Origin of the sequence: Streptomyces sp. NBC_00286, from assembly GCF_036173125.1 — a bacterium.
GTDB lineage: Bacteria > Actinomycetota > Actinomycetes > Streptomycetales > Streptomycetaceae > Streptomyces.
In genome coordinates this window covers 8745172-8975857 of record NZ_CP108054.1, presented here as the reverse complement: position 1 = coordinate 8975857, position 230686 = coordinate 8745172, and the positions used below count along the sequence as shown (strand labels likewise).

Annotated in this window: 199 protein-coding genes, 5 pseudogenes and 1 riboswitch (2 of these 205 running past the window's edge); of the genes and pseudogenes, 99 read left to right on the top strand and 105 right to left on the bottom strand. The window is 70.2% G+C overall.

What is annotated here, in order from left to right:
- Positions 1-16834 carry the 5' portion of an amino acid adenylation domain-containing protein gene (locus OHT21_RS40525; RefSeq protein ID WP_443050552.1) on the bottom strand. 2204 nt of this gene lie to the left of the window's left edge, so 16834 of the gene's 19038 nt are visible here — the first part of the coding sequence; its start codon is at positions 16832-16834; the stop codon falls past the left edge of the window.
- Between the two features lie 111 nt (positions 16835-16945).
- Between OHT21_RS40525 and OHT21_RS40520 the strand changes: the two genes are divergently transcribed.
- The 3 genes from OHT21_RS40520 to OHT21_RS40510 are packed head-to-tail and all read left to right on the top strand — an operon-like array spanning position 16946 to position 19953.
- Entirely contained in the window at positions 16946-17971 is a 1026-nt protein-coding gene (locus OHT21_RS40520; protein ID WP_328773227.1) for a FecCD family ABC transporter permease, read from the top strand.
- A 2-nt stretch (positions 17972-17973) separates the two neighbouring features.
- The gene (locus OHT21_RS40515; protein ID WP_328773226.1) at positions 17974-19086 is read left to right on the top strand and encodes a FecCD family ABC transporter permease; all 1113 of its coding nucleotides are present in this window, start codon (positions 17974-17976) and stop codon (positions 19084-19086) included.
- A 3-nt stretch (positions 19087-19089) separates the two neighbouring features.
- Positions 19090-19953 (top strand): ABC transporter ATP-binding protein, encoded by an 864-nt coding sequence (locus OHT21_RS40510; protein ID WP_328773225.1) that lies wholly within the window; start codon positions 19090-19092, stop codon positions 19951-19953.
- Between the two features lie 61 nt (positions 19954-20014).
- On the opposite strand, the gene OHT21_RS40505 is transcribed toward OHT21_RS40510, so the two are convergent.
- The 4 genes from OHT21_RS40505 to OHT21_RS40490 form a co-directional block, all read right to left on the bottom strand.
- Positions 20015-20341 carry a hypothetical protein gene (locus OHT21_RS40505; RefSeq protein WP_328773224.1) on the bottom strand — a complete coding sequence of 109 codons (327 nt, stop codon included), beginning with the start codon at positions 20339-20341 and terminating at the stop codon, positions 20015-20017.
- Positions 20342-20551: 210 nt separating this feature from the next.
- Positions 20552-21535, bottom strand: coding sequence for a serine/threonine-protein kinase (locus tag OHT21_RS40500; RefSeq protein WP_328773223.1), 984 nt, complete (start codon positions 21533-21535; stop codon positions 20552-20554).
- Positions 21536-21586: 51 nt separating this feature from the next.
- On the bottom strand, positions 21587-23635 hold the full coding sequence (locus OHT21_RS40495) for a serine/threonine-protein kinase (protein ID WP_328773222.1): 2049 nt from the start codon (positions 23633-23635) through the stop codon (positions 21587-21589).
- Positions 23636-23780: 145 nt separating this feature from the next.
- On the bottom strand, positions 23781-24890 hold the full coding sequence (locus tag OHT21_RS40490; RefSeq protein WP_328773221.1) for a maleylacetate reductase: 1110 nt from the start codon (positions 24888-24890) through the stop codon (positions 23781-23783).
- 297 nt (positions 24891-25187) lie between these two features.
- On the opposite strand from OHT21_RS40490, the gene OHT21_RS40485 reads away from it, so the two are divergent.
- Both OHT21_RS40485 and OHT21_RS40480 read left to right on the top strand, forming a co-directional pair.
- Complete coding sequence (locus OHT21_RS40485) at positions 25188-26309, top strand: LacI family DNA-binding transcriptional regulator (protein WP_328773220.1); 1122 nt, start codon at positions 25188-25190, stop codon at positions 26307-26309.
- Complete coding sequence (locus tag OHT21_RS40480; RefSeq protein ID WP_328773219.1) at positions 26306-28180, top strand: glycoside hydrolase family 127 protein; 1875 nt, start codon at positions 26306-26308, stop codon at positions 28178-28180. The genes OHT21_RS40485 and OHT21_RS40480 overlap by 4 nt, the downstream gene beginning before the upstream one ends.
- On the opposite strand, the gene OHT21_RS40475 is transcribed toward OHT21_RS40480, so the two are convergent.
- The 7 genes from OHT21_RS40475 to OHT21_RS40445 all read right to left on the bottom strand — a co-directional run bounded on the left by OHT21_RS40475 (position 28062) and on the right by OHT21_RS40445 (position 39167).
- Complete coding sequence (locus OHT21_RS40475; RefSeq protein WP_328773218.1) at positions 28062-29654, bottom strand: carboxylesterase/lipase family protein; 1593 nt, start codon at positions 29652-29654, stop codon at positions 28062-28064. The two genes, OHT21_RS40480 and OHT21_RS40475, sit on opposite strands and share 119 nt — an antisense overlap.
- A gap of 94 nt (positions 29655-29748) precedes the next feature.
- Positions 29749-30993, bottom strand: a complete 1245-nt coding sequence (locus OHT21_RS40470) for an alginate lyase family protein (protein WP_328773217.1) — start codon at positions 30991-30993, stop codon at positions 29749-29751.
- A 28-nt stretch (positions 30994-31021) separates the two neighbouring features.
- Positions 31022-34354 carry an alginate lyase family protein gene (locus OHT21_RS40465; RefSeq protein WP_328773216.1) on the bottom strand — a complete coding sequence of 1111 codons (3333 nt, stop codon included), beginning with the start codon at positions 34352-34354 and terminating at the stop codon, positions 31022-31024.
- Positions 34351-35883: a glycosyl hydrolase family 28 protein gene (locus OHT21_RS40460; RefSeq protein WP_328773215.1), complete on the bottom strand. Its 1533-nt coding sequence runs from the start codon at positions 35881-35883 to the stop codon at positions 34351-34353. The genes OHT21_RS40465 and OHT21_RS40460 overlap by 4 nt, the downstream gene beginning before the upstream one ends.
- Before the next feature lie 34 nt (positions 35884-35917).
- On the bottom strand, positions 35918-36817 hold the full coding sequence (locus tag OHT21_RS40455) for a carbohydrate ABC transporter permease (RefSeq protein WP_328773214.1): 900 nt from the start codon (positions 36815-36817) through the stop codon (positions 35918-35920).
- The gene (locus tag OHT21_RS40450; RefSeq protein WP_328773213.1) at positions 36814-37821 is read right to left on the bottom strand and encodes a carbohydrate ABC transporter permease; all 1008 of its coding nucleotides are present in this window, start codon (positions 37819-37821) and stop codon (positions 36814-36816) included. The genes OHT21_RS40455 and OHT21_RS40450 overlap by 4 nt, the downstream gene beginning before the upstream one ends.
- Positions 37818-39167, bottom strand: coding sequence for an extracellular solute-binding protein (locus tag OHT21_RS40445; protein WP_328773212.1), 1350 nt, complete (start codon positions 39165-39167; stop codon positions 37818-37820). The genes OHT21_RS40450 and OHT21_RS40445 overlap by 4 nt, the downstream gene beginning before the upstream one ends.
- A 1533-nt stretch (positions 39168-40700) precedes the next feature.
- Between OHT21_RS40445 and OHT21_RS40440 the strand changes: the two genes are divergently transcribed.
- From OHT21_RS40440 to OHT21_RS40420, 5 genes are all read left to right on the top strand, one after another.
- Positions 40701-41714, top strand: coding sequence for a hydroxyacid dehydrogenase (locus OHT21_RS40440; protein WP_328773211.1), 1014 nt, complete (start codon positions 40701-40703; stop codon positions 41712-41714).
- Between the two features lie 120 nt (positions 41715-41834).
- Positions 41835-42920, top strand: coding sequence for a LacI family DNA-binding transcriptional regulator (locus OHT21_RS40435; RefSeq protein ID WP_328773210.1), 1086 nt, complete (start codon positions 41835-41837; stop codon positions 42918-42920).
- A 389-nt stretch (positions 42921-43309) separates the two neighbouring features.
- Complete coding sequence (locus OHT21_RS40430; protein ID WP_328773209.1) at positions 43310-44644, top strand: ABC transporter substrate-binding protein; 1335 nt, start codon at positions 43310-43312, stop codon at positions 44642-44644.
- Positions 44645-44654: 10 nt separating this feature from the next.
- Positions 44655-45539: a carbohydrate ABC transporter permease gene (locus OHT21_RS40425; protein ID WP_328773208.1), complete on the top strand. Its 885-nt coding sequence runs from the start codon at positions 44655-44657 to the stop codon at positions 45537-45539.
- Positions 45539-46477, top strand: a complete 939-nt coding sequence (locus tag OHT21_RS40420) for a carbohydrate ABC transporter permease (RefSeq protein WP_328773207.1) — start codon at positions 45539-45541, stop codon at positions 46475-46477. Before OHT21_RS40425 ends, OHT21_RS40420 begins: the two co-directional genes overlap by 1 nt.
- 119 nt (positions 46478-46596) lie before the next feature.
- Here OHT21_RS40420 and OHT21_RS40415 read toward each other — a convergent pair whose 3' ends face one another.
- The 7 genes from OHT21_RS40415 to OHT21_RS40385 all read right to left on the bottom strand — a co-directional run bounded on the left by OHT21_RS40415 (position 46597) and on the right by OHT21_RS40385 (position 55494).
- The gene (locus OHT21_RS40415) at positions 46597-48225 is read right to left on the bottom strand and encodes a glycoside hydrolase family 43 protein (RefSeq protein ID WP_328773206.1); all 1629 of its coding nucleotides are present in this window, start codon (positions 48223-48225) and stop codon (positions 46597-46599) included.
- Between the two features lie 378 nt (positions 48226-48603).
- Entirely contained in the window at positions 48604-49836 is a 1233-nt protein-coding gene (locus OHT21_RS40410; protein WP_328773205.1) for a MalY/PatB family protein, read from the bottom strand.
- Positions 49837-49928: 92 nt separating this feature from the next.
- Positions 49929-51239: an ABC transporter substrate-binding protein gene (locus OHT21_RS40405; protein ID WP_328773204.1), complete on the bottom strand. Its 1311-nt coding sequence runs from the start codon at positions 51237-51239 to the stop codon at positions 49929-49931.
- A gap of 117 nt (positions 51240-51356) precedes the next feature.
- Positions 51357-52184 carry an ABC transporter ATP-binding protein gene (locus OHT21_RS40400; RefSeq protein ID WP_328773203.1) on the bottom strand — a complete coding sequence of 276 codons (828 nt, stop codon included), beginning with the start codon at positions 52182-52184 and terminating at the stop codon, positions 51357-51359.
- Between the two features lie 53 nt (positions 52185-52237).
- Entirely contained in the window at positions 52238-53179 is a 942-nt protein-coding gene (locus OHT21_RS40395; RefSeq protein ID WP_328773202.1) for an ABC transporter ATP-binding protein, read from the bottom strand.
- Positions 53180-53258: 79 nt separating this feature from the next.
- A complete protein-coding gene (locus OHT21_RS40390) occupies positions 53259-54239 on the bottom strand; it encodes a branched-chain amino acid ABC transporter permease (RefSeq protein WP_328773201.1) in 981 nt (326 codons plus the stop codon).
- A gap of 4 nt (positions 54240-54243) precedes the next feature.
- Positions 54244-55494 carry a branched-chain amino acid ABC transporter permease gene (locus tag OHT21_RS40385; protein WP_328773200.1) on the bottom strand — a complete coding sequence of 417 codons (1251 nt, stop codon included), beginning with the start codon at positions 55492-55494 and terminating at the stop codon, positions 54244-54246.
- 583 nt (positions 55495-56077) lie between these two features.
- Here OHT21_RS40385 and OHT21_RS40380 point away from each other — a divergent pair.
- Entirely contained in the window at positions 56078-56980 is a 903-nt protein-coding gene (locus tag OHT21_RS40380; RefSeq protein WP_328774412.1) for a LysR family transcriptional regulator, read from the top strand.
- Between the two features lie 93 nt (positions 56981-57073).
- On the opposite strand, the gene OHT21_RS40375 is transcribed toward OHT21_RS40380, so the two are convergent.
- The 3 genes and pseudogenes from OHT21_RS40375 to OHT21_RS40365 all read right to left on the bottom strand — a co-directional run bounded on the left by OHT21_RS40375 (position 57074) and on the right by OHT21_RS40365 (position 59383).
- The gene (locus OHT21_RS40375) at positions 57074-57679 is read right to left on the bottom strand and encodes a fibronectin type III-like domain-contianing protein (RefSeq protein WP_328774411.1); all 606 of its coding nucleotides are present in this window, start codon (positions 57677-57679) and stop codon (positions 57074-57076) included.
- A 54-nt stretch (positions 57680-57733) separates the two neighbouring features.
- A pseudogene (locus tag OHT21_RS40370) lies at positions 57734-57981 on the bottom strand (DUF6192 family protein); the annotation flags it as partial.
- A gap of 52 nt (positions 57982-58033) precedes the next feature.
- The gene (locus tag OHT21_RS40365; RefSeq protein ID WP_328773199.1) at positions 58034-59383 is read right to left on the bottom strand and encodes a mucin-1; all 1350 of its coding nucleotides are present in this window, start codon (positions 59381-59383) and stop codon (positions 58034-58036) included.
- 182 nt (positions 59384-59565) lie between these two features.
- Here OHT21_RS40365 and OHT21_RS40360 point away from each other — a divergent pair, with 182 nt between their 5' ends.
- From OHT21_RS40360 to OHT21_RS40345, 4 genes are all read left to right on the top strand, one after another.
- A complete protein-coding gene (locus OHT21_RS40360; RefSeq protein ID WP_328773198.1) occupies positions 59566-60588 on the top strand; it encodes a LacI family DNA-binding transcriptional regulator in 1023 nt (340 codons plus the stop codon).
- Positions 60589-60694: 106 nt separating this feature from the next.
- Positions 60695-62038, top strand: coding sequence for an ABC transporter substrate-binding protein (locus OHT21_RS40355; protein WP_328773197.1), 1344 nt, complete (start codon positions 60695-60697; stop codon positions 62036-62038).
- Positions 62039-62099: 61 nt separating this feature from the next.
- On the top strand, positions 62100-63098 hold the full coding sequence (locus OHT21_RS40350; RefSeq protein WP_328773196.1) for a carbohydrate ABC transporter permease: 999 nt from the start codon (positions 62100-62102) through the stop codon (positions 63096-63098).
- A 6-nt stretch (positions 63099-63104) separates the two neighbouring features.
- On the top strand, positions 63105-63959 hold the full coding sequence (locus tag OHT21_RS40345; protein WP_328773195.1) for a carbohydrate ABC transporter permease: 855 nt from the start codon (positions 63105-63107) through the stop codon (positions 63957-63959).
- Between the two features lies 1 nt (position 63960).
- Here the strand turns inward: OHT21_RS40345 and OHT21_RS40340 are convergent, their stop codons facing one another.
- The 7 genes from OHT21_RS40340 to OHT21_RS40310 all read right to left on the bottom strand — a co-directional run bounded on the left by OHT21_RS40340 (position 63961) and on the right by OHT21_RS40310 (position 73147).
- On the bottom strand, positions 63961-64920 hold the full coding sequence (locus tag OHT21_RS40340; protein ID WP_443050549.1) for a formylglycine-generating enzyme family protein: 960 nt from the start codon (positions 64918-64920) through the stop codon (positions 63961-63963).
- A gap of 42 nt (positions 64921-64962) precedes the next feature.
- Positions 64963-67305 carry a SpoIIE family protein phosphatase gene (locus OHT21_RS40335; RefSeq protein ID WP_328773193.1) on the bottom strand — a complete coding sequence of 781 codons (2343 nt, stop codon included), beginning with the start codon at positions 67303-67305 and terminating at the stop codon, positions 64963-64965.
- 113 nt (positions 67306-67418) lie between these two features.
- Positions 67419-67943 (bottom strand): MarR family winged helix-turn-helix transcriptional regulator, encoded by a 525-nt coding sequence (locus OHT21_RS40330; RefSeq protein WP_328773192.1) that lies wholly within the window; start codon positions 67941-67943, stop codon positions 67419-67421.
- An 82-nt stretch (positions 67944-68025) separates the two neighbouring features.
- On the bottom strand, positions 68026-69669 hold the full coding sequence (locus tag OHT21_RS40325) for an SMP-30/gluconolactonase/LRE family protein (RefSeq protein WP_328774409.1): 1644 nt from the start codon (positions 69667-69669) through the stop codon (positions 68026-68028).
- Positions 69670-69702: 33 nt separating this feature from the next.
- Positions 69703-71547, bottom strand: a complete 1845-nt coding sequence (locus tag OHT21_RS40320; RefSeq protein ID WP_328773191.1) for a flavin-containing monooxygenase — start codon at positions 71545-71547, stop codon at positions 69703-69705.
- 107 nt (positions 71548-71654) lie between these two features.
- A complete protein-coding gene (locus tag OHT21_RS40315) occupies positions 71655-71852 on the bottom strand; it encodes a ferredoxin (protein WP_328773190.1) in 198 nt (65 codons plus the stop codon).
- A 53-nt stretch (positions 71853-71905) separates the two neighbouring features.
- Positions 71906-73147: a cytochrome P450 gene (locus OHT21_RS40310; protein WP_328773189.1), complete on the bottom strand. Its 1242-nt coding sequence runs from the start codon at positions 73145-73147 to the stop codon at positions 71906-71908.
- A gap of 329 nt (positions 73148-73476) precedes the next feature.
- On the opposite strand from OHT21_RS40310, the gene OHT21_RS40305 reads away from it, so the two are divergent.
- The 6 genes from OHT21_RS40305 (at position 73477) to OHT21_RS40280 (ending at position 78237) form a co-directional block, all read left to right on the top strand.
- Positions 73477-74046 carry a hypothetical protein gene (locus tag OHT21_RS40305; protein ID WP_328773188.1) on the top strand — a complete coding sequence of 190 codons (570 nt, stop codon included), beginning with the start codon at positions 73477-73479 and terminating at the stop codon, positions 74044-74046.
- Between the two features lie 103 nt (positions 74047-74149).
- Complete coding sequence (gene rpmF / locus OHT21_RS40300) at positions 74150-74320, top strand: 50S ribosomal protein L32 (protein ID WP_328773187.1); 171 nt, start codon at positions 74150-74152, stop codon at positions 74318-74320.
- Between the two features lie 25 nt (positions 74321-74345).
- A complete protein-coding gene (locus tag OHT21_RS40295; RefSeq protein WP_328774408.1) occupies positions 74346-75524 on the top strand; it encodes a GTP-binding protein in 1179 nt (392 codons plus the stop codon).
- Positions 75525-75596: 72 nt separating this feature from the next.
- Complete coding sequence (locus tag OHT21_RS40290; RefSeq protein WP_328773186.1) at positions 75597-76424, top strand: class I SAM-dependent methyltransferase; 828 nt, start codon at positions 75597-75599, stop codon at positions 76422-76424.
- A 129-nt stretch (positions 76425-76553) separates the two neighbouring features.
- On the top strand, positions 76554-76913 hold the full coding sequence (locus OHT21_RS40285) for a DUF779 domain-containing protein (RefSeq protein ID WP_328773185.1): 360 nt from the start codon (positions 76554-76556) through the stop codon (positions 76911-76913).
- A gap of 82 nt (positions 76914-76995) precedes the next feature.
- A complete protein-coding gene (locus tag OHT21_RS40280; protein WP_328773184.1) occupies positions 76996-78237 on the top strand; it encodes a phosphodiester glycosidase family protein in 1242 nt (413 codons plus the stop codon).
- Between the two features lie 39 nt (positions 78238-78276).
- On the opposite strand, the gene OHT21_RS40275 is transcribed toward OHT21_RS40280, so the two are convergent.
- The 6 genes from OHT21_RS40275 to OHT21_RS40250 all read right to left on the bottom strand — a co-directional run bounded on the left by OHT21_RS40275 (position 78277) and on the right by OHT21_RS40250 (position 83612).
- A complete protein-coding gene (locus tag OHT21_RS40275; protein WP_328773183.1) occupies positions 78277-78471 on the bottom strand; it encodes a hypothetical protein in 195 nt (64 codons plus the stop codon).
- A gap of 123 nt (positions 78472-78594) precedes the next feature.
- Positions 78595-79455 (bottom strand): phosphatidylinositol-specific phospholipase C/glycerophosphodiester phosphodiesterase family protein, encoded by an 861-nt coding sequence (locus OHT21_RS40270; protein WP_328773182.1) that lies wholly within the window; start codon positions 79453-79455, stop codon positions 78595-78597.
- Positions 79456-79644: 189 nt separating this feature from the next.
- Positions 79645-80721 (bottom strand): acyl-CoA dehydrogenase family protein, encoded by a 1077-nt coding sequence (locus OHT21_RS40265; RefSeq protein ID WP_328773181.1) that lies wholly within the window; start codon positions 80719-80721, stop codon positions 79645-79647.
- Complete coding sequence (locus tag OHT21_RS40260) at positions 80718-81935, bottom strand: acyl-CoA dehydrogenase family protein (RefSeq protein WP_328773180.1); 1218 nt, start codon at positions 81933-81935, stop codon at positions 80718-80720. Before OHT21_RS40260 ends, OHT21_RS40265 begins: the two co-directional genes overlap by 4 nt.
- Complete coding sequence (locus OHT21_RS40255; protein ID WP_328773179.1) at positions 81932-82909, bottom strand: NADPH:quinone oxidoreductase family protein; 978 nt, start codon at positions 82907-82909, stop codon at positions 81932-81934. The genes OHT21_RS40260 and OHT21_RS40255 overlap by 4 nt, the downstream gene beginning before the upstream one ends.
- An 88-nt stretch (positions 82910-82997) precedes the next feature.
- Positions 82998-83612, bottom strand: a complete 615-nt coding sequence (locus OHT21_RS40250) for a helix-turn-helix domain-containing protein (RefSeq protein WP_328773178.1) — start codon at positions 83610-83612, stop codon at positions 82998-83000.
- A 77-nt stretch (positions 83613-83689) separates the two neighbouring features.
- On the opposite strand from OHT21_RS40250, the gene OHT21_RS40245 reads away from it, so the two are divergent.
- The 5 genes from OHT21_RS40245 (at position 83690) to OHT21_RS40225 (ending at position 89229) form a co-directional block, all read left to right on the top strand.
- Positions 83690-84622, top strand: coding sequence for an NAD(P)/FAD-dependent oxidoreductase (locus tag OHT21_RS40245; protein ID WP_328773177.1), 933 nt, complete (start codon positions 83690-83692; stop codon positions 84620-84622).
- Positions 84623-85344: 722 nt separating this feature from the next.
- Positions 85345-86892 carry an ATP-dependent DNA ligase gene (locus OHT21_RS40240; protein ID WP_328773176.1) on the top strand — a complete coding sequence of 516 codons (1548 nt, stop codon included), beginning with the start codon at positions 85345-85347 and terminating at the stop codon, positions 86890-86892.
- Entirely contained in the window at positions 86889-87356 is a 468-nt protein-coding gene (locus OHT21_RS40235; protein ID WP_328773175.1) for an NUDIX domain-containing protein, read from the top strand. The genes OHT21_RS40240 and OHT21_RS40235 overlap by 4 nt, the downstream gene beginning before the upstream one ends.
- A 222-nt stretch (positions 87357-87578) precedes the next feature.
- The gene (locus OHT21_RS40230) at positions 87579-88964 is read left to right on the top strand and encodes an NADP-dependent succinic semialdehyde dehydrogenase (protein WP_328773174.1); all 1386 of its coding nucleotides are present in this window, start codon (positions 87579-87581) and stop codon (positions 88962-88964) included.
- Positions 88965-88989: 25 nt separating this feature from the next.
- Positions 88990-89229, top strand: a complete 240-nt coding sequence (locus tag OHT21_RS40225) for a DUF6213 family protein (protein WP_328773173.1) — start codon at positions 88990-88992, stop codon at positions 89227-89229.
- 18 nt (positions 89230-89247) lie between these two features.
- On the opposite strand, the gene OHT21_RS40220 is transcribed toward OHT21_RS40225, so the two are convergent.
- A complete protein-coding gene (locus tag OHT21_RS40220) occupies positions 89248-89922 on the bottom strand; it encodes a transcriptional regulator (RefSeq protein ID WP_328773172.1) in 675 nt (224 codons plus the stop codon).
- Positions 89923-90002: 80 nt separating this feature from the next.
- The gene (locus tag OHT21_RS40215) at positions 90003-91229 is read right to left on the bottom strand and encodes an acyl-CoA dehydrogenase family protein (protein ID WP_328773171.1); all 1227 of its coding nucleotides are present in this window, start codon (positions 91227-91229) and stop codon (positions 90003-90005) included.
- Between the two features lie 170 nt (positions 91230-91399).
- On the opposite strand from OHT21_RS40215, the gene OHT21_RS40210 reads away from it, so the two are divergent.
- Complete coding sequence (locus OHT21_RS40210) at positions 91400-92044, top strand: TetR family transcriptional regulator (protein ID WP_328773170.1); 645 nt, start codon at positions 91400-91402, stop codon at positions 92042-92044.
- Here OHT21_RS40210 and def read toward each other — a convergent pair.
- Positions 92041-92580, bottom strand: coding sequence for a peptide deformylase (def, locus tag OHT21_RS40205; protein ID WP_328773169.1), 540 nt, complete (start codon positions 92578-92580; stop codon positions 92041-92043). The genes OHT21_RS40210 and def overlap by 4 nt on opposite strands.
- 147 nt (positions 92581-92727) lie before the next feature.
- Between def and OHT21_RS40200 the strand changes: the two genes are divergently transcribed.
- The 8 genes from OHT21_RS40200 (at position 92728) to OHT21_RS40165 (ending at position 102872) form a co-directional block, all read left to right on the top strand.
- On the top strand, positions 92728-93966 hold the full coding sequence (locus tag OHT21_RS40200) for a MurT ligase domain-containing protein (RefSeq protein ID WP_328773168.1): 1239 nt from the start codon (positions 92728-92730) through the stop codon (positions 93964-93966).
- Between the two features lie 53 nt (positions 93967-94019).
- Complete coding sequence (locus OHT21_RS40195; protein WP_328773167.1) at positions 94020-94748, top strand: type 1 glutamine amidotransferase; 729 nt, start codon at positions 94020-94022, stop codon at positions 94746-94748.
- 225 nt (positions 94749-94973) lie between these two features.
- Complete coding sequence (locus OHT21_RS40190) at positions 94974-95999, top strand: 6-phosphofructokinase (RefSeq protein ID WP_328773166.1); 1026 nt, start codon at positions 94974-94976, stop codon at positions 95997-95999.
- Positions 96000-96207: 208 nt separating this feature from the next.
- Positions 96208-97161 (top strand): cytochrome c oxidase assembly protein, encoded by a 954-nt coding sequence (locus tag OHT21_RS40185; RefSeq protein ID WP_328773165.1) that lies wholly within the window; start codon positions 96208-96210, stop codon positions 97159-97161.
- A 175-nt stretch (positions 97162-97336) separates the two neighbouring features.
- A complete protein-coding gene (locus OHT21_RS40180) occupies positions 97337-98527 on the top strand; it encodes a DUF6777 domain-containing protein (protein WP_328773164.1) in 1191 nt (396 codons plus the stop codon).
- Between the two features lie 28 nt (positions 98528-98555).
- A complete protein-coding gene (locus tag OHT21_RS40175; protein WP_328773163.1) occupies positions 98556-100427 on the top strand; it encodes a serine/threonine-protein kinase in 1872 nt (623 codons plus the stop codon).
- Between the two features lie 13 nt (positions 100428-100440).
- Positions 100441-100599 carry a hypothetical protein gene (locus OHT21_RS40170; protein ID WP_165264169.1) on the top strand — a complete coding sequence of 53 codons (159 nt, stop codon included), beginning with the start codon at positions 100441-100443 and terminating at the stop codon, positions 100597-100599.
- Positions 100600-100808: 209 nt separating this feature from the next.
- Complete coding sequence (locus OHT21_RS40165; protein ID WP_328773162.1) at positions 100809-102872, top strand: transposase; 2064 nt, start codon at positions 100809-100811, stop codon at positions 102870-102872.
- 35 nt (positions 102873-102907) lie between these two features.
- Here the strand turns inward: OHT21_RS40165 and OHT21_RS40160 are convergent, their stop codons facing one another.
- The 4 genes from OHT21_RS40160 to OHT21_RS40145 form a co-directional block, all read right to left on the bottom strand.
- A complete protein-coding gene (locus OHT21_RS40160) occupies positions 102908-104122 on the bottom strand; it encodes a sensor histidine kinase (protein ID WP_328773161.1) in 1215 nt (404 codons plus the stop codon).
- A gap of 16 nt (positions 104123-104138) precedes the next feature.
- On the bottom strand, positions 104139-105881 hold the full coding sequence (locus tag OHT21_RS40155) for a sodium/solute symporter (protein ID WP_328773160.1): 1743 nt from the start codon (positions 105879-105881) through the stop codon (positions 104139-104141).
- A 73-nt stretch (positions 105882-105954) separates the two neighbouring features.
- Positions 105955-106311 (bottom strand): hypothetical protein, encoded by a 357-nt coding sequence (locus OHT21_RS40150; protein WP_165339017.1) that lies wholly within the window; start codon positions 106309-106311, stop codon positions 105955-105957.
- A 13-nt stretch (positions 106312-106324) separates the two neighbouring features.
- Positions 106325-107080, bottom strand: coding sequence for a LytR/AlgR family response regulator transcription factor (locus OHT21_RS40145; protein ID WP_328773159.1), 756 nt, complete (start codon positions 107078-107080; stop codon positions 106325-106327).
- A 113-nt stretch (positions 107081-107193) separates the two neighbouring features.
- Here OHT21_RS40145 and OHT21_RS40140 point away from each other — a divergent pair, with 113 nt between their 5' ends.
- From OHT21_RS40140 to OHT21_RS40120, 5 genes are all read left to right on the top strand, one after another.
- Entirely contained in the window at positions 107194-107688 is a 495-nt protein-coding gene (locus OHT21_RS40140) for an Lrp/AsnC family transcriptional regulator (protein WP_328773158.1), read from the top strand.
- A 163-nt stretch (positions 107689-107851) separates the two neighbouring features.
- The gene (gene ddaH / locus OHT21_RS40135; RefSeq protein WP_328773157.1) at positions 107852-108682 is read left to right on the top strand and encodes a dimethylargininase; all 831 of its coding nucleotides are present in this window, start codon (positions 107852-107854) and stop codon (positions 108680-108682) included.
- Entirely contained in the window at positions 108679-109905 is a 1227-nt protein-coding gene (gene rocD / locus OHT21_RS40130) for an ornithine--oxo-acid transaminase (RefSeq protein ID WP_328773156.1), read from the top strand. The genes ddaH and rocD overlap by 4 nt, the downstream gene beginning before the upstream one ends.
- 148 nt (positions 109906-110053) lie before the next feature.
- Positions 110054-110878: an SAM-dependent methyltransferase gene (locus tag OHT21_RS40125; RefSeq protein ID WP_328773155.1), complete on the top strand. Its 825-nt coding sequence runs from the start codon at positions 110054-110056 to the stop codon at positions 110876-110878.
- Between the two features lie 120 nt (positions 110879-110998).
- The gene (locus OHT21_RS40120; RefSeq protein ID WP_328773154.1) at positions 110999-111727 is read left to right on the top strand and encodes a lysophospholipid acyltransferase family protein; all 729 of its coding nucleotides are present in this window, start codon (positions 110999-111001) and stop codon (positions 111725-111727) included.
- A 60-nt stretch (positions 111728-111787) separates the two neighbouring features.
- Here OHT21_RS40120 and OHT21_RS40115 read toward each other — a convergent pair whose 3' ends face one another.
- From OHT21_RS40115 to OHT21_RS40080, 8 genes are all read right to left on the bottom strand, one after another.
- Entirely contained in the window at positions 111788-113377 is a 1590-nt protein-coding gene (locus tag OHT21_RS40115) for an alpha/beta hydrolase (protein ID WP_328774407.1), read from the bottom strand.
- A gap of 143 nt (positions 113378-113520) precedes the next feature.
- Positions 113521-114249, bottom strand: a complete 729-nt coding sequence (locus OHT21_RS40110; RefSeq protein WP_328774406.1) for an urease accessory protein UreD — start codon at positions 114247-114249, stop codon at positions 113521-113523.
- A gap of 233 nt (positions 114250-114482) precedes the next feature.
- The gene (ureG, locus tag OHT21_RS40105) at positions 114483-115157 is read right to left on the bottom strand and encodes an urease accessory protein UreG (RefSeq protein ID WP_328773153.1); all 675 of its coding nucleotides are present in this window, start codon (positions 115155-115157) and stop codon (positions 114483-114485) included.
- 489 nt (positions 115158-115646) lie between these two features.
- Positions 115647-116321 carry an urease accessory protein UreF gene (locus tag OHT21_RS40100; RefSeq protein WP_328773152.1) on the bottom strand — a complete coding sequence of 225 codons (675 nt, stop codon included), beginning with the start codon at positions 116319-116321 and terminating at the stop codon, positions 115647-115649.
- Positions 116322-116333: 12 nt separating this feature from the next.
- Positions 116334-118055: an urease subunit alpha gene (locus tag OHT21_RS40095; RefSeq protein ID WP_328773151.1), complete on the bottom strand. Its 1722-nt coding sequence runs from the start codon at positions 118053-118055 to the stop codon at positions 116334-116336.
- Entirely contained in the window at positions 118048-118359 is a 312-nt protein-coding gene (locus OHT21_RS40090; protein WP_328773150.1) for an urease subunit beta, read from the bottom strand. Before OHT21_RS40090 ends, OHT21_RS40095 begins: the two co-directional genes overlap by 8 nt.
- Positions 118360-118375: 16 nt before the next feature.
- A complete protein-coding gene (locus OHT21_RS40085) occupies positions 118376-118678 on the bottom strand; it encodes an urease subunit gamma (protein ID WP_055614092.1) in 303 nt (100 codons plus the stop codon).
- Between the two features lie 149 nt (positions 118679-118827).
- Positions 118828-119457, bottom strand: coding sequence for a TetR/AcrR family transcriptional regulator (locus tag OHT21_RS40080; protein WP_328773149.1), 630 nt, complete (start codon positions 119455-119457; stop codon positions 118828-118830).
- A 125-nt stretch (positions 119458-119582) separates the two neighbouring features.
- Between OHT21_RS40080 and OHT21_RS40075 the strand changes: the two genes are divergently transcribed.
- A complete protein-coding gene (locus OHT21_RS40075; RefSeq protein WP_328773148.1) occupies positions 119583-120587 on the top strand; it encodes an ABC transporter permease in 1005 nt (334 codons plus the stop codon).
- 169 nt (positions 120588-120756) lie between these two features.
- Here the strand turns inward: OHT21_RS40075 and OHT21_RS40070 are convergent, their stop codons facing one another.
- The gene (locus tag OHT21_RS40070; protein ID WP_328773147.1) at positions 120757-121491 is read right to left on the bottom strand and encodes a TetR/AcrR family transcriptional regulator; all 735 of its coding nucleotides are present in this window, start codon (positions 121489-121491) and stop codon (positions 120757-120759) included.
- Positions 121492-121516: 25 nt separating this feature from the next.
- Positions 121517-122719, bottom strand: coding sequence for a serine hydrolase domain-containing protein (locus tag OHT21_RS40065; protein WP_328773146.1), 1203 nt, complete (start codon positions 122717-122719; stop codon positions 121517-121519).
- Between the two features lie 178 nt (positions 122720-122897).
- On the opposite strand from OHT21_RS40065, the gene OHT21_RS40060 reads away from it, so the two are divergent.
- Positions 122898-123662, top strand: a complete 765-nt coding sequence (locus tag OHT21_RS40060) for an SDR family NAD(P)-dependent oxidoreductase (protein WP_328773145.1) — start codon at positions 122898-122900, stop codon at positions 123660-123662.
- Positions 123663-123962: 300 nt separating this feature from the next.
- On the opposite strand, the gene OHT21_RS40055 is transcribed toward OHT21_RS40060, so the two are convergent.
- Positions 123963-124241, bottom strand: coding sequence for a type II toxin-antitoxin system Phd/YefM family antitoxin (locus OHT21_RS40055; protein WP_033324984.1), 279 nt, complete (start codon positions 124239-124241; stop codon positions 123963-123965).
- A gap of 69 nt (positions 124242-124310) precedes the next feature.
- Here OHT21_RS40055 and OHT21_RS40050 point away from each other — a divergent pair, with 69 nt between their 5' ends.
- The 4 genes from OHT21_RS40050 to OHT21_RS40035 all read left to right on the top strand — a co-directional run bounded on the left by OHT21_RS40050 (position 124311) and on the right by OHT21_RS40035 (position 126916).
- Entirely contained in the window at positions 124311-124946 is a 636-nt protein-coding gene (locus OHT21_RS40050; RefSeq protein ID WP_328773144.1) for an ATP-dependent Clp protease proteolytic subunit, read from the top strand.
- Between the two features lie 7 nt (positions 124947-124953).
- Complete coding sequence (locus tag OHT21_RS40045; RefSeq protein ID WP_328773143.1) at positions 124954-125265, top strand: hypothetical protein; 312 nt, start codon at positions 124954-124956, stop codon at positions 125263-125265.
- Between the two features lie 340 nt (positions 125266-125605).
- Positions 125606-125804: riboswitch (cyclic di-AMP (ydaO/yuaA leader) on the top strand.
- 3 nt (positions 125805-125807) lie between these two features.
- Positions 125808-126281 (top strand): C40 family peptidase, encoded by a 474-nt coding sequence (locus OHT21_RS40040; protein WP_328773142.1) that lies wholly within the window; start codon positions 125808-125810, stop codon positions 126279-126281.
- 80 nt (positions 126282-126361) lie between these two features.
- The gene (locus OHT21_RS40035; protein WP_328773141.1) at positions 126362-126916 is read left to right on the top strand and encodes a DUF6328 family protein; all 555 of its coding nucleotides are present in this window, start codon (positions 126362-126364) and stop codon (positions 126914-126916) included.
- A gap of 16 nt (positions 126917-126932) precedes the next feature.
- On the opposite strand, the gene OHT21_RS40030 is transcribed toward OHT21_RS40035, so the two are convergent.
- The gene (locus OHT21_RS40030; RefSeq protein ID WP_328773140.1) at positions 126933-127556 is read right to left on the bottom strand and encodes a LysE family translocator; all 624 of its coding nucleotides are present in this window, start codon (positions 127554-127556) and stop codon (positions 126933-126935) included.
- A gap of 100 nt (positions 127557-127656) precedes the next feature.
- Here OHT21_RS40030 and OHT21_RS40025 point away from each other — a divergent pair, with 100 nt between their 5' ends.
- The gene (locus OHT21_RS40025) at positions 127657-128574 is read left to right on the top strand and encodes a LysR family transcriptional regulator (protein ID WP_328773139.1); all 918 of its coding nucleotides are present in this window, start codon (positions 127657-127659) and stop codon (positions 128572-128574) included.
- Between the two features lie 46 nt (positions 128575-128620).
- On the opposite strand, the gene OHT21_RS40020 is transcribed toward OHT21_RS40025, so the two are convergent.
- On the bottom strand, positions 128621-129064 hold the full coding sequence (locus tag OHT21_RS40020; RefSeq protein WP_328773138.1) for an ATP-binding protein: 444 nt from the start codon (positions 129062-129064) through the stop codon (positions 128621-128623).
- Between the two features lie 286 nt (positions 129065-129350).
- Here OHT21_RS40020 and OHT21_RS40015 point away from each other — a divergent pair, with 286 nt between their 5' ends.
- On the top strand, positions 129351-130208 hold the full coding sequence (locus OHT21_RS40015) for a helix-turn-helix domain-containing protein (protein ID WP_328773137.1): 858 nt from the start codon (positions 129351-129353) through the stop codon (positions 130206-130208).
- Positions 130209-130217: 9 nt separating this feature from the next.
- On the top strand, positions 130218-130445 hold the full coding sequence (locus OHT21_RS40010; RefSeq protein WP_328773136.1) for a DUF397 domain-containing protein: 228 nt from the start codon (positions 130218-130220) through the stop codon (positions 130443-130445).
- Here OHT21_RS40010 and OHT21_RS40005 read toward each other — a convergent pair.
- Entirely contained in the window at positions 130426-131562 is a 1137-nt protein-coding gene (locus OHT21_RS40005; protein ID WP_328773135.1) for an 8-amino-7-oxononanoate synthase, read from the bottom strand. The genes OHT21_RS40010 and OHT21_RS40005 overlap by 20 nt on opposite strands.
- A gap of 197 nt (positions 131563-131759) precedes the next feature.
- Here OHT21_RS40005 and bioB point away from each other — a divergent pair, with 197 nt between their 5' ends.
- The 4 genes from bioB (at position 131760) to OHT21_RS39985 (ending at position 135684) form a co-directional block, all read left to right on the top strand.
- Positions 131760-132890 (top strand): biotin synthase BioB, encoded by a 1131-nt coding sequence (bioB, locus tag OHT21_RS40000; RefSeq protein WP_328773134.1) that lies wholly within the window; start codon positions 131760-131762, stop codon positions 132888-132890.
- Positions 132883-134163: an adenosylmethionine--8-amino-7-oxononanoate transaminase gene (locus tag OHT21_RS39995; RefSeq protein WP_328773133.1), complete on the top strand. Its 1281-nt coding sequence runs from the start codon at positions 132883-132885 to the stop codon at positions 134161-134163. Before bioB ends, OHT21_RS39995 begins: the two co-directional genes overlap by 8 nt.
- A 13-nt stretch (positions 134164-134176) precedes the next feature.
- Positions 134177-134896, top strand: coding sequence for a dethiobiotin synthase (bioD, locus tag OHT21_RS39990; RefSeq protein WP_328773132.1), 720 nt, complete (start codon positions 134177-134179; stop codon positions 134894-134896).
- A gap of 107 nt (positions 134897-135003) precedes the next feature.
- Positions 135004-135684 (top strand): class I SAM-dependent methyltransferase, encoded by a 681-nt coding sequence (locus OHT21_RS39985; RefSeq protein ID WP_328773131.1) that lies wholly within the window; start codon positions 135004-135006, stop codon positions 135682-135684.
- Positions 135685-135860: 176 nt separating this feature from the next.
- Here the strand turns inward: OHT21_RS39985 and OHT21_RS39980 are convergent, their stop codons facing one another.
- Together OHT21_RS39980 and OHT21_RS39975 are read right to left on the bottom strand one after the other, a co-directional pair.
- Positions 135861-136205, bottom strand: a complete 345-nt coding sequence (locus tag OHT21_RS39980) for a fic family toxin-antitoxin system, toxin component (protein WP_328774405.1) — start codon at positions 136203-136205, stop codon at positions 135861-135863.
- A 37-nt stretch (positions 136206-136242) separates the two neighbouring features.
- Positions 136243-136470 (bottom strand): hypothetical protein, encoded by a 228-nt coding sequence (locus tag OHT21_RS39975; protein ID WP_033324966.1) that lies wholly within the window; start codon positions 136468-136470, stop codon positions 136243-136245.
- Positions 136471-136664: 194 nt separating this feature from the next.
- On the opposite strand from OHT21_RS39975, the gene OHT21_RS39970 reads away from it, so the two are divergent.
- The 4 genes from OHT21_RS39970 to OHT21_RS39955 all read left to right on the top strand — a co-directional run bounded on the left by OHT21_RS39970 (position 136665) and on the right by OHT21_RS39955 (position 141994).
- Positions 136665-137603 (top strand): ABC transporter ATP-binding protein, encoded by a 939-nt coding sequence (locus OHT21_RS39970; RefSeq protein WP_328773130.1) that lies wholly within the window; start codon positions 136665-136667, stop codon positions 137601-137603.
- Between the two features lie 11 nt (positions 137604-137614).
- Entirely contained in the window at positions 137615-140182 is a 2568-nt protein-coding gene (locus OHT21_RS39965) for an ABC transporter permease (protein ID WP_328773129.1), read from the top strand.
- A 46-nt stretch (positions 140183-140228) separates the two neighbouring features.
- Positions 140229-141110 carry an LLM class F420-dependent oxidoreductase gene (locus OHT21_RS39960; protein WP_328773128.1) on the top strand — a complete coding sequence of 294 codons (882 nt, stop codon included), beginning with the start codon at positions 140229-140231 and terminating at the stop codon, positions 141108-141110.
- A gap of 191 nt (positions 141111-141301) precedes the next feature.
- Positions 141302-141994 (top strand): FadR/GntR family transcriptional regulator, encoded by a 693-nt coding sequence (locus tag OHT21_RS39955; RefSeq protein WP_328773127.1) that lies wholly within the window; start codon positions 141302-141304, stop codon positions 141992-141994.
- A 33-nt stretch (positions 141995-142027) separates the two neighbouring features.
- Here OHT21_RS39955 and OHT21_RS39950 read toward each other — a convergent pair whose 3' ends face one another.
- Positions 142028-143206, bottom strand: a complete 1179-nt coding sequence (locus OHT21_RS39950; protein ID WP_328773126.1) for an aminotransferase class V-fold PLP-dependent enzyme — start codon at positions 143204-143206, stop codon at positions 142028-142030.
- A 465-nt stretch (positions 143207-143671) separates the two neighbouring features.
- Here OHT21_RS39950 and OHT21_RS39945 point away from each other — a divergent pair, with 465 nt between their 5' ends.
- The 7 genes from OHT21_RS39945 to mug all read left to right on the top strand — a co-directional run bounded on the left by OHT21_RS39945 (position 143672) and on the right by mug (position 150120).
- Entirely contained in the window at positions 143672-144097 is a 426-nt protein-coding gene (locus OHT21_RS39945; protein ID WP_328773125.1) for a GNAT family N-acetyltransferase, read from the top strand.
- Positions 144098-144281: 184 nt separating this feature from the next.
- The gene (locus tag OHT21_RS39940; RefSeq protein WP_328773124.1) at positions 144282-145631 is read left to right on the top strand and encodes a hemolysin family protein; all 1350 of its coding nucleotides are present in this window, start codon (positions 144282-144284) and stop codon (positions 145629-145631) included.
- Positions 145628-146641, top strand: a complete 1014-nt coding sequence (locus OHT21_RS39935; protein WP_328773123.1) for a hemolysin family protein — start codon at positions 145628-145630, stop codon at positions 146639-146641. Before OHT21_RS39940 ends, OHT21_RS39935 begins: the two co-directional genes overlap by 4 nt.
- 110 nt (positions 146642-146751) lie before the next feature.
- Complete coding sequence (locus OHT21_RS39930) at positions 146752-147534, top strand: SGNH/GDSL hydrolase family protein (RefSeq protein ID WP_328773122.1); 783 nt, start codon at positions 146752-146754, stop codon at positions 147532-147534.
- A gap of 177 nt (positions 147535-147711) precedes the next feature.
- Complete coding sequence (locus OHT21_RS39925) at positions 147712-148050, top strand: DUF4326 domain-containing protein (protein WP_328773121.1); 339 nt, start codon at positions 147712-147714, stop codon at positions 148048-148050.
- Between the two features lie 82 nt (positions 148051-148132).
- Positions 148133-149575: an adenylosuccinate lyase gene (purB, locus tag OHT21_RS39920; RefSeq protein WP_328773120.1), complete on the top strand. Its 1443-nt coding sequence runs from the start codon at positions 148133-148135 to the stop codon at positions 149573-149575.
- On the top strand, positions 149572-150120 hold the full coding sequence (gene mug / locus OHT21_RS39915; protein WP_328774404.1) for a G/U mismatch-specific DNA glycosylase: 549 nt from the start codon (positions 149572-149574) through the stop codon (positions 150118-150120). The genes purB and mug overlap by 4 nt, the downstream gene beginning before the upstream one ends.
- 4 nt (positions 150121-150124) lie before the next feature.
- Here the strand turns inward: mug and OHT21_RS39910 are convergent, their stop codons facing one another.
- The 3 genes from OHT21_RS39910 to OHT21_RS39900 form a co-directional block, all read right to left on the bottom strand.
- A complete protein-coding gene (locus OHT21_RS39910; protein ID WP_328773119.1) occupies positions 150125-150568 on the bottom strand; it encodes a hypothetical protein in 444 nt (147 codons plus the stop codon).
- Between the two features lie 63 nt (positions 150569-150631).
- Positions 150632-151369, bottom strand: coding sequence for an ABC transporter permease subunit (locus OHT21_RS39905; RefSeq protein ID WP_328773118.1), 738 nt, complete (start codon positions 151367-151369; stop codon positions 150632-150634).
- Between the two features lie 2 nt (positions 151370-151371).
- The gene (locus tag OHT21_RS39900; RefSeq protein ID WP_328773117.1) at positions 151372-152313 is read right to left on the bottom strand and encodes an ATP-binding cassette domain-containing protein; all 942 of its coding nucleotides are present in this window, start codon (positions 152311-152313) and stop codon (positions 151372-151374) included.
- 108 nt (positions 152314-152421) lie between these two features.
- On the opposite strand from OHT21_RS39900, the gene OHT21_RS39895 reads away from it, so the two are divergent.
- The 3 genes from OHT21_RS39895 (at position 152422) to OHT21_RS39885 (ending at position 155516) form a co-directional block, all read left to right on the top strand.
- Positions 152422-153579 carry a sensor histidine kinase gene (locus tag OHT21_RS39895; protein WP_328773116.1) on the top strand — a complete coding sequence of 386 codons (1158 nt, stop codon included), beginning with the start codon at positions 152422-152424 and terminating at the stop codon, positions 153577-153579.
- A gap of 14 nt (positions 153580-153593) precedes the next feature.
- Positions 153594-154259: a response regulator transcription factor gene (locus OHT21_RS39890; RefSeq protein WP_328773115.1), complete on the top strand. Its 666-nt coding sequence runs from the start codon at positions 153594-153596 to the stop codon at positions 154257-154259.
- Positions 154260-154358: 99 nt separating this feature from the next.
- Positions 154359-155516 carry an ROK family transcriptional regulator gene (locus tag OHT21_RS39885; RefSeq protein WP_328773114.1) on the top strand — a complete coding sequence of 386 codons (1158 nt, stop codon included), beginning with the start codon at positions 154359-154361 and terminating at the stop codon, positions 155514-155516.
- A gap of 507 nt (positions 155517-156023) precedes the next feature.
- Here the strand turns inward: OHT21_RS39885 and OHT21_RS39880 are convergent.
- Entirely contained in the window at positions 156024-156785 is a 762-nt protein-coding gene (locus OHT21_RS39880) for a GntR family transcriptional regulator (RefSeq protein WP_328773113.1), read from the bottom strand.
- Positions 156786-156914: 129 nt separating this feature from the next.
- Positions 156915-157805 carry an RNA polymerase sigma-70 factor gene (locus OHT21_RS39875; protein ID WP_328773112.1) on the bottom strand — a complete coding sequence of 297 codons (891 nt, stop codon included), beginning with the start codon at positions 157803-157805 and terminating at the stop codon, positions 156915-156917.
- A gap of 217 nt (positions 157806-158022) precedes the next feature.
- Here OHT21_RS39875 and OHT21_RS39870 point away from each other — a divergent pair, with 217 nt between their 5' ends.
- Entirely contained in the window at positions 158023-158898 is an 876-nt protein-coding gene (locus OHT21_RS39870; protein ID WP_328773111.1) for an alpha/beta fold hydrolase, read from the top strand.
- A gap of 120 nt (positions 158899-159018) precedes the next feature.
- Here OHT21_RS39870 and OHT21_RS39865 read toward each other — a convergent pair.
- A pseudogene (locus OHT21_RS39865) lies at positions 159019-159852 on the bottom strand (DMT family transporter); the annotation flags it as partial.
- Positions 159853-159899: 47 nt separating this feature from the next.
- Between OHT21_RS39865 and pdxR the strand changes: the two are divergent.
- The 3 genes from pdxR to OHT21_RS39850 all read left to right on the top strand — a co-directional run bounded on the left by pdxR (position 159900) and on the right by OHT21_RS39850 (position 164991).
- Positions 159900-161372, top strand: a complete 1473-nt coding sequence (pdxR, locus tag OHT21_RS39860) for a MocR-like pyridoxine biosynthesis transcription factor PdxR (RefSeq protein ID WP_328773110.1) — start codon at positions 159900-159902, stop codon at positions 161370-161372.
- A gap of 594 nt (positions 161373-161966) precedes the next feature.
- On the top strand, positions 161967-163556 hold the full coding sequence (locus OHT21_RS39855; RefSeq protein ID WP_328773109.1) for an alkaline phosphatase D family protein: 1590 nt from the start codon (positions 161967-161969) through the stop codon (positions 163554-163556).
- A 97-nt stretch (positions 163557-163653) separates the two neighbouring features.
- Entirely contained in the window at positions 163654-164991 is a 1338-nt protein-coding gene (locus OHT21_RS39850) for a GNAT family N-acetyltransferase (RefSeq protein WP_443050545.1), read from the top strand.
- On the opposite strand, the gene OHT21_RS39845 is transcribed toward OHT21_RS39850, so the two are convergent.
- Complete coding sequence (locus OHT21_RS39845; protein WP_328773108.1) at positions 164988-166229, bottom strand: trans-sulfuration enzyme family protein; 1242 nt, start codon at positions 166227-166229, stop codon at positions 164988-164990. The genes OHT21_RS39850 and OHT21_RS39845 overlap by 4 nt on opposite strands.
- A gap of 60 nt (positions 166230-166289) precedes the next feature.
- On the opposite strand from OHT21_RS39845, the gene OHT21_RS39840 reads away from it, so the two are divergent.
- Both OHT21_RS39840 and OHT21_RS39835 read left to right on the top strand, forming a co-directional pair.
- On the top strand, positions 166290-166790 hold the full coding sequence (locus OHT21_RS39840) for an Lrp/AsnC family transcriptional regulator (protein WP_328773107.1): 501 nt from the start codon (positions 166290-166292) through the stop codon (positions 166788-166790).
- 93 nt (positions 166791-166883) lie between these two features.
- Positions 166884-168575 carry a DUF885 domain-containing protein gene (locus OHT21_RS39835; RefSeq protein ID WP_328773106.1) on the top strand — a complete coding sequence of 564 codons (1692 nt, stop codon included), beginning with the start codon at positions 166884-166886 and terminating at the stop codon, positions 168573-168575.
- Between the two features lie 144 nt (positions 168576-168719).
- Here the strand turns inward: OHT21_RS39835 and OHT21_RS39830 are convergent, their stop codons facing one another.
- The 3 genes from OHT21_RS39830 to OHT21_RS39820 all read right to left on the bottom strand — a co-directional run bounded on the left by OHT21_RS39830 (position 168720) and on the right by OHT21_RS39820 (position 171050).
- On the bottom strand, positions 168720-169565 hold the full coding sequence (locus tag OHT21_RS39830) for an SDR family oxidoreductase (protein ID WP_328773105.1): 846 nt from the start codon (positions 169563-169565) through the stop codon (positions 168720-168722).
- 389 nt (positions 169566-169954) lie between these two features.
- Positions 169955-170470, bottom strand: a complete 516-nt coding sequence (locus OHT21_RS39825; RefSeq protein ID WP_328773104.1) for an immunity 21 family protein — start codon at positions 170468-170470, stop codon at positions 169955-169957.
- An 82-nt stretch (positions 170471-170552) separates the two neighbouring features.
- Positions 170553-171050, bottom strand: coding sequence for a rhodanese-like domain-containing protein (locus OHT21_RS39820; RefSeq protein WP_328774402.1), 498 nt, complete (start codon positions 171048-171050; stop codon positions 170553-170555).
- A 156-nt stretch (positions 171051-171206) separates the two neighbouring features.
- Here OHT21_RS39820 and OHT21_RS39815 point away from each other — a divergent pair, with 156 nt between their 5' ends.
- Positions 171207-171659, top strand: a complete 453-nt coding sequence (locus tag OHT21_RS39815; protein WP_328773103.1) for an Lrp/AsnC family transcriptional regulator — start codon at positions 171207-171209, stop codon at positions 171657-171659.
- A gap of 18 nt (positions 171660-171677) precedes the next feature.
- On the opposite strand, the gene OHT21_RS39810 is transcribed toward OHT21_RS39815, so the two are convergent.
- The 5 genes from OHT21_RS39810 to OHT21_RS39790 form a co-directional block, all read right to left on the bottom strand.
- Positions 171678-174677 carry an SMC family ATPase gene (locus OHT21_RS39810; RefSeq protein ID WP_328773102.1) on the bottom strand — a complete coding sequence of 1000 codons (3000 nt, stop codon included), beginning with the start codon at positions 174675-174677 and terminating at the stop codon, positions 171678-171680.
- A complete protein-coding gene (locus OHT21_RS39805) occupies positions 174674-175837 on the bottom strand; it encodes an exonuclease SbcCD subunit D (RefSeq protein WP_328773101.1) in 1164 nt (387 codons plus the stop codon). The genes OHT21_RS39810 and OHT21_RS39805 overlap by 4 nt, the downstream gene beginning before the upstream one ends.
- A gap of 124 nt (positions 175838-175961) precedes the next feature.
- Positions 175962-176588, bottom strand: a complete 627-nt coding sequence (locus OHT21_RS39800) for a YigZ family protein (protein ID WP_328773100.1) — start codon at positions 176586-176588, stop codon at positions 175962-175964.
- A 91-nt stretch (positions 176589-176679) separates the two neighbouring features.
- Positions 176680-177252: a SixA phosphatase family protein gene (locus tag OHT21_RS39795; RefSeq protein WP_328773099.1), complete on the bottom strand. Its 573-nt coding sequence runs from the start codon at positions 177250-177252 to the stop codon at positions 176680-176682.
- A complete protein-coding gene (locus OHT21_RS39790) occupies positions 177249-178031 on the bottom strand; it encodes a hypothetical protein (protein ID WP_328773098.1) in 783 nt (260 codons plus the stop codon). The genes OHT21_RS39795 and OHT21_RS39790 overlap by 4 nt, the downstream gene beginning before the upstream one ends.
- Positions 178032-178248: 217 nt before the next feature.
- Here OHT21_RS39790 and OHT21_RS39785 point away from each other — a divergent pair, with 217 nt between their 5' ends.
- Entirely contained in the window at positions 178249-179142 is an 894-nt protein-coding gene (locus OHT21_RS39785; RefSeq protein WP_328773097.1) for an arginase family protein, read from the top strand.
- A gap of 9 nt (positions 179143-179151) precedes the next feature.
- Here OHT21_RS39785 and OHT21_RS39780 read toward each other — a convergent pair whose 3' ends face one another.
- From OHT21_RS39780 to OHT21_RS39770, 3 genes are read right to left on the bottom strand one after another with little or no spacing between them, the layout of a single operon-like run.
- Positions 179152-179892 (bottom strand): class I SAM-dependent DNA methyltransferase, encoded by a 741-nt coding sequence (locus tag OHT21_RS39780; protein WP_328773096.1) that lies wholly within the window; start codon positions 179890-179892, stop codon positions 179152-179154.
- A gap of 58 nt (positions 179893-179950) precedes the next feature.
- Complete coding sequence (locus tag OHT21_RS39775; RefSeq protein WP_328773095.1) at positions 179951-180415, bottom strand: VOC family protein; 465 nt, start codon at positions 180413-180415, stop codon at positions 179951-179953.
- Between the two features lie 5 nt (positions 180416-180420).
- Positions 180421-181308 carry a helix-turn-helix transcriptional regulator gene (locus OHT21_RS39770; protein WP_328773094.1) on the bottom strand — a complete coding sequence of 296 codons (888 nt, stop codon included), beginning with the start codon at positions 181306-181308 and terminating at the stop codon, positions 180421-180423.
- Positions 181309-181421: 113 nt separating this feature from the next.
- On the opposite strand from OHT21_RS39770, the gene OHT21_RS39765 reads away from it, so the two are divergent.
- Positions 181422-181829: a CoA-binding protein gene (locus OHT21_RS39765; protein ID WP_328773093.1), complete on the top strand. Its 408-nt coding sequence runs from the start codon at positions 181422-181424 to the stop codon at positions 181827-181829.
- Between the two features lie 69 nt (positions 181830-181898).
- Here OHT21_RS39765 and OHT21_RS39760 read toward each other — a convergent pair whose 3' ends face one another.
- The 3 genes from OHT21_RS39760 to OHT21_RS39750 all read right to left on the bottom strand — a co-directional run bounded on the left by OHT21_RS39760 (position 181899) and on the right by OHT21_RS39750 (position 185304).
- Positions 181899-182714: a VOC family protein gene (locus OHT21_RS39760; protein WP_165342812.1), complete on the bottom strand. Its 816-nt coding sequence runs from the start codon at positions 182712-182714 to the stop codon at positions 181899-181901.
- Positions 182715-182755: 41 nt separating this feature from the next.
- Positions 182756-185026 carry a catalase gene (locus OHT21_RS39755; RefSeq protein WP_328773092.1) on the bottom strand — a complete coding sequence of 757 codons (2271 nt, stop codon included), beginning with the start codon at positions 185024-185026 and terminating at the stop codon, positions 182756-182758.
- 101 nt (positions 185027-185127) lie between these two features.
- Positions 185128-185304 (bottom strand): hypothetical protein, encoded by a 177-nt coding sequence (locus OHT21_RS39750; RefSeq protein WP_328773091.1) that lies wholly within the window; start codon positions 185302-185304, stop codon positions 185128-185130.
- 127 nt (positions 185305-185431) lie between these two features.
- On the opposite strand from OHT21_RS39750, the gene OHT21_RS39745 reads away from it, so the two are divergent.
- The 3 genes and pseudogenes from OHT21_RS39745 (at position 185432) to OHT21_RS39735 (ending at position 188354) form a co-directional block, all read left to right on the top strand.
- The gene (locus tag OHT21_RS39745; RefSeq protein WP_328773090.1) at positions 185432-186979 is read left to right on the top strand and encodes an FAD-dependent oxidoreductase; all 1548 of its coding nucleotides are present in this window, start codon (positions 185432-185434) and stop codon (positions 186977-186979) included.
- A gap of 318 nt (positions 186980-187297) precedes the next feature.
- Positions 187298-187588 (top strand): annotated as a pseudogene (locus tag OHT21_RS39740) (helix-turn-helix domain-containing protein); the annotation flags it as partial.
- An 82-nt stretch (positions 187589-187670) separates the two neighbouring features.
- Positions 187671-188354 (top strand): IS630 family transposase, encoded by a 684-nt coding sequence (locus OHT21_RS39735; RefSeq protein ID WP_328766012.1) that lies wholly within the window; start codon positions 187671-187673, stop codon positions 188352-188354.
- Positions 188355-189047: 693 nt separating this feature from the next.
- Here the strand turns inward: OHT21_RS39735 and OHT21_RS39730 are convergent.
- Together OHT21_RS39730 and OHT21_RS39725 are read right to left on the bottom strand one after the other, a co-directional pair.
- Entirely contained in the window at positions 189048-191105 is a 2058-nt protein-coding gene (locus tag OHT21_RS39730; protein ID WP_328773089.1) for an ATP-binding protein, read from the bottom strand.
- Positions 191106-191357: 252 nt separating this feature from the next.
- Positions 191358-191861 carry a MarR family winged helix-turn-helix transcriptional regulator gene (locus OHT21_RS39725; protein WP_328773088.1) on the bottom strand — a complete coding sequence of 168 codons (504 nt, stop codon included), beginning with the start codon at positions 191859-191861 and terminating at the stop codon, positions 191358-191360.
- 383 nt (positions 191862-192244) lie between these two features.
- Between OHT21_RS39725 and OHT21_RS39720 the strand changes: the two genes are divergently transcribed.
- The 5 genes and pseudogenes from OHT21_RS39720 to OHT21_RS39700 all read left to right on the top strand — a co-directional run.
- Positions 192245-192820 (top strand): NAD(P)H-dependent oxidoreductase, encoded by a 576-nt coding sequence (locus OHT21_RS39720; protein ID WP_328773087.1) that lies wholly within the window; start codon positions 192245-192247, stop codon positions 192818-192820.
- A gap of 97 nt (positions 192821-192917) precedes the next feature.
- Entirely contained in the window at positions 192918-193862 is a 945-nt protein-coding gene (locus OHT21_RS39715) for an NADP-dependent oxidoreductase (protein WP_328773086.1), read from the top strand.
- Between the two features lie 29 nt (positions 193863-193891).
- Positions 193892-194842, top strand: coding sequence for an alpha/beta hydrolase (locus tag OHT21_RS39710; protein WP_328773085.1), 951 nt, complete (start codon positions 193892-193894; stop codon positions 194840-194842).
- 253 nt (positions 194843-195095) lie between these two features.
- Positions 195096-195596, top strand: a complete 501-nt coding sequence (locus OHT21_RS39705) for a cupin domain-containing protein (RefSeq protein ID WP_328773084.1) — start codon at positions 195096-195098, stop codon at positions 195594-195596.
- An 85-nt stretch (positions 195597-195681) separates the two neighbouring features.
- A pseudogene (locus OHT21_RS39700) lies at positions 195682-195882 on the top strand (transposase); the annotation flags it as partial.
- A 7-nt stretch (positions 195883-195889) separates the two neighbouring features.
- On the opposite strand, the gene OHT21_RS39695 reads toward OHT21_RS39700, so the two are convergent.
- Positions 195890-196249: an ArsR/SmtB family transcription factor gene (locus tag OHT21_RS39695; RefSeq protein ID WP_165342803.1), complete on the bottom strand. Its 360-nt coding sequence runs from the start codon at positions 196247-196249 to the stop codon at positions 195890-195892.
- Between the two features lie 61 nt (positions 196250-196310).
- Here OHT21_RS39695 and OHT21_RS39690 point away from each other — a divergent pair, with 61 nt between their 5' ends.
- Positions 196311-197357 (top strand): cation diffusion facilitator family transporter, encoded by a 1047-nt coding sequence (locus OHT21_RS39690; protein WP_328773083.1) that lies wholly within the window; start codon positions 196311-196313, stop codon positions 197355-197357.
- Between the two features lie 17 nt (positions 197358-197374).
- Here OHT21_RS39690 and OHT21_RS39685 read toward each other — a convergent pair whose 3' ends face one another.
- A complete protein-coding gene (locus OHT21_RS39685) occupies positions 197375-197932 on the bottom strand; it encodes a YbaK/EbsC family protein (RefSeq protein WP_328773082.1) in 558 nt (185 codons plus the stop codon).
- 46 nt (positions 197933-197978) lie between these two features.
- On the bottom strand, positions 197979-198551 hold the full coding sequence (locus tag OHT21_RS39680; protein ID WP_165342801.1) for a helix-turn-helix domain-containing protein: 573 nt from the start codon (positions 198549-198551) through the stop codon (positions 197979-197981).
- A 106-nt stretch (positions 198552-198657) separates the two neighbouring features.
- Between OHT21_RS39680 and OHT21_RS39675 the strand changes: the two genes are divergently transcribed.
- Positions 198658-199509, top strand: coding sequence for a DMT family transporter (locus OHT21_RS39675; protein ID WP_328773081.1), 852 nt, complete (start codon positions 198658-198660; stop codon positions 199507-199509).
- On the opposite strand, the gene OHT21_RS39670 is transcribed toward OHT21_RS39675, so the two are convergent.
- Positions 199506-200297, bottom strand: a complete 792-nt coding sequence (locus OHT21_RS39670; protein WP_189327705.1) for an acyltransferase — start codon at positions 200295-200297, stop codon at positions 199506-199508. The two genes, OHT21_RS39675 and OHT21_RS39670, sit on opposite strands and share 4 nt — an antisense overlap.
- 121 nt (positions 200298-200418) lie before the next feature.
- Between OHT21_RS39670 and OHT21_RS39665 the strand changes: the two genes are divergently transcribed.
- Positions 200419-200949, top strand: coding sequence for a gamma carbonic anhydrase family protein (locus OHT21_RS39665; protein WP_328773080.1), 531 nt, complete (start codon positions 200419-200421; stop codon positions 200947-200949).
- 265 nt (positions 200950-201214) lie between these two features.
- Here the strand turns inward: OHT21_RS39665 and OHT21_RS39660 are convergent, their stop codons facing one another.
- The gene (locus tag OHT21_RS39660; protein ID WP_328773079.1) at positions 201215-202030 is read right to left on the bottom strand and encodes a DUF427 domain-containing protein; all 816 of its coding nucleotides are present in this window, start codon (positions 202028-202030) and stop codon (positions 201215-201217) included.
- 203 nt (positions 202031-202233) lie between these two features.
- Between OHT21_RS39660 and OHT21_RS39655 the strand changes: the two genes are divergently transcribed.
- A complete protein-coding gene (locus OHT21_RS39655; protein ID WP_328773078.1) occupies positions 202234-203148 on the top strand; it encodes a helix-turn-helix domain-containing protein in 915 nt (304 codons plus the stop codon).
- 66 nt (positions 203149-203214) lie between these two features.
- Here OHT21_RS39655 and OHT21_RS39650 read toward each other — a convergent pair whose 3' ends face one another.
- The 3 genes from OHT21_RS39650 to OHT21_RS39640 form a co-directional block, all read right to left on the bottom strand.
- Complete coding sequence (locus OHT21_RS39650) at positions 203215-204030, bottom strand: SAM-dependent methyltransferase (protein WP_328773077.1); 816 nt, start codon at positions 204028-204030, stop codon at positions 203215-203217.
- Positions 204031-204572: 542 nt separating this feature from the next.
- Positions 204573-204785, bottom strand: coding sequence for a hypothetical protein (locus OHT21_RS39645; protein ID WP_328773076.1), 213 nt, complete (start codon positions 204783-204785; stop codon positions 204573-204575).
- 164 nt (positions 204786-204949) lie between these two features.
- Entirely contained in the window at positions 204950-205387 is a 438-nt protein-coding gene (locus OHT21_RS39640) for a DUF4442 domain-containing protein (RefSeq protein ID WP_328774401.1), read from the bottom strand.
- 87 nt (positions 205388-205474) lie between these two features.
- On the opposite strand from OHT21_RS39640, the gene OHT21_RS39635 reads away from it, so the two are divergent.
- The 3 genes from OHT21_RS39635 to OHT21_RS39625 all read left to right on the top strand — a co-directional run bounded on the left by OHT21_RS39635 (position 205475) and on the right by OHT21_RS39625 (position 208920).
- The gene (locus OHT21_RS39635) at positions 205475-206419 is read left to right on the top strand and encodes a hypothetical protein (RefSeq protein WP_328773075.1); all 945 of its coding nucleotides are present in this window, start codon (positions 205475-205477) and stop codon (positions 206417-206419) included.
- Positions 206420-206489: 70 nt separating this feature from the next.
- On the top strand, positions 206490-207524 hold the full coding sequence (locus tag OHT21_RS39630) for a hypothetical protein (RefSeq protein WP_328773074.1): 1035 nt from the start codon (positions 206490-206492) through the stop codon (positions 207522-207524).
- Between the two features lie 91 nt (positions 207525-207615).
- On the top strand, positions 207616-208920 hold the full coding sequence (locus OHT21_RS39625) for an MFS transporter (protein ID WP_328773073.1): 1305 nt from the start codon (positions 207616-207618) through the stop codon (positions 208918-208920).
- Between the two features lie 22 nt (positions 208921-208942).
- On the opposite strand, the gene OHT21_RS39620 is transcribed toward OHT21_RS39625, so the two are convergent.
- The 3 genes from OHT21_RS39620 to OHT21_RS39610 form a co-directional block, all read right to left on the bottom strand.
- The gene (locus tag OHT21_RS39620; protein WP_328773072.1) at positions 208943-209794 is read right to left on the bottom strand and encodes a spermidine synthase; all 852 of its coding nucleotides are present in this window, start codon (positions 209792-209794) and stop codon (positions 208943-208945) included.
- An 877-nt stretch (positions 209795-210671) separates the two neighbouring features.
- Positions 210672-211841 (bottom strand): elongation factor Tu, encoded by a 1170-nt coding sequence (tuf, locus tag OHT21_RS39615; RefSeq protein WP_328773071.1) that lies wholly within the window; start codon positions 211839-211841, stop codon positions 210672-210674.
- A gap of 321 nt (positions 211842-212162) precedes the next feature.
- Positions 212163-212897: a DNA alkylation repair protein gene (locus OHT21_RS39610; RefSeq protein ID WP_328773070.1), complete on the bottom strand. Its 735-nt coding sequence runs from the start codon at positions 212895-212897 to the stop codon at positions 212163-212165.
- Positions 212898-212946: 49 nt separating this feature from the next.
- Here OHT21_RS39610 and OHT21_RS39605 point away from each other — a divergent pair, with 49 nt between their 5' ends.
- Positions 212947-213741, top strand: coding sequence for a TVP38/TMEM64 family protein (locus OHT21_RS39605; protein ID WP_328773069.1), 795 nt, complete (start codon positions 212947-212949; stop codon positions 213739-213741).
- 43 nt (positions 213742-213784) lie between these two features.
- Entirely contained in the window at positions 213785-214261 is a 477-nt protein-coding gene (locus tag OHT21_RS39600; protein ID WP_328773068.1) for a winged helix-turn-helix transcriptional regulator, read from the top strand.
- 38 nt (positions 214262-214299) lie between these two features.
- Here OHT21_RS39600 and OHT21_RS39595 read toward each other — a convergent pair whose 3' ends face one another.
- Genes OHT21_RS39595 through OHT21_RS39585 form a run of 3 tightly spaced genes read right to left on the bottom strand, consistent with a single transcriptional unit; the run spans position 214300 to position 217183 of the window.
- Complete coding sequence (locus OHT21_RS39595) at positions 214300-215022, bottom strand: cupin domain-containing protein (protein WP_443050540.1); 723 nt, start codon at positions 215020-215022, stop codon at positions 214300-214302.
- Positions 215016-215954: a PmoA family protein gene (locus OHT21_RS39590; protein WP_328773066.1), complete on the bottom strand. Its 939-nt coding sequence runs from the start codon at positions 215952-215954 to the stop codon at positions 215016-215018. Before OHT21_RS39590 ends, OHT21_RS39595 begins: the two co-directional genes overlap by 7 nt.
- Positions 215951-217183, bottom strand: a complete 1233-nt coding sequence (locus tag OHT21_RS39585) for a Gfo/Idh/MocA family protein (RefSeq protein WP_443050539.1) — start codon at positions 217181-217183, stop codon at positions 215951-215953. Before OHT21_RS39585 ends, OHT21_RS39590 begins: the two co-directional genes overlap by 4 nt.
- A gap of 325 nt (positions 217184-217508) precedes the next feature.
- Between OHT21_RS39585 and OHT21_RS39580 the strand changes: the two genes are divergently transcribed.
- Together OHT21_RS39580 and OHT21_RS39575 are read left to right on the top strand one after the other, a co-directional pair.
- The gene (locus OHT21_RS39580) at positions 217509-218384 is read left to right on the top strand and encodes an undecaprenyl-diphosphate phosphatase (protein ID WP_328773064.1); all 876 of its coding nucleotides are present in this window, start codon (positions 217509-217511) and stop codon (positions 218382-218384) included.
- A gap of 94 nt (positions 218385-218478) precedes the next feature.
- The gene (locus OHT21_RS39575; RefSeq protein ID WP_328773063.1) at positions 218479-218664 is read left to right on the top strand and encodes a hypothetical protein; all 186 of its coding nucleotides are present in this window, start codon (positions 218479-218481) and stop codon (positions 218662-218664) included.
- 270 nt (positions 218665-218934) lie between these two features.
- On the opposite strand, the gene OHT21_RS39570 is transcribed toward OHT21_RS39575, so the two are convergent.
- A complete protein-coding gene (locus OHT21_RS39570) occupies positions 218935-219675 on the bottom strand; it encodes an SDR family NAD(P)-dependent oxidoreductase (protein WP_328773062.1) in 741 nt (246 codons plus the stop codon).
- A gap of 168 nt (positions 219676-219843) precedes the next feature.
- Between OHT21_RS39570 and OHT21_RS39565 the strand changes: the two genes are divergently transcribed.
- Positions 219844-220329: a nuclear transport factor 2 family protein gene (locus tag OHT21_RS39565; protein WP_328773061.1), complete on the top strand. Its 486-nt coding sequence runs from the start codon at positions 219844-219846 to the stop codon at positions 220327-220329.
- Positions 220330-220425: 96 nt separating this feature from the next.
- Entirely contained in the window at positions 220426-222012 is a 1587-nt protein-coding gene (gene lnt / locus OHT21_RS39560) for an apolipoprotein N-acyltransferase (protein ID WP_328773060.1), read from the top strand.
- Here lnt and OHT21_RS39555 read toward each other — a convergent pair.
- Together OHT21_RS39555 and OHT21_RS39550 are read right to left on the bottom strand one after the other, a co-directional pair.
- Positions 221936-222841, bottom strand: a complete 906-nt coding sequence (locus OHT21_RS39555; protein WP_328773059.1) for a Gfo/Idh/MocA family protein — start codon at positions 222839-222841, stop codon at positions 221936-221938. The genes lnt and OHT21_RS39555 overlap by 77 nt on opposite strands.
- A gap of 42 nt (positions 222842-222883) precedes the next feature.
- Positions 222884-224129 (bottom strand): annotated as a pseudogene (locus OHT21_RS39550) (FAD-dependent monooxygenase).
- 133 nt (positions 224130-224262) lie between these two features.
- Here OHT21_RS39550 and OHT21_RS39545 point away from each other — a divergent pair.
- Positions 224263-224853, top strand: a complete 591-nt coding sequence (locus OHT21_RS39545; RefSeq protein WP_328773058.1) for a TetR/AcrR family transcriptional regulator — start codon at positions 224263-224265, stop codon at positions 224851-224853.
- A gap of 60 nt (positions 224854-224913) precedes the next feature.
- The gene (locus tag OHT21_RS39540; RefSeq protein WP_328773057.1) at positions 224914-225426 is read left to right on the top strand and encodes a DinB family protein; all 513 of its coding nucleotides are present in this window, start codon (positions 224914-224916) and stop codon (positions 225424-225426) included.
- A gap of 593 nt (positions 225427-226019) precedes the next feature.
- Here the strand turns inward: OHT21_RS39540 and ung are convergent.
- A complete protein-coding gene (gene ung, locus OHT21_RS39535; RefSeq protein WP_328773056.1) occupies positions 226020-226703 on the bottom strand; it encodes a uracil-DNA glycosylase in 684 nt (227 codons plus the stop codon).
- A 116-nt stretch (positions 226704-226819) separates the two neighbouring features.
- A complete protein-coding gene (locus OHT21_RS39530) occupies positions 226820-228400 on the bottom strand; it encodes an ABC transporter substrate-binding protein (protein ID WP_328773055.1) in 1581 nt (526 codons plus the stop codon).
- 202 nt (positions 228401-228602) lie between these two features.
- Entirely contained in the window at positions 228603-229361 is a 759-nt protein-coding gene (locus OHT21_RS39525; protein WP_328773054.1) for an SDR family oxidoreductase, read from the bottom strand.
- A gap of 17 nt (positions 229362-229378) precedes the next feature.
- Positions 229379-230140, bottom strand: a complete 762-nt coding sequence (fabG, locus tag OHT21_RS39520) for a 3-oxoacyl-ACP reductase FabG (RefSeq protein WP_328773053.1) — start codon at positions 230138-230140, stop codon at positions 229379-229381.
- Between the two features lie 135 nt (positions 230141-230275).
- Entirely contained in the window at positions 230276-230686 is a 411-nt protein-coding gene (locus OHT21_RS39515) for a DUF3037 domain-containing protein (RefSeq protein ID WP_328773052.1), read from the bottom strand.
- Positions 230683-230686, bottom strand: partial view of a HipA family kinase gene (locus tag OHT21_RS39510; RefSeq protein ID WP_328773051.1) — the 3' portion only. It continues 764 nt past the right edge of the window; 4 of the gene's 768 nt are visible here — the last part of the coding sequence; its start codon lies off the right edge, out of view — the gene reads right to left on this strand; it ends in the stop codon at positions 230683-230685. The genes OHT21_RS39515 and OHT21_RS39510 overlap by 4 nt, the downstream gene beginning before the upstream one ends.

The window sequence follows — 230686 nt, the reverse complement described above, 5'->3', positions numbered from 1 at the left end:
GCAGGTCGTCGAGTACGTATGCCCGGGTTCCCGCCACGGGCCGGCCGACGAGCGGCCGGTCGCTGTCGCGGACCCGCGCCACCAGGGCGTCGACGGTGGACTCGGTGGGCCCGTACAGGTTGAACGCCTCGGTGCCGGGCAGTTGCCCGAGCCGCTCCCATTGCGCCCCCGGCACGGCCTCGCCGCCGACGCCGACGACGGCGAGCGGGCAGCTGCCGTCCTCGCGGACCAGCCCCGTCTCCGCCATCTGCGCGAAGAACGACGGCGTGACCTCCAGGAAGTCGAAGCCGTGCTCGACGACGGCCGCGGAGAGGAGTTCGGGGTCGCGGCGGGTCTCGTCCGACACCACATGGACGCAGTGCCCGTCGAGCAGCCACAGCTGCGGCTGCCAGGAGGCGTCGAAGGAGAACGCCCAGGCGTGTCCGGCCCGCAGATGCTGCCGCCCGGTGATGGCCTTGGCCGGTGCGTACAGCGTCTCGCGGTGGCTGTGGAAGAGGTTGCCCACGGTCTCGTGGGTGACGACAACTCCCTTGGGGCGCCCGGTGGATCCGGAGGTGTAGATGACGTAGGCCGGTTGGCGCGGCGTCAGCGGGGTGGTGCGGTCGGTGTCGAGCAGGTTGGCAGGGCTCTCGCCCGCGAGCAGTTCTGTGGTTCGCGGGTCGTCGAGGAGCAGCGTCGGCGGACCGTCCGGGGGCAACTGCGGGGCGAGCTCCTTCGTGGTGAGGACCAGCACCGGGCGGGCGTCGTCGAGCATGTCGCGGGTACGGCCCGCCGGGGCGTCCGGGTCGAGCGGCAGATAGGCGGCACCGGCCTTCTGCACCGCCAGGATGGCGAGCAGGGTGCGGGCGGTACGGGGCAGCGCCAGGGCGACGATCCGCTCCGGTCCCGCGCCTTGCGCGACCAGTAGCCGGGCGAGCCGGTTGGCCTTGGCGTTCAGCTGGGCGAAGGTCAGCCGGATGCCGTCGGAGGCCACGGCGGGGGCGTCCGGGGAGAGTTCGGCCTGCCGCTCGAAGAGGGCCGGGACGGTGGTGGGCGGGGCGAGTGCGGGCCGGTCGTTCCACTCGGTGAGGATCCGCCGGCGTTCGGCGGCGCCGAGGACGTCGATGCGGGTGATCGGGGTGTCGGGGGCCTCAACTACCGTGCGCAGCAGGCGGCTAAGCCGTTCGGCGACGGCCTCTGCGGTCGCGTGGTCGAACAGGTCGGTGCTGTACTCCAGGACTCCGTCGACGCCCTCGCCGTCGGCCCGCTCCACGAAGTCGAAGGAGAGGTCGAACTTGGCAGTCGTCTGGCCGATCTCCTCCCGCCGCGAGCGCAGCCCGGCGAAGCCGTCCTCGTCACCGCCCGCGGCCAGGTAGACGACCATGACCTGGAACAGCGGGTGCCGCGCGAGCGAGCGAGCGGGACTGAGCGCGTCGACCACCCGCTCGAACGGCACGTCCTGGTGGTCGAACGCGGCGAGATCCGTCTCCCGTACGCGGCCGAGCAGTTCGCGGAAGGTGGGGTCGCCCGTGGTGTCGGTGCGCAGCACCAGCGTGTTGAGGAAGAACCCGACCAGGTCCTCCAGCGCCTCGTCGGTGCGACCGGCGATCGGGCTGCCGATCGGAATGTCCGTACCGGCGCCGAGCCGGGTCAGCAGCGCCGCCACCGCGGCCTGGACGACCATGAACATGCTGACGTTGCCCGTCCGGGCCAGTTCGCGCAGCTCCGCCGCAAGCCGCGGGTCCAGCGGCATGTCCACGGTCCCACCGCGGTAGCTGGCCTCCAGCGGACGCGGCCGGTCGGCGGGGAGCGCGAGCTCCTCGGGGAGTCCGGCCAAGGTCCGCTGCCAGAAGGCGAGTTGGCGTGAGGCCAGGCTGGCCGGGTCCTTCTCGTCGCCGAGCATCGCCCGCTGCCACAGGCCGAAGTCGGCGTACTGGACGGGCAGGGGTGCCCACTCCGGAACGCGGCCCGCGGCCCGTGCCTCGTAGGCCTCGGCCAGGTCCCGGGTGAGCGGCCGGTCCGACCACTCGTCGCCCGCGATGTGGTGGAGCAGGAGCAGCAGTACGTGTTCGTCGTCGGCGACCTGGAACAGGCGGACGCACAGCGGGGGTTCACGGTCCAACTCGAAGCCGTACTCGGCGGCTTCGACGAGCCGCCCGTCCAGCTCGTCCTCGCTGGTGCGGATGACCTCGACCTCGATCCCGGCCTGCTCCGGCTCGAGGATCAACTGGTGGGCGCGGCCGTCCTGTTCGGGGAAGACGGTGCGCAGCGGCTCGTGCCGGGCGACCAGGTCGTCGACGGCGAGTTGGAGCGCGTCCGTGTCCAGCGCTCCGGAAAGCCGCCAGACGATCGGGATGTTGTACGTGGGGCTGGGGCCCTCCACCCGGTACAGCACCCACAGCCGCTGCTGGGCGAAGGACAGCGGCAGCCGCTCCGGCCTCTCGGCAGGAGCGAGCACGGGCGGGGCGGGAAGAGCATCCGTCCGCCCGCCCTTGAGTCGCTCGGCCAGGCGGGCCACCGTGGGCGCCTCGAACACCGTGCGCAGCGAGACCTCCGTACCAAGTGCGGCCCGGACGCGGCCGACCAGCCGCATGGCCACGAGGGAGTGGCCGCCGAGCGCGAAGAAGTCGTCGTCGACGCCGATCCGTTCCAGACCCAGGACATCCGCGAACAGCTCGCAGAGGATCTCCTCGCGCGGGCTGCGCGGCAGCCGTCCGGCGACCGCCGCCGTGAAGTCCGGGGCGGGCAGCGCGGCTTGGTCGAGCTTGCCGCTGATGGTGCGCGGCAGCGCGTCGAGTGCGACGAAGGCAGCGGGGACCATGTGCTCGGGCAGTGCGGCGGCCACATGGCTGCGCAGGGCCGCCGGTTCGGGCGTGCGGCCGGGCACGGGGACCACGTACGCGACGAACCGCCGCTCGCCGGGCGCGTCCTCGCGGACGACCACGGCCGTCGCGGAGATGTCCGGGTGCGCGGTCACGACGGCTTCGATCTCGCCCGGCTCGATCCGGAAGCCGCGCAGCTTGATCTGGTCGTCGGCCCTGCCGAGGAACTCCAGGGTGTCGTCGGAGCGGCGGCGCACCAGGTCCCCGGTGCGGTACATGCGCTCACCGGTCGCGTCGTACGGGTTCGCCACGAAGCGGGAGGCGGTCAGCGCCGGGCGTCCCAGGTAGCCGCGAGCGAGGCCTTCGCCCGCCAGATACAGCTCGCCGGGTACGCCGACAGGGGTCGGCCGCAGTCGTTCGTCGAGCACATGGGCGCGGATGTTGTCGAGCGGGGCCGCCCACGGGGCGTCACCGGACTCCCCTCCGTGCCAGCCGTACGCGTCGACCGCGCATTCCGTCGGCCCGTACAGATCATGGACGGCCGTGCCCGGCAGCTCGGTCAGCCGACGCCAGAGTGCCGCCGGTGTGGCCTCGCCGCCGACGGCGATGACGGCGGGAACGCGGCTGCCGGGGTCGAGGAAGCCGTGGTGCAGCAACTCCCGCAGATAGGTGGGAGTGAGGTCGACGAAGTCGATGCTCCGGTCGTCCAGGTAGGCCAGCAACGCGGCCGGGTCCAGCATCGTGCCCTCGTCGACCACGTGGAGTTCGTGGCCCGCGAGCAGCCAGAGGAGCGGCTCCCAGGAGCCGTCGAAGCTGAACGAAGCAGCGTGTACGGCACGCAACGCGTCCCGCCCGGTGTCCCGTACGGCCGGTGCCATCAGATCCCGCAGATGCGAGCCGTAAAGGTTGCTCAGGCCCCGGTGGGTGCCGATGACGCCCTTGGGGCGGCCGGTAGAGCCGGACGTGTAGATCGTGTACGCGGACGCGGCTGCCCGCGCGGCATACGTACGCGGCTCAGCCTCCGTGGAGGCGGGCAGCGGGCCGTCCAGCAACAGCCGCTCCACGGCGGGTGTCGTCGGCAGCCGGTCCGCCAGCTCGGACGTGGTCAGCAGGCACACGGGTGCCGCGTCACCGAGCATGAACTCAAGGCGGTGGGCCGGGAGTTCCGGGTCCAGCGGGAGATATGCCGCGCCGGCCGTGAGCACGCCGAGGATCGCGGGCACCATATCGTGCCGGGGCAGGGCGAGGCCCACCACGTCGTCCTCGGTGACGCCGCGCTGTTGCAGCAGGGCGGCGACGGAGTTCACGCGGTCGGCGAGTTCGGCGAAGGTCATCCGTCCGGTGCCGGTGACGAGGGCGGTGCGGTCCGGGCAGGCGCGTGCGGTGTCGGCGAACACCTCGGGCACCGCACGGGTCTCGAGCGGGTGGGCGGTGTCGTTCCAGGCGCCGGTGGCGGCGTCCCGCTCGGCGGCGGTCAGTACGTCGTACGCGCCGATCGCCTCGTCCGGGGCTGTGGCGGCCTGCCGCAGCAGCAGGACCAGGCGTTCGGCGAGCAGTTCGGCCGTGTCCGGGTCGACGAGATCGGTGGCGTACTCGAGCAGCAGGATGATCCGGCCGCTCTGCTCGCCCTCGTCCACGAAGGTGAAGTCGAGGTCGAACTTGGCCATGCCGGTGTCCATGTCGGACCACTCGGTGGGCAGGCCCAGCAGGTCGGGGTCGCCGTCGGGGCGGTGGTGGTAGCCCAGCATCACCTGGAACAGCGGGTTGCGGCCCGCCACGCGCGGCGGGTTGAGGGCTTCCACCACCCGGTCGAAGGGCAGGTCCTGGTGCTCGTACGCCGCGAGTGCCGACTCCCGTACCCGGCCCAGGAGTTGGCGGAAGGTCAGCTCTCCGCCGCCGGACAGGTCGGTGCGCAGGACGAGCGTGTTGACGAAGAAGCCGACCAGGTCGTCGAGGCCGCTGTCCGTGCGGCCCGCGATCGGTGCGCCGAGCGGGATGTCCTCGCCCGCGCCGAGTCGGTGCAGCAGGGCCGCGGTGGCCGCCTGGAGCAGCATGAACATGCTGGTGCCGCTCTCGCCGGACAGTTCGCGCAGCGCCCGGCCCACCTCGGCGGGGACCTCGTGACGGACCGTGCCGCCGTGCCCGGTGGGCTCGGCGGGGCGGGGCCGGTCCAGCGGGAGCGTCAGCTCTTCGGGGAGGCCGCGCAACGTCTCGGACCAGTAGGCGAGTTGGGCCTCGCCGACCTGGGCGAGCAGCTGTTCCTGCCAGAGGGTGTAGTCGGCGTACTGCACCGGCAGCGGCGCCCAGTTCGGTGCGTCCCCTGCCGTGCGCGCCGCGTACGCGGTGTTGAGATCGGCCAGGAACGGCCGGTCGGACCACTCGTCGGTGGTGATGTGGTGCAGGACCACGGCCACGACATGGTCGGCCGGAGTGATCCGGAACACCTCGCAGCGCAGCGGGAGTTCACGGCTGAGGTCGAAGGGTCGGCGCTGGGCCGTCTCGATGAGGGTGGGTAGAGCGTCTTCGTCCGGGCAGTCCGTGACGGTGAACGAGGGTTCGCTCTCGTCCGCCGGGACGATCCGCTGGTACGGCTCCCCGTCCTCCTCGAGGAACACGGTGCGCAGCGCCTCGTGCCGGGCGGCCACGTCCCGCAGGGCGGATCGCAGCGCGTCCAGGTCGAGTTCGCCGCGGAGCCGGAAGACCAGCGGGAAGTTGTACGCGACGCCGCTGCCGGTGATCTGTTCCACCAGCCACAGCCGCCGCTGGGCGGCCGACAGCGGGATGCGCTCGGGCCGGTCGGCGACAGGCGCGACGGCCGGGCGGGCAGGACGTCCGCCGTCGGCGCGGGCGGCGAGCAGCTCCGGAGTCGGGGCCTCGAAGAGGTCGCGGATCGCCAGTTCGGCGCCCAGTTCGGTGCGGGCCCGGCTGATCAGCCGGGTGGCGAGCAGGGAGTGGCCGCCGAGGTCGAAGAAGCCGTCCTCGGCGCCGACTTCGGGCAGTCCGAGGACCTCCGCGAAGAGCCGGCAGAGCACCTCCTCCTCGGGAGTACGCGGCCCTCGTCCGGTGCCGAGCGCGACGGCCGGTTCGGCCTCGGGCAGGGCCCGAACGTCCAGCTTGCCGTTGTCGTTCATGGGCAGCCGGTCGAGGGTGACGAAGGCGGCCGGGACCATGTAGTCGGGCAACCGCTGCTTGAGGTCGTCGCGGAGCTGCCGGACCAGGCTGTTCGCGTCGCGCGCGGCGGTCGGTTCGTTGGCGTACGGGGCTTCCCCGCCGCCGGGGTGATACAGCCCGGCGGTCAGCCCGGGAGCGTCAGCAGCCCCGCCGCCGTCACGGCCGTCATCGGCCAGGAACACGGCGTCGTACGTGCCCACTTCGCGGGACCACGTGGTCAGCACGCGGTGACCGCGCTCGGCACCGAGGTCGTGCAGCGTCTGCGGGTCCACTCCCCCGTCGGCTCCGATACGGGCGTCGGGGATACCGGCGAGACGCAGCGGGGCCGTGGCGACGAGCTCCGCCAGGTCGAGGTCCCCGGTGAAGTCGACGGCCGGGACGTCGTCGAGACGCAGGGCAGGATCGCCCGCGTACAGAACGGCGTCATAGCGGTAGCGGCTCAGCTCGTTGTGGTGGCGGGCGCGCTTGGTGCGGAGGTCGACTCCGTAGCCGAGGGTGGTGAAGTAGTCGGGGTCGACGAGGAGTTCCTTCTCCAGGCGCAGCCCGCGCTCGACGGCCCTGCCCAGGGCGTCACCGCTCACGCCGCGCGCGAGCTGGATCTCCGTCTGGAAGGTGCGGGCGAGCCGTAGGTTGCGTACGTCGCCGACGAAGAGCGCGCCGCCGGGGGCGAGCAGCTCCATCGCGCCCCGGATCACGGACGTGAGGTAGTCGATGCTCGGGAAGTACTGGATGACGGAGTTGATGACGATCGTGTCGAAGTAGCCGTCGCCGGGCAGCCCGTCGAGATCGTCGGCGGGCTGGGCGCGGAGCGTGACCTTGGCGGCCAGTTCCGGGTCCTGGCGCAGGTCCTCGCCGATCTTGCGGATGACGGGGGCGGCGAAGTCGGTGGCCCAGTAGGCCTCGGCCCGCGAAGCGAGCTGGGACAGCAGCAGGCCCGAGCCGACGCCGATCTCCAGGATCCGGCGGGGCCGCAGCGAACCGATCCGTTCGACGGTGGCCTCGCGCCACTCCCGCATGTGGTCGAAGGGGATGGGCTGCCCGTCGTACGAGGAGTCCCAGCCCGCGTAGTCCTCGGTGAAGACGGCGGTGCTGATCTCCTCGTACTCGTCGGAGTAGATCTCCTGCCACTCGACGACCTGTTCGCGCTCGGCGGTGTCCCGGTCCCCGCCGGTGGGGCGGTCGGGGACGACGTAGCCGACGAGCCGGTCGTCGCGGACGAGGACGGCGGCCTGGGCCACCCGGGGGTGCTGGGCGAGCGCGGTCTCGATCTCGCCGAGCTCCACCCGGTAGCCGCGGATCTTGACCTGGTCGTCGGTGCGGCCCAGGAAGTCCAGGTTGCCGTCGGCGCGACGGCGCACCAGGTCGCCGGTGCGGTACATGCGCTCACCGGGCTCGCCGAACGGGTCGGCGACGAAACGCCCGGCGGTCAGGCCAGGCCGATCGAGGTAGCCGCGGGCCAGGCCGATACCGGCGATGTAGAGCTCGCCGGGCACACCGTCCGGAACCGGTCGCAGCCAGGCGTCCAGGATGTGGGCGCGGGTCCCGCGGATCGGACGCCCGACGGTGGGCGTCGCGCTGTCGAGGGTGCCTCCGCCGAGGGTGTTGATGGTGTACTCGGTCGGCCCGTAGAGGTTGTAGCCGTAGGTGCCCTCGGTGTCGCGCAGCCGGTTCCACACCGTCTCCGAGACCGCCTCGCCGCCGAGCAGCACCAGCGGCGGCCGGTGGCCCTCCAACAGGCCCTGCTCGATGAGGAGATGGGCGTAGGTGGGGGTGACGTTGACGACGTCCACGCGATGCGTTTCGCAGTACGCGACCAGGGCTTCGGCGTCGCGCCGCAGCTCCTCGTCGCAGATGTGCACCTCATGCCCCTCGACCAGCCACAGCAGCTCCTCCCACGACATGTCGAAGGCGAAGGACACCGTGTGCGCGATGCGGAGCCGACGGCCGCCCGCCGAGGCGATGGCCGGTTCGAAGATCTCCCGCTGGTGGTTGAGCTGCATATTGGTCAGGCCGCGGTACGGCGTGACGACGCCCTTGGGGCGGCCGGTGGAGCCGGAGGTGTAGATGACGTACGCCGGGTGCTCCAGGCTGAACACCTGGCGCGTCAAGTCGCCCGAGAACGCGGCGAGTTCGGCGGTCACCGCCGGGTCGTCGAGCAGCACGCGCGGGCTGTCGGGGGCGGCCCCCTCCAGTCGTGCGGCGACCGCTTCGGTGGAGAGGATCAGTGCGGGCCGGGCGTCGTCGAGCATCGCCCTGAGCCGGTCGTCGGGGTAGTCCAGCTCCAGCGGCAGATACGCGGCCCCGGTGCGCAGTACGGCGAACAGGGCGACGACCATGTCCAGGGAGCGGGGCAGCCCGAGGGCGACGACCTTCTCGGGCGCGGCACCGCGGGCGAGCAGCAGCCGGGCCATGCGGTTGATACGGGTGTCGAGTTCGGCGTACGACAGCGTCGTGGTGCCGAAGACGAGCGCAGTGTCCTCGGGAGTGGCGGCGGCCTGCGCTGCGAGGAGGTCGGCGATGGTGTCCTCGGGGTCGGGGACACGGCTCGCGGCCCGCTCGCGCTCCAACTCGGCGTGCTCGGCGGGCAGCAGCGGATCGAGGCCGCCCACGGGGGCGTCCAGGTCGTGGGCCAGCCGCTCCAGCAGCAGCGTGAAGCGGTCGAGCAGGTCCTGGGCCTGCCGCCCACCGACGACGTCGGCCCGGTGGGTGAGGGTGACCTGGATGCGCTGCCCCGGTGTGACGACCAGGTTCACGGGATAGTGCGTCGCGTCGACGTTGGCGACAGCTCTGGCGCCGTGCCGGTCCGCCAGTTCGGCGAGCCGTTCCTCCGTGTCGCTGTTGCGCAGCACGAAGAGCGTGTCGAACAGCCGGCGGTGGCCGGTCTCGGCCTGGAGGACGCCCAGGCCCAGGTACTCGTACGGCATCACGGCAAGGCGTTCGTCCTGGACGCGCCGCAGCAGGCCGAGCACGGGCTCGGCGGGGTCGTAGGCGATGCGGGCGGGGACGGTGTTGAGGAACATGCCGATGACGTTCTCGATGTCCGGCACCTCGCTCGGCCGGCCCGCGACGGTGGTGCCGAAGACGACGTCGGTACGGCCGGTCGCGCTCGCGAGGGTCAGGCCCCAGGCGGCGGTGAGCACCGTGTTGAGGGTCAGTCCGTGCCGGCGTGCGGTGTCGCGCAGCCGCTCACCCAGGTCCGCGGGGAGGGCGGTGTCCAGGCTCTCCGGGATGTCCGGCTCCAGGCCCTGGTCGGCGGCGGCGAGCAGGGTGGGCTCGTCCAGACCGGCGAGGGCCGTACGCCAGGCGCGGGTGGCGACGGCGGTGTCCTGGGCCTCCAGCCAGGTGAGGTAGTCGCGGTACGAGCCGGGCGCGGGCAGGGCGCTCGCGTCGCCCCCGGACTCGTACAGGGCGAAGAGCTGGTCCAGGAAGACCCAGGCCGACCAGCCGTCCCACAGCAGCAGATGGCGTCCGACGACCAGACGGTCACCGCGCTCCTCGCCGAGCCGCACGAGAAGCATCCGGAACAGCAGCGGCCGGGTCAGGTCGAAGCGGCGGGTGCGCTCTTCGTCCATCAACTCCCGCAGCCGCACGTCCTGTTCGGCGACGGGCAACTCGGACAGGTCGACCTCGTGAAGCGGGATCTCCGGGTCGCGCACGATGAACTGCACCGGCTGACGCAGGCCTTCGCTGGTGAACCCGGCGCGCAGGCTGGGGTTGCGTTCCAGCAGGACGCGGGCCGCGGTGCGCAGCCGGTCCGTCTCGACGGGCGTGGCGAAGTCGAACGACTCGTGGACGGTGTAGACGTCCAGGGCGCTGTCGTCGTACGTCGAGTGGAAGAACAGCCCTTCCTGGAGCGGGGCCAGCGGCCAGATGTCCTCGATGGGGTACGGGCTGAGCCGGTGTACGCGCTCTGTCTCCTCGGCGGTGAGGGAGAAGGCGGAGGTCAGCGTGCGGGCCGAGGCCACGGGGACGGCCGCGGCGGCGAGGGCCGCGGGGGTGCGGTGCTCGAAGACGTCCCGGGGGTTCAGCTCCAGGCCCGCCCTGCGGGCGCGGCTGGAGACGCCGATCGAGGTGATGCTGTCGCCGCCGAGCATGAAGAAGTCGTCGTCGATGCCGACTTCGTCGAGCTTCAGCACTGCCGCGAAGATCTCGGTGAGGGCGCGTTCGCGCTCGTCGCGCGGGGCGCGCGCCTCGGCGCGTACGGTCTGCGGCGCGGGCAGTGCGGCCCGGTCGAGTTTGCCGCTGGGGGTCAACGGCAGGGCGTCCAGGACGACATAGGCGCCGGGCACCATGGGCGCGGGCAGCGAATCGGCGAGGGCGACCTGGAGTTCGGCGGGCTCCGGCCGGGCGTCGCGGGTGGGGACGACGTACGCGATCAGGGCGCTGCCCGCGACGGTGACGGCGGCCTGGGCGACGGCGGGCTGTCGGCCCAACGCGGCCTCGATCTCGCCGAGTTCGATGCGGTTGCCGCGGATCTTGACCTGGCGGTCGGTGCGGCCCAGGTACTCGACGGTCCCGTCGGCGCGGCGGCGCACCAGGTCACCCGTGCGGTACATGCGCTCGCCGGGCCCGCCGTACGGATCGGCCACGAACCGCTCGGCGGTCAGGCCGGGGCGGGCGTGGTAGCCGCGCGCCAGCTGAACGCCGGTCAAGTACAGCTCGCCGGGGGTGCCTTCGGGCACGGGGCGCAGGCAGGAGTCCAGCACGCGCAGGCCGGTGTTCCACACCGGGCGGCCGATGGGCACGGTGGTACCGGGTGCGCCGTCGTACGGGTGGTACGTGACGTCGACGGCGGCTTCGGTGGGGCCGTACAGGTTGTGCAGCGGTACCCCGGTGAGCTCGCGCCAGTGGGACACGGCGGCGACAGGCAGCGCCTCGCCGCTGCTGAACACACGGCGCAGGGAGGCGGCCCAGGCCGGGTCGGCGGTGATCTCCTCGGACTGCAGGAAGGCTTCGAGCATCGAGGGCACGAAGTGCAGGGTGGTGACGCCCTGTTCGCGGATCAACTCGGCCAGGTATGCCGGGTCGCGGTGTCCGTCGGGGCGCGCCAGCACTACCGCGGCGCCCTCGCACAGTGCCCAGAAGAACTCCCAGACACTGACGTCGAAGCTGGCGGGTGTCTTCTGCAACACGCGGTCGTCGGGGGCAAGTTGGTACTCACCCTGCATCCAGGCCAGGCGGTTGATGATGGCGCGATGGGTGACAACCACGCCCTTGGGACGGCCGGTTGAGCCGGAGGTGTAGATCAGGTAGGCCGGGTCGTCAGGACACGCGGGGACGGGCGGGGCTTCAGGCACATACTCGGTCGGGGTGTCCACCAACAACGGTGTGAGGCCGGGGACTTCGGGCAGCAGGGCTGCGGTGGCCGTCGTGGTGACGACCGTCGCCGCTCCCGAGTCGGTGAGCATGTGCGTCACACGGTCGGCTGGGTAGTCCACGTCGATGGGGAGGTAGGCGGCGCCGGACTTGAGCACGCCGAGCAGGGCGACCATGAGTTCCGTCGAGCGCGGTACGGCGACCGCGACGACCGCGCCGGGACGGGCGCCCCGGGCACGGAGCCGTGCTGCCAACTCCTCGGCACGGGCGTCGAGTTCGCGGTACGAGAGCGTCTCGTTCTCGTACACCACGGCCGTTGCCTGCGGGGTGCGGGCGGCCTGGCTCTCGAAGGCGGCGGCCAGCGTGGTATCGGGCACGTCCCGTCGTTCGCCGGCCGGGTGGGCGAGGGACAGTTCCTCCGCGGAGAGCAGTTCCAGGTTGGCCGCCGGTTGCCCGGGGTCGGCGGCGAGGGCGTCCAGGATCCGGGTGAGCCGGTCTGCGATCCGGTGCACGTTCTCGGCGTCGAGCCGCTGGGCGTGGTGCTTGAGGCGCAGGTCGAGTCGGCGGCCCGGCTTCACGATCAGGGCGAGCGGGTAGTGCACGGCGTCGTGGAACTCGTGGCCCGTGACGTGAACGGCGCCGGAGGGGTCGGTGAGGCCGGTCGCGGACGGGTAGTTCTCGAAGACGACCAGGGTGTCGAAGAGTTCGCCGCTGCCCGCGAGCCCGGCGACCCGCTGAAGCTCCGCGAGGCCGAGGTGCTGGTGGTCGAGGAGCCGCGCCTGCTCGTCCTGGAGCCGGCCGAGCAGCTCGGCGAGAGTGTCGGCGGGCTCCCAACGGAAGCGCGTGGGCAGGGTGTTGATGAACAGCCCGACCATCGACTCGATGCCCTCGACCTCGGCGTCGCGTCCGGAGACGGTGGTGCCGAACACCATGTCCTGCCGTGCGGTCAGCCGCCCGATGAGCAGCCCCCAGGCACTCTGCACGACCGTGCCAAGGGTCACCCCGAGCTCCCGGGCACGGGCCGCAAGGCGGGCGGTGACCTGCTCGGACAGCTCGACGCGCACCTGGGCGGGCTCGATCGGCGTACCGTCGGCGGGCGCCTCGACCAGCCGCGTGGGCTCGTCGAGACCGGCGAGGGCGGTGCGCCAGGCCTCGCGGGCGGCGTCACGGTCGGCGGTGGCCAGTCGGCGCAGATACGCGTCGTACGGCGCGACCTCGGGCAGTTCGGCCGGAGTGTCCCCATAGCAGGCCATCAGCTCGCGGTGCAGCACCGGCAGGGACCAGCCGTCGGCAACGATGTGATGGAAGGTCAGCAGCAGTCGGCTGCGGTTCTCGTCGAGCCGTACGAGCGCGCAGCGCAGCAGCGGCGGGCGGGCGAGGTCGAAGCGCCGGGCACGTTCGTCGGCGGCTACGGCGTCGGCGAGCGTCGGCCGGGCCTCCGCGTTCTGCTCGGAGAGGTCCACCTCGCGCCAGGGCAGCTCCAGCCCGTCGGTGACGATCTGCACCGGGCGGCCGTCGGCGAGCTGGCGGAAGCAGGCGCGCAGCGGGGCGTGCCGCTCCAGGACGCGCTGGGCGGCCCGGCGCAGGGTCTCGCCGTCGACCGGGCCGGACAGTTCGAGGGCCTGCTGGACGACGTACGTGTCGCGGTCGGCGCCGTCGACGAGGGAGTGGAAGTAGAAGCCCTCCTGGAGCGGGCTCAGCGGGAGCAACTCCTGGACGGCGACCGGGTGTTCACCTTGCAGCTCGGCGAGTTCGGCTTCCGTGAGCCGGAGTAGCGGAGTGTCCTGCTCGGTGTCCTGCGTGTCGGTCCGTACGTCGGCGGCTTCGGCGAGGGCCGCGACCGTACGGTGCCGGAAGACGTCGCGGGAGCTGAGCCGCAGCCCGGCCCGGCGGGCGTGGACGAGGAGCTGGATGGCGGTGATGCTGTCGCCGCCGAGGGCGAAGAAGTCGTCGTCGATGGTGACCGAGCGCAGGCCGAGCACCTCGGCGTAGGCCGCGCACAGCAGTTCCTCACGGGCGTCGCGCGGCGGGCGGCCGGAGCTGAGAGCGCCGTAGTCGGGGGTGGGCAGCGCGGCCGAGTCGAGCTTGCCGCTGGGGGTGACCGGGAGGCGGTCAAGGGGGACGACGGCGGCCGGGACCATGTACTCCGGGAGCCGGTCGGCCGCGTACGAACGCAGCGCCCTCATCAGGGCGTTCACGTCACGGAAGGGCGCGGGGCGGTTGGCGTGCGGGACCGTGCCGGACGGGCGGTACAGGCCGTCGAAGGCAACACCGAGGGCGCCGTCGTACGAGGCGTCGCCGCGGGCGAACAGCACATCAAGGCTGCCGTCGTCGGCGGCGCCGTTCCAGGTGACGGCGACCCGGTGCCCGTGCCGGGATGCGAGGGCATGGAACGCCTCCGGGTCCGGCGCGTCAGCGGACGTGACGGTGCGACTGCGGCCGTCCATGGTCGCCAACGCGGCCAGGTCCTCGGCAAGCCGGACGTTCGGCACGCCCACGACCCGGAGCAGGTCAGGCCCCTCACCCAACCGGGCGTCGAGGTCGTCCAAGCCGACGAGGTCGGCCCACGCGATCTCGTCGCCCTCGGCCGAAGCCGGAGCCGAAGTGGCGGCGACGCGCTTGGTGAGCACCACGTCATAGCGGTACCGGGTCAGCTCGTTGTGATGGGCTCCGCGCTTGACGCGGATGTCGGCGTCGAAGCCGTCGAGCGCGGCGAAGAAGTCGGGATCGAGCAGCAGCTCCCCCTCCCAGGCCACCGACCGCTCCACGGCGGTGCGCAAGGCCTGCTTGTCCTCCGGGTCGCCGGCGCGGCGGGTCTCCACGGCCGCGCGCAGGCAGCGCAGCAGACGGGCGTTGCGGACGTCACCGACGAACAGCCGGCCGCCGGGCGCCAGCAGTTCCGCGGCGGCACCCAGTACCTCGGCGAGGTAGTCGGCGCTCGGGAAGTACTGGGCGACGGAGTTGATGACGACGGTGTCGAAGGAGCCCTTCGGCAGCCCGGAGGTGTCGTGCGCGGGCTGGGCGCTCAGGCGGACCCGGTCGGCCAGTTCCGGCAGGGCCTCGACCTGGGTGCGCAGGGCGCCTACGGCCTCCTCGGAGAGGTCGGTGCCCCAGTACGCCTCACACCCGGGCGCGACTCGGGAGAGGATCAGTCCGCTGCCGACGCCGATCTCCAGGACCCGGCGGGGCGTCAGTTCCTCGATACGGGCGACGGTGGCGTCACGCCACTCGCGCATCTCGTCGACAGGGATGGGCAGGCCGTCGTACATGCTGTTCCAGCCCGCGAAGTTCTCGCGGAAGCCCGCCGAGTTGTCCCGGCGGCCCTCGGATCCGGCCGCCGAGTAGAGCAGTTCGTGCAGGTCCTTCCACTCCTGGACCTGCTCGGTCTCGCCCCCGGCCGCCTCGGCGTCCAGGGAAGGCACGACATAGGCGGCCAGCCTGCGGTCGCCGGGCCGGTCCTCACGCACCACGACCGCCGCCTGGTCCACGGCCGGGTGGCCGCGCAGTACGGACTCGATCTCGCCGGGTTCGATGCGGAAGCCGCGGATCTTCACCTGGGAATCGGCCCGGCCGAGGAACTCAAGGCGCCCGTCGGCCTTCCACCGCACCAGGTCGCCGGTGCGGTACAGCCGCTCGCCGGGCGCCCCGAAGGGGTCGGCGACGAACCGTTCGGCCGTCAGGTCCGGCCGCCCCAGGTAGCCGCGGGCCAGGCCCGCGCCGCCGAGGTAGAGCTCGCCCGCCACGCCCGCAGGGACGGGCTTCAGCCGGGCGTCGAGGACGTAGGCGCGGGTCCCGGGGTCGGGGACGCCGATCGGCACGATGGTGCCGGCGGGGGTGTCGGGGTCGCAGAGGCCGAGGGTGGAGTTGGTGGTCGCCTCGGTCGGGCCGTACGCGTTGAACATCATCCGGCCGCGCGCATAACGGCCGACCAACTCGGGCGAGACGCGTTCGGTGCCCGCGAGGAGGGTGGCGGGCGGCAGTTCGATGTCCTCGGGCATGGCGGCGAGCAGGGCCGGCGGGAGGATCATGAAGGTGATGCCGTGGGCGTGCGCGTAGTCGGCGAGCGGCGCGCCCGGCACCCGGCGCTCGGTCGGTACGACGACGAGCCGGCCGCCGGAGAGCAGTCCGAGGCACAGGTCCCAGAACGCCACGTCGAAGCTGGGCGAGGCGAACTGCAGCACTCTGCTGTGCGGGCCGATACCGAAGCGTTCGGTCTGCGTCGCGACCAGCTTGGCGACGCCCGCGTGTGAGAGGACCACGCCCTTGGGGCGGCCGGTGGAGCCGGAGGTGTAGATGACGTAGGCGGCGTTGCCGGTGGACAGTGCTTCGGGGGTGGGATCGTGCGCCGGGCGCTGCCCCAGCTCCCGTACGGTGTCGGGCTCGTCGAGGATCAGCCGGTCCATGCCCTCGCTCGGCGGGATGTCGGCGGCGGCCTCGGTGGTGGTGACCAGACAGGTGGGGGCCGCGTCGGTGAGCATGTAGGAGATGCGGTCCGCCGGGTAGTCGGTGTCCACCGGCAGGTAGGCGGCGCCGGACTTGAGCACGGCGACCTCGGCGATGATCAGCTCGGCCGAGCGGGGCACCGCGAGCGCGACGACCCGTTCGGGTCCGGCGCCGCGGGCGAGGAGAGCGTGGGCCAGCCGGTTGGCGCGCTCGTCGACCTCGGCGTAGGTCAGTTGGGTGTCCTCGAAGACGAGGGCGACGGCGTCCGGGCGCAGACGCACCTGCTCGGCGAACAACTCCGGCCAGGTGCGCGCCGGTACGTCGTGCTCGGTGTCGTTCCACTCCTCGACGATGCGGTAGTGCTCGTCGGCGGCGAGCAGTTCCAGTTCGCCTATGGGAGTGTGCGGCCGGGTGAGGGCATCGGCCAGCAGGGTCGCGTAGTGGTCCGCGATGCGCTCGGCGGTGGCGGCCTCGAACAGGTCCTGACGGTAGGTCACGCGCACTTCGCCCGCAGAGACTTCGCCCGCAGAGACTTCGCCGTCAGAGACGTCCGCAGCGACATCGCCTGCGATGACTTCGAGCGTGACGTCCAGCGGACCGGCCGATCCGCTGTCCCCGAAGCCCGTGTTGAACAGCAGACCGCCGCCACGGGTGGGCTCCGGGCGCAACTGGGCGATGAGCGTGGACAGTTCGACCCGGTGGTCCCGGGCCTCGGCACAGGCCTCGGCCACCCGGCGCACCAGCTCGGTGAACTCCGTGCCGCCGTCCAGGGCGACGCGAACCGGCAGTCCGTCGTACCCGACGGTGATGTCCCGCGCGCCGCTGTAGCGGTGCAGCATCGCGACGTACGCGGACAGCAGCGTCGCCTCGTCGGCCGCGGTTCCCAACGGGCGGCTCACCGCCCCTTGTTCCCCGCCGGGCCGCAATGGATACGGGAAATCGACCGGGAGGGCTGTCTCCTGAGGAAGCGGGTCGAGCCGTCGACTCCAAAAAGCCTGTACTTCGTTGTCGTCGATGCCAGACACACGCTCTACAAAACCGGACACAGCTGACCGTGCCTCCCGGATGTGCGGAACCGGCTCTGCCGGAGGACCGCAGGTCATACTAAGGTAAGGATTACCTAACCAAAAGACCCAATCCCCGCGGACACCAAGCTCACGACTAGGATTAAGGTCTGCCTAACCTAAGGGAGTCGGGTCCGTGGAGACCGAACGGTGAAGCGGGGCAAGAGACTTCGCCCCGTACTGCTGGTGGCGCTGCTCGGCGCTGTTCTGGTCGTGCTCTGTCTGCTGTCGCTCGCGCTGGGCGCGGCCAACGTCCCGCCGGACCAGGTGATCCGGGCGCTGTTCGGCGACGCTCCGAGCCGGCTCGTGGACAACATCGTCTGGTCGGCACGGGTGCCGCGCACCACGCTCGGCCTCGCAGCGGGCGCCGCCCTCGGTCTGGCCGGTGCCCTGATGCAGGCCCTGACCCGCAATCCGCTCGCTGACCCCGGGATCCTGGGCGTCAGCGCGGGCGCGTCGTTCGCCATCGTGCTGGCGGTCGGGGTGTTCGGGTTCGGCTCGTTCTACGGGTACGTGTGGTTCGCCTTCGCGGGCGCGCTCGCGGCGAGCGTCGTGGTCTACCTGCTCGGCGGCCTTGGACGTTCCGGCCAGACGCCGGTGAAGCTGGCGCTCGCCGGAATCGCGGTGACCTTCCTGCTCTCCTCGCTCACCAGCGCCATCGTCCTGACCGACCCGGACGCGCTGGACCGCTACCGCTTCTTCACCGCCGGTTCGATGGCCGAGCAGGACGGTGCCACGGTGCTGCGGATCCTGCCGTTCCTCGCCGCCGGCACCATTCTGGCCCTGGCCTGCGCGCCGGCCCTCAACAGCCTGGCCCTCGGCGAGGACGTGGCGGCATCCCTCGGCCGAAACCTCGGCCTGATCCGGCTACAGGGCGTCGCCGCCGTCACCCTGCTCACCGGTGCGGCCGTCGCGGTCATCGGCCCGATCGTCTTCATCGGCCTGGTGGTCCCCCATGTCGCCCGGGTCCTCGCCCAGTTGGCGGGGATCGGCCCCGACCACCGCTGGCTGCTGCCGCTGTCGGCCGTCCTCGCCCCGAGTCTGCTGCTCGCCGCGGACATCGTCGGGCGGCTCGTCGCACGGCCGACCGAGGTCCAGGCGGGCATCGTCGTCGCCTTCATCGGCGGCCCGTTCTTCATCGCCATGGTCCGCCGACGCCGGCTCGCGGAGGTGTGACCATGGCCAACTCGAAGTCCACCCTCACCAAGTCCCCCTTGGAATCCGGCACTTCACCGGCCCCCCAACGCGTCCGCTCCTACCGCACCTTCCGCCTGGCCGCCCCGCCGGTCTCCGGGATCTTCCGTCCCCGCCTGGTGGCGCTGAGCGCCGTGCTCGCCACGGCCACCTTCCTGCTGTTCTGCTGGGGCCTGACGATCGGCGACTACCCGATCGCCTTCGCCGATGTCGTACGCGCCCTCGTCGGCACCGGCGACCCCGGCACCGTCCTCGTCGTCCAGGAACTGCGGCTGCCGCGCGCCCTCGTCGGTCTGCTGGCCGGGATCGCGTTCGCCGTCTCCGGTGCGCTGTTCCAGACCATGACCCGCAATCCGCTGGCCAGCCCCGACATGATCGGCCTCACCCAGGGTGCGGGCACCGCCGTGGTCGCGGGCATCGTGCTCGGCTGGGACGGCGGCCTCGGCACCCAGGCCCTCGGACTGGTCGGCGCGCTCTCCACCGCCCTGATCGTGTACGCCCTGGCCTGGCGGCGCGGCACCACCGGCTACCGGATCATCCTGATCGGCATCGGCGTAGCCTGGATCTGCACGAGCGCCACCGACTATCTGGTGGCCAAGGGCGGACGGTTCGAGGCACAGGCCGCCGTCGGCTGGCTGGTGGGCAACCTCAACGGCCGTACGTGGGACCAGGTCACCCCGCTCGCGATCGTGCTGGCGGTACTGCTGCCGGCGTCGCTGCTTCTCGGGCGGCTGCTGCGCACCCTCCAGCTCGGTGACGACGTCGCCACCGGCCTCGGCACCCGGGTGCAGTTGGTGCGCCTGTCCATCCTGCTCACCGGCGTCGGTCTGATCGCCTTCGCCACCGCGTCCGCGGGCCCCGTCGCCTTCGTGGCGCTCGCCGCGCCGCAGATCGCCCAGCGGCTGGCCGGCACCGCCTGGCCGCCCCCCGTCGCCTCGGGACTGACCGGCGCCCTGATGGTCCTCGGCAGCGATCTCATCGCCCGTACGCTCATCTCCGGCACGGAACTGCCGGTCGGAATCGTCACCGGCGTGCTCGGCGCGCCGGTCCTGCTCTGGTTGCTCGTCCGCGTGAACCGCGCGGGTTCAGGAGGTTGATCCATGTCGGTTGAACCCAAGTCGGCGGACGCCTCGCCCCGGACCGCCCCCGACCCGGACCTGCAGGCGAGCGGACTGCGCCTGGCGTACGACAACCGGCTGGTCGTGGACGGCCTCGACCTGGCCGTCCCGCCCGGCCGGATCACCGCGATCGTCGGCGCCAACGCCTGCGGCAAGTCCACGCTGCTGCGCGCCCTGGCCCGGCTGCTCGCACCCCGTGAGGGCGCCGTCCACCTGGACGGCCGGGCCCTGCAGTCCATACCGTCCCGGGAACTCGCCCAGCGCCTCGGCATCCTGCCGCAGAGCCCGGTGGCCCCCGAGGGGCTGACCGTCATCGACCTGGTCAACCGCGGCCGTTCACCGCACCAGACCTGGTGGCGGCAGTGGTCCAAGGCCGACGAGCAGGCCGTGCATCAGGCGCTGGCCGCCACCGCGATGACCGACCTCGCGGACCGTCCGGTCGACGAACTCTCCGGCGGACAGCGCCAGCGCGCCTGGATCGCCATGGCGGTCGCCCAGGGCACGCCCGTACTGCTCCTCGACGAACCGACGACGTATCTGGACCTGGCCCACCAGATCGACGTACTGGACCTGATCACGGACCTCAACCGGCGCGAGAACCGCACCGTCGTGATGGTGCTGCACGACCTCAACCAGGCCTGCCGCTACGCCGACCACGTCGTCGCCATGAAGTCCGGCCGGATCGCCGCCGAGGGCCCGCCGGCCGAGGTCATCACCGCCGAGACCGTGGCGGACGTCTTCGACCTGAACTGCAAGATCACCATGGACCCGGTCAGCGGCACGCCTCTGGTCATTCCGATGGGACGCCACCACGGGGCCGACGCGGGTGAGCCGGCCCGTACGTGAGGACTCGTACATGAGCCCGTACGTGAGGACTCGTACATGAGAAGGAGACGTACGAGCCGGATCAGGCGCCCCTGCCCCACTGGCACCAGGCGGCTTCCGGGTCGGCGTACAGGGTGAACGCCGGGTCGCCGGCGACGCATTCGCGGATGAGATCGGGGGCTCCGATGAGGTGGAAGCGCACGGCGGGGTCTTTGGGGAACAGTGCGCGCAGTTCGGTGTCCGAGAGCCCGTCGGCGCAGCGGAGTTCCTGTAGGTCGAGGAAGAACTCCCGGTGTCCTTCGTCGACTTGATCGTGCAGCCGCTGTCTCAGCTGCCGTTGTGTGGTGGCGCCCAGCGTGCCGCTGACCGCCATCCACAGCCGGAACGGCGCCTCCGCCAGTAGGCGCATGCGAATGACCGTGATTTCCAATGGTGTTGTGCTCCAAGTGGCGCTTGTGTCGCGGTGCGAGCGCCGTAATCCCGCTTGCCAGCGGTGCCCTTGCTACTCCACCTCGCGGGCCGCCAGAAGTGCGCGCCGCGCGGCTGCGCGAAGCCTCCCCTCGCCCCACACAGGCGTAACGGCTCGCTCCACATGGCGGTGCGTCAGGAAAAGTCCTCGTCAGGAAGAGGTCCCGCCTGCCTCCCCAGTGAGCTCGCGCAGCCGGCGCAGTACCGCGCCGTGTTCCGGGCGGTGCAAGGGCGAGGCGGACAGCAGTTGCGTCAGCACCTCGCCGAGCGGCCCGGCCCGGCGCGGCGGCGCGGGAGCCGGCGGGTAGCCGCTGCCTCCCTCGGCGAACGGCTCCCTGCCCTCGACGGCGAAGTACAGGGTCGTACCGAGCGCGAACAGGTCGGACGCCGGCGTCGCCGAACCCCCGTACAGCTGCTCCGGGGCGAGATAGCCGGGCGTGCCGATCACCCGATGCGCCCGGGTGTGGGACGCGCTGCCCGCCATCCGGTGGGCGATGCCGTAGTCGGTGAGGACCACGCGTGCGTATGGGCGCCCCGAACTGTCCGGCGCCAGAAGGATGTTGGACGGCTTCACATCCCGGTGCACGATCCCGAGGTGGTGCCCGGCCGCGAGCGCCTTCAGCACGGCGAGGCCGATCCGCGCCGTCTCCCGGACTGACAGCGGCCCTTCGCCCGCTCGCAGCCGCCCCTCGACCACCGCCTCCAGGGTCGTCGCGCCGCGGACGAACTCCATCACGATCCACGGGAAGCCGTCCTCCTCGACGACGTCATGGACCGTCACCACATGCGGCGCCTCACGCAGCGCGGCAAGACTCCACGCCTCACTGAACGCCCGTGCGGTCCGGACCTCCCGACTCTCCTCCCCCGGCCCGGCCGCCGCCCGTACGACGACTTCCTTCACCGCGACGTCCCTGCGCAGCCGCAGGTCGTACGCCAGCCATACGCGTCCCATGCCACCGGTGCCGACCGGCTTGACCAGCCCGTACCGCTCGGCGAGGACCCGCGCCCAGGGTCCGCGTGCCCGGCCGTCGGGCGCGGACGGCCGCGCGGGCGCCACGTTGGTGTTCCCGTGCTCGTGCCCTGTCTCGTCCATCTGCGCCCGCCCCGGCCGCCCGGCATGTCGTCCGTACGTCACACGTCGTCAGTACATCGTCAATATGCCCTCGGCACTAGCTGGTCAATGCGATCAGTACGCGGGTTTCAGTGCCCCCGCGGGAAGCTTCTTGCCGTCCTCCTGGACCACCGTGCACATCACCCAGCGGAACCCGGCGTTCCATTCGTCGTCGGTGGCGTACCAGCCGCTCATCGAATGGTCCTTGCCGCGGGCCCAGTTGACGCCGTACTTCTCGTCGCACAGGGCTACCATGTCGACGCTTTCAGCGGAGTCGTTGCCCGAGGACCACGTCCAGCCGACGGCTTGTTCGTGGTGCGGCTCGTCACAGCTGATCAGGTAAGGCGTGGTCCAGCCCTCGTCGTCCTCCTTGGTGTTGATGCAGTCGCCCGGGCCCATCTGCGTCGTGGACACCTCCTCGCCAAGCCTGCGGTACTCGCCCAGCGGGCCCCCGATGGTGGCCTTCTTCAGGAAGATCAGGCAGGCCGTGTCCGGCGGCTGGTTCTGCCCCGCGGCCGGCGTCAATACATGCAGGACGGGGTCGGGCATGGTCTTGCGCAGCTTCTCCGTGCGCTCGGCGCACTCGGCCTGCGCGGACGAGGCACTGGAGCTCGGCGTCGCACCGGACGCCGGCTGCGTGCCGGACGCCGCGATCGTCGTGATCACCTGGCCCTCGGGGTCGTCCTCGACGCAGTTGACGAGCTTCAGCTCGGGCTGCCCCTTGTACTCCCCCTCCTTCCAGTCCGCGTCCACGCACTGACCGGGCAGCAGCCCGTCCTTCAGGCCCACCCCGGTCCCGTACGGGAAGGGGCTGCGGGTGGTGGTCGGCGTCGGGGCAGGGGGCGCGCTCACCTTCGGCTGCGGCTTGGTCTCCGCGCGCTGCTGCTGCCCGTCGCTGCCGTAAACGGCGGCACCCACGCCGAAGCCGCCGGCCGCCACGAGCACGCCGACGAGTGCCAGCAGGGCCGGGAGCCGCCATCCCTGGATACGGGTCCGGGGCGGGGCCTGTCCTCCGGGGCGGGTGGGGGTGATGTCCCCGTCACCGTCGCCGTTCCCAGCCGTGTCCCCATCCCCAGCATGGGCGGCTTCCCCAGGAGCGGCGGCTTCGGCCGCCTCAGATGCGACGGCCGGCTCAGGCGTGGCGGCTTCCTCAGAGTTGTCGGGTTTTTCGGCGGCACCAGCCTTCTCGGGGGCACCAGCCCCACCAGGGACCCCAGCCCCACCAGGGACGGCGGCCGGCACCAGCGCGGCCTTACTGCTCCCGGCCGCCCCGCCCTCCCCGGCCGCCGCGGCCTCCGCCAAAAGCTCGGCCGCCTCCGCCGCCTGCGTACGGTCCAGCGGGTTCTTCGCCAGCAGCCCCATGATCACGCGGCTGAGCTGCTCACCGGCCCGCTCCGGTGGAGAAGGCTCCGTCTCCAGCAGCGCCATCAGGGCCGCCTCGGGAGTGTCCCGGTCGAAGGGGCCCACGCCCTCGACGGCGAAGTAGAGGGTGACGCCGAGGGAGAAGAGGTCGGAGGCGGGGGTCGCCTCGCCGCCGTGCACGCGCTCGGGGGCCATGTAGCCGGGGGTGCCGATCACCACGCCGCTGCGGGTCAGCCGGGTCTCGCGCGGGCGGAGCGAGATGCCGTAGTCCGTGAGCAGGACACGGCGGTCGGCGACCCCGGAGTGGTCGGGCGCGAGAAGGATGTTGGAGGGCTTCACGTCCCGGTGGATGATGCCGAGCCGGTGCCCGGCGGAGAGTCCGTCGAGGGCCGCCGCCCCGATCCGGGCCACCTCGGCGGCGGGGAGCGGGCCCCGGTCCCGTACGGCGGCACTGAGGTCCATGGTGCCCGGCAGGTACTCCATCACGATCCACGGCAGGCCCTCGTGCTCGACCACGTCGTACACCGTGATCACATTCGGGTGTTCGCGCAGCTGGGCCGCCTTCAGCGCCTCCTTGCGCCCGCGGGAGGCGCGGTCGCCGGAGGCCTCATCCGGCAGTAACGGAAGCTCTATCTCCTTGACCGCGACCTGGGCCTTCAGCTCCTCGTCCTCGGCGCGCCAGACGCTTCCCATCCCTCCGGAGCCCAGCCGCTGCCGCAACCGGTAGCGCCCGGCGATGACCCGTTCCTGCTCCCCTGCCACGAACCGCTCCCCTCACAGCGCGTGTGATCAGCCGACGTACACACGACGTGCTCAACCGATCGCCAGAGGCACATGGTTACGCGGGACGTCCGGGACCCGTCCCGGTAACGAACTTTTCCGGCCAGGCCTCGGCTTTAAGGGGTCCTTACGCCAGGGCCACAGCGCGCGGGGACCGGCCCGCGTATGCCGCCCTCAGCACCTCCAGGGCGCCGCCCATCGTGACCGTCCGCGGATTGGGGTACGCCTCGGCGGCGGTCTGTCCGGCGGCCACCGTCAAGTCGTCGTCGGTCAGGCCGAGTTGGGCGAGGGAACGGGGTGCGCTGAGGCGTCCGGCCAGCTCCCAGAGGGCGTGCGGGGCGTTGTCCGTGCCGAGCGCGCGGTTGAGGACGGTGATCGCCTCGGGGACGGCGGGCGCGTTGTAGGCGAGGGCGTGCGGGAGGACGACCGTGTGCGTTTCGGCGTGCGGCAGGCCGAAGGTGCCGCCCAGCACATGGCACAGCTTGTGATGCAGGCCCATGGTCGTCGCACCCAGGCAGGAGCCGCAGAGCCAGGCCCCATAGAGGGCACGGCCGCGTGGCCCGATGGCTTCCGGATCGGCCGCGACCTGTGGCAATGCGGACGTCATGGCCCGGACGCCCTCCTCCGCCATCAGCGCGACGAGGGGCGAGGTGTCGGGGGCGTACAGCGCCTCGGCGGCGTGCGCGACGGCGTTGAAGCCGCTGGTCACGGAGAGGGCCGGGGGCAGGCTGAGGGTGAGTTCGGGGTCGTAGACGACGCTGCGGGGCAGGACGGCCGGGTCGCGTCCGGTGCGCTTGACGCCGTGCTCGGTGAGGCCCCAGACGTCGGTCATCTCGGAGCCGGCGTAGGTGGAGGGCACGGCGATCAGCGGCAGGCCCGTCCGCAGCGCGATCACCTTGCCGAGGCCGATCGCGCTGCCGCCACCCACCGCGACACAGCCGTCGGCGCCCGCCGCGTGCGTCACCACGACGGCCCGGTCGGCGACCTCGACGGGGACGTGCATACGGGCCTCGGAGTGCAGCCCCGCACAGAGCGAGCCCAGCGAGTTCGCGACCGCGCGCGCGGTGACCGCGCTCTGCCTGCCGCACACCACCAGCAGCCGCCGCAGACCGAGCCGCCCGGCCTCGTCGGCCGGCGCTGTCGTCGCGGCGCCGGGCCGGAACACGACTCGTATCGGACGGCTCTCGTGGGAGAAGTCCGGGACATTCATTGCGTTCGTGCTGTTCGTGGCGTTCATGGCATCGTGGCGTTCATGAGGGCCGCTCCCGGGTGTGCGGGTGCGTACGACGTGGCTGCTCTTCCCTGCGCATACTGCGTCTCTTCAAACTGCGTCTCTTCCCTGCGAATACCGCGTCCGGGTGCGGATAATCGCTGTCGGCCGCGAAGATGTGCGTAGTGAGGGGCGGGTCAGCGGTTCTACGGGGGCAACGGGCGTGACAACCGGTAACCACACCGATAACCTCCGGTTCGGGAACCGGTTGCCACAAGCGTTGCCGCAGTTCCCGAGCCACTGAGCGGTCGAAGGGGCGGGGCGATGACGAGGAAGAGCAACGGGGACGGCGGGGGCCGGAGCACGATCAGGGACGTGGCGGCCCGGGCGGGGGTGTCCGCCTCGACGGTGTCGCGCGTGCTGGCCGGCGACTACCCGGTGAGCACGGCGACGCGTACGCGCGTGATGCGGGCGGTCCGCGAACTGGACTATGTCGCGGATGCCCGGGCCAAGGCGATCGCGGGCGTCGGCACACCGACCCTTGCCTTCGTACTGGACGACATCACCGGCCCGTCGTTCGCGCACATGGCGCACGGCGTGGAGCGCGAGGCGACCCGGCTCGGCCATCTGTGCCTGGTGTGCAGCACGGACGGCGACACCGAGCACGAGCTGGAGTTCATCGAGACGATGCGGGCCCAGCGTGCCGCCGCCGTGATCCTGGTCGGCGGCACCGCGGACACCGCCGAGTACCGCGCGCGGATGTCCCGTATCGCCGACTCCCTGGCCTCGGCGGGCTCACGGCTCGTGCTGTGCGGGCGGCCGCCGCTGGATCCCGGCACGCCGGTGACGGTGATCGAGTACGACAACGAGAGCGGGGCGTACGCGCTGTGCTCCCACCTCCTCGCCCAGGGCCACCGGCGCATCCTGTTCCTCGGCGGAAAGCCGGAGAACACCACGGCGCAGGGCCGCGAGCGCGGCTATCTGGCCGCGCATCGCGCCCGCGGCGAAGAACCGGACCCTCAGCTGCTCCTCGCAGGGGACTTCACCCGCGACTCGGGCCACCGCCGCATCCGCCAGGCCCTCTCCCAAGGGCTGGAGTTCACGGCGGTGATGGCCGCCACCGACATGGTCGCGGCGGGCGCACTCACCGCCCTGCACGAGGCGGGCCTGTCCGTCCCGGACGACGTCTCCCTCGTCGGCTACGACGACATCCCCTTCGCCCGCGACCTGCATCCGCCGCTGACCACAGTCCACGTCCCCTACGAGGAACTCGGCCGCCTCGCCGTCCGTACGGCCCTCGGCAGGACACCGGACGCCCCGAACGAGCACCTCCTGCTGGGAACGCATGTGGTGGTGCGGGATTCGGTGGCGCCCGTGCGGGGGCAGTTAGTTCCGGACGCAAGCGCCAGGGTTTCCTCGCAAGCTCCTGCTGGAGGGTTGACGTGACAACGAACAACACCGGTCCGATCCGCCTCACCGACGGCGCGCACACGGCATTGCGCCCGGCGACCGCGGCCCGGATCACCGGCGGTTTCTGGGCGTCCAGACGGCACACCAACGCGGAGGTGAGCATTCCGCAGGGCCCGTCGAAGCTGGAGGAGGCCGGCAACCTCGCCAATCTGCGGGCGGCGGCCGACGGCAAGGGCACCTTCATAGGTGACTTCCAGTTCCAGGACTCGGATGTGCACAAGTGGATGGAGGCGGCGTCCTGGCAGCTCGCCGACAGCCCCGAGGACGACCAACTGGCCGCACACATCGACGAGTTGACCGCCCTCCTGGCGGCCGCCCAGGACGCGGACGGCTATCTGCAGACGTACTACCAGGTCGCCCACCCCGAGCGGCGCTGGCAGGAGCTGGGCTGGGGCCACGAACTGTACTGCGCGGGCCATCTCATCCAGGCGGCGGTGGCCCACCACCGGGCGACCGGCCGGCGTGAACTCCTGGAGGTGGCCGAGCGGTTCGCGGCCCACATCGACGCGACGTTCGGCAAGGAGAAGCCGATCGACGGGGTGTGCGGGCACCCCGAGATAGAGACGGCGCTGGTCGAGCTGTACCGGGAGACCGGCGAGCGCCGCTGGCTCGACCTCGCCGCCTACTTCGTCGACCGGCGTGGCTACGGCGTGCTGAACGCGGGCGTCGACCGCGGACACGACCGCGACATGGGCCAGGCCTACTGGCAGGACCGCGTCCCGGTGCGCGAGGCGAACACGGTCGAGGGCCATGCCGTACGGCAGCTGTATCTGCTCGCGGGGGCGACCGACCTGGCTGCGGAGACCGGCGACGCGGAGCTACGGGCCGCGCTGGAGCGCATCTGGGACGCCATGATGGCGACGAAGACGTATGTGACCGGCGGGGTCGGCTCGCGGCACGAGGGCGAGGCCTTCGGCGACCCCTTCGAGCTGCCGCCGGACCGGGCGTACGCCGAGACCTGCGCGGCGATCTCGTCCGTCCAGTGGTCGTGGCGGATGGCCCTGCTGACGGGCGAGGCGAAGTACTCCGACCTCGTCGAGCGCACCCTCTTCAACGGTTTCCTGTCCGGCGTAGGCCTCGACGGCGACAGCTGGCTGTACGTCAACCCGCTCCAGGTGCGCGAGGAGTACGCCGACCACGGCGGCGACCAAACGGCCCGCCGCACCCCCTGGTTCCGCTGCGCCTGCTGCCCGCCGAACGTGATGCGGCTGCTCGCCTCGCTCCCCCACTATGTGGCGAGCGGCGACGCGGAGGGCATGCAGCTGCACCAGTACGCGACGGGGGTGTACGCCGCCGGTCAGGGCGTCGTCCGCGTGGAGACCGCGTATCCGTGGGACGGCAGGATCACCGTGACCGTCGAGGAGGCTCCGGCGGACCGTGACTGGTCGCTGTCGCTGCGGATCCCGTCCTGGTGCACGGAGTTCAAGGCCTCGGCACCCGATGGGAGCGCTCCGACCGAGGCGGGCGACGGCTGGCTGCGGATGCGCCGCCGCTGGTCCGCGGGCGACACGCTCACCCTCGACCTCGATATGAGCGTCCGCCTGACCCGGCCCGACCCGCGCGTCGACGCGGTCCGCGGCTGTGTGGCCGTGGAGCGGGGCCCGCTCGTGCACTGCCTGGAGGGCGTCGACCAGCAGCCCGGCGTCCGGCTCGACGATGTGACGCTGCCGTACGGGTCGGGTCTGGCGGTCGCTCAGGAGCCGGAGCTCCTTGGCGGAGTCGCCGTCGTCACGGCCGACGGGCGCCGCCGGAGCGACGGAGGCGGCGTACGGCTGACAGCGGTGCCGTACTACGCCTGGGCGAACCGGGAAGAGGGCGCAATGCGGGTGTGGATTCCCGAGGAGTGAGCTCTCCCGCCGACTCGGCGTCCCACAGGGCGAGTTCGCGGTCGCGCGGGCCGTGCACCACGGGCGGCCCGTCCGCGCCGAAGACGCGCACCGGGTGCGAGGCGTCCCAGGCGGGCCAGCCCGGGTCGCCCTCGGCGGCGAACCGCACCCACGCGGAGTGCATCGCGTCGGCCAGCTCCTGCGGGGCTCCCTCGCCCGCTAGCTTGGCCGACTCCGGGACGTCCCCGGTGTCGAAGACGAAGCCGAGCTCCAGGGCATGGCAGGCACCGAGGTCGGGAAGGTTCGAGGGCCAGGCGAACTCGTACACGTACGAGGAGCCGGGCCGGGCGTCGGCCAGCCGGTGCAGCGGGATGCGCAACAGGTGGTCGGTGACCATCTGACCGAGGAGCTCGGCGGGGCGGGCGTCCGGGTGGAGGGCGCGATAGCCGCGCGGGACGTCGGAGCCGCAGTGGCAGCGGGCCATGGCACCGGCCAGGGCGACCGGACCGAGCCGGTCGACACGCTCCATGAGCCCGCCCGGCACCAGCCACAGCCGGTACTCGTCCTGGGTCCAGCCCATGAGCAGTTCGACGCCCGGCGCGGCACCCCCTTCGACCAGGGCCTCCATCGGGTCCTGGGGTACGAGGTCGCCGTCGACGACGATGCCGAAGGAAGGCCCGCCGAGGACCGGGGTGCTCAGTCGCCCCACCTCGGCCTGGGTGCGCAGCAGCAGCTCACGGTCGACGGCGGCGAAAGCCTCGGCCGTCGCCGGGATCTTCAGCCGGGCCGCCATCCGGCGCACCATGCGCCGCACCTTGTCGCGGTCGAAGGCCTCGGGCGGCGCGCTCTGCAGAACGGCCCGCCGGAAGAGGCCCTGGGCCTGCGGGGCGGCGAGCAGCGCTCCGGCGCTGATCGCACCGGCCGACTGGCCGAAGACGGTCACCCGGTCCGGGTCGCCGCCGAACTCGGCGATCGCCTCGCGCACCCACTCCAGGGCGGCGAGCTGATCGCGCAGGCCGGCGTTGGGCGGGGCGTCCGGGAAGAGGCCGTAGCCCTCCACGCCCAGCCGATAGTTGATCGAGACCATGACGACGCCGTCGCGGGCGAAGGCCCGTCCGTCGTAGACGGGCACGGCCGAGGAGCCGCGGGTCAGCGCGCCGCCATGGATCCACACGAGCACCGGCAGCCGGGCCCCGCGGCCCGGCTCCGGCGTCCACACATTGAGGTTGAGGCAGTCGTCACCCGGCACGACCGGGTCGGACAGCAGCCGGGCGAAGGCCTCCGAGTACGGGGGCTTCGGCGGTGTCGGCCCGAACGCGCCCGCGTCGCGCACACCGTCCCAGGGCGTGGGTGCCACGGGCGGCCGGAACCGGCGAGGGCCGAAGGGCGGCGCGGCGTACGGGATGCCGCGGAAGACGGCGATCCCGTCCTCGTACCTGCCGCGTACGTCCCCGTACGGGGTCCTCACCACTGGCTGCGTCCGGTCTGCCGTCATCCGAGCACCAGCTCCTCGCACGCTCGTGAACCGTCGTTCACTTCAGAGCACCACACCTCCTCCGGTTATTCCGGCGTACGTCGCTGGTGGGCGGCTATTTGGCGTACATCAGCGTGCCGAAGCCCGTCTGGTCGTAGCCGCCGCTCGTCGAGCCGTAGTCGCCGCCTCCTCCCTCGGGTCGCACGCTCTCGGCCATGCGCGTGATGTACGGAACGGACAGGCCCCGTCGCCGTGCGTAGTGGTAGTGGATGAGGTCCCACACGGGCCTGACCTGGCCGCGGCTCGCGGAGGAGATCACGGTGTGTGACTGCTGGGCGCAGTTCTGCCCGGTCCCCCAGGTGTACGTCGTGAAGGGGACGTTCTCGCCGAGGTTGTACTTCGCGACGTACTGGGCGGCCTTCATGAACCTGTTGCTGTCGTAGCCGTACAGGTCCTCGCCCTGGTTCCAGGCCATCTCGCAGAAGGCGCCCATCTGGCCCATGCCCATCATGGTGTGCCCCTGGTCGCGGCCCGACTCCTGCCACTGGGCGAGGTTGTCCGGGTGCAGGAACGGCACCGCCTTGCGGATGGCTCCGTTGCCCGCGCCGTTCTTGAAGTAGTTCACGGCCTGGTCGTACTTGGCGCCGTCGTCGCACAGGATCCCGATCGCGAGGATCGAGTTCATGGTGCACAGGTCCCAGTTCGCCCAGTAGTTGGTGATGCAGGCGTCGTTGTGGTTGTTCAGGAACTGGGTGTTGAGCGGGTAGAAGACGTTGAGCATCATCCGCTTGAACCGCTCGAGGTCGAACCCGCTGTAGCCGCGCATGAGTTCGGCGGCGTTCGCGAACTGGTAGCCGTAGATCCCGGCGGCCAGGAAGCGGTCCGCGTTGCCGGTGATCGAGGTGAGCCTGGCCGACCAGGCGTTGAGGATCCGTACGGCGCACTCGGCGTTGTTCCGGGTGCCCCCGACCTGCCAGCGCAGCGCGTTCTGGTACGCGGCGTGGATGTCGTTGTAGAGGATCCCGTAGTTCTGGCCGTCGCCGCCGCGGATGATCGTGGCCTGCGGGTTGGGCTGCCAGGTGCTGGCGGAGTGCGGGTTGGCGGTCAGGCGCTGCCAGCCGGACAGCCACGGCTGGGCGCCCTCGCGGACCCGTACCTTGGCGCGGTTGAGTTCACCGTAGGCGTGCAGCATGCCCGGGTGGGTGAAGGTCGCCGGGGCGGCCTCGGCCGTGCCCGTGAGGGCGGTGGCCGAGGCGCCGACGGCGAGGGCGGCGGTGAGGCCGCCGGCGGTCTTCAGCAGACCGCGGCGGCTCACTTCCGGTTTTTGTCGGAGGTGCTGGTGGGGGGATGTGCGGCTCATGTGGTGCATCTCCAATCCCGTAGGGGATCTACATGGGGGTGATGCTCACCTCGCTGAATCGCGCGGTGCTGCGGGCCAGGGGGTCGCGTGAGCAGACCACGAGGCCCACGTAATAGAGGGCGTCACCGAAGCCGGGGATCTCGCCTGTGGCGAGGGCGGTCCAGGTGGCGCCGTCATCGGTGGAAACGGCCGCGGTGAAGGCGGTCCCAGCGCGCTTCAGCCGCAGCAGACAGGGGGCGGTGACCGTGCCGTTGCCCGTGAACGCCGAGCGTCCGGCGACAGTCGTACGGAGCATCAGCTGCGCGGCGGCCCCGCCCGTGACGATCGCTCCGGCGGCCTGGTCGAACGGTGACAGCGACTTGGCCATCAGTAGCCCGGCCCGGTCGCCGCTCGCGCCCTCCCGGGAGACGAGCCGGGCGGTGACCTCGCAGTCCCCGGTGACCGGCCGCCGTACGAACTGCCCTGTCATTCCTTGGTTGTTGACGGTCAGGTCGGTCCCGGCACCGCGGACGACGAGGGTCCCGTCCTCGTACGCCGTGCTGCCGGGGGTACGCACGGCCACTACACCGAACGTCCCGAACTCCCGCTCGTCGAGGACCACGTCACCGAGGTCGCCGTACGTCCATGGGCCGGGCGGCGGTGTGCCCACCGTGAGCTTGAGCGTGCCGGTCCCGTCACCGGCGGCGTTGCCCGCGCCGGTGGTGACGGTGAACTCGCCGGTCTCGGTGGGCGTTCCGGAGATCCACCCGGTGCGCTTGTCCACGCGCAGGCCGTCGGGCAGTCCGCTCGCGGTGAACCGTACGGGCTCGTGCGAGGCCCGCAGCAGATACCGGAAGGCGACGCCCTTGTTCGCGAACGCGCTGGTGGCGGAGGTGAGTTGCGGCACCGAGGGGCTCGGCATCTTGGCGGTGGCGGGCTCGGACAGTGGACCGCGTCCGCCGCTGTTGGTCTTGGCGACGGCGTAGTGGTACGTGGTTCCGGTCCGGCCGGTGGCGTCCGCGTACCGGATGCGGGTGCCGAAGCCGACCGGGCCGACGGCGGTCGCGACGGTGACGTAGGGGCCGTCGGCGTCGGTCGCCCGCAGCACCTTGTAGCGGGCGGAGAGGTCGGGGTCGGTCCAGGCCAGTTCCACCGCGTCGGCGCCCGCGGTCGCCCGTAGGTCGCCGGCGGTGCGGGTGGGGCGCGGCACGGCCCAGACCTCACCGGAGGTGGAGGTCACGGTGACGTTGTCGAAGGCGCCGGTGCCGGTCTCGGCGTACTCCTCGTCGACGCCGAGGGAAGAGGTGAGGGCGAGTCCCGCGTACACCGTGCGTCCCAACTCGACCTCGGTGGAGCCGACTTCGGTCCAGCGGATGCCGTCCGGAGAGATGGCTCCGGTGCACCGGCGGCCCTTGCGGATGACGCGCACCCAATACGGCATACGCATCCGGTAGCCATCGCCCGCACCCTCGACGTACGGCGCTTCGAGCGGGGTCGCCGACTCGGGCAGGGTGCCCAGGTTCGAGATCGGGAACGAGGCGCCGGTGGTGATCGCCTGCTGCTGGGTCGGCGGCACGGGCGTGCTGCCGGTGGCGGAGACGGACGCCCCGGCCTTCGGGCGGACCGTCCACACCCCGCTCCAGGTGTGCAGCGGCAGCCCCTGGATCAGCATCGAGGCGTGCGCGGAGTCCGCGTCGAGGGAGTCGCGCAGGGTGACGCCGATCTTGGAGTACTGCGAGCTGAGCGGGTACACGATGCGCGCGGTGATCGTGCCGTCGCCGCGCAGCGGCAGGTGCGCGAGCCGGTACGTGTCGGCCGTGCCGCTCGCCTCCAGGACGAACCGTTCGCCGTCGAAGACGGCGGAACCGGCACGTGTCATCTCCCCGATGTCCTGGGTCTTCCAGGGCTCGGGCAGGCCGCCGGCGGCCGACGCCCAACCCGAACTGTCGCTCTTCCCTTGAGTGTTGGAGGCGATGACCTTGTAGTAGTACGTCCGCCCCGCGCGGACGTCGCTGTCGGTGTACGCCGGCTTGTCGAGGCCGGAGGCGATGCCTTCGTACGGGCCCTCGGGCCTGATCGCCCGCTGGACGTTGTACTCGCTCGCCCAGGCGGACGGCAGCCAGCTGACGGTGACGGCCTTGTCCTCCCCCACCGCCGTGACACCCGCCGGAGCCGTGGGCGCGGTCGGTACGGGTGCCTTGGTGCCGGCGTAGGCGAAAGTGCCGAAGCTCGGCAGGTCGTCGTTGCTGCCCTCGACGACGCGGACGCCGCCGGTGCCGCGGAAGACGGCGGCCTTGGTGTACGGGGTGTCGAGGCCGCGGACGCCGGCGTAGTGGGCGTAGTACATCTCGTAGATCGGGGGGATGTTGCCGCGGACGCGGTCCGAGACGGTCGTCTTGATGTACTTGCCGGTGCGGTCGAGGTCGGGGGTGAAGGGGACGTCGTTGCCCAGGTTGTAGCGGGCGGGGTACTCGGCGTTGGCGAGGATGCGGTTCTTGTCGAAGCCCCACAGGTCGACGCCCTGGTTCCAGGCGACCTGGGCGGCGTCGCCCATCAGGCCGACGGCGAGCTGCTCGTGGCCCTGGTCGCGGCCGGACTCCTGGCCCTGACCGGAGTCGGCGACCACGCGATTGCGGACGCTGCCGTTGCCGGTGCCGGCCGCGGCGAAGCGGAGGGCGTCCTCGAAGAGGGTGGGCTCCTCGCAGAACACGCCGATGGCGAGGATGGTTTGAATGGCCGTCAGGTCCCAGTTGCCGTTGGCGTACAGCATGTATCCGGACACTGCCGGATACCAGACGTCCAGGAAGGACCGCTCACAGCGGGCGATGTCCTCCTCCGCCCATCCGTCGTATCCGCTGTGCCGCAGCAGCTCGGCCGCGTTGACGAACTTGAACGCCTGGAGTCCGGCGCCGAGCGGGCCGTCGGCCCCGGTGATCGCGGTGAGCGACTTCGACCAGGCGTCGAGGATGTCGCGGGCCTTGTCGGCGTGGGCGCGGTCGCCGGTGACGCACCACATGAGGGCGTTCTGGTAGGCGGCGGCCGAGTCGGCGACCGCCTGGTTCTGGAAGTTCGTGGGGCCGCGGCCCCAGGAGGTGATCTGGCCGGTGTTCTGGATCGTGTACGTGGCCTTGGAGCGGGCGTGGGCGGCGAGCGCGAGGTAGCCGTCGTGGATCGGGGATTCCTTGGCGGCGACGGCGGCCTTCATACGCGCCATGTCGTCGGCTGTATGCAGGAGGCCGGGGTGTGTGAACTGAGTGCGACTGGTCTGGTGGCCGGCCGCCCGGGCGGTGCCGGGCGCGAGCAGTCCGCTCGCGCCCGCCACCAGCAGCAGGGCCGCCGTGCCGCCGAGGAAGTTCCGGCGGCTCGGAGCAGGTGTGATCATGACGCGGCGGCCGCCTCGGCCTCGGCGGTGGTGAGGAACTTCAGGTTCGTCACGTGCTCGTTGACGAACATGGGCACGCCGTCCGAGGCCAGGTACCACCTCGGCTTGCCCGTGCTGTCGGCGATCACCCTGCCGTTGACGCGGAGGTTCTCGAAGGTGACGTCCTTGATCGCGTGCTCCGCGTCGAGGCCGGCGATGATCGAGAGATCGGCGTTCTTGCCGTTGTAGCTGAGGTCCTTGATGTAGACGGACTCGATACCGCGGCCTGCCGACGTGTTGTACTTCGGGTTGTACTCGACCCGTATGTGGATGAGCTGACCCCAGCGGAAGTCCTCCACGCGGATGTCGTCGAACTTGACGTCCCGGACGAGGTTGCTGTCGCCGACCATGAAGGCGATGGCGCCCTGGTAGGTCACCTGCGGCTCGCGGTGGTCGAGGATGTCGATGTTTTCGTAGGTCAGGTTCTCCAGCATCTCCGGGGTGTCGGTGTTGCCGTGCACGCCGATGTTGATCGGGTGGGCGACGTCGGCCCAGAGGGTGCAGTTCTTGACGGTGATGTTGCGGGTGTCGCCGTAGAAGTCCCAGCGGTGGGTGTAGAGGGCGATGCTGTCGTCTGAGGTGCGCAGGAAGCAGCCGTCGATCGTGACGTTCTCGGAGCAGTAGAGCTGGATGCCGTCACCCCAGCCCTGGTGGCTGAAGGCACGCAGATTCTTGATGGTGAGGTTGTTGGACTCGGCGACCCTGATGTTCTCGTACCGGGGATTGAGGATCGTGACGCCGTCGATCGTGACGTTCTCGCACTTGCGGACGAAGACCGCGCCGCCGGTCGTGTCGTAGACCACGCCGCGGCCGATCAGCCGGGAGTTCTCCACGCCCTCGAAGATCACGGCAGAGGTGAGGACGGCGCCCGCGGCCAGGTAGACGGTGGTGCCGGTGGGCACCTTCAGGGTTCGGTCGGGGTGGGTGTGCAGACCGGGCCCGAAGTACATGACCTTCTTGTCGCCCTCGGCGGGCACGTCCTTCTCGAGCGGGTTCGCGAACAGGTGCAGGCAGTCGAAGATCTTGTCGTCGACCTGGACGACGAGGTTGCGGGGCCGGTCCAGGGTGAAGCGCGCGGTGCTGCCGAGCACCTCGGGCTTGATGCCGTACGAGTCCGGGCGGATGCGGACCTTCTCGCCGCCGCCCGGGTTGTACGTGACCTCGACCTCGACGGTGCCGGAGAAGTCGAAGGCGGCCCAGGAGGAGTTCTGGGCTCTGTTGCTGCCAGTGTTCGCGTCGATCAGTGCGAGCTTGGCGAGGTAGACATCGAGCTTCTGCCAAGTGCCGCCGAGCGGCCGGACCTTGACGGTGAAGGAGTTGTTGACAGGCACCTTCGGAAGCGTCGGGTGGATGACCACACTGTCGCCGGCGGTGCCGTCCTTCTCCGCCGCGGCGGCCTGTGCGGTACCCGCGATGCTGCCGGCCAGGCCGGCGGCGGCGATGACACCGGCGGCCTGGAGGGTGGTTCGGCGTGACAGGGGCGCGTTCATGCGTAACTCCTTGCAAAAGGTTCGGTAAGAGGGACTACTTCAGTCCGGTCGTGGACATCCCGGCGACGAAGCCGCGCTGGGCGACGAGGAAGATCAGCAGGATGGGGACGACGTACATCACGGAGCCGGCGGCCAGCAGGTTGTTGACCGGCATCCCGGCCTCCGTCACATAGGAGGTCATGAGGGCGACGGAGAGCGTGGTCTTGTCGCTGGACAGGAGCAGCATCGGGGCGATGAAGTCGCCCCAGCTCCAGGTGAAGGCGATCACGAAGCTCGCGGTCAGGACCGGCCAGGACTGCGGCAGGAAGATCCGCCAGAAGATCCCGGCGTAGCCGACGCCGTCGACGATCGCGGCCTCCTCCAGCTCCCGCGGCATCCCGGCGAAGAACTGCCGGAAGAGGAAGACGAGATACGGGGCCGAGGCCATACCCCACAGCACCCAGGGCCAGTACGTGTCGACCATGCCGATCTTCGCGAAGATGAGGTACGTCGGGAAGAGCGTGATCATCTGCGGCAGCATCATCGAGCCGAGCAGCACACCGAACAGGATCTTCTTGCCGGGGGCGTTCAGGCGGGCGAATCCGAAGCCGACCCAGGCCGAGCTCAAGGTGACGAGGATGGCGTAGATCAGGGCGATGATGAGGGAGTTGCGGGTGTAGCCGAGGTACTCGATCTTGGTGAAGGCGTCGGCGAAGTTGTGCCACTGGAACGTTTCGGGCAGCCAGTGCACCGGGGAGGCCGCGAGCTCGGGTGTGGTCTTCAGGCCGGTGATGATCAGCCAGCCGAAGGGGCCGAGCATCAGGCCGGTGATCACGACGAGCACGGTGTAGAGCACGAGGCGGGATGCGCGCACCCGTACCCGGCCCCCGGAATCAGGGGTGTTGAGGGGCTTGGGGGTCTGGGCGGCCTGGGAGGTCACGGTAGTGGCGGTCACTTCTTCGCCTCCGGGTCGACGTTGTAGAACACCACTCCGGACGTGAACTTGAAGATCAGGCCGGTCGCGATGAGGATCAGGACGAAGAGCACCCACAGGAGCGCGGAGCCGTAGCCGTAGCGGCCGAGAGCGAAGTACTCCGCGAACACGTGCATCATGTACATGTAGTTGGACTGCGGGATCGAGGTGACGCCCTTGGGGCTGGCGTCCGCGGCGAGCAGCAAGGGCATGATCGTCTGTACCGAGGCGATCATTCCGGTCACGGCCTGGAAGAGCAGGACCGGTGAGAGCAGCGGCACGGTGATGCTGCGGAAGGTCCGCCAGGCGCTCGCCCCGTCGATCCGGGCCGCCTCGTGGAGTTCGCGCGGCACGTCCTGAAGCCCGGCCAGCGAGATGATCATGATGTTCCCGGCGGCCCAGAGCACCGCCATGAGGATCACGTAGCGGGCGTACGGATCGTCGAGCCAGGCGATGGCGTCGATGCCGAAGATGTTGAGGACGCCGTTGGTGGCGCCGGAGTCCCGGTTGAAGAGCTGCTTGAAGATGAGGCCCGCGCCCACGGGCGGCACCACGGCGGGCAGATACAGCAGGGTGCGCCACAGACCGCGCGCCTTGAGCGGCCGGTTGACCAGGACCGCGAGCCCCATGCCCGCGACGATCGACAGCGGCACCGAGGTGATGGCGAACAGTCCGGCGCGCCCCAGAGAGTCCCAGGTGACCGAATCCGAGAGCAGTTCCTGATAGTTGCCGAACCCGACGTACTTCCAGTTGGGCGAGATGCCGTCGAACGTGGTGAAGCTCAGCCACAGCGCGTACGCCATCGGGCCGATGGTCAGCAGCAGGAAGCCGATGATCCAGGGCGAGGCGAACATGTAGAACGCCCGGTGCCGGCGGGCGGTCATGGAGGTCCGGGGCAGATCACCGGAGCCTACGACGCCGGTGCGCGCGACCTTACGGGGCTGCCCGGTGACCTCGGGGATCTCGGGGATCTGGCCGACTGTCATCCCACCTGCTCCTTACCGCGCTTCAGCTGCTCGTTGACCGACGAGTTGAGGCGTCCCGCGAGGGTGTCGACGGAGATCTGGCCGTTCATCGCGGCCGGGATGATCTGGTTGATGATGGCGTCGATGGCTTCGGTCTTGATGTACGGGGTGAAGGGGGTGATCGAGAAGTGCTTCAGCTCGGCCCTCTGCACCTCCAGGACGCGCTTTTGGTAGTCCTCCTTGTCCGGCATCAGCGGCTGGAGCGACTTGAGCGTCGGTATCCCCCAGCCGCCCTCCGCGCGGGCCTTGGCCGGCGCCTCGCCGAAGAACCACTCGAAGACCCGCCAGGCGGCGTCCTTGTTCCGCGCCTTCTTCGCCATCCACAGGCCCGTGCCGCCCTGGCAGGAACTGATACGGGGACCGCCCTCGAAGACCGGGGCGGGAGCGAGGCGCGACACCTCCGCCAGCTTCGGCTCGGCATTGATCATGCCGCCCAGCCAGTAGCCGTTGCCTGACATGGCCATCCGGCTCGCGACGTAGGTGGGCCCGTCCCAGGCGTCGGGGTTGGGCTGGATGAGGCTCGGCCCGACCCTGGTCTTGGCGTAGTCCACGTACCAGGTCAGGGCCCTGCGGGCCTCGGGGCTGGTGAAGTCGACCCGGCTGAAGTCGTCGGAGAAGAGGCCGCCTCCGGCGGCGGCCGTCAGGTTGGTGAAGAGGATGCCGAGGCCCAGGCCGTTGTAGCTGCCGCCGTAGACGGTGGTCTGCCCGTTCTTGCGCTGGACGAGCCGCTTGGCGTTCTCCAGCCACTCCTCGTAGGTGATCGGCTCGGTGTCGGAGGGGTAGTCGACGCCCGCCTTGTCGAAGTGTGCGGTGTTGTACCAGAACATCGCGTCCTGGGAGAAGTCCTTGGCCATGCCGTAGCGGGGGCCCTTGCCCTGGGTGGTGCCGTCGAACCGCCACAGGTCGTTGGCCGGATCCAGGTCGTCGACCTTGAGGACGGTCGACTTGGCGAAGTACGGGTCCAGGTTCTCGGCCACGTCCCGGGCGGCGAAGTACGGCGCGTCCAGGGCACCGAGGCCGCGGACCAGGTCCGGAGGGTTGCCGTTGGTAAGCATCGCGATCAGCCGGGTGATGTCGTACGCGACGATGGTGATCTTGATGCCGATCTCCTTCTGAGCCTGCTTGACCAGCTCAGGGGAGACATCGTCGAGATTGACCATCATCGTGATGCTCTCGCCGCCGCCGGGTGCGGCTCCCGCCGTCGACAGCGCGCAGCCGCTGAGGGCCGCCACTCCGGCCGCGGCACCGCCCGCCGTGAGGGCGAGGAATCGGCGGCGGCTGGGAGGAGCACCAGGGTGTGCGTGCATGTACGCCTCACCTTCTTGCAGGGAGTTGGGCAGGCCGACGGGAGCCGGCACGGAGCCGAACGACTCTGGACAACCGGTTGCTATGAGTAGGTGGGCAGAGCTTCTTCCTGTCTGGAATCTGCGTCAAGAGCCTTGACGAACTTTCGAAAAGACTCGGCAACCTCGACGACATGAGCCGGAAGGCCGGAGGGCCGCTGCGAAGTGCGGCGAACCCACCAAGAGCAGCAGCTCCTGACGTTGCTGCTCGACCAGGGTGCCTGCATCGCGCGGCGCTGGCACGGCTGGCGGGAGTGTCCCGTACAACGGTCTCGACCATCGTCCAACGAGGTGCTGGAGCGCGGCCTGTTCGCCGAAGCCGAGGGGAAACCGATTGCTGATTGCGTCAGGCGCGCCGGTGATCTTGTCGGTCAAATCCACGCGGCGGCCGTGGCCGGGATGAACCACACCTTCGACGGCGTGTGGGCGCATCTCGCCGGCCTCGCCGCCCGGGAGGCCGCGAGCGCCGACACGGCTCTGGATCCCGACACCGGGCCGACCCGGCGGACCGCGGCCGGTGCGTCGATCCTTGGGCGGCTCCTGAACGAGGAGGGGGCCTCGGTGTCGGCGTGCGCGTCCAACGGCCGATCCATCGTGACACCGGAGTGGTGGGGGGGTGTCGCTGCACCCCGAACGCATCGTCGTGGGCGGCGAGTTGATCCGCGCAGACGAGCTGCTACTCGCCCCGATGCACACGGCGATCCGCCGCTACGCTCTCGCCCTGGTCCAAGAAGTGGACGTGTTCCAGGCGGAGTTGAGCCCCGACGTACCCCCCGAGTCAGGCCTCGGTGCCCGAGTCCACGCCCTCGGCGGAGCGGCCCTGGCCCTGAGCGAGACGCCGGACCCTGCGGCGGCACTGAACCCGGGTTGCGGCGAAAGGGGCGACGGCGTGAGCGGTGGTACGGCGGGTGGCTTGGCGAGGGGATGGTGGAGCCGTTGGGGCTGCGGGCGGTCAGGGGGTCCTCATCCAGGAACAAAGCGTCTCTGGAACTCTGTGTGTGCCTGAAGGTTCAGGCTTTTCGGGCGCGGCGTGGCCGTGTGCCGCCGTCGTGGGTCCGAACCTCACGTCACGCCCCCGCCCGGGCCGGGCCTCGGTATCGCGATCGACGAAGCCGCGGTGCGCAGGGCCGCATCCGAGGGCCACCGCTGGCGCAACCAGATCTGGCGCCACGGGGACGGTTCCTTCGCCGAGTGGTGAGCCGAACGGTGAGCCGAGCGGAGTCTGGCCCGGCTCGCGCCAACCGGTTGGAGTAACCGATTACGACGGGATTCAATGGTCCCGTCACCGTCGACAGCAGCTGGCGAACTGACCGCTCTATTGCGGCAGATACACCGAACTAGCTGCGACGCCGCCCTGCCGCGACGCTGGCGTACACGCCCGACAGCATCGGAAACCCACCGGTCCCAGGGATCACCCTGCGCATTGACCACCCAATGCGTCAGACTTACGGTAGAAGGCGCTTTCAGAAAACGTTTCCCCAGCACCTCAGGAGAGTCATGTCCAGCGCCCAGCCGCCGAGGGCCGTGTTCGCCATGGATCCGGTGCACCTCCCTCTGCTCTTTCCTCCGCCGCTCATGGCACGGCTCCAGCAGGTCGCCGAGATCGACACCTCGCTCGTCGTACAGGACTTCACCGCCCCCGAGGCCGCCGCGGCACTGGCCAGGACCGAGGTGCTGATCACGGGCTGGGGCTGCCCCCACCTCGATGAGGATGTCCTCGCCGCGGCCCCGAACCTGCGCGCCGTCCTGCACGCCGCGGGCTCCGTCCGCTCGCTGGTCGGCGAGGCGCTGTGGAAAGGAGGGCTCACCGTCTCCAGCGCGGTGACCGGCAACGCGCTGCCGGTCGCGGAGTACACCCTCTCCATGATCCTGCTCGCCGGAAAGGACACCTTCGCGCACCGCGAGCGCTTCCGGGACACCCACGCCTACCCGTCCACCTCCGAGACCGCGGCCACCGGCAATCTCGGCCGCCGCGTGGGGATCATCGGCGCCTCACGCGTGGGCCGCCGACTGCTGGAGCTGCTACGGCCCTTCGACCTGTCCGTCGCGTTGTACGACCCCTATGTGGACGCGGACGAGGCGGCGGCGCTGGGCGCCGAGTTGCTGTCGCTCGAGGACCTGCTCAGACGCAGCGACATCGTCAGCCTGCACGCCCCCGACATCCCCGAGACCCACCGCATGCTCGACCGCGAAAAGCTCGCCCTCATCAGGGACGGCGGAGTGGTGATCAACACCTCCCGCGGAGCCCTGGTCGACCCCGACGCGCTCGCCGATGAACTGACGAGCGGCCGCCTGAGCGCGATCCTGGACGTCACCGAACCCGAACCGCTGCCCGCCGACTCCCCGCTGTACAAGCTCCCCAACGTCTTCCTCACTCCGCACATCGCGGGCTCCCTCGGCAATGAGCTGGCCCGCCTCGGTGGCATCGTCGTCGAGGAGCTGGAACGCGTTTCCGCGGGCCTGCCTCCGGCCCACGAGGTACGGCACGCGGATCTGTCCCGTGTCGCCTGAGCCCGGCCCCGAGCACCAGCCACCGCCCCGGAGAAACAATGGGATACGGTTCCCGCACCGGCCCGGGGCAGGGGCCCTGACCGCCCGGTGGGGAGTCACTACGGTTAAGGAGCCGCAACGGTGAGCGAGCGCACGGCGTCGGGTGACTCAGGACGGGCCACCATCCGGGACGTGGCGGCACGGGCGGGCGTCTCCGTGGCCAGCGTCTCGCGCGTCCTGTCCGGCAACTATCCGGTGTCCGAAGAGCTGCGCCGCCGGGTGATGAAGGTGGTCCAGGACCTGGACTACGTCACCAACGCGCACGCCCGTTCACTCGCCGGCGGCGGCACACCGACGGTGGCCATCCTCATCAACAACATCACCGGCGCCGCCTTCACCCACGTGGCCAAGGGAGTCGAGGGCGCGGCCTCGTTGCGCGGCTGGCTCTCGCTGGTCGGCACGACCGGAGACGATCCGGAACGCGAACTCGCCCTGGTCAACCTGATGCGCCAGCAGGGCGTCACCGCGGTGATCCTGCTCGGCGGCGCGTACGACTACGACGAGTACCAGCTGAGGATGGCCCGGTTCGCCCGCTCGCTGGACGCGGCCGGCTCGCACCTCGTGCTGGTGGGCAGGCCTCCGCTGGAGGGCGACGTACCGGCGACGACGGTCGATTACGACAATGAGGGCGGCGCCTACGCCATGGCCAGCCACCTCCTGTCCGCCGGTCACCGCCGCGTCCTGGTACTGCCGGGTCACGCCGAACTCACCACCGCTCAGGGCCGGTTGAACGGCGCCCGGCGGGCCTTCGAGGCGTACGGGGTGCCCTTCGATCCGAAGCTGGTGCTGCACGGCCCGTACGACTACGAGCACGGGTACGACGCCGTCGAGGAAAGCCTGCGTCTCGGCCTTGACTTCACGGCGGTGCTCGCGGGCACCGACGTGGTCGCCGCGGGTGCCATGCAGGCCCTGCGTACGGGTGGGCTCAGGGTGCCCGAGGACGTGTCGATCGTCGGCTACGACGACATCCCGCTGGCCTCCCAGCTCACCCCCCAACTGACCACCGTCCACGTGCCGTACGAGGAGATGGGCCGCGTGGCGCTGCGCGCCGTGGCCAACCGGCGCGAGAGCGGTGCGGGCCGCCGCAGGGGCGGCGACGGCGACCATGTGGTTCTGGGCACGCATGTCGTCGTACGGCAGTCCGTACAGCCTCCGCCGGTGCCTTAAGGACCTGGTAGGTGCCACCAGCACGGCAGCCGTAACAGGTCTGATGACTGCTGTTACGTAAACGGCTTCTAGGTCGATCGAAAGCGCGCGAGGGCGCTTCCAGACTGCCACAAGCCCGCGCCTGCGCACCGCTGACCTGTGCTTTCGCTGCCATGCGCGGGCAGGACGCGACCACGACGACCTGCCACATCGCCGACAACCGAACTTAACAATTTGCCGTCGGACTCTTGCGTGAAACAGAACGGGCGACCTACGTTTCACAGCAACCGTTTTCTACAGCTTCCGCCAGAGGGTTTCCGAGACACGAGCCGACGTCTTCCCCGCTCGCCGTCGCCCCACCGAGCCACCCCTCTTCCGCGATCGTCTACGCCTCGAAGGATGACCGTACGATGAACTTCACCAACCCCCGGAGAAGGTTCGCTCGCGCCGCTGTCGCGGGCATCGCCCTGACAGGTCTGCTCGCCGCCTGCGGCGGACCCGGAGACGACGAGCCCGCCGAGTCCTCGGGTCCGGTCACCCTCGACTTCTGGGGCTGGGCCAACGGCCAGGAGGCCGTCGTGAAGGCGTTCAACGCCAGCCACAAGGACATCCAGCTGAAGTACACCAAGGTCACCGACCAGCTGACCATGCAGAAGCAGCTGACGAACGCCGTCAAGGCCGGTAACGCTCCCTGTCTGATGCAGAACACCGGCGAGTACGTGACGAGCTGGGTCTCCCAGGGCGCGCTCGCCGACATCACCGAGTACGTCGAGGGCGAGAAGGACAAGTTCAACCCCGGCTCGTGGGCCACCGGTCAGGTGCAGGGCAAGGTCTACGGCGTTCCCACCGCATCGGCGCCCGCCTTCACCATCTACCGCACCGACCTCTTCAAGAAGTACGACCTGGAGCCGCCCCAGACCTGGGACGACTTCATCGCCGCGGGCAAGGAACTGAAGAAGCACGACATCAAGGTCACCAACTACGCCGGTGAGGACCCGAGCACTCTCGAGGTGCTGGCGATGCAGGCCGGAGCCAAGTGGTACGCCGTCGAGGGCGACTCCTGGGCGGTGAACTTCAAGGACGAGGGCACGCTCAAGGCCGCCGACGTGATCCAGCAGATCATCGACAACGACCTGAACTCCAAGCTCTCCTTCGCCGACTACGCGGCCGTGCAGCGCAACTACGACAACGGCGGCACCGCGACCCGGCAGATCTCCACCTGGCAGATGTCCGGCATGGTGCAGAACTTCACCAAGTCCTTCGGCGACTGGGCGCTGTCCCCGTGGCCGACCTTCAAGGGCGAGGCGCCCAAGACTCCGGCCGGCACCAACCAGAGCGGCAACCTGACGCTGGTCTCCGAGCAGTGCAAGAACAAGGAGCAGGCCGCCCAGGCGGCGCTGTGGATGTCCACCGACACCGGCGCGGTCAAGACGATGGCGAGCCCCGAGACCGGCAGCGGTGTGATGCCGGCGCTGGCCGACAGCGACGCGTACGTCTCGGAGGCGATCTCCGAGAAGCTGCTCGGCAAGAACTACGAGCCCGCCAAGAAGATCGTCACGGACAGCCTGAGCACCATCAACACCGACTGGACCTTCGGCCCGAACTGGACCGCGATGTTCACGGAGATGCAGGACGAGTGGGCCAAGGTCGTCAACAAGGAGCAGAAGGTCACCGACCTTCTCGACCACATGCAGCAGTGGACGGTCAACGACCTGAAGCAGCGCGGCATCAGCGTCAAGGGCTGAGGCACACTTCATGATTCGCTCACTGCGCTGGAAGGGTGCCGCGTTCACGGTGCCCTTCCAGCTCGGCTTCGTCTTCCTCTATCTGCTTCCGATCGGCTACGCGGTCTACCAGTCGCTGTATCTGCAGAAGCAGTCCGGGCTCGGTCTCGGCGGCGCGACCAGGGAGTTCGTCGGGCTGGAGAACTACCAGCAGGGCCTGACCGACTCGGCGTTCATGACGTCCATCCTCAGGGTGGTGCTGTTCGCCTGCGTGCAGATCCCGTTCATGCTGTTGATCAGCCTGGTGCTGGCGCTCCTCCTGGACGCGGTCACCTCGAAGGTGGCCGGCCGGTTCCGGATCCTGCTGCTGGTCCCGTACATGATCCCCGGCGTGGTCGCGGCCATCGTGTGGGTCAACCTGTACAGCCCCGAGGTGGGCCCGCTGACGCCGCTCGGCGAGCTGTTCGGCTTCGACTGGAACTTCTTCGCGCCCTCGATGGTGTGGCCGGCCATCGGCAATCTGCTGACCTGGCACGGCATCGGCTACAACATGGTGATCATCTACGCGGCGCTGCAGGGCGTACCCCGTGAGCTCTTCGAGGCCGCGCGGCTCGACGGCGCCTCCGAGATGCGGATCGCGCTGAGCATCAAGATCCCGTTCGTACGTGGGGCGCTCGTCCTGACCGCTCTGCTGTCGATCATCCAGATGCTGCAGATCTTCAACGAGCCCGCGCTGTTCAGGAACGTGACGCCGCAGACGGTCAGCGACAGCTTCACCCCGATCATGATCATCTACAACCAGGCGTTCAACGCCGGCAACTACCACTACGCCGCGGCCCTGTCGGTGCTGCTCGCCCTGATCCTCGGTGTGGCGTCCTTCGTCTTCTACCGACTGACCTCGAGGGAGGTGGACTGATGGCGCTGACGGAAAACCGTAAGGAAAAGGGCGCGGAAACCGCCGCCGTGCCACCCAACGGGCCCGCCGTCCGGCGGCGCACCCGCCCCGACCCCGCTGCCCGTTCACGGGGTGGGCAGCGGTTCATCCTCGTCGGTCTGGTCCTGGCCAGCGCTTACAGCCTGTTCCCGGTGTACTGGCTGATCATCGCCGCGACCAAGGATCGCGTGGGGCTGTACCAGAGCAACGGGTTGTGGTTCTCCGGCTTCCATCTGTGGGAGAACCTGCAGCAGGTGTTCACTTACGAGGACGGCATCTTCCTGCGCTGGACCGCCAACTCGTTCCTGTACGCGGGAGTCGGCTCCCTCGGCGGCACCCTCATCGCCCTCCTCACAGGCTACGGGCTTGCCCGCTTCGACTTCCCCGGGCGCGGCGTGGTGTTCGCGGCCGTGGTGGGCTCCTTCCTCATCCCGATCGCGCTGCTCACCCTGCCGCTGTACCTGATGTTCTCGGAGATCGGCCTGGTCGACACCCCCTGGGCGATGCTGATCCCCTGCCTGATCAACCCGTTCAGCGTGTACCTGGCCAAGGTCTACACGGAGGCCACGATCCCGTTCGAGCTGCTTGAGGCGGCCCGGATCGACGGCGCCGGGGAGCTGCGGATCTTCTTCAGCATCGTGCTGCGGATGATGACCACGGGCGGCGCGACGGTGTTCCTGCTCGCCTTCGTCAACACCTGGAACGCCTTCTTCCTCCCGCTGACCGTGCTGCGCGGCGAGGAGAACTGGACGCTCAACTTGGGCCTGTACAACTGGTCCGGCAAGCGCCTGGAGTCGGGCATCGACGTGACCAGCCTCGTCCTGACGGGCGCGCTGCTGTCCATCATCCCGATGGCGATCATGATGGTCGCGATGCGGCGTTACTGGCGGAGCGGCGTCACCCTGGGCGCGCTCAAGTAGCCAAGCCTTTGGAACGCAACTCGGCGGTCAGCGACGTAACTTCGTCGCTGACCGCCGAGGCGCTTCGCCAGGCGCTACTGACGCCGAGGCGTTCGCCGGGCACTACTGGCGGAGCACCCCTACTCCTGCTCGCCGTCCCCGTCATCCCCACCGTCGAGATCCCGCACCTCGAACCAGTCGAAGTCGGCCGGGGTTCGTGTCCCGCTCAGGTCCTGTGCGCAGATTCCGACGAACGTGCCGGTGAACCGCAACCGGTTCCCGTAGTCGTCGGAGAGCTTGCTCGCGTCCAGGACCGGGCCCACGGCCTGCCAGTCCGTCCCGTCGGGTGAGGCGAAGAAGCGCAGTTCCGTGCCGTCGAAGCGGGCCCGCAGGTACGCCAACGGCCAGTCGTCGACGTCGAGTTCGGACTCCTGGACTTCCTCGTACGCCCCGTCGTCGGTGAGCACCACGCCCAGGACGCGTCCCCTGCCCTCGGTGTGGGTGAGGCGCAGGTAGTAGTGCGTCGACGTGTCGTACCAGCAGATGAGGCCCGCGCGCTGGCTGAAGTGGGAGGGGCGGAAGTCGACGACCGTCGTCACCTCGCACCGCACCGAAGTGAGCCGCCGTGCGACCAGGCTCTGGTCGAAGAGCGAGTGCGGACTCTGCCGGCCGCGCAGCCGCAGATGTCCTGGGCGTTCGCCGAGCGTCAGCCACTCGGAAGTCGCGGGGGCCCGCAGAGTGCTCCAACCCCCGTCCAGAGATGGCGAGTTGAAGTCGTCCCGGGCCGGAGACCCGGCGACCGGGCCCGGCGGTCCCGGCTCCACCCCCGTGGGTGCCAGAACCTCCAGACTCGGCAGCCGACCCTCATCGGCCAGCCGCAGCCAGCCGTCGTCCGTCCAGGACACGCGCTGCAGGCAGGTCTCCCTGCCGAGAACGCAGCGCGGCCCGTCGGGCGTCTTTACGGGGCGGGAGGCGAGGTGCGCGAGGTACCACTCCCCCGCCGGCGTCTCGACCAGCTCGCCGTGACCGGCCTTCTGCAGTGGCCAGTCCGGGGTGTCCCGGGTGGTCAACAGCGAGCCGAGCGGGTCGAGTTCGTACGGTCCGGTCAGCTCGCGTGAGCGGGCCATGAGGATGCCGTGGTTCCAGCCGGTGCCGCCCTCGGCGAGCATCAGGTGGTACCAGCCGCCCCGACGGTAGACGTTGGGGCCCTCGATCAGCTCGTCGTGCTGGAGGATCGTGCGGGGCTGTCCGATCAGGGCCCGCTTGTCGGAGTCGTACTCCTGGAGCAGGATCCCGGCGAAGGACGGACGGTCGTCGCGCGGGTCCCACTGGATGTTCAGCAGCCAGCTGCGGCCGTCCTCGTCGTGGAAGAAGGACGGGTCGAAGCCGGAGGAGTTCAGGAACACCGGCTCGGACCACGGGCCCTCGATCGACGGGGCCGTGATCAGGTAGTTGTCGAGGTCCTTGAAGGGGCTCCCGATGGTGCGGACGATCGTGTAGACCAGCCAGAACTGCCCGTCGTGGTACGACAGTGAAGGCGCCCAGACGCCGGCCGAGTCGGCGACTCCGCGCAGGTCGAGCAGATCCGGGCGGTCCAGGATGTGGCCGGCCGGCTCCCAGTGGACGAGATCCTTGGAGCGGTGCACGGGCACGCCCGGGTACCACTCGAAGGTCGAGGTGGCGATGTAGTAGTCCGCGCCGACGCGCAGGATGCTCGGGTCCGGATGGAAACCGCGCAGCACGGGGTTTCGGAGGTGGCCCGAGGTCATGCCGGTCCTTTCACAGATGACTCAGGTGACTCAAGTGGCTGTTGCTGGGGTGGGGTCAGCCCTTGACGGCGCCCTGCATCCCCCGGCGACGATCTACTTCGACAGCAGAAGGAAGATGATCAGCTTGAGCACGTTCAGTGTAGGAACCGGTTGCTATCGGGTCAACGTTTCCGTCGCGTGAGCAGCTCTATTCGAAACTTTCGCTGGGAAATCAGCTGCCGGTGGGAGCGGACCCCTGTGCCCGCGTGGTGACTGTGTCGACGAAGACGCGGGCGGATGTGACGGCTTGATCGTCACTGGTGTCGAAGGCCGACACGTCTTCGTACCACCGCTGGTACCGCTGCGAGCAGTCGCTCGTGGCGGTGAGGTCGAGGAGCGCTATCGCGACAGCGCACGATCGATGCGTTCGAGCGCCTCAGTCAGCACCTTCCGGGGGCAGCCGACGTTGAGTCGGACGTACCCCTCTCCTCCGGGGCCGTAGACCCGGCCGTCGTAGAGATTGACAGCCGCACGGTCGACAAGGAACTGATGCAGCCCGCCCACACGAGCGTCAAGTTCACGAGCCTCCAGCCAGACCAGGAACGATGCGTCCGGCGGCATCGGCGTGATCTCGGGCAGGCGCTCTTGGACGAACTCGTGCACGAAGGCCACGTTGCCCTTGAGATAGTCGGTCAGCCTGTCGAGCCAGGGACCACCCGTCGTGTAGGCGGTCTCCAAGGCCAGACGACCGAAGTAGTGCGCGTTGATCATGAACGATGCCCGCATGACGTTCAGCAGTTCCGAGCGTAGGGATGGATCGGCAACCGAGAGCGTGGCCGATGGCAGGCCGGCTAGGTTGAACGTCTTCGTGGGGGCAGTGCAGATGAATGCTCGGCGGGCGGCATCGCTGCTGATCGAGGCGTAGACCACGTGGGGCCGACCGTTCAGTCGGATGTCACAGTGAATCTCGTCGGAAATCACCAGAAGGTCGTAGCGCGCACAGATGTCGTTCACGGCGAGCAACTCCTCGGCCGTCCAGCTCCGGCCCGAGGGATTGTGCGGGTTGCAGAGCAACAGCACCTTCGCGCCGGATGCGGCCAGCTCGGCCAGGTTGTCGAGGTCGAACTCGTATCGGTTGTCGATGAGCCGCAGCCGGTTCACGAGCAGCCGCCGCTCGTTACCGGTAATAGCCTCGAAGTTCGGCGAGTAGACCGGTGATTGGACGATCACCCCATCTCCAGGGGCGGTGAAGGTGCGCAAAATTGCTGCGACCGAGGACATGATCGCAGGGGCCGGAAGGAGGGTTTCCACCGGTGGTGTCCAGCCGTGCCTGACGGTGAACCAGTTCTGCACGATCTGGAAGTGTTCCGGGTCTCGCAGGGTGTAGCCGTAGATACCGTGGTCCGCAGCGGCGCGCAGGCGGTCGATGACGGTCGTTGGCGCCCGGAAATCCATGTCGGCCGTCCACAGCGACAGCAGACCCTCGCCCTGGACACGCGGGGAGAATTCGTCCCATTGGTTTGCCCATTTGGCTGACCCGAAAGGGGCGCGGTCGTACACCGTGTCAAAATCGGGGTCGGCACCGTACGCTGCGGTGGCGGTGGGCATGGCTTTTGTTGGTCTGGTGGTCATGCGAAACCCTTCACTCCACGGGCGATACTGCAGTCCGGGTGGTCGTGGCTGCGGGGCGGATCCGGAGCCACGACCACCGGCCAGGCAGGGGCTCAGCCGTTCTGCCCGATGCCGGCTTTGATGAGTTCCGGGACGATCTTCTTGCTCTCGTCGAACGAGATCAGCACGATGGCGTCCGGGTGCTGGGCCTTCACCTTCTCCACCTCGGCCGTGTAGTTGGCTGCGTTCGCGTCGTAGAGGGCATAGGAGACGACTTTGCCGCCGGACTCTTCGTAGAAGGAGCGGACGTTCTTCGCCAATGCCTCTCCGTAGGCGTCCTGCCGGGCGAGGATTGCGATGTTGCTGTGCCCGTCCTCGCTGATGGTCTGGGCCATCACCTGCCCCTGCAGGACGTCGGAGGGGGCCGTGCGGAAGTACATGCCGTGGTCGGGGTAGGTGTCGAATGCGGTCGAGGTGTTCCCGGCCGATATCTGGACGACGCCGGCCCCGGTGATCTTGTCGATGACCGACAGCGACACCGACGAGGAAGCGGCGCCGATGATGACGTCGGCACCACCGCGGAGCAGTTTGTCGGTCTCGGATGGCGCGATGTTCGGCGACCCGTCACCGGAGTCGCCCTTCAACTGCTTCACCTTCTTGCCCAGAACACCCCCGGCCTTGTTGATTTCGTCAATGGCCAGGTCCACGCCGGCGAACTGCGGGGCGCCGAGGAAGGAGCTGTCCCCGGTGCCTGGGAGCAGGGTGCCGAACGTAAGGGTCCCGTCCCCCTTGGGGATGGGGCCGCTGACCTTCTGATCGGCTCGGATGTTGGCCTGGTCCGGGGTGGTGCCGTTGACGTAGCCGACATTCTTGTAGTTGTTGTCCTGCCCGAATTGGTAGATGCCGACGGTCGCCGCGGAGGGGCTTCCTGTCGAGTTCATCTCGATCGGGCCGGAGGGGCCGTCGTAGTCGATGTCCGTTCCGTCGGCGAGTAGGTCAGCGCACTGCTTGAAGCTGGTGCATTTTGTCCCATCCCTGGTGACGCCGATCTCCTTCCCGGCGATCGCCTTGCCGGAGTCGTTCTTGGCGGCGACCGCGGCCAGGGCTGAGAGGATCGTGGCGTCGTAGGCCTCCGGAGCGTAGGTGAAGTCCTTCACCTTGCTGTTGATCTTGAGGATCCTCTGCCGGAACTCGTCGCCGATCTTGCCGCCGGGGAGGGTGGCGCGCACACCCTTGAGAGTGCCGGGCTCGAAATCACCGGAGTAGTCGGCGGTGTTGCCGTCCACGAAGTAGAGCTGGGTGCCCGCCTTGGCTGGCGGCTCGCTGCCGGCTGCGGTGGGGCTGCTGTTAGAGCTGCAGGCGGCGGTTGCCAGCGCGGCGGAGGCCAGAACGGCGATACAGGGGATGCGTCTCGGGAGCGACATGGGACCTCCAGGGTGGGTGAGGACTGCTGCGGTATTGGTGTGGTGCACGACCGTGCCGTGGCGGGTGTCAGGATCGAACGCGAGGGGACGGTTCGACCGGCATGTGGGGTCGTGTTCCTAGTTCCGCCTGCCGCCAGGCGTGCCTTCTGCCTGGGCGGCCTTGGCCAAGGTGCCGAGATACAGCTCGATCACCCTGGGGTCACGGGCCAGCGACTGTCCGGACCCGGTGTAGGCGTTGCGTCCTTGGTCGAGGACGTATCCGCGGTCGCAGATCTGCAGGCAGCGGCGTGCGTTCTGCTCGACCATGACGACCGATACACCGGTGCGGTTGATGGCTCGGGTCTGGACGAACACCTCGTCCTGCATCGCCGGGGACAGGCCCGCTGAGGGTTCGTCGAGCAACAACACGGAGGGTTCCATCATCAGAGCCCGGCCCATAGCCACCATTTGCCGCTCACCGCCTGACAGTTGTCCGGCCCGCTGCTTGCGGCGCCGGCCCAGCGCAGGGAACAGATCGGTCACGAACGTAAACCGGGGGGCGAACTTCTTGGGGGACTGATAGCACCCCATCTGCAGGTTTTCCTCGATGGTGAGCGAGGGGAAAATGTTGTTGGTCTGCGGTACGAAGCCGATCCCTTGGGATACCAGTGCGTCGGCGCGCTGGTTCGTGACCTCCTCGCCCCGCAGGCGAACCGTCCCGGTCGTGACCCTGACCAGCCCGAAGAGTGCTTTGAGCAGTGTCGACTTGCCGGCGCCGTTGGGTCCGATGATGCCGACCAACTCGCCGGGTTGGCAGTACAGATCGGCGCCATTCAAGATGTTGACTCCGGGGAGGTACCCGGCGATCAGATTGTCGGCGCGAAGGGTTGCGCCCTCGGCCGCCTGCAGATGCCTTGTCCGCGCTGCCTGGTCGATCTTCGGGGCGTTGGGATCGGTGTCAGCCACGATCTCGCCCTGATCGGTGACCTGGGAGTCCGATGGGCCGTGATGGGCAGTAGTCATCTCGGGACCTCCCGGTCGACCTTCTGCTCGGCGTGGTCGTGCGCGTGCTCGACCTTGAGCACGTGTTCGAGCTCGCTGATGTCGGTGTCGTGGCGAGCACCGAGGTAGGCGTCGATCACACGTTCGTCGGACATGATGGATGCGGGGGGTCCCTCGGCGATTACCTTGCCCTGGGCCATGACCACCACCCAGTCGGAGATCTCTCGCACCATGTCCATGTCGTGTTCGACGAACAGGACGCTCATCCCCTGATCCCGCAGCGACTTCACATGTCCGAGCAGGGACTGCTTCAGCGCTGGGTTGACGCCGGCCATGGGTTCGTCGAGCATGACCAGCTTCGGTTCGACCATGAGCGCTCGCGCCATCTCGAGCAGCTTTCTCTGACCGCCTGACAGGGATCCGGCGAAGTCTTCCTCCTTGGCGTCGAGCTTGAACCGCTTGAGCAGGTCTCGGGCCCGGTCGGTGATGTCTCGTTCCTGCGCCCGCCACAGGGCGGGGAGCGCGGCGGCCCACAAGCGTTCGCCACGCTGACCTGTGGCACCCATCCGCATGTTCTCCAGCACTGTCAGTTTCGAGAGCACTCTGGTCAGCTGGAAGGTCCGGACCATGCCGAGGCGTGCCACTTTGTAGGCTGCTTTGCCTTTGAGCGGTGTCCCGTCGAAGGACCATGAACCGGCATCGGGTTGATCGAAACCGGTGAGCAGGTTGAAGAACGTGGTCTTGCCTGCACCGTTGGGTCCGATCAAGGCGGTGATGACCCCGCGTTGGATTTCGAGATGTTCCACGTCGACCGCGGTGAGGCCTCCGAAGGTGCGGCGGATTCCGTTCACGACCACAACGGGGTCGGGTTTGGCAGCGCCGGGCTCATGCGGCACCGACTGCAAAGCAGTCCGGCACTCGCGCATCGACTTGTTCTCCGCGGCGCCGGGGTCGGGCACCCTTGCCTGGGACGTGTCACCGGCAGCGTAGACGTCCTTGGGTGCGGTGCCCGAGGAGGGGTGGTCGGTGGGGAAGTTGTCAGTGGGCATCGAGCGCGAGCTCCCTTCGATCACCGAAGATGCCTTGCGGCCGGTAGATCATCAGCAGCATCAGCACCAGTCCGACCAACATCAGCCGGATGATTGACGCTTGGTCGGCGTTCATGAACTGCGCCACGACCGGGTAGCCGGCCAACTGCGTCAGGACCGATCCGAGGAACGACAGGATCGCCCAGAACATCACCGCGCCGACGACCGGACCAAGGATCCGAGCGGCGCCACCGAGGATGAGCATGGTCAAGGCGATGAAGGTGAAGTCCAGGTTGAACGTGTCGGCCTGGACGGAAGCGGCCCCGAACGCGCCCACGAAGCCTCCGGCGCATCCGACCACTCCACCGAGGATGAGGGCCTGGATCTTGTAGCCGTAGACGTTCTTGCCCAGAGACCGCATCGCGTCCTCGTCTTCACGGATGCCCCGAAGAACCCTTCCCCACGGTGATCGCATCAGGGCCCAGGTGAGCAGACTGATCATGATGACCAGGCCCCAGCCGACGAGGACTGTCCACAGTTCCTCCCGGCTGTAGGTCAGGAAGAAGCCGTCGTAGTTCGGCAGCGGGTTGAGGCTTCGGAACCCGGCGGTGAAGCCGGTCACACCGTCCTTGCCGTGAAAGTACGTCCGGAACGACGTCCCGAACACAAGTCGTAGGATCTCTGCCGCCGCGATGGTGACGATCGCCAGGTAATCCGCCCGAAGACGCAGGGTGGGGATACCCAATATCAACGCCAACGCCACGCTGAAGGCGATCGCGAGCAGGATCGCCAGGACGGTGGGAACTCCGCTGGTGGCGATCGCCGCGCCCATGATGTAACCGCCTACCGACAAGAAGGCGGCCTGACCGAAGTTGACCAACCCGGCGTAGCCGAACTGAATGTTCAAACCGATCGCAGCCAGGCAGAACGAGACGGCGAGATAGCCGAAGCCGTCGTGCAGTGCCCCCGTGACGGCGCCGATGATGTCCATGTCCTCACCCGATCCTCTCGGCACGGCCGAGCAGGCCTTGTGGTCGGACGAGCAGGACCAGCACCAGCAGAACCATCGCGCCTGCGAACTTGAGTTCCGATGGGATGACCAAGGTTGAGGTCTCGACGAACAGCCCGATGATGATCGAGCCGATCAGCGCGCCCCACACTGATCCCAGACCTCCGACGCAGGTAGCGGCGAAGATCAACAGCAGTACCTGCGCGCCCAGTTGGTAGCTCACCGACTGGGAGAATCCCAGGAACGCTCCGCTCAGTCCCGCCAGCGCGGTGCCCACGATCCACACCGTGGCTATGACACGACCGACGTTGATCCCCGTCGCAGAGGCCAGGGCCGGATTGTCCGACACCGCGCGTGTGGCGCGACCGAGCCGGGTGTACTGCAAAGCAAGAGTGACCGCCACGAGCGCAAGCCCGCTGATGGAGAAGACGACGACATCCCGCATGGTGTAGGTGAACAAGCCGAAGGCATCCCGGCCGACGGGCGTGACGTAGTCGCGGTAGGTCAAGGCGCGGCCACCTGTGAAGTACTGGTAGAAGTTCCGGAGAAAGAACTGCAGACCGATCGAGACGATCATCATGGCGATCAGTCCCGTTCCCCGGCGTCTGAGTGGCCTCCACAAACCCTTTTCGTTCAGGTAGCCGAAGAATGCCGACAGCCCTACCGCCACCGCCACGGCCACGACGATGGGCAGCCCTACGACCCGGTTGCCGAGATAGGTGGCGAACGCCCCGAAGGTCACCAGCTCGCCGTGGGAGAAGTTCGACAGTCCCGTCGTGCCGAACACCATGGACAGGCCAAGAGCCCCCAACGACAGCACCAGGCCGAACAACAGACCGTTGTAGAGCAGTTGGGGGACCTGGTCCCACACCGTCGACACTTGACGCGTGTCGGGACCGAGGGGGAAGTTGACGGTGATCGTGCTCAAGGTGCCCGTTGGCCGCAAGGTGTTCGACGTTCCGTCGCGGATCTGCACGTCATCAGGAAGCGTTTTGGTGTCCAGGATGACGGCCAGAGTGCCGGAGTCACTGCCGGGCACAGTGATCGCGAACCGGCCTTGGTCGTCGCTGGCGCCCGTGTAGGTCTTCCCCGTACTGGTCTGGACACTGACCTTCACCCCGGCGACCGGTGCGTTGTTGTCTGCAGAGTTGCGCAGCGTTCCCTGCACGGTCCGATCGCCGGCCGCGTACGTCGGAGCGCTCGCTGCCACGACGCCGAGCAGGGCGACCAGGATCATGACCGCTCCCAGCAGTGGTGACAGGCGAGCAGGATGGCGGCGTACGCGCCAACGTGCACGGGGTGGTGTCATGGCCTCTCCGAGGTTGCATGGCGTGATATCTGATCGGCCTACGGCGGACGGGCGAGCCGGCAGGCAGCGACGACAGCGTGGGGAGACTGACGACCAGTACAAGGCGCCGCGGGCTGCGGCGGCCGTGGCGCGGATCTCGGGGTGGCCGATTCTCGCGGTCCTGGAATGCTAGGCGGCCCCGCATTGTCCGGTCCAGTCGTTGTTATCGATGCGCACTCATCGATATTTTCGACCAATCAACGGCGCGCGATGATGCTGCCGGCCTCGGCGGGCGGGAACCGGTTCCGGTATCGCCCAGCTGGTGCAGGGCGACGAGGACACCGTGCGCGATGTGATCAGGCACCGCACGGCTGCCCCACCGCGGCCGCTGGGAGCGGCCCTCCCCAAGCCGGCAGGAAGTCAACGGCGCCGGCAGTCTCGCGGTGCCTCAATGCGGGGCAGCAAATGCTTTCGCGTACGATTGGTTGTCCCACGTGACGAATCGGTGGTCGCGGGCGGCGATTGGTGCGTGATGTACGACCTTCACCGGCTCCGGTTGCTGCGCGAACTCAAGCACCGCGGCACCCTTGCAGCTGTGGCTTCGGCCCTCTCGTACAGTCCTTCGACCATCTCCTCGCAGCTTTCGCAGCTGGAGGCCGAGGTGGGCGTCCCGCTCCTGGAACCAATGGGACGTCGGGTCCGTCTGACGCCCGCGGCGGAGATGCTGGTCGGGCATATCGAGGTGATCCTGGACCGGCTCGAGCAGGCCGAGGCCGATATCGCCCGGGCCAAAACCGTGCTCGAGGGGGACCTGCGGATTGCAACCTTTCAGACTGCTGCCAAGACTCTGGTCCTGCCTGCCGTAGAACTGCTTCAGCGCGAGCATCCGCAGCTTCGCGTCCACGTGCATCAGGAGAACGAACGCACACCGCTGCGGGCGCTTGTCGCGCACGAATACGACCTGGTCATCGCCGAGGAGTACCCAGGAGAGCCGCCGTCGGCTCTGACCGGCCTGCACACTCAGCTTCTCCTCGAGGATCCTCTTCTTCTAGCCACCCCACCGGACGGCGAGCCGCCGCAACTCGCAGCTCTCGCACACCTGCCCTGGGTCATGGAGCCCGAGGGCAATGCCGCCAGGCGCTGGGCCAGCGCTGTCTGCCGCCAAGCCGGCTTTGAACCCCACGTTCGCTACCAGTCGACCGACCTCACCTTCCATGTGAGATTGATCGAAGCCGGGCAGGCGGTCGGATTTCTCCCCAAACTTGCCTGGGGCGTCCACGCTCCTACGGTGACACTTTCCGAACTGACGCCGCCGAACACTCGGCGCGTCCTCATCGCTACCCGCACTGGCAGCCACGATCACCCGGCCGTCGTTGCTGCCCGCGTCGCGCTCGCCCGAATCAGCCGCAGCGCACGGGATCTGACCCGGAGTTGACGCCCGAGGGGGCCTCGCGCCGTTCGCAGCCACGCCGCTCACGAAGTCGACCACGGAGTTGTGGAACAACGTCGCTGATCCCCGGCGACGGATTCACGCCGGCTCGCTCGGTATGCGGACGGTGAGATCGGCTGTGAGGGGTACGGCGCCGGCGGAGGAGCCGACGTCGAGGTGGAACGTACCCGGCTCGAGGCTCCAACGGCCGTCTGTGGTGTTCCAGTGTTGGAACGCTCGCGTTGTCAGCGGCACCGTCGCGGTGACCTCTTCGCCCGGTGCGGCGCTGATGGCGGTGAACCCGGCCAGCCAGCGGGCCGGTCGTTCGATGGCGCTGCCGGGCCGGCGCAGGTAGACCTGCACAACCTCCCGGCCGGGGCGCCGGCCGCTGTTGCGTAGGTGGACGGTGATGTCCACCTCCCTGTCCAGGTCCACGCTGGTCGGTGCGTCGATCGAGAGGTAGTCCCACGTCGTGTAGCCCAGTCCGTGTCCGAAGGGGTACCGGGGTGCTGGGGCGCCGGCCCGGTACCTGCGGTATCCGACGTGAAGTCCCTCGTCGTAGCGCAGCGCGCCGTCGGTGGGTTGTGTGGACGGTAGAGCGTGTTCGTTGTCGGGCCAGGTGGTGGGCAGCCGGCCGCCCGGTTCGACGAGGCCCAGCAGGACGTCGGCGAGGGCGTTGCCGAACTCCTGGCCGTTCGTGCCCACGAGGAGCCGGACGAGTTGCTCGTCCAGGGTGAACTCGCCGTGGTCGAGAGTGCCTTCGAGCCAGCCCGCCGCAGCGCGGACACGGCCGATCTGCCGGCGGACGGTCTCCCGCTCGTTCTCGGTGAACTCCTGCCCGGCAGTTGCGGGACCAGCCGGCCCAGGGTGGGCACGAAGCTGTGGCAGGAGCCGACCGGGTCGAGGTACTCGATGGTGTGCTCGATCGCGCGGACGGCAGGGGTACGTTCGCGGATCTTCTCTCGCGCCTCGGCGGAGTAGTCGAACTGGGCGCGGCTGACGAGCATCCGTGTGATGTCGTCACGCATCGTCAGTCGGACCAAGGGCGGTTCCCGCGCGTCACCGCGGCGCGGGCCCGGGCCAGATCGCCGAGGCGTCGTCGCGGTGGGGGTCGGGCAGCCGGATCGGGCGGACGGGGACGGTGCGTTCGCGTCCTTCGGTGAAGGCTGTCCACGGGGTTGGGTGGCCGGAGTAGCACAGGGTCGTCAGGGCGAAGACTCCGTCGGCGTAGACCTCGACGTACTCGCCGATGGTGAGGATGCGCAGCGAGGCCGCGGGTTCGCTCAGGATGGTCTCGCCGAGCCGGGTGCCGTCCGGGCCGGTGACCCAGAGGTTCTTGCCGTCGCAGCCGACGGCGAGGGCGGCACGGTCGGTGCCTGGTGCGTCGGTGCGCAGGGTGATCTCGACGGGCCCGGAAATGCCGATGTCGCCGACCGCGTGCAGGGTGGGGCGGTCCGTCTCCTCGCCGAGCCAGGCGTTCAGGCCGGGCCACCATTCCAGACGAGGTGCTGAATCGCCTTGCACCACAAGGGACTTGGGCTGGGCGAGCATGCCGCGGCAGCGCTCCCCGGCATCGCTGAGACCGACCTGGCGAGGTGTGGTGTGCAGGACGACGCGGGAGCCGTCGGGCGCGGCGATGACGCGTGGGGCGTACGAACCGGTCGGGCCGAGCGGTCCGCGGCGGGTCCACGGCCCTCGCAGGGCCGGCGCTGTCCACGCCTCGAAGCCCCGGGTGGAGCCGATGGAGCCGAGCAGCAGCCAACTGCCGTCGTCGAGGCGTTCCAGGACCGGGCACTCCAACTCGTTGACGTCGCCCGGTGAGATGAGCGGCGGGTGGACGGTCCAGTGCTCCAGGTCGTCGGAGGTGGCGAGGGCCACGCAGCCGCTGACCTCCACCGGGAGGGAGGCGTCGCTCGCGCAGACGACCATGACCCAGCCGTCACCCTCGTCGTCGCGTACGACGAAGGGGTCGCGCCAGCCCATCTGCTCGCCGGTGCGGTACCAGCGCGGGTCCGCCTCGACGACCGGCCCGGTGCCATGGCGGCGCCAGCCGGTGCCGTCGGTGCGGTCGGAGTACGCGAGGCCGACGGACTGGAGCGGCCAGCCGGCCGAAGTCAGCCCGCTCACCCCGGTGTAGAACATCGCCATTCCCTCGCCGTACCGGAACGGATGCATCGTCCACACCGCCTGCGCGTCGAAGCGGTCGGGCAGCCCGTTGCCGAAGGCGGGTCCCTGCGGCTGCCAGTGGACCAGGTCGGTGGAAGTCGCCCGGCCGTACGAGGTCTCCATCCGCAGGTGATCGAATTCGGCCGTCCAGGGCCCCTGAAGGTGCAGCACCGAGTAGGTGCCGTCCTCGTCCCGGAGCAGGGCGAAGTCGTTCAAGCAGAGGCCTGGCGGGGCGTATCGCATGCGCAGTTCCTGTCGGCTCACAGCGCCCAAACGCGTGCGCTGACCATCGAGTTAAAACGGACTCAGTTTGGAATCGGCCCAAGTAAATCTGAACGCAAACGCTTGCGCAACAACGAGGCCGGGTTTACGGTCTCGTCACCCCCACATCACACCGACGTGAAATCAACGGGAGGAACTGCGCCGTGACGGCCAGCATCAACGACGTCGCCCGCGCCGCCGGCGTCTCAGCGTCCACCGTGTCCCGCGCTCTGCGCGGCCGGCCGGGCGTTTCCGACGAGGTGCGGGACAAGATCACGGCCGTCGCCGCCCAGCTCGGCTACACCGCGTCCCGTTCCGCCGCCAGCCTGGCCAGCGGCCGTACGTACACCATCGGCGTCCTGGTTCCGTACGTGGGCCGCTGGTTCTTCGGCACCGTGCTGGACGCCGCCGAGCGCGTGTTCAGCGCCGCCGGATACGACGTGCTGCTCTACAACCTCGGCTCGCCGGAGATACGCAAGCGTTTCTTCACCAGGCTTCCGGTGCGCAAGCGGGTGGACGCGGTGCTCACGCTGCTCATCCCGGACGAGGAGGAGTCGGCCGCCCTGCGCTCGCTGGGGGTACCGCTGGCCACCACGGTCGGCGGATCCCGGCCCGGCTTCACCGTCGTCGGCATCGACGACCGGGCCGGCACGGAGAGCGCCGTACGGCATCTGGTGAACCTCGGCCACCGCCGGATCGGCATGATCAGCGGGGCCAGCGGACCGCTGCACTGGACCACCCCGATCGAGCGGCGCAACGCCTACCTGGACGTCTTGGCCGGTGCCGGAATCGAGCACGATCCGGCGTTGGAGGCGGACGGCGACTACACGGTCGAGGGCGGTGAGCGGGCCATGACCGAGCTGCTGGCCATCGCCCGCCCGCCGACGGCCGTGTACGCGCAGTCCGACGAGATGGCGATGGGTGCCCTGCGCGCCCTGCGCCGCCACCGGCTCAGGGTCCCGGAGGACGTGTCGGTGGTCGGCTTCGACGATCACGAACTCGCCGATGTGGTCGGCCTGACCACCGTCGCCCAGCCGGTCGCCGACCAGGGCGCCGAGGCCGCCCGGCTGCTGCTGCGGCAGTTGGACGAGCCCGGCGCCGAACCACCCGCTGCGCAGGTGCAGATGCCCATCCGTCTCGTCCTGCGCGAGACGACCGCCCCGCCCCGCCCGCGCGGACCGCAGTAACCCGCCACACCCCTTGAGACCCCTCGAGCCCCACAGCCCCACGACCGGACAGCACTTCAGCACGTCAGCAAGACCAACCCTCGCCACAGCACGGAAGGCACAGCACATGAGTTCGTCCAGCAGAAATGTCCGCCGCACTGCCAGTACGGGCCTGGCCCTCGTCCTGCCCCTGGCGGCGCTGGCCGCCTGTGGCGGGGGCGGAACCACCGATACGTCCGCGGAGGCGGGCAGCGGAAAGGGCACCATCAGCGTTTGGGCCCACCAGGGTCAGAAGAGCGAGGACACCGCCATACAGAACGCGGTGAAGTCCTTCAACTCCTCGCAGAAGGACATCAAGGTCGAGCTGAAGCTGATCCCCGGCAACGACTACACGAAGACCATCACGACGACGGACGCCTCGGCGCTGCCGGACGTGATGGAGTTCGACGGCCCGACCATGGCGAACTTCGTCTTCAACCAGAAGCTCGCCCCGATCGACGACTACGTCTCCCCCAAGACGCTGAGCAACGCCACCGACGCCATCAAGGCGCAGGGCGAGATCGACGGCAAGCACTACGGTCTGGGCCAGTACGACTCGGGCCTGGGCATCTACGGCAACAAGAAGCTGCTGGACGCGGCCGGTGTGAAGTACCCGACGAGCGTGGACGACGCCTGGACGGCGGACGAGTTCACCGCCGCGCTCGAGGCGCTCAAGGCCAAGGACTCCGACGGCAAGGTCCTCGACATCCAGGAGAACAACGGGCTCACCACCGAGTGGGGCACCTACGGCTTCTCCCCCATCGTCTGGTCGGCCGGCGGTTCGCTCCTCAAGGACGGCAAGGCGGAAGGCGCCCTCGACTCGCCGGAAGCCGTGTCTGCCCTGAAGACCTTCCAGTCCTGGAAGTCCAGCGTCGACCCCAACACCGACGGCAACGCGTTCGCCAAGGGCCGCGTCCCGCTCAGCTGGGTCGGCCACTGGATGTACCCCGCGTACAGCGAGGCCCTCGGTGACGACCTCGTCGTCCTGCCGCTGCCCGACTTCGGCAACGGCCCCAAGACCGGCCAGGGCTCCTGGGCCTGGGGCATCGGCGCCGACTCCAAGAACGCCAAGGCCGCCGGCACGTTCCTGGACACTCTCCTGAACGACGAGAACGTCGCCGCGATGACGACGGCCAACGGCGCCCCGCCCGCCACGAAGTCCGCGCTCGCCGCGAGCGACCTCTACAAGCAGGGCGGCCCGCTCCAGCTGTTCTCCGACCAGCTCGCCAAGCCCTGCGGTGACACCGACATCGCCAAGTCCTGCGTCGCCGTGACCCGCCCGCTGACCGCCGGGTACCCCACGGTCACCGCGAAGTTCGCGGAGGCCCTCAACTCGGTCTACAGCGGCGCCGACCCGAAGGACGCCCTGGCCAAGGCCGCCAAGGCCATCGACCAGGACTTCTCCGACAACGCCGGCTACGAGATCCCGTAGGACCCATCGGCCGGGGCGGGCCGCGCACACCGCGCCCGCCCCGCCGGGAACAGGACCCCCCGTGAAATCCGTCGAACCCGCGCACGCCGCGCCCCATGCCCGGGAGCAGGCCCCACCCGTGACCTCCGTCGAACCCGCGCGACCCGCGCGTTCTGTGCGCAAGAACCGCGACTGGTTGCACGGACTGCTCATGTCCACGCCCGCCGTCGTCGGACTCATCGCCTTCGTCGGTATCCCGTTCGGCTACGCCGTCGTCCTCTCCTTCTACAACGTCCGCCTCGGCTCCCCGCTGGAACCGACCTGGTTCGGCATCGAGCACTACCGGCGGCTGTTCACCGACCCCGACCAGTCCGGCCCGTTCCTCAGGTCCCTGTTCAACAACCTGACCTTCGCCGCGGTCGTCGTACCCGTGCAGACCGGTCTGGCGCTCGGTCTGGCGATCCTGCTCAACCGCAAGCTCAAGGCGATCGGCCTGTTCCGGTCCCTGTTCTTCATGCCGGTCGTCTTCCCGATGGCACTGGTCGCCGTGATCTGGCGGCTCATCCTCGCCCGCAGCGATCAGGGCATGCTCAACTCCGCGCTGGACGCGGTGAGTTTCGGCAACTGGGGCGCCTTCGACTGGCTCGGCGACTCAGCCACCGCGATGATCTCGATCATCATCCTCTCCATCTGGCAGGGCGTCGGCTTCCAGATGGTCATCCTGCTCGCCGGACTCCAGAGCATCCCGAGCGAGCTCTACGAGGCCGCCGAGCTCGACCGCGCCTCCCGCTGGCAGCAGTTCCGCCATGTCACCCTGCCCGGCATCCGCGGCACCCTCGTATTCGTCGCCATGCTCACCTCGGTGCTCTCCTTCCGCGTCTTCGACCAGATCTACGTCCTCGTCAAGGGCGGCGGCCTCAACGAGGACGCGGCCCGCACCGTGATGTACCAGGCGGTCACCACCGCCTTCGACCAGAACAACATCGGCCAGGCGTCCGCGATCACCGTCGTCTTCTTCCTGATCGTCCTCGTCCTGTCCCTCATCCAGCGCCGCGTCGTCCGGCCCGACAACGAGGACTGAGCATCCATGAGCATGAACCCGGGCCTCACCCGCACCCCCCTGCGCCGCTTCCTCGACTACGCCGTCCTCTCCGTGCTGGCGTTCGTCTTCGCGCTGCCCGCCATCTACCTGCTGGTCGGCAGCCTCAAGCCGTCCGACGAAGTCCTCAACGGTCTGTCCGGCTTCCTGCCCACCAACCTGTCGTTCGACAACTACACAGCCGTCCTCGACAGCCTCAACTCCGACAGCACCGGCTACTTCTGGCGCTTCATGGGCGTCTCGCTGCTGCTGGCCTTCGTGGTCGTGACGGGCGGTCTCTTCGTCAACTCCATGGCCGCATACGGGCTTTCACGGCTGAAGTGGCGCGGGCAGAACGCCGTCTTCACCCTCGTCCTATTGCTGATGCTGATCCCGTTCGAGTCGGTGGCCGTGCCGCTGTTCTACATGTTCAACGACCAGCGGAACACGCTCCCGATCCTGGCGCTGCCGTTCATCGCCAACGCCTTCTCGGTCTACCAGTTCCACACGTTCTTCCGCACGATCCCGCCGAGCATCGAGGAGGCCGCCCGCATCGACGGCGCGGGCCCGTGGCGCACCTTCTTCGCCATCATCGTCCCGATGTCGAAGCCGGCCTTCGCCTCGGTCGCGATCCTGACCTTCCTCATCCAGTGGGGCTCGTTCCTGTGGCCGGTGCTGATGGTCTCCGACCCGTCGGTACGGCCGCTGCCGCTGGAGATGAGCGTGTTCCAGGCCCAACTGCCCCCGGACTGGGGTCAGATCCTTGCCTTCGGCGTGCTCCTGGTGCTGCCCGTGCTGATCGTCTTCTTGTTCTTCCAGCGGTGGTTCGTGCAGGGCGTCGCCAGCTCGGCCGTCAAAGGCTGAGTCAGCTCTTCGCCGGGTCCCGTACACAGCGGAAGCCCAGGTTGCCCACCGAGCTGTCCGGGGTGTTGCTGGTGCGCGCGGCGACGCGGTAGCGGTTGCAGTAGGAGTCGTGGCACAGGTAGGAGCCGCCGCGCATCACGCGGGCCGTGCCCTGCTCCGGTCCCGTGGGGTCGGTGTGGGGCCCGGTGCCGTGGTCGGTGCCCCACCAGTCGGCGCACCACTCCCAGACGTTGCCGGAGGTGTTGAACAGGCCGAACCCGTTGGGCGGGAAGGCGTCGACGGGGGCGGTGCCTTTGTAGCCGTCCTCGGCGGTGTTGCGGAACGGGAAGCGGCCCTGCCAGATGTTGCAGCGGTGTTCGCCGCCCGGCGTGAGCTCGTCTCCCCACGGGAAGCGCTTCTGGTCGAGGCCGCCGCGGGCCGCGTACTCCCATTCGGCCTCGGTCGGCAGCCGGGAGCCCTCCCACCGGCAGAACGCGAGGGCGTCGCCCCAGGACACATGGACGACGGGGTGATCCCAGCGGCCGTCGAGTTCGCTGCCGGGCCCTTCGGGCGCCGCCCAGTACGCGCCCTGGACCCCGCACCACCAGGGCGTGCCCTCCGGCCGCGGCGACACCTTGCGCAACTCCCCCGGCAGGAACCTGGCGAAGACGTACGACCAGCCGAACCGCTCGGCGTCGGTGCGGTAGCCCGTGGCGTCCACGAAGGCGGCGAAGCGTTCGTTGGTGACGCAGCGGGTGTCGATCTCGAACGGCCCGACGGTCACTTCGCGGATGGGCCCCTCGCCGTCACCGGGGTTGGCGTCGGCGTCCTCACCGCCCATACGGAACGTGCCGCCGGGCAGCGCCACTCTGGAGCCGCCGGGCGCCGCACCGCTGCCGGGAACGGGAACGGGCGGCTGCGGCTCGGACGCGGCGGGTGCCGTTTCGGAGGACCGGCCGGGTGCGCAGCAGTGGGAATTCACGCGGCCAGTACAACACGCCCCTTGTCGGCCGACGCGGGCGAGTCACCCCGGCGGCAGCGGCTGCTGTGCCCAGATCGTCTTGCCGTTGACGGTCTGGCGGCTGCCCCAGCGCTGGGTGAGCTGGGCGACGAGCAGCAGACCGCGGCCGCCCTCGTCGTAGACGTGCGCCCGGCGCAGATGCGGCGAGGTGGAGCTGCCGTCGGAGACCTCGCAGATCAGCGCGCGGTCGCGGATCAGGCGCAGCTGGATGGGCGGTTCGCCGTAGCGGATCGCGTTGGTGACCAGTTCGCTGACGACGAGTTCGGTGACGAAGGCTGTCTCGTCCAGGCCCCATTCGGTGAGCTGGTCGGTGGCGTACCGCCGGGTGGCGGCCACGATTTCGGGGTCGGGCTCGATGTCCCAGGTGGCCACCTGGTCGGCGCCGAGCGCACGGGTGCGGGCCAGCAGCAGGGCCACGTCGTCGGCGGGCTGCGGCGGGAGTACGGACTTCAGCACCGCGTCGCACAGGGCGTCCAGCGAGTCTGCCGGCACGGTCAGCGCACGGCACAGCTCGGCGGTGCCCTCGTCGAGGTCGCGGTCCCGTCCCTCGATCAGCCCGTCCGTGTAGAGGGCGATCAACGAGCCCTCGGGCAGCTCCAGTTCGGTCGCCTCGAAGGGCAGGCCGCCCACCCCGAGCGGCGGCCCGGCGGTCATCTCGACGAGCCGCGTGGTGCTGTCGGGCAGCAGGACGGCGGGCGGCGGATGCCCGGCACCGGCGACGGTCAGCCGGCGCGAAACGGGATCGTAGACCGCGTACAGACAGGTCGCTCCCAGCTCCGCGACATCGTCGGTGGTGCTCTCGTCCGTCGCCAGGTGCGAGACCAAGTCGTCGAGGTGGGTGAGGAGTTCGTCCGGCGGCAGATCCACGTCGGCGAGCGTCCGTACGGCCGTACGCAGCCGTCCCATGGTCGCGGACGACTGAAGTCCGTGCCCGACCACGTCCCCGACGACCAAGGCGACCCGGCCGCCGGACAGCGGGATCACATCGAACCAGTCGCCGCCGATACCGGCCACCGCCCCGCTCGGCAGGTAACGGTGGGCCACCTCCACGGCCGCCTGCCCGGGCAGCCCCCGTGGCAGCAGGCTGTGCTGAAGGGCCAGCGCGGTCGACCGCTCACGGCCGAAGCGGCGGGCGTTGTCCACACAGACGGCGGCCCGGCTCGCCAGCTCCTCGGAGAGGACGACATCGTCTCCGGCGTACGCGTCCGGGTTGGCGGCCCGTACGAAGACCGCGACGCCGAGTGTCGTGCCGCGGGCCCGCAATGGCACCGCCAGCATGGAGTGGGCCCGCACGCCGTACTCACGGTCCTTGGCGTCATGCGCCTCGTGCCCGCTCAGCCACCGGTCGAAGTCCGGCGCGCCGGCCCCGCTCAGCAACGCCTGTCCGTCCAGCAGTGCTCGCGCGGGCGGCGAGAACGGCGGATAGGTGTCCGCCTCGCCCAGTTCGACGGCCGCTTCCGGTGTGCCTGTGGTGACGGACCGATGGGCGGCCCTGCGCAGCACGACCTCGGGGTGCTGCGTCGTCGGCGGTTCGTCCGCTCCGAGGACCCAGTCGAGCAGGTCGACGGTGGCGAAGTCGGCGAAGCGCGGGACGACGAGCCCGACGAGTTCCTCGGCGGTGCGCACCACGTCCAGGGTGGTGCCGATGGAGGCCGCGGCCTCGTTCAGCAGGGCAAGGCGCTGCCGAGCCCAGTGCTGCTCGCTGCTGTCGAACGCCGCCAGGGCGGTGCCGATCAGCTCGCCGGAGGGGTCCCGTACCGGCCACATCTCGATGTTCCACGCGTGGTAGCGGGTGCCGGAGGGTGCGCGAGTGAAGCTCTCGTACTGGACGGGTTCGCCGGTCTCGGCGACCTGGCGCAGATGCTGCAGGAAGCCCCGGCTGTGGTCGGCGTCCTCCACGGTGTCCGGGTAGTACCGGCCGATGAGGGTGTCCTCCGGGACGCCCATCACCTGGCAGGCCACGTTGTTGAGCCGCAGGTAGTGCTGCCGAGCATCGAAGATCGACATCGACATCGACGCCTGGTCGAAGGCCTGCGCCGCGAGGCTGGGCCGCTGCCCGTCGGACGGCTCGGCGGTGACCACGAATCCGGTGGCCGCGCCGTCCGCGCCCAGCAGGGGGCTCGCGTTCAGGGCAAGCGCGAGCCGGGATCCGTCCCGGTGCCGCAGTACGACGCTGCCCGTCAGCGCGGCGACGAGTTCGGGCGGCGCGTGCTCGGCGAGCAACTCCCCCGCCGTCCGGCCCACGGCCTCCTCGGCCGCGTATCCCGTCAGCCTCCGGGCACCCTCGCTCCACCCCGTCACGGTGCCCTGTGCATCAAGGATCGCCGAAGCGGCGACATGCTCCATACGCCCCAGAATGAGGGCTTCGTGGCTTCCCAACAACCCGGCTGCCACCGGCATCTCAACCGACTGTCGCCGGCCCTCAACCGGCTGTCACACGCGGAACTCCAGCCCGCAGGTCAGGGCTTGCGTGCCACCGGTCCCGCTTCCTCGCCCGCGCCGATCTCGGCGGCGTAGGAGAGGAAGTCGTCGACCATGCGGTGGAAGAGCGTGGCGAGCTTCTGAAGTTCCTCGGGGGACCAGTCGGACAGGGCCAGCTGCATACCGCGGGCGCTCATCTCTCGGATGCGATCGACCGCTTGCCGGCCGGCCTCGGTGATCTGGATGCGCTGGGCACGGCGGTCGTCGGGGTCGGGTACGCGGGTGACGTAACCGCCCTTCTCCAGCTGCTGCACCTGACGGGTCACGTGGGAGGCCTCCACGGCCAGCCGGTTCGCCAACTCGCCCGGGCGCATCGGTTCGGAGTCGCCGATCTGCCGCAGGAGTGCCACGGCGGCGCGGTCCAGCGGCACTCCGGCCAGCGCCATGAGCCGGTCGTGCTGACGCGTTCGGCCCATGAGATACGCGATGCGCGTGAGCGCCCGCTCGATCTCGATCACTTCCGTGGAGGCGGGGGTGGTGGGGGCCGGAGTTGGTGTGGACATACGGATCACTTTACCAGCTTCTTGCCTAACTCAACTAAATCCGCCCGTCGCCCGCCGGTTGCTCGCGCTCCGGTACTCCCCCTCAGGGCGCGGGCCTGGGCGACAACCGGAGCACGCTGCCCTCGCCGTTGGCCGAGAGGAGCAGGGAGCCCTCCGGAGTGACGGCGAGACCGGCGAACTGGCCGGGCGAGCCGGGCATGCCGTGGGCGAACAGCGCGGGCTGTTCGGTGGGTCCGGTCCCCGGAGGCAGGCCGACCGCCAGGTCCTCGGCGTCGACTCTGGTCTCGCCCGTGCTGAGGGAGATCGCCAGCAGCCTGCGGTGCTCGGTGTCCACCGTGAACAGTTCGGCGCCCAGGACGGCCAGCCCTTGCGGTGCGCCCAGCCCCTCCGCGACGGCCACCGCCTCGCCCTCATCTGTCCCCTTGTCGATCCGGTTGTTGATCCGGAGAACCGCCCCACGCCGGTCGTCGCTGACATAGCAGCGCCCCTCCGCGTCGAAGGCCACATCCACGGGGTGCTCGAGCCCTTCCGCGAGCACGGTGACGGAGTCGTCCCGCTCGTCGATCCGTACGACTCGGCCGGCGCCCGCCTCCGCGACCACGAGCGAACCGTCCGGCCCCACCGCGATGCCGAGCGGCTGGTTCAGCCCGGCCGCCCGTAGCCGCCTGGTCTTCTCGACGGGGTCGTAGGTTTCGACGTTGCCGTACTGGGAGGTGAGGTGCAGGAGCCCGTCCGCGGCGGTGATGCCATGGGTGAAGACGAGCAGCTCCTGTGTGGTCACGTCGCCCGGTTCGCCGTCGGCGGTGGGCTCCGGGCGTGCCACGCGGTAGTGGTCGGCGGCGTAGACCGTGCCGCCGAGGTCGATCGTCACACCGTAGGGGCCGTCGAGTCCGCGGGGCACGATCTCGCGGATCCGGCCGTCGGGGTGCATCTCCGTGACACCGCCGCTGGCGAAGCTGGAGACGAACATGCGGTTCTCGGCGTCGAAGGCCGCGTTGTCCAGGCCGACGACACCGCTGGTGACGATCGACGTGTCGCCACTGCCGAAGAGGTCGATACGGGTCACGATGCCGGCCTCGCCGCGGGACAGCACCGTCAGCACCCCGCCCTGGTCGAAGCGCACCGCGACGGGCTCGTGCACGTCCTCCGCGACCCGCTCCGGGGCGCCGCCGTCGGGAGGTATCCGCCAGACCTCGTTGGTGAGCATGTGCGGGTAATAGAGGTGACCGTCCGGGCCTAGTTGCATCGCGTTGCCGAAGACCAGCCCGTCGGTGAGCACCACCGGGTCGCCGCCGTCTGGGAACAGCTCCAGCAGGCGGCCGTCCATCTTCATCTCGTTGACGAAGAGGCGGTCGCCGACGCAGGTGATGCCGTTGGGCACCTTCACCTCGTCGGAGACCAGGGTGTACTCGCCCTCGGGACTGCGACGCCACACCCGGCCCGGCGTCAGATCCGCGATGTACATCGAACCGTCCGCTCCGAAGGCCAGGTCGTCCGGCGCCTGGACCGGACCGTCGAGCGGCACGACCACGTCGACATCCCCCGTGGCAGGGTCCACGGCGCTGATCTGCCCGGCGATGAACTGCGCGACGTACAGCCGCCCGTCGGGGCCGAAGGTCACCCCGTTCGAACCCCACAGCCGGCTCGGCCGGTTGAGCCGTCTCATGTCCCACCGGCTGCTGGTGGCGGACCGGCGGCCGGTGTCGTCGTAGCGGCTGGGCTGCATGCTCACTCCCACTCCCCTGTCCTCAGGCCCGATTCATTCGGCTTCGACGAGGACATCGCGCATACCGCCGTTCTCGCGCCAGCGCCGGAGCAGTTCGTGGAAGGCGACCGGCCCGTCGCCGTACGACTCGCTGCGCTCCCTCGGCCTGCCCTCGTTGTTGTAGTAGCCGGGCGTGCACTCGGCCTGGAAGGCGTACAGGTCGGCGGCCTTCTCCCGGATCGTGGCCACCCAGGCGGCCTCCGCCTCTGCACTGGGCTCGATATAGCGCGCCCGCCGCTTGCGGGCCTCGCCGACGACCGCGGCCACATGGGTGGCCTGCTCGTCCAGGATGTGCACGTAATTGACGGCGCTGGCGTTCTGCACCGGGCCGAGCTGGAAGAGGTTCGGAAAGCCATGACTGTAGAAGCCGTGCAGCGTCTTCAGACCCTCCGTCATCCAGGTCTCCAGGAGGCCGGCACCGCCACGGCCGTGCACCGGGACGAGTCCGGAAAGGATCCCCGAGATACCGACCTGGAAACCGGTCGCGAAGATGATGCAGTCGACCTCGTACTCGTTCCCGCCGACCACGATCGCGTCCTCGGTGATGCGCTCGACCCCGCCATGGTCGGCCGTGTCCACCAGGGTCACATTGGGCCGGTTGAACGTGTCGAGGTAGTTGTCGCTGAAGGTCGGCCGCTTGCACATATAGCGGTACCAGGGCTTGAGGAGTTCGGCCGTGGCCGGGTCGTCCACGATCGCGTCGACGCGGGCACGGATCTCGTTCATCTTCTGGAAGTCGGCGAGCTCGTACAGCCGTTCCCGCTCCTCGGGAGAGACGTCCGCGTAGCTGTTGCTCGGGATGAGCTTTTGCTGCAGCCGCGCGGTGGAGGTCCAGCCGTCGTCGACCAGGTCCTCGTCCGCCTGACCGCCGGTGACGAGCCGGAGGAAGTTCTCCCTGCGGCGTTTCTGCCAGCCGGGAGTGAGCGACTTGGCCCACTGCGGATCCGTGGGGCGCTGACCGCGTACGTCCACCGAGGACGGGGTGCGCTGGAACAGGTACAGGTGCCGTGCGTCGCGTCCCAGATGCGGCACGATCTGGATCGCGGTGGCGCCGGTGCCGATGACCGCCACCCGCTTGTCGGCCAGCTTGTGCAGGTTCCCGTTCGCGTCGCCGCCGGTGTACTCGTAGTCCCAGCGGCTGGTGTGGAAGGCGTGCCCCCGGAACGTCTCGATGCCGGGGATGCCGGGGAGCTTGGCCTGGCTGAGCGTTCCGCTGGACACGACCACGTATCTCGCCCGCATGCGGTCGCCGCGGTCGGTGGCGACGATCCACTCCAACTCTTCCTCGTCCCAGCGCAGTTCGGTCACCTGGGTCTGGAAGCAGGCGTCGTCGTAGAGGTCGAAGTGCTTCCCGATGGCCTGAGCGTGCTGCCGGATCTCCTCGCCCGGCGCGTACTTCCACTTCGGGACGTAGCCGAGCTCCTCGAGCAACGGCATGTAGACGTACGACTCGATGTCGCAGTGGATGCCGGGATACCGGTTCCAGTACCAGGTACCGCCGAAGTCCCCGGCCTGCTCGACGACCCGGATCTCCCGCACGCCGGCCTGCCGCAGCCGCGCACCGGCCAGCAGCCCGCCGAACCCGCCGCCGACGACCAGCGCCTCGACCCGGTCGTGCAGCGGCTCACGCGGCACGAACCGGGTGTACGGATCGTCGGCGTACGAGGCGAACTCGCCGACGAGCGGCTTGTACTGCCGGTTGCCGTCGGGGCGGATCCGACGGTCGCGCTCGGCCCGGTACTTCTCGCGGAGGGCGTCCGGGTCGAAACCCAGCTCCTCCGGGGTCAGTTCCTCGGAGGTTAAGGGGGTGGCGGCGGACGGTTCGTGGGGGGTGGTCATCCGGGTCCTCTCTGCTGTCCGTGCTATCCGTGCTATCCGTGTGCAATTACCGTTGTACGGTGGGCCGTTGGCCGATATCCGACCGTCTGTTGCGGCCAGGAACTGCCTCACTCCTCCACCAGCCGAATGGCCGCCGCCGGGCAGATCGCCACAGCCTCGCGCACCTCGCCCAGGAGGTCGTCATCAGGCGTCTCGGCCAACACGACGGCGACGCCATCCTCGTCCCTCTGGTCGAACACATCCGGCGAAGCCATCACGCACTGCCCCGACGCCACGCATTTCGGCTCGTCCAGTTCCACACGCATGGTTGCTTCCTTCTGCGGTACGGCGATACAGCGGTACGGCGGTGCGGGGCGGGTCACCAGGTGACGGGCAGGGCGTGGACGCCATAGGTGGTGCCCGTGTGGTCGAACTCCAACTGATCGATGTTCGTGGCCAGTTGGAGGGTGGGGATACGGCGGTAGAGGGTGCCGTAGACGACCTGGAGCTCCAGGCGGGCGAGGTTCTGGCCCAGGCACTGGTGGGGGCCGTAGCCGAATCCCTGGTGCTGACGGGCTGGGCGGCTCAGATCCAGTCGCTCACTTTCGGGGAACGCCTCCGGGTCCCAGTTCGCGGCGTGCAGATCGAAGATGATGCCGTCCCCGGCGCGGATCACCACGCCGCCGATCTCGATGTCCTCCTTGGCGACCCGGCGCACGCCCGTCTGGACGATGCTCAGGTAGCGCAGCAGTTCCTCCACCGCGTTCGCGATCACCTTGGGGTCGTCCGTCTCGCGCAGCACGGCGAGTTGGTCGGGGCTCTGCAGCAGGGCGAGCGTGCCGAGGCTGATCATCGTCGCGGTGGTCTCGTGGCCCGCGATGAGCATGGCGACGCCCATGTTGACGGCCTCGTCGTGGGCCATCTCGTCGGCCTTCACCCGGTCGGCCATCTCGGAGAGCACGTCGTCGCCCGGAATCTCGAGCTTCTCCCGGAACAGGGTGTCCAGATACTGGCCCAGCTCGCGGCTCGCCGCCATCGCCTCCTCGGCCGAGAGAGAGCCGTCGAGGACAAGGCCGGCGTTGCGCTGGAAGAACGCGTGGTCCTGGTACGGAACTCCGAGCAGTTCGGCGATGACCAGCGACGGCACCGGCAGTGCGAGCGCGGTGAGCAGGTCGACCGGGTTCGGCCCGGCCAGCATGTCGTCGATCATGCCGTCGACCATCTTCTGGATGGCGGGCCGCATGGCCCTGATCCGCCTGACGACGAACGGCCCGTTGACCGAGCGGCGCAGCCGCGTGTGCTCCGGAGCGTCGGTGTTCGTGATCAGCTTCGGGGTGTACGGCGCAATCTGCGCCCGGTGCGCGCTGACGTGCGGGAAGCCAGGCTGACAGTCGTCGTTGCTGACTCGGGGGTCGGTCATCAGGGCACGCTGGTCGGCGTGCCGGGTCACCAGCCAGGGCGTGCCGCCGTTCCAGATCCGTACCTTGCTGATCCCCTTCTCCGCCCGCAGTGGCTCCACGGCGGGAGGAGGCGCCAGCGGGCATTCCGCGGCCCGGGCCATCGGATACTCGGGAAGCGGCCCGCTCGCCTGCACGGGACAGCCGGTCGCGGTGTCGGCCATGTCTCTCCTCGGTGGTGGGGGCTCCGAAGGGATCGGATCGAAGACCCGGGACACGGTGGCCGCAGACCTCGATGCCCACATGGAAGCGGACCGAACTGACACCTTCCGGACAGTCCCCTGACAGAAAGCTGACGTGACCCAGATCACTCGCGGGCACCATCGCTCAGGCACCCGAGCCACAGCGGCACAGACATACCACCCGGAGTAAGGGAAAGGAACAAACGGCCCCAATACTGGTCGCCCGAGCGGCCGTTCGGGACCCCTCCCCGTGGCCCCTCAATAGACTCGCCGCCTGCTCTCGGACGAGACGCGAAAGGGATGGGGACACCATGACGAGGCTGACCACAGCAGGACGTACGGGACGGCTGGCGGGCTCTGCGCTGCTGGCGACGCTCGCCCTGCTGACCGTGGCCGGTTGTGGTGGCGGCTCCGGTGAGGAGTCCGGTGATGCAGCCGCGGGGGCGAGCCGCACCGAGTCCGAGGCCTCCCCCGCCGACAGCTCCCCGAAGAAGCCGTCTCCGTCTCCGTCCCCGACGGTGACGGCGGCGGACGGCACCGACACGGGCGCGTGTGCCGACGGCAACTGCGAGATCGCGGTGTCCAAGCCGGTGACGTTCGACATCAAGATCCCGGACGGTCCCGCCAAGCTGTCCGTGACCAAGGTCGGCGAGTACGAGGTCGGCTACAAGGTGACCCACGGCACCAGCAAGAACGGCGGCTCGGCCCGCGGTTCGGCGAGCGGCAAGGGCAGCGGCTGCATCACCTACTTCTACGAGAACGGCAACGGCACCCGGTGCGGAGGGGCCGCGGGGCGGCCCGAGAAGGAGGCCGGCACGGTCGCGCTGCAAATGCTGCCGGGCCCCGGCAACACCGCGATCCTCCGCCTCGTCTCGGGCTGAGGCGCCCTTTCACTGCGCCCGCCCGCCCTTCCTGGCGGAACATTTCGTAATGGGATCCATTTTCATGTAGCGTCTGGGTCGCTCGCTCACCAAGGAGGACCCCATGGCCGTTCCCAAGCGGAAGATGTCCCGCAGCAACACCCGTCACCGTCGCGCCCAGTGGAAGGCCAGCACCCCACAGCTCGTGCCGGTCACGATCGAGGGGACCGTCCACCACGTGCCGCAGCGGCTGGTGAAGGCGTACGAACGCGGTCTGCTGCACCCCGAGGACTAAGGCGCTTCTGATGGATCTCCGCGGCATGGCCGACGACCGGCTGCCCGTGACCGTGCTGTCCGGATTTCTCGGCGCGGGCAAGACCACCCTGCTCAACCATGTCCTCGGCAACCGTGAGGGACTGCGCGTCGCGGTCATCGTCAACGACATGAGCGAGATCAACATCGACGCCGCCCTCGTGCGCGGCGGCGAGGCCGCCCTCTCGCGCACCGAGGAACGTCTGGTCGAGCTGACCAACGGCTGCATCTGCTGCACGCTGCGCGACGATCTGCTGGAGGAGGTCGACCGGCTGGCCCGCGAAGGCCGCTTCGACTATCTCCTCATCGAGTCCAGCGGCATCTCCGAGCCGATGCCGGTCGCCGCCACCTTCGCCTTCGCCCGCGACGACGGAGCCGTACTCGGCGATCTGGCCCGGCTCGACACCATGGTCACGGTCGTCGACGCCGCCAATTTCCTGCCGGAGCTGGCGAACGGCGACGAGCTCGCCGAGCGGGGCCTCGACCAGTACGAGAACGACGAACGCACCGTCAGCGATCTGCTGACGGACCAGATCGAGTTCGCCGACGTCATCGTGCTGAACAAGCTCGACCTGGTCGACGACGAGAGCGCGGCCCGGCTCCGCGCGGCCCTCACCCGCCTCAACCCCCTGGCGAGGATCGTTCCCGTCGCGCACGGCCGGGTGAACGTCGGCGAGGTGCTCGGCACCGGGCTGTTCGACCTCGATCGCGCCCAGCAGGCGCCGGGCTGGGTCATGGAGCTGAACGGCGACCATGTCCCGGAGACCGAGGAGTACGGCATCTCCTCCACGGTCTTCCGCTCCCAAGTGCCGTTCCATCCGGGGCGGTTGTGGACCTTCGTCACCGAGGAGCTGGACAGCGGGGCCTTCGGGCAGGTCCTGCGGTCCAAGGGCTTCTTCTGGCTGGCGAGCCGCCCGCAGGTGACGGGCCTGTGGTCGCAGGCCGGCTCCGTCGCCCGCTTCGAGCCCTCCGGTGCCCTCGGCGCGGAGAGCCCCTCCGGTCAGGAGCTGGTGTTCATCGGCACCGGGCTGCGCGCCGAGGCGCTGCGGGCGGCGCTGGCCGACTGCCTGATGAGGGACGGCGAGAGTACGCCGCCCGTCGATCCGTTCCCCGCCTGGGACACGTACGGCATCGACGATGCCTGCGAGCACGAGCACGAGCACTCTGAACTCGTAGCAGGAGCCTGAAGATTCCGGGTCGGGCGGTGGTCGGCCACGGCGCCGCCCGGCCCGGTTCGGACAGTGATCTGGGAGGTTGGCATGACCGAGCGTGATGTACGCCTGGGCACGGTCCAGGAGACCCTGCTGATCCCGCTGTACGGCCGGGCGGTGGAGAACCGCAAAAAGGAAGTGGCCCTGCGGGACGCGCGGGCCGAGGAGATCGTCGCGTCGATCGACTACGACTTCACGCGCTTCGAGAACCTGCCCAGCCTGGTCGGCACCGTACTGCGCACCTCCCTCTTCGACCGATGGGTGACGGACTTCCTCGCCGAAAACCCCACCGGCACGGTGGTGGAGCTCGGCGTCGGCCTCAACACCCGCTACGAACGAGTCGACAACGACAAAGCCCGCTGGTTCGACCTCGATCTGCCCGACGTGATCGAACTGCGCCGCACCCTCTTCACGGACACCCCGCGCCGGACGATGATCGCCGCCTCGGTCACCGACGCCACGTGGGCCAATACCGTTACCGCCGGGTCCACGGGCCCGTACTTCTTCGCGGCCGAAGCCATGCTGCCGTTCCTGGACGAGCGGGACGTACGGCATGTCGTGGACCTGATCGCCGACCGGTTCCCCGGTTCGCTGCTGGCCCTGGACACCGCCGGGCCCGGCATCGTCGGCGCCCAGGACGAGCATGACGCGCTGAGCAAGGTCGAGGCCCGGATGCGCTGGGCCTGCGCGGACCCGGCCGAACTCGCCGACTGGCGGCCGGGGTCCAGTGTCCTCGCCTCCCACCGGCTCACCAGCCTGCCGCCGCGGCTGCACGAGGAGCTGCCCTCCGCGTACCAGGAGATGCTGGCCGGTCTCGCCGAACAGCGGCTGCCCGCGGTGGACGAGTACTGGATGACCCTGCTCCAACTGCCCTGACTACGCCGGTCCGAGAGAACGGCCACTCCCCCGTACGTCACTTCTCCGCGTGCAACCTTCTTGCAACGGGACCGGTGGTTGACTTCAGTCACCGCCCCCGCACCGGCAAGCGCTGAGGAGTGATGCACGGTGAACTCACCCGCCGCGCGTGTGGAGTTGACGCCCGCCGCTGCCCAGCTGCTGCGACGCCTCCGTGCCGCTCATGGCCCGCTGATGTTCCATCAGTCCGGTGGCTGCTGCGACGGCAGTGCGCCCATGTGTTACCCGGAGGGCGAGTTCCGGACCGGTGACTCCGATGTGCTGCTGGCCTCGCTCACCGTGGACGGCGTCGACGAGCCTGTGTCGTTCTGGATGTCAAAGAGCCAGTACGAGGTGTGGAGTCACACCCGGCTGATCGTCGACGTGGTGGAGGGGCGGGGCAGCGGCTTCTCGCTGGAGGCGCCCGAAGGGGTGCGTTTTCTGATCCGTTCGCGTCTGGTCGGTACGTAGCATCGTCACGTCAACCGCCTTGTGGTGAACTCCGCCGTGTCCTCGGCTTTCTGAGGAGACGACAGAGACATCAGGGGGCGGTATGGAACGTGGACGGTACAGAACCGTACTGACGGTTCTCGCGGTATGGAGTGTGCTGGCCGGTGCCGCCCTGGTGGGGGCAGCACCGGCCGGCGGCGTCGAGGGCGCCACGCCCTCGGTGGCCCGGGTCGCGATCGCGCCGGGCGTGACGTACTCGGAATTCGACATTCCAGCAGCCAAGGGGCCGGCTCACGCACATGTGCTGAGCGTCGATCTCCGCGATCCCCGAGTGGGTGTCGACCTCATGTACCCCGGCGCGGTGGCGGCCCGCGCCCCCATCTCTCAACTGGCCGACGCGCGCGGCGCCGTCGCGGGTGTCAACGGCGACTTCTTCAACATCACCGAGACCCAGCATCCGGGTGTCGAGGCGACGGGCGCGTCCGTCGGCCCGGCGATCGCGAGCGGGCGGACACTCAAGGCGGCGGTTCCGGACGGTCAGCGGTTCGGTCCCGCTCTCCCGCCTGGTACGAGCACGAAGGACGTGCTGGGCGTGGGCATCGACGGGCGGGCCCGCCTCGACAGCATGGCTCTGGACGGTTCGGTCCGTACGAGTGGGGCACGGCTGCCGCTCGGCGGGCTCAACCAGTACGCCCTGCCGGTCGGTTCCGTCGGCGCGTTCACCTCGGACTGGGGCCGTGTCTCCCGGGTGCGGGCCACCTGCGGCACCGACACCGAACGGGCGGCGCCCTGCAGTGCGGACACCCATGAGGTGACGGTCAAGGACGGCCGCGTCGTGTCCCATGCCGACATGCCCGGCAGCGGTCCCATCGCGGCCGGCACGACGGTCCTGGTCGGCCGGGAGGCGGGAGCCCAGCAGTTGCGGAAGCTGTCGCTGGGCGAACGGGTCGCGGTGACACATCGCCTCGTCGCGGCCGCGTCCAGGATTCCGTACCGGTTCGTGGTGGGCGGCTACCCGGTCCTGAGGGGTGGTCAGCCGCTCGCCGGTCTCGACAACGCGACCGCGGCGGTGCGTACCGCGGCGGGCATCTCGGATGGCGGCAAACGCCTGACGCTGCTCGCGCTGGACGGTGCGCCGGAGTTCCGTACCGGTCTCACCATCGCCGAAGTGGCCGCCGTCATGCGGCAGTTGGGCTCGATCGACGCCTTCAGTCTGGACGGCGGCGGGTCCTCGACGCTGGTCGCCCGGGAGCCCGGTGCGGCCGCGGTGAGCGTACGCAACCATCCCAGCGCCGGAGCCGAGCGCCCGGTGCCGAACGGGATCGGCGTGTTCTCCCTGCGGTAGGCGGCTGCAAGCCCTGCCGGGGCCTCAGGGCTCAAGGGCTCAGGGCCTCAGGCTGCTGACCATGTCCGTTGTCGCCGAGATGCCATCGTGGATGGTCGGCGCCATGCTCGTGCTCGCGAGATAGAAACCGAGCAGGATGCAGACCAGAGCGTGCGGGATCTTCAGCGCACCGGTGCGCATGAAGATCACCGCCAGCACGAAGAGCAGCAGCACCACAGAGATGGAAATGGCCATCGTCAACCTCCTCCGCCACGCCCACATCGCGGCTTTCGGCCGCAAGTGTGGCGTAGCGGGAGGTTCGTCCAGGCGGCTGACGTGTCCGCCGATCGTGTGTTGACTGCTTGTGCAAGCGCTGGGCTAGGCCCGCCTGTTGGCGTCCAGGAACTTCTCAAGTCCCGCGAGGTCATCGGTGTTGATGTAGTCGACGTCGGCCGCGAGGAGTTCGCCCCAGAGCGCGTCGCGGGGCGGGCCCGCCAGGTCGGGCGTGGCCCAGAAGCGGACCTTCTGGCGGCGCTGGTGGGCCGTGGCGATGATGCTCCGCAGCTTCTGGCGCTCGGCTTCGGGGAAGGGACCGGTGCCCTGCCAGGTGAAGTTGAGGTTCCAGTTGTCGCTGATCAGCGGGATGAAGGAGGCGGGCGCCGGGCCGCCGAGGTCGGCGAGACGGCCGTCGTAGAAGGCGCGCCGCACCCTTTGGGCCTCCATCGGTATACGGGCCGCACGGTCGCCGGAGATCACGGCGGTGACCGGGCCGGGGAAGACCCGCCCGTACGCGTACGTCGTGAACAGGTGCTTGTAGCGGCGCAGATGGCGGTCGCGTTCGAGGTACGTCGAGGAGCCCTCGGTCTTGAGGTCGATCAGGAGCTGGATCGGCTTGCGGTAACCCCGGTACACCGAGCCGTGGTTGGCCTTCACACGGCGGGCGAGCGGCTCGAGGTACAGCGACTCGAGAGTGCGGGCCGGGTCGAGATCGACCGCGTCGTGGGCCACCAGAAGCTGATCGCCGACGAGGAAGATATCGGCCTCAAGGCTGCCGAACCGGTGGCCCAGGGCGTCGAACAGGGGCCTGGGGTGCAGGTAGTCGTTGTGCGCGTGGGCACGCCACAGCGGGCGCGGTCCGTGCTTCCGCTCACTCGCCTGCGCGTACGCGGGCACGGCGACCGAGCCGGCGAGGGCGGCGGCGAAGGTGGTGAGCGCTCTGCGACGGGTGGTGAGGGCCATGCTCTGCCTCCCTGAGGGTCTGCCATCTGTGCAACCTCAGCGAGTATGCGGTCCTGGTGGGGCCAAAGAGCAGTGGCGTGCGGGGAGTTGGCCGGACTGCCGCTGCGCGTTTACTTCCTCCGTGCAGAGCACACAAAAAAGCCCGCCCCAGGTGGGACGGGCTTCTCACGGGTGTAAGACAGGTGTACGTCAGGGTGCTGGCAGGTCAACCAGTTCAGCCAGCGCCTCGCGATGGCGGCCGGCCGTTCCGTACGCGATCGAGTCGGCCTTGGACCGCTTCAGGTAGAGGTGCACGGGGTGCTCCCACGTCATGCCGATGCCGCCGTGCAACTGCACCGCCTCCTCGGCGGCATGGACCGCGACGGGTGCCGCGTACGCCTGGGCGAGCGCGACCGCCAGATCCGCGTCCGTGCTCCCGGTGGCCAGCGCGTCGGCGGCGTTGCGAACCGCGGCACGCGTGTTGACGACCTCCAGCCACAGCTGGGCGAGCCGGTGCTTGAGGGCCTGGAAGCCGCCGACGGGCCGGTTGAACTGCTTACGGTCCTTCAGATAGCGGACCGTCTCGGTCAAACACCAGTCGGCGAGGCCCAGTTGCTCGGAGGCGAGCAGCCCGGCTCCGGCCCGCAGACCGCGTCGTACGGCGGGTTCGGCATCCCCCAGCAGCCGGCCGGCCGCGCCGTCCAGTACCACCGTCGCCACCGGCCGGGTCAGGTCCAGGGACACCTGAGGGCGGACGGTCACGGCGTCGGCCTCCACCACGTACAGGCCGCCGTCGTCCGCGGGCACGAACAGTACGTCGGCGACGGCCGCGTCCGCGATGCCGGTCAACTCCCCGTGCAGGGCGCCGTTCTCATGCCGTACGAGCCGATAGGCGGCGCCGGGAGCGACGTTCAGCGCAACGGCGAGGGCGCCGATTCTCCGCCCGGACGCCAGCTCGCCGAGGAGGTCGTCGGCCTCGCAGGCGAGCAGCGCCTCCGTGGCAACTACCGCACTCGTCAGATAGGGCGCGGGAGCGACCGCGCGGCCCAACTCCTCCAGCACCACGGCGACTTCGCGGTGCGTGGCGCCCTGGCCTCCCAGCGCCTCGGGGACCAGGAGGCCGGCAAGGCCCATGCTGTCGGCGAGGGCCTTCCACAGCTCGGGGTCGTACGGCGTGCCGGACTCCGCGCGGGCGAGCACGTCCGCCGGGTCGCAGTGGTCGGCGAGGAGGTCGCGTACCGCCGCGCGCAGCGCCTCTTCCTCCTCCGAGTACAGCAGATCCGTCATCGCGCGAGGTCCTTCCAGGCGACGTCCTTGTCGGTGCGCGGCTCGGCGGGCAGGCCCAGGACGCGCTCTGCGACGATGTTCAGCAGGACCTCGTTGGTCCCGCCCTCGATGCTGTTGCCCTTGGAACGGAGGTAGCGGTATCCGGCCTCGCGCCCGGTGAAGTCGACGAGTTCGGGCCGCCGCATCGTCCAGTCGTCGTACAACAGGCCTTCCTCGCCGAGGAGTTCGACCTCCAGGCCGCTGATCTCCTGGTTGAGACGGGCGAACGCGAGCTTCAGCCCGGAGCCCTCGGGGCCGGGCTGGCCCGCGACGAGCTGCTGGCGCAGCCGTTCGCCGGTGAGACGGGCGACCTCGGCCTCCACCCACAGGGTGAGGAGCCGCTGGTGGAGGTCGTGGGTGCGCAGTTCGGGGCGCTCACGCCAGGTCTTCGCGATCGGGCCGATCATGCCGCCCTCGCGCGGGATGCGCATACCGCCGATGGACACGCGCTCATTCATCAGCGTCGTCTGCGCGACCCGCCAGCCGTCGCCGATCTCCCCGAGTCGGTGGCTGTCGGGGATGCGGACGTCGGTGAGGAACACCTCGTTGAACTCGGCCTCGCCGGTGATCTGGCGCAGCGGCCGCACCTCGACGCCTGGGTCGGTCATGTCGAGGATGAAGTAGGTGATCCCGCGGTGCTTGGGCACATCCGGGTCGGTACGGGCGATGAGGATGGCCCACCGGGCGACATGGGCGCTGGACGTCCACACCTTCTGCCCGTTGACGACCCAGCTTCCCCCACTCTCGGCTTCGCTCGAGCGGGAGGTACCCCCATCGTCCCGTACGGCCCGCGTGCCGAGCGCGGCGAGGTCGGACCCCGCACCCGGTTCGCTGAACAGCTGGCACCAGACCTCCTCCCCCACCCAAAGAGGCCTGAGGAAACGGCGCTTCTGCTCCTCCGTACCGAAACCGAGAATCGTGGGCGCCGCCATGCCGAGGCCGATACCGATACGCCGCGGGTCGTTGTCGGGAGCGCCCGCGGCCTCCAACTCGGCGTCCACGACGGCCTGGAGAGAGCGGGGCGCGCCGAGTCCGCCGAGGCCTTCCGGGTAGTGCACCCAGGCGAGTCCGGCGTCGAAGCGGGCCTTGAGGAAGTCGAGGCGGTCGGTGGTGGCGGGAGGGTGGGCGGCCAGCAGTTCCTGCGTACGATCCCGCAGTTCGGTGGCGTCGGTCATGCCGCTCCTCCTTCAGTGTGACCAGGGATGACGGCGACGCGCCCGGTGGTGACCCCATCGGCGACCCGCTGCACGGCGGCGGCCGCACCGCCCATCGCCACGCGCTCGCTGACCAGCGGCTTGATCGCGCCCCGGGCGGCCAGTTCGGTGAGCTGCTCGTGGCAGCGCTGGACGAGCTTGGGGTTCTTGGTGTTGTAGAGGCCCCAGTGCAGGCCCATGATCGAGTAGTTCTTCACCAGGGCGTGGTTCAGGGCCGGACTGGGAATGGACCCGCTCGCGAAGCCGACCACCACGATTCGCCCTTCGAAGGCGACGACCTTGGCGGACTGCGCGTACGCCTCGCCGCCGACCGGGTCGTAGATCACGTCCGCGCCCCGGCCGCCGGTCGCCTCCTTCACGGCGCCGACGACGTCCTCGGCACGCCGGTCGATGACGACGTCGCACCCCAACTCCCGTGCCACGTCCGCCTTGTCGGACCCTCCGACGACCCCGATGACCGTGGCGCCCGCGGCCTTGCCGAGCTGTACGGCCGCGCTGCCGACCCCTCCTGCGGCAGCGTGGACGAGCAGCGTCTCGCCGGCCTCAAGACCTGCCCGGCGGTGCAGACCGAACCATCCCGTCTGGTAGCCGATGTGCAGCGCCGCGGCCTCGGCGTCGTCGAGCGCCTCGGGGGCGGGCAGTACGGCCGCGGCGTCCACGATCGCGTACTCGGCGAAGCCGCCGTACGGCAGGGCGGGATTGCCGATGACCCGCCGCCCGTCCTCGGTCTCACCGCAGATCTCCACGCCGGGCGTGAACGGCAGCGGCGGCCTGACCTGGTACTGCCCGCGGCACAGCAGAGCATCCGGGAAGTTGATGTTCGCGGCACGCACCTTGATCAGCACCTGCCCCTCGCCGGGCACCGGCCGCTCCACCTCCTCGAGCCGCATCACCTCGCCCGGCTCACCGTTCTGGTGCACTTGCCATGCCTGCATGCGGGGGCCTCCACAGGACTGCGTAGTCTGAGCGGTACTGGTCCGCATACTAAGCGGTCGCTTGCCGATCAGGCCAGCGTCACGCACATCAAGACCGCTTCGGCCGCGCCCGTACATGCATCCGCTCCCCCTGTGGCCCGAACAGGCTGAGGAACTCCACCGGCCCCTCCCCCGTCGACCCGAACCAGTGCGGCACGCGCGTGTCGAACTCGGCGGCCTCCCCCGCCGTGAACACCACGTCATGCTCACCCAGCACGAACCGCAGCCGCCCGGAGAGGACGTAGAGCCATTCATACCCCTCGTGGACACGGGGTTCCGGCTCCTCGTTCCCCTGCGGTACGAGCACCTTGAACGCCTGAAGTCCGCCGGGCTGGCGGGTGAGCGGCCAGTAAGTGCGCCCGTGCCGCTCGATCGGCTGGGACCGAACCCGCGGGTCCCGCACCGGCGGAGCCCCCACGAGCTCGTCCAGAGCCACCTCGTGAGCCCGGGCGATCGGCAGCAGCAGTTCCAGGCTGGGCTTGCGCAGCCCGGACTCCAGCCGGGACAGGGTGCTCACCGAGATACCGGTCACCTCCGACAGCCCGGCGAGCGTCGCACCCCGCTCCTTCCGGATCCTTCGCAGCCGGGGGCCGACTCCCGCCAGCACCTCGTCGGTGTCGGTGTCGGCGTCCCGCTCATTCCGATCCGTCTCGTGCTCACTCATGAGCACATTGCAGTTTCGGCAAAGACATTTGTCAATGCCGCAGCCGCGGGGCGACCTTGTCCGTGGAGGTGGTCACCATGACCGATCGTTACGAAGTGGTCGTCGTCGGAGGCGGCGCGGCCGGCCTGTCCGCCGCACTCGTACTGGGACGCGCGCGGCGCCAGGTCCTCGTCGTCGACGCGGGCGAGCCGCGCAACGCGCCTGCCGCGCATATGCAGGGCTATCTGTCGCGGGACGGGATGTCACCCGCCGAGTTCCTGGCCGAGGGGCGGCGGGAGATTCAGGCGTACGGGGTTGATCTGGTCCGGGACCGGGCGGTGGACGTCGCGCGGGACGACGCCGAGGAATTCGACGTGACGCTGGAGTCCGGGCGTTCGGTGCACGCTCGCCGACTGGTCGTCGCCACCGGGCTCGCGGACGAGTTGCCGTCGGTGCCCGGGGTCGCGGAGCGGTTCGGGCGCGATGTGCTGCACTGTCCGTACTGCCACGGCTGGGAGGTCCGGGACCAGGCGTTCGGGGTGCTCGCGACGTCCGCCATGAGCGCCCACCAGGCGCTCATAGTCACGCAGTGGTCCAAGGACGTCACCCTGTTCCTGCACACGGTCGCCGAGTCCGAGCTCTCGGACGAGGATCTGCGGCACCTGGCCACGGCTGGCGTGAACGTGGTTCCCGGCGAGGTGGCGGGGCTCGTCGTCTCGGACGACCGGCTCACCGGGGTGCGTCTCGTGGACGGGTCCGTGCACGAGCGCTCCGTGCTCTTCGTCGCCCCGCGACCGGTCCCGCGCACGGGGCTCCTTGAGCGGCTGGGCGCCGCGCTCAAGGAGACGCCGTTCGGCGTGTACGCGGACGTGGACGAGTCGGGGCGGACGAGTGTGCCGGGGGTTTGGGCGGCGGGCAATGCCGTGGGGTTCTCGGAGCAGGTGATCAACGCGGCTGCGTTGGGGTATCGGGCAGGGGCCATGATCAACGGGGACTTGCTGTTCAGCGACATCGCGGCTGCCTCCGCCTGAAGGGGGGTTCTTTTCCCCAGCCCCGCCCCTCCCCGAAACTGGGGCTGCGCCCCAGACCCCCTTTCATCGGCGGGTGGGGCACCTACCGCGGGTGGGAGGGTCTGGGTGGGGTGCCTACCGGGGTGGGGGTGACACGTTGTGTCGCGGCTGCGGGTGGGTCGTGGCTGGTCGCGCAGTTCCCCGCGCCCCTAAAGAAGCCTGCGGCTGCCCGTGCACGGAGAAGGCGTCGGCGCCCAGAGCAAGCCCGCGCCCCGGAAGGCGGCCACGGCCCGGGCGCCAGCCCCCGGACAGGCTCGCCCCTGGTGGGAGCCCGCGCCCCGAACAAGCCCGCGGCCCAGAAAAGCCATCCGCCGGAGGGAGCCCGGACCCCCTGCTACCCGCAGCTTTCCACCGGCGGGAGGGGACGTGGGCCGGTGCGTCCTATGCCCGTCGCTTAGCTTCGGTCTGGGCACACCAGAACCCTGTGGAAGCAAGGGGCCGTATGCCCCGTTGGCGACGGGCTGACGCACCGGCCCGCGGCCCCGCACCACCGACCACCTAGGGGCGCGGGGAACTGCGCGACCAGCCACACACAACCCGCAGCCGCGACACGAAGTGTCACCCACCACCCCCTGGCGGGGGCCCGGGGGCGCAGCCCCCAGTTTCGGGAAGGGGCGGGGCTGGGGAAAGAAACCCCCCGGCTCCGCCGCACGCGGAGCGCGTCGCCGTAGCACCATGGCCACATGCTGTTCGCCCGGCTAGCCCGCGTATCGCAAGAGGTCGCCGCCACCTCGGCCCGGTCCCGGAAGATCGGCCTCCTGGCCGAGCTGTTCCGGGACGCGGAAGCCGAGGAGGCCCCGATCGTGATCCCGTACCTGGCGGGACGCCTCCCGCAGGGACGGATCGGCATCGGCTGGAAGGTCCTCAGTCGCCCCGTCGCCCCGGCCGAAGAGCCCACGCTCAGCATGCGAGACGTGGACGCCCGGCTGACCGCGCTCGCAAAGGTCTCCGGCCCCGGCTCCCAGGCCGAACGCCAACGCCTGGTCGGCGACCTGCTGGCCGCGGCCACCGCGGACGAGCAGCGGTTCCTGTTCGGCCTGCTCAGCGGAGAGGTACGACAGGGCGCCCTCGACGCCGTAGCCGTAGAGGGGCTGGCCGAGGCGACCGGCGCACCCTCCGCGGACGTACGACGGGCGGTGATGCTGGCCGGTTCGCTGCAGACCGTGGCGCAGCGCCTGCTGGCGGACGGCCCGCAGGCCCTCGCCGAGTTCAGGCTCACCGTAGGCCGCCCGGTCCTGCCCATGCTGGCGCACAGCGCCACATCCGTGGCGGAGGCGATCGACAAGCTCGGCGCCTGCGCCGTCGAGGAGAAACTGGACGGCATCCGCGTCCAGGTCCACCGCGACGGCGACGCCATACGCCTCTACACCCGCACCCTGGACGACATCACCGACCGCCTGCCCGAACTCACCTCTGCGGCAAGGGAGTTGAAGGGCGAGCGATTCATCCTGGACGGCGAGGTAATCGCATTCGACGAGGAAGGACGACCGAAGTCCTTCCAGGACATCGCCGGACGGGTCGGCTCCCGCACGGACGTCGGCACAGCGGCCAAAGCCCTGCCCGTGTCCCCCGTCTTCTTCGACGCACTGTCCGTGGACGGTCACGACCTGCTCGACCTGCCCTTCGCCGACCGCCACGCGGAACTGGCCCGACTGGTGCCCGAGCCGATGCGAGTGCGGCGCACGCTCGTGGCGGATCCGGCGGACGGCGAGGCGCGCCAGGCCGCGGAACGGTTCCTCGCGGACACGCTGAAGCGCGGCCACGAGGGCGTCGTACTGAAAGGCCTCGACGCCCCCTACAGCGCGGGCCGGCGCGGTGCCTCCTGGCTCAAGGTCAAACCCGTACACACGCTGGACCTGGTGGTACTGGCCGCCGAGTGGGGCCATGGACGGCGTACCGGCAAGCTGTCCAACCTGCACCTCGGGGCACGGAATCCGGACGGCTCGTTCGCCATGCTGGGCAAGACGTTCAAGGGCATGACGGACGCGATGCTGGCCTGGCAGACCGAGCGGCTGCGCAAGCTCGCCGTCAAGGACGACGGCCACGTGGTCACCGTACGGCCCGAGCTCGTCGTCGAGATCGCCTACGACGGCCTGCAGAAGTCCACCCGCTACCCGGCCGGCGTCACGCTCCGCTTCGCCCGCGTACTCCGCTACCGCGAGGACAAGACCCCGGCAGAGGCCGACACCGTCGAGACGCTACTCGCCGCGCACCCGGAGGTGACCCGGTGAAGCCCTCACGCCGCAGCGCGGGCCTGCTGCTGTTCCACCGCACCGGCGACGGCCTGGAGGTACTGCTCGGCCATATGGGCGGCCCGTTCTGGGAGCGGCGCGACGCCGGCGCGTGGACCGTACCGAAGGGTGAGTACGAGCCCGACGAGCCGGCCTGGGACGCGGCCCGCCGGGAGTTCCGCGAGGAACTGGGCCTGGAGCCGCCCGACGGCGAGGCCGTACCGCTCGGCGAGGTCCGGCAGGCGAACGGCAAGATCGTCACCGCATGGGCGATCGAGGCCGACCTCGACCCGACGACGGTGGTCCCGGGAACGTTCGAGATGGAGTGGCCGAGGGGCTCGGGCCGGCGCCAGGAGTTCCCGGAACTGAGCCGGGTGGAGTGGCTCGGGCTCGACCGAGCGAGAGCCGTGATCGTCAAGGCTCAGGCAGAGTTCCTGGACCGCCTCGAGGAGCACGTCGGCTAGAAGGCCGACACCTGGGTACGCGGATGCCGACAAGGTGCCCCGAAGGGGCGCGGCGCTGTGACATATGCGGCTCCGCCGCGATGGGGGTCCCCCGCTCGAGCGCAGCCGAGAGTGGGGGAGCGACCAGCCACACACAACCCGCAGACCTGGACGGCGCTTCAATGAACGGCGCTTCCAGTTCTGGCGCCCCCATCGAAGCGCGCCCGTATCAGGAGGTCAGCCATGCCCATAGCAACCGTGAACCCGGCAACCGGCGAGACACTCAAAACCTACGACGCCCTCGGCGCCGAGGAGATCGAGCGCAGGCTCGCAACCGCCGACGCAGCGTTCAGTACGTACCGCACCACCTCATTCGCCGAGCGCGCCCAGCGGCTACACCGAGCCGCCGACCTGCTGGAAGCAGACACGCAGGACACCGCCCGCGTCATGACCACGGAGATGGGCAAGCCCATCAAACAGGCCCGCGCGGAGGTCGCGAAGTGCGCGAAGGCGATGCGCTGGTATGCCGACCATGCCGAGGAACTGCTCGCCGACGAGGAGGGCCCGGAGTCGGAGGCGCGTGACTCCGGCGCCTCCAGGGTGATCGTCCGCTACCGCCCGCTCGGCCCCGTACTCGCGGTGATGCCCTGGAACTTCCCGCTCTGGCAGGTGATCCGATTCGCCGCGCCCGCCCTGATGGCAGGCAACGTAGGACTCCTCAAGCACGCCTCGAACGTGCCGCAGACCGCCCTCTACCTGGAGGATCTGTTCCACCGCGCGGGCTTCCCCGAGGGCTGCTTCCAGACGCTGATCATCGGCACCGGCGAGGTCGAGGGCATCCTGCGCGACGAGCGGGTCAAGGCGGCGACGCTCACCGGCAGCGAACCGGCCGGCCGCGCGGTCGCCTCGGTCGCCGGTGACGAGGTCAAGAAGACGGTCCTTGAGCTGGGCGGCAGCGATCCGTACGTGGTGATGCCGTCGGCCGACCTCGACCGGGCGGCAAAAACCGCGGTGACGGCCCGGGTGCAGAACACCGGGCAGTCCTGCATCGCCGCCAAGCGGTTCATCGTGCACACGGACGTGTTCGACGCCTTCGCCGAGCGCTTCACGGCGGGCATGAAGGCGCTGAACGTCGGCGACCCGATGGACGAGGACACGGAGGTCGGCCCGCTCTCCAGCGAGCAGGGCCGCGACGGTCTGGCGGAGCTGGTGGACGAGGCGGTGGAGAGCGGCGCGACGGTGCTGTGCGGCGGCGAACGGCCCGACCGGCCCGGCTGGTATTACCCGCCGACCGTCCTCGCCGACATCACCCCGGCCATGCGGATCCACCACGAGGAGACCTTCGGCCCGGTCGCCACGCTCTATCGCGCCGACGGCCTCGACGAGGCAGTGACGATCGCCAACGACTCGCCGTTCGGGCTGAGTTCCAACGTCTGGACCCGCGACGAGGCCGACATCGACCGCTTCGTACGCGATCTGGAAGCGGGCGGTGTCTACGTCAATGGGATGACGGCGTCCCACCCGGCGTTCCCCTTCGGCGGGGTCAAGCGGTCCGGCTACGGGCGGGAGCTGGCGGGCCACGGAATCCGCGAGTTCTGCAACATCACCACCGTATGGCACGGAGCGTGAGCGTTCCGCAGTTACGATCGCCTGTGTGAACCGCGAAGTGACCCTCCCTCTGATCGTCGACGACCGCGGCACTTTGCAGGTGGCGGCCGCCGATGTCAGCAAGCTGCTGCGCAACGTCGGCGGCCGGTGGCTGCATCTGGTGGAGGCCGGTCAGGAGGGCCTCGACGAGGACACGGTGGCGACCCTCACGATCGAACTCGCCAAGCTGGCCGACCGTATCGACGTGGCCTGCATCGCGCACAGCAGCGGGACGTCGTCCGACTAGGGCAGGCCCTAGGACTCGCTAGGACTCGCCCCGGTCCAGCTCCCACAGCGTGTGCCAGAACATCTCCTCGTAGCGCTGCAGCAGGCGTCCGTAGCGATGGACCGCCTCCTCGCTGATCAACCCCGCGTCCAGTCCGGCCTGTACGGCGGCCATCGCCTTCTGCTCCAAGTCAGGCGCGGGTTCAGCGAACAGATCGAAGAAGCCGCAGGCCTCGTCGTCGAAGCCGTACTGGCGGCGCAGCGCCTCGGCGATGGTGGCGCAATAGCCGCCCCACGCCGAGAAGTTGGCGCTCAGCGCCAGCACCACGTCGGTCGGCGCACCGTTCAGGGCGAGCCAGGCGACGTACGCGGGATACGCCTGGGCCCCCGCCAGCGGCTCGTACCCCGCCACCCGCGCCTCGTCCGCGCCGCAGGCGGTGAGCAGCGGGCCGAGCCGGTCATGGGCGAGGGCCTCACCCTCCGCGAGCATGGTGAAGAAGGCGGCGCACTCGGGCTCGGCGGCCGACCGATCCGCGAGATGCTGGAACGCCCGGCGGTCCGCGGCGATCACATACCGCTGTTCCAGCGCGAGAGTGGCGAGGGTGTCGCGCCGTGCCGCGCCCCGGCCGATCAGGGGCAGCAGCCGGTTGGCCTGCGGGTCGGGGGCGAGCTTTCCGGTGGTGGTGTCCAGCAGTTCCCTGGCTGTCCGCGCCATCGCCGCACTCCTTCGGCTCGACTGCGCTGCCTTTCCCGTACTCCCCAGGCTCTCACGGCACCGCGCACCGCTCAGTGACGTCAGCGGATCGGCATACCCGCGAGGGTGCGCGCGATCACCAGCCGCTGGATCTCACTCGTACCTTCGAAGATCGTGTAGATCGCGGCATCGCGATGCATCCGCTCGACCGGGTACTCACGTGTGTAGCCGTTTCCGCCGAGGATCTGGATCGCCTCGGCCGTCACCTTCTTCGCGGTCTCACTCGCGAAGAGCTTCGACATGGAGCCCTCAGCGGCGGTGAACGGCTTCCCGTTGACCGCCATCCACGAGGCGCGCCACACCAGCAGCCGGGCCGCGTCGATGGATGTACGCATGTCGGCGAGCTGGAAGGCGACACCCTGGTTGTCGATGATCGGGCGGCCGAACTGCTCACGCGTCCGGGCGTAATCGAGGGCCACCTCGTACGCGGCCCGGGCCGTGCCCACGGCCATGGCGCCCACCGCCGGGCGCGAGGCCTCGAACGTGGCCATCGCGGCGTTCTTCACGCGCTCGCCGCCGGCCTTCGCCCGCTCCCGTGCCCGGGCCAGCCGCTCGTCCAGCTTCTCCTTGCCGCCGAGCAGGCAGGAGCCGGGGACGCGGACGTCCTCCAGTACGACCTCGGCGGTGTGCGAGGCACGGATGCCGTGCTTCTTGAACTTCTGGCCCTGGGACAGGCCGGGTGTGTCCGGCGGGATGATGAAGGAGGCGTGGCCCTTGGAGCCGAGCTCCGGGTCGACGACGGCGACCACGACGTGGACGTTGGCGATACCGCCGTTCGTCGCCCAGGTCTTGGTGCCGTTGATGACCCACTCGTCCTTGGCCTCGTCGTAGACCGCGCGGGTGCGCATGGAGGCCACGTCGGAGCCGGCGTCGGGCTCGGAGGAGCAGAAGGCGGCGACCTTGACGTCGCCCGCGTCGCCGTACATCTGGGGGATCCAGGTGCCGATCTGCTCCTCGGTGCCGTTGGCGAGGACGCCCACGGCGGCGAGGCCGGTGCCGACGATGGAGAGGGCGATGCCCGCGTCACCCCAGAACAGCTCCTCCATGGCCATGGGGATGCCGAGGCCTGTGGGGTCGAAGTACTGCTGGGCGTAGAAGTCCAGGGAGTAGATACCGACTTTCGCGGCCTCCTGGATGACCGGCCAGGGAGTCTCTTCGCGCTCGTCCCATTCGGCTGCCGCGGGTCGGATCACGTCGGCGGCGAAGCCGTGGAGCCAGTCCCGGACCTCCTTCTGCTCGTCGTTGAGCTCCATGGTGAACTCGGCCATGTTCCCTCCAGCTAAGCACTCGCATGTTACTTGCGGTAACAGTAGCCTGTTACCCGCCGGTAGGAAAAGTCAACTCCCGGTTCCCCTCCGGCAGCCCGTTCGATGCAGAATCACAGCAGGGTGTTACGTTGCGCAGGGCGTCGCCGAATCAGAACGGGTGGGGAGAGCTCATGGACACCACACAGCGGACCGAGCAGCAGCGGTCCGCCGACCGCCGTCGGCGAGAGCTGCTGGAAGCCGCCGACCGGGTGGTGCTCCGCGACGGCCCCGGCGCCTCGATGAACGCCATCGCCGCCGAGGCCGGCATCACCAAGCCCATTCTGTACCGGCACTTCGGTGACAAGGGTGGACTGTACGCGGCTCTCGCCAAGCGGCACACGGACGCCCTGCTCGAAGCGCTGCGGGCCGCGCTGGATGCGCCTGCCGAGCGTCGCGAGCGGGTCGAGGCCACCCTCGACACGTACCTCGCGGCGATCGAGGCACGTCCGCAGGTGTACCGCTTCCTGATGCATCCGTCGGAGGGCGGCCCGCAGAGCGACCAGGGCTTCGACGTCGGGCTGCACTCCGCTCCCCTGCTGCGCCGCATGGGCGAGGAACTCGGCAAAGTCATCGAGGAACGCGTCGACCTCGGCCCCGACAGCGCGCAGCTCGCGCGGGTGTGGGGCCACGGCATCGTCGGCATGATGCACGCGGCCGGCGACTGGTGGCTGGGCGAACGGCCCTGCTCACGCGCAGAGTTGGTACGCAGTCTGGCGGACTTGCTGTGGGGCCGCTTGGCGGCGGCGGGCGACAAGGTGGGCGGGCCCAGCTTCTAGCGCCCCCAGGATGCCCGCGCCGCCTGACGCATAACCCGCCGGTGGCGCCACCCACGGAGCCGGTCCACGTACACCCCACCGTCAAGGTGATCACACTCGTGCTGTAGGCACCGGGCGAAGAACCCGGTGCCATGGACCCGCACCAACTCACCGTCCAGTGTGGAGCCTTCGACGATCGCGTGGTCGTACCGCTCCGTCCCCGCCTCGAGGCCCGGCAGCGACAGACACCCCTCGGGACCGCGCAGCAGCAGCCCGTCCGCCTCGACCAGACGCGGGTTCACCAAGTGCCCCACATGGCGTCGTTCCTCGTCGTCAGGGCAGTCGTACACGAAGACCCGCAACGACTGACCGACCTGGTTCGCGGCGAGTCCGACGCCCTGAGCCGCGTACATGGTGGCGAACATGTCCTCGACGAGACGCCCCAGTTGTGGGCCGAAGTCGGTGACTTCCTCGCATGGTGTGTGCAACACGGGGTCGCCGAGGAGGGACAGCGTGAGGACGCGCCCTTGGGCGCCCGGGATCGAGCCGTGTCGCATGGCCGCAAGGGTACGGTCCTCAATGTCGCGCGGGCGCCGGGGTGGTGCCGCGAACCGGGCCGGTCGTGGATCTCGATAGGCTGAGGGCCACACGTTGCCGGCAGCAGGGCAGGGCGCGGCGTCGTACGCAAGGAGGATCGAGACTTGATGGCAGGCAACTCGGACCCGCTGTCGCCGCGGGCCAAGCTGGCCGTGACGGCGGGCAAGGCGGTCGCGGCGGCGTCGCGGGCCGCGGGCCGCGGCAGCGGATCGGTGATCGGCGGCCGGGTGGCGCTCAAACTCGACCCCGACCTGCTGGCCCGGCTGGCCGAGCACTTGGACGTCATCCTGGTGTCGGCAACCAACGGCAAGACCACCACGACACGGCTGATCGCGGAGGCGCTGCGCGCCGCGGGCCCCGTCGTCTCGAACGCCCTGGGCGCGAACATGCCCGCAGGCATCACCTCCGCGCTGGCCGGCGGCTCGGACGCGCGGTACGCGGTCATCGAGGTCGACGAGAAGTACCTCGCAGGTGTGGCACGTGACACCGACCCGAAGGCCATCGCGCTCCTCAACCTCTCCCGTGACCAGCTCGACCGCGCCGCCGAGACCCGCATGCTCGCCGAGCACTGGCGCGAGGGTCTGGCCGGTTCGAAGTCCGTCGTGATCGCCAACGCGGACGACCCGCTGGTCGTGTGGGCCGCGTCCTCCTCGCCGAACGTCGTGTGGGTGGCCGCCGGGCAGATGTGGAAGGACGACGCCTGGTCCTGCCCGTCCTGCGGCGGTGTGATGCAGCGGCCGGGCGACGACTGGTTCTGCGGCGAGTGCGGTTTCCGCCGTCCGACGCCGAGTTGGGCGCTGGACGGCGACCATGTCCTCGACCCGCACGGTTCCGCCTGGCCGATCCACCTCCAGCTACCGGGCCGCGCCAATAAAGCCAACGCCGCATCGTCGGCCGCCGTGGCCGCCGTCTTCGGTGTGCCGCCGCAGGTCGCCCTGGAACGTATGTACCAGGTCCAGGCGGTGGCCGGGCGCTACGACGTCGTGCAGTTCATGCAGCGTGACCTTCGGCTGCTGCTCGCCAAGAACCCGGCGGGCTGGCTGGAGACGTTCTCGCTGATCGACCCGCCGCCTACGCCGGTCATCCTGTCCGTGAACGCGCGCGGCGCCGACGGCACCGACACCTCCTGGCTGTGGGACGTCGACTACACGCGGCTGAGCGGGCACCCGATCTTCGTCATCGGCGACCGGAAGCTGGACCTCGCGGTGCGTCTGGAGGTCGCGAACCAGACCTTCCAGGTCTGCGAGAACCTCGACCAGGCCGTGCAGATCGCGCCGCCGGGGCGGATCGAGGTCATCGCGAACTACACCGCGTTCCAGGACCTGCGCCGCCGTGTCGGCAATTGACCGGCGTCGGCACGTGATCCGCGTCGGCAACTGACCACAGAGGACGATCATCAATGAGTGACAACAGCCTGCGTCTGGTGTGGATCTACCCGGACCTGCTGAGCACCTACGGCGACCAGGGCAACGCGCTCGTGGTGGAGCGCCGGGCCCGGCAGCGCGGCCTGGACGTGGCCCGGCTCGACGTACGCAGCGACCAGCCGATCCCCACCTCCGGCGACATCTACCTGATCGGCGGCGGTGAGGACCGGCCGCAGCGGCTCGCGGCCGAGCGGCTGCGCCGCGACGGCGGTCTGCACCGCGCGGTCGGCAACGGCGCGATCGTCTTCTCCGTGTGCGCCGGCTACCAGATCCTCGGCCATGAGTTCATCAACGACCTCGGGCAGCGCGAGCCGGGCCTCGGCCTGCTCGACGTGGTCTCCACGCGCGGCGAGGGCGAGCGCTGCGTCGGGGACGTACTCGGGGACATCGACCCGCCCCTCGGCCTGCCGCAGCTCACGGGCTTCGAGAACCACCAGGGCATCACCCACCTCGGCCCCACCGCGCGCCCGTTCGCCCAGGTCCGGCTCGGCAAGGGCAACGGCACGGGAGACGGCACGGAGGGCGCGTACAACGACACGGTCTTCGGGACGTACATGCACGGGCCCGTGCTCGCCCGCAACCCGCTGATCGCGGATCTGCTGCTCAAGCTCGCGCTGGACGTCAACGCGCTGCCGCCGATCGACGACCGGTGGTACGAGGCGCTGCGCGCCGAGCGCATCGCGGCCGCCCAGCAGCCTGCCTGAGCCACGCTGATACGCGGATACGCCGAAAACACGGCCCACAGCCCGTCCGGGACAGTCCGAGAGATGGTTCACAGCCCTTCTGGCGGCCCGGCCGCTCACCTGTGCGGGGGCGTCCAGCAGGCGGACGCATGATGCGGGCCCGCCCCCTGCCGCCGGTACGCTTGCCGGGTCCAGCCGGACAGCGCGGTCCGGTACCCGGCCCACGTTGAGAAGGTATTTCGGGCTATGCGCATTGGTGTCCTCACGTCCGGCGGCGACTGCCCCGGCCTGAACGCCGTCATCCGGTCCGTCGTACACCGCGCCGTCGTCGACCACGGCGACGAGGTCATCGGCTTCCGGGACGGCTGGAAAGGCCTTCTGGAGTGCGACTACCTCAAGCTCGACCTCGACGCGGTGAGCGGAATCCTGGCTCGCGGCGGCACCATCCTCGGCTCATCCCGCGTACGACCCGAGCACCTCAGGGACGGCGTGGAGCGGGCCAAGGGGCATGTCGAGGAACTCGGGCTCGACGCGATCATCCCGATCGGCGGGGAGGGCACCCTCAAGGCGGCCCGTCTCCTGTCGGACGGCGGCCTGCCGATCGTCGGCGTGCCGAAGACCATCGACAACGACATCGCGGTGACGGACGTCACCTTCGGCTTCGACACCGCCGTGGGCGTGGCGACCGAGGCGCTTGACCGCCTCAAGACCACCGCCGAGTCCCATCAGCGTGTGCTGATCGTGGAGGTCATGGGCCGCCACACCGGCTGGATCGCGCTGCACTCGGGCATGGCGGCCGGCGCACACGCAATCGTCGTGCCGGAACGCCCCTTCGACATCGAGGAGTTGACCGCCAAGGTCGGCGAACGCTTCTCGGCGGGCAAGAAGTTCGCCATCGTCGTGGCCGCGGAGGGCGCGAAGCCTCGCGAGGGCTCGATGGAGTTCGACGAGGGCGGCAAGGACATCTACGGGCACGAGCGGTTCGCGGGTATCGCCCGCCAGCTCTCCCTTGAGCTGGAGCACCGGCTCGGCAAGGAGGCCCGTCCGGTGATCCTCGGGCATGTGCAGCGTGGCGGTACCCCGACGGCGTACGACCGCGTCCTCGCGACCCGGTTCGGCTGGCACGCGGTGGAGGCGGTGCACCGCGGGGAGTTCGGCCGGATGACGGCGCTGCGCGGCACCGAAATCGCGATGGTGTCGCTCGCGGAGGCGGTCGAGACGCTGAAGACGGTGCCGGATGCGCGGTACGCCGAGGCGGAGTGTGTGCTTTAGCCGGGGCAGCGCCGTAAGACTCCCGGTTGTCTGCCGACTGCAGGCTGTGTGTGGTTGCTCGCGCCCACGCGGCGGAGCCGCATATTGATACAGCCCCGCGCCCCTAAAGAGGCGCTTGTCCCGCCCCCGGTCGTAACAGTGACCGGGGGCGGTTCTACTCTGGTGCGGACGGACAGCGCACAATCCCGTACTAATCAGGAGCCGGCGGATGGATCACAGCGGGCACGGCACGACCATGGATCTGCCGCCGTTCACGCTGGGGCGAGGGCTCGAGTGGTCCGCGGACCCGTTCTTTCTCGTCGCCTGTCTGGTGGGGCTCGCCCTGTACGGGTGGGGCGTCGTGCGGCTGGTGCGGCGTGGGGACAAGTGGCCGGTCGGGCGGACCGTGGCGTTTGTCGTGGGCGTGCTGACCGTGATGCTCGTGATGTGTACCGGGCTCAATGACTACGGCATGGTCATGTTCAGCGTGCACATGGTGCAGCACATGATCATCAGCATGCTGACGCCGATCCTGATCCTGCTCGGCGCGCCGATCACGCTGGCGCTGCGTGCCCTGCCGGTGGCCGCGCGCCGGGGCCACAAGGGGCCGCGTGAGCTGCTGCTGGCGCTGTTGCACAGCCGGTTCATGCGGCTGATCTCGCACCCGGCGTTCACGATCCCGCTGTTCATCGCGAGCCTGTACGCGCTGTATTTCACCCCTATCTTCGACTTCCTGATGGGTTCGAAGACGGGCCACACCGTGATGATGTGCCACTTCCTCGCCGTCGGCCTCGCCTTCTTCTGGCCGATCATGGGCGTGGATCCCGGTCCGCACCGGCCTGGCTATCTGCTGCGGATGCTGGAGCTGTTCGCGGGCATGCCGTTCCACGCGTTCTTCGGCATCGCGCTGATGATGGCGTCCGGCCCGATGGTCGAGACGTACAAGAACCCTCCCGCGTCGCTCGGCATCGACGCGCTCTCGGATCAGAACGCGGCGGGCGGTATCGCCTGGGCGTTCAGCGAGATCCCGTCCGTACTCGTGCTGCTCGCGCTGCTCTTCCAGTGGTACCGCTCCGAGCAGCGTCAGGCCCGGCGCACGGACCGGGCCGCGGATCGCGACGGGGACAAGGAGCTGGAGGCGTACAACGCCTATCTGGCCTCATTGAACGCGCGTACCCGCTGAGATAACAATTCCCACGCAAGGCCACTGAGTGTCCCTCCGCCACTCTGGGCACTTCCCCTCATTAATGCCTCTTCCAATTAAACTTGACTGAAAGGCTTTTCTATTCAGTAGCATGGCGCGCAAGCCCTGCTTCCGCTCTTGCAGGGTGACGGGGGAACCGCCGGGGGGAGCGGTAATGACATTTCGCGCGCCCATGTACAAGGGCATTCAATCTTCGGTCCGCAGGACCGCATTTCTGCTGGTCGCTTTGCTGATCCTCAGCGGCTGCACTCAGGCCGACCGTCTCGTCATCGTGAAGGCGGTGTCGGCCGGAGTTCCGGCTCTCGATCCTTTTTTCGACGAGAAAAGTGGGCTCGGTGTGGACGCCGAGGTGCGTGGGGAGCGGCCTCGGGGCGGCTTGCAGCAGGGCAACACGCCTGGGCTGTACGGGGGTTCGCGTAAGCAGGGCGCCTGTGACGTCGACCGGCTCAAGGAATTCCTCATCGATCCCGAGAACCGCCGCAAGGCCAAAGAATGGGCACGCGTTGCCGGAATTTCTCCGGATGCGATCGAGGAGTACGTCGATCAACTCACACCGGTTCTCCTGCGTCACGACACTCTCGTGCGGAACCATGACTACAAGAAGGGCAGGGCGGTTGCCTACGACGCCTTGCTGGAGGCGGGAATCGCGGTTCTCGTGAACGATCAGGGATTGCCCGTCGTCAAGTGCTCGTGCGGTAATCCACTTCGTACTTTCGAGGGGGACCGCGAAGACATCTCGGTGCGCTTCGAGGGCGGCAACGAGAAGTGGCCGAGTTTCCGCGATGACTCGGTGGTGTCGGTCGAACCGTCGCCCACGAAGCTCGACCGGATCGCTCTCGTGGATGTGACCGACCCGGACAAGGGCATCGAACGGCCCGTCGGCACCGACGGCTCGGAGGACCGGACCTTCGACGCACGGCGCGACGGCGAGGCCACGGGAGAGCCGGGCACCCCCGGGGAGCCGGGTTCGGCCTCACCCACCGAGACGTCGACGGACACTCCGACTCCGGCCGATCCGACGGAACCCGATCCGACGGACCCCAGCGATCCGACAGAGCCCGATCCCACGGAGCCTGATCCCACGACGCCCGATCCGACGCAGACCTCGACGCCGCCCACCGACACCCCTCCCACGCCGACGCCGACCGACACGGAGCCCGTAGGGGCCTCACCGCCTCCGTCGACAGACAGCGCGACTCCGCCGAGCGACGATCCGCCCCGTACGAGCTCATCGCCCCCGACGAGCGAGCCGGTCACCAGCGAACCCGCTACCAGCGCACCCGTAACGAGTGACCCGGCGACCGACGCCCCCGTGAGCGGCGAGCCCGCCGCGAGCGCGGTCTGAGCCACGACAGCACCCAGGGAGGGACCGGATGGCACCAGGGACATCGCAGTCGGGAGTGGGCCGGGTCATCGCGGGTCGGTATCTGCTGCTGAACCGGCTCGGTACCGGTGGCATGGGACACGTATGGCTCGCCCACGACCAGCAGCTCGCCTGTGAGGTCGCGCTCAAGGAGATCGTTTTCCGCGATCCCGCCGAGGCCGGTCGGCAGCGGGCGGCCCGGGTCGCCCGGGCCCGTGCGGAGGCCCGGAACGCGGCGGGGCTGCGCGGCCATCCGCATGTGGTGACCGTGCACGACGTACTGGAACACGAGGGCCTGCCGTGGATCGTAATGGAGTACGTCGCGGGCGCCCTCGACCTGCGCGACCTGGTCACCCAGCGGGGCCCGGCGGCGCCCGCCGAGTGCGCCCGGATCGGTCTCGCCGTGCTGGACGCGCTGACCGCGGGCCACGAGCGGGGCGTCATGCACCGCGATGTGAAGCCCGCCAACATCCTGCTGGCGCCGGACCGTTCGGGTTCCCCGTACGCACGTGTCCTGCTCACGGACTACGGGATCTCCGTGCAGCCGGACTCCGCCGAGCCGCGCTGGACGATGACGTCCATGCTCGTGGGCACGGCCGGATATCTGGCGCCCGAGCGGGCCCAGGGCGGGCCGCCCACCGCGGCCGCCGATCTGTTCTCACTGGGCTGCACGCTCTACTACGCGGTCGAGGGCTGCGGCCCGTTCGACCGCGACACCGACCTGGCCGCGCTCACCGCGGTCGTCCTGGAGGAGCCCCGGCCGCCTCTGCGCGCGGGCGCGCTGGAACCGATCCTGGCCGCCCTGCTCACCAAGGACCCCGTCCACCGCGCCACGGCGGAGCAGACGCAGGCCGCGCTGTCCGCGATCGTCACGCCACAGCCCCCGCAGCGCACCCACGTCGATCCGGGGTCGCAGCCGCAGTGGGCGCACGCCGAGACGGAGGTATCAGCCGTACGGACGCCAGGGCCTGCGCCAGGTCCCGGATTCGGGCCACCTATCGCGCTGCAGTCACCCGTCCCGCCCAAATCGCCGACGTACGCGCCGCCGCCGCCCGGCAGCCGGCGTCGCAAACGCTCGAACGTCCTGCAGTCCGTGATCGCGTGCCTCCTCGGCGTGGGCCTGACGCTCGGCGGGGTCTGGTACGCGATGGGCCGGCAGGCGGACGAGGGCGGGGCTGCGCAGCCGTACGGCGGGGCCGTCGGGCTCGCCGAGCCGCTCAAGGACGGCGACTGCGTCATCGCCGACTGGCCCGAGAGGCGTTTCGAGGGCACGCCGCGGCTGAAGCTCGAGGACTGCCTCAAAGGGTCCCCGGACGGGCAGGTCATGGCGGTGGTCGAGGCCGGATCCGTCGATGAGGCGCGTACGTACGGGCCCGTCCACTGCGAGTCGCGCACCGAGGAGACCCGTAAGAAGCTCGCGGACGTACGCGGCTACGCCGTGCTGCCCACCGAAGCGGGCTTCGAGGCCGCAGGCCGGCGCACCGTATGTCTGCTGCTCGGGGCGAACGGTGGGGTGTACGGGCCGCTCGGGGACCACCGGGAGACGGGGCTGACGTTCATCGACACGGCCAATATGCAGAAGCAGGACTGCCTGGACGAACGGTCCGACCGGGACGCCCGGCTGACCTCCTGCGACGAGCCGCACGACCAGCGGGTGCTCGGCTTCACCCGACTCGGCCCCGACACCACGCTCGAAGACGCGAAGCGGGAATCCGTCGAGGCCTGCGCGGCGGATGTGCCGCCGATCCAGTACGGCTACGACCCCGGCCGCTACGAATCGGCGGCCTGGGCCGGGGAGAGCGGCTGGAAAACAGGCACCCATTTCGTCGTATGCACCGTGAAAAGGCAGGACGGGGGCACCATGGAGAGGGACGAACCATAAGGAGGGTGTTGCGATGCCCGGTTCTACGAAGACCATGGGGGTGCTCACCGTCGGTGGCCTGGTGATGGTCACGGCCTACACGGTGGCGCTCGGCAGCAATGGCTGGCTGTGGTTCGGCTGGGTGGTACTCGGCCTGATCACTCTGGCGATGGTGGCCTCACGCAGCACCTGATGCCCTTCGCGCATCCTCCCCGGACCGGTTCAGAACCGGCCCGGGGAGGGTCTTCAACTGTTGGCGGTTTTGCTGCGTTTTCCTGTGCGATTCGGGCGGTGCCGGTCGGCTGCCGTGTCTTTGTGCGGGGGTCGGTCGTTAGGCCGATCGGGTGCACGGATGTGCCCGATTCGGGACCGAGCAGGGGGGTGGTGGGTGTGGGCCGGTTGATGGCGACGGCGCCGTGTACCGCCTTCGGTGGCGTGGTCGAGGGCAGCGGCGAGCGGGTCGGTCAAGCGGTGCTGTACGAGCGGGTGGGTTTTCTCGCCCAGTTGAGCCGCGAGCTGACCCGGGCCCTGGTGGCTTCCCGGTGGGACGAGGGTTCGCTGGAGGTGCTGGCCGCCGGGGTCGACGGGCGGGGTGAGCCGTTGCCGTCCAAGGGCTGGATGGCGCTGCGCCGCCTCAACTGGCAGCACACGGCGAGTTTCGCCGAGGGGGTGTATGTGTCGGACCGGGTGCGGCGGGGTGCGGAGGAGTACGCGGCGCGCACCCTGCGGCTGGCGCTGCATCGGCGCACTGTGGTGGCGGCGGTGCTGGCCACCTGGCCCGCCGACCCCCACCGGCGCACCCAGGCGGAGTGGGAGGCGTTGCAGGCGCTGCTGCCGAGCGGGGTCGGCCATGCGGAGATCCGCAACCGCACCCGGCAGGTCCGCGCCTATGTGGCCGAGCACGGGCGCCTGCCCGCAGGGCTGTGTGAGCTGGAGGAGCCGCCCCAGATCGCCGCGCAGGTGCTGCTGGCGGCGATGGACCGCCAGCAGGTCACCCTGCAGCGGGTGGATGCGGGGCTGGCCCGGCTGCGGGTGAAGCTCCCGCTGTGCCCGGCCCCCGCCTCGGGCCGGGAGTGGGCCTGGCATGTGATCGACCTGCGGCTGCCCGCCACCGTCGGCCCGGAGGCGGTGCTGCACACCCCGACCCTGCGCCCCACCCGCGGTGGCCGGATCGCGGTGGACCTGCCGCACTCCCGGCCCGCCCCGGCCACCAAGGCGTCCGGGCACACCGTGGCGGTCGGCTTCGACTGGGGTGTAAACACCCTGCTGACCGGAACGGTGGGCCGTCTGACCGGCCCCAAAACTGCCCGGCGGGTGGTCACCGACGGCCGCCCTCTGCTCTTCGACGCCACCGCCATCAGCGCGAAACTGCACCGGCTGCGCGGCCACCGCGAACACCTCGCCGCCCGACGCGACCACTACCAGCAGTTGGCGGACGGGCTCGGCGCCCCCCTGCTGGCCTGGGACGACCTGCACCGGCGGGCCGCGGTGCTGGAAGTGGAGCACGCGCGGGTGTGTGCCCGCATCCGCCACCTCAACGACGCGCTGGCCTGGGCGGCGGCCCGCTGGGCCGTCGACCAGAGCCTCGCACTCGGCGCCAGCGTCATCTACCTGGAGGACCTGGCCACCCTGGAGGCCCGCGGCAAACGGCGCGGCAACGCCCGGCTGTCCGGGCAGGTCCGCGGCAGGGTCGCCGAGGCGATCCGGCACCTGGCCGCGAAGGCGGGCATCACCGTGGTCACCGTCCCCGCCCGGGGCACCTCCGCACGCTGCCCGCAATGCCTGGGGCCGCTGGGCCATCACCCGGCGCCGGACCGGCTTGCCGAGCGCGGCTGGACCTGGGCGCACTGCGCAGGGTGCGGGCTGTCACAGGACCGGGACCACGCGGCCGCCCGCCAGATCGTCTCCCGCGGCCTGCTCGCCCAACCCCACACCAGCACCGACCGCACCACCGGTATCCGCACCATCCGCACCACCGTGGAGGGCACCGTCACCGCGGTGCGCCGGCCGAAGAAGACCACCCGCCGGCTGCGCCGCGCCCGCCGCGCGCAGGCCCTCCCCGCCCGGCCGCCCGGGCCGAAGACCACCCCGGGCAAGCGCCGCCCCACTCCGGCCCGGCCCTCCCCGGCCGGCCGGTCATCGACTTCCCGCCGTATGCCCGAAGTGCGTACGGTCCCCGCCACCACCCCCACCCGGGTGGTCAAGCGTCCGGCGGGGCATGACACCCAGACACCAGCCCCCTTCCCGGGGCGGGTGCCAGGTCATGGAGTACCCGCCCCCGCCCTGCCGGAGCCTGCTCTGGCAAGGCGGGGGCGGCTCTCCCGCGGAACCTGTCGGCGGCGCGCCCGCGCCGCCCAGCGGACCGGCTTCCACCACGTGCATGCCACCGAGGTCCACCCCCTCACCCCGAGGTTCGGACCACCGGACGGCAACCGCACACGGCCACGCCGCGCCCTAAAAGCCTGAGTTACTCAGGCACACACAGAGTTCCAGAGACGCTTTCATTCGCGGGACAGCCGTCCCGCGGAGTGCACGCCCGGCTGGTATTTGGGCAGCCTGGCGGTGATTTTCATGCCCGCGCCGAGCGCGGTCTCGATGACGAGGCCGTAGTCGTCTCCGTAGACCTGGCGCAGCCGGTCGTCGACGTTCGACAGGCCGATGCCGCCCGACGGGCTGATCTCGCCTGCCAGGATGCGGCGCAGCCAGTCGGGGTCCATGCCGGGACCGTCGTCCTCGATGGTGACGAGGGCCTCGGCTCCCGCGTCCTGTGCGGTGATGCTGATGTGGCTCTTGTCGACCTGCCCGGTGCCGCCCTCGAGGCCGTGTTTCACGGCGTTCTCCACGAGGGGCTGCAGACACAGGAAGGGCAGGGTCACCGGGAGTACTTCGGGGGCGATCTGCAGGGTGACCGAGAGGCGGTCCCCGAAGCGGGCCCGGACCAAGGTCAAGTAGTGGTCGATGGCGTGGAGTTCGTCGGCAAGCGTGGTGAAGTCGCCGTGCCTGCGGAACGAGTAGCGGGTGAAGTCGGCGAATTCCAGCAGGAGTTCGCGGGCACGCTCGGGGTCGGTGCGGACGAACGAGGCGATCACGGCGAGCGAGTTGAAGATGAAGTGCGGAGAGATCTGGGCGCGCAGGGCCTTGATCTCGGCCTCGATCAGCCGCGTACGGGACTGGTCGAGGTCGGCGAGCTCCAGTTGGACCGAGACCCAGCGGGCGACCTCTCCGGTGGCCCTGACCAGTACGGCGGACTCGCGGGGCGCGCAGGCGACGAGCGCGCCGTGTACGCGGTCGTCGACGGTGAGCGGGGCGACGACGGCCCAGCGCACCGGGCAGTCCGGTTCGACGCAGTCGAGGCGGAAGGCTTCGCCGCGGCCGTTCTCCAGCGGTCCGCCGAGCCGGTCCATGATCTGCGTCTTGTGGTGCTCGCCGACGCCTTCCCAGGCGAGGACGGTGTCCTGGTCGGTGAGGCAGAGGGCGTCGGTGCCGAGCAGGGTGCGCAGACGCCTGGCCGACTTGCGGGCCGTCTCCTCGGTGAGGCCGGCGCGCAGCGGGGGTGCGGCGAGCGAGGCGGTGTGCAGGGTCTCGAAGGTGGCGTGCTCGACGGGGGTGCCGAGTCCGCCGAGGCTCCGTGGGCGCGTGGTGCGCCGGCCGAGCCAGAAACCGGCCGCCAGCAGCGGGAGTACGGCCACCAGGAGCCCGGCCAGGAAACCGCTCATGTCTCCACCACCCGCCTCATGCGTCAACTTCCTTCGCGCTCACGGCCGTTCGCACCTGCCCGCCCGACAGCTGCTCCGGCAGATGGAAGCGGGCCAGGATCGCGGCCGTGCCCGCCGGTACCCGCCCGGGCGTGGCCAGCGACACCAGCACCATGGTGAGGAAGCCCAGCGGGACGGACCACAGCGCGGGCCAGGCGAGGAGCGCGTGCAGCGGGCCCGTGCCCGGGAAGCCCGCCATGGTCGCGGCGACCGCGAGCAGCGCCGAGCCGCCGCCGACCAGCATCCCGGCCGCCGCGCCGGGCGGGGTGAGCCGCCGCCACCAGATGCCGAGGACGAGGAGCGGGCAGAACGACGACGCGGACACGGCGAAGGCGAGCCCCACGGCGTCCGCGACGGGCAGCCCGCCCACGACCACGCTGGCCATCAGCGGCACGATCATCGAGAGCACCGTGCCCAGCCGGAAGTGCCGTACGCCCCGTGCCGGGAGCACGTCCTGGGTGAGCACGCCCGCCACCGCCATGGTCAGCCCGGACGCCGTGGACAGGAACGCGGCGAAGGCCCCGCCCGCCACCAGCGCGCCCAGCAGGTCCCCGCCGAGTCCGCCGATCACCCGGTCGGGCAGCAGCAGTACGGCGGCGTCGGCGTCCCCGGTGAGGGTGAGCTCGGGGGCGTACAGGCGCCCGAGCGCGCCGTAGACGGGCGGCAGCAGATAGAAGGCGCCGATCAGGCCGAGGACGACGACGGTGGTGCGGCGGGCGGCGACGCCGTGCGGGCTGGTGTAGAAGCGGACGACCACGTGCGGCAGTCCCATGGTGCCGAGGAAGGTGGCGAGGATCAGTCCGTACGTGGCGTACAGCGGGCGTTCCTCGCGGCCCTCGGCGAGCGAGGTGGACATGCCGCCGTTGCTGCCGCGGTCGGCGACGGGGACGTGGTCGCCCTTGGTGAAGCCGAGCCGGGTGCCCTGTTCGATGCGGTGGACGCCTGCGTCGAGCCGGACCTTCTCGTCCTCGTACCGTTCGCCGTCGACCGTGCCCGTCGCCGTGACGTTCAGCGGTTCGGCGAGCTTCAGGTCGAGGCCGCTGTCGACGCGGACCACGCGGTGTTCGCGGAAGGTCGCCGGTTCGTCGAAGGCGTTCCGCGGCGATCCGTCGCCCTGCCAGGCGAGGACGAGGAACAGGGCGGGGACGAGCAGGGCGGTGAGTTTCAGCCAGTACTGGAAGGCCTGCACAAAGGTGATGCTGCGCATGCCGCCCGCGGCGACGGTCGCGACCACGACGACGGCGACGATGATCCCGCCGAGGGACTTGGGGGCGCCGGTCAGCACGTTCAACGTCAGCCCGGCGCCCTGGAGTTGGGGCAGCAGATAGAGCCAGCCGACCCCGACGACGAAGGCGCCGGCCAGCCGTCGCACCGACTGGGAGGCGAGCCGTGCCTCCGCGAAGTCGGGCAGCGTGTAGGCGCCGGAGCGGCGCAGCGGGGCCGCCACGAAGAGCAGCAGGACGAGATAGCCCGCCGTGTAGCCAACGGGGTACCAGAGCATGTCGGGGCCCTGGACGAGGACGAGGCCCGCTATGCCGAGGAACGAGGCGGCGGACAGGTACTCGCCGCTGATGGCGGCCGCGTTCAGCCGGGGGCCGACGGTGCGGGAGGCGACGTAGAAGTCCGAGGTGGTGCGTGAGATGCGCAGGCCGAAGGCGCCGACGAAGACGGTCGCGACGACGACGAGGGCGACCGCGGGAACGGCGTAGTTCTCGTTCACGGCTCAGCGGACCTCGTTCGGGTTCATGGCTACGGCTCAGCGGTCCTCGGTCATGGGTTTCTCGGTCCCGTTCTCAGCGGTCCTCGACGAGGCGGACGAAGTCCCGCTCGTTGCGGTCGGCCCGGCGGACGTACCAGCGGGCGAGCAGCACCAGCGGCGGGTAGACACAGAAGCCGAGGACGAGCCATTCGAGGTTCGTGCTGTCGTTCATCGAGGTGAACACGAGCGGCAGCGGTCCCACGAGCAGTACGAGTACGCCGAACACCGTGAGCGCGGCGCGCAGCTGGCTGCGGATGAGCGAGCGGACGTAGGTGTGGCCGAGAGTCGTCTGCTCGTCGATCTCGGTGCGGGGACGGTAGCCGTTCAGCCGGCGGGTTCGGCGGGGCGGCCCCGTGACGACCACGCGGCGATCGGTCGGATCCTGTGCCACTGTCCGCGCCTCCTCAGCTTGCGGTCCGGCGCATCAGCAGTTCACGCAGCTCACGGGCGTGACGGCGGCTGACCTGCAGTTCGACGGGGCCGACCAGGACGCTCACGGTACCCGCGTCAAGGCGGAGCTCGCTGATGTGGCCGAGGGCGACGAGATGCCGCCGGTGGATGCGGACGAAGCCGCGCGAGCGCCAGCGCTCCTCCAGCGTGGACAGCGGTATACGCACCAGGTGGCTGCCCTGTGCGGTGTGCAGTCGCGCGTAGTCGCCCTGGGCCTCGACATGCGTGATGTCCTCGACGGACACGAAACGGGTGACCCCGCCCAGCTCGACCGGGATCTGGTCCGGGTCGGGCTCGTGTACGGGGATCAGCGGAGCCGCCTCCTTCAGCTCGGCGGCCCGGCGGACGGCCTCGGCCAGCCGTTCCCGGCGTACCGGCTTCAGGACGTAGTCCACCGCCTTGAGGTCGAAGGCCTGCACCGCGAAGCCCTCGTGCGCGGTGACGAACACGACGAGCGGGGGTTTGGCGAGTCCGGCGAGCAGCCGCGCCATGTCCAGGCCGTCGAGCCCGGGCATCTGGATGTCGAGGAAGATCACGTCGATCGCGTCGTCGCCGTCGGGGCCGCACTCCAGGGCGCGGTTGATCCGGCGCAGCGCCTCGGTCGCGTCGCTCGCGCCCTCGACGCTCTTCACCCGTGGATCGGCCTCCAGCAGATAGAGCAGCTCTTCGAGGGACGGCGGTTCGTCGTCGACGGCGAGGGCGCGCAGCATGAGGCTGGAGTCTAGGAGCAATCCGGACGTCTGCACATGCGCGAGACGGGGCTGTGACCTCTGGGCCTGCGGAGCCGTGAGGTGTGGCCGTCGGCGCTGGATACAGTGCGCGCATGAGCCCCAAGTCCGCGCCGTTCGACGAGCTCGACCGCAAGATCGTTACGGCCCTGATGGTGAACGCCCGGACCAGCTTCGCCGTGATCGGCGCGGAGGTGGGCCTGTCGGCCACCGCGGTCAAGCGCCGCGTCGACCGGATGCGCGAGACCGGTGTGGTCACCGGGTTCACGGCCACGGTGAAGCCGGCCGCGCTCGGCTGGCGTACGGAGGCGTACGTGGAGGTGTACTGCGAGGGCGCGGCTCCGCCGCGGCGGCTGGCGGAGGTGGTGCGCAACCATCCGGAGATCACCGCCGCGATGACTGTGACGGGGGGCGCGGACGCGCTGCTGCATGTACGAGCCCGGGACGTGGACCACTTCGAGGAGGTGCTCGAGCGAATCCGTACGGAGCCGTTCATCCGCAAGACGATCAGTTACATGGTGCTGTCGCATCTGCTCCCGGAGAGCCCGGAGGCGGGCGCGAACCAGCCGGCTCCGGCTCCGGAGGAGTGAGCGACCCGGCTCGCGCACCGATCATGCGGTGAACCGTCTGAATACGCAGCATTCCTGCGCCGACGCGCAATCGTCGGTGCTTGTCGCGCCTCTCCCCCGCTTCCTACCGTTGACTCACCGCCAGTCATCACCTCGTCACCGCAGGAAGCGGAGGAACCCCTCTGTGCCCAACAGCCGCGTGTCGCGCCCGAAGCACTTTCTGGTCTGCGAACCCAGACATTTCGCCGTGCAGTACGCCATCAACCCATGGATGCATGAGGACACACAGGTCGACGTCGATCTGGCCCGCGGCCAGTGGGCGGAGCTGATCCGCGCCTACCGCGCCCACGGCCACACCGTCGACAGCGTCGAGCCGGTCGCCGGTCTCCCGGACATGGTCTTCGCGGCGAACTCCGCGCTGGTCGTTCAGGGCCGCGTCTTCGGCTCGCTGTTCCACGCGCCGCAGCGGCGGCCGGAGTCGACCGCGTACGAGACCTGGTTCAAGAACGCGGGCTTCGACGTCCAGCACCCCGAGTCGGTGTGCGAGGGCGAGGGCGATCTCGTCCCGGTGGGCCGCTACATCCTGGCCGGCACCGGATTTCGTACGACTCCGGAGGCGCACCGGGAGGTGCAGGAGTTCTTCGGCGTCCCGACGATCGGCCTGCAGCTGGTGGATCCGTACTTCTACCACATGGACACCGCGCTGTTCGTCCTCGACGACGGAGGCGACGGCGCCGAGGCGAACATCGCGTACTACCCCGAGGCCTTCTCCCCGGGCAGCCGCGAGGTGCTCCAGCGACTCTTCCCGAACGCGGTGATCGCCACGCGTGAGGACGCGATGGCGTTCGGGCTCAACTCCGTCTCCGACGGCCGCCATGTCTTCATCTCGCCCCGCGCCGAGGCGCTCGCCGACCAGCTGACCCGCCGCGGCTACGTTCCCGTCCCCGTCGACCTGTCGGAGCTCCACAAGGCCGGCGGCGGCATCAAGTGCTGCACCCAGGAGATCCGTTCATGACCGCTCCCGCGCGTACGCGTACCTCCGCAGACCTGATCCGCGCCGAGGAGCCCGTCCTCGCGCACAACTACCACCCGCTGCCCGTGGTCGTCGCGCGCGCCGAGGGCGCCTGGGTCGAGGACGTCGAGGGCCGCCGCTACCTCGACATGCTGGCCGGCTACTCGGCCCTCAACTTCGGCCACCGCCACCCGGCGCTGATCGAGGCCGCGCACCGTCAGCTCGACCAGCTGACGCTCACCTCGCGCGCCTTCCACAACGACCGGCTCGCCCAATTTGCCGAATCCCTGGCCGAGTTGACCGGCCAGGACATGGTGCTGCCGATGAACACGGGCGCCGAGGCCGTGGAGAGCGGCATCAAGGTCGCCCGCAAATGGGCGTACGAGGTGAAGGGCGTCCCCGCGGACCGGGCGACCATCGTGGTGGCCGACGGCAACTTCCACGGCCGTACGACGACCATCGTCAGCTTCTCCACCGACGAGTCGGCCCGGGCGGGCTTCGGCCCGTTCACGCCCGGCTTCCGCATCGTCCCGTACAACGATCTCGCCGCGCTGGAGGCGGCGATCGACGAGACGACGGCGGCCGTCCTGATCGAGCCGATCCAGGGCGAGGCGGGCGTGCTCATCCCGGACGACGGCTACCTGACCGGCATACGCGAACTGACCCGGCGGGCCGGGTGCCTGTTCATCGCGGACGAGATCCAGTCGGGCCTCGGGCGTACGGGCCGGACGCTGGCCGTCGAGCACGAGGCGGTCGTCCCGGACATGGTGCTGCTCGGCAAGGCGCTCGGCGGCGGCATCGTGCCCGTGTCCGCGGTCGTCGCGCGCCGGGAGGTGCTCGGGGTGCTGCGGCCCGGCGAGCACGGGTCGACGTTCGGCGGCAATCCGCTGGCCGCGGCGGTGGGCTCCGCGGTCGTCGAGCTGCTCGGGACGGGTGAATTCCAGCGCAGGGCCGCCGGGTTGGGGGTGACCCTGCGTGAAGGGCTGGCCGCCCTCGAGGGCAAGGGCGTACGGAGCTTCCGTGCGCGGGGGCTGTGGGCGGGCGTGGACGTCGACCCCGCGATCGGCACCGGCCGCGAGATCAGCGAACGCCTCATGCGCGAGGGAATTCTCGTCAAGGACACCCACGGCTCGACGATCCGGCTTGCACCACCGCTGACCATCACCGACGAGGAACTCCGCGCGGCTCTCGGGACTCTGGGGAAGGTTCTGGCGGAAGGGGCCTGAGGGCAGAAGGGGACTGAAGGGAGAAAGAAACCCGCGGTAGCCGGGGCCGGAACCACGAACTGCTTTATCCTTTATGGTGATTGGTTCCGGCCAAGCGGGCTAGATTGTGCACTGTCCCAGTCAGTGATGAGCGAAAAGAGCCACAGGGATGTCCGAAATCTCGACTCCAGACACCCAGGGCACCAAGCGGAATCCCAAGCTCAAGACCAATGTGTCGCACTCCGCGCGTATCTGGAACTACTGGCTGGGCGGCAGGGACAACTACCAGATAGATCAGCGGGTCGGCGATCAGATCCTGTCCTACGTGCCGGAAATCTCCCGCTCGGCTGTCGCGGACCGGCAGTTCCTGGCGCGCTCTGTGCGGTTTCTCGCCGGTGAGGCGGGAATCCGGCAGTTCCTGGACATCGGCACGGGCCTCCCGATCGTCGACAACACCCACGAGGTCGCCCAGCGCGTCGATCCCGCCTGCCGGGTCGTCTACGTGGACAACGACCCCATCGTGCTGAGCCACGCCCGCGCCCTGCTCACCAGCACACCCGAGGGTGCCACCGACTACATCGACGCCGACGTCCACGCCCCCGAAACGATCCTCCAGGCCGCCGCCCGGACCCTGGACTTCAGCCGGCCCGTGGGGATCACGATGCTGGGCATCCTCAACTTCGTACTCGACACCGATGAGGCCCGCTCCATCGTGCGGCGGCTCATGGACGCCGTGCCCTCCGGCAGCCACCTGGTCGTCTCCCACCCGACCACGGAGGTCGACGGACTGGCGATGGCCCGGGCCGTCCACTACTGGAACACCCAGGGATCGGCGCCGATGACACTGCGTACCCGCGAAGAACTCCTGGGACTCTTCGACGGACTGGAACTCCTCGAGCCGGGCGTCGTCTCCTGCCCCCGCTGGCGACCCGACTGCCCGCGGGAAGAGATCGTCGATGTGACGCATTTCTGCGGAGTGGCCCGCAAGCGGTAGCGCACCCACGGTTAACACGGGCCCGCGCCTGCACATACACTGGCGTCTCTCCCGCGTACCTATTGACCTGCTAGAACACGGCGGTTGAGCCGATCCGGCGGAGTGAGGAGCGACAACCCCATGTTCTATTACGTGCTCAAGTACGTGATCTTGGGACCCCTGCTGAGACTGGTCTTCCGTCCCAAGATCGAAGGGCTCGAGCACGTACCGGCGGAGGGCGCGGCCATTGTCGCCGGTAATCATCTGTCGTTCTCGGACCATTTCCTGATGCCCGCGATCCTCAAGCGGCGGATCACGTTCCTGGCGAAGGCGGAGTACTTCACGGGCCCCGGTATCAAGGGCCGGCTGACGGCCTACTTCTTCCGCAGCGCCGGGCAGATTCCGGTGGACCGCTCCGGCAAGGAAGCAGGTCAGGCGGCCATCCGCGAGGGGCTCGGGGTGCTGAGCAAGGACGAGCTCCTCGGTATCTATCCGGAGGGCACGCGCTCGCACGACGGCCGCCTCTACAAGGGCAAGGTGGGCGTCGCGGTCATGGCGCTCAAGGCCCAGGTCCCCGTCATTCCCTGCGCGATGATCGGCACCTTCGAGGCCCAGCCGCCCGGAAAGAAGATCCCGAACATCCACCCCGTGGTGATCCGCTTCGGCAAGCCCCTCGACTTCTCCCGCTATGCCGGCATGGAGAACGAGAAGGCGATCCTGCGCGCCATCACCGACGAGATCATGTACGCCATCCTCACCCTCTCCGAGCAGGAGTACGTCGACCAGTACGCGGCCGTCGTCAAGGCCGAGGAAGCCGAGAAGAAGGCCGCCGAGAAGGGCCGCAAGTTCCCGCGGCTGCCGCTGAGTTGAGCGCACGAGGAGAAGGGGGCGGCCGGAGTTTCCGGCCGCCCCCTTCTCCTTTCGTACGGGCTACGGGGTGGGCGTGGCGTGCGGGGCGCACGTCACGTCGGCCGCGTCGACCTTGCCTGTGAGCAGGTAGGCGTCCACCCGCTCGTTGATGCAGGGGTTGGCGAGCCCCGTGACACCGTGCGAGCCCGCGTTCTTCTCGGTGATCAGTCGGGAGCCCTTGAACCGCTTGTGCAGTTCGAGCGCGCCCTCGTACGGAGTGGCGGCGTCCCGCGTGGCCTGCACGATCAGCACGGGCGGCAGGCCCTTTCCGGTCTTCACGTTCACCGGAGTCTGCTGCTTGACCGGCCAGGTGGCGCAGGGCAGGTTCAGCCAGGCGTTGGCCCACGTCATGAACGGGTACTTCTTGTGCAGCTCGGTGTTGTCGCGGTCCCACTTCTTCCAGCTCGTGGGCCACTTGGCGTCGGTGCACTCGACGGCGGTGTAGACGGCGTTGCCGTTCTCCGAAGCGGCGTTGCCCGCGGTGTCCGACAGGTCCGGAGCGGCGGCGTCGACGAGCGCCTGGGTGTCACCGGCGACGTACTTGCTCCACACCTGCGCGGTGGGCGCCCACGCGGAGTCGTAATACGGAGCGCTCTGGAAGAAGCTGATGAGCTCGGCCGGACCGACGACCCCGCCGATCGGGCTCTTCTTGGCCGCGCTCCTCAACTTCAGCCACTGGGCCTGGACTTCGGCCCGCGTGTCGCCCAGGTGATAGGTCGCGTCGTTCTTGGCGACCCAGTCCTGCCAGTCCTTCCAGCGCATCTCGAAGGCGACGTCCTGGTCGAGGTTGGCCTGGTACCAGATCTTCTCGCGCGAGGGGTTGACGACGCTGTCGGCGACCATGCGGCGCACATGCGTCGGGAACATCGTGCCGTAGACGGCGGCGATGTACGTGCCGTACGAGACGCCGAGGAAGTTGAGCTTCTTCTCGCCGAGGGCGGCCCGGATGACGTCCAGGTCGCGCACGGTGTTCGGCGTAGTCATGTGCGGCAGCATCTCGCCGCTGCGCTCCTTGCAGCCGGCCGCATACTCGGCGGCGAGCTTGCGCTGGGCGCGCTTGTCGGCCTCGGAGTCCGGCACCGGGTCCATCTTGGGCGCCTTCACGAACTCCTGAGGATCGGCGCAGGAGATGGGTGCCGAGTGCCCGACACCACGCGGGTCGAAGCCCACGAAGTCGTACGCCTTCGCCGTGTTCACCCAGAGCGGCGCCTTGGTGGTGACCCGGCGCGGGAAACGCAGGCCCGAGCCGCCGGGGCCGCCGGGGTTGTAGATGAGGGCGCCCTGGCGCTCCGCCTTGGTGCCCGTGTTGCCGATGCGGTCGACGGCGAGCTTGATCTGCTTGCCGTTCGGCTTGGCGTAGTCGAGCGGCACGGTGACCCAGCCGCACTGGATGGGCTTCTCAAGTCCCCAGTCGGCCGGGCAGGCCTGCCATGTGATGCCGGCCTTGGCGGCCCGTGCCGCCGCGATCGCCGTACCGCGTGCCTCGCGATCCTGGCCGTGGCGGCTGTCCGCACTGGCCGACGGTGCCGCGACGGCTCCGGCTATCAGTGTCGCCGTGACGAACACTCCGGCCGAGCCGAGCGCTGCCGCCTTTTTCTTCGGCGGTCTCATACCCGTCAAGTGGGCCTCCCCGTACGTGTGATGGTCGGTACGGGGATCCTTCCGGCTGTGACCTCCCTGAGAACAGGGGTGACTTGGCTTCTTTGCCAATCCGATAACCGGTAACTGCCTGCCCGTTGAGCGGAGATGACGCTTTACGGGCCGAGGATGCGCAGGGCCTCGTCGAGGGTGCGGCGCAGCTTCAGGGCGTCCGGGGCGAGTGCGGTGACGAGTACGCCGGGGCCTGCGAGCGGGGTGAGTGCGGCGTACTCCCCCAGGGTGCGCGGGCTGGGCGGTGCCTCGGCGAATTCCGGTCGTACGACGATGAGTTGCCCTACCGCGCGATGTCCCGCCAGCACCGCCGGGCCGTCCCAGCCGCCGGGGGCGCCGGGTCCGCAGGACAGTTCCTGGTCGAGCAGCGGGCGCCCGCCGAGGCGGACGGTGAGACGGCTGGTGAGGCGGCCCGGTTCCTCGTGGGCGCGGCCGAGGACCTGTTCCTCACGGAGCGTCAGGCGGGCGCCCGGTGCGAGGTCGGCGCGGGTGGTGACGTACAGATCGCTGCCGTTCGCGGAGATCAACTGCTCGGGCATCCAGCGCAGTTCCGCTCCCTCGGCGACCCTGAGGCGTACGTCGTAGCGTGCCTCGCCCTGGGCCTGGCCCGGCAGGGCGATGGTGGCGGCGGCGGATCCGATGTGCAGTTCGGCACCCCTTGCGGCGGTCGCCTCGACGGTGAAGTGGTCGCCGCCGAGGGGGCCGCTCATCGCCCCGACGATCGTGACGCGCGCCTCGGAACCGGTGGCCCGGGTGCGGCGCAGGGCTAGGGGGCCTTCGCCTTCGAGGGTGGGGAGGGCGGTGCCGCCGCGGGCGTCGGGGCGGGCGGTGATGCGGGCGGTGGCGCGGACTCCGGGGGCGGCGGGCGCTTGGGGTGCGCTGGGCGGTCCGGGTGTCCTGGGCGCTCCGGGTGGCCCGGCTGCTCCGGCCGCCGGGGTGGATCCGGCCGGCCCAGCCGCTCCGGCTACCCCGGTTGCGTCGGTCGCTCCGGCTGCCTCGGCTACCCCAGCAACTCCGGCCACCCCGGCCGGCCCGGCCGCTCCGGACGCTCCGGCCGCCCGGGACGTCATGCCGTCCACGCGGCGAGTTGGCCGCGTACCCAGTCGGCGACGTCCGCGACCCCGCTCTCGGCCCTCAAGGACTGGAAGACGACCGGCAGTTCGCCCCGCTGGGTCTTGGCGTCGGCGGCCATCCGTCCGAGGTCGGAACCGACGTACGGGGCGAGGTCCGTCTTGTTCACCACCAGCAGATCGGCCGTGGTGACGCCGGGCCCGCCCTTGCGCGGGATGTCATCCCCGCCGGCCACGTCGATCACGAAGATCTGCGCGTCGACGAGCCCCTTGGAAAAGGTCGCGGTGAGGTTGTCACCGCCGGACTCGACGAGGATCAGATCCAGCGGACCGATCTCGTCCTCCAGATCCTCGACGGCTTCGAGATTCGCGGAGATGTCGTCCCGGATCGCGGTGTGCGGGCACGCGCCCGTCTCGACCGCGGTGATCCTCTCGGGCGGCAGCACGGCCTCCCGGAGCAGGAACTCGGCGTCCTCGCGGGTGTAGATGTCGTTCGTGACGACGGCGAGGGAGAGTTCGTCACGGAGTTCTCGGCAGAGGGCGGCGACGGTGGCGGTCTTGCCGGAGCCTACGGGGCCGCCCAGTCCGATGCGCAGTGCGCGGTGGGTGCCATCGGGGCGGTGCGCGTCGGCGCTTACGGCTCCACCGGCGTGGGAGTGGTCGAGGTGCATGCGGGCTCCTGTCGCTTGCGTGTCGTTCGGTGGTTGTTGCGCGTCTGCCGGGTCCGCGCCGGGGTTGGTTTCGCCCCCGCCGCCCCTACCCGTCCCATACCAAGGGGCTCCGCCCCTGGACCCCGCTGGGGGCTGCGCCCCCAGACCCCCTTCGGGGCTCCGCCCCGGACCCAGTTCGGGGGCCAGCCCCCGGGCCCCCGGTCCTCAAACGCCGGACGGGCTGATTGATCGCGGCTCGGGCTGACTTTCGCCGGACGGCGCTGATTTCCGCCGGACGGGCTGAATTTCTGCCGGGCGGCGCTGATTTCAGCCCGTCCGGCGATTGAGGACGAGGCCGTTCAGGCCGATGCGGGGTCTGGGGGCAGAGCCCCCAGCAGGGCCCAGGGGCGGAGCCCCTGGTAGGGGTTCGGGGCGAAGCCCCCTGGTGGGGGTTCGGGGCGAAGCCCCGAGGATGGGACGGGTAGGGGCGGCGGGGGCGAAACCAACCGCCTAAGACGCGAACAGACGAACCGGCCACGCGGCATGCACCTCCGCACTGATCTCCAGCAGCGGTGCCGAAGCCGCAGGCAGGGCGTCGACGCCCGACTCCGCGGCGCACCGAGCCGCCTCGGCCGCCCGGTCCGCGACCCGGTCGAGGTCCGGGGTCAGGCGAGCAAGCACCCCGGTGGCGTCGAAGGGGTCCAGGCTAAGCAACCGCACCGTCGCCGAAGCCGCCCCGCTGACACTCTCGTACGCGGAGCAGTACGCGGCATCCACCGCCCCCAACCCCGCCACCCGAGCAGTGACCCCGAGGACAACCGGCTGATGGGCCCCCTTGGGGAACGCCCGCGCCAACGCGTCGAGTTCAGGTGACGGCCACGTCGCCCGAGCCGCCCGCATCAGCTGCCGCCCGAGCTTACGGGCAGCCATCCGCAGCGCGGCCGACGGCGTACGGGCGTCCGCCGCGGCGTCCAGAGCCAAGGGGTCAAGCCCCAGCGCCCCCGCCGCGGCCAGCGAGGCCGACACCAGCCCCGCCGTGTGCAGCCGCCCGCGGCAGAACTCCTCCAGACTCGAAGCCCCGGTGATCCGCCCGGCCTTGACGGCAGCCTCGGCGCCACCGGAGTGCGCATGCCCACCGGCAGGAAAGCGGCCATCGGCCAGAACGAGAAGCGCGGCTCGCGACATGATGACAGCCCCTCAGAAGAGGAAGTACCGCTGAGCCATGGGCAGTTCGGCGGCGGGCGTGGCCTCGACCAGCTCCCCGTCGATGTGCACGGCAAAGCTGTCCGGATCGATCCGCACCTCAGGCCGCGCGTCGTTCTCCCGCATGTCCGCCTTGGTCACCCCGCGCGTCGACTCGATCGGCACGAAGCGCTTCCCGAGCCCCAGCCGCTCCGGCAGCCCGTCCTCGACAGCGAGCGGCGCCACGAAGTTGAACGAGTTGGAGGCAGGCGCCCGCCCGATCGCCCCGTACATCGGACGCGGCAGAATCGGCTGCGGCGTCGGAATGGACGCGTTGGCGTCGCCCATCTGCGCGTACGCGATCTGCCCGCCCTTGACGACGAGTTGAGGCTTGACGCCGAAGAAGGCGGGCTCCCACAGCACGAGGTCGGCGAGCTTCCCGCTCTCGACGGATCCGATCTCGCGGGCGAGCCCCTGCGCGAGGGCCGGGTTGATCGTGTACTTGGCGACATAGCGACGTACGCGGTGATTGTCGGCCCGCCCGTCCCCGGGCAACGCGCCCCGCCGCCCCTTCATGACGTGCGCCGTCTGCCACGTACGCATGATGACCTCGCCCACCCGCCCCATCGCCTGGGAGTCGGAGGAGATGATCGAGATGGCGCCGAGGTCGTGCAGGATGTCCTCGGCCCCGATGGTCGAGGGCCGGATACGGGACTCGGCGAAGGCCAGGTCCTCGGGCACGGCGGGGTTCAGGTGGTGGCACACCATCAGCATGTCGAGGTGTTCCTCGGCGGTGTTGACGGTGTACGGCCGGGTCGGGTTGGTGGAGCTGGGCAAGACGTGCGGCTCGGAGACCACGGTCATGATGTCCGGCGCGTGGCCGCCGCCCGCACCCTCCGTGTGGTACGCGTGGATGCCACGCCCGCCGATCGCGGCGAGCGTGTCGCCCACGAACCCCGCCTCGTTCAGGGTGTCCGTGTGGATCGCGACCTGGATACCCGTCTGTTCCGCGACCGTCAGCGCGGCGTCGATGGCTGCGGGCGTGGAGCCCCAGTCCTCGTGGATCTTCAGGCCCAGCGCGCCGCCTCGGATCTGCGAGAGCATCGCCTCGTGCGAGACGGTGTTGCCCTTGCCGAGCAGCCCGAAGTTGAGCGGGTACGCCTCCATCGCCTCCAGCATCCGCGCCAGATGCCAGGGGCCGGGCGTGACGGTGGTGGCCTTCGAGCCCTCGGCCGGACCGGTTCCGCCGCCGACAAGGGTCGTAATGCCCGAGGCCAGTGCCTCGTCGGCGATCTGCGGGCAGATCAGATGGACGTGCGCGTCGATGGCCCCGGCCGTCAGGATGCGGCCGTTGCCCGCGATGATCTCGGTCTCGGGGCCGATCACCAGATCCGGGTGCACCCCGTCCATCGTGTCCGGGTTGCCCGCCTTGCCGATGCCGGTGATCCGGCCGTCGCGGATGCCGACGTCGGCCTTGACGATGCCCCAGTGGTCGATGATCACGGCACCGGTGATGACGGTGTCCGGGGTGCCCTCCGCACGCGTGGCACGCGACTGGCCCATGGACTCGCGGATGACCTTGCCGCCGCCGAACACCGCCTCGTCACCGGCGAGTCCGGGCCCGCCGGAACGATCCTCCTCGATCTCGATCAGCAGATCGGTGTCGGCGAGTCTGATCCGGTCGCCGGTCGTGGGGCCGAACAGATCGGCGTACGCGGCACGCGAGAGCTCAGCCATCGAGGGCACCTCCGGTCTCGCCGCGCAGTCCGGGCACCACGCGGGCGCCGACGAGCGGAACGAGTTCGACGTCTACGGGGATACCGGGCTCGAAGCGCACAGCGGTGCCGGCGGCGACGTTGAGCCGCTTGCCGCGCGCGGCGGCGCGATCGAAGTCCAGACCGGGGTTGGCCTCGGCGAAGTGGTAGTGGGAGCCGACCTGGACGGGCCGGTCGGCGGCGTTGAGGACGGTGAGCCGGGTGACCTCGCGGCCTTCGTTGAAGGCGACGGGTCCGTCGGCGAACAGGAACTCTCCGGGAATCATGGTGGCCGCTCCCCCGTCAGACGATCGGGTCGTGGACGGTGACGAGCTTGGTGCCGTCCGGGAAGGTGGCCTCCACCTGGACGTCGTGGATCATCTCGGGGATGCCCTCCATGACGTCCTCGCGAGTGAGGATCTTGCGCCCGGAGGCCATGAGTTCGGCCACCGTACGGCCGTCCCTGGCGCCTTCGAGGATGTGCGACGTGATGAGCGCGACGGCTTCGGGGTGGTTCAGCTTCAGTCCGCGGGCCCGGCGCTTCTCGGCCACGTCGGCGGCCACATGAATGAGCAGCCTCTCCTGCTCGTGCGGGGTCAGTTGCACGGCGTCCACCTCACAGTCCTCGCTCCGGACCGTGCGGGGTCCGGTTTCCGCAGCCGCCGGGCAAAATCCCAGGTGGCGTGGAGGCGCAGGCTAATTGGGCGGCGTTTCAGCGACGTTAACCGGCGGTCGGCCGGCTCAGGCCGCAGGTGTCATGTGCGCACGTCGGGGCTCCCCATGCTCATCAGGCCCCGCAGCCCCTCCTGCAGCACCTCCACCGGTGCGGTGCCGAAGATCGCCATCTGTGCCACAAAGCCCTGGGCCGTCGCGATCATGGTCCGGGCCACGCTTTCGGCCGGTACGTCGGCCCGCATCATCCCCGCGTCCTGATAGCCCTGGACGACCTTCACCCAGGCCGCCCGCACACTGCTGTAGCCGTCATGGACCACAGCCGACAGCTCCTTGTTGCGCAGGGTCTCCCCCCAGACCTGGATGATCAGCCGGGGAAACACGAACTCCCCGTTGTCGACCACCGCCCGCTTCCCTTCGATGACTGCGCCCATGACGCGCCCCACCAGCTCGTCGGGCGGCGGGGGCGGACTCTGCCGGGCGGCGGCCTCGAAGCCTTCGCGAACCTCCGCCAGCACCTCGGTGACGATCGCGTTGATCAGCTCGTCCTTGCCGCTGAAGTAGCGGTAGACGGCTCCCGCCGAGAGATTCACCTCCTTCAGCACGTCCTGCATGGACGTGGCATGGAAGCCGTTGCGGGCGAAGCAGAGGGCCGCGCCGTCGAGGATCTGACGGCGACGGGCATCGAGGTGTTCCTGAGTTACGCGGGCCATGGACCGAAACGTAAAACGAACATTCCTTCTTGACAAGCTCGAGGGGTCCGCAGGATGGTGGCAACGAACCTAAAACGAACGATCCTTCTTTTTGAACGGTCGAACTTCGACCTGAGGGGAAAGCCATGTCCGCCACCTCCGCTACCGACCTCAGGAACACTTCACCGCCGCAGGCAACACCCTCGCCGTCGCACGGCCGCCGCGTCGTCGCCGTCGTCGTACTGATCCCCGTCCTGGTCGCCCTCGCGCTATGGGCGTTCGCCTGGCCCGCGGCCCGTACCGCGCCGCACGACCTGCCGCTCGGCGTGGCGGGTCCCGCCACCGCGACGGCCCAGGTGGAGCAGCGGCTCGAGGCGCGCGAGGGCGCCTTCGAGATCCACCGTTACGCCGACGAGCGCGCCGCTCGCGACGCCATCGAGGACCGGACCGTATACGGAGCGGTCGTCGCCACCGAGCAGGGGCCGAAGCTGCTCACCGCCTCGGCCGCGAGTCCGGTCGTCGCCCAGCTGCTCCAGCAGGCGATGACCCAGCAGGCGGGCGGCGCCCAGGTGCAGACCGTCGATGTCGTACCGGCCCCCGCGAACGACCCGCGCGGCGCGGCCCTGACGTCGAGCGTGCTGCCGATGGCGCTGGCCGGCATCGGTGCGGGTGCCGTCGTGACTCTGCTGGGGCTGCGTGGCTGGCGTGCGCTCGGGGCGCTGGTCGGCGCGGCCGTCCTGGTCGGCACGGTGGCCGCCGCGATCGCCGACAGCTGGCTGGGCGTGCTCACCGGGAACTGGTGGGCCGAGGCGGGCACTCTCGGTCTGTCGACGCTGGCCGTGAGCGCCGGCGTCGCGGGTCTCGCGGCCCTGTTCGGCACGCCGGGCATCGGACTCGGGGCGTTGGTGATGATGCTGCTCGGCAACCCGTTCTCCGGCGCCGGCTCGGCACCCGAGATGCTGCCCGAGCCGGTCGGCGTGATCGGCCAGTGGCTGCCACCGGGGGCGGGCGCCTCGCTACTGCGCTCGGTCTCGTTCTTCGACGGAGCCGCCGCGGCCGGTCCCGCGCTCACCCTGACTTGGTGGACGGCACTCGGCCTGGGCGCGGTCATGCTGGGCGGCGCGCTCCAGCGACGTAAGACACCCGCCTAGGCGGTCGTCGCCGAGCGGGAACCTGCCCGGGCCGGCTGACCCCTCGCCCGTTCACACGGCGAAATCGAGGTCGATGGCGGCCACGTCTCCCCAGGCCGGCAGAGACTCCGCCGGCGCCTGCGCGGTCTCGCCCATTGCCCTGTTGCTTGCCCTGTTGCCCGACGAGGCGTCAGTTCTCCGTGTGTTCGCTTCCTTCTGCGCGGGCGCGCTGCGCGCGGAGTTCCACGGCGTCGAGGAACAGGCCGATCGCGGTCTCGAACTGGTCCTCTTCGTCGATTTCCGCGAGATAGGGGGCGACCTGTGCCAGATTCGGGTACCGCTGTGGCGAGGCCGTCAGGTACTCGCGGCGCCAGGCCAGCCGGTCACCGTCCTGAGCGCCCTTGTCCAGCACGTTGAAGGAAGCCTCGAAGGCGCCGGCGGCGAGTGCCGTATCGGCCAGGACCCGGTAGTACGAGGCCGCTTCGCGTCCCTGGAGGCCGGCCTCGAGCAGGGCGCCGATGACCACGTCGGCGCCCTGGAACTCCGGCTCGCGCCGTGAGGTGCGGGCCGCGACCAAAACGGCCACCCCCGGGTGCCGCAGGCATGCGGCACGGATCCGTCGGGCGAGCGAGGCGAGGGTCTCGCGCCAGCTTTCCGACGGTGCGAAGTCGTGCAGGGCATCGCTGACCAGCCGGGCGGCCAGGCCGAGCAGCAGGTCGTCCTTGCCGCGGAAGTGCCGCAGGACGGCTGTGTGGTCGGCGCCCAGATCGGTGCCCAGCCGGCGGAAGGTGAGCGCCTCGGGACCGTCCCTCTCGATCACGGCCATCGCGGTGTCCAGGATCAGATCCGGGGTGAGGAAGGAGGCCGGACGCTGCCTCCGCCCCGCGGGAGTCGCTCCTGCCGAGTTGGTCTTCGCGCGAGTCATGGCTGTCATTTTATCTACGGCGTTGTCAACGCTGGTCCGCCTGCAGATGGTCGGCCACCGCCCGCAGCGCCGTGACGGACTCCGCGTCACGCGAGGTGTCGTCCGCCGTCGGCCACGCGCTGGTCTTGACGATCACCACGTCGGCGTCCGGGTCCACATACAGGTACTGGCCGTGGATCCCCACCGCGGTGAACGGACGTCGCTCGCCGCCGAGCGTCCACCACTTGTTGCTGTACCCGTAGTACGGGTAGCCGCTGGGGCCCAGCGCACCGACCTCCAGGTGCGGCACGCCGCGCCCCCGGCTGCGCGTCACCCATTCCTCGGGCAGGATGCGCTGCCCGTTCAGGTCTCCGCCCCGGGACATCAGCAGCCCCAGCCGGGCCAGGTCGCGGGCGGTGGCATTGAGCGAGCCGCCGGCGATCGCGGTACGCGGATGCCCCCGGGTGAGCCAGTAGTACGCGTCGTGCTCGGCGCCGATGCGGCTCCAGAGGCGCTCTGTGGCGTACTGCGCGAGGGAGCGGCCGGTGGCGGACTCCAGCACCCATCCCAGGACCTGGGTATCGATCGTCGAGTAGTTGAACTGTGTGCCGGCCTTGGTCGAACGCTCGGCTGATGACACGACCTCGTGCAGCGAGCCGCCCCCTGTGGCGGCCATGGCGAACCGGTTGATGAGACTGTCCCGAACGGTGTAGTCCTCCAGGTCGCCCACCCCGCTGCCCATGTCGAGCAGCTGCTCGATGGTCACCTCGTCGAAAGCGGAGCCCGCCAGGCCCCTGCAGTACACCGTCACCGGCTCGGTCACATCCTTGATCGCCTCCTCGTCGAGGGCGATCCCGATCAGCATCGACGTCACCGACTTGGTCATCGAGAACAGCTGGAACCGTACGTCGTCCCCGGCGAAGTACCCCGGATACGACTCGTGGACGATCTCGCCGCCATGCAGCACGACGAAGGAGGTGGTGTGCGTTCGAGCGTGCAGTTCGGCGAGGCTCCGCTCCCTCCCCTCGAAGCCGTACGTCACTTCCAGGGGGCGCGGTCGCCGGGGCAGGGGGAACACATCCCCGCCACGGCGGACGCCTTCGGTGGGCAGGAGGAGATTCATGTGAGTGAACGTCCACTCATTGAGCGGGCGGCGGGTCATCACCTCGTCCTGGTGGCGCCACAGCCACACCGCCCCGGCGCCCGCCGCGGCGGCTCCCAGCAGCCATCGACCCGCTTCACTGCGCATTGCTGATCTCCTTCATCGCATGGACATGCCGAGCTGGGCGTCCTCACTCTGACTTTCCGATCCATCGGTGTCAACACTGGTGCTAACTATGGTGTCACCAGTGTTGACTGGCTTTGGGTGAGTGGGCATGATGACGGCGGGCCGTTGGGCCCCCTCTCCGACACTGGAACGGTGACCGATGAACGGCACTGCACTGCCCACCGCGCGCCGCCTGCTTGGGAAGCTGCCCTTCGTCGACCCGGGCCGGCCCCCGCTGCCCGCGAGAACCGCATTCCTGACCGGTGCCAGCTCGGGCATCGGCAAGGCGCTGGCAGCCGAGCTGTGCGCCCGCGGCTACGACGTGTACCTCACCGCGCGCAGAATCGAGGTCCTGGAAGAACTGCGGGCACGGCTCACCGCCGCGTTCCCGCAGCGTTCGGTGACCGTGGCCGCCCTCGACGTGACCGAGCACGAGGCCGTGGTGCGGACGGTCGACGACGCGGCCCGGCAGTTCGGCGGACTCGGAATGGTCATCGCCAACGCGGGCGCCGACGACTGGGGCAACATCGGGGAGGGCCGCTTCGAGGCGCACCGCGCGGTCGTCGACGTCAATCTGCTGGGTGCGATGGCGACCATCGATGCGGCCGTCGCACACTTCAGCAGCAAAGGCGGCGGGCAGGTGGTGGGCCTCACCTCCGTCGTGGCCGCGGCGGGCCTGCCAGGTGCGGCGCCGTACTGCGCCTCCAAGGCAGGGCTCACGACGTACCTTCAGTCGCTCCGAGGCGAGCTGTGGAACAGCGGCATCACCGTGACCACGGTCGCGCCCGGCTACATAGACACCCCGATCAACGAATCCCTGGGCGACAAACGCCCGTTCCTCATCGACACCCTCACGGGCGCCCGCAAGATCATGGACCGCATCGAGGCCGGCGCCGCCCACGCGACAGTGCCCCGAGTGCCCTGAGCCGTCGTCGAATACCTGCTGGCCCGACTCCCGACCCGACTGCTGCGGAAGGTCAAGGCCTGACCCCCAGGCCCGGGGGCCACTGAGGCGCCGGTCCCGAGCCGCCCTCACCCGCTGACCGTCGGGCCGGGCCAAGCCTCCGTCGCACACCGCACACTCGGCCCTGGTGCCACCTAGCACCCACCCCGCTCCCGAGCCCCCGGCCGCTCCCTCACCTGCCGCAGTGCCCGCCAGAGCGCTCCCGCACGCGCAGCTGAAGCTCTTACGTCCCTGAAATCCGGTACTCGAAGTGCCGTACCCCTACGAAGCGTTGGGCCCCCGGTGTTCCGCCGCGATGCCGAAGCGCTGCTGTTCGCGGGGAGCGGACGTGACCTCGCGGACGCTGGAGACGGCGCTGATCACCTGCTCCTCGGCCGGGTCCTGAAGGTCCTCGAGTCGTTCCAGGTCAGCGGCGGAGACAAGGGCGACGAGGGGCTTTCCGTGCCGCGTCACGACGACGCGCTCACCGCCGTACACCACTTTGTTGATCAGGTCGGCGAGCTCAGCCCTGGCTTGCGTCACCGGAATCTCATAGGCCATGGTTCCCATCGTAACGTCTGTACGTCCTGTACATTTTTTACAGGACATCACCCAGAGGAGGCGTGTGTCATGACCCGACCGTCCGCCCGCTACGTCCTGCCCGAGTTCACCGAACGCACCAGCGCGGGGCAGCGGACCATGGATCCGTACTCGAAGCTGCTGGAGGAACGGATCGTCTTCCTGGGGACGCCGATCGACGACACGTCGGCGAACGACGTGATGGCGCAGTTCATGCACCTCGAGTACCAGTCGCCGGACCGGGACATCTCGCTGTACATCAACTCCCCCGGTGGCGTGTTCAGCGCGATGACCGCGATCTACGACACGATGCGCTTCGTCAGCTGCGAGGTGGAGACCGTCTGCCTGGGGCAGGCCGGGGCCGCCGCCGCGGTACTGCTCGCGGCCGGCGCGCCGGGGAAGCGTTCCGCGCTGCCGGACGCACGCGTGCTGATCCACCAGCCGGCGCTGCCCGAGCCGGTGCAGGGCCAGACGTCCGATCTGGCCATCCAGGCCGAGGAGTTGATGCGTACGCGCAGGATGCTTGAGGAGATGCTCGCTCGGCACACAGGTCAGAGCCAGGAGCGGGTCAGCGCGGACATCGAGCGGGACAAGATCCTTGAGGCACCGCAGGCGCTGGAGTACGGGCTGATCGACCGCATCATTCCGAGCCGTAAGACCTCGCTCGCCACACCCGGCTCGAGGTGAACGCCGGATGCTTCCACCCGAGTTGCCCCCGTTGCCGGCGCTGACCCGGGCGGAGGGCGAACTGGTCGACCGTTATCTGGAGGTGCTCGATCTCCTCGGCCGGATCAATCCCGCGCACCGCGGCGACACCTATGGCGGGCTGCGCGCGGCCCAGGCACTGGTCGCCAAGGCCACCGCGCTGCGCGATGCGCTGGCCCTGATGCACCAGCGCGGCGAGCACGAGTTGCACGCGCCGACCCTGACGCGGGCGCTCAGGGTCCTCGACGGTGAACGACGGGCGGCCCGCGTCGCCTTGCCGCCGGGATCCCCCGACAGCTGACGCACCCGCAGCAACGGCCGAGGGCTCCACAAGGCGACTGACGGGGCGTCCAGGCAAGGCCTGAAACGGACCAAATGACGTACCCCTGAAAGGAGTAGACGGAGCTACGTTTACGGGCCCCCACAACTTGCGCAGTACGCCTGGACCCGCGCCGGAATCAGACATTCCGGTGCTGGTACGAGGGTCCCCGACCCCTCGACGCTCCTCCGAAAACAGGCCTGCCCACCCGAACGGGTGAGTGGTGAGTAAGCCCACAAACCCCCGTTTCCGTTCGGCTTTTCCGACATTCGTGCTGCAAGATCCCTTCCGACGACAAGCCCCCGCCGCAGCGGCGGGGCGGTCCGGGCGGACGCCGAATCCTGCCGCCGCCCGGATGACGGGTCGACAGGAAGTGGATCGGCAGGAGTGGAGGACCCAAGCACGACGGGCCGCCGGAGAGTTCCGAGTGGTCCTTGGGGTGAAGCCGCACACCGCGGCCGGGCAACTTCGCCAGCCCGAATCCGACAGGTCATCCTTCACAGGCGGCTGACGAAGGGTTGCGCATGTCTGCGCTCAATCGTGTCCCGTCGCTGTTGACCAGGGCAGGTACCGCCTCAGCTCTCACCGTCGCCGTAGTAGGCGGCAGCGTTGTGGCCCCCGGTATCGCATCTGACGCCGAAGCAATCACCCCAGCGAAAAAGGCACTTCAGGTAGCGGCCTCCAAGAAGGGCGCCCCGTACAAGTGGGGAGCCGAGGGGCCCAGGCGCTTCGACTGCTCCGGACTCACCCTCTACGCGTTCAAGAAGGCGGGGAAGAAGCTGCCCCGCACGGCCGCGCAGCAGTACAACAAGACGCGCCACATCTCGGCTTCGAACCGTAAGCAGGGAGACCTCGTGTTCTTCCACTCGGGCCGGAACGTGTACCACGTCGGCGTCTACGCCGGTAAGGGCCGGATCTGGCACGCCCCGAAGACCGGGGAAGTGGTGAAGCTGCAGAAGATCTGGACGAAGAGCGTCTGGTACGGCCGGGTCAGGTGACGCACGTGGGGGTGGCGGCGTTTCCCGCCGCCACCCCCACGGGGCGGTGATTCGGGCGGCTGACGGGTTACTCATTCCTCATGGCCCACCAACCGCCCAGCGAGCGAGATCCCGACGAGCGACGTCCGGGCGACGAGCTTCCGTCCGCCGTACGCCCCACAGAGCGGCGCGAGACGCCGCTCGAGCGCGCCGACCGCAACTTCATCGAACTGCTCCAGGAGTTGAGGGTCACCCAGACGGGCGTACAGATCCTCTTCGCGTTCCTGCTGAGCCTGGCGTTCACCCCGCGCTTCCCGGACCTCGACTCGGTGCAGCGCGCCACGTACATCACGACCCTGCTGCTCGCCGTGCTGTCCTCCATGCTCCTCACGGCACCGGCCGCCCTGCACCGTCGGCTGTTCCAGCAGGGCGCCAAGCCGCAGATCGTGGCGGTCTCCTCGCACCTCGCCCAGATCGGGATGGGCGTACTGGCCTTCGCGCTCACCGGCTCGGTCCTGCTGGTCGTGGACGTGGTGGCGGGCCGCCTGGAAGGGATCCTGGCGGGCGCGGCCACCCTCGTGGTCTGCCTCGGCCTGTGGGGACTCGTACCGCTCCTGATGAAACGCGCCGGCGGCAGGAACCCGGACGATTCCTGAGCCCTGCTTGCGAGGCTCAGGCCAGCACCGCTTCGAGAACGAGCCCCAGTCCCAGCACCGTGAGGGCCGTTCCGGTGACGGCCTCGATGGCCCGGGCGGTACGCGGCCTGCGCAGCCACCGGCCGAGCCGGTCCACGAGCAGCGCGACCACCGGGAACCACACCAGGGCGAGCGCGACCACGATCAGCGCGAGGATCAGCGTCCGGGGCATCGCGGGACTTCCGGCCGGTACGAACTGCGGCAGCAGACTGAGGAAGGTGAGCGTCGCCTTCGGGTTGAGGGCATTGGTGACGAATCCCTGCCTCAGGGCTCCGGCCCCGGACACGACCGGCGCATCCTCGGCCCCCGGCGCACGCCTCTCGCGCACCGACTGCAGCGTCCGTACGCCGAGATAGAGGACGTAGGCACCGCCCAGCAGTTGGAGCGCGCGGAACAGCGGGGGCACGGCGGTGAGCACCGCGGCCACCCCGGCGACGGCGAGCGCCGTGTGGACGAGCAACGCCGCCGCGATGCCCAGCGCGCAGGCGATACCGGCCCGGCGGGAGACCAGGGCGTTGCGGACCACGACGGTGAAGTCGGCGCCGGGCATGGCGACCAGGCCTGCGGCGATCCCGGTGAAGGCGATGAGTTGTCCGTCCATGAGCACCACAGTGCCCGCTCCAAGCCTTCAGCAGGTATGTGCAATATCCTAGGTGAACCTTAAGCAGTGCTTTAGCCAGCCCCGAAGCGAGGAGCCTCGTATGTACGACCCGACGCGGCTCGCGGCGCTGGTGGCGGTCGCCGAGGCCGGTTCGATCACCCGGGCCGCCGAGCGCCTCGGCTACACGACACCCGCGCTCTCTCAGCAGCTGGCCAAGCTGGAGCGGGAGGCGGGCACGGCGCTTCTCGTACGACACCACCGCGGCGCCCGCTTGACCGGCGCGGGCGAACTCCTCGCGGCCCGGGCGCGCCGGGTGCTGGACGAGATGGACCGGGCGCGTCATGAACTGGCGCGCCTGGCCGGGCTGTCCGGCGGCACCCTGCGCCTCGGCACCTTCCAGACCGCCGGGATCCACCTGCTGCCGCCGGTACTGAGCGCGTTCCGCAGGGCCTATCCCGATGTGGAGCTGACCGTGGCGGACTACGAGCCGCAGGCCGGTATCGCCGCGGTGGCCGCGGGCGAGGTGGACCTGGCGCTGACGCACGCCTACCAGCCCGCCGAGCCGGTGCCGCTGCCCGCGGCCGTGTCCGCTGAGCCGGTCCTGGTCGAGGAGTTGGTGCTGGTGACCGCTCCCGGGCACGCCCTGACCAGCGGCTCGTCCCGGCTGCCGCTCACCGAGCTGGCCGGCCAGCAGTTGATCAGCATGGCCCCGGACCACCCGGCTCGGCAGGGCGTGGAGGCCGTGCTCGCCCAGGCGCGCACAGCCTCTTCGGTCCTCGTCGCCACTCCCGGCTACGCCCTGGTCTGCGCCCTCGTCAGCGCCGGCCTCGGCATCGCGGTGGTCCCGGAGATGGTCGCCAGAACCGCCGCCACCCCGGTGAGCATGCGCCTCCTGGAACCAGGTGACCTGCGCAGGACGATCTCGGTGGCCTACCGCACCGACGAGCAGGCCCCCGCGGCCGACGCCTTCCGCGCGCTGCTGCGCGGCGCCTTCGGCCGCGCGTCCCAGCCGAGTTGACGGCCGCGCGCCCCGCAGCCGACCCCTCCGCGGCTCCCCCAGCCCCTCAGTCGGCAGGAACCGGCTGAACCGGAGTCGTCCACGGCAGCATGATCGACACCGTTTTGCCGCCCTCACGGGTGGGCCGGACCGTCACCTTGCCCCCGCACTCGGCGGTGAGGAAGCGGATGATGACCAGGCCTCTGCCGTTGTCCTGCTGGACGGCTGCCGGGAGTCTTTTCGGGAAGCGTGGATGGCTGTCGGTCACGCCGATGCGCAGCTGCTCGTCACGGTCAAGCTCGAGGTCCACCGTGAAGGTCGGTGACTGGCCGAAGGTGTGCTGCACGGCGTTGGTGGCGAGTTCGGAGACGATGAGACGGACGGTGTCGGCGGCTTCCGTGTCCGACGGAAGGCCCCATTCGGCAAGGACGTTGACGACATAGGTACGAGCGGCGGAGACCGAGGCGGGATCGCTCGGCAGAGTGACGGAGGCTTCCAGGTGGTCTGCCATGGCGAGGTCGTCCCTTTCCCACGGGACCGGAGTCCGACACGGAGCGGCGGTTCGAGTACGGTCCCGGACTGGTGCTGCGCGCCAGACTGCCACTACCCGGCCGGTCTCGGTGCCGATCCCCCAAGATATGCATATATCTGTCCCTCGAAGCGGTGAACTCTCCGACGACCGACCGTATTTGGGTGGCGCTCAGGGTGGTCATTCGGACGGGTGACCGGGTCGTCTTCTCCCGTCGTCATGGCGCCCGACGCTATAGCGTCGGCGCGACGGTCGGAAGGAGACGGCCATGCAACACGGTCCCGCGGTACGCCGCCGAAAGCTCGGCGCCCAACTGCGCGCCCTGCGCACCCGTGCAGGTCTCACGAGCGGTGAGGCCGCCCGGCGCGTCGGCTGGCACCAGTCGAAGGTGAGCAGGATCGAGACCGGCCACAGCGGGGTCAAAGCCGCGGACCTACGGCGCCTCCTCGACGCGTACGACGTCCGGGACCCGAAGCTTCTGGAGTTCCTCGTCGTGCTCGCGGGCGCCGAGGGCGACGACCGGCACCGCTGGTGGAACGCCTACCGAGGGCTGCTGCCGCCCACGTACCGCGACTTCATCAGCCTGGAGTCGCAGGCCAGCGCGATGCGCACCCTGGAGAACTCCGTGGTCCCCGGCCTGTTGCAGACACCCGAGTACGCCCGCGAGGTGACGCGGGCCGCCCTCGACGGGCTGCCGGACGGCAAGGTTGACGCACTGGTGGAAGTGCGTCTCGCCCGCCAGGAGGTGCTGCGCTCGGACACTCCGCTGCGACTGAGCGCGGTCCTGGACGAGGGAGTGCTGCGGCGGTCGGTCGGCGGACCGGGCGTGATGGCACGGCAGTTGAGGCGTCTACGGGACGCCGCCCGGCTGCCTCACGTGCGGATTCAGGTACTGCCGTTCGGAGTTGGGGCCCATGTCGGGGTGACCGGGCCTTTCGTTATCTTTTCATTTTCGACTACTTCTGATCTGGATGTGGTTGTTCTCGACCACTTGACGAGTAGCCTCTATCTCGAAAGGGAAGAGGACCTTCAGGCCTATACCGAGGCCTTCAACTCCCTTCAGATCCACGCCCTTTCGCCCGAGGACTCGTTGGATTTCATCGCCGGTCTGGCTGACGGCGAGTAAGGAGGCACCATGTCCACCACCCTGCCTCGGTCCGTACCTTCCAGTACTCAACTGCACGGTGTGCGGTGGCAGCGCAGCAGCCGCAGCACGGGAATGAACAACTGCGTCGAGACGGCCCGTCCGGCCTCCGGCCCATGGGCCGGCCTTCACGCGGTGCGCGACTCGAAGAACACATCGGGCCCCGCCCTGCTCTTCGCCCCCTCGGCCTGGGAGGGCTTTATCGACGCGCTGCGCTGATCACCCGTACGGCATGGTCGAGTTGCCCGTCGGTGAGATCCGCGCGGGCGGTGAGCCGCAGCCGTGAGATGCCGTCCGGCACCGACGGGGGACGGAAGCAGCCGACGGCCAGTCCCGCCTCGCGGCAGTCCGCAGCCCAGCGCACGGCCCGCTCCGGCGAGGATGCGCGCACGGAGACGACGGCGGCGTCCGGCCGTACGGCTTCGAGGCCTTCGGCGGTCAGGCGTGAGTGCAGGGTCTTGGCCACGGCACGCGCCCGTGCCGCTCGTTCCGGTTGCCGGCGCAGCAGGCGCAGGGCCGCGAGGGCGGCCCCCGCGGCGGCCGGGGCCAGTCCGGTGTCGAAGATGAAGGTGCGGGCCGCGTTGACCAGGTGGTCGATCACGTGGGCCGGGCCGAGGACGGCGCCGCCCTGGCTGCCGAACGACTTCGACAGCGTGACGGTGGTGACGACATCGGCCGCGCCCGCGAGCCCGGCCGCGTACGGCGCGCCCCGGCCGCCTTCGCCGAGCACGCCGAGCCCGTGCGCGTCGTCGACGACCAGACCCGCGCCGAACTCCCGGCAGGCACCCGCAAGTTCGGCGAGCGGAGCCGCGTCGCCGTCCACCGAGAAGACCGTGTCGGACACGACGACGGCGGGTCCGGCGTGCGTGCCCAGCACCTTGCGTACAGCGTCCGGGTCGGCATGCGCGACGACTTGCGTGGTGCCGCGCGCGAGACGGCAACCGTCGATCAGCGAGGCGTGGTTGCCCGCGTCCGACACGACGAGCGAGCCGTGCGGCGCCAGTGCGGTGACGGCGGCGAGGTTCGCGGCATAACCCGAGGAGAAGACGAGCGCAGACTCGAAGCCGCAGAACTCGGCCAGCTCACGCTCGAGTTCGGCGTGCAGCTCCGTGGAGCCGGTGACGAGCCGGGAGCCAGTGGCGCCGCCGCCCCACACCTTCGCGGCGTGCGAGGCGGCCGCGGTGATCTCGGGGTGCCGGGCCAGGCCCAGATAGTCGTTGCTCGCGAGATCGAGCAGCGGGGAGTCGGCGGGGCGTGGGCGCAGGGTGCGGACGAGTCCGGCCCGGCGTCGCGTACGCGCCTGTTCGTCGATCCACGCGAACGGCGATCCGGCCATGTGTCCTCCGGGCCTTGGGGGTTGTGCATGAGGGTGCCCCTGCGGGCAGTGCTCCGCAGGGAGGTTTTGTAGGCAGTGCACAGACCCTAGCCGCCCGGCCCGCTGCCCATGATGTGGAAAAAACCACACCTCGAACGGGCTGTCTTGTACGAACTCTCCTTGGCCCCGCCCACTCGCATAGGCCAGGATCTGACCCCATGGACCTGCTGAACACGCTGGTGGACAAGGGGCTTCGGCGCGAGCTGCCGACCCGCGACGAGGCGCTGGCCGTGCTGGCCACCTCCGACGACGAACTCCTCGATGTGGTGGCCGCGGCCGGAAAGGTACGGCGGCAGTGGTTCGGCCGACGGGTGAAACTCAACTATCTGGTCAACCTCAAGTCGGGCCTGTGCCCGGAGGACTGCTCCTACTGCTCCCAACGCCTCGGCTCCAAGGCGGAGATCCTCAAGTACACCTGGCTGAAGCCCGACCAGGCCTCCGAGGCAGCGGCGGCCGGGCTCGCGGGCGGCGCCAAGCGGGTCTGTCTGGTGGCGAGCGGGCGCGGGCCGACGGACCGTGACGTCGACCGGGTCTCCGACACCATCAAAGCGATCAAGGACCAGAACGAGGGCGTCGAGGTGTGCGCCTGCCTCGGGCTCCTCTCCGACGGCCAGGCCGAGCGGCTGCGCGCCGCGGGCGCCGACGCCTACAACCACAACCTCAACACGTCCGAGAGCACGTATGGGGACATCACCACCACCCATACGTATGCCGACCGTGTGGACACGGTCGAGAAGGCGCACGCGGCTGGTCTGTCCGCCTGCTCCGGCCTGATCGCGGGCATGGGCGAGAGCGACGAGGACCTGGTCGACGTCGTCTACGCACTCCGTGAGCTGGATCCCGACTCGGTCCCGGTGAACTTCCTGATCCCCTTCGAGGGCACCCCGCTCGCCAAGGAGTGGAACCTCACCCCGCAGCGTTGTCTGCGCATCCTCGCGATGGTCCGCTTCGTCTGCCCGGACGTGGAGGTGCGCATCGCGGGCGGCCGCGAGGTCCATCTCCGTACGATGCAGCCGCTCGCCCTGCACCTCGCCAACTCGATCTTCCTCGGCGACTACCTCACGAGCGAGGGTCAGGCAGGCAAGGCGGACCTGGAGATGGTCGCGGACGCCGGCTTCGAGGTGGAGGGCACGGACGAGGTGACGCTGCCGGAGCACCGGGTGTCGGGCGGGTGCGGCTCGGGGAGCGTCTGCGCTTCCGCCGATGCGGAGGCGATCCCCGAGGCGCGTACGGATCTGGTCGCGGTACGCCGCCGGGGTGCCGGAACGGATCTCGCACCCAATGCCTGACCTGCCCGTGAGCGAGCTGCTCGACCTCGACCGACGCCACGTATGGCATCCGTACGGGCCGATGCCCGGCCGGCAGGAACCGCTCGTCGTGGAGTCGGCGAGCGGGGTGCGACTGACGATCGCCGGTCAGCCGGACGAACTGGTGGACGGCATGTCGTCCTGGTGGTCCGCCATCCACGGCTACAACCACCCCGTGCTCAACGACGCGGTGCGCGAGCAGCTCGGGCGGATGAGCCATGTCATGTTCGGCGGGCTCACACACGAGCCCGCCGTACGGCTGGCGAAGCGCCTTGTCGACATGTCGCCGGATGGACTTGAGCATGTCTTCCTCGCCGACTCCGGCTCGGTCTCGGTCGAGGTCGCGGTCAAGATGTGCCTTCAGTACTGGCGTTCGCTCGGCCGCCCGGCCAAGCAGCGCCTGCTGACCTGGCGCGGCGGCTATCACGGCGACACCTGGCAGCCGATGTCGGTGTGCGATCCCGAGGGCGGGATGCACGAGCTGTGGCAGGGGGTGCTGCCCCGGCAGGTGTTCGCGGATCCGCCTCCGGTCGCGTACGAGGAGTCGTACGCCGATCATCTCCACTCGCTGATCGAGCGCCACGCCGATGAACTGGCCGCGGTGATCGTCGAGCCGGTGGTGCAGGGCGCGGGCGGGATGCGGTTCCACTCCCCCGGCTATCTGCGGGTGCTGCGCGAGGCCTGCGACGCGTACGGCGTGCTGCTCGTGTTCGACGAGATCGCGACCGGGTTCGGGCGTACGGGGGCACTGTTCGCGGCGGACCATGCGGGCGTGACACCGGATGTGATGTGCCTGGGCAAGGCGCTGACCGGCGGCTATATGACGATGGCGGCGACGCTGTGTACGTCGCGGGTCGCCGAGGGAATCTCGCGGGGCGAGGTCCCGGTGCTCGCCCATGGCCCGACCTTCATGGGCAATCCGCTGGCCGCCGCGGTGGCCGGCGCCTCGATCGATCTGCTCCTCGGCCAGGACTGGCGGACGGAGATCAAGCGCATCGAGACGGGGTTGCGGGAGGGGCTGGGGTCGGCTTCGGAGCTTCCGGGGGTACGGGACGTGCGCGTCCTCGGTGCCATCGGTGTCGTACAGCTGGATCACGACGTCGACATGGCGGCGGCGACGCGGGCTGCGGTGCGCGAGGGCGTGTGGCTGCGGCCGTTCCGCGATCTCGTCTACACGATGCCGCCGTACGTGACGGGCGACGCGGACGTGGCACGGATCGCGCGCGCCGTGTGCGCGGCGGCGCGGGAAGGGTGAGCGGGGAGGTGCCATGCCGGTACTGGTGATCACGGGGACGGGCACGGAGGTCGGCAAGACGGTCACGACCGCGGCCGTCGCCGCGGCTGCCGTCGCCGCCGGGCGGTCCGTGGCCGTGCTCAAGCCCGCGCAGACGGGCGTACGGCCGGACGCGCGTGGTGACGCCGACGAGGTGGCCCGGCTCGCGGGCCCGGTGACCACGCTCGAACTCGCCCGATATCCCGAGCCGTTGGCGCCCGCGACGGCTGCCCGGAGGGCCGGTCTGGCTCCGGTGCGGGCGTCCGAAGTGGCGGAGGCGGCGGGCAAGCTGGCCGCCGAACACGAGGTCGTGCTGGTCGAGGGGGCGGGCGGGCTGCTCGTACGGTTCGACGACGCGGGCGGCACGTTGGCGGACGCGGCCCGCCTGCTGGACGCCTCTGTGCTGGTGGTGGCCTCCGCCGGGCTCGGCACCCTCAACACGACGGAGCTGACCGCCCGCGAACTGCGCGTCCGGCAGCTGGACTTGCTGGGCGTCGTGGTGGGCAGCTGGCCGAGCGAGCCGGATCTCGCGTCGCGTTGCAACCTCACGGATCTGCCGTTGGTGGCGGGGGCGCCGCTGCTGGGAGCGGTTCCGGAGGGGGTGGGGCGGCTGCGGCCCGCCGACTTCCGTGCTGCCGCGCCGAGTTGGCTCGGCCGGCCGCTGGGCGGGACGTGGGATGCGGAGGCGTTCGCTGCGGGGCAGGGGGCGGGGTAGGCGCGGGCGGGGTCGACACAGCGGGAGCCGGGGCGGCCGACGGGTGGGTGAGCGGGCGGGTACGGGGGGACAATCGCCGTAGCGCAAGTCGCCCAGGGGAGGTCTCCATGCGACCACGCCGTTCCCGGACCGGCCAGGCCGGCCGGATGGCCCCGGCTCCCGTGCACCACCCGGTGTTCGCCCGCTTCTACGCCAAGATCAGCGTCGCCTCCGAGCCCGCCATCGGCCCGCACCGCGACGAACTGCTCGCCGGACTCTCCGGCCGCGTCATCGAGATCGGCGCCGGCAACGGACTGAACTTCGCCCACTATCCGAGCACCGTCTCGGAGGTCGTCGCCATCGAACCCGAGCGCAGGCTGCGGCAGTTGGCGGTGACCGCCGCCCTGCGCTCCGAGGTGCCCGTCGACGTGGTGCCGGGCGTCGCGGAGGGGCTGCCGGTCAAGAGCGAGGCGTTCGACGCGGCGGTGCTGTCGCTGGTGCTGTGCAGCGTACGGGACGTGCCGCGGGCCTTGGCCGAGGTCCGCCGCGTCCTGCGGCCGGGCGGTGAGCTGCGGTTTTTCGAGCACGGCAAGGGTGGGGGCGCGGTGATGGGCGTCGCTCAGCGCGCCCTCGACCGCACCGTGTGGCCGCTGCTGTTCGGCGGCTGCCACGTCAGCCGGGACGTGCTGGGCTCGCTGCGCGACGCCGGGTACGAACTGGGGCCGTATCGGCGGGTGTTGGTGCCGGAGAAGGGGGTGCGGATGCCGACCTCTTACTGCGTGCTCGGCACGGCGCGCTCCGCTGGGTGAGGCGGGGCGACTAAGCACCGGGGGCTGCACGTTGTTTGTCGGCTGCGGGGCCGTCGTGGCTGGTCGCGCCCACGCGGCGGAGCCGCAAATTGACACAGCCCCGCGCCCCTTAGGGGCCTGCGGCCCCTCGGGGCACGGGGACACAACGGGCCTCAGCGAGCCCGCTCAGGGACGCCTCACGGTTCGAGGCTCCACCTGCGCAGCTCCTGCGTGATGTCCTGCACCGTTGCCTCGCCCGTCTTGACCAGGCGGGCCAAGTCGCGGACCTGCTCGGGTGACGTGACTACCTTCAGGCCGCTGGCGACCAGATAGGCGTAGGCAACGGCCGTGGCGAACATCGCGTTGGAGCGTTCCAGGGCTGGGATGTGCAGCAGGAGTTGGAGCAGTGCTGCGGCGCGGGCGTGTGGGGTGTCGTAGACGGGGACGCCGAAGATCTCGGCCTCGTGCCGGCTTACCGCGGCGACAAGGGCTCCCCAGTCGGTGACCTGGGGATCTCCGGGAGTCTTCTGTTCGGCGACCATGAGTAGCCAGGCGAGGTCGACGTGGACGTTCAAGGGTTCAGCGACGGCCTTCTCGCTCCGGGCCGAACTCCTCGGCGAACACGGACTCGTACTGCTTCATGAAGTCGGCGGCGGCCTCCACGAAGGTGTGGCCCACTTCCCCGGTGTCCTGTCTGACCAGCTCTTCGATATAGCGGTTCACGCTCATGCCACGGGCCAGGGCTCGCTCGCGCGCGGCCCGGGCGGTGCCCTCGTCCACGCGCACGTTCAGTTGGGTCTTCGCCATACTTTGAAGCTAGCGCCTGGGCGCTAGCAGGGGCAAGGGGGCACCCATAGGGAATCCAGTAAGGGTGCCCCTTACATCAAACTCAGGGGCACCGACCTGCGCAGGAGAGCGGCTCGGACTTCGGGTGGATACCGAGTGTGTGCGGGGTCACACTAGGCTCGCCCGCGGACACCGAACCCACCTAGGAGGCGGCCTTGTCCACTGCAGCTGCGGAGCACGCCCTCGGGCGCACGGACGCCGAGGAGATCGCGGCCCGCGCCCGTGGTCTCACCAAGGCGTACGGCACGGGCGAGACGACCGTGCTCGCCCTCGACTCGGTCGACGTCGATATCGCGCGCGGTCGTTTCACGGCGGTCATGGGTCCGTCGGGCTCGGGGAAATCCACCCTGATGCACTGTCTGGCGGGGCTCGACTCCGTGTCGGCCGGACAGGTGTGGCTGGGCGACACGGAGATCACTGGCCTGCGGGAGCGCGAGCTGACGCGGTTGCGCCGGGACCGGATCGGCTTCATGTTCCAGTCGTTCAACCTGATCCCGACGCTGAACGCGATCGAGAACATCACGCTGCCCATGGACATCGCGGGCAAGAAGCCCGACGAGAAGTGGCTGAACCAGGTCATCGACACGCTCGGTCTGCGCGACCGGCTGAAGCACCGGCCCGCACAGCTGTCCGGCGGGCAGCAGCAGCGCGTCGCCTGCGCCCGCGCGCTGGCCTCACGCCCCGAGCTGATCTTCGCCGACGAACCGACCGGCAACCTCGACTCACGGGCCGGGCTCGAAGTCCTCGGCTTCCTGCGGGAGGCCGTCGACGAGTTGGGCCAGACCGTCGTCATGGTCACGCACGATCCGGGCGCCGCGGCCCACTCCGACCTGGTGCTCTTCCTCGGGGACGGCCGGATCGTGGACCAGATGGCGCGGCCCTCGGCGGAGGCGGTGCTGGAACGCATGAAGCGCTTCGACACCATCCGCGGCCCGTTGGAGGACGGCGCCGCCCCCGATCAGGGCGTGGCACCCGATCAGGGCAGCGCACCCGGCCAGGGCAGCGCACCCGATCACGGCGTCGCTCTCGACAAGGGCACCGCTAGCGACCAAGGCACCGCTTCCCACCAGGGCATCGCCCGCGACCAGGACTGAGGCAGGCCGTCGTGCTGAAGGCGACACTGAGGAGTTTCCTCGCGCACAAGGGGCGGCTGCTGCTCTCGGCGCTGGCCGTCCTGCTGTCCGTGGCGTTCGTCGCGGGCAGCCTGATCTTCTCGGACACGGTCACCCGTACCTTCGACCGGCTCTTCGCGTCCACGTCGGCCGACGTGACCGTACTGCCGCGCGAGGAGCTGAACTCCCAGCTGCCCTCCGGGGCCGTCCAGACCGTGGACGCGAGCATTGAGGACCGTATCGCCCGGGTCGACGGAGTCGCCGACACGCATCTGGACGTCTCCGTCGAGGGCGTCACCGTCGTCAACAGCAAGAACGAGTCCGTGGGCCCGACCACTGGCGCGCCCACCATCGCCACCGGCTGGTACGTCACCGATCGCAGCCCCGTGGAACTGACCTCCGGCCATGAGCCACGCGGGCCCGGCGAAGCGCTGATCGACGCCGACACGGCCGACAACAAGGACGTAGGCATCGGTGACACGCTCACCGTGATCGCACAGCCGGGTTCGTTCAAGGTGGAGATCGTCGGCATCGCGACCTTCACCACCACCAACCCGGGTGCGGCCCTCGTCTTCCTCGACATTCCGACCGCGCAGGCCAAGCTGCTGGGCGAGGAGGGCCTCGCCACCAGCATCGCGGTGACCGCGGAGGAGGGCGTGAGCGACGCCGCTCTCAAGGAGCGCGTGTCTCGCGAGGTCGGCACCGAGACCTATGAGGTGGAGACGGCCGACGAGCAGGCCGAGTCCGCCGCTGCCGAACTGGGCGGCTTCCTCGACGTGATCAAGTACGTGATGCTCGGCTTCGCAGGGATCGCCGTACTGGTCGGCGTGTTCCTGATCGTCAACACCTTCTCCATGCTGATCGCCCAACGCACCCGCGAACTCGGCCTGTTGCGCGCCCTCGGAGCCGACCGGCGGCAGGTGCGCCGGTCCGTGCTCCTGGAGGCGACGCTGCTGGGCCTGGTCGGCTCCACGCTGGGCCTGGCCACCGGGATCGGGCTTGCGTTCGGGCTGATCGAGCTCATGAGCCTGCTGGGCATGAACCTGAAGTCCACCGAGATGGTCATCGGCTGGGCGACCCCCGTCTCGGCGTACGCCGTCGGAGTCGGCGTCACCTTCGTCGCCGCGTATCTGCCCGCGCGACGGGCCGCCGGAGTGTCACCGATGGCCGCGCTCGCGGACGCCGAAATCGCCGGTGTGGGGCGGCCGTTGCGGGTACGGGCCATCGTGGGGACGGTCGTCGGAGCACTCGGCTCCGCCGCGCTCGTCGGGTGCGTGACCGCGACGGAGACGGGATCCGCCGCTTCCCTGCTCGGGCTCGGCGTCGTCCTGACCCTCATCGCGACCGTGATCGCCGGACCGCTGCTCGTACGGCCCGTGATCCGCGTCCTCGGCGGAGCGTTCCCGGCCCTGTTCGGCTCGATCGGGCGGATGAGCCAGCGCAACGCGCTGCGCAATCCGCGTCGTACGGGTGCCACCGCGGCGGCGCTGATGGTCGGTCTCGCCCTGGTCGGCGGGATGTCCGTGGCCAGCGAGTCCATGACCAAGTCCTTCGACCAGCAGATCGACGAGACGCTGGGCGCCGACTTCGTGGTGCAGAACAGCAACTTCCAGCCGTTCCCGCAGGAGATCACCGAGAAGGTGAACGAAACGGACGGCGTCGGAACAGTCGTACGCCAGCGATTCGCAGCCATCGCGGCACGGCTGCCCGACGGCGACCGCGTCGAGACGGGCGCGGCAGGCTACGGCGACCAACTCGACGAGGTCGCGAACATCACGTACGCGCAGGGCGACACCGAGGCGGCGCTGGCGCCCGGAAACATGGCCATGGACGTCGACTACGCCAAGGATCACGACGTACGCATCGGCAGTGTCATCCCCATCGAGTTCCAAGGCGGCCGGGAGACCGAACTGCGGGTGGCCGCGCTCACCGACCAGGAGGGCGGCGAGGGCTTCGGCGCGCAGGGAGCGATGTACTTCGGCCTCGAGACGCTGGAGCGGTACGTGCCCGGCGGTCAGGACTCGACGCTGTACGTGAACGCCGCCTCGGGCACCTCCGTCGACACGCTGCGCGAGCGCCTGGATCAGACGCTCGACCCGTATCCGCAGGTGGAGGTGCGCGACCAGGCCGACTACAAGGAGCTGATCCGCGGCCAGATCGCCGTACTGCTCTATCTCGTCTACGCGCTGCTGGGCCTGGCGATCATCATCGCGGTGCTCGGTGTGGTCAACACCCTTGCCCTGTCGGTCGTGGAGCGCACCCGCGAGATCGGGCTGCTGCGTGCGATCGGCCTCGCCCGGCGGCAGTTGCGGCGGATGATCCGGCTGGAGTCGGTGGTGATCGCCGTGTTCGGCGCGGTTCTCGGGCTGGCGCTGGGGCTTGTGTGGGGCGTGTGCGTGCAACAGGTTCTGGCGTTGCAGGGCATGACGGCGCTGGCGATTCCGTGGGGCACCATCGTCGCGGTCGTGGTGGGTTCGGCTGTCGTGGGCATCGTGGCGGCGCTGCTGCCCGCGTTGCGTGCCTCACGGATGAACGTTCTGGCGGCCATCGCGCACGAGTGATGTACTCGGCTGGGGTGCTCAAGTCCCTTGAGGGTGAGGAGAGTTCATGCCGCGTCCGTTCCGGTTCGGTGTCAATCTGATGCAGCCCGCGACCGCCGAGGAGTGGCGCGCGAAGTGCCGACGGGCCGAGCAGCTCGGGTACGACGTGATCCTGGTCCCCGACCACCTCGGTATGCCCGCTCCGTTCCCGTCCCTGGTCGCGGCGGCGGAGGCGACCGAGCGGCCGCGGCTCGGGACCTTCGTGCTCAACGCCGGCTTCTGGAATCCGGCGCTGCTGGCCCGCGAGGTCGCCACCACGGACGCGCTGACGGGCGGCCGTCTCGAACTCGGCCTGGGCACTGGTTATGTGGCAGCGGAGCACGAGAGCGCGGGCATTCCGTGGGGTTCGCCTCGTGAGCGGGTGGACCATCTGGCGCGTACGGTCGAGGACTTGGACCGGCTGCTCGGCTCTGCAGAGCACCAGCCGCAGACCGTACAGAAGCCCCGCGTGCCGCTGCTGATCGGCGGCAACGGCGACCGGATGCTTCGGCTCGCCGCCGAGCACGCGGACATCGCGGCGTTCACGGGCGCCCGGTCGATGCCGGACGGCATGCTCGCGGCGATCACGGCCGAGGAACTCGGCGAACGGGTCACTCTGTACCAGGAGCTGGCCGCCGGCCGGAAGGAACCGGCAGAGCTCAATCTGCTCATCCAGATCGTCGCCATCACCGAGGACCGCAGCGCCGCCATCCAGGAGTGGCTGCCCCACGTCCCCTACCTCACCGAGCAGCAGGTACTGGACCTGCCGATCGCGCTCCTCGGCACACTGGACGAGATCGTCGACCAGGTGCGGGCACAGCGCGAGCGGTACGGGTTCTCGTATCTGACGGTGCTGGAGCCGAACATGGAGGTGTTCGGGCCGGTGATCGAGGCGCTGCGCGGCGAGTGAGAGAGCGTGCCGCGCCAGGGGGGCAAGGGCGCGTACGGCGGCCGTCGAGGATCCGTCCCGCGCCGCTCGACGACTCCGCTCCTCGTTCATCAACCGGTTGGTGCTGCCCGGCGCTTCAGGCTGGGCTGATTGACCGCTTCTTCCCTGCGTGGGAGGCTGGTCCTACCAGTAGGGCCAGATCCGGGAGTCCCATGTCACCGCAGAATCCCCCAGGCAGGCGCCGCAAGCCGGAGCTGGTCGCCGAGCAGTTGCTCGAGAAGATGCGCGGCGGCAAGCTGCCGGTCGGCGAGCGGCTGCCGTCTGAACGCGAGCTGGCCGGCGAGTACGGCGTGAGCCGTAACGCGGTCCGGGAGGCGCTGGCCGTTCTGCAGCTCAGCGGGCATGTCGACACCCGGCTGGGCGACGGTAGCTATGTCGCCGAGCCGGAGCGCGTCCTCCCCGAGGCGGGCGATGCCGGACTCACCGCCGCGCTGAACATCAACGAGTTGCTTCAGGCCCGGGAGGCCCTGGAGCTGGCGAGCGCGCTGATGGCGATCCGCAAGGCCACGCGGTCCGACCTGCTCAAGATGGATGCCCTGGTGGCCGAGATGGAAGAGCATCTCGAGCAGGAGGACTACGAGGCGTATCTGCGGACGACGATGGACCTGCACCGGGCGGTCGCGGCCGCGTCCCGTACACCGCTGTTGGTGAGCCTGGTGACGGAGCTGACCACCAGACACCAGAACCACGAGTGGCTGCTGCACGGCCAGTACACGCCGACGATCGGCGCCTATTCGCTCGACGTCCACAAGGCGCTCGTACAGGCGATCCGCGACAAGGACGTCGCGTCGGCGTACGAGGCGACGACACAGCACTACCACGACTACCCGGTGCTGCAACGCTGATCAGTACGGAAAACGCAGGACACGGACTCCTCCTCAGGCCGCTCGGTGGGAGAGCTTGTCCAGACCCCGCCGCAGGATCCCGGCCAGCAGGTCCACGTCGTCGGAGCTGTTGTACAGACCGAACGAGACTCTGATCCCGTCCCGTACGGACGACACCCGCACGTTCTCGGAGGCGAGGAACTCGGGCCAGCCGGGCGCCTGAAGGGCCAGTGCGTAGATGTGCGAGCGGCGTTCGCGCTCCCTCGGACCGACCAACGGGATGCCCAAGGCGTCCAGGTGCTCGATCAGCCGGTCGCCGAGATCCAGTACGTGCTCTTCTACGCGGCGCACACCCACCTCCTCGAAGAGGTCCAGGGCGGCGCCCAGGGCGTGGATCGCGGGCAGGTTGAAGTTGCCGATCTCGAAGCGCTGGGCGTCGGGGCGGAGTTTGACCTGCTCCGTTCCGATGACGAGGTCCTCGTCGGTGTCCGCCATGCCGGCGAGCGCCGTGTATGTGGGAGGCAGCCGCTCGGCGTCGTACGGCGTGAACAGCAGGCCGAGCCCCTGGGGTACCAGTAGGCCCTTGTGGCACCCCGCCGCGAGGGCGGTGACCCCGAGTTCCCGCGCGTCCACGTCGAGGACGCCGAGGGACTGCATGGCATCCACGACCACTTCGGCGCCGTGCCGCTTCGCGAGCCTCGCGACGGCCGCGACGTCGTTGCGCTGGCCGCTGTGGAACATGACGTGGGACAGCGCTATGGCACGGGTCCGGGCGTCCACGTACGGCGCGAAGGTGTCGGCGTCGGCCCACTTCTTGCCGGGCCCGCCGTCCTGCGGCACCAGCCGGACCTCCAGCCCTTTGGCGCGCAGGCCCAGACAGGCGTACAGGAGGTTGGGGTGGTCGCCCTCGAGCAGCAGCGCGTTGTCGCCCGGTTCCCAACGCAGGCCGTGGGCAGCGATGTTGAGCCCCTCCGAGGTGTTCTTGGTGAAAGCGATCTCCCGGGGGCTCGCGCCCAGGAAGCCGGCCAGCCGTGCCCGAACCTCCTCCACGCTGGTCAGCCAGTGCGTCTTCGGGCCCGCGGTGTGCAGGGCCTGGTCGTAGAAGGCGTCGAGGCCCGCTCGGACCGTCAGGGAGAGGGGGGTCTGGTGGGCAGCGTCCAGGTAGAGGAACTGGTCCGCCGCCGGGAACCGGGAGCGCAGTTGCGCGATGTCGATGGTTCGGGTGGCACTCACTGGCGCGTTCGCTTTCCGCGTCTGCGCGCCGGCAAGGCACATCGACGCTCGTCGCATAACGCCCCTCGGGACCGGCTTTCACACCCGAGAGGCATTGGTTGAACCGGTAGGACCAATCTGCCCTACCATCGCTCGCCGAGTCAAGAGGATCTCGGCCGGAGGTCCGACACTCAGTTTCGGCTGGTCATCGCAGCTCGCAACGCAGATGTCACAAGCCATTCCAGATCAACCCTTGACAGAACCCGCCCGCAGCCCGTCCACTGGTCCTACAGGTTGGACCAACTCCCATCCGGTCGCCCCCACCGCCTGCTCTCCACAGCGAGGTAGCAGTTCATTCAGCCTCTCGAAACTGGCGGAAGCCGTGGAGCGCCGGGCGGGCTGAACGCGACGGCCGGTCGATCTCCGTGATTCCCCGGCACGGGAATCCGTTCGCGAGACAGGCCGGCGATCTGCTTGGCTCGCCCCATGAGTGATCTCCACATCCGCAGCGCCACCCCCGCCGATCTCGACGCCGTCCTCGCCTTCTGGAAGACGGCCGCCGAGGGCACGAGCATCAGCGACGACCGGGACGGCGTGGAGCGGCTCGTCGCCCGTGACGCCGAGGCGCTGATCATCGCCGAGTACGGGGGCGAGCTGGTGGGCACGGTGATCGCCGGCTTCGACGGCTGGCGTTGCCATCTGTACCGGCTCGCCGTGCATCCGGACCGCCGCCGCCTCGGCATCGGCTCGGCGCTGCTCGCCGCCGCGGAGGAACGGTTCGTACGGCTCGGCGGGCGGCGCGGCGACGCGATGGTGCTGCAGCGCAACGAGACCGCGCATCATGCGTGGCGGGCCGCGGGGTACACGCCCGAGGAGAAGTGGCGGCGGTGGGTGAAGCCGCTCGGCGCATGACCGGCGTACGGGCGACTTTGCTGACCCTTTACCATGTGAGGACTTGGTTTTCTTCTTCCTAGGAAAGGTGTGAGCGTCCGCCCATGGGCGAGCCTCCCAGTCCCGGCAGCCCGCGCGGCCTTGCGCCGTGCGGGCATCGTGCGATTCCCGGCCCTCTGTCCGACCATGGGACGGAGGTGACCCGATGACCGAACTGCTCCTCCTCGCGGTGGCCGTTCTGCTCTCCCTGGCCTGCGGCGCGTTCGTCGCCGCCGAGTTCTCGCTGACGACGGTCGAGCGCGGCGAGCTGGAACGAGCCGCCGAGCGCGGTGAGGTCGGTGCCTCGGGCGCCCTCAAGGCCGTACGGAACCTGACCTTCCAGCTGTCCGGCGCGCAACTCGGCATCACCGTCACCAACTTGATCGTCGGCATGCTCGCCGAGCCGTCCATCGCCAAGCTGATCGCGGGTCCGCTGGAGGCGGTCGGTATGGGCCCCTCTGTGGCCTCTTCGACCGCGCTGGTCATCGGTACGGCGCTGTCGACGGTGTTCCTGATGGTCGTCGGCGAGCTCGTGCCCAAGAACTGGGCGATCTCCTCGCCGCTCTCGGTGGCCAAGAAAGTGGCGACGCCGCAGCGCTGGTTCAGCACACTGTTCCGGCCGTTCATCACCCATCTCAACAACACCGCGAACCGGGTCGTACGCCGCTTCGGTGTCGAGCCCACCGAGGAGCTGGCCTCGGCCCGTGGGCCGCAGGAGCTGATGGCCCTGGCCCGGCACTCCGCGAGGGAGGGCGCGCTGGAGGCCGACACCGCCGAGCTGTTCGTACGGACGCTGAACCTCGCGGACCTGACCGCGGAGAACGTGATGACGCCGCGCGTCCAGGTCATCGCCCTGGACGTCCAGGCGACCTGCGAGGATGTGGCGAACGCGACGCGCGCGACGGGTCTTTCGCGCTTCCCCGTCTACCGCGGCAACCTCGACTCGGTCGTGGGCGTCGCGCACATCAAGGACGTACTGGCGGTGCCCGCCGAGCGCCGGAGCCGCAGCTCGGTAGCGCAGCTGATGCGCGAACCCCTTCTTGTACCGGAGTCGCTGACCGTCGACCGGCTTCTGGACCGGATGTCCGGGAAGCGCACGATGGCCGTCGTCATCGACGAGTACGGCGGCACCGCCGGGGTCGCCACCCTGGAGGACATCGTCGAGGAGGTCGTCGGCGAGGTGCGGGACGAGCACGATCCGCACGAGATGCCCGACCTCGCCCTGGCCGGCAAGGACGACGACGGCAGGGCGCTGTACAACGCCGACGGCGCGGCCCGCACCGACCAGCTCGCACGGGTCGGGCTGCGGGTGCCCGAGGGGCCGTACGAGACGCTGGCCGGGCTCATCGCGACCGAACTCGGCCGCATTCCCACCGTCGGCGACACCGTGGACGTCACCGGCTGGCGGCTCGAAGTGACGGACGCATCGGGGCACCGGGCCGCGCGCGTGCTGCTGCACGCGCCGCTGCCGCTCATCGAGGGCATCGAAGGCATCCAGGAAGAGGGGACGCTGTGACCGCCGTACAGCTGCTGATCGGTCTGGCGACGCTCGTCGTGAACGCCTTCTTCGTCGGCGCCGAGTTCGCGTTGATCTCCGTCCGTCGCAGCCAGATCGAGCCGTACGCCGAAGAGGGCGACCGGCGGGCGCGGAGCGTGCTGTGGGGTTTGCAGCACGTCTCCGCGCTGATGGCCGCCGCGCAGCTCGGCATCACGCTGTGCACGCTGGTCCTGGGTGTGGTCGCGGAGCCCGCGATCGAGCATCTGCTGGAGCCGGTGTTCCACGCGATGGGCGTGCCGGAGGGCGCGGGGCACGCGATCTCGTTCGTGATCGCGCTGGCCCTGGCGACGTATCTGCACATGCTCCTCGGCGAGATGGTGCCGAAGAACATCGCGCTCGCCGAGCCGGTGCGCTCGGCGCTGCTGCTCGGCCCGCCGCTGGTCGCGCTGTCCCGGGCGCTGCGTCCAGTGATCTTCACGATCAACGCCTTCGCGAACTCGCTGCTGAAGCTGCTGCGTGTGGAGGTGCGGGACGAGGTGACCGCGACCTTCTCGGACGACGAACTCGCCCGCCTCGTCCAGGACTCCAGCGCCGCCGGCCTGATCGACGACCGGGCCCAGGAACGGCTGCACGACGCCCTGGAGCTGGGCCGGCGGCCCGTGCGCGATGTCGTCCTCCCGCTGGAACGCATCGTCTACGCGCGCGTGGGCGTCACGCCCGAGCAGTTGGAGGCCCTGTCCGCGGAGTCCGGCTTCTCCCGCTTCCCCGTCGTGGACAACGGCCGCCACATCGTCGGCTACCTCCACGTCAAGGACGCGCTGGACGCGATGCCCCGCGACCTGCCGTTCCGGGTCGCGGACATGCGCTCGATCGCCCGCGTCCGGGAGAGCACACCGCTGGACGACGTGCTCACGGCGATGCGCCGCAGTCGTACGCATCTAGCGGCGGTGACCGGCGACGACGGGCTGCTGGCGGGGCTGGTGACGATGGAGGACGTGCTGCGGGAGTTGTTCGGGCAGCCGGCGTGAGGTGAGTGCCGGTACCTGCCTGCACGTACCGGCACATTCCTGCGCCTAACGGGACCTGCCCGTGGGTGGCAGACCGGTGGGTATGTGCGCGGGATACCATCGCTTCCGCCATGGAGACGAATGCCACCTACACCAGTTTTGTCGCGGTCGGCGACTCCTTCACCGAGGGCATGTCGGACCGGTTGGCCGACGGCTCGTATCGCGGTTGGGCCGACCTACTGGCGGGGCGCATGGCCGCCCGGACGCCGGGCTTCCGGTACGCCAACCTCGCCGTGCGCGGCAAGCTGATCGGTCAGATCGTGGCCGAGCAGGTGGACGTGGCGGCGGCGATACAGCCGGACCTGATCACGCTGGTGGGCGGGCTGAACGACACGCTGCGGCCCAAGTGCGACATGGGCCGGGTACGCGGGCTCCTGGAGGAGGCCGTCGAGCGGCTCGCCCCCTCCTGCAAGCAACTCGTGCTGATGCGCAGCCCCGGACGCCAGGGCCCGGTCCTGGAACGCTTCCGGCCGCGCATGGAGGAGCTGTTCACCTGCGTCGACGACCTCGCATCCCGGCACGGCGCCCTCGTGGTCGACCTCTACGGCGCCCCATCACTAGCCGACCCTCGCATGTGGGACGTGGACCGGCTGCACCTGACGACCGAGGGCCACCGCCGCGTCGCGGAAGCGGTGTGGCAGACACTCGGCCACGAGGCGCAGGACACCGAGTGGCGCACGCCGTTGCCCGCGACCGCGCCGCCCGGGTGGGGCGCCCGCCGGACCGCCGACGTGCGGTTCGCCCGGCAGTATCTGCTGCCGTGGATCGGGCGGCGGCTTACGGGGCGGTCCTCGGGGGACGGGCGTCCGGCCAAGCGGCCAGAGCTGCTGCCGTACGAGGGGCCGGGAGCATAGATGTACGAAGGGTTGGCGGCGCGTGCGTACGAACGGCCAGGTGACGTGGGCCTACGAAGGGCCGGTGGCGTGGACGTACGAATGGCCGGTGGCGTGGGCGACGAAGGGCCGGTGGCGTGGGCCGCCTGCGCGTCGGATGATCGGAAGCGTCGCCCGGCGGCGCGAAGGGAGGCTCGCGTGAGCACCACTGTGATCAATCTCAAGGGCCATATCCAGGAGTTCGGGCCCCGCCTGGAGAACGCCCCCGCGGACCTCGTCTACGTCGGCCGCCGCTGGACCAGGGGCGGCTGGGATCTTCCCGAGCACCCGCTCAACAACCCCTTCGTCCCCGACACCGCCAAGAAGAAGCACGACGGCACCCGCCCCGAGGTGATGGCCAAGTACCGGGCGTACCTTCTCGAACGCCCCGACCTCCTCGACCTGGTGCCCGAGTTGCGCGGCAAGACGCTGGCCTGCTGGTGCGCGCCGGAGCTGTGCCACGCCGACATCCTGGCGGAGCTGGCCGACGGGTCCTGAGCGGCCTCGGACCGCGCTTATAGCTTCCGACGAACAACCCCGTGGCGCTGGCCTGCGGGAACCGCCAGTAGAATCAGGCCACGTGACTCCCGCGCCCGCAAAGCCCCGTATCCCGAACGTCCTCGCCGGCCGCTACGCCTCCGCCGAGCTCGCCGTCCTGTGGTCCCCCGAGCAGAAGGTGAAGCTGGAGCGTCAGCTCTGGCTCGCCGTGCTGCGGGCCCAGAAGGATCTCGGGATCGAGGTGCCGGATGCCGCCCTCGCCGACTATGAGCGCGTCCTCGACCAGGTCGACCTGGCCTCGATCGCCGAGCGCGAGAAGGTCACGCGGCACGACGTCAAGGCGCGGATCGAGGAGTTCAACGATCTCGCCGGGCACGAGCACGTCCACAAGGGCATGACCTCGCGTGACCTCACGGAGAACGTCGAGCAGCTGCAGATCCGGCTCTCGCTGGAGCTGATGCGCGACCGTACGGTGGCGGTCCTGGCGCGGCTCGGGAAGCTGGCCGGTGAGTACGGCGAGCTGGTCATGGCGGGCCGTTCGCACAACGTCGCCGCGCAGGCCACCACCCTCGGCAAGCGCTTCGCGACCGCCGCCGACGAGCTGCTCGTCGCGTACGGCCGGGTCGAGGAGCTGCTCGCCCGATACCCGTTGCGCGGCATCAAGGGTCCGGTGGGCACGGCCCAGGACATGCTCGACCTGCTGGGGGGCGACGCGGCGAAGCTCGCCGAGCTGGAGCAGCGCATCGCCGGGCACCTCGGCTTCTCGCAGGCCTTCACCTCCGTCGGCCAGGTCTACCCGCGCTCGCTCGACTACGAGGTCGTCACCGCCCTGGTGCAGCTGGCCGCTGCCCCGTCCTCGCTCGCCAAGACGATCCGCCTGATGGCCGGGCACGAGCTGGTGACCGAGGGCTTCAAGCCTGGTCAGGTCGGCTCCTCGGCGATGCCGCACAAGATGAACACCCGCTCCTGCGAGCGCGTCAACGGTCTGATGGTGATCCTGCGCGGCTACGCCTCGATGACCGGCGAGCTCGCGGGCGACCAGTGGAACGAGGGCGACGTCTCCTGCTCGGTCGTACGCCGCGTCGCGCTGCCCGACGCCTTCTTCGCGCTGGACGGCCTGCTGGAGACGTTCCTCACCGTGCTCGACGAGTTCGGCGCCTTCCCCGCGGTCGTCGCACGTGAGCTGGACCGCTATCTGCCGTTCCTCGCGACGACGAAGGTCCTGATGGGTGCCGTACGCGCCGGTGTCGGCCGGGAGCTCGCGCACGAGGCCATCAAGGAGAACGCCGTAGCGTCCGCTCTCGCGATGCGCGAACAGGGCGCCGAGCGCAACGAACTGCTCGACAAGCTGGCCGCCGACGACCGCCTTCCGCTGGACCGTGCGGAGCTCGACGCGCTGATGGCCGACAAGCTGTCCTTCACGGGGGCCGCCGCCGACCAGGTTTCCGCGGTCGTCGGCCGGATCGAGGAGATCGTCAAGCAGCACCCGGAGGCGGCGGGTTACACGCCGGGGGCGATCCTCTGACCCGCTTCACCCCTGCGGAACTGGAGGCCGCCCGCGACCGGCTGGTGCCGGATGTCGTCGCGGACGGCCTCCGCGTTCTGTTCTGCGGCATCAACCCCGGGCTCATGACGGCCGCGACGGGCCACCATTTCGCCCGCCCGGGCAACCGCTTCTGGCCGGTCCTGCACCTCTCCGGTTTCACACCTCGGCTGCTGAAGCCGTCAGAGCAGGGCGAGTTGCTCTCGTACGGACTCGGCATCACGAACGTGGTGGCGCGGGCCTCCGCGCGAGCCGACGAGCTCAGCGCGGAGGAGTACCGGGAGGGCGGCCGGCTGCTGAGCCTGAAGGTGGAGCGTCTGCGTCCGCGCTGGCTTGCGGTGGTGGGCGTCACCGCTTACCGGGCGGCCTTCGACGAGCGCAGGGCTCAAGTGGGGCCGCAGGAGCGGACCATCGGTGACACGCGCGTGTGGGTACTGCCTAACCCCAGCGGGCTGAACGCGCACTGGACGGCGGAGACGATGGCGGAGGAGTTCGGGCGGTTGCGGGCGGCGGCTGCCCAGACTTAGCGGGTCACGGTGGATCTATCTCGGTGACCACGGCAAGGAGTTGGAACGGCAGCTCCTTGTCCCACTGGGACACACCGAGAACAACCCAGCGGCCGGTCTCCTCGTATCTCCACGAGTGCACGTCCTGCACATGAGAGCTGAGCGAACCCCATGGCTCAGGTATGTCCTCGCCGCCCATGGCACGCTCCTGGAGGCTCCACAGCGAGAATTTCTGCGGCGCACCCCAGCGATCGGTCAGCCGCTCGGAGAGGCCGTCCCTGTCCGCCTCGTACTGCACGGCCGTCTCCGCCCGCTCCGTCCCGTCGTCCTCCCAGAAGTCGTCGCTCGTCACCAATTCGGCTATGTGGAACCCAGGTCCTGCGGTGCCGACGTCCGACCGGCCGTGCTCCGTGGGAAAGGGTCGGGAGCACAGCTCGTCTATCGTGGCGAGTTGCTGCGCGAGGGTCATGAGATCCAGTAAACCCTGCGGCACTGACATTTGGTGGTCCGTCAGCCGCGACCCAGCCGCTGCTCAAGCATCCCGGCGCCGTACGCTCCATGCCCCCGCCGCCAGCGCGGCCGCGGCCCACAGCGCCGTCACTGCCAGCCCGCTCCAGGGGCCGAGCGCGCCGTCGGACGTCTCGTGGAAGACCACCTGGCCCGCCTTGTCCGGCAGGAAGTCGGCGACTCCACCGGACACTCCCCCGACGACGAAGGACACGATGAGCAGGAACGGGATCAGGATGCTCAGGGTGGCGACTCCGCTGCGCAGCAGAGCGGTCAGCCCGGCCGCGAACAGGGCCATCAGCGCGAGGTAAAGCCCGCAACCGACGACACCCCGCAGTCCCTCGCCCCAGCTCAGCCCGCTCCCCCGGTCACCGAGGACCGCCTTGCCCACGGCCAGACTTACGAACCCGGTGACCAGCCCGACGACAAGGGCCGGTACGCCGACCGCCGTCGCCTTCGCCGTGAACCACCGGCCACGATGCGGCACCGCGGCCAGCGAGACCCGCAGCGCACCGCCCTGGAACTCCGACGACACGGCTTGCGCGCCGAACGCGATCGCCGCGATCTGCCCGAAACTGACGCCGAAGAACGCCGAGAACAAGGGGTCGAAGTCCTCGCCGGAGGATTCGCCCGAGGACGCGTCGAGCCCGGCGATCGCGGAGAAGGCTGCGGTGACGAGTACGACGGAGGCCAGTCCGGCGACGAGGGACCGCAGCGTACGGATCTTGAGCCACTCGGAGTGGAGTACGGGTGCGAACGTCACGGTCAGGCCTCCTGCGGCTGGTTCGATGTCTTTGAGGCCTGGGCGGCGAACTCGGCCTCCATGGCGGTCAGATCGAGGTAGGCCTGCTCCAACGTGCCCTCCTCCGCGGCGAGTTCCAGGATGGGCACTCCCGTGCCCGAGGTGAGGCGGCCGATGTCGTCCACGCGCGCGTGGTGCACGATCCACCGTTCGTCCGCACCCTCCACTGCGTCGTATCCGTGCCGGGCGAGCAGCTTCCGCAGTGCCGCTCCGTCCGTGGTGCGCACGCGTACGCGTGGCTGCACGCGCGCGTCGATGAACTCCCGCATCGGCATGTCGGCGAGCAGGCGGCCGCGGCCCAGGACGACGAGGTGGTCGGCGAAGGACGCGGTCTCGTTCATCAGGTGGCTGGAGACGAGCACGACGCGGCCCTCGCGAGCCAGTCGGCGCATCAACTCCCGGATCCAGATGATGCCTTCGGGGTCGAGCCCGTTCGACGGCTCGTCGAGCAGGACCACCGGCGGATCGCCGAGGAGCGCGGCGGCGATGCCCAGGCGCTGACGCATTCCGAGGGAGTACGTCCTGACGCGGCGGCCGGCGACCGAGGCGAGCCCCGCTTCTTCCAGGACCTCGTCCGCGCGGCGCTCCGGGAGGCGGTTGCTCGCGGCGAGCACGCGCAGATGGTCCCGAGCCGTGCGCGCACCGTGCGCCGCCTGCGCGTCGAGCAGGGCGCCGACGTGGCGCAGCGGCTCGTCGAGCGTCGCGTAGGCACGGCCGCCGATGGTGGCGGTGCCGGACGTCGGCCGGTCCAGGCCGAGCACGAGCCGCAGAGTGGTGGACTTTCCGGCGCCGTTGGGGCCGAGGAAGCCGGTGACGCGGCCGGGTTCCACGCGGAAGGTGAGGTGGTCCACGGCGCGTGTGGTGCCGTACACCTTGGTGAGCTCCTGTACGTCGATGCTGGTCATGGGCCCAGCCTGGCCGTCTGTGCGGCACCGGGGCCTCCCCCGCGGGTGGAGAGCGTCTCCCTCGCCCGGGGGAGGACCGTTGTCAGTGGCGGCTGGCACGATGACCAAATGGCCCGCTTCCTGCGCCGGTTGATCCGGGGGACGACGTACACGCGCTTGCTGCACCTGTGGGTGCCGATGCTGATCGTGAGCGTGTGGATGTTCATCATGCCCTCGCGCCCGTGGGTGCCCGCTCTGTTCCTCATTCCGCTCGGGCTCATCCCGGCCGTGCGGCACGGCGAGGGTGTGCAGGCGCGATTGCTGCTGACGCCGGGCGAGGAGGAGGAGTCGGGGATCTCCGTAGGGCCGTCGGTGACATGGGGGGACCGATTCCGCACGGTGGTGTGGCTGGAAGCGCGCATGCTCCTCGGCTGGGGGGCCGGAGTGGCCAGTGTCTGGCTGCCGGTCCTTGCCGTGGTGCTGGTCCAGCTCCCCTTCGGGCACGTGCCGGACGATGTCCCGCTCCTCTCGGAGGCGCACCCTCACTGGGCCTACGCGCTGCTCGCGCCGTTGCCACTGATCGCCCTGTACGGGGCAGTCGTCGGTCTCGGCGAGCTGATCACGGCCATCGCGCGCCGCCTCCTCGGACCGTCCGCGGCCGAGCGGGTCGCCGCCCTGGAGGAGCGCACCGAACGGCTCCTGGAGCGGACGCGCATCGCCCGCGAGCTGCACGACTCGATCGGCCACGCGTTGACCGTGGCCGTGGTGCAGGCGGGTGCCGCGCGGGCGGCGGGCGACCCAGAGTTCACCGACCGGGCGCTGGGCGCCATCGAGGACACGGGGCGAGCCGCCCTGGAGGACCTGGAGCGGGTGCTGAGCGTGCTGCGCGAGTCTCAGCGGCCGGCGAGCAGCCGCCCGACGCTCGCCGAGGCGGATCGTCTGCTGGAGTCGGCGCGCACCTCCGGGGCGAAGGTCGACGCCGAGGTGACGGGTCCGCTCACGGAGGTGCCCGGCCCGGTCTCGCGGGAGGGCTATCGCATCCTCCAGGAGTCGCTCACCAATGTGCTGCGGCATGCGGGGTCCGTGCCCGTACGGGTCCGTATCGGGGTCGAGGCCCGGGCGCTCTCCCTGGAGGTGCGCAATCCGCTGACGGCGGAGATAGCCGGGCCCGGTCGGGGCAGCGGTCTGCGAGGCATACGCGAGCGGGCCGCGCTGCTCGGCGGCCTTGCGCGAACCGGCCCGGACGACGGTGACTGGCAGGTGCACGTCGAACTGCCGCTGCGCTGATCTACGCTGACCGGGTGCCGGTCACCGTTCTGCTCGTCGATGACGAACCTCTCGTACGCGCCGGTCTGCGCGCTGTTCTGGAGGCGCAGCACGACCTCGAGGTCGTCGGGGAGGCCGCCGACGGCGCCGCGGTGATCCCGCTGGTCCGCCAGCTGCGGCCCGAAGTCGTCCTGATGGACGTCCGGATGCCGCTCATGGACGGCATCGAGGCCACGCGGGCCGTGCTGCGGACCGTCGACCGGCCGCCGAAGATCGTCGTGGTGACAACCTTCGAGAACGACGAGTACGTGTACGAGGCGCTGCGCGCGGGCGCCGACGGTTTCCTGCTGAAGCGGGCGCGGCCCGCGGAGATCGTACACGCGGTGCGACTGGTCGCCGAGGGCGAGTCTCTGCTGTTCCCCGCGTCGGTGCGGCAACTGGCCGCCGAGTACGGGGACGGTGGTGGCGGGAATCCCACGGCGCGGGCGGTGCTGGAACGGGCGTCTCTGACCGAGCGCGAGGCGGAGGTACTACGGCTGATGACCCGCGGCCTGTCGAACGCGGAGATCGCCGAGCGGCTGGTGGTCGGCACCGAGACGGTGAAGTCCCATGTCAGCGCCGTACTGGCGAAGTTGGGGGCGCGGGACCGGACCCAGGCGGTGATCGCGGCGTACGAGTCGGGATTCGTGGCCCCCGGCTGATCCGGGGCTCCCCGCAAGGGGCTGCCGCCAGGCACTCGCCGGGTCCGGTCACTACGAGTACGATCCGGCCAACACGCGCGCGAGCTGGGAGGACGTACGTTGGGGCAGCTGACCGGCGGGGATCCCTCGCTGCTGCGGAGGATCAACTCCGCGGTGGTACTGCATGCGCTGCGGGCCACGGACTTCGCGACTCTCACCGAGATCACCCGGGTGACCGGGCTGTCCCGGCCCACCGTCGAGGGCGTCGTCGAGGGGCTCGTCGCGGGCGGTCTCGTTGTCGAGGCCGCGGCCGAAGAGGGTGCCGCGCGGCGGCAGGGGCGGCCCGCGCGCAGGTACCGGTTCCGGGCGGAGGCGGGGCATCTGCTGGGGCTTGAGATCGGTTCGCATCGGGTGGCCGCGCTTCTCGCGGACCTGGACGGCCGGACCCTGGGGACGATCGCCAAGGACGTTTCCGAGTCGGCGTCGGCGGACGAGCGGCTGGAGCGGCTGCGTACCGCCGTCGCCGAGCTGCTGCGCCAGGCGGGCGTCGCGCGCGGGTCCCTGCGGGCCGTCGGCGTGGGTACGCCCGGCATCATCGAGGCGGGCGGCACCGTACGGCTGGGCGCCGCCCTGCCCGACTGGACGGGCCTGCATCTGGGCGAGCGGCTGCGTCGCTCCTTCAAATGCCCGGTGCTGGTGGAGAACGACGCCAACGCCGCGGTGGTCGCCGAGCACTGGAAGGGTGCGGGCACGGAGTCCGACGACATGGTGTTCGTGCTGGCCGGTCTGAGCCCCGGAGCCGGTTCGTTGATCGGCGGGCGGCTGCACCGCGGGTACGGGGGTGCGGCCGGAGAGATCGGTGCGCTGCATCTCCTGGGCCGTGAGGCAACTCCGGAGACATTGCTGTCCACGACGGACAAGCCGCTGCATCCTCTTGACGAGCAGGCGGTGGCGAGGGTCTTCGCGCAGGCCCGCGAGGGTGACGAGCGGGCTAGGGCGGCCGTCGAGCGTTTCATCCAGCGGCTGGTCCACGATGTGGCGGCGCTGGTACTCGCCCTAGACCCGGAGCTCGTAGTCATCGGTGGCTGGGCGGCAGGCATCGACGGCGTACTGGAGCCCCTACGCAAGGAGCTGTCCCGCTACTGCCTGCGACCACCTCGGGTGGCCCTTTCGGTCCTGGGCGAGGCAGCCGTGGTGATGGGGGCGCTACGGCTGGCTCTCGATCACGTGGAGGAGCAGCTGTTCGCGGTGGAGGGCACGGTAACGGCACGGCGCTGAGTGTCGGGGGGTTGTTTCGCCCCCGCCGCCCCTACCCGTCCCATCCTCGGGGCTCCGCCCCAACCCCCCAGGGGCTCCGCCCCTGGACCCCGCCGGGGCTGCTCCCCCGGACTCCGCAGGGGCTGCGCCCCTTGACACCGCTAGGCCTGCGTCCGGGACCCCGCCGGGCCTGCCACCTCGACCCCGCCTAGGGCTGCACTCCTGGACCTGCTGGTGGCTGCGCCCTCGCCCCAAGCAGGGGCTCCGCCCCTCAACCCCGCCGGGGCTGCACCCCTGGACCCGCTGGCGGCTGCGCCCTGCGCCCTGACGAGGGGCTCCGCCCCTGAACCCCGCTGAGGGTCAAGCCCCGTAAGGGGCGCGGGGAACTGCGCGCCCAGCCACGACCGGTCCGCAGTCGACATACAAACCCGGGACCAGGGGCGGAGCCCCTGGGCATACGAACCCGGGGTCCAGGGGCGAAGCCCCCGGGATGGGACGGGTAGGGGCGGCGGGGGCGAGGAAACCCCGTTAGGAAGCCCGCCGCTCCGGGTCATGGTGGATCTCCACCCCACCCGTGTCACCGAACGTCAGCCGACACGTATCGGCCCGGTACGTAGCGACCGACACCGCCGCGGTCCGCCCCTCGGCGTAGAACCGGGTCGTGACGACAAGAACCGGCGCGCCAGGAAGCCGGTCGAGCTCCTTGGCGTCGTCCGCACGCGCCGAGCCAAGCTCCACAGCCCGGTCCTGCGTCTCCAGGGACAGCCGCTGGAGTTCCCGGAGCACAGCCCGCGCCCGCCCCGCCCCCGACGCCGCATCGATCGCGGACAGCGCTGGCACCGACGAGGCAGGCACGTACAGCAACTCGGCGGCCACAGGCTGCCCATGCGTCACCCGGGAGCGCCGTACCGTATGCACCTGCTCCTCATGCCCGATCTCCAGGATGTCGGCCACCGCCGCGGGCGGAACCGCCACCGTGCAGTCCACGGCCCGCCAGGCGTCCCCGGCCGCCCCCGGCCACGCATGCTGCTCGGACCCTACGTCCACACCCATACGCGGCGGAGCCACGGTCGTGCCGACCCCGCGCCGCCGCTGAAGCCGACCTTCGAGTTCAAGCTGCTCCAGGGCCTGACGCAGGGTGGCCCGGGCCACCCCGAACCGCGCGGCAAGATCACGCTCGTTCGGCAGGATCTCGCCCACCGAGAACTCGGAGTCCAGCGCCTCACTCAGTACGGTCCGCAAGTGCCAGTACTTGGGCTCCGGCACCGTATCCAACTGCGTGGTCCCCACCGTGTCCTCCGCAATCGCCGTGCCCCGGCGGCTTTCAACGCCCTTGTTTATTAAAGGTTCTTGCACTATCTCCTGCGACCATAAGACGGCCCCCATCCTTGGTCAAGACCAATCCTGGACACAGGAACCTCAGGCGTCGGCCAGCGACAGCAGCTTCTCCGGGTTGCGCATGATGTAGATGGACTGGATCCGGCCGTCGGCGACCTCCAGCTGGAAGACGCTGTCGGGCTTGCCCGCGGACAGGGCGAGCAGCGCGGGTGCGCCGTTGACTTCGATGAAGCGGAACGTCGCGTCCTGGAGGCCGCCGCCCTGCCGGGCAGCGCCGATGACGAAGCGGCCCACCTTGTCGGCCGACTCGATCGCGCGTACCGGCGCCTTGGCCAGGCCACCGCTGTCGCCCACCAGGCGGACGTCCGGGGCCAGCAGCGTCAGCAGCCCCTCCAGGTCGCCCTCGGCCGCCGCGGCGAGAAACCGCTCGGTGAGTTCGCGTTGCAGCGCGGGGTCGACCTCGTAGCGGGTGCGCCTCTCCTCGACGTGCTTGCGGGCCCGCCCGGCCAGCTGGCGCACGGCGGGCTCGCTGCGGTCGAGGGTGGTGGCGATGTCGGCGTACGGGAATCCGAAGGCCTCGCGGAGGACGAACACCGCGCGCTCCAGGGGTGACAGGGACTCCAGGACGACGAGGACGGCGAGCGAGACGGAGTCGGCGAGCACGGCCCGTTCCGCCGCGTCCGGGACGGTGCCGGCGAAGTCGGTGACGTACGGCTCGGGCAGCCACGGTCCTACGTAGGCCTCGTTACGCGACTGAATCTGGCGCAGCCGGTCGATGGCGAGGCGGGTGGTGATGCGTACGAGATAGGCGCGTGGTTCGCGCACCTCGGCGTGGTCGGCGCCGGACCAGCGCAGCCACGCCTCCTGGACGACGTCCTCCGCGTCGGCCACCCGGCCGAGCATGCGGTAGGCGACGCCCATCAGGACGGGACGGTGCTCTTCGAAGACCTCGGTCACAGTGTCGGTAGCCACGGCACCATCCCATCCGACGCTCCGGACCGTGTCCAGGCAATACCTAGGCCAACCCGGTGACGGGCTGGACGCGTCGAGGGGCGTACGGCCTGCAGGGTTGCATCAGCATCGCTTGGGGACTACCGGCCGGTAGCAGTTGCTGACAAACTGTCTAGGAGAGCAGGTCGTGTGCACCCGCTGCCCACGTCCGCCGCGCCCCCAGACGAGGAGCAGTTCCATGTCCGCCCCGGTCAGCCACTCCGTCCCCTCCTCGTTCTCCGGCGGCCCGCGGTCCGTGACCTTCTCCGTCCCCTCCCCGCTCGGCCCGCTGCCCGTGACCCTCGCGTACACGCGCGTGGGCAGTGGCGAACCGCTTCTGCTGCTGCACGGGATCGGCCACCACCGGCAGGCCTGGGACCCGGTCATCGACATCCTGGCCGTCGAGCGCGATGTGATCGCGGTGGATCTGCCCGGCTTCGGCGAGTCCCCCGCGCTGGCCGACGGGCTCGCCCACGATCTGCCGACGATGAACTCCGCGCTCGGCGCGCTCTGCCAGGCGCTGGAGATCGAACGCCCGCATGTGGCGGGCAACTCGCTGGGCGGGCTGCTGGCCCTGGAACTGGGCCGCGCCCAGCTCGTACGGTCCGTGACGGCGCTGTCACCCGCGGGCTTCTGGTCGCCGGTCGAGCGACGGTACGCCTTCGGGGTCCTCCAGGCGATGCGGCAGACCGCGATCCGTATGCCGTTGCCGGTGGTCGAGCGGCTGTCGCGTACCGCGGCCGGGCGCACCGTGCTGACCAGCACCATCTACGCTCGCCCCGGCCGGCGCTCACCCGAGGCGGTCGTCGCCGAGACGCTCGCGCTGGCTCAGGCCAAGGGATTCGTCGAGACGCTCCGGGCCGGCGTCTCTGTCCAGTTCACCGACGACGTCCCCGGGCTTCCCATCACGGTGGCGTGGGGCACAAGGGACCGGCTTCTGGTGCGGCGGCAGGGGGTCCGCGCCAAGTACGTCATCCCGGACGCCCGGCTCGTACGGCTGCCCGGCTGCGGCCACGTCCCGATGAACGACGACCCGGCCCTCGTCGCCCGCGTCATCCTCGACACCAGCCGCTGAGACGGCAGGCGCTGAGACGGCAGGCGCCGAAACGGCAGGCGCCGAAACGGCAGGCACTGGGACGGTAGTGGCCAGCCTCCGCGCCCGAAGCCTCAACGCCCCTGATCCCAGGGCGACTCCGGCCCCCACCAGGGCACTGCCCGCGGCCTGGGCCGGCCCGTAGGATCCCGTGCCGACGAGTGGGGCGGTGAAGGCGGCGGCGACGGGGATGAGGCCGGAGAAGAGGGTCGCGCGCTCCGCGCCGATCCGCTGCATGCCCATGTACCAGCAGACGAAGCCGATGACCGTGACGATCACCGCCTGCCACAGCAGCGCGGCGAGTTCGGTGCTGTCGGGCGTACGCAGCCACGCGCGGCCCTCGACGATCAGCCCGGCCAGCGCCGACTCCACCGCCGCGAGCCCGCACACGGTGGCGGCGAGCAGCCGTGGCCCGAGCGGTCGCAGCACGGGCACGGCGAGGACCGCGAAACCGACCTCTCCGAGCAGCGCGCACACGGAGAAGGCGATGCCCGCGCCGTCGGTGTGTCCCCAGCCCTGGACGGTGAAGGCGCCCACGGCGACGAGCAACGCGCCGTACAGGACGGTGCGTTGGGGCCGTCGGCCGTCCAGGAGAGGCATGAGTACGGCCACGAGTACCGGGGCGCAGCCCACGAAGACTCCCGGGACCGCTGGTTCCGCGGTGCGTTCGGCGGCGAGCACGGCGAGATTGAAGCCGACCATGCCGATGGCCGCGACCAGCGCCAGCCGTATCCACTGGCGGGCGGTCAGCGCGCGCAGGGGCGCCGTGCCACCACGGCCGACGAGGGGCAGGAGCAGCAGACAGGCGAGTCCGTAGCGCAGGAACTGGCCGCCCGCGTACGGGTATTCGCCCAGGACGCTGTTGGCGGTGAAGGAGCCTCCGACGAGGATGCAGGCCAGGGCGGCGAGCAGGGAGCCGCGGGTGGTGGCGTTCATGGAGGCGACGCTATGGACCCCACCGGTCCGGTTTAAGGTCCACTTTCATGACGCCATCGGGGACCAATTCGGGTTCGGGTCGGCCTTCGGATGCGACCGGATCGGCGACCTGGGCCGCCGCCTGGGAGTTGCTGCTGCCGGCCGCCTCGGCGCCGGCACGCGCGCGTGGGCGCTCCTTGCAGGCCGCGTTGCGGGAGGCGGTCCGCTCGGGGCGGCTCGCACCCGGCACCCGGCTGCCGTCCAGCCGTGAACTCGCCGCCGATCTCGGGGTGTCCCGGGGGCTGGTCACCGAGGCGTACGAGCAGTTGACCGCGGAGGGCTATCTGCGCAGCGACCGGGGAGCCGGAACGTGGGTCGGCGGCGCCGTCCGGGCCGCCCACCCGCGCGCGCGGGATCTCGCGCCCCGCTCCCCCGGCGCACGCGTCGACTTCCTGCCCGGCACCCCGGATCTGGCGCTCTTCCCGCGCGCCGCCTGGGCGGCAGCACAGCGCGGCGTACTGGCCGAACTGCCGCACCACGCGCTGGGCTACCCCGATCCGCGCGGGCTGCCCCGGCTGCGTACGGCCCTCGCGGAACTGCTGGCCCGGCGGCGGGGCGTGGTCGCGGACCCGGAGCGGGTGCTGGTCGTCTCGGGCGTGGCGCAGGCGACGACGCTCCTCGGTTTCGTGCTGCACGCGCGCGGGGTGCGTGCCGTTGGGGTGGAGGACCCCGGCACGCCTGAGCACGGCGGGCTGTACGCGTCGGCCGGGCTCCGCACCGTACCGCTGCCGCTGGACGACGAAGGGCTGGCCATGGAGCCGCTTCGGGAGTCGGGCGTACGGGTCGTCGCGACGACGCCCGCGCATCAGTTCCCGTCGGGGATCGCGTACTCCGCGCGGCGGCGGGCCGAACTCCTTGACTGGGCGCACTCCGTGGACGGGCTCGTCGTCGAGGACGACTACGACGGGGACTTTCGCTATGACCGGGCGCCGGTCGGCTCCCTTCAGGGGCTCGATCCGGAGCATGTCGCGTACGCGGGGTCCGTCAGCAAGTCGCTGGCGCCGGGGTTGCGGCTGGGGTGGCTGCTGGTGCCGTCGTCGCTGGCCGAGGAGGTCGTCGAGCGCAAGCGCACGATGGATCTCGGCAATCCGGTCGTCGACCAGGCGCTGCTCGCCCGCTTCATGGAGCGCGGCGACTACGACCGGCAGCTTCGGCGCTGCCAGCGCGCGTACAGGGAACGGCGCGACGCCCTTGTGGCTGCCTTGGAGCACCACTTCCCCGGCACGGGGGTGTCCGGGATCGCGGCCGGACTGCACGCGATCGCGACGCTGCCCCGCCAGTACGGGCCGCAGCCACGCTTCCTGGCGCGGATGTCTGCGGCTGGCGTCGCGGTGCGTCCTCTGACGGATTACGCGCAGACGCCGGTCGGGGAGGAGGAGGAGGAGGGGGCGGTGGTGCGGCTGGTGTTGGGGTACGCGCATGTGCCTCCGGCGCGGATCTGGGAGGGGGTGGGGTTGATGGCGACGGCGGTTGGTGGTTGACGAGCGTTTCTTCGCCCCCGCCGCCCCTACCCGTCCCATCCTCGGGGCGTTGCCCCGAACCCCCACCAGGGGCTCCGCCCCTGGACCCCGCTGGGGCTGCGCCCCAGACCCCTTTCGGGGGCCAGCCCCCGGACCCCCGGTCCTCAAACGCCGGACGGGCTGATTGATCGCGGCTCGGGCTGATTTGCCAACAGGCGGGCTGATCTTCGGCCGAGGCAAGTTTCCCGACCGGCTGGCTTTCGCCAGACGGGCTAACTACCGCCGGACGGACTGCTTCCGCCGGCCCAGGCTGATCTCCGCCGGTCGGGCTGATGTTGGCGTCGCCTCCGCTGAACTTTGCAGCCGAGGCAGGCATCAACCAGCCCGTCCGGCGTTTGAGGACGAGGCCGCCAGGCCGATAGCGGGGGTCTGGGGGCGCAGCCCCAGCGGGGTCCAGGGGCGGAGCCCCTTGGTATGGGACGGGTAGGGGCGGCGGGGGCGACCCCCTGTTCCCAAGGCACCAGGGGCAGTTGTTCACTTGTGGTTTCCATGCGCGCTGTGGTGCACCAGTAGTTGTGACCCTGCACAGTGGTCGACCGCCCCAGGAGGCACTCCATGTCAGACAGTCCGACGAGCCCGCTCGCCGCCCGCCGCAGCGTCCTGCGCGGCACCCTCGCCGCATCCGCGGCGCTCGCCGTGCCCGCCACCCTCGGCTCGGCGCCGGCCTTCACGCTGTCGGGGCGCCCGAAGGCCGGCTGGGGCGTGCAGAGCGGTGACGTGAGCGCGCACTCCGGCCTGGTGTGGGTGCGTTCGGACCGGCCGGCGCGGATGATCGTGGAGACGTCGGCGACCGAGTCATTCCGTAAAGCTCACAGATGGCACGGCCCCCTCCTGGGCCCGGGCACGGACTTCACCGGCAGCACCCGCCTGCTCGGACTGCCCGCGGGCGAGCAGATCCACTACCGCGTCCTGCTCGCCGACCCGGACGACCCGCGCCGTACCGGCGAGCCGGTGACGGGCAGCTTCCGTACGGCGTCCTTGGGACGGCGCAACGATGTGCGTTTCGTGTGGTCGGGCGACCTGGCGGGCCAGGGCTGGGGCATCAACCAGGAGTTCGGCGGCTACACGATCTTCAAGGCGATGGGCGCGCTCGACCCGGACTTCTTCCTGTTCAGCGGCGACACGATATACGCCGACGGGCCGCTGGCCGCGACCGCGCCCCTGCCCGACGGGAGCACTTGGCGGAACATCACCACCGAGGAGAAGTCCAAGGTCGCCGAGACCCTGGCCGAGTTCCGCGGCAACTTCCGCTACAACCTGCTGGATGAGCACCTGAAGAAGTTCAACGCGCAGGTGCCGTCGATCGTCCAGTGGGACGACCACGAGGTCACGAACAACTGGTTTCCGGGCGAGACGCTCACCGACGCCCGGTACACGGAGAAGAACGTCGACCTGCTGGCGTCCCGGGCCCGGCGGGCGTTCAGCGAGTACTTCCCGATGTCCACCCTGCGGCCGGGCGCCAAGGAGGGCCGGGTGCACCGGGTGGTGCGCCACGGTCCGCTGCTCGACGTGTTCGTACTGGACATGCGGACGTACCGCAATGCCAACTCCCCCGGTACGGAGACCACCGACCCGCAGGGCATCCTCGGCGCCGAGCAGTTGGAGTGGCTCAAGCGGGAGCTCTCGCGGTCGCGGGCGGTGTGGAAGGTGATCGCCTCCGACATGCCGCTCGGCCTGGTCGTGCCGGACACCGGGGACGGGAAGCCGAACATCGAGGCCGTTGCCCAGGGCGACCCGGGCGCGCCGCTGGGGCGTGAGCTGCAGATCGCCGAGCTGCTGCGGTTCATCAAGCACCGGAAGATCACGGGCACGGTGTGGCTGACGGCGGACGTGCACTACACCTCGGCGCAGCACTACCAGCCGTCGCGGGCGGCGTTCACCGACTTCGAGCCGTTCTGGGAGTTCGTCTCCGGCCCGCTGAACGCGGGTGCCTTCGCGGCGAACACCCTGGACAACACGTTCGGTCCGGAGCGGGTGTTTGTGAAGGCGCCCACGGTGGCGAATGTCTCACCCGCCGGTGGTTACCAGTTCTTCGGCGAGGTCGACATCGACGGCGGCAGCGGGGAACTGACGGTTCGACTGCGTGAGCAGGACGGAACCGTTCTGTACACGAAGGTGCTGCAACCGGGCCGAGTCGGCCAGTAAGCCAGCAAATATAGTTCTAAACAGGACAGAGAGTGTCTTAATCGCTCAGTCACAAAGCGTTCGTGATCACGCAACACCCTTCCTGCACAGTGGTTGCATGACTTCAGACATGACTGACGCAGTACGTACGAAGAACAACCGTCCGCAACAGCATGGGAGCCGCGGACTCATGGCGCGGCTCCTCGGCTGGCGGGAGCGACGCACCCACGATCACGCCCCGCCGAAGGGTGATACCGGCGCCCGGTCGTCCGCCGAAGTGCGGGAGGCCGGGCCTCCCGAGGCGGCTCCGGCTCTGCCGGAGGCCGTCAGCGCTGAGGCCGTTCTCTGGCGGATGCGGACGACCGTGCGGGATGAGCCGGGCTCGCTGGCCGCGCTGTGCACCGCGCTCGCGGACCGGCGGGTCGACATCTTGAGCCTGCAGACGCATCCCCTGGCAGAGGGCACGGTCGACGAGTTCCTGCTGCGGGCCCCCGCAGAGGTCGACGCGAACGACGTCACCCGGGCGGTTACACAGGCGGGCGGCGCCGGCACCTGGATCGAGCGGGCCGACGCGCACGACCTGGTGGACGCGCCCACGCGCATCCTGGGCCTGGCGACGCGTACGGCGCTGGACTCGGCCGAACTGCCGCTTTCCCTGCGGCAGCTGCTGGGCCGGTGCAGTATCCGGTCGCTGCCCGCCGGGGCCATGGACGTGGACGGCGCGGACGCGGAGGTGCCGGCTGAGGGGGCCCTGGCTCATGCCGAAGGGGCGCCCGAGAACACCCTGATGCGGCTGCGCGCGCCCGAAGGCGGAGTGATCACCGTGGAGCGGCCGTATCTGCCGTTCACGCCCACCGAGTTCGCGCGGGCCCGCGCGCTGGTCGAGTTGGACGCCCAACTCGGTCCGCGTCTGCCGCGCAGGCAGGACGTACTGACGCTGCCTCAGGGCAACGCCATCACCGTACGCCGTGCCGGCCCCCATGACATCGATGCCGCGAAGGCCATGCACGAGCGGTGCTCGCCACGCACCCTCGGCCTGCGGTACCACGGCCCGATCCGTGACGCCGACCGCTACCTCAACCACCTCCTCAGCCCTCGCTTCGGGCGGACGCTCGCCGTGGAGACCGCCTCGGGTCGCCTCGTCGGGCTCGGCCATCTCCTCTGGGACGGCGACGAGACGGAGGTGGCGCTGCTCGTCGAGGACGCGTGGCAGCGGCGCGGCATCGGCAGCGAGTTGCTGGGCCGCCTGGTGACGATGGCCGTCGAGGCCGGCTGCGACAGCGTGTACGCCGTCACGCAGTCGTCGAACACGGGCATGGTGGCCGCAATGCGAGGCCTCGGCCTTCCTCTCGACTACCAGATCGAGGAAGGCACGCTGGTCATCACGGCGCGGCTGGACGTGACTCCGGTGAGTTCACGGCTGCCGTACGACCAGGAGCAGCCCGTAGGGGATTAGCCTTCAGCCACCACTGAACGGCTGGGCCTGCCCGGCGCAACACGCCGGGCAGGCCCACTCCCCCGTACCGCCCCCAGCGCCCGGTCCAAGTCCCGCCACAGATCCTCCACGTCCTCCAGCCCCACCGACAGCCGCAGCAACCGGTCGCTCACCCCGGCCCCGCGGCGGTCTTCCGCGTCGACGATGCGATGGCTGATCGAGGCCGGGTGCTGGATGAGTGTGTCGACGCTGCCGAGGCTCACCGCGGGGGTGATAAGGCGCACCCTCGCAATCACTTCATGAGGATCGCCGGAGACCTCGAAGGCGACCATGGCGCCGCCGAGCCGGGGGTAGTGGACGCGCGTGACGCGCGGGTCGGTGGCGAGGCGGCGAGCCAGTTCCGCGGCGTTCGCGGAGGCCGCGCGGACGCGTACGGGCAGCGTGGAGAGCCCGCGGAGCAGCAGGTAACCGGCGAGCGGGTGCAGCACGCCACCCGTTGCGAACCGAACTTGGCGCAAGCGGCGGGCGAACTCCTCGTCGCAGGCCACCACCCCGGCCATCACGTCGCCGTGACCGCCCAGGTACTTGGTGGCGCTGTGCAACACGATCCGCGCCCCCTGTTCGACGGGCCGTTGGAGCACCGGCGTGGCGAAGGTGTTGTCCGCGAGCAGCGGCACGGTCCCGCAGGCGTGCGCGATCGCCCGCAGGTCGAGTTCCGCGAGCGTCGGGTTGGCCGGTGACTCGACCATCACCAGGCCCGTGTCCGGCCGCAGCGCGTCCGCGATGCCCGCCGGGTCGACCCAGGTCACCTCGGTGCCGAGCAGCCCGGCCGTCAGCAGGTGGTCGCTGCACCCGTAGAGGGGGCGTACGGCCACGACATGCCGCAGGCCCATCGCGTTCCGTACGAGCAGCACGGCACTCAACGCGGCCATGCCGCTCGCGAACGCCACCGCGCTCTCGGTGCCCTCCAGCCGGGCCAGAGCCGTCTCGAACCGGGCGACGGTCGGATTGCCGAGCCGGCCGTAGACCGGCGGTCCCTCCAAGGTGGCGCCGTTCGCGGCGAAGTCGTCGATCCGGGCGGCCTCGCCGCGACTGTCGTACGACGGATAGGTCGTCGACAGGTCGATCGGCGGGGCGTGCAGCCCCTGCCGCGCGAGGTCGTCCCGCCCGGCGTGCACGGCCTCGGTGGCGAGGGCCCGCACCTCGTCCCGTACGTCTACGTCGTCCATCACGTCGTGCGCGTCGTCAAAGGCGTCCATGACCAGCAGCCTGAACAGTGGCCGGGCCAGAGACACAAAATCCCGTGCTACGTTCGGGCAATGGCCGAATCCGTCGTACTGGATCCGGTGGACCTCCATCTTCTGCGGCTGCTGCAGAACGACGCACGGGCCACCTACCGCGACCTCGCCGCTCAGGTCGGTGTCGCGCCCTCGACCTGTCTGGACCGGGTGACGCGGCTGCGCCGCGCGGGCGTCATCCTGGGGCATCAGCTGCGGCTCGATCCGGCCAAGCTGGGGCGGGGGCTTGAGGCTCTGCTGTCCGTGCAGGTCAGGCCGCATCGGCGGGAGTTGGTGGGGCCGTTCGTGGAGCGGATCCGGGCGTTGCCGGAGTCCCGTACCGTCTTCCATCTCACCGGCCCCGACGACTATCTCGTCCATGTCGCGGTGGCGGACATGGCGGATCTGCAGCGCCTGGTCATCGACGAGTTCACCTCGCGGCGCGAAGTGGCCCGCGTCGAGACCCGGTTGATCTTCCAGCAGTGGGAGTGCGGGCCGCTGCTGCCGCCCACCCCGCGCACGACCGGCGCGGAGACGGGCTGACCGCACGGCCGCCGCCCGTATATCGGCCAGACCCGCATGGCCTGCCCGTATATCGGGCTGACGCGCACGGCCTCCTCGTATGAGGATGTCCGCATGTCACAGACGAAGAGCCCGCTGCCCCGCGAGGTCGCCGACGCGTACGTCGACGATCTCATCGCCCTCGACCCGGTCACCGGTACGTATCTCGGCGTGAAGGAGAGTTCCAGCAGGTTGCCCGACCTTTCGCCCGCCGGTCAGGAGGCAGTCGCCGAGCTGGCGCGGGCGACCCTCGCGAAGCTCGACGAGGCGGAGCGGCAGCCGGGTGCGGACAGTGACATCGAGCGCCGCTGCGGACGTCTGCTGCGCGAGCGGCTGACCGCCGAACTCGCCGTGCACGAGGCCGACGAGGGGCTGCGGTCCGTCGGCAACCTGGCCACGGTCGCGCACTCGGTGCGCGAGGTGTTCACCGTGACGCCGGCCGAGACGGACGAGGACTGGTCCGCGATCGCTCAGCGGCTGCGCGCGGTGCCGACCGCACTGGCCGGCTACCGCGCATCCCTCGCCCTCGGCCTGGAGCGCAAGCTGTACGCCGCTCCCCGCCCCACCGCGACCTTCATGGGCCAGCTCAACGAGTGGTCGGACACGGACGGTTCGGGCCGCGGCTGGTTCGAGGACTTCGCGTCGGCGGGTCCCGATTCCCTGCGTACGGAACTGGACGAGGCCGCCCGCTCGGCGACCGCGGCCGTGGTCGAACTGCGCGACTGGATGCGCGAGGTGTACGCGCCCACGATCGAGGGCGCACCGAACACGGTGGGCCGCGAGCGGTACGCGCGCTGGTCGCGCTATTTCAACGGTACTGATCTCGACCTCGACGAGGCGTACGCGTACGGCTGGGCCGAGTACCACCGGCTGCTCGCCGAGATGAAGGAAGAGGCGGAGAAGATCCTCCCCGGCGCCGAGACGCCGTGGGTGGCGCTCGCGCACCTCGACGAGCACGGCCGGCACATCGAGGGCGTCGACGAGGTACGCGACTGGCTGCAGGGTCTGATGGACCAGGCGATAGAGGCCCTCGACGGCACACACTTCGAACTCGCCGAGCGGGTACGGAAGGTGGAGTCCCGCATCGCCCCGCCGGGCAGCGCGGCGGCCCCGTACTACACGCCGCCGTCAGAGGACTTCTCCCGCCCCGGCTGCACCTGGCTGCCGACGATGGGGCAGACCCGCTTCCCGGTGTACGACCTGGTCTCCACCTGGTACCACGAGGGCGTCCCCGGCCATCACCTCCAGCTGGCGCAGTGGGCGCACGTGGCCGGGAACCTCTCCCGCTACCAGGCGACGATCGGCGGCGTGAGCGCCAACTGCGAGGGCTGGGCGCTGTACGCGGAGCGGCTCATGGACGAGCTCGGCTTCCTCACGGACGCCGAGCAGCGGCTCGGCTATCTGGACGCCCAGATGATGCGCGCGACACGCGTCATCGTCGACATCGGCATGCACCTGGAGCTGGAGATTCCGGCCGACTCGCCCTTCCGCCCGGGCGAACGCTGGACTCCAGAGCTGGCCGAGGAATTCTTCGGCGCGCACAGCAGCCGCCCTGGGGACTACGTGGCGAGCGAACTGACCCGCTACCTGACCATCCCCGGCCAGGCCATCGGCTACAAACTCGGCGAACGCGCCTGGCTGTTGGGCCGCGAGAACGCCCGCCGCCGCCACGGCGCCGCCTTCGACGCCAAGGCCTGGCACATGGCGGCGCTGTCGCAGGGGTCGCTGGGGTTGGACGATCTGGTGGACGAGTTGTCCCAGCTCTGATCATCGCTGAGGGGACGCCGCGAAGTCCGGTGCGGCTACCGCGCCCCTTTGGGGGCGCGGGGCTGAGCCAGTGTGCCGCTCGGCCGCGTGAGGCGATCGGCCACGACGGACCCGCGGCCTCGAACCACATTTCTGGCGGATCGCTCAGCGCCGGAACCCGCCCTCCGAGTCGATGACTTGTCCGGTGAGCCATTCCGCCTCATCGGTGGCGAGCCAGGAGATGAGGCGGGCGGGGTCGTCGGGCATGCCCCACCGACCGGCCGGGAACATGGCGGCGATAGCCGCATAGGCGTCGCCGGTCATGTAATCCGTGTCCACGGGGCCCGGGTTGACGGTGTTCACCGTGACCGCGTGCTCGGCGAGAGTGGTCGCCAGGGACCGGGTGATCGAAGCGAGGGCGCCCTTCTGAAGGGCGTACGCGATCTCGCCCGGCATGCCGCTCGCGATGTCCTGCCCAGAGGTCATCATCACGATCCGCCCGCCCGGCGTACGCGGCGGCAACGCAGCCCGCAACCGGGCGTACGCCTGGACGAGGAGGATCACCGAGCGCGTGTCGACGGCCCAGTGCGCGTCGAGCATCGCGGCGTCGATCTCATCGAGGCTCCCGTCGGAGCCGCTCAGCGCATGGTTGGCGACAAGGATGTCGATACGTCCACCAAGCGCGTCCGCGGCCCGCGCGACCAGTTCGGCGGGCACGGCCGGATCGGACAAGTCCCCCGGACCGTCCACGACCTGCGCCTCCGGGTCCCCGAGCACGTCGCGCACACCTTCGGCCACCTCCTCGGGCCGATCGGCACCCCAGGGCATGGCAGCGTCGTGCGGCACATGGTGATGCAGATACAAACTCGCTCCATACGCGGCAAGCCGCCGAGCCACGGCATAACCGATGCCCCCACGTCTGCTGGCACCGGTGACGAGGGCGGTACGTCCGCGCAGGGGCAAGGGTTCGCGACGCAGCGATTCGGCGGTGGGATGCGGGAGTTGAGGCATAGCGAACCATGATGGCGGGGCAAGCACCTGGCCCGCACATGATTTTTCCGCGGCCAGCACCCCAACTACCCGCACCCTCCCACCGGCGGGAGGGGACGTGGGCCGGTGCGTCCTATGCGCGTCGCTTAGCTTCGGTCTGGGCATCCCAGAACCCTGTATCAGCAAGGGGCCGTATGCCCCGTTGGCGACGGGCTGACGCACCGGACCGCGGCCCCGCACCCACCGACCACCCAGGGGCGCGGGGAACTGCGCGACCAGCCACACTCAACCCGCAGCCGCCCAACCGCCGGAGGCACCCCGCGTGGGCGCGACCAGCCACGACGGCGCAGCAGCCGCCCATGAACAGAACCCACCCTCCCGGTAGGCGCCCCGCCCAACCCCCCGGACAGTCAGCTGGCGATCCGCCGCAGCTGGACAAGTCCCAGCCACGTCTCCGGCCCGGGCTCCACATACGCCGCCCGGACCGAGTACCGCCCCGCCTCCAACGCGACCCGCACATGCCCCGCCTTCTCGGCAGAGTCGCCGGCCCAAGCCGCGTCGAACAGAACCACCGCTCCCGGGACGTCCCAGTGCACCTCCCGCTGCCACACCGCCCCGTCAAGGGCCGCCGGAACACCGGCCAGCAACTGCCCCTCCGACTCCGCGGCGCACCACCGTACGAAGGTCCCGTACTCGGGCAGATAGGCGGTCGAGGCAGGATCGTCACCGAGAACGAGGGCCGTGGCGTTGCCGACCGGAAGCAGCCCGATGTAACCGTCCACGTCACAGGCCCGGTCGTAGTCGGAAGCCAATTCGACGCCGTCCGCCCCCGTCCAGAACGGCAACACCACCTCCGGAATCGCAATGAGGGGCCCACCGCCCGACTCCACCCACTCGATCGCACCCTGCTCCGCGTGACTCACCATGCGGCAGAAGCTACACGCACCACGTGACACGTAAATCGGTGCGTCACGCACGCGCCACAAGGGCCACATGGGCCACAAGAACTCAGCAACCGCAGTCCGCCGCATCGACCGGCACCGTCAACCCATCGGGCGTACGCCGCTCACGCCCCTCCCAGCTCTCGAACTCGAAGCCCTCGCGCACCCAGTACTCAAAGCCACCGAGCATCTCCTTGACCTGGAAGCCGAGTTGGGCGAGGGCGAGCGCGGCGCGGGTCGCGCCGTTGCAGCCGGGGCCCCAGCAGTAGGTGACGACCGGCGCGGACTTGTCGAGGAGTTGCTCGGCCTGCTCCGGGATGAGGGCGGTGGGCAGATGGATCGCACCGGGCACATGACCCTGGTCCCAGGACTCGGTGGAGCGGGAGTCGAGGACCACGAAGCAGGGGTCGCCGTCGGCCGCGAGCCCGGCGGCGACGTCGGACACGTCAGCGTGGAAGGCAAGGCTCGCCCCGAAGTGAGCGGCGGCCGCGGCGGGGGACGCCGGGGGCACGCGTAGAACGGGGTTCACGGCGGCGGTGGTTGTGGTGTTGCCGGTCGCGGTCACAATCGAAGTCGCCGTTCCAGGCACGGTCTTGGTCACGGTGTGGCCTTCCGTCGAGGTTCGTCCCCAGGAATCTACGGCCGGTAATCCGCCCTCCTGAAGAGGCGATCCACGGTCTCACCCATGGTCAGCCGGGAATTCCTCTGCTATTCCTCAGCCATGACCGCGTATTCCCCGGACGCCACCGACTGGCGCATTCTCGAGGTCCTCCAACGCGAAGGCCGGGCCAGCTTCGCCGAGCTGGCGCGCGCCGTCTCCATGTCCGCGAGCGCGGTCACCGAACGGGTGCGCCGACTGGAGGAGGCCGGCGTCATCCAGGGGTACGCGGCGGTCGTGGACCCGGAGAGGCTGGGCCTGCCGATCATGGCATTCGTGCGGCTGCGCTACCCGACCGCGAACTACAAGCCGTTCCACGACCTCGTCGCCGCGACGCCCGAGATCCTGGAGGCGCATCACGTAACGGGCGACGACTGCTTCGTCATCAAGGTCGCCGTGCGCTCCATGAGCCACCTGGAGGAGGTGTCGGGCAAAATCGCCACGCTCGGCTCGGTAACCACGAGCGTCGTGTACTCGTCACCGCTGCCCCGACGCCCCATCGGTATCGGTCACTGACCCCGACCTCCGCATCGCTCACTGCCCCCGCTGCCGCACAACCGACCCCGACCGCCCCTTCACCACCTCCAGTTGGGCATGAATGCGACGCCGCAGATCCGGTACGTGACTGACGATGCCGACGCTTCGGTCCCGCTCCCTCAGCGAATCGAGGACATCAAGCACCTCGTCGAGCGTCTGGTCGTCGAGGCTGCCGAAGCCCTCGTCGATGAAGAGCGTGTCGAGGCGTACGCCTCCCGCCTCGTCGGTGACGACGTCCGCGAGCCCCAGCGCCAGGGCGAGGGAGGCGAAGAACGTCTCGCCGCCGGACAGTGTCGCCGTGTCGCGTTCGCGGCCGGTCCAGGCGTCGACGACGTGCAGTCCGAGGCCGCTGCGACCACGCCCCGCGCGATCGTCGGAGTGGACGAGGGTGTAGCGGCCGGAGGACATGCGCTGCAGGCGTGCGGTCGCGGCGGCGGCGACCTGTTCAAGGCGGGCGGCGAGGACGTAGGACTCCAGGCGCATCTTGCGTTCGTTGTCCGCGGAGGTGCCCGCCGCGAGGGTGGCGAGGCGGGCCACACGGTCGTACTCCTCGCGCAGCGGGCCGAGTCGGCGCACGGACGCGGTGGCCCGGTGGGTGAGTCGGTCGAGTTCCGTGCAGCGCCGGGCGGCGGCGTCGCGGGCGGAGGCGGCCTCGCGGGCCCGGCGGGCGGCGTCGGCGGCGGACTGTTCTGCGGCGGCGAGATCGGCGGGCGGCTGCTGGGCGGCCTCCGCGGTGTCCGCCTCGGCGAGAACGGCCCGTACGGCCGCCTCCTCCTGTTGCCAGGCGTCGAGCCGCCGTTGGAGTTCGCGGTGGGCCGTGTCGTCGAGGAGCGCGCCTGCCGCGGCCTGCGGCGTGTCGAACCCGGCGCGGAAGGCCGCGTCGGCGAGTCGCGCGTCGGCGTCCTTGAGCCGCTGCGCGGTGTCCGCCGCGAGGCGCGCGGCGTCCGCGGCCTCGGTGAGCTGCGCGGCCTGCCGCTCCAGTTGTGCGGCCCGCGCGGACACGCTGCCCGCGCCGCCCCGGGCCTGCGCCAACTCCTCCGCCAGCCCAGCCCCTTCGCGGTCGAGCGTCTCCCGGCGCGCGGCACGTGAGGCGGCACGCAGCGCGGCTTCCTGGTGGGCGGCGAGCCGCCGCTCGTGCTCGCGCTCGGCCTGCCGCAGCGCCTCACCCGCCGCGTGCAGACCGGAGGCGGCGGCGCGTGCCTCGGCGTGTTGCCGCGCCAACTCCTCGGCTTGCTCGGCGAGTTGCTCGGTGGGCGTGTCGCCCGCCTCGGCGGTCGCCGCGGCCAGCGCCTCGCGTACGACGCCGAGTCGCCGCTCGGCCTCGGCGCGTTGCTCGTCGGCCTCCTGGTAGGCGACGAGCGCGGATTCTTCCGCCTGTTGGTCCACGTGCCCGGCGATCTTGCGGGCGGGGGCCGGGTGTTCGGTGCCGCCGCAGACGGCGCAGGGTTCACCGTCCACGAGGGCGGCGGCGAGTTCCGCGGCGATGCCCTTCAGTCGCTGTTCCTTGAGGTCGAGCCAGTGGGCGCGGGCGTCAGCGGCGCGCTCGCGCGCGGCGAGCACGCGCGCCTGGGCGTCGTCCGTGTCGCCGGCGAGCTGGTCGCGCAGCCGTGCCGCCTCCAGCCGTACCCGGGCGGGTTCGCGCTGGACGGCGAGTTGCTCGGCGCGGGTGGCGGCCTCCTGCGCGGATTCGATACGGGCCTGGAGCCCGGCACGTGTCGTCTCCCAGGAGGCGAGCCAGCTCTCCGCGTCCTGGAACACGTCCTCGTCGGCGCGCTCTTGGCGGTCCAACGCCTCGCGTTCGGTGGCGAGTTCGGCCAGCCGGTGCTCGGCTCGGCGGGCCGACTCCAGGCCGCCCAGCTCCTCGGCGGCCTTGCGCGCGGCAGCCGCGAGGCCACTGGCGCCGGCGTCGGCGAAGGTCTCCGGGAGCAGCGCACGCGCGCGTGTCTCGTCGGCCGCCGCCCGCCGGTGCTCGGCCTCCGCGGCGTCGCGCAGGGCCAGCGCGGGCGCCACGGCGTCAGCCTTGCGGCCCCGCTCCATCCGCACCCGCGCCTCCCGGTGCGCATCGGAGCGCTCCTCCAGGCGCGCGGCCCGCTCCCGCGCCTCGGCGAACCGCCGCTGCAGCCGCGCCACTTCGCGTACATCATCGAGAACACGGTCCGCGTCCGACTGCCCCGACTCGGCGGCTTTCTGCGCGCAGTGCGCCACGGTGAAGCGTTCGCGTGCCGTGCTGCGGGCGATCGCGGCCCAGGACAGTACGGACTCGGCCAGGCCAGGGTCTCCGGGGGCCATATCGGGCAGCGGCAGCTCCACGATGTCCCCGGCGGCCTGCTGCATGCGGTGCGCGTCAGCGAGCAACTCCGCGTCCCCTTCGCGTACTTGGGCCTCCGCGGCGCGCCGCAGCTCGGCCAGGCGCTGTTCGACGGCCGCGAACCGGCGGGTGTCGAAGAGGCGGCCGAGGAGCTTGCCACGGGCCTCGGCGTCGGCTCGCAGGAAGCGCGCGAAATCGCCCTGGGGCAGCAGCACGACCTGGCAGAACTGTTCACGGCTCATGCCGAGCAGCTGCGTGATCTCCTCACCGATCTCCTGATGCGAGCGGCTGAGATCCTTCCAGGAGCCCGCCGACGCGTCGTACTCACGCAGCCAGCTCTGGGCCTTGTCGACGGTCGTGCCCGGCCGGTTGCCCTTCTTGGCGCGCTCCCAGGGCGGCTGCCGGGTGATCTCCAACCGCCGTCCGGCGACGGTGAGTTCGAGCCGGATCTCGGTACGGGTGCCGGGCGCGGCGTGGTCGCTGCGCAGGGTCATCCCCTGGCCGCTCTGCCGGGCGCCCGGCACCGACCCGTACAGGGCGTAGCAGACCGCGTCCAGCACCGAGGTCTTGCCCGCGCCGGTCGGCCCGTGCAGCAGGAAGAGCCCGGCGGCCGACAGCCCGTCGAAGTCGACCGACTGGGCCCCGCCGAAGGGCCCGAACGCGGTGATGTACAGCCGGTGCAGCCTCATCGGGCCACCTCGTGGACGGCCTCGTCGGCGCGCACCGCGTCGAACGCGTCCCGAAGCACGGCCTGTTCGCGCGCGTCGGGCCCCGCTCCGCGCACATGCGCCACGAAGTCCTCCGCGATCTCCTGGTCGCTGCGCCCCGCCAGTCGCCGGGCGTACGAGACGTCCGGGTCGTCCGGGGCCCGCTCGGGATCGAAGACAAGGCTGAGCGTGTGCGGGAAGCGCTCGCAGAGCCGTGCCATCGGGTCGGCGGGCCGTACCGAGTCTGTGAGGGTCGCCTCGACCCACGCCTCCTCGTGGCGCGCCAACTCCGGATCGGCCAGCAGGTCCTCCAACTCCCCCCGGATACGGGCGAGAGCGCGCGGTACGGGACAGTCGATCCGCTCGGCGGCGAGCGAACCATCCGCCCCCATGTCGACCAGCCACATGCTCTTGCGATGCTCGGCCTCCGAGAAGGAGTACGGCAACGGGGAGCCGGAGTAGCGCACGCGCTCCGTGATGGTCTGACTGCCGTGCAGATGACCGAGCGCCGCGTAGTCGACCCCGTCGAAGACCCCGGCCGGTACGGCCGCGACCCCGCCCACCGTGATGTCCCGCTCGCTGTCGCTGGCCTCTCCCCCGGTGACGAAGGCATGCGCGAGGACGACGGAACGGGTGCCCGGCGCGCGCGTGGCGAGGTCGGCGCGGACCCGCTCCATAGCCGCCGCGAGCACCGCCTCATGACCGGGCTTCTCCACCCCGAACTCGTCCTTCACCAGGGCGGGTTCGAGATACGGCAGCCCGTAGAAGGCCACATCGCCGTGGTCGTCGGCCAGCACCACGGGCGTACCGCACGCCGAGGGTTCGGTCCGCAGATGGATGCCCGCGCGGTCGATCAGCCCGGCCCCAACCCCCAACCGGCGCGCCGAGTCATGGTTCCCGGAGATCATCACCGTCGGCACACCCAGGTCGGCCAGCCGGTGCAGGGCGTCGTCGAAGAGCTCGACCGCTGCCAGCGGCGGCACCGCCCGGTCGTACACGTCCCCCGACACGACCACCGCGTCCACTCCGCGCTCGCGCACGGTCGTGACCAGGTGACCGATGAACTCGGCCTGGGCGTCGAGCATGTTGACCCGGTGGAACGCCCGGCCGAGATGCCAGTCGGAAGTGTGCAGCAGCCTCATGATCCCCGAGACTAACGGCCGGGTCGGACATCACGGGCGGCTACTGCCGTATCGGCCCCTTCTGACGACCACGGTGCCGTCCCCATCAGAAGTCCGTATCAGGAACCCGTATCAGCCTTCCGTATCAGGCGTCCCCGTACGCCTCTCCCCCCAGCTCGAACCCCGCCGTCCCCGCCGTGGCGTCGGCCAGCCAGGCCCGGAACGTCTCCACGTCCGCGTCCGGGAGGGCGATTTCGAGGGTGACGGCCTCTCCGTAGCGGACGTCGCGTATCTCACGGCCTGTCGAGCGCAGGTCGTTCTGCACCTTGCCGGCCCGCTGGTGGTCGACGGTGACGGTGGCGAGACGGAAACGTTTACGTGTGAGGGTGCCGACGGCGTCCAGGGCCTCGCCCACCGCTCCCCCGTACGCCCGGATGAGGCCGCCCGCGCCGAGCTTGACGCCGCCGTAGTAGCGGGTGACGACGGCTACGACGTACCGCAGGTCGCGGCGCAGCAGCATCTGGAGCATCGGGACGCCTGCCGTGCCGCCCGGTTCGCCGTCGTCGCTCGCCTTCTGTACGGAGGCGTCGGTGCCGATGACGTACGCGTAGCAGTTGTGCGTGGCGTCCGCGTGCTCCTTGCGGACGGCCGCGATGAACTCCTGGGCCTCCTGTTCGGTGGCCGCCGGGGCGAGCGCGCACAGGAAGCGGGAGCGGTTGACTTCGGTCTCGTGCACGCCTGCGCGGGCCACCGTGCGGTACTCGTCCTGCATCGGGCCAGCGTATGCGCCGCACGTGAAGGGGCCGCACCCGAAAACGTTCCGCACGCGCGCGTGCGTCCCGTCGAGCCACCCGCCGCGAACGTCAGCCCTTCTTGTCCCGCGTTTTCTTGTCCGGCTCCTTCTTGCCGCGCGGAACCTTCATGTCGGTGAGGAGGGCCATGCCGGGGCCGAGGGAGCGCCAGGTGTCGCCGTACCAGGTGAGGACCGCGATCGCCGACGTCGGGAACTTCGTGCGGACCTCGTCCAGCGCGTCGTCGAGGCTGTCTCCGGCCAGGGTGAGCACCAGTTCCTCGAGCCCGGGGTTGTGCCCGATCAGCAGCAACGTCCTGACCTCGTCGGCCACTTCGTGCACCGTTGCCAGCAACTCGGGTACGTCGGCCACGTACAGCCGTGGATCGTGGCGTACGGGAGGAGGTGTGGCCCATTCCGCCGCGGCCAGTTCCCAGGTCTGGCGGGCGCGTACGGCGGTCGAGCAGAGCGCCAGGTCCGGCCGCAGGTCGGCACCGACGAGGGCGCGTCCGGCGGCCGGGGCGTCGCGGCGGCCACGCGGTGCGAGCGGTCGTTCGTGGTCGGCGACACCGTCCGGCCAGGCCGATTTTGCGTGCCGCAGGATGACCAGGCGGCGTCTCGGGGGCGCTCCGGCGGGCGCGTTCACGACGGGGTCCCGCGGCCGATGTCACGGGTGAGTTCGAGGCCGAGGAGACGGTCGGCGTAGGCGTACGTCTCGAAGCGGGCACCGTCGGGCACGGTCTGGGAGGTCGCCACTCGGCGCAGTACGTCGAGTACGGCGGGCACGTCCAGGTCGTCCTCCCAGGCGGCGCGCAGCTGCTGGCGTACGGGATCGGGGATGGGACCGGAGGGATGCGTGGCCCAGGTGGCGACGGAACCCCGCCAGTGGCTGAGGACCTTCTCGGCGTCGGCCAGGGCGGCCGGTCCGAGCCGGAGGGGTTCGCTGCGGGGCCGCGCGAGCAGGGCGAGGCGCAGGGCCGAGGGGTTGCCCTCCACGCTGCCCTCATGCGCCGGGCCGCTCGCGTCATCGGCCGGGAACTCGTCGTGCACGGCGGCGACCTCGACGCGTACGCCGTCCGGCACCTCGTCGTCCTCGTCGCCGTCCGGGCCTTCCGAAGCCGCGACCACATGGAGCACCTGTGCCTCGCCCAGCGCCGGTTCGCCGGCCCGGTGGTCCTCGAACGGGCGGATGCCGAGGGCCGAGGCGCGTTCCCGGAGTTCCGTATGTTCCTCCGGGGCGGTCAGCACCGTCCAGACGGGCGTCCCGTTGAGTTCCAGGGCGCGTACGAGGATGTCGGCGACCAGGAGGACGCGCAGGCCGGTGGTGTCGGCGCGCGGTACATGGGCCTCGACGCGGGTCAGGCCGCGGCGGGCGGGGGCGGCGTCGGCGGGCTGCCCGGTTCGGGCGTCGGTGATACGGAGCACGGGGTGAGCGTAGGCCCGCGGGCGGCCGGGCGCAGGGGGACGTGCGTCATTCGGCACCCGGGCGATGGCGGAGGCGGCCGTACGCGGTCGATCCGGGCCGCACGAGGTCGGCGGCAGCTCAAGAGAGAGTGTCCGATCTGCGGCACTATGGTGCTGTGGTGCCGGTGCTCGAACGGCCGGCGCCCTCGGGCATGTCGGCGGACAAAGGGGTTCGGGCGTGCGGGAGTTGACGGTCATCGAGGCGCCGTCCGTGCTCGGGCTGCGGCCGTCCGGGGTGCAGGATCTGCCGGAGGCGCTGCGCGTGGCGGGGCTGCACGACCGCCTAGGGGCGGCCGTGGCCGGGAGGGTCGAGCCAGCGGGGTACGACCCGAGGCGGGACGCCGGCACCGGGGTACTCAACCCGGTTGGCATCGCCCGGTACTCCGTCGAGCTGGCCGATGCCGTGGGCGGCGTCCTGGACCAGGGCGGCTTCCCCCTGGTCCTCGGCGGCGACTGCAGCATCCTGCTCGGCAATCTTCTCGCCCTGCGCCGCCGGGGGCGTTACGGCCTGCTGTTCCTCGACGGCCACACCGACTTCTACCAGCCGTCCGCGGAGCCGACGGGCGAGGTGGCCTCCATGGAACTCGCCCTGGTCACCGGTCGTGGGCCCAGCCTGCTGACCGACCTGGAGGGCCGTGGTCCGCTACTGAGGGACGAGGACGTCGTCGCCCTCGGATTCCGCGACACCGAGGAGTCCACCGCGGCCGGGATGCAGCCGCTGCCGCCGGGGCTGCACGCGCTGGACCTCGATGCGGTACGGGCCCTCGGCGCCGGCACCGCTGCGCGTCAGGCGGTTGAACGGCTCAGCAGCGGCGGGAGCGGCGGTTACTGGGTCCATCTCGACGTCGACGTACTGGACGACGCCGTGATGCCCGCGGTCGACTACCGCATCCCCGGCGGACTGACCTGGACGGAACTCGAGGACGTGCTGCGGACCGCGCTGGCCGGGGATCGAGCCGTCGGCTTCGACGTGACGATCTTCAACCCCCGGCTCGACCCCGACGGCAGCATCGCCGCCCGCCTCACCGAGTGCCTGTGCAGTGGGCTGTCGGCGCGGCGCACCGATCAGTGAAACCTGCCGTCAGTCGGCGGGCTTCTCCCAGACCGAGACATGCTTGCGGCTCTCGCTGGTGAACGGCGCCCGCTCCCAGTCCTCCCAGCGGTCGCGCAGCCGCAGTCCGGCGAGCCGGGCCATGAGATCCAGTTCCGACGGCCACACGTACCGGAACGGGTAGTACTCGTGCTGGGCGTGCCCGTCGACGATCGTGACGTAGTTCGAACTCATCGCCTGGGTGGCGACGTCGTAGATGTCGAACGCCCACTGGGTCTGGCTGATGTGGAACGGCACGGCGTTCTGTCCTGGCGGCAGCCGGCGCAGCTCGGGCACCCCTACCTCGATGACGAAGCAGCCGCCCGGCCGCAGATGGGCGGCGGCGTTCTCGAAGCAGGCCACCTGGGCGTCCTGCGTCGTCAGATTGTTGATCGTGTTGAAGACCAGGTAGGCGACCGCGAATGTGCCCTCCACCCGTGTGGTGGCGAAGTCGCCGATCGTCACTTCGACGTTGTCCCCGCCGGGCTTGGCACGCAGCCGGGCCACCATGGCCCGCGACATGTCGATGCCATGGACCGGGATCCTGCGCCGGGCCAGCGGCAGTGCGATCCGGCCGGTGCCGACGCCGAGTTCGAGCGCCCTGCCGTCGCCGGCGAGCCCGGCCAGCAGGTCGACCGCCGGATCCACCGCCTCCGGGCGGAACATCTCCGCCGCCGACTCGTCGTAGCCGGCCGCCACCTTTTCCCCGAAGTAGCCATCCTCATCAAGCATTTGGGGAACGTACCGCCCGCGGCCCGGCCGACGCCCGCGATTTTTCGGCGGCTTCTGATCAGGTCCTGTCGTCCACGGTGCCGGCCGGGCAAGGCTCACCCCGGTACGTACCGAAGGACCACCTGTTGCCCTCGGGATCGGCGATCTGGAACTCGCGGCTGCCGTACGGCTGGTCCTCGATCTCGCGGAGGATCTTCACTCCGGCCGCGCGCAGCTTCTCGTAGAGGTCGTCGACCTGGTCGGTGACGACGTAGGCGCCGAAGGTGCCCGGCTGCAGGGACCATGGCTTGCTGTCGGGGGCGTACGAGCCGAGCATGATGCCGCCGCCCTCGGGCCAGTCGAGTTGGGCATGGGCGACCTGGTCGCCGTCCTCGTAGACGGCGGTGCGCAGGAAGCCGACGGTGTCGACGAGGAAGTCGATCAGGGCGGGTGCGTCGTGGGCCTGGAGCGTCGGCCAGACGCTGGGGGAACGCTGCTGCTGGGTTGCCTGGGTTGCCTGGGTTGCCGTGGTGTTGGTGGTCATGCCTCCTACTGTTCGCCGCCCCGGTGGCCTCCGGCTTGGATATTCCGGCACTCTTCGGCGAGCCAGGCGGTGGGGCTGACGCCGGTGTACTGGTGGAAGTCCCGTACCAGGTGCGAGTGGTCGTAGTAGCCGCAGTCGGCCGCGATCCGCGCCAGGTTCGGCGAGACTCCCTCGGTGACGCCGCGGACGACGACGCTCTTCGCGTGCTCAAAGCGCATCAGCCGGGCGGCCTGCTTGGGGCTCAGGCCGGTCTCGGCCCGGAAGAGCGTGGTGAGGCGGCGCGGACTGAGCGCCACATGCTCGGCCAGCCCGTTGAGGGTGCCGGCTCCGCGGTGCCGGGCCAGCCAGGCCCAGGCCTCCCCGACCTCGGGCCGCACCCGCCCGTCCTGCTCCGACCGGGCCACCTGACCTCTCAAGTACGAGGTGAGCAGGGCGAACCGCGCCTCCCACCCCGTCTGCTCCAGCAGCCGCTCATGAAGCTCCGCACCCCGCCGGCCCAGCACATCCGTCCCCGACACGACGATCTGGTCCGCGAGCGCACCCGCAGGCAGCCCGAGCAGCCTGCGCGCCGCCAGGGGATGCAGGGCCAGCTGGATGCCTGCCTCGTGCTCCGGCTGGATCACATACGCCGGGCGCTGGTGCAGTCCGCCCATCACGATGTCGTTGCGTACCGCGTCGTCGCCGCGCGCCTGCTCGGGGGTGAGTCCGCTGGTCACGGGCCCGTCCAGCGAGAAGATCAAGGTCAGAAACGGCGAGGGCAGCCCTCGGTGCAGGGCGGGTTGCACCCCTCGGGAGCGGTAACCCACCGCGGACACGACCAGGTCCGCGAGCCCGGGCGCACCCCGCACGAACTCCCGCACTCCCTCGCCGTCCCACCCCGATCCGTGCGCCATACGGCCAGTATGCGAGGCCCGGCCGGGGCTTGCCGAGTATGCGGGAATCACCGCTGCCCGCCCGCTGTTGCCTGCCAGTGCAGGCACCGCAGGACGCCCCAAGGAGGCCGAACGTGTACGGCGACTCAGCTACGGTCCGCAAGATCCTCACCGAGCTCGGTGACACCTGGGCGATCGTCGGACTGTCGACGAACGAGCGCCGGGCGGCCTACGGAGTCGCCGACGTCCTGAAGCGCTACGGCAAGCGCATCGTCCCCGTACATCCGAAGGCCGAGACGGTCCATGGGGAGAAGGGGTACGCGTCGCTGGCGGACATCCCCTTCGACGTGGACGTGGTCGATGTGTTCGTCAACAGCGACCTGGCGGGTCCCGTCGCCGACGAAGCCGTCGCCATCGGCGCGAAGGCCGTCTGGTTCCAGCTGGGCGTCATCGACGAGGCGGCGTACGAACGGACTCGTGCGGCGGGCCTCGACATGGTCATGGACCGCTGCCCGGCCATCGAGATTCCGCGGCTCGGCTGAGATCGGCAATCCGGCTCGGCTGAGACCGGCCATCCCCTCGGCTGATTCCAGCGAGCCTTCGGCCCGTTCTCAGCGGTTCTGGCGCGAGGTCACGGTGAACTGCGCGCCGTCGGGGTCCCGGAGCACCGCTTCCGTCGGGGGTACCTCCGTGTGTGAGGTACCGACCCGGACGACGGTGCCGCCGTGGGCCCGCGCGGCGGCGACGCAGGCCTCGACGTCGGGGACCGCGAAGTGGATCTGCCAGTGCGGGCGGATGGTTGGGTCGGGCGCCGCTTCCACGGCGCCGGAGTGTATGCGGGCCACGACGCCGCCCTCACTGCGCAGGACGACCTCGTCCGCCTCGTAGTGGACCTCGCAGCAGCCGGGCTTCTTGGAGGCCCACTCGAGGACCTCGCCGTAGAACATGGCGGCGTCGAAGGCGTCGCGGGTGTGCAGTCGTACGAAGGCCGGGGCGGCCCGGCGCCAGGACTCCCAGCCGGAGATCAGCCGGCCCTCCCAGATGCCGAACACCGCTCCGTCGCGGTCCGCGAGGAGTGCGGCCCGGCCCGGCGGGAACGCGATCGGGCCGACCGCTGTCGTCCCGCCGCGTTCCTGCCCCCGGGCCACGGCCTCGTCCGCGCTGGACACGGCGAAGTAGGGGGTCCAGGCGACGGCCATCTGCCACATGGACGCCACGGGCGCGATGCCCGCGACCGGCACCTCGTTGGCGTAGGCGATGCGGAACCGGTCGCCCAGCGGGATCGACCGGAACTTCCAGCCGAAGACCGCGTGGTAGTAGTCCTCCGCGGCGGCTTCGTCGCGTGCCGTGAGGCTGACCCAGCACGGGGCGCCGAAGACCGACTGACTGGTGATGACATCGTCTTGGACTGTGGTGTCGCGGTTCATGGCCGTTCCGTCCTGCGTTCCTGGCTTCCTGACCGGTGTACTCAGCCGCCGGTGCCGAATCGCTCCCAGACGCGGTGCTCGCCCAGCAGCCGGGTGATCTGTTCCAGGGCGCTCGTGCCGCTCTGCGCGGACACGACGCCCGGCGCACCGGCCGGGACGCCCGCGGCATCCAGGGCGGTTTCGGCACCCGCCCAGCCGCCGATGGCCTTCCCGTGCCGGTAGGCCTCCGACAGCATCAGAAGCACCCGGGGGTCCGTGGTTGCTTCCGTACCAGCATCCCCCGCCTTGGCGTCTCGCGCTCCGTAGGCGTCGGCGCCGGGTCCCGGAGCGCCCGCCAGCAGGACGGCGTCGTACTCCACCGACCGGGCCGTCGCGAAGGTGCGCTGCACCTGGACGGGCTCGCCCTCCGCGTCGAGCTTGCCGCCGGCCGGGGCGATCACCAGCGGGACCATGCCCGCGTCGAGGACGGCCCGGCGCACGGTGCGTACGCCGTCGAGGTCGCCGCGTTCATCGGTGACGATGCCGATGACGCGCCCGTCCAGCGGCCAGGTGTGGCCCAGCTGTGAGAGGGCGGGGCTGGGGTCGACGGCCGTGAGGGGAACGGTGGCCTCCGGTGCGGGCAGGCCGAGACCGATGGCGACCTGCTCGCACAGTTCGGGGTCGATATTGGCGAGCACCTGGAGCCCGCGCTCCTTGACGCCCTGCTCGTAGCACTTGCCCAGCTCGAAGGTGTACGCGGCGATGATGTGCTCGCGCTCCACCGGGGACATGCTGCGCCAGAAGAGCCGGGGCTGGCTGAAGTGGTCCGAGAAGGAGGCCGGGGCCTCGCGCTGCTTCCTGGCCGCCGGCACCTCCACCGGCGTCTCGATGTAAGCGCCGGTGTCGGCGCCCGCGAGGAACGGGCAGCCCCCGTCGAGGGAGTTGGGCCGGTAGGGCGCCGCTCCGGTGTGCACGGCCGTCTGGTGCATGCCGTCCCGGTGCATGTCGTTGACCGGGGTGTGGGGGCGGTTGACGGGGAGCTGCGCGAAGTTCGGCCCGCCCAGGCGGCTGATCTGGGTGTCCAGGTAGGAGAAGAGCCGGCCGGCCAGCAGCGGGTCGTCGGTGATGTCGATGCCGGGCACGAGGTGGCCGGGGTGGAAGGCGACCTGCTCGGTCTCGGCGAAGAAGTTCGACGGGTTGGCGTTCAGCGTCAGCAGGCCCACGGGCTGTACGGGTGCCAGCTCCTCCGGGACGATCTTCGTCGGGTCGAGCAGGTCGATGCCCTCGAAGGTCTGCTCAGCGGTGTCCGGGAAGGTCTGGATGCCCAGCTCCCACTCCGGGTAGGCACCGGCCTCGATGGCGTCGGCGAGGTCGCGCCGGTGGAAGTCCGGGTCGATGCCGTTGATGAGCTGCGCCTCCTCCCACATCAGGGAGTGCACGCCGAGCTTGGGCTTCCAGTGGAACTTCACCAGCGTGGTGGCGCCCTCCGCGTTGACCAGCCGGAAGGTGTGCACGCCGAAGCCCTCCATCATGCGGAACGAGCGCGGGATGGCCCGGTCCGACATGTTCCACAGCGTGTGGTGGGTGGCCTCGGTGTGCAGCGTGACGAAGTCCCAGAACGTGTCGTGGGCACTCTGCGCCTGGGGGATCTCCCGGTCGGGGTGCGGCTTTCCGGCGTGGATGATGTCCGGGAACTTGACCGCGTCCTGGATGAAGAACACCGGGATGTTGTTCCCGACCAGATCGAAGGTGCCCTCACCGGTGTAGAACTTCGTCGCGAAGCCCCGGGTGTCGCGCACCGTGTCAGAGGAGCCGCGCGAGCCGAGCACCGTGGAGAACCGTACGAACACCGGTGTCTCTGCCTCGCCGGTGAGGAAGGCCGCCTTGGTGACCTTCGCTGCGGTGCCGTAGCTCCGGAAGACACCGTGCGCGGCGGCACCGCGCGCGTGCACGACCCGCTCGGGGATGCGCTCATGGTCGAAGTGGGTGATCTTCTCCCGCAGATGGTGGTCCTGCAGCAGAACCGGCCCGCGCTCACCGGCCTTCAACGAGTGGTCGGTGTCGTAGAGCCTGGCTCCCTGGGCCGTCGTCAGATATGCGTCACCCTGGGCATTGGCGGAGGGGTCTGCGCCGGTGGTCTGTCCGGTGGGGCTGACCGTCTCGGGTGCGCTCTGGTCGGGCTTGGGCGGGAGGGGTGCGTGGGGTTCGGTCGGTTCGGCGACCGACGGCGTGTGCGGTCCTGGCTTGCCGGGGACACCGTCCGCCGGGCCGTCTTCGCGCAGTACGTCGGCGGCCTTGTGCGCAGCGGTCTTCAGCGGGTTCTTGTCGCTCATCGCACTTCCAACTGTCGGGGAGTGGTCTGCGCCGCCTGGGTACCCGCGACCGGCCCCCTGAACCAACCGGACCTCGGCAGACCCCGAGCCGCGCGGAGCGCTCAGTCCTCGCCCAGGACGATGTTGCTCTGCAGGTCCCCCGGCTCCTGCTCACCCCGCTCGTCCCGGCGGGCCCCGCGAGCGGCGGGGACAGGGCGCGTACCGTCTTGGGTCCCGCGCTCCGTGATCTCCGGCTCGACGCCGGACGGCTCGATGTCTGCACCGGTGCCGGTTTCCATGGGGGCACCTCCTACGTCATGTGCTCGTGACTGCGAGTACCCGGCGCCCGCGTTCGAAACGGGCGGTGCGTTCCGCGCCCGGTCGCAGCGGAGGCTTCGGTCCGCGGTTCGGGGGGACTCGGGGCGCATGACCGAGAAGGCAGACATCCGCGGCTCGTACTGGATCGACACGGCGCCCGGTGAGACGTATCCGCCGCTCGAGACGGATGTGACCGTCGACGTGGCCGTGGTCGGCGCGGGCATCGCCGGACTGAGCGCTGCCTGGGAGCTCGCCCGCGCCGGGCGTGGTGTCGCGGTCCTGGAGGCCGACCGCGTCGCCGCGGGCGTCACCGGCCACACCACCGCGAAGCTGTCCGCCCAGCACACGCTGATCTACGACCGGCTGCGCCGGACCCGCGGCCCGGAGGCGGCGCACCTGTACGCCCGCTCGCAGACCGAGGCGATCGAGCACGCCGCGGCCCTCGTTGACGAGCTGCGCATCGACTGCGACTGGGAGCGCAGGAGCGCGTTCACCTACACCCGCGACGAGCGCCGGGCCGGCGAGATCCGCGCCGAGGCGGAGGCCGCCCGCGAGGCAGGCCTGGACGCGGAGTTCGTGACCGAGACCGCTCTGCCGTACCCCGTGGCGGGCGCGGTACGGGTCGCGCACCAGGCCCAGTTCCACCCGCGCAAGTACCTCCTCGCCCTCGCCGACGATCTACGGGCCCGGGGCGCCCTCATCCACGAACGCACCCGGATCCTCGGCCTCGAAACGGGCTCCGCCTGCCGTCTGACGGCCGAGACCGGCGCGCAGGTGACCGCCGGCGCGGTCGTGATCGCCACGCACTACCCGGTCTTCGACCGGGCGCTGCTGTTCACCCGGCTCTCCCCACGCCGCGAACTCGTCGTGGCCGCACCGATAGCGGCGGACCGGGATCCCGACGGCATGTACATCACGCCCGAGGAGGACACCCGCTCGGTCCGCACCGCCCCCTACGAGGACGGCCAACGGCTCCTGATCGTCACCGGCGAACACTTCACCCCCGGTACCGGCGACACCGACAAACGGTTCGCCCGCCTCACCGACTGGGCCGAGGAGCACTTCCCCGACATCACGCCCACCTACCGCTGGGCCACTCAGGACAACGACTCCACCGACACCGTGCCGCTCGTCGGCCCACTGCCCCCACTCTCACGCCACGCATACGTGGCGACCGGCTTCGGCGGCTGGGGCCTCAGCGGCGGCATCATGGCCGGCCGCCTCCTGTCCGGCCTCATCACCGGCGACCGCCCACCGTGGGCCGAACTGTACGATCCGCGCCGCCTGCGCTCCGTACTCCGCGAGGCCCCCGCCTTCCTCAGGCACCAGGCAACCGTGGCCCGCCACTTCGTAGGCGACCGCATCCCCCCGTCCCACGCGGACTCCCTGACCGACATCGCCCCCGGCACCGGCGCCGTTGTCCGCCACGGCGGCCAACGCTGCGCTGTGTATCGCGACGAGGACGGGAGCCTGCACTCCGTCTCGGCGAGGTGTACGCACATGGGGTGCCTGGTCGCGTTCAACGCGGCGGAACGCGCCTGGGAATGCCCGTGCCACGGCTCCCGCTTCGACACGGACGGCAGGGTGGTACAGGGCCCGGCGACGCACGCCTTGGAACAGCGTGAAGTCCGCGAGACGGAGCCGCAGGAGGACTGACGGTTCCTGTGCGATACCGCGCCCCTTACGGGGCGCGGGGAACTGCGCGACCAGCCACAACGGACCCGCAGCGTCGAAACTGCCCCACCCAGCGGAGCGCTCGGCGTCGAAACTGCCCTACCCAGCGCAGCTAGTAGACTGTCGCGACTAAGTGTCGTTCTGGTTGGTGGAGTTGGGGTCGGGCAGGCTTCGCTTGATGCTTCCGTTCGGCCGGGCAGGGGTGCCGTGTCCTCGCAGAAGAAGTATCCGGTTGTCTTGAGTGCCGAAGACCGTCGGGCGTTGGAGCGTGTGACGACGACGGGGGTCCGCAGCGCGTCGATGATCAGGCGGGCGCGGGTGCTGCTCGCGTTGGACACCTCGGCCGGCGAGGTCGCTCCGCGGGCGGTGATCGCGGAGCGGGTCGGGGTCTCGTGCGATTCGGTCCGCCTGATCTCGAAGCGGTACGCGGAGACCGGCGGCGATGTGTGGGCCACGGTCGGCCGGAAGGAACGCGCACTGCCGCCGGTGCCCTCCCCGGTGACCGGCGAGGTCGAGGCAAGGCTGATTGCGCTGGCCTGCTCGAAGCCGCCCAAAGGACACGCCCGCTGGTCGCTGCGCCTGCTGGAGAAGCACGTCGCGCTGGCCGAGGACATCCCGGATCTGGACCACTCCACGATCGGGCGGGTCTTAAAAAACGGAACTGCGCCCTCACGTGAAGAAGTGCTGGACCATCCCGCCCGCTGCGAATGCGGCCTTCGCCGCGGCGATGGAGGATGTCCTGGCGGTCTACCACCGGCCCTTCGACCCGACGCGCCCGGTGGTGTGCATGGACGAGAAACCGTACCAGTTGCTCGGCCACGTCCGTGATCCGCTTCCCGCGCGGCCGGGCCGTGACCGCCGCGAGGACAACGAGTACGTCCGCTCGGGGACCTGCTCGATCTTCTGCTGGGTCGAGCCGCTGCGCGGATGGCGACGCGTGGACGCGCAGCCCCGCCGGACCAGGGTCGACTGGGCGCACCAGGTCGAGCACCTGCTGACCGTGGACTACCCCGACGCCGCCACGGTCGTGCTGGTGATGGACAACCTCAACACCCACACCACCGCCTCGCTCTACGAGGCGTTCGACCCGGCAAAGGCCTTCGCGCTGACCCAGCGCCTGGAGATCCACCACACCCCCAAACACGGGTCCTGGCTCAACATCGCCGAGATCGAGCTCTCCGCGCTCACCCGCCAGTGCCTGGACCGCCGCCTCGACGACCTCGCCGTACTCAACGCCGAACTTGCTGCCTGGCAGCAACAGACCAACAGCAACCAGCGCCAAGTCGACTGGCAGTTCACCACCGACGACGCACGCGTGAAACTACGCCACCTCTACCCAACCACACAGCGAAATTAAGCCGCGACAATCTACTAGTGCCGCATCAGGCAAGGTTCGCCCTGTCGTGATGTGTCGTCCACTTCCTGCGCCAGGAAGCATCGGACGGCCGGAATGATCAGGTGGCTGAACGCGTGCGGGTTCGGGAGATTGATGACGACGAGGGCAGGCGGTTGCTGCGGATCATCCGCATCCTGCTCCGGGAGGAGGGCGTCTCCGGCGCGCCGCCCCCTCGATGCGCCAGGCCGGCGGCGGTGCGATCGTCGACGTCAACTCCATCGCCGGCCTCGCGGCCGCATTGGGCTTCGTCGCGGACAGCGGCGCCGTCCTCCTGCTTGGAGACCCTTCGCCGCTCCGCTGCCCGGCCGCTAGCCCTCGGTGTTGCTCAATCGTGCTCAGCCCTGCCCACGGGAACCTCTGGTGTGGCTTGGATTCCGGTCCAGCAGCAGGGGCCTCGGCCGGCGCGGGTACCGGCGCTGTCGCCGTGGCCCTGCGCCGAGACCCTCAGGCGTCATGGGCCCGGGTGAAACCGCCCGCAGAGTGGTCATGTTCGAGCGCAACTGCCCCGGCCGGCACGCCGGGTTCGCGGACCACGCCTCGAGGGAGGCAGAGGAGGGTAGGGATGAAGGAGTTTCTTGTTGTGGCCGTTGAACGACAACGAGTGGCAGTACGCGCTTCTCACGGAGGACGTTGCCCCGCGGTACCGCGGTGGCCTCACTCCTCCGGGGACGAGTGTGGCGGGGTCGGTGTGGATGTCGTGGCCGGTTGACGCAGCAGTTGTTCGATGAGGCGTTCCTTGGCCAGGGCAAGGTGGCGCCGGTAGGTGCCGTAGGGCACGCCCAGTCGCCGGGCGGCGGCCTTGTGGGTGCGCAAGGCCGTGATGTAGGTGGCGGTGAGAGCCTCGTGGGCTTTGACGCCCGCGGGGTCGATCTGTATCGCGTCGAGGGCTGTGGTGATGGCGCCGCGCAGGTCCGCGACCGGGTCGGGTGAGCCCGACGGCACGAGATGGGAGTGCAGCAGGACGCTGGTCGCGAATTCGCGTGGGGTCTGCCAGGTGCGCAGCGCCTCGAGCACGCCATCCTCGAACGCGGCGCGCGGCAGCTGGTCGCCTGGGCCGCTCGTGGAGGCGGTCGCAGGCCATGTCGCTACGGGCGTGACCGCGGTGCGAGCCCGGTGTTGCACCCACTGTTCCACTGTTTGCCGTCGCCAGTCCCGGCCGAAGACGTGCTGTAGCAGGCCGCCGACGTCCACGGCCGCGACCTCCGGCATCCCGGCCTTGGCGAGGTAGCGTCCCCACCGGTCGGCGTCTTCGAAGACGGTGAAGGTCACCGCGCGTCCGTGGCTCCTCATCTCCTCGGCGATGGTGCGCCGGCTGATGAGGTCCATCAGGGGTGAGGGTCGCTGGTGCCCGCCGGGTTGCACCGCGAAGCGGCGGATGCCCAGGTGCTCGCCCGGTCCCAGGGGAGCGGCCGCCTCCACGAGGTCCCAGACTGCTGCGATCACCGGGTCCTCGGCGCGGTCCTCGGGCAGCGGCGCGTCCAGCCGCAGGATGGCCATGAACGACACGGGCGCGGAGGAGCCCGCGTAGCGGTGGACGCGGAAGGCCTCCGGCTGGCGGCGCAGCCAGTGTGCGACCGCGGCTGCCGACGCCGAGCCCTCGGCCTCCTCGGCCATGCGCAGCACGCCGGGCACGTCTTCCGACCGGAGCAGAGTGTCCTCGATGTGGGGGTGCGTCCGGTAATTGTACAGATTGTCCGGGCCGCCCTGGTCGCGGAAGAGGAACATCCATTCCGCGACTCGTAAGAGCGCGTCGTCGGCGGTGGCGGAGCGCACGGCGTGCAAGCCGGCGAGCGAGATGCGGGCGCGGACGTCGTCGTAGCGCTCGGGGTCCCGCCAGCGCAGGTCGGCCTCCAGGGTCGCCCGCACCGCGTCGTGCGGGTGCAGGCCTTCGGGGGTGGCCTCGATGTAGGGCAGTTGGCGCAGCCAGGAGAACACCGTGTTGGCGTCCTGGTCACCCAGCACTTTGCGGAGCAGGGGCTCGCGGGTGACGTAGGCCTGCGCGACGACCTCGAGGGCGCGTCGGTGGACGGTGCTGGGCAGGTCGCCGACCAGCCGCTCGACCAGGGTCGTCAGGACGTCGCCGGTGGGGTACCACGGTGCGCCGGGTGCCGCGGCGGGCACGGAGGCGGCCAGCGAGAGGGCGAGCGGGCTGCCTCCGGCGAAGGCGACGAAGGCGCCGCGCTGCTCGGCGGGGACACCCCGGGCGGCGAGCAGGGCGTGGGACTGGGCGGCGTCGAGCGGCTGCACGGCCAGTGCGGTGAACAGTTGCGCCCATCCAGGGTCCAGCGACCATTCGGCGTCGGGGGCGGTCCTGCTGGCCACAACCACGATCGCATGGTCGGCGAGCCGGAGCAGGAAGGTTTCGCGCAGCCACGTCTCGAGGGGCTGGCACTGCTCGAAGGTGTCGATGAGCAGCACCGTGCCGGGTTCGGTGCACGCCGGGGCGGCGGCCTCCTCGAGTCGGCGCGGATCGGCGTCGAGGAACCGCGCGTCCACGTGCACCACGCGGCGGCCGACGAGTTCCGCCTGCCGGGCGGCGTAGCGCACCAGCGAGGACTTGCCGATGCCACCGGGGCCGTGCAGGTACGCCACAAACGGCGCTTGCGCCGCGCCCGAGAGCATCCGGTCGAGCACCGCCCGCTCCGGCTCCCTGCCCACCAGCGCACCGGCTCGTGCCGCGGCCAGCCGGCCCGCCAGGCCCCTCGCACCCAATCCGGGCTCCTCTCGTCAGGCCCATCTTGCCGTCGAAGATCCGATTGATGAAGCGCTTTCGACGTGAGTAGCACCGAGCGCGGAGCAGCACCCGGGACGGAGAGCACTGCTCGCATGTATGCAGCACCGACTCGACGTCGTCCGGGGGCTACGCCACAGTCCCTGTCCTCGGCGTCGCTCGTCGCTTCTTCCACTGGCCCTACGTCGAGCGGGAGGTGTCGTGGTCCCTTCTGCGTGGCCTGGGTCGGATCCTTATGCTCCACCTTTGCGGCGGCGCGGTGCGGCCGAGCGAGACGGCGTCGAGCGCATGTGGTCGCGCACCGGCGCCAGCAGGCCGGCGAGAGCCTCGACGTCGTCGCGCGAAAGCGGCTCGAACAGGAGGCCGCTGACTACCTCGACGTGGCCCGGCAGCACCTTCGCAAGCAGCACACGCCCGGCATCGGTGATGGTGACGTTGATGCTCCGCTCGTCGTCCGGCGAGGGAGCGCGGATGACCAGGCCCTTCTTCTCGAGCAGATCCACCTGGTATGTCAGGCCGCTGCGGCTGTAGACGACGCCGTCGGCCAGGTCGGTCATGCGGTGACTGCCCGTCGGCGAGTCCCCGAGGCGGGCCAGCAGCTGGAACTGCACATAGCTGAGATCGCCGGCCTCGCGCAGCTGCTGCTCGACGGCATGCCGGAGCAGGCTGGTCACCTCGATGAGATCGAAGTAAGTGCCGAGCTGCACGGGGTCGAGCGACGGCGGTGAATCAGGCATGATCGAAGTCTACTGCTTCGAATTCGAAGAGTGTGGGGTGCCGACTTCCAGTTACCGCAGGCGGCGCTGGAACCGAACTTCTCCGCGTGTTTCGATGCCATCCCGGCCGGGTGTATTGAGCCGGACGCGAGGGTCTCACGGGTCTGATGTCGTGACCTCCTGCGCGCACGGTGTGGGCAGTGTTGGGCCCGGCTGAGCACCGCAGAACATGGAGATCGGGCAGTGGTGCGGCGCAGGGTTGCGAGCAGAAGGAACGCCGCCGCCCACAGAGCTCGAGGACCGGCCATGAACATCCCTTACCTCGCGCAACGTCGTCCGCAGCCCTCCCCGGTGACGGTACGACAGCCCGGCCGCGGGGATGAAGCCATGAACACGATGCCGGGATGAACACCGCCGCGTGGAGCCCGGTGTCTCTGGCCGTCCTGTGCGCCGGCGTCGGCTACGGGCGCCCGACCCGACGGCTCGCGGACTGGGTGGCGGAGGCTGTGTGCCGGTCACTGGCGGTCGGTGGTGCGCGCGCCGAGGTGGAGGTGCTGGAGCTGCACCGGCTGGCGGCCGACCTCGCCCAGCACTCCACCCACGACCGCGTCAGCCTCGACCTGCGGGAGGCGATCGCGGCGGTCGTGGCGGCCGACGGGCTCGTGGTGGCGACCCCGGTGCTCGCCGCCTCCCCGAGCGAGGTGCTCGACTTGTTCTTCGCCGTCCTCGGGGACGGCGTCCTCTCCGGCATGCCGGTGCTGCTGGCGCTCAACAGCGGCTCCCGCTGGCGGCCGCCGGACCTCGCGCAGGTGCTACGCAGGCGCCTGGCCGGCGTGCACGCCGACCCCGTGCCCACGGTCATCGTCGCCGACCCCGCCGACTGGCCGGCCACGGCTCACAGCGACGCGGCGCGGCTGCGCGCCTGCATCGACCAGGCCGCCGCCGAACTCGCCGTGGCGATGCGCTCGCACCGGCAGTGACCGACAAACACTTGCTTCGAATTCGAAGCAGAGGTATCGTCATCACAGTTGCTTCGAATTCGAAGCAACATCGACCGCAGTGAAGGTGAGAACCGAAATGAAGGCAGTACGTTTCCACGAGTACGGCGACCCCGACGTCCTGCGCTACGAGGACGTGGAGCAGCCCGTCCCCGGGGCCGGTGAGGTCCGGATCCGCGTCGCCGCGACGTCGTTCAACTCCGTCGACGGCAACATCCGCGGCGGCTTCATGCAAGGCCCCATCCCGGTGGTGCTGCCGCACACTCCCGGCATCGACGTCGCCGGCACCATCGACGCGCTGGGCGAGGGCGTGGACGGCATCGCGGTCGGCGACGACGTCATCGGCTTCCTGCCGATGGACGGGAACGGCGCCGCCGCGGAGTACGTCCTCGCGCCGGCCGAGGTCCTGACGCCGGCGCCCAAGAGCATCCCCCTTCCCGACGCCGCCGCACTGCCACTCGTGGGCCTCACCGCGTGGCAGGCGCTTTTCGACCACGGCAAGCTGACGGCCGGGCAACGCGTGCTGATCAACGGCGCCGGCGGAGCGGTCGGCGGCTACGCCGTGCAGCTGGCCAAGGGAGCCGAGGCCCACGTGATCGCCACGGCCAGCCCGCGCAGCAGCGAGGCGGTCACGTCGGCCGGCGCCGATGAGGTCATCGACCACACCACCACCGGCGTGAGCGCGGCGGTGACCGAGCCGGTCGACGTCGTGCTCAACCTCGCGCCGGTCGACCCGGCCGAGCTGGCCGCGCTCGTCACACTGGTCCGTCCGGGCGGGGTCGTGGTGAACACGACGGTATGGATGCCCGCGCCCTCCGACCAGGAGCGCGGCGTGCGCGGCATCGACCTGTTCGTCCGCAGCGACGCCGACCAGCTGTCGCAGCTGATAGCGCTGATCGACCGCGGCGAGCTGCGCGTCGACGTCGCCGAGCGGGTGCCGCTGGCCGAGCTGCCGGCGCTCCACGCCCGGGCCGCCGAAAACGCGGTGCACGGCAAGGTCATCGTCGTCCCGCCCGTCGCCTGACGCCGATCCTCCACCGAAAGGAAAAGGCCATGGCACTGAGTTTGGATCCCGAAATCGCCGAGGCGCTGGCCCCGATGGCCGGCGCGATGGCGGACGCCACACCACCGGCCGTGGGGGACATCGCGGCGCGGCGCGCCATGTGGGAGCCGATCATCGGCGCCGCGGGAACGGCCCAGCCGGTCCCGGCCGACGTGAAGACCAGCGAGCACTGCACGACCACCGGCGACGGCGCGCGGATCACCATGCGCTGGTACACCAAGGACGGCGCGGCGCCTGGCCCGGCCGTGCTGTTCTTCCACGGCGGCGGATACATCTTCGGCCACATCGACCTGTTCGACGGGCCGCTCGCCCGCTACGTCTCCGCCAGCGGCGTACCGATGCTGTCGGTCGAGTACCGCCGCGCCCCCGAGCACCCCTTCCCGACCCCGCTCGAGGACGCCTACACCGCACTGCGCTGGCTGCACGAACACGCCACCGAACTCGGCGTCGACACCGACCGGATCGGCGTGATGGGTGACAGCGCCGGCGGCGGAATCGCCGCAGCCGTGTCGATCCTCGCGCGCGAGCGCGGCGGCCCGAAGATCGCCCGCCAGATCCTGCTCATGCCGATGCTCGACGACCGCACCACCACCCCCGATCCACACATCGCGCCCTACCTGCTGTGGTCCTACGACGACAGCCTCACCGCATGGCCGGCCCTGCTCGGCGAGGCCGCCGGCGGGCCCGACGTCCCGGCCACGGCGGCCCCAGCCCGGCTCGAGGACGCGACCGGCCTGCCGCCGGCCTACATCGAGGTCGGCCAGCTCGACGTCTTCCGCGACGAAGACACCGCCTACGCCACCAAACTCAGCCGCGCCGGCGTGCCGGTCGAATTCCACCTGCACCCCGGCGCCCCGCACGAGTTCGACTCCATCGCCTTCACCTCCGACGTCGCCCGCCGCGCCATCGCCGACCGCATCCGCGTCCTCAAGTCGATCTGAGCCGGCACCGAGCGCGCTCACCCCGTGCCGCAGGAGGGGTATGCAAGCGCTCCACACAGGTGGCCCCTCGCCCCGTTGCCCGCCGCGATGGGGCCCCTCGGACACCGGCAAGAACACACTGAAGCACCGCGCGGCCGGGCCGGACTCCCACTTCGGGCAGCATGCGCATCGACGGCCGGGAGACTGCCGGACTGTATGAGACCCGCCCGGCACCTGATCCTCACCCGACTGACCTTTGAAGGAGACGATTCCGGTGATCCCCGACGACGACCCGTCCCGCTCGCTGACCGTGGCGGACCCCGACGATCCCGGCACGACGTACATCTCTCTGGTGGGCAACACGTACGCCATGCTGGTCACCGGCGAGCAGACCGACGGCCGGTACTGCCTGATCGACATGCGCGTCCCCGACGGCGGCGGCCCACCGCCGCACCGGCACGACTTCGAGGAGATGTTCACCATCCTCGAGGGCGAGATCGAGTTCACCTTCCGCGGCGAGAAGCACACCGTAGGGGCCGGGTCCACGGTCAACATCCCGGCCAACGCCCCGCACAACTTCCGCAACGCTTCGGGTGCGCCGGCCCGCATGCTGTGCATGTGCACCCCCGCAGGCCAGGACGAGTACTTCACGCGCATCGGCGATGTCGTCGCGGGCAAGGACGCGCCGCCGCCACAACTGTCGGAGACCGAGCTCGCGGAGCGCCGCCGCCGCGCGGCCGAGTTGGCCTCGACCTACCGGAGCGAGTTCCTGTGACTCGCAGGGCCGGCAAGCCCGGCACCGGTCGACAGGGTGAAGTTCCCCGCTGAGCTGGACAGCCAGGACGAGATCGTTCGGGGCCATCGCCTACACCACGACCAACAGTTCCTGGCTCAACCGTATCGAGGCCCAGTTCACCGCCCTGCGCCACTTCGCACTCGATGGCACCGACCATGCCGGCCACAAAGAGCAGGGCAGCATGATCCGCCGCTACATCAGCCGGCGGAACAAGCATGCCGCCGACGATCGCCTCGAGGTCGTCAACGGGGCGAACGTTGCCTGATGCGGAGCTAGTCGTGCGCAGGCCGACCGCTCAATCGGTGGTCGGCCAGATTGAGCGCCTCGTCAACAACCCGGCGCAAATGCCCATCCCGCAGGGAGTAGATCACCCGCCGCCCCTCCTTGCGCGTGCTCACCAACCCCGCCAGCCGCAGCCGCGCCAAATGCTGACTCACCGCCGGCCGCGCGGCCCCACACCGCTCCGTGAGCGAGGTGACGTCGGCCTCGCCGTCAGCCAGGGCGTGCAGCAGCGCAAGCCGAGTCCGGTCTCCGAGGAGGGCCAGAACCTCGGCGGCAAGGGCGAACTGCTCCTCGCCCGGGCTGCGCGGATGCGCATCCTGCGCAGGTGATAGGTGCATGCGTGCGCTCATACGCACATAATGGCTCCGTGAACCTCGCCGAGTCCACTCCCGCGCACGGAAAGGGGCCCATGTGAGCGCCGAGCAGCACCACAGCCACGACCATCCCGGTCACCGTCACCACGGCCGCCGCGCCCACCCCCTCCACCGGCTGAGCCACCTCCTCAAACCCCACTCCCACCAGACCGCCGACAAGGTCGACACCTCCCTGGAGTCCTCCGCCCGCGGCATCCGAGCCCTGTGGATCTCCCTGGCCGTACTCGGCGTGACCGCCACCGCGCAGGCGGGCGTCGTAGTGGTCTCCGGCTCGGTCGCGCTGCTGGGCGACACCGTGCACAACGCCGCCGACGCGCTCACCGCCGTACCCCTCGGCATCGCCTTCGTACTGGGCCGGCGCGCGGCCACACGCCGCTTCACATACGGCTACGGCCGAGCCGAGGACCTGGCCGGCCTCGTGATCGTGCTGACGATCGCCGCGTCCGCCGTCTTCGCGGGCTGGACGGCGATCGACCGCCTGCTCGACCCGCGCCCGGTCGAGCACATCCCGGTCGTAGCCGTCGCGGCCGTCATCGGCTTCGCCGGCAACGAGTGGGTCGCCCGCTACCGCATCCGCGTCGGCCGCGACATCGGCTCGGCCGCGCTCGTCGCCGACGGCCTGCACGCGCGCACCGACGGCTTCACGTCACTCGCCGTCCTCCTGAGCGCGGGCGGCACGGCACTCGGCTGGCAACTCGCCGACCCCATCGTCGGGTTGGCGATCACGGCGGCCCTGCTACTTGTGCTGCGCGATGCCGCCCGCGAGGTCTTCCGCCGGGTCCTGGACGCGATCGACCCGGCCCTGGTGGACCGCGCCGAGCGGGCCCTCCGGGAGGTTCCGGGCGTACAGTCCGTCGGCGAACTCCGGCTCCGCTGGATCGGTCACCGGCTACGGGCCGAGGTGGCGGTGGTCGTGAACGGCGACATGACCGTACGCGAGGCGCACCGCGTGGCCGTCGAGGCCGAGCACGCCCTGCTGCACGCCATTCCCGGGCTCACCGCGGCCACGGTCCACGCCGACCCGTCACCCACCCCCGGCGAGACGGATCCCCATCTGGCCCTGGCCCACCACGCGACCGCCTGACCAACGGGATCAGGGGATCAGGCGACGCCGAGCCCTTCCAGCACCACGGCGTTCGGCAGCTCCGCGAACGCCTTCCCCGGCACCAGCAGCTTCCCGCGTCTACGGCCACTGCCGACCAGGACGTACGGCAGATCGACCACCGCCGAGTCCACAAGCACAGGCCAGTCGGCGGGCAGCCCGAGCGGCGTGATCCCGCCGTACTCCATCGCGGTCTCGCCGGTGGCGATGTCCATCGGCGCGAACGACGCCTTGCGGGCGCCCAGTTGGCGCCGGACCACACCGTTCACATCGACCCGGGTGCCGGAGAGCACGACGCAGGCGGCGAGCGTGCTCTCCCCGCCGCGCTTGCCCGCGACGACCACGCAGTTGGCCGACTGGTCGAGCAGTTCCGGACCGTAGTGCTCGAGGAACGTGGCGGTGTCGGCCCACTCCGGCTTGGTGTCGACGTACACGATCTGCTCGGCGGGGACGTTGCCGCGCCAGTGGCGTACGGCGTCGGCGACCGGGCGGGTCAGTTCGTCCAGGCAGTGGGGCGCGGGCGTGGCGTTGTCGAAGTGGCCGATGGGTGCGTCCATGAGCGCACGCTAACAGGGCGGCCGGGGCCGTGGGCCGGGCGTCGCCTCAGCGCACGGGCGGGACCGAGACGGCCAGCATCCACTCCGTGGGGACGTCGCCCTGGTTGCCGTACGTGTGCGGGGCGTCGGCCTCGAAGGTGGCGCTCGCACCGGCCGGGACGCGGTACTCCGTGCCGTCGACAGTGAGGGTCAGTTCGCCTGCGGTGACGTGGACGATCTCGACGGTGCCGACGGGGTGCGGGTCCGAGGTGCTGCTCTCGCCCGGCATCACCCGCCAGTGCCACATCTCCAGCGGGCCGGGCGCCTCGGTGCCGGCGAGGAGCCGGCTGTGACTGCCCGCGTCGGTGTGCCACAGCCGGACCACCTGCTCGGCCGGGACGATCCGCACCTTCGGTCCCTGTTCGTAGTCGAGCAGGGTGGTGATGCTGACGCCGAGCGCGTCACCGATCTTGATCACCGTGCCGAGGCTGGGGTTGGTGCGGGCCTGCTCGATCTGGATGAGCATGCCGCGGCTGACGCCGGCCCGGGCGGCGAGCACGTCCAGCGTGAAGCCGCGCACCGCGCGCCAGTGCTTGACGTTGCGCGCCAGGGACCGGGTCAGCAGATCGAGGTCCGACACATTCCGTCCAACGTTGCGGAGTCCAATATTCTGGATGACAGGGTTTACCCGACTGAACTACGGTGGGCTGCACCCGATCGTGCACCGAACTGTACTGCGAGGCCCCGTGACAGCAGTCTTCGCCCTGGCCACCAGCCTCCTATGGGGCCTGGCCGACTTCGGCGGCGGGCTGCTCACCCGACGCACGTCGGCGCTGACCGTGGTGGTCGTCTCGCAGTCGATCGCCACCGTCGTCCTCGGCGCGATCGTCGGGGCGACGGGCGCCTGGAGCGAGGCGGGCCCGCAGCTGTGGTTCGCGGTGGCGGCGGGGCTCGCCGGGCCCGTCGCGATGCTCGCCTTCTACAAGGCGCTCGCCCTGGGCCCGATGGGCGTCGTCTCGCCGCTCGGCTCCCTCGGCGTCGCCGTCCCGGTGGCGGTGGGCCTCGTCCTCGGCGAGCGCCCCGGGCTGCTGCAGTTCGCGGGGATCGCGGTCGCCGTCGTGGGCGTCGCACTCGCCGGCGGCCCGCAGTTCAAGGGCGCCCCCGTGCAGCGACAGGCCGTGCTGCTCACCCTGCTCTCGGCGTTCGGCTTCGGCGCGGTGATGGCCCTGATCGCCGAGGCCTCGACCACGCTGACCGGCCTCTTCCTCGCCCTCTTCGTCCAGCGCGTGACGAACGTCGTCGCGGGCGGCACGGCCCTCTACGTCGCCGTCCGCCGCGGCACCGAGACTCCCCCGAAGGTCGCGCCGACCGCGCTCCCGGCGCTCGCCTTCGTCGGTCTCGCCGATGTCGCGGCCAACGGCACATACGCACTGGCCGCCCAGAACGGCCCGGTCACCGTGGCCGCCGTACTCGCCTCGCTCTACCCGGTGGTCACGGCCCTGGCCGCACGCGGCTTCCTCAGCGAACGGTTGCGCGGCGTCCAAGCGGCGGGCGCGGGCCTGGCCCTCGTCGGCACGGTCCTGCTGGCTACGGGTTAGGAGTCGGCCCGTACGTCGTCGACGGCGCCCTCCGCACCCAGCGCGGCGAGGCGGGCCGCGGCCTCGGCGTCGAGTTCGGTCAGCGCCAGCAGCTGGTCCGGGGTGACGCCTTCGGGAATCGGCACCGGCGCCGGCGTACGCAGGGGAGGCTGCCAGCCGTCGCCCGGCGACCAGCGTCGTACGACACGTGCCGGGGCCCCGGCGACGACCGCGTGGTCGGGCACCACGCCCCGTACCACCGCCCCCGCCGCCACCACGACGTTCCGCCCGATCCGCGCGCCGGGCAGGATCACCGCACCCGTCCCGATCCAGCAGCCGGAGCCGATCTCCACCGCCTCCATCCGCGGCCACTGCTTGCCGATCGGCTCGTGGGGATCGTCGTACGAGTGGTTCGTGGAGGTCACGTACACATAGGGCCCGAAGTAGCAGTCGCTGCCGATCGTGACCGTCGTGTCGGCGATGACATGGCTGCCGCGGCCGAGCACGACCCCGTCGCCGATGCGCAGAATGGGATCGGGCCCGAGATCGAGATCGGGCATCAACCCGGCGGTCAGCGTGACCTGTTCGGCGACGATGCAGTGGGCGCCGAGATGGATCCACGGCTCACCGAAGACCGTGCCGAGCGGGAAGGCGAGCCTGGTACCTGTTCCCATCGCACCGAAGCGGAACCGTCCCGGGCTCTCGGCGCTCACGGACCCCGTGCGCTGCACCCAGGCCCAGCCCGCATGCACGGCGCGCTGGACGAGGCGGCGCCGCCATGACGAGAACGTGTTCCTGCTCCTGGGCACCCGCTCACCGTACTCAGCGGGCGCCGCACCCAAGAGGCCGTACGCCTGTGATCTTCGCCCCACCCGGCCATGTGAACCGATGGCTTACGGTGCCGGTAGCGACGAGACGAGGAGTTTGACGATGACGCACAAGGCGCTGATCGCGCGGGTGGGCGGCAAGGATCCGAAGGTGGATCCGGAGGCGTTCGCCGCCCCCACGTCCGTGGTGCTCGGCGATGTGACGCTGCACGCGGGCGCCAGCGTCTGGTACGGCGCCGTACTGCGTGCCGAGTTCGAGCCGATCGTCATCGGCACGGGCAGCAACGTCCAGGACAACTGCACGCTCCATGTCGACCCCGGCTTCCCCGTAACCATCGGCGAACGTGTCTCGATCGGCCACAACGCCGTGGTGCACGGAGCAACGGTGGAGGACGGCTGCCTGATCGGCATGGGCGCCACCGTGCTGAACGGCGCGGTGATCGGGGCGGGTTCGCTGGTCGCCGCACAGGCGCTGGTACCGCAGGGGATGCAGGTGCCATCGGGCTCGCTGGTCGCGGGCGTACCAGCGAAGGTGCGGCGGGAACTGACGCCGGAGGAGCGCGAGGGGATCGCGCTGAACGCGGCGGTTTATACGGAGCTGGCACAGACGCACCGGGAGGTGGAGGCTCCGTAGGGGGCGCGGGCAGCGCTCCATCAGCTGCGCGGGCCGCGCCCCGTAAGGGGCGCGGGTCTGTGACATTGTGCGGCTCCGCCGCGACGGGCGCGACGGGCGCCCCGTAAGGGGCGCGGGGCTGTGTCGATTTGCGGCTCCGCCGCGATGGGGGTCCCCCCGCTCATGGGGGTCACCCGCTCGAGCGAAGCCGAGAGTGGGGGAGCAGCCGAGAGTGGGGGAGCGACCAGCCACAACGAACCCGCAGATACGTACTGAGCGCGGCAAGTCAGCCCGACGCCCGCGGCGAAAGCGTCGCGGTGAACGGAGTGACAGGCCGCTCCAAACGCTCCCCGTCCACGGCAATATCAACCGCCTCGTTGTAAAAGGCGAGCCGCCCCTTGATGGCAGCCACCGCAGCCAACGGCTCCGCGTAACTCCACACGATGTTCGCAGGCACCTCGCCGTCACCCCGCCACGACCAGTACTCGGCCGTGCCCTTATAGGGACACCCCGTGCTGTGATCGGTCGGCCCGAAGAGGTCGAGGCGAACATCCTCGCGCGGGATGTAGTACCGCACCGGCAGCCCGGTCTCGAAGAGCAGCACCGGCCGACGGGTGTCGGCGACGAGGGTGCCGCCGATCTCGACCTGGACGTGGCGGCTGCTGACGAGGGCGTCCACCCGGTGATGCGGATCCTTCGGGTGGATGAAGATCTCTTCTTCCTCCTCGAACCAGCGGTCAAGCCCCCGCCCGCTGCGCTCGGCCCACTCAAAGGCGATATGACCGGCCAGGTCCTCGGCCGGGTAGGTCCAGGCCGCGTTCTCGAAGAGTTCGCCGTCGATCTCCAGGTCGTAGAAGATCTGCGATCCGGAGTGCTTGCCCGTACGCGGGTTCTTCGCCGGCCGAAGCAGATCCTCGCGAACCTCCTCGCGGGGAAACGCGTACAGCGGGACGGGCAAGTCGGGCTCCCAGACGAGTACGGGATGGCGGCTGTCGACGACGGTGACCTCGTCCTTGCGGCCACGGACCCAGCGTTCGCCGGGCTCCCACAGGAAGCCCTCTGGAGTGGTCCGTACGGATCGCATGGTGAACAGCACACTCATCACCCCATGCTCACCGAGGTCCCCACCGAGGACAACAAATCGAGGCCAAAGAAGAACGGCCATATCGGGCCGAACGACTTCTCCGGCGTCGGTGATCGCCTGGGTTGCGTCAAGTCGAAGATCATGTACCGGTCAGCCCCTATGCTGGCTGAGCGCACCGCTTTCACGCGTGCAGAGTTGCGTTCACCGCAAGGAGCATGCCCATGGGCACCACAGAGGCCGCACATTCACCGTCCGACACCGAAATCCTGAACGGCCCGTCGGGCGTCTCGGCCGGCCCCATGGTGCCGCGCCTCGCCCTGGGTTCACGGCTCCGCCGGCTCCGGGAGGAGCAGAACATCTCCCGTGAGAGGGCGGGCCACGTCATCCGCGCCTCACAGTCCAAGATCAGCCGACTGGAGACTGGCCGCCACGGCTGCAAGCTGCGGGACGTGGCCGATCTGCTGACGCTGTACGGAGTCACAGACCAGGCCGAACGCGCCACCTTGCTGGCCCTCGCCCAAGAGGCCAACACCCCTGGCTGGTGGCAGGCCTACAACGACGTGGTGCCCAGCTGGATGCAGGCTTACCTGGGCGTCGAGCAGGCGGCCACGCCCATCCGGAGCTTCGAGGTACAGCGGGTACCCGGCTTGCTCCAGACCCCCGACTACGCCCGCGCCGCCCTCCGTCTCGACCACCCGGACGCCTCCGCGGACGAGCTGGACCGACGGGTCACCCTGCGCATGACCCGCCAGCGGATCCTGCGCCGCCAGCCGCCGCCTCAGCTCTGGGCCGTGATCGACGAGGCGGCGCTGCGACGCGCGGTGGGCGGTACGCACACGATGCGCGCCCAGCTCCAGCACCTCATCGAGGTCTCCCAACTCCCCCGGGTCACCGTCCAGATCATGCCGTTCCGCGCCGGCGGGCATGCCGCGTCCGGCGGCCCGGTCAGCATCCTGCGCCTGCCCGGCGGCCAACTGCCCGACGTGGTCTACCTCGAGCAGTACGCCAGCGCCCTCTACCCCGACAAGCCCGCCGAGATCGAGTACTACTGGGGCGTCATGAACCGCCTGGTCGTACAGGCCCAGTCCCCGGAGGCGACTCCCACGATCCTGCACCGGATCTTCAAGGAGACCTGACCTCCGGACCCGCGCGTTGAGGCGCCCCCGAAGGACGCAGTCCTTCGGGGGCGCGACTGGCGGGCCTCAGCTCTTCCGGGCGACGCCCCCGTACTGGTGCACCTCCGCCGGAAGGCCCCACGCGCTGGTGTCGGGGCGCCAGCGGGAGCAGGACGCGACACCGGGTTCGAGCAGTTCCAGACCGTCGAAGAAGCGGCCGATCTGCTCAGGGCTGCGCAGGATGTACGGGATCGAACCGCCCTCGTTGTACTGCTGGATGGCCGTGACGTACTCCTCGCTGGTGTTGGTGCTGTCGTACTGCACCAGGTAACTGCCGGGAGGCAGGGCGTCCACCAGTTGCCGCACGATCGAGCGGGCCTCGTCGTAGTCCTCGATGTGCCCCAGGATGCCCATGAGCATGAGAGCGATCGGCTGGTCGAAGTCCAGCGTCTTCCCGGCCTCCCGCACGATGGTGGCCGGATCGCGCAGGTCGGCGTCCACGTAGTTGGTGACGCCCTCGGGGGTGCTGGTGAGCAGCGCGCGGGCGTGCGCGAGCACCAAGGGGTCGTTGTCGACGTAGACGATCTTGCATTCGGGGGCGACCCGTTGGGCGATCTCGTGGGTGTTGTCCACATTGGGCAGCCCGGTGCCGATGTCCAGGAACTGCCGGATGCCCTCCTCGGCGGCCAGATGCCGGACGGCGCGGGCCAGGAAGTACCGGGCGGCACGGGCTCCGGTCTCGATCCCGGGGAAGATCTCGCGGAACGCGTCACCGGCTACGCGGTCGACCTCGTAGTTGTCCTTCCCGCCCAGCCAGTAGTTCCAGATCCTGGCCGACTGCGGCACAGTGGTGTCGATCTTGGAGAGCGCCTCCGGGTCGGAGATGTTCGGCTCATCAGTCATGGACGCTCCTGTGAGTGGTCGATGCGGGGACCGCGCCCCCGTTTGAACAGACGTATAGGCAATAGGCGAATACCAGCCGTGGCGCCCACGTTATTCCTCACAGCTCGGCGCGGGTAAGTTCACCGGTCGCCAACTGCCCATGTTTCGCTGATCATTGGCTGGTTTCCCGCGCATCGCGGGGCAGGGGCGTACGCATCCGGCCCTGCCGCCGTACGCAACAGTGCGGGGCGCCCCGGAGAGGACCGGGGCGCCCGCCCAGCGCCGCGATGGCCGCTTTCTTACATCGCAGCGATGCCGGCCTCGTCGCCAGAGGGGGCGAGAGAGGCAAGCCCGTGGCCCTGGTGACCTTCGCTCGCGAGCCGTCCCTTCTGGCTCACGCCCAGTCCCGGGGCCCTCACCGCCACTGTGGGCCGGTGACGTGAAGAACCATAGTGGCCTGTGTGACGGGTGGGGCAACATCGCTGGGTACGGCGTCAGCTCCTCGTAAGGACAAAGGGCGGCAGCGGGCGGATCCCACCGTTCCGGGAAGGGGTGGGAGTTTTCTACCAGCGACCGTCCAGGCGACTGATTCCACCGTCGCCGCCGATCCGGTGGAGTGCGCGGGCCCGACGGCGGGCGTCGCGGATGCCCTGCATGGCGGCCAATTCGATCCGGTGGGACTCGGCGGTCAGTTCGGGGCGCCGACGCTCCCGCTGAATCAGCACGGTCGTCGCCCAGGCGACGAGGCCGAGCAGCGCGACCCCGACGAGCACCATCGCATCCCCCGTTCACGACCGGCCTCGCGCTTCCGGAGGCCCGGGAGCGCGGAACGCTCCACGCTCCCCATGGTGCGGACTCCCCCGGTACGAGTCACCGCTCGCCGTCGGCAGCTTCGTACGCGGGCAACTGCCGGGACTCGGCAACCAGCCCGCGAACGAACTCAGTTGTTCGGACGCAGCGTCCAGACGACGGTCATCTCTCCCGTGACGGCGCCGTCCTCCCGCTGGATGGCGACCGTCACCGGGAACTCGGGACGCCGGCCCTCGTCGAGTTCCGCGATGACGTCGGCGGCGGGGCGGCCGAGCGTCGCCGTGGCCGTGACCGGTCCCCGGGCGAGCTTCTTGTACGCGATCTCGGCGCTGACGGCGAGCGGTACGGCGCGCGAGAGCTGGTCGCCGAACGCGGCGAGGACGACCGCGCCGCTCGCCGACTCCCCCAGCGTGAACATCGCTCCGGCGTGCGGCCCTCCGACGTGGTTGTGGAACTCGCTCTGGTCGGGCAGGGCGAGCACGGCCTTCTCCGGCGTGGTCTCGAGGTACTCGAGTTTCAGGGTCCGGACCATCGGCACTGTGGCGGCGAGCATCTCGCCGATCGACATCTGGTCTGCGCTCATGCGCGTCACGTTACCCGCGAGTAGCCTTCCCGGCCAGAAGCCGACGATGTGATCGCAGTATCGTTACCGCCCATGTGGCCAGGAGAGCAGCCGCCAGGCGGCGGGCAGCCCAACCCCTACCAACAGCCGGGCTATCAGCAGCCGAACCCGTATCAGCAGGGCCAGCACCAGCACAGTCAGTGGAACGCCCCCACCACCCCGATGAGCACGCCCGCGCCGCCCCAGGGCGGCGGTGGTGACAACAAGACGAAGCTCGTCGCCATCCTCGCGGCCGCCGCCGTCGTGGTCGTCTCGGGTGTCACCGGATTCGTACTGCTCGGCGGCGACAGGGACGACAAGGCGGACAAGCCCGAGCCGAGTCCCGCCAAGTCCAGTGCGCAGCCGACCAGTTCGGGCAACGCACGCGGCTCGGCCGGGGCACAGCCGACCATCGCGGGCTGGAAGGCCGTGGTCAACCCCAAGACCGGCATCGCCTTCGACGTGCCGCCCGACTGGGAGCCCGAGTCCCCCGACTGGGTCTCGTACGTCGCCGAGAACGGCGACCCCGAGGAGAAGCCCCTGGTCGCCATGGCGGCCCCGGCATTCCTCAAGTCGAAGTGGTGCGCATCGGACGAGGACAGGAACGGCACCGAGGACTACACGCCGCTGGCGGGCACGGGCACCCGGGGCAACAACGGCGCCATGAGCACCGAGGAGATAGCCCGCGCCGACTCCAACACCTGGGTGTACGGGGCGTACACCCAGCCGGAGAAGGCGATCATCGACTCCGATGCCGTGAAGCCGTACACAACGAAGTCCGGCATTAAGGGCAGAGTGGGCACGGCGTGGTCCACGGGCGTGAAGAAGTCGGGGAAGTGTGACAGCGACGGCAAGTCGACCGTCTTCGGCTTCAAGAACGCGGACGACGACTTCGTCTCATGGTCGTTCCATGGGGCAAAGGGCGTATCCGGGGAAGTACCGGACGCAACGGTGAAGAAAATCCTCAGCACCGTGCGGCTGTACGAGGACCCGTCGTAGCCCTGACCGGTACATCGCTGACGATAGTCAGTGACAAAAACGTGTCCCCGCGCCGCTAGGGTGGGCGCACATGTGGCCAGGACAGCAGCCGCCCGGGGGCGAGCAGAACCCGCAGGACCCGAATCAGAATCCGTATCAGCAGCCGGGGTACCAGCAGCAGCCGAATCCGTATCAGCAGCCCGGATATCAGCAGCAGCCCAACCCCTATGCGCAGCAGCCCGGTCAGCAGGGCTGGCATACGCCCGTTGATCCGCTGGGGGCTCCCCAGCCACCGCAGGGCGGTGGCGGCGGCGGCAACAAGACGAAGGTCGTCGCGATCGTGGCGGCAGCCGCGGTCGTCGTCGCGGCCGGCGTCACCGGTTTTCTGGTCCTCGGCGGCGACACGGACGACACGGCGAAGGACTCCGACAAGAAGGCGCCCGCCACTTCGGCCCCCGCTTCTAAGAAGCCGAGCGCGCCCGCGTCCGGCGGTGCGGACAATCCGCGCGGCAGCGAGAGCGAGAAGCCGACCGTTCCCGGCTGGAAGGTCGTGGTGAACCCGCGGTTCGGCACCAAGTTCGACGTGCCCGCCGACTGGGAACTCGAAAGCGCGGACACCAGCGTCGGCTTCGAATGGGAAGAGAAGGGCAAGCTGGACCGGACCACCGTCACGGCTCCCGCCTCTCTCAAGTCCAAGTGGTGCTCGGACGACTCCGACAAGGACGGCCGCGAGGAGGACACCGCTCTCGCCACGGCCGGAACGCGTGGTGAGAACGGCGCCACGAGCACGGCTCAGGCCGCCGAGACCCGGGTTCCCTGGTGGATCTTCGGCGGCTATACGCAGCCCGACAAGAAGAGCGTGAAGCCCGGCAAGCCGAAGCCGTTCACGACGACTTCGGGCCTGAAGGGCAGCGTCGCCACGGCCTATTCGCAGAACACGCCGCAGAAGGGCAAGTGCGACTCCGAGGGCAAGGCCATCACCTTCGCGTTCAAGAACGGCGACGGCGATTACGTCACCTGGAATCTCTACGGCGCCAAGGGCGTCGACGAGGAGCTTCCGGAGGCGACGATTCAGAAGATCCTCCTTACGGTGCGCCTGACGGAAGACGCTCCCACAGGTTCGTAACTCGCCTGGCCCTGCGGGACTTTGAGGTGTCCCCGGGCTTCTGGCGCTGAATGCGATTGGCAAGTCGGGGCGGTGACGCGATAGTTCACGAGTGACCAGTTCCGCCGCCGCCCCGAAACGTCTGCGCCGACCCACCTGGGCGGGCCGGAACTACACGCTGCTGACCGCCGCCTCGGTCGTGACGAGTCTCGGCAGCCAGGGCGCGCTGATCGCGGCGGCGTTCGCCGTACTCGACGCGGGCGGCGACGGCGGCGACGTGGGCCTGGTGGCGGCGGCCCGTACGCTCCCGCTGGTGCTGTTCCTCCTGATCGGCGGCGCCGTCGCGGACCGGCTGCCGCGGCATCGGGTGATGGTCGCAGCCAACACCCTCAACTGCCTTTCGCAGGGGGCCTTCGCGGTCCTCGTACTCGCCGGGGAGCCGCAGCTCTGGCAGATGATGCTCCTGACCGCGCTCGGCGGCACCGGCCAGGCGTTCTTCGGCCCCGCGGCCGAGGGCATGCTGATGTCGTCCGTCAGCGGCGAACAGGTCGCCCGCGCCTTCGCGTTGTTCCGGCTGGCGACGCAGGGGGCCGGTCTCGGCGGCGCCGCGGTCGGCGGGGCGATGGTGGCGGCGATCGGCCCCGGCTGGGTGCTCGCGGTGGACGCGGCGGCGTTCGCGGTCGCCGGGTCGCTGCGGGCCTTCCTCGACGTGAGCCACATACCGCCGCGCGAGCCGGGCGAGGGCCTGCTCGCCGATCTCCGGGACGGCTGGCGCGAGGTCGTCGGCCGGCCCTGGCTGTGGTCGATCGTGGCGCAGTTCTCCGTCGTGGTGGCCGTGGTCGGCGCCGCCGAGTCGGTGTACGGGCCGCTGGTTGCCCGGGACAGCCTCGGCGGGGCCGGTCCGTGGGGGCTGGCTCTCGGCGCGTTCGGCGCCGGGAACGTCGGCGGGGCGATCCTGATGATGCGCTGGAAACCGCGCCGCATGCTGCTCGCGGGCACCCTCTGCGTCTTCCCGCTGGCCATGCCGTCGGCCGCGCTCGCGGTGCCGCTGTCGGTGGTCGGGCTCTGTGCGGTGATGTTCGTGAGCGGTGTGGCCCTCGAGGTGTTCGGAGTTTCCTGGATGACCGCGCTGCACCAGGAAATACCCGAGGACCGGCTCTCCCGCGTCTCGGCCTACGACTGGTTCGGCTCCGTCTCGATGGTCCCGCTGGCCACGGCCCTCGCGGGCCCCGCGGAGGAGGCCTTCGGGCGTACGGCGTCCCTGTGGGGGTGCACCGTGCTGGTCATCGTGGTGACGGCGGCGGTGCTGTGCGTGTCGGACGTACGGAACATGACGCGCCGTACGAAGGAAGTGGTGCAGGGAGCGCCGGCGATGGGTGAGCCGGCCGGCTCGAAGGGCCCGGCGGACGCACCGTGAGGGACCCGCTGCGTAGGCCGCGTCAGCCGATGCTGAACGCGCCGTCGGGCGGCTCGGGTGACGGGACGGCATTCTCGTCCCGTACGGGCTCGGCGTCCCCCATGAAGTCGCGCAGCGCGGCTCCGTGTTCGATACGGGCCGGGAAGGCGTCGGAGGCTGTACGGCGGGCGAGGGTCGGCGTGTCGACGGGCCGATGGGCGGCGACGAGGATCGCGTTGCCGAACCGGCGACCGCGCAGCACGCCCGGCTCGGCGATCAGCGCCAGCTCCTCGAACACCGTGGAGAACGTGGCGAGTTGGGAGCGCAGGAAGGCGAAGGGCGCGGTGTCGGCGAGGTTCGCCAGGTAGACCCCGTCGGCGCGCAGGACTCGCTCGGCCTCGCGGGCGTACGCCACCGAGGTCAGGTGCGCGGGGACGCGTGAGCCGCCGAAGACGTCGGCGATCAGTACGTCGACGGAGTCGGAGGCCGCGCTTTCGCTTTCCAGCCAGGCGCGTGCGTCTGCGGCGTGCAGTCTGATGCCGGCGTCGTCGGGGAAGGGGAGGTGCTCCTTGACGAGGTCGAGCAGTCCCCGGTCGGCCTCGACGACGTCCTGGCGGGAGCCCGGCCGGGTCGCGGCGACATACCGGGGCAGGGTGAGCGCGCCGCCGCCGAGGTGCAGTACGTCGAGGGGGCGCCCCGGCGGGGCGAGGGTGTCCAGGACATGCCCGAGCCGTCGGGCGTACTCGAACTCCAGGTGCGTCGGCGCGTCGAGATCGACGTACGACTGCGGAGCGCCGTCCACCGTCAGCAGCCAGGCGCGCTTCCGGTCGACGTCGGGGAGCAGCTTGGCGGTTCCGTGGTGTACGGGGCGGGTAACGGGTATCCGTTCATCCACGGGGTGCCTCCGGCGGTTGGGCGGTTGGGTTCGGTTTCGGCTGACGGTTCGTCGTGGCTGGTCGCGCAGTTCCCCGCGCCCCTGGGTGGTCGGTGGGTGCGGGGCCGCGGTCCGGTGCGTCAGCCCGTCGCCAACAGGGCATACGACCCCTTGCTCACACAGGGCGCAGGTATGCCCAGACAGAACCTACGCGACGGGCATACAACGCACCGGCCCACGTCCCCTCCCGCCGGCGGGAAGCCGCGGGTAGCAGGGGGTCCGGGCTTTTCCGCGCGGGCGGGTTCAGGACGCGGCCCCCTTCCGGGGCGCGGCCTTGCTCGGGGCGCGGGCGCCTTCCGAGCACGGGCTTGCTCGGGGCGCAGCCGCCTTCCGGGCACAGGCTTGCTCGGGGCGCAGCCGCCTTCCGGGCGCGGGCGCCTTCCGGGCACGGGCTTGCTCGGGGCGCAGCCGCCTTCCGGGCACAGGCTTGCTCGGGGCGCAGCCGCCTTCCGGGCGCGGGCGCCTTCCGGGCACAGGCTTGCTCGGGGCGCAGGCGCCTTCCGGGCACAGGCTTGCTCGGGGCGCAGGCGCCTTCCGGGCGCAGGCGCCTTCCGGGGCGGGGCTTTTGGGTTCGCTTGCTCTTCTGGGTGCGGGCAGTCGCAGGTTTTTAGGGGCGCGGGGAACTGCGCGACAAGCCACGACGCACCCGCAGCCGCGACACACCCCGACACCCCACCCCGGTAGGCACCCACCCGCGGGGGAGCACCCCACCCACCCCGGGCCCCCCACCCGCCGTAGGCGCCCACCCACCCCGCCGGAGGCAGGGGCCTGGGGGCGCAGCCCCCAGTTTCGGGAAGGGGCGGGGCTGGGGAAAGAAAAACCTCCCCCAGCCCCCCGGTCAGCCGACCGACGTCACCGTGCCCGCACCAACCGTCCGCCCGCCCTCGCGAATCGCAAAGCCGAGCCCCGGCTCAAGCGGAACGTCGCGGCCCAAAGAGACCGTCATCGATACGGTCTCACCGGGCCGAGCAACAGCCCGCTCACCGAGATCGACGTCACCGACCACATCCGCGGTACGGATGTAGAACTGCGGCCGATACCCCGTGGACACCGGCGTCGTACGCCCACCCTCCCGCGTCGACAGGACGTACACCTGCGCCGAGAAGCGCCGACTGGGCACGACGCTGCCCGGCGCCGCGACGATATGCCCACGCCGCACCGCGTCCCGCGGAACACCGCGCAACAGCAACGCCACGTTGTCCCCGGCCTGCGCCTCCTCCATCGGCTTACCAAAGGTCTCCAGACCGGTGACGACGGTGTCGACGGAGGCACCGAGCACTTCGACCCGGTCACCCACCCGAATCGTGCCCCGCTCAACCGCACCGGTCACCACGGTGCCCCGCCCGGTGATGGTGAGCACGTTCTCGACGGGCAGCAGAAACGGCGCGTCGAGATACCGCTCGGGCATCGGCACATACGTGTCCACGGCATCCAGCAGAGCGTCGATCGCCGCCGTCCAACGCGGGTCCCCTTCAAGGGCCTTGAGCCCGGAGACCCGTACAACCGGTACGGAGTCCCCCCCGTACCCGTGCGCGGAGAGCAGCTCGCGGACCTCCAGCTCGACGAGGTCGGTGAGCTCCTCGTCTCCGGCGTCGGCCTTGTTGAGGGCGACGACGATGTGGTCGACGCCCACCTGCCGGGCGAGCAGCACATGCTCGGCGGTCTGCGGCATGATCCCGTCGAGCGCGGAGACGACGAGGATCGCGCCGTCGAGCTGCGCGGCCCCGGTGACCATGTTCTTGACGTAGTCGGCGTGACCGGGCATGTCGACGTGCGCGTAGTGCCGGGTGTCGGTCTCGTACTCGACGTGCGCGATGTTGATGGTGATGCCGCGCGCGGCCTCCTCCGGCGCCCGGTCGATCCGGTCGAACGGGATGAAGGTGCCGGAGCCGCGCTCGGCGAGGACCTTGGTGATGGCGGCGGTCAGGGTGGTCTTGCCGTGGTCGACATGGCCCATCGTGCCGATGTTCAGATGCGGTTTCGTGCGGACGTAAGCCGTTTTGGACATGGCGATACCTCGAAGCCTCTCAGTGGTGGAACCGAGTGATGGTCCCGGCGATGCGGGACGGGGACCCCAAGGAACTTGCCGACCCTCCCCCTGCGGGGTCCGCCGGACGATCCGGAGAGGGTCAGCTTCGGGCGCCGTCGACGGCGGCCACTGTGGTCACGACGGCAGCCTTCGGGGCATCCGCGAGCGCGGATGCTGCGAGGAGGAAGGCGTGCCGGAACATGGGGAGATCATTGCTGACGTATCAGTCCACGTCGAATGATTTTCGGCGGCCCGGAGGCGGACGTGAGCCGGGGGCTCACCGGTGCTTCTGCTGGTCCGTCAGGGGCCGATGTTCTTGAGTGCCTCGCGGACCGAGAGCGGGGAGAGCCGGTCGTTCTCGCGGGCGACGAAGGCCCGTACCGCCTCCGGGTCGGTCTTGGCGTACTCGCGCAGGCACCAGCCGATCGCCTTGCGGATGAAGAAGTCGCGGTGCCCGGACTGGCGGACGCAGTACGCGAAGAGGCGTTCGGTGTCGGTGGCGTCCTTGTAGCGGAGCTGGTGGAGGAGGGCCGTGCGGGCGATCCACAGGTCGCCGTCCTCGATCCACGCGTCCATGTCGGCCCGTAGCTTCGGGTCGGCGGCGACCAGGCCTCCCACCACGTGGCAGGCGAGCAGGTCGACGGTGTCCCACCAGGGGACGGTGGAGACGAGGTGGCGGGCCACCGGCAGGAAGCCGGACGAGAGTCGTGTCACATGGCGGCGCAGATAGTCGACTGCGAAGTAGTGGTACTCGCGTTGCGGCAGACGCCAGCAGCGGAGCGCCACCGCCGTGCAGTCCGCCTCGTCGGGGCGGGGCGTGCCTGCCAGCACGGTCCGGGAGAGCGCCCGGCGATCCGGCGTGGTCAGGCCGAGGAAGGGCGCGATGTCCTTCATGTACGCGCGCATCGACTCGGCCCGCTCCGGATCGGCCGCCGCCGCGTAGGTGACGGTGAGCCGCTCCAGGAGAGTGTCCGCGACGGCACTGCGGGGCGGCTCCAAACGGCCGTCTGACGTTCCGGTAGCTGTGACGCCCATGAGACGAACCATACGGCGATCACACATGTCGGTCAGTTAGTGTCGCCGGATGCTCGATGCCACCACCCGCTCTGGGGGCACCGCGACGGCCGCTCCCCCGGCCGCCGCCACGGAGCTCGGCTCCGCCGAGTTCGCCGCCCCCGCGCTCGCAGCCACACCCACGGGTCTTGCCGCGCGCTACACGAGAGCACTGCTCTCGCCGTGGTCCCGGCTGTCCCTGCTGGTGACGCTGCTCATGGCCGCGGCCGCGACCGTGCTGCTCTTCCAGCCGCAGAGGCTGCTGGCGGACGGCTGGCCGCCACAGCTGAACGGTGCCGCGGCGGCCGTGGTGTTCGCGGTGGCGTACGGGCTGTGCACGGTCGCCTTCGTGCCCCGGCCGCTGCTCAATCTCGCGGCGGGCGCCCTCTTCGGCTCGCAGCTGGGGCTCGGGGCGGCGCTGAGCGGCACGGTGCTGGGGGCGGGGATCGCGTTCGGGCTCGGCCGGATTCTCGGGCAGGACGCGCTGCGGCCCCTGCTGCGCGGACGCTGGCTGACGCTGGCCGACGGGCAGCTCAGCAGGCACGGCTTCCGCTCGATGATGGTCGCGCGGCTGTTCCCGGGGGTGCCGTTCTGGGCGGCGAACTACTGCGCGTCCTTCTCCCGTATGGGCTACTTCCCCTTTCTCCTCGCCACGGGCCTCGGCTCGATCCCGAACACCGCGGCCTACGTCGTCGCCGGCGCCCGCGCCTCGACCCCGACATCCCCCGCCTTCCTGATCGCCATGGCCTGCATCGCCCTCCCGGCGCTGATTGGAGCGACCATCGCCTGGCGCAAGCGTCACCATTTCAACTCAAAAAGGTCGTGAGTCAGTGGGTTGGAGAAACCAACCCACTCCCTAGGCTGGCCGCATGACGAACGCCCGCCCCTGTTCGATCGCCGACACCCTCGCTCTCGTCGGCGAGAAGTACTCCCTGCTCGTCCTGCGCGAGGTGACCCTGGGCGCCACACGCTTCGACCAGCTGGTCCGCACCATCGGCGCCCCACGCGACGTACTCACGACCCGCCTGAAGCGCCTGGTCGACGCCGGGATTCTGGAAAAGGTCGCCTACAGCGAGAGGCCGCCACGCTTCGAGTACCGGCCCACACAGGCCGGCCTGGAGCTGGAGCCCGTGCTCCTCACGCTCATGGCATGGGGCGACCGCCATCTCAACGCCGCCGATCGCCCCATGGTGCTCGAACACACCACTGACAACGGTTCCGTCGGCGGCCACGAACTGGTCCCGGTCGTCGTCTGCTCCGAGTGCGGCAAGGAGGTCCGGCACGACGACCTGACGGCCCACCCGCAGGCCCCGGGGTGGACGGTGACGGGGCCCGCGGTGGCATAGAGCCGGGCTTACGTGCCTTTACGCTCCCTGATACACGTCTACGTTCCCTGATACACGTCGAGCCGCCCGCACATCCCGAACTTGCCGTACGCGGACGGCTGTTCGGCACGTACGGCCGCATCGGCGAGGTGGGACACGTCACCCTTCTCCAGCCGGTCGAGCTGATCCCCGGTGGCCGCGGCAGCCGCCTGTGCGCCGCGTTCCCAGCGCTCGCGCCAGTCGGCGAGCCGCGGCCGTACGAGCGCGGCGGCGGCCCTGTGGAAGGCGGCCAGCGCCTCGGGCCCGTCCGCGTCGCGCAGCGCCCGGTAGCCCTCGAGGGCGAGGTCACGCCGAGCGCGGGCGATGCGCTCCCGCTCCTCCTCGGGTGCGTCCGCCGGGATGACGGTGGCGGCGGCGTAGGTCTCCGGGTCGGTGAGGTACTTCGGGGGCAGTGTGAGCACGGCGTCCCCCGCCTCCGGCAGGCCGTTGTTCTGCATGAGGACGGTGATGCGCAGGTCGTCCTCGTTGACGAGCCGGTGGATGGTGCCGGGCGTGAACCAGGCGACCGTGCCGGGTGCGAGGGGCGTCACCTCGTATCCGGACGTCGTCAGGGTCTGCACCGCGCCCCGCCCGCCGGTGACGACGTACGCCTCCGAACAGGTCAGGTGCAGATGGGGAGTTCCGCCGCACACCCCGTCCGCGGCGGGCCAGTCGTAGACGGACAGATGCGAGATGGCGACGGCTCCGGGTAGTCCGGTGAAACCGGGGGCGGCGCTCACCACGGGTGCTCCTTCAGGTACTTGGCGATCTCCTCGCGCTCCCAGGCGCCGTCTGCGACGACGACGCGGTAGCGGCGGGTGAGGGTGTCGCCGGGCGCGAGCTCCAGTTCGTCGAAGAAGGCGAAGGAGGGAGCGACGGCCGCGAAGGGCTCGTTGCGGACGAACCAGTGGGCCGGGTGGGCGCCGCCCTCGCCGGTGTGGTCGTTCTCCGGGGCGTGCGCGAAGACGAGGGTCGCGTGCCCGTCGGTAACGTCGTGCTCTCCCGAGTACGCGAGCCAGGGCGCCTGCTGCCCCATCATCTCGGGCCCTTCGCTGTCGGGCCCGATGATGCGCCCGTCCCGGAAGGCGCGAGGACCGCGCCAGAAGAGGCCCGTGTAACCGGCCATCTCCCGCCCGGCCGTCGTGGGACTGCCGAACCGCAGGGGCTCGTCGCGCCGGTTGGTGACGGCGGTCGTCCAGGTCAACGCCCAGGACCCGCACGCGGGGTCGACGTCATGCACCTCGATACGGCGCTCCTCGTCCGCCCAGAGCGTGCCGTCGTACGGATGCCAGGTGAGCCGCTCGGCGATGACAGTACGGCCACTGTCGGTACTGACCTCGTCGAACTTGACGTGCGCCATCGACCCGACGCGCTCGGGGAGTTCGAGATAGCCCTGCCCGTGCACGTACGAGTTGCCGCCCCACAGGTTCGCCCCCGACAGATGCGAGGCGGTCATCTGGAGCCCCTTGTGCCAGCGGTGGTCGTTGGGCCGGTAGTCGGTGACAACGTTGCCCGCCAGGGTCCTGAGCGGATGCACGTACGGCTTCGGGGCCTCCCAGGCCGCCTCGGGGCCGTACACATAGCTGAACAGCTCGACGCCGGTGGTGGGTTCGGTGATCGTGATGCGGTCGCCGTGGGCGTGGACGATGCGCAGTCCGTTGTCCTCTGCGGTCATGCCGGTACCTCCTTCTCATGCGTCGCCGGTGCCCAGCCGGGGGCGCCGCCGTGCAGGGCGGTGTAGTAGGGGTCGCCGGGGCCGATCTCGCCGGCCCGTACGGTCGTGTCCGTGAACGCCGACTTGTAGAGCGCGGTGATCAGCTCCAGGCTGGTGCGCCCGTCGGCGCCACTGCTGCGCGGCCGCTCGCCCGCACGCATGCTCGCGACCAGCTCCCGCAGCTGGGCCAGGTGTGAACTGGGCTCGTCCGGGCCGAAGTTCGTCCAGGCGGCCACGTCCTCGGCCGGTGCGTCCGGCACCGGGATGACGCGCCAGTTGTCGTTGCTGTGGCCGTAGAGGTGGGTGAGTTCGACCGTCGCCCGCTCGCAGTCGATGCGGATGCGGCTCACCTCGTCCGGGCTGAGCACACTGTTGACCACGGTCGCGAGAGCACCGCTCTCGAAGCGTACGAGCGCGGTCGAGACGTCCTCGGTCTGCACAGCGTGCACCAGGCGTCCGGCCATGGCCCGTACCTCGGTCCACGGGCCGAGCAGGTCGAGCAGCAGATCCATCTGGTGGATGCCGTGCCCCATGGCGGGCCCACCGCCCTCGGTCTGCCACTTTCCGCGCCAGGGCACGGCGTAGTAGGCGGCGTTGCGGTACCAGGTGGTCTGGCAATGCGCCACGAGGGGCCGCCCCATCGCCTGCTCGGCGATCAGGCGTCGTACGTGTCTCGATCCGGAGCCGAAGCGGTGCTGGAAGACGATCGAGGCGTACGGTCCGCCGCCGAGCCCTTCCTCGGCCTCGACCGCGTCGTAGTCGGCGAGCGACGGCACCGGAGGCTTCTCGCACCACACCCAGGCGCCGGCCCGCAGCGCGGCGACGGTCTGCGCGCGGTGCAGGGTCGGCGGGGTGCACACGGAGACGAGGTCAGGGCGCTGTTCGGTCAGCATCCGGTCGAGATCGGTGTACGCGTGCGGGATGCCGCCCTCCGCGCAGAACCGCTTGACCGCTTCGGCGTCGATGTCGACCGCCGCGACGACCTCCACCTCGCCCTCGGCGGCGAGCGCGGCGAGGGCGGGCAGGTGGCTGCCGGCGATGGCTCCGGTGCCGACGATCGCGGCCTTGATGCGGCGGCCGTCGTACGGGGCCGCGGGGCGCTGCTCGGACGAGGTCTGACGCGAACTCTGGTGCGGGATCGTCTCGCTGGGGGTGGCGTCGCGGGGGGTACGCATCTGCGTGATCAGCACTCCATCGGACGTGATGTTCGGCTCTGGCGGACGCCCGCCGACCCCGGTTGGCCACCGATTTTCAGCAAGCGCTTTCACTCCTCGCGGAAACGTAAGCGCCGAGGTCGGGGCGGGTCAACACCCTGTCCACCGTTGCAGGGCTTGCACCACGGTGGGGCGAGCGGGGCGTACGCCGGTGCGCGCAGGGGAGGGCCCGGCCGCCCGCACTTTCCCCGCGGGACGCTACGCTGCCCCGGTCGCGTCTGATCACCACATACGGCAACACGGCGCGTACGTCGGCTTATTCGCTCCGCACCCGCCCTCGGCACTTGGATCACGTAACTTCATGTCTTGGTTTGAATCCCTCATCCTCGGACTCGTCCAGGGGCTGACCGAGTTCCTGCCCATCTCCTCCAGCGCACATCTGCGGCTCACCGCGGCATTCGCGAGCTGGGACGACCCGGGGGCGGCCTTCACCGCGATCACCCAGATCGGCACGGAGGCCGCGGTGCTGATCTACTTCCGCAAGGACATCGCACGGATCATCTCTGCGTGGTCCCGCTCGCTGGTCGACAAGGCGATGCGACAGGATCACGACGCACGGATGGGCTGGCTGGTGATCATCGGCTCGATTCCGATCGGTGTGCTGGGCGTCACGCTGAAGGACCAGATCGAGGGACCGTTCCGTGATCTGCGGATCACCGCGACCACACTGATCGTGATGGGCATCGTCCTCGGCATCGCGGACCGTCTCGCCGCGCGCGAGGAGGCCGGCGGCAAGCACCGGGTGCCGAAGGAGCGCAAGTCCCTCCAGGAGCTGACCGTCAAGGACGGCCTCGTCTACGGCATGTGCCAGGCAATGGCCCTCATCCCCGGCGTCTCCCGCTCCGGCGCCACCATCAGCGGTGGCCTGCTCATGAGCTACAGCCGCGAGGCCGCGGCCCGCTACTCGTTCCTGCTCGCCATCCCGGCGGTGCTCGCCTCCGGCCTCTTCGAACTGAAGGACGCGAGCGAGGGCGGGCATGTGTCCTGGGGGCCGACGATTTTCGCGACGATCGTCGCCTTCTTCGTGGGGTACGTGGTCATCGCGTGGTTCATGAAGTTCATCTCGACCAAGTCCTTCATGCCCTTCGTCTACTACCGCGTGGCCCTTGGTCTGGTCATCATCGTGCTGGTCAGCATGGGTGTGCTGAGCCCACACGCGGCGGAGTCGGCGGGCTGACGTCCACCGGGCGGCCGCCGGCGTGACCAACCACATACGTTCTGGGTAGTCGTCTGGTAGCGGGCTGTCAGTCCTTGCCCCTACGCTTGTTCGCATGTCCCCCGATTCCGTGACCCCTGGTTCCGTGCGGTCCGCTGCCGCGCTGAATGAGCAGATCCGCGACCTCTGGATACGGTCGGGCGGCACTTTGTCGCCTCAGGAGCGGGCTGAGTATGAGGCGCTGGTGGTGCAGTGGGCGGAGGCCGTGCGGCTGCCGCCGCTGGTTGAGCAGGGGGCCTAGTAGCTCGGGGCACTGAGGTTGGTTGGCGGCTGCCGGCTCATTGTGGCTGAGCGCGCCCCGCGGCGGAGCCGCATATGTCGCAGTCCCGCGCCCCTTAAGAAGCGGCTGCGTCGCTCTTAATGGCCGCGGACCCCAACGGACACCGCGCGCCCCGCGGCGGTGCCGCCTATGTCACAGCCCCGAGCGCCTTCAAGAGGCGGCTGCGCCGCTCTTGAAGGCGCGGACCCCAGCGGGCACCGCGGCCCGCGGCCCCTGGTCACCGGACCAGGATCAGCGGCCGCCCGCCACCCGCAGCACCGTCCCCGTCGCGTACGACGCCTCCGGCGACAGGAGCCATGCGATCGCCGCGGCGATCTCCTCTGCGGCGCCTGCCCGGCGGAGGGGGATCGTCGGGATGAGGCGGGCTGGGCGGTCCGGGTCGCCCATTGCCGCGTGCATGTCGGTTTCTACGAGGCCCGGGGCCACCCCGTTGACGCGGATTCCGTCCGGGCCGAGTTCCTTTGAGAGGCCCATGGTCAGGGTGTCGATCGCCGCCTTGGTCGCCGCGTAGTGGACGTACTCTCCGGGGCTGCCCAGCGTGGCCGCGCCCGATGACACGTTGACGATGGCGCCGGTGCCGCGGGGCACCATGTCGCGGGCGGCTCGGCGTGAACAGAGCAGGGTGCCAAGGAGGTTGACCTCCATGACGCGGCGCAGGTCTGCGGTGTCCGTGTCGACGAGGCGGCCGAGCGGGCCGGTCACCCCTGCGTTGTTGACCAGGCCCGTCACCGGGCCCAGCCGGTCCGCCGCCGTATCGAAGAGCCCTTCCACGTCGCCCTCGTCGGAGATGTCGACCCGTATGGTGACGCAGCGCGCCCCCGCCTCGCGTACGGCCGTGGCGGTGCGCTCGGCAGCCGCGTCGTCGTTCGCGTACCCGATCACCACGTCGTGTCCGTCCGCCGCCAGTCGCAGGCAGGTCGCGGCGCCGATTCCCCGGCTGCCGCCCGTGACGACCGTGACAGGACGAGACATCTGGGCTCCCTCATGATCAATGCATGTGCGCCGCCAACGATCGCAGATCCGCCGGGATGTCGGCACATGGGGCCCCGCGTACCGGTTCGACCGTACGGACGGCACACGGCCGGTGAATATCACCGCACACCCCTTGGCGATCCCCGCCCCGTGGCCAACACTGAGCCGATGACTCAGCGTGTGGAACTGGCGACGGTGATGGACCGGCTCGCGGTCGACGGACTGATCACCGAGTACGCGGTGGCGGTCGACGACGGGGACTGGCAGGCGTACCGGGGCCTGTTCACCCCGGACGGGCGGGCGGACTACCGGTCGGCGGGCGGTATCGAGGGGGATGCGGCGGAGGTCGCCGGGTGGCTGGCCCAGACCATGGAGCTGTTCCCGATGCGGCAGCATCTGATCGTCAACCGGCTCCTGCGGTTCGGGCTGCTCGAGCATGACATCGGTGACACGGCGCAGGTGCGGGCGGACTTCGTGAACCCGATGCGGTTCGCCGGTCACGACGGCGGGTCCACGGCGCCGGACTTCGTGTGCGGCGGCCGCTACGACTTCGCGCTGCTGCGTACGGACAGTGGCTGGCGATTGCGCGGCGTGGTCGTCCACGAGAAGTGGCGCCGGGCCCCGCAGAACCATCAGGAGCCCGCCGCGACCTGAGGGGTCCGCCCTTACGGAGATCGTCCCCGTCGCGCACACTGGAGGTAGGCAAACAGAAGTACGCACCGGGCGTCGGGGGGCCGAGGGAGGCGCTGCATGCAACTGTCCGCCACTGACTGGCGCCGGCGTCTGGATTCCCCCCGGTGGCGCGGCGGCGCTGCCGCACTCGCCGGGGCCCTGCCCATGCTGAGCTTCCCGCAGCCGTCCCTGTGGTGGTTCGCGTATGTCGCGCTGGTGCCGTGGATGCTGCTCGTGCGCTCGGCGCCGACGGCGCGGCGGGCGGCGTACGACGGCTGGCTGGGCGGGTTCGGTTTCATGCTGGCCGTGCACCACTGGCTGCTGCCGAGTCTGCATGTCTTCACGTTCGTCATAGCGGCCCTGCTCGGCGCGATGTGGGCCCCTTGGGGCGTCCTGGTCCGCCGCTTCCTGGCCGGTGTGCCCTCGCCCGCCAAGGTCGTCGCCGCGCTGCTCGTGCTGCCCTCGGGCTGGCTGATGGTGGAACTCGTGCGCTCCTGGGAGGGCTTGGGCGGGCCGTGGGGCATGCTCGGCTCGAGCCAGTGGGAGGTGGAGCCGGCGCTGCGGCTCGCCTCGGTCGGCGGGGTGTGGCTGCTCAGCTTCCTGATCGTCGCCGTGAACGTCGCGGTGGCCGTCCTGATCGCGATACGCGCCTCACGCCTCCCAGCCCTCGCCGCACTGGTGGCGACGGCCGTCGCCACCTCGGCGGCCTGGGTGTGGTCGCCACGCCCCGACGTCGACGACCAGGTGCGGATCGCCCTGGTGCAGCCCGGACCGATCAACGGCGTCGCGGGCGCCGAGAAGCGGTTCGCCCGCGAGGAAGCGCTCACCCGCCAGCTGGCCGGGCAGGACGTGGATCTCGTCGTCTGGGGCGAGAGCAGCGTCGGCTATGACCTCACCCGACGGCCCGACCTCGCGAACCGGATCGCCGCGCTCTCCCGCCAGGTGGGCACCGACATCATCGTGAACGTGGACGCGCGCCGCTCCGACCGGCCCGGCATCTACAAGAGCTCGGTGGTCGTCGGCCCCGAGGGTCCGACCGGCGACCGCTACGACAAGATGCGGCTGGTCCCCTTCGGCGAGTACATCCCGTTCCGTTCCGTCCTCGGCTGGGCCACCTCCGTAGGCAAGGCCGCGGGCGAGGACCGCAGGCGCGGCACGGAACAGGTGGTGATGAGCGTCGGCAACGGGCTGAAGATGGGCCCGATGGTCTGCTTCGAGTCGGCGTTCCCCGACATGAGCCGCAATCTCACGCGCAACGGCGCCGATGTGCTGCTGGCCCAGTCGTCGACCTCGACGTTCCAGCAGAGCTGGGCGCCGGAGCAGCACGCCTCGCTGGCGGCGCTGCGGGCCGCCGAGACGGGCCGCCCGATGGTGCACTCCACGCTCACCGGCGCCTCCGCCGTCTACGGCCCGAGCGGTGAGCGGGTCGGCGACTGGCTCGGCACGAGCGAGAGCGCCTGGGAGATGTACGAGATACCGCTGGCCGACGGCGTCACCCCGTACGCCCGCTTCGGCGCGTGGCCGGTCTACGCGGCGCTGCTCATCCTCGTGACCCTAGGCGCCACGCAGGGCATACGGTCGCTGCGGATCAGGCTGGCCGCTCCTGAACCGCACGTACCACCCGCTCACACAGCTCATGGGTCGCCAGCGCGTCCCGGGCGCTGAGCACCTTCCCCGCGCGCACGGCGTCCAGGAAGGCGAGCACGGCCTGCTCTATGCCGCGCTGCCGGGACACCGGCACCCAGTCGCCACGGCGTCGCACGGTCGGCTGGCCCTTGTGGTCGATGACCTCGGCAAGGTTGACGACCTGCCGCTTGCTGTCCTGACCCGACACCTCGAGGACCTCCTCGTTCGAGCCGCTCAGCCGGTTCATCACCCCGAGCGCCGTGAACCCCTCCCCCGCGAGCACCAGCACCACATGGTGCAGCAGCCCACCCTCGACCCGGGCTCGTACGGTCACGTCGTCGACCGGTCCCGGCACCAGGAACCGCAGCGTGTCCACGACATGGATGAAGTCGTCGAGGATCATCTTGCGGGGCTGCTCCGGCAGGCCGACACGGTTCTTCTGGATCAGGATCAGCTCGCGCGGGTGGTCGGCGCACTGGGCGTAACCGGGTGCGTAGCGCCGGTTGAAGCCGACGGCCAGGCTGGTGTCCCGCTCCTCCGCGAGGCGCACCAGACGCTCGCTGTCGGCCAGTTCGTACGCGATCGGCTTGTCGACGAACGTCGCGACGCCCGCCTCCAGCAGCCGCCCGACGATCTCGGGATGCGCGACGGTGGGCGCGTGCACGAACGCCGCGTCGAGGTCCTGGGCGAGCAGGTCCGAGAGGTCGGTGTGGCGGCGCTCGGCCGGGATGTGGAGGCTGTCGGCGACCCTGGTGAGGGTGGCGGGCGTCCGCGTGTGCAGATGCACTTCGACGCCCGGCTGAGTGGTGAGCACCGGCAGATACGCCTTCACCGCGATATCGCCGAGTCCGATGCAGCCGACCTTCACAAGGGTCTCCTCAGGGTCCTCAGGGGCGCCTAGGCGGGTGTCTCACGGGGTGTGTGCCCGGTCCGAAGCATACGGCGGCTGTGGTGGCCGCCAGTCGGCGATCGAGTCGAAGCTCCGCAGGAAGAGGCCGGGTCCGGCCTTGGAGACCATCGCGACCGCGGCATTGCGCAGGACGATGCCGGGACGGCTGCGCATCATGTTGAGGCGGGCGGCGCCGACGGCCTGGCGGACGATGGCGGTCGTACGCGGCTTACGGTCCGCCGTGTACGTGGCGAGGTCGGGCCCCTCGAGGTCGGCGCGGTGGGCGAGTACGACGGCGTCCTCGATGGCCTGGTTCCCGCCCTGGCCCAGCGTCGGCGGCATGGCGTGCGCGGCGTCGCCGAGCAGGGCGACCCGGCCGCGGTGGAAGGCGGGCAGGGGCTCGGAGATGTGGTGGACGTCGTGGCGCAGGACGTCTTCGGGGCGTGCGGCGGCGATGACGGCGGGGATCGGGTCGTGCCAGTCGCCGAAGAGCCGGACCAGTTCGGCGCGCTCGTCGTCGGGCGCCCGTCCGCCGGCCGGGACCATGGCGGCTGCGTACGCGTAGACCCTGCCGTCCTTGAGCGGATGCGTGCCCCAGATACGGCCCCGGCCCCAGGTCTCGTGCGAGGCGAAGACGGCGCCCGGCACCGGGATGACGACCCGCCACGTCGTGAACCCGGAGTAGACCGGCCCGCCGTGCTCCGGGAACAGGGAGCGCCGTACGGCGGAGTGGATGCCGTCCGCGCCGACGACGAGCTCGGCCTCCAACTCGCCGTCGGGCGTGCTGACGCGGGCCGGTCGGCCGACATCGCCGCGGTCTCCGGGGTCGCCCGGGTCGATGAGGCTCGCCGGAGCGGCTGTGCGTACGGTGCCTTCGGGGAGCTGCGCGGCCAGGAGGTCGATGAGTGCGGCCCGGTGCAGCACGACGAGCGGCCCGCCGAAGCGTTCGGTCATGGCCGCCGCGCTGGTGCGCACGAGCCAGCGGCCTGACGGGGTGCGCAGGCCCCCGTCGCCCTGCCAGGCGGCCAGTTCGCGGATCTCGTCGCCGAGTCCGATGACGTCGAGGGCGCGGAGGGAGTTGGGGGCGAGGGAGATGCCGGCGCCGACGGGTTCGAGCGAAGCGGCCCCCTCCAGTACGGTGACCCTCCCCCACTCTCGGCTTCGCTCGAGCGGGGGGACCCCCATCGCCGCGCCGGTGCAGCGCCACCGCCGCGGTCAGGCCGCCGATGCCGCCGCCCACGATGACCGCGCGGGGTGCTTGTGCCATGTCTCCTCCTGTGATCTGCGGTTCCTGCGGTGTTGAGGTTCCCGAGGTCTGCGATTGCCGATGTCACTACACCTGTAGTGTCCGGCCGCTTCGACCGTACTACAGGTGTAGTGCGACCGGTAGGTTGGACCTCATGCCCGTACGCAGCACCGGCCCGACCCGCGCCGAACTCATCACCGACACCGCCCTCGACCTGCTCGCCGAGCGCGGCATGCGCGGCCTCACACACCGCGCGGTCGACGAGGCGGCCGGTCTGCCGCAGGGGTCAACGTCGAACCACGCGCGTACGCGGCTGGCCTTGCTGGAGGCCGCGGTGCGCAGACTCGCGGAGCGCGAGGCGCAGGTGCTGGCGATCCATGAGATGCCGGACCCCCGGGGCGGGCGTGACGCGCTCGTCGAAGCCCTGTCCCTGGCGGTGCACCGCTCCCTCACCCGGCACCGTGAACTGGTCGTCGCCCGCTACGAGTTGGCCCTGGAGGCCACGCGCCGCCCGGAGCTGCGCGCGTTCTACGACGCCCAGGGACAGCTCTTCCGGGACGCCCTGACCACCATGCTGACGGCAGTGGGTTCGCCTTCCCCGGAACGGCATGTCCGGTCGCTGGTCGCCTGGTTCGACGGCTTGATGTTCGCCTGCGTGGCGGGCTCGTACCACGCGGACGTGCCGAGCCTCGACGAGGTGCGGGAGGGGCTGCGGGAGCTGGTGGAGGGGATGCTGGGTGGCTGACCCGGCCGAGCCCGGCGAAATCCCCTGGCGCCGCGTCAACGGCCGGGCGAGGATGCGCAGATGACGACTGAACGCCGTGAGCCCCCTACCACCGCCGACGAGCGCACGATGCTGGAGGGCTGGCTGGACTACCACCGCGAGACGCTCGCCTGGAAATGCGAGGGCCTGAGCGACACCCAGCTCAGGACCGCCTCCGCGGAACCGTCCGAGCTGACCCTGATGGGACTGGTGCGGCACATGGCGGAGGTGGAGCGCGGCTGGTTCCGCAAGGTGCTCGCGGACGAGGACGCCGGGCCGATCTACTACACCGAGGAGGACCGGGACGGGGAGTTCCACCTCTCCGAGACGGATACCTGGGAGGAGGCGTACACCACCTGGCAGGCCGAGATCGACGTCGCCCGGCGCAATGCGGCCCGTTTCGGCCTCGACGACATCTCGGAGGGCAAGCACCGGCGGACCGGCGAGCGGTTCAACCTGCGCTGGATCTACACGCACATGATCGAGGAGTACGCCCGTCACAACGGCCACGCCGATCTGATCCGCGAGCGCATCGACGGGTCCACCGGCGACTGAGGCACCTGGACTGGCCCCGAGGCACCCTCGGGCCGTTCACCCGTGCGGGGCATCCTGCGCTTCTCCACTCCCCAACGGGCGCCGGACACAGCAGAGTTGCGCGGGTGCATCGTACGACCAACACCGCAACGCTCCTGATCACCGTGGCCGTCTCGGCCCTCTCCGGCTGCGTGACCATCCAGCACCCGCCCGCCCCGGGTGCGCCGACCCCATCGAGCCGCCCCTCGGCACGGCACCCCGAGGTCGAGTCCGACCAGCACCTCGTGCAGGCCCCGGCGCAGGAGGCCTTGGACCGCGTAGGCCCACCCCGCCGGCCCTCGACGTCGACGGCAACGCCCCGCCCGGCAGTGCCCCCATCCCCCACGACCGCCCCGCGCCAGACGCCCTCGGGCCCACCGAAGACCCCTGAGCCCCCGCGCCCCGAACAGCGCCCCACGCGGCGCGACCTCCCACGCGTCCCGGACCGACCGGGTCGGGCGGACCCGGGCGTGTGCGACCTGGGCCGAAAGTACGGCAGATGGCAGCCGGACAGCCCAGAGGCGACCATCTGCCGGGACACGTACGGGAGTTGAGCCCGAGGTTGAGGCCAGTGGTCAGCCCAGGTCCGGGATCCGCCAGTCGATCGGGGTGTGGCCCTGCCGGGCGACCGCCTCGTTGATCTGGGTGAACGGGCGCGAGCCGAAGAATTTCTTCGCGGACAGGGGCGAGGGATGCGCGCCCTTCACCACGACGTGCCGTTCCTCATCGATCAGGGGCAGCTTCTTCTGGGCGTAGTTGCCCCACAGCACGAAGACCGCAGGGTCGGGCCGCGCGGCCACCGCCCGGATCACCGCGTCCGTGAACTTCTCCCAGCCCTTGCCCTTGTGCGAGTTGGCGTCGCCGCCACGGACCGTAAGCACCGCGTTGAGCAGCAGAACCCCCTGCTCTGCCCACGGCATCAGAAAGCCGTTGTCCGGGATGGGGGTGCCCAGCTCCTCGTGCATCTCCTTGTAGATGTTCCGCAGCGACGGCGGGACCTTCACCCCTGGGCGGACGGAGAAACACAGGCCATGCCCCTGGCCCTCGCCGTGGTACGGATCCTGGCCGAGGATCAGTACCTTCACCCGCTCGTACGGTGTGGCGTCGAGCGCGGCGAAGACCTCCTCGCGCGGAGGGTAGACGGGACCCTTCCCGCGCTCCTCCTCGACGAACTCGGTGAGCTCCTTGAAGTAGGGCTTCTGCAGCTCTTCGCCCAGGACGCCGCGCCAGGACTCGGGCAGCATGGCGGTGTCGGTCACGTGAACTTCCTCCGGTTTGCGGTCACTTGCCGACCACAGAACCTACCGCCACCCACTGACAACCGGCCTCGGAGCCGGGGCCGGCCGCGGACGACCGGCCCCGGAACACCCGACGGCTACCAGCTGGTCTTCCAGTACAGCTCCCACATCGCCATCATCGTCGCCGGGTCGATGGAGTTCTCGGCACCGGCGATCTCCTCGTTCGCGGCCACGTACGACTTGCCCTGCCACAGCGGCAGCAGCCGCGCGTCGTCGACGAGGATCTGCTGGGCCCGCTTGAACTGGGCGCCCACGGCACCCCGGTCGCTCTCGCGGCGGGACTCGGGGATCAGCTGGCCCGTGATCTCGGGTGCCTCGTAGGGGGTACCGAGCGCGTTCTGCTCGCCCACGAAGGGCGCGATGAAGTTGTCGGCGTCGGGGAAGTCGGGGTTCCAGCCACGCCCGAACACCGGGTACTCGCCCTTCTGGTAGCCCGGTGCGTAGGTCTTCCAGGGGCGGCTCTTCAGCGTGACGGTGAACAGGTCGGAGGCCTCCAGCTGCCGCTTCAGCTCCTCGAAGGCCGGCTTGGTCTGCGAGCCGTAGCGGTCGGTCGTGTACCAGAGGGTGAGCGGGACGCGCTCGGTGATGCCGTCCTGCTCGAGGATCCGCTTGGCCTTGGCGGCGCTCGGCTTCCCGAAGTCGTCGAAGAAGGCCGTGGTGTGGCCGACAAGACCCGTGGGGATCATGGAGTACAGCGGCTCGACGGTGTCCTTGTAGACGTTGTGGACGAGCGCCGGACGGTCGATGACCTGGGCGATTGCCTTGCGGACCGCGGGCCTCTTGGACCACGGATCCTTGGGGTTGAACACCAGGTAGCTGATCTCGGTGGTGGGGTTCTCGACGAGCTGGAGCCCCGAGTCGTCGCCGTTCTCCTGGATGTCCACGACGTCGGTGGCGCCGAGACCGCGGTAGATGACGTCGATCTGCTTCTTCTTGAGGGCATTGACGACCTGGGACGACCCCGGGAAGTACCGGATGGTGATGGCGCTGTTCCTGAGCTGCGCGATGCCCTTGTAGCTGTCGTTCTTGACGAGCTGGGCTTCCTTGCCGTCCTCGTAGGACTCCAGGCGGTACGGTCCCGCGCCGGTGACCCCGCCGTCGCTGCGGAGCTTGTTCGCGGGGTACTCCTCGGGATCCACGATCGCCATGGCGGGCGTGGAGAGGACGAAGGGGAACGTCGCGTCGGGCTGGTTCAGACGGAAGACGACCTCGAGGTCACCCTTCGTCTCGACTCGGTCGAGGGTGGTCAGAAGACCGGCGGGGCCACCATTGACGTTGATCTTCTTGATCCGGTCGATGGAGTGCTTGACGGCCTTCGCGTCCAGCGTGTGCCCGTTGGAGAACTTCAGGCCCTCCTGCAGCTTGCAGCTGTACACCGAGCTGGAGCTGTCGGTGAACCTGCAGCTCTCGGCAGCGTCGGGCTCGGGCTGGGACGCACCGGCGGGGAAGTTGAGCAGAGTCTGGTGGACGTTGCGGAACAGCTCCCAGGAGCTGTCCCAGGCGGCCGCCGGATCCAGGGTGCTGGGCTGGCTGGTCGTCCCCACGACGATCGGCTTCCCGTCGTCGGAGGAGCCCGAGGAGAAGACACCGCATCCGGCGACCAGGGCTATGGACGTGATCGCCCCCATCTGACGCAGGTACCTGTCCCGCTTGAACACGCGCACGCTCCTCGATCGGCCCTACCACAAGGGTGGCCAGACGATACCGCAGCGCCGGGCCCCTTGGGACGTCGCCCTGGCAGTGCCCTTGATCAGCGGCTATGTCCGTGCCGTGTGGGAATGGTGTTCATCTTTCGCGCGACGGACAGCGAAGGGCGCCCGCGCGGCTTTGCACCGGCCGCACAGGCGCCCACCGCGACCGTCAGCCGACCCCCGCGTTGAGGAAGATCCCGCCGTCGACGACGAGCGTCTGCCCGGTGATCCAGTCCGACTGCTCCGAGGTGAGGAAGGCGGCGGTGCCCCCGATGTCCGAGGGCATGCCGAGCCGGCCGAGCGGGTAGCCCGCGGCCGCTTCCTCCTCGCGGCCCTCGTAGAGAGCCTTGGCGAACTGGGTCTTGACCACGGCCGGGGCGATCGCGTTGACGCGCACCTTGGGCGCGAACTCGTGCGCCAGCTGGACGGTCAGGTTGATCATGGCGGCCTTGCTGATGCCGTACGCGGCGATGAAAGGCGAAGCCGAGACGCCGGCGACGGAGGAGATGTTGACGATCGCACCGCCGTTCTCGCTCTGCCAGGCCCGCCACGTCTGCTGGGCGAAACCGAGCGCCGAGATGACGTTGGTCTCGAACACCTTGCGCGCGACGTTGAGGTCCAGCTCGGCGATCGGCCCGAAGACCGGGTTCGTACCCGCGTTGTTGACCAGGAAGTCGACGCGGCCGAACGCCTCCATGGTGCGCTCGACGGCGGCTGCCTGGTGGGCCTCGTCGTGGGCCTTGCCCGCGACGCCGATGACGCGGTCGGCGCCGAGCTTCTCCACGGCCTCCTTGAGCGCGTCCTCGTTGCGCCCGGTGATGCACACCCGGTCACCGCGGGCGACCAGCGCCTCGGCGACGCCGTAGCCGATACCGCGGCTCGCGCCGGTGATGAGCGCGACCTTGCCCGAGAGTTCCACAGTCGTCATGTCTCTTTTCCCCGGCTCTAGTTGAGCGGTCCGCCGGCAACGTACATCACCTGTCCGGAGACGAATCCGGCGTCGTCACCCGTGAAGAAGGCGATCGCGTTCGCGACGTCGTCCGGCCTGCCGACGCGCTGTACGGGAATCTGCGTGGCGGCAGCGGCCTGGAACTCCTCGAATCCCATGCCGACCCGCTCGGCGGTGGCGGCGGTCATGTCGGTGACGATGAACCCGGGCGCGACGGCGTTCGCGGTGACCCCGAACTTGCCGAGCTCGAACGCGAGCGTCTTGGTGAAGCCCTGCAGGCCGGCCTTGGCGGCCGAGTAGTTGACCTGGCCGCGGTTGCCGAGCGCCGAGGACGAGGAGAGGTTGACGACGCGGCCGAACTTGGCTTCCACCATGTACTTCTGGACGGCCCGCGTCATCAGGAAGGCGCCGCGCAGGTGCACGCTCATGACCGTGTCCCAGTCGGACGCGGACATCTTGAAGAGGAGGTTGTCGCGGAGCACGCCCGCGTTGTTCACGAGGATGGTCGGCGCACCGAGTTCCTCGGCGATCCGTGTCACGGCGGCTTCGACCTGGGCCTCGTCGGAGACGTCACAGCCGACGGCGATCGCCTTGCCGCCGGCGGAGGTGATCTTCTCCACGGTGTCCTTGCACGCGGCCTCGTCGAGGTCGATCACCGCGACGGCACGCCCCTCGGCGGCCAGACGTACGGCGGTCGCGGCGCCGATTCCGCGCGCGGCACCGGTGACTACGGCGACCCGCTGCTCAGTGGTGGACATTGCTGGTTCTCCTCGCCTTTGAAAAGCCTCATGCGGTACGCCCCTGCAGTGAGCGACCGCTTAGTACCCTCAGCGCAAGTGACGCTAGAAGCCCTGGCACTCGGTGTCAACGAAACACCGCGCACATGTGATCCATCACCTCACCAGCAGGTCGAGAAGCCGCTCGACCTCGGCCTCGGGATCCGCGGTGAGACCGGTGTGCACGGGACCCGGCTGGACGACGGTCGAACGGGGCGCGATCAGCCAGCGGAAGCGCCGCCCCGCGTCGTCGCTCGCTGCCTGCCCCGCCGCCGCGCCCCCGGCGCAGACACCCTCGACTGCGCGCAGCGCGGCGCGCACGCCGGCCACGTCCGCCGCCGGGTCGAGTGCCCGAAGCTTGCCCTCGTCGAGATGGGTGCGGGCAGCCACGTACGACTGTGCGCGGCAGTACACCAGCACGCCCGCGTTGAAGCACTCCCCCCGCTCGACGCGCGGCACTACGCGCAGCAACGCGTACTCGTACACGTCACGACCGTCGCGCCCGCCGCCCGTTTCCCGCCCGCTCAC

Excerpts from the sequence above, each read along its gene's own strand:
- OHT21_RS40515 (WP_328773226.1), top strand. The coding sequence starts at position 17,974 with ATGGCCAACTCGAAGTCCACCCTCACCAAGTCCCCCTTGGAATCCGGC.
- OHT21_RS40510 (WP_328773225.1), top strand. The coding sequence starts at position 19,090 with ATGTCGGTTGAACCCAAGTCGGCGGACGCCTCGCCCCGGACCGCCCCC.
- OHT21_RS40505 (WP_328773224.1), bottom strand. The coding sequence starts at position 20,341 with ATGCGCCTACTGGCGGAGGCGCCGTTCCGGCTGTGGATGGCGGTCAGC.
- OHT21_RS40490 (WP_328773221.1), bottom strand. The coding sequence starts at position 24,890 with ATGAACGCCACGAACAGCACGAACGCAATGAATGTCCCGGACTTCTCC.
- OHT21_RS40485 (WP_328773220.1), top strand. The coding sequence starts at position 25,188 with ATGACGAGGAAGAGCAACGGGGACGGCGGGGGCCGGAGCACGATCAGG.
- OHT21_RS40475 (WP_328773218.1), bottom strand. The coding sequence starts at position 29,654 with ATGACGGCAGACCGGACGCAGCCAGTGGTGAGGACCCCGTACGGGGAC.
- OHT21_RS40470 (WP_328773217.1), bottom strand. The coding sequence starts at position 30,993 with ATGAGCCGCACATCCCCCCACCAGCACCTCCGACAAAAACCGGAAGTG.
- OHT21_RS40465 (WP_328773216.1), bottom strand. The coding sequence starts at position 34,354 with ATGATCACACCTGCTCCGAGCCGCCGGAACTTCCTCGGCGGCACGGCG.
- OHT21_RS40460 (WP_328773215.1), bottom strand. The coding sequence starts at position 35,883 with ATGAACGCGCCCCTGTCACGCCGAACCACCCTCCAGGCCGCCGGTGTC.
- OHT21_RS40450 (WP_328773213.1), bottom strand. The coding sequence starts at position 37,821 with ATGACAGTCGGCCAGATCCCCGAGATCCCCGAGGTCACCGGGCAGCCC.
- OHT21_RS40445 (WP_328773212.1), bottom strand. The coding sequence starts at position 39,167 with ATGCACGCACACCCTGGTGCTCCTCCCAGCCGCCGCCGATTCCTCGCC.
- OHT21_RS40440 (WP_328773211.1), top strand. The coding sequence starts at position 40,701 with ATGTCCAGCGCCCAGCCGCCGAGGGCCGTGTTCGCCATGGATCCGGTG.
- OHT21_RS40430 (WP_328773209.1), top strand. The coding sequence starts at position 43,310 with ATGAACTTCACCAACCCCCGGAGAAGGTTCGCTCGCGCCGCTGTCGCG.
- OHT21_RS40425 (WP_328773208.1), top strand. The coding sequence starts at position 44,655 with ATGATTCGCTCACTGCGCTGGAAGGGTGCCGCGTTCACGGTGCCCTTC.
- OHT21_RS40420 (WP_328773207.1), top strand. The coding sequence starts at position 45,539 with ATGGCGCTGACGGAAAACCGTAAGGAAAAGGGCGCGGAAACCGCCGCC.
- OHT21_RS40415 (WP_328773206.1), bottom strand. The coding sequence starts at position 48,225 with ATGACCTCGGGCCACCTCCGAAACCCCGTGCTGCGCGGTTTCCATCCG.
- OHT21_RS40410 (WP_328773205.1), bottom strand. The coding sequence starts at position 49,836 with ATGACCACCAGACCAACAAAAGCCATGCCCACCGCCACCGCAGCGTAC.
- OHT21_RS40405 (WP_328773204.1), bottom strand. The coding sequence starts at position 51,239 with ATGTCGCTCCCGAGACGCATCCCCTGTATCGCCGTTCTGGCCTCCGCC.
- OHT21_RS40390 (WP_328773201.1), bottom strand. The coding sequence starts at position 54,239 with ATGGACATCATCGGCGCCGTCACGGGGGCACTGCACGACGGCTTCGGC.
- OHT21_RS40385 (WP_328773200.1), bottom strand. The coding sequence starts at position 55,494 with ATGATCCTGGTCGCCCTGCTCGGCGTCGTGGCAGCGAGCGCTCCGACG.
- OHT21_RS40380 (WP_328774412.1), top strand. The coding sequence starts at position 56,078 with ATGTACGACCTTCACCGGCTCCGGTTGCTGCGCGAACTCAAGCACCGC.
- OHT21_RS40365 (WP_328773199.1), bottom strand. The coding sequence starts at position 59,383 with ATGCGATACGCCCCGCCAGGCCTCTGCTTGAACGACTTCGCCCTGCTC.
- OHT21_RS40355 (WP_328773197.1), top strand. The coding sequence starts at position 60,695 with ATGAGTTCGTCCAGCAGAAATGTCCGCCGCACTGCCAGTACGGGCCTG.
- OHT21_RS40345 (WP_328773195.1), top strand. The coding sequence starts at position 63,105 with ATGAGCATGAACCCGGGCCTCACCCGCACCCCCCTGCGCCGCTTCCTC.
- OHT21_RS40335 (WP_328773193.1), bottom strand. The coding sequence starts at position 67,305 with ATGGAGCATGTCGCCGCTTCGGCGATCCTTGATGCACAGGGCACCGTG.
- OHT21_RS40330 (WP_328773192.1), bottom strand. The coding sequence starts at position 67,943 with ATGTCCACACCAACTCCGGCCCCCACCACCCCCGCCTCCACGGAAGTG.
- OHT21_RS40325 (WP_328774409.1), bottom strand. The coding sequence starts at position 69,669 with ATGCAGCCCAGCCGCTACGACGACACCGGCCGCCGGTCCGCCACCAGC.
- OHT21_RS40320 (WP_328773191.1), bottom strand. The coding sequence starts at position 71,547 with ATGACCACCCCCCACGAACCGTCCGCCGCCACCCCCTTAACCTCCGAG.
- OHT21_RS40315 (WP_328773190.1), bottom strand. The coding sequence starts at position 71,852 with ATGCGTGTGGAACTGGACGAGCCGAAATGCGTGGCGTCGGGGCAGTGC.
- OHT21_RS40310 (WP_328773189.1), bottom strand. The coding sequence starts at position 73,147 with ATGGCCGACACCGCGACCGGCTGTCCCGTGCAGGCGAGCGGGCCGCTT.
- OHT21_RS40305 (WP_328773188.1), top strand. The coding sequence starts at position 73,477 with ATGACGAGGCTGACCACAGCAGGACGTACGGGACGGCTGGCGGGCTCT.
- rpmF (WP_328773187.1), top strand. The coding sequence starts at position 74,150 with ATGGCCGTTCCCAAGCGGAAGATGTCCCGCAGCAACACCCGTCACCGT.
- OHT21_RS40295 (WP_328774408.1), top strand. The coding sequence starts at position 74,346 with ATGGCCGACGACCGGCTGCCCGTGACCGTGCTGTCCGGATTTCTCGGC.
- OHT21_RS40290 (WP_328773186.1), top strand. The coding sequence starts at position 75,597 with ATGACCGAGCGTGATGTACGCCTGGGCACGGTCCAGGAGACCCTGCTG.
- OHT21_RS40280 (WP_328773184.1), top strand. The coding sequence starts at position 76,996 with ATGGAACGTGGACGGTACAGAACCGTACTGACGGTTCTCGCGGTATGG.
- OHT21_RS40275 (WP_328773183.1), bottom strand. The coding sequence starts at position 78,471 with ATGGCCATTTCCATCTCTGTGGTGCTGCTGCTCTTCGTGCTGGCGGTG.
- OHT21_RS40270 (WP_328773182.1), bottom strand. The coding sequence starts at position 79,455 with ATGGCCCTCACCACCCGTCGCAGAGCGCTCACCACCTTCGCCGCCGCC.
- OHT21_RS40265 (WP_328773181.1), bottom strand. The coding sequence starts at position 80,721 with ATGACGGATCTGCTGTACTCGGAGGAGGAAGAGGCGCTGCGCGCGGCG.
- OHT21_RS40260 (WP_328773180.1), bottom strand. The coding sequence starts at position 81,935 with ATGACCGACGCCACCGAACTGCGGGATCGTACGCAGGAACTGCTGGCC.
- OHT21_RS40255 (WP_328773179.1), bottom strand. The coding sequence starts at position 82,909 with ATGCAGGCATGGCAAGTGCACCAGAACGGTGAGCCGGGCGAGGTGATG.
- OHT21_RS40250 (WP_328773178.1), bottom strand. The coding sequence starts at position 83,612 with ATGAGTGAGCACGAGACGGATCGGAATGAGCGGGACGCCGACACCGAC.
- OHT21_RS40245 (WP_328773177.1), top strand. The coding sequence starts at position 83,690 with ATGACCGATCGTTACGAAGTGGTCGTCGTCGGAGGCGGCGCGGCCGGC.
- OHT21_RS40240 (WP_328773176.1), top strand. The coding sequence starts at position 85,345 with ATGCTGTTCGCCCGGCTAGCCCGCGTATCGCAAGAGGTCGCCGCCACC.
- OHT21_RS40230 (WP_328773174.1), top strand. The coding sequence starts at position 87,579 with ATGCCCATAGCAACCGTGAACCCGGCAACCGGCGAGACACTCAAAACC.
- OHT21_RS40220 (WP_328773172.1), bottom strand. The coding sequence starts at position 89,922 with ATGGCGCGGACAGCCAGGGAACTGCTGGACACCACCACCGGAAAGCTC.
- OHT21_RS40215 (WP_328773171.1), bottom strand. The coding sequence starts at position 91,229 with ATGGCCGAGTTCACCATGGAGCTCAACGACGAGCAGAAGGAGGTCCGG.
- OHT21_RS40210 (WP_328773170.1), top strand. The coding sequence starts at position 91,400 with ATGGACACCACACAGCGGACCGAGCAGCAGCGGTCCGCCGACCGCCGT.
- def (WP_328773169.1), bottom strand. The coding sequence starts at position 92,580 with ATGCGACACGGCTCGATCCCGGGCGCCCAAGGGCGCGTCCTCACGCTG.
- OHT21_RS40200 (WP_328773168.1), top strand. The coding sequence starts at position 92,728 with ATGGCAGGCAACTCGGACCCGCTGTCGCCGCGGGCCAAGCTGGCCGTG.
- OHT21_RS40195 (WP_328773167.1), top strand. The coding sequence starts at position 94,020 with ATGAGTGACAACAGCCTGCGTCTGGTGTGGATCTACCCGGACCTGCTG.
- OHT21_RS40190 (WP_328773166.1), top strand. The coding sequence starts at position 94,974 with ATGCGCATTGGTGTCCTCACGTCCGGCGGCGACTGCCCCGGCCTGAAC.
- OHT21_RS40185 (WP_328773165.1), top strand. The coding sequence starts at position 96,208 with ATGGATCACAGCGGGCACGGCACGACCATGGATCTGCCGCCGTTCACG.
- OHT21_RS40180 (WP_328773164.1), top strand. The coding sequence starts at position 97,337 with ATGACATTTCGCGCGCCCATGTACAAGGGCATTCAATCTTCGGTCCGC.
- OHT21_RS40175 (WP_328773163.1), top strand. The coding sequence starts at position 98,556 with ATGGCACCAGGGACATCGCAGTCGGGAGTGGGCCGGGTCATCGCGGGT.
- OHT21_RS40170 (WP_165264169.1), top strand. The coding sequence starts at position 100,441 with ATGCCCGGTTCTACGAAGACCATGGGGGTGCTCACCGTCGGTGGCCTG.
- OHT21_RS40165 (WP_328773162.1), top strand. The coding sequence starts at position 100,809 with ATGGCGACGGCGCCGTGTACCGCCTTCGGTGGCGTGGTCGAGGGCAGC.
- OHT21_RS40160 (WP_328773161.1), bottom strand. The coding sequence starts at position 104,122 with ATGAGCGGTTTCCTGGCCGGGCTCCTGGTGGCCGTACTCCCGCTGCTG.
- OHT21_RS40145 (WP_328773159.1), bottom strand. The coding sequence starts at position 107,080 with ATGCTGCGCGCCCTCGCCGTCGACGACGAACCGCCGTCCCTCGAAGAG.
- OHT21_RS40140 (WP_328773158.1), top strand. The coding sequence starts at position 107,194 with ATGAGCCCCAAGTCCGCGCCGTTCGACGAGCTCGACCGCAAGATCGTT.
- rocD (WP_328773156.1), top strand. The coding sequence starts at position 108,679 with ATGACCGCTCCCGCGCGTACGCGTACCTCCGCAGACCTGATCCGCGCC.
- OHT21_RS40125 (WP_328773155.1), top strand. The coding sequence starts at position 110,054 with ATGTCCGAAATCTCGACTCCAGACACCCAGGGCACCAAGCGGAATCCC.
- OHT21_RS40120 (WP_328773154.1), top strand. The coding sequence starts at position 110,999 with ATGTTCTATTACGTGCTCAAGTACGTGATCTTGGGACCCCTGCTGAGA.
- OHT21_RS40115 (WP_328774407.1), bottom strand. The coding sequence starts at position 113,377 with ATGAGACCGCCGAAGAAAAAGGCGGCAGCGCTCGGCTCGGCCGGAGTG.
- ureG (WP_328773153.1), bottom strand. The coding sequence starts at position 115,157 with ATGCACCTCGACCACTCCCACGCCGGTGGAGCCGTAAGCGCCGACGCG.
- OHT21_RS40100 (WP_328773152.1), bottom strand. The coding sequence starts at position 116,321 with ATGTCGCGAGCCGCGCTTCTCGTTCTGGCCGATGGCCGCTTTCCTGCC.
- OHT21_RS40095 (WP_328773151.1), bottom strand. The coding sequence starts at position 118,055 with ATGGCTGAGCTCTCGCGTGCCGCGTACGCCGATCTGTTCGGCCCCACG.
- OHT21_RS40090 (WP_328773150.1), bottom strand. The coding sequence starts at position 118,359 with ATGATTCCCGGAGAGTTCCTGTTCGCCGACGGACCCGTCGCCTTCAAC.
- OHT21_RS40080 (WP_328773149.1), bottom strand. The coding sequence starts at position 119,457 with ATGGCCCGCGTAACTCAGGAACACCTCGATGCCCGTCGCCGTCAGATC.
- OHT21_RS40075 (WP_328773148.1), top strand. The coding sequence starts at position 119,583 with ATGTCCGCCACCTCCGCTACCGACCTCAGGAACACTTCACCGCCGCAG.
- OHT21_RS40070 (WP_328773147.1), bottom strand. The coding sequence starts at position 121,491 with ATGACTCGCGCGAAGACCAACTCGGCAGGAGCGACTCCCGCGGGGCGG.
- OHT21_RS40065 (WP_328773146.1), bottom strand. The coding sequence starts at position 122,719 with ATGCGCAGTGAAGCGGGTCGATGGCTGCTGGGAGCCGCCGCGGCGGGC.
- OHT21_RS40060 (WP_328773145.1), top strand. The coding sequence starts at position 122,898 with ATGAACGGCACTGCACTGCCCACCGCGCGCCGCCTGCTTGGGAAGCTG.
- OHT21_RS40055 (WP_033324984.1), bottom strand. The coding sequence starts at position 124,241 with ATGGCCTATGAGATTCCGGTGACGCAAGCCAGGGCTGAGCTCGCCGAC.
- OHT21_RS40050 (WP_328773144.1), top strand. The coding sequence starts at position 124,311 with ATGACCCGACCGTCCGCCCGCTACGTCCTGCCCGAGTTCACCGAACGC.
- OHT21_RS40045 (WP_328773143.1), top strand. The coding sequence starts at position 124,954 with ATGCTTCCACCCGAGTTGCCCCCGTTGCCGGCGCTGACCCGGGCGGAG.
- OHT21_RS40040 (WP_328773142.1), top strand. The coding sequence starts at position 125,808 with ATGTCTGCGCTCAATCGTGTCCCGTCGCTGTTGACCAGGGCAGGTACC.
- OHT21_RS40035 (WP_328773141.1), top strand. The coding sequence starts at position 126,362 with ATGGCCCACCAACCGCCCAGCGAGCGAGATCCCGACGAGCGACGTCCG.
- OHT21_RS40030 (WP_328773140.1), bottom strand. The coding sequence starts at position 127,556 with ATGGACGGACAACTCATCGCCTTCACCGGGATCGCCGCAGGCCTGGTC.
- OHT21_RS40025 (WP_328773139.1), top strand. The coding sequence starts at position 127,657 with ATGTACGACCCGACGCGGCTCGCGGCGCTGGTGGCGGTCGCCGAGGCC.
- OHT21_RS40020 (WP_328773138.1), bottom strand. The coding sequence starts at position 129,064 with ATGGCAGACCACCTGGAAGCCTCCGTCACTCTGCCGAGCGATCCCGCC.
- OHT21_RS40015 (WP_328773137.1), top strand. The coding sequence starts at position 129,351 with ATGCAACACGGTCCCGCGGTACGCCGCCGAAAGCTCGGCGCCCAACTG.
- OHT21_RS40010 (WP_328773136.1), top strand. The coding sequence starts at position 130,218 with ATGTCCACCACCCTGCCTCGGTCCGTACCTTCCAGTACTCAACTGCAC.
- OHT21_RS40005 (WP_328773135.1), bottom strand. The coding sequence starts at position 131,562 with ATGGCCGGATCGCCGTTCGCGTGGATCGACGAACAGGCGCGTACGCGA.
- bioB (WP_328773134.1), top strand. The coding sequence starts at position 131,760 with ATGGACCTGCTGAACACGCTGGTGGACAAGGGGCTTCGGCGCGAGCTG.
- OHT21_RS39995 (WP_328773133.1), top strand. The coding sequence starts at position 132,883 with ATGCCTGACCTGCCCGTGAGCGAGCTGCTCGACCTCGACCGACGCCAC.
- bioD (WP_328773132.1), top strand. The coding sequence starts at position 134,177 with ATGCCGGTACTGGTGATCACGGGGACGGGCACGGAGGTCGGCAAGACG.
- OHT21_RS39985 (WP_328773131.1), top strand. The coding sequence starts at position 135,004 with ATGCGACCACGCCGTTCCCGGACCGGCCAGGCCGGCCGGATGGCCCCG.
- OHT21_RS39980 (WP_328774405.1), bottom strand. The coding sequence starts at position 136,205 with ATGGTCGCCGAACAGAAGACTCCCGGAGATCCCCAGGTCACCGACTGG.
- OHT21_RS39975 (WP_033324966.1), bottom strand. The coding sequence starts at position 136,470 with ATGGCGAAGACCCAACTGAACGTGCGCGTGGACGAGGGCACCGCCCGG.
- OHT21_RS39960 (WP_328773128.1), top strand. The coding sequence starts at position 140,229 with ATGCCGCGTCCGTTCCGGTTCGGTGTCAATCTGATGCAGCCCGCGACC.
- OHT21_RS39955 (WP_328773127.1), top strand. The coding sequence starts at position 141,302 with ATGTCACCGCAGAATCCCCCAGGCAGGCGCCGCAAGCCGGAGCTGGTC.
- OHT21_RS39945 (WP_328773125.1), top strand. The coding sequence starts at position 143,672 with ATGAGTGATCTCCACATCCGCAGCGCCACCCCCGCCGATCTCGACGCC.
- OHT21_RS39940 (WP_328773124.1), top strand. The coding sequence starts at position 144,282 with ATGACCGAACTGCTCCTCCTCGCGGTGGCCGTTCTGCTCTCCCTGGCC.
- OHT21_RS39930 (WP_328773122.1), top strand. The coding sequence starts at position 146,752 with ATGGAGACGAATGCCACCTACACCAGTTTTGTCGCGGTCGGCGACTCC.
- OHT21_RS39910 (WP_328773119.1), bottom strand. The coding sequence starts at position 150,568 with ATGACCCTCGCGCAGCAACTCGCCACGATAGACGAGCTGTGCTCCCGA.
- OHT21_RS39900 (WP_328773117.1), bottom strand. The coding sequence starts at position 152,313 with ATGACCAGCATCGACGTACAGGAGCTCACCAAGGTGTACGGCACCACA.
- OHT21_RS39895 (WP_328773116.1), top strand. The coding sequence starts at position 152,422 with ATGGCCCGCTTCCTGCGCCGGTTGATCCGGGGGACGACGTACACGCGC.
- OHT21_RS39870 (WP_328773111.1), top strand. The coding sequence starts at position 158,023 with ATGTCCGCCCCGGTCAGCCACTCCGTCCCCTCCTCGTTCTCCGGCGGC.
- pdxR (WP_328773110.1), top strand. The coding sequence starts at position 159,900 with ATGACGCCATCGGGGACCAATTCGGGTTCGGGTCGGCCTTCGGATGCG.
- OHT21_RS39855 (WP_328773109.1), top strand. The coding sequence starts at position 161,967 with ATGTCAGACAGTCCGACGAGCCCGCTCGCCGCCCGCCGCAGCGTCCTG.
- OHT21_RS39850 (WP_443050545.1), top strand. The coding sequence starts at position 163,654 with ATGACTTCAGACATGACTGACGCAGTACGTACGAAGAACAACCGTCCG.
- OHT21_RS39845 (WP_328773108.1), bottom strand. The coding sequence starts at position 166,229 with ATGGACGCCTTTGACGACGCGCACGACGTGATGGACGACGTAGACGTA.
- OHT21_RS39840 (WP_328773107.1), top strand. The coding sequence starts at position 166,290 with ATGGCCGAATCCGTCGTACTGGATCCGGTGGACCTCCATCTTCTGCGG.
- OHT21_RS39835 (WP_328773106.1), top strand. The coding sequence starts at position 166,884 with ATGTCACAGACGAAGAGCCCGCTGCCCCGCGAGGTCGCCGACGCGTAC.
- OHT21_RS39830 (WP_328773105.1), bottom strand. The coding sequence starts at position 169,565 with ATGCCTCAACTCCCGCATCCCACCGCCGAATCGCTGCGTCGCGAACCC.
- OHT21_RS39825 (WP_328773104.1), bottom strand. The coding sequence starts at position 170,470 with ATGGTGAGTCACGCGGAGCAGGGTGCGATCGAGTGGGTGGAGTCGGGC.
- OHT21_RS39815 (WP_328773103.1), top strand. The coding sequence starts at position 171,207 with ATGACCGCGTATTCCCCGGACGCCACCGACTGGCGCATTCTCGAGGTC.
- OHT21_RS39810 (WP_328773102.1), bottom strand. The coding sequence starts at position 174,677 with ATGAGGCTGCACCGGCTGTACATCACCGCGTTCGGGCCCTTCGGCGGG.
- OHT21_RS39805 (WP_328773101.1), bottom strand. The coding sequence starts at position 175,837 with ATGAGGCTGCTGCACACTTCCGACTGGCATCTCGGCCGGGCGTTCCAC.
- OHT21_RS39800 (WP_328773100.1), bottom strand. The coding sequence starts at position 176,588 with ATGCAGGACGAGTACCGCACGGTGGCCCGCGCAGGCGTGCACGAGACC.
- OHT21_RS39780 (WP_328773096.1), bottom strand. The coding sequence starts at position 179,892 with ATGCTTGATGAGGATGGCTACTTCGGGGAAAAGGTGGCGGCCGGCTAC.
- OHT21_RS39775 (WP_328773095.1), bottom strand. The coding sequence starts at position 180,415 with ATGACCACCAACACCACGGCAACCCAGGCAACCCAGGCAACCCAGCAG.
- OHT21_RS39770 (WP_328773094.1), bottom strand. The coding sequence starts at position 181,308 with ATGGCGCACGGATCGGGGTGGGACGGCGAGGGAGTGCGGGAGTTCGTG.
- OHT21_RS39760 (WP_165342812.1), bottom strand. The coding sequence starts at position 182,714 with ATGAACCGCGACACCACAGTCCAAGACGATGTCATCACCAGTCAGTCG.
- OHT21_RS39755 (WP_328773092.1), bottom strand. The coding sequence starts at position 185,026 with ATGAGCGACAAGAACCCGCTGAAGACCGCTGCGCACAAGGCCGCCGAC.
- OHT21_RS39750 (WP_328773091.1), bottom strand. The coding sequence starts at position 185,304 with ATGGAAACCGGCACCGGTGCAGACATCGAGCCGTCCGGCGTCGAGCCG.
- OHT21_RS39745 (WP_328773090.1), top strand. The coding sequence starts at position 185,432 with ATGACCGAGAAGGCAGACATCCGCGGCTCGTACTGGATCGACACGGCG.
- OHT21_RS39725 (WP_328773088.1), bottom strand. The coding sequence starts at position 191,861 with ATGCCTGATTCACCGCCGTCGCTCGACCCCGTGCAGCTCGGCACTTAC.
- OHT21_RS39720 (WP_328773087.1), top strand. The coding sequence starts at position 192,245 with ATGAACACCGCCGCGTGGAGCCCGGTGTCTCTGGCCGTCCTGTGCGCC.
- OHT21_RS39715 (WP_328773086.1), top strand. The coding sequence starts at position 192,918 with ATGAAGGCAGTACGTTTCCACGAGTACGGCGACCCCGACGTCCTGCGC.
- OHT21_RS39710 (WP_328773085.1), top strand. The coding sequence starts at position 193,892 with ATGGCACTGAGTTTGGATCCCGAAATCGCCGAGGCGCTGGCCCCGATG.
- OHT21_RS39695 (WP_165342803.1), bottom strand. The coding sequence starts at position 196,249 with ATGAGCGCACGCATGCACCTATCACCTGCGCAGGATGCGCATCCGCGC.
- OHT21_RS39685 (WP_328773082.1), bottom strand. The coding sequence starts at position 197,932 with ATGGACGCACCCATCGGCCACTTCGACAACGCCACGCCCGCGCCCCAC.
- OHT21_RS39665 (WP_328773080.1), top strand. The coding sequence starts at position 200,419 with ATGACGCACAAGGCGCTGATCGCGCGGGTGGGCGGCAAGGATCCGAAG.
- OHT21_RS39660 (WP_328773079.1), bottom strand. The coding sequence starts at position 202,030 with ATGAGTGTGCTGTTCACCATGCGATCCGTACGGACCACTCCAGAGGGC.
- OHT21_RS39655 (WP_328773078.1), top strand. The coding sequence starts at position 202,234 with ATGGGCACCACAGAGGCCGCACATTCACCGTCCGACACCGAAATCCTG.
- OHT21_RS39650 (WP_328773077.1), bottom strand. The coding sequence starts at position 204,030 with ATGACTGATGAGCCGAACATCTCCGACCCGGAGGCGCTCTCCAAGATC.
- OHT21_RS39645 (WP_328773076.1), bottom strand. The coding sequence starts at position 204,785 with ATGGTGCTCGTCGGGGTCGCGCTGCTCGGCCTCGTCGCCTGGGCGACG.
- OHT21_RS39640 (WP_328774401.1), bottom strand. The coding sequence starts at position 205,387 with ATGTCGATCGGCGAGATGCTCGCCGCCACAGTGCCGATGGTCCGGACC.
- OHT21_RS39635 (WP_328773075.1), top strand. The coding sequence starts at position 205,475 with ATGTGGCCAGGAGAGCAGCCGCCAGGCGGCGGGCAGCCCAACCCCTAC.
- OHT21_RS39630 (WP_328773074.1), top strand. The coding sequence starts at position 206,490 with ATGTGGCCAGGACAGCAGCCGCCCGGGGGCGAGCAGAACCCGCAGGAC.
- tuf (WP_328773071.1), bottom strand. The coding sequence starts at position 211,841 with ATGTCCAAAACGGCTTACGTCCGCACGAAACCGCATCTGAACATCGGC.
- OHT21_RS39610 (WP_328773070.1), bottom strand. The coding sequence starts at position 212,897 with ATGGGCGTCACAGCTACCGGAACGTCAGACGGCCGTTTGGAGCCGCCC.
- OHT21_RS39605 (WP_328773069.1), top strand. The coding sequence starts at position 212,947 with ATGCTCGATGCCACCACCCGCTCTGGGGGCACCGCGACGGCCGCTCCC.
- OHT21_RS39600 (WP_328773068.1), top strand. The coding sequence starts at position 213,785 with ATGACGAACGCCCGCCCCTGTTCGATCGCCGACACCCTCGCTCTCGTC.
- OHT21_RS39590 (WP_328773066.1), bottom strand. The coding sequence starts at position 215,954 with ATGACCGCAGAGGACAACGGACTGCGCATCGTCCACGCCCACGGCGAC.
- OHT21_RS39580 (WP_328773064.1), top strand. The coding sequence starts at position 217,509 with ATGTCTTGGTTTGAATCCCTCATCCTCGGACTCGTCCAGGGGCTGACC.
- OHT21_RS39575 (WP_328773063.1), top strand. The coding sequence starts at position 218,479 with ATGTCCCCCGATTCCGTGACCCCTGGTTCCGTGCGGTCCGCTGCCGCG.
- OHT21_RS39570 (WP_328773062.1), bottom strand. The coding sequence starts at position 219,675 with ATGTCTCGTCCTGTCACGGTCGTCACGGGCGGCAGCCGGGGAATCGGC.
- OHT21_RS39565 (WP_328773061.1), top strand. The coding sequence starts at position 219,844 with ATGACTCAGCGTGTGGAACTGGCGACGGTGATGGACCGGCTCGCGGTC.
- lnt (WP_328773060.1), top strand. The coding sequence starts at position 220,426 with ATGCAACTGTCCGCCACTGACTGGCGCCGGCGTCTGGATTCCCCCCGG.
- OHT21_RS39545 (WP_328773058.1), top strand. The coding sequence starts at position 224,263 with ATGCCCGTACGCAGCACCGGCCCGACCCGCGCCGAACTCATCACCGAC.
- OHT21_RS39540 (WP_328773057.1), top strand. The coding sequence starts at position 224,914 with ATGACGACTGAACGCCGTGAGCCCCCTACCACCGCCGACGAGCGCACG.
- OHT21_RS39525 (WP_328773054.1), bottom strand. The coding sequence starts at position 229,361 with ATGACGACTGTGGAACTCTCGGGCAAGGTCGCGCTCATCACCGGCGCG.
- fabG (WP_328773053.1), bottom strand. The coding sequence starts at position 230,140 with ATGTCCACCACTGAGCAGCGGGTCGCCGTAGTCACCGGTGCCGCGCGC.